This is a genomic window from Nocardia nova (genome assembly GCF_002933465.1).
GTDB lineage: Bacteria > Actinomycetota > Actinomycetes > Mycobacteriales > Mycobacteriaceae > Nocardia > Nocardia nova_B.
Genome location: NZ_PSZE01000008.1, coordinates 1 through 229,906, shown reverse-complemented (window position 1 = coordinate 229,906; position 229,906 = coordinate 1). Strand labels below are relative to the sequence as shown.

220 protein-coding genes, 2 tRNA genes and 7 pseudogenes (1 of these 229 cut by a window edge) are annotated in these 229,906 nt (G+C 67.5%); 100 read left to right on the top strand and 129 right to left on the bottom strand.

Annotated features, from left to right (window positions below; all coding sequences use genetic code 11):
- Positions 1–567, bottom strand: partial view of a succinyl-diaminopimelate desuccinylase gene (gene dapE, locus C5E41_RS12905; RefSeq protein WP_104376053.1) — the 5' portion only. Its footprint begins 534 nt before the window's first position; 567 of the gene's 1,101 nt are visible here — the first part of the coding sequence; it begins with the start codon at positions 565–567; its stop codon lies off the left edge, out of view.
- Positions 568–675: 108 nt separating this feature from the next.
- Between dapE and dapD the strand changes: the two genes are divergently transcribed.
- Positions 676–1,629 (top strand): 2,3,4,5-tetrahydropyridine-2,6-dicarboxylate N-succinyltransferase, encoded by a 954-nt coding sequence (gene dapD, locus C5E41_RS12900; RefSeq protein ID WP_104376052.1) that lies wholly within the window; start codon positions 676–678, stop codon positions 1,627–1,629.
- Positions 1,630–1,775: 146 nt separating this feature from the next.
- On the opposite strand, the gene C5E41_RS12895 is transcribed toward dapD, so the two are convergent.
- Positions 1,776–2,147: a PPOX class F420-dependent oxidoreductase gene (locus C5E41_RS12895; RefSeq protein WP_104376051.1), complete on the bottom strand. Its 372-nt coding sequence runs from the start codon at positions 2,145–2,147 to the stop codon at positions 1,776–1,778.
- Between the two features lie 68 nt (positions 2,148–2,215).
- Positions 2,216–3,640 carry an acyl-CoA synthetase gene (locus tag C5E41_RS12890; protein ID WP_104376050.1) on the bottom strand — a complete coding sequence of 475 codons (1,425 nt, stop codon included), beginning with the start codon at positions 3,638–3,640 and terminating at the stop codon, positions 2,216–2,218.
- Between the two features lie 164 nt (positions 3,641–3,804).
- Between C5E41_RS12890 and C5E41_RS12885 the strand changes: the two genes are divergently transcribed.
- Complete coding sequence (locus C5E41_RS12885) at positions 3,805–4,653, top strand: oxygenase MpaB family protein (RefSeq protein WP_104376049.1); 849 nt, start codon at positions 3,805–3,807, stop codon at positions 4,651–4,653.
- Between the two features lie 52 nt (positions 4,654–4,705).
- Here C5E41_RS12885 and C5E41_RS12880 read toward each other — a convergent pair whose 3' ends face one another.
- From C5E41_RS12880 to C5E41_RS12845, 8 genes are all read right to left on the bottom strand, one after another.
- Entirely contained in the window at positions 4,706–5,140 is a 435-nt protein-coding gene (locus C5E41_RS12880; RefSeq protein ID WP_104376048.1) for a PIN domain-containing protein, read from the bottom strand.
- Positions 5,137–5,373: a CopG family transcriptional regulator gene (locus C5E41_RS12875; protein WP_104376047.1), complete on the bottom strand. Its 237-nt coding sequence runs from the start codon at positions 5,371–5,373 to the stop codon at positions 5,137–5,139. The genes C5E41_RS12880 and C5E41_RS12875 overlap by 4 nt, the downstream gene beginning before the upstream one ends.
- A 65-nt stretch (positions 5,374–5,438) precedes the next feature.
- A complete protein-coding gene (locus C5E41_RS12870) occupies positions 5,439–6,206 on the bottom strand; it encodes an ESX secretion-associated protein EspG (protein WP_104376046.1) in 768 nt (255 codons plus the stop codon).
- Positions 6,203–7,717 carry a hypothetical protein gene (locus C5E41_RS35730; RefSeq protein WP_146097533.1) on the bottom strand — a complete coding sequence of 505 codons (1,515 nt, stop codon included), beginning with the start codon at positions 7,715–7,717 and terminating at the stop codon, positions 6,203–6,205. The genes C5E41_RS12870 and C5E41_RS35730 overlap by 4 nt, the downstream gene beginning before the upstream one ends.
- On the bottom strand, positions 7,714–8,094 hold the full coding sequence (locus tag C5E41_RS33290) for a hypothetical protein (RefSeq protein WP_146097532.1): 381 nt from the start codon (positions 8,092–8,094) through the stop codon (positions 7,714–7,716). Before C5E41_RS33290 ends, C5E41_RS35730 begins: the two co-directional genes overlap by 4 nt.
- Before the next feature lie 14 nt (positions 8,095–8,108).
- The gene (locus tag C5E41_RS12855) at positions 8,109–8,669 is read right to left on the bottom strand and encodes a DUF3558 domain-containing protein (RefSeq protein ID WP_181063219.1); all 561 of its coding nucleotides are present in this window, start codon (positions 8,667–8,669) and stop codon (positions 8,109–8,111) included.
- 359 nt (positions 8,670–9,028) lie between these two features.
- Positions 9,029–9,247: a DUF397 domain-containing protein gene (locus tag C5E41_RS12850; protein WP_104376042.1), complete on the bottom strand. Its 219-nt coding sequence runs from the start codon at positions 9,245–9,247 to the stop codon at positions 9,029–9,031.
- Positions 9,244–10,128 carry a helix-turn-helix domain-containing protein gene (locus C5E41_RS12845; protein WP_104376125.1) on the bottom strand — a complete coding sequence of 295 codons (885 nt, stop codon included), beginning with the start codon at positions 10,126–10,128 and terminating at the stop codon, positions 9,244–9,246. The genes C5E41_RS12850 and C5E41_RS12845 overlap by 4 nt, the downstream gene beginning before the upstream one ends.
- A 245-nt stretch (positions 10,129–10,373) precedes the next feature.
- Here C5E41_RS12845 and C5E41_RS33285 point away from each other — a divergent pair, with 245 nt between their 5' ends.
- On the top strand, positions 10,374–10,715 hold the full coding sequence (locus C5E41_RS33285; RefSeq protein WP_146097531.1) for a hypothetical protein: 342 nt from the start codon (positions 10,374–10,376) through the stop codon (positions 10,713–10,715).
- A gap of 23 nt (positions 10,716–10,738) precedes the next feature.
- Here the strand turns inward: C5E41_RS33285 and C5E41_RS12835 are convergent, their stop codons facing one another.
- Positions 10,739–11,383, bottom strand: a complete 645-nt coding sequence (locus C5E41_RS12835) for a TetR/AcrR family transcriptional regulator (RefSeq protein WP_104376040.1) — start codon at positions 11,381–11,383, stop codon at positions 10,739–10,741.
- A gap of 166 nt (positions 11,384–11,549) precedes the next feature.
- Here C5E41_RS12835 and C5E41_RS12830 point away from each other — a divergent pair, with 166 nt between their 5' ends.
- Positions 11,550–12,416 carry an oxygenase MpaB family protein gene (locus C5E41_RS12830; protein WP_104376039.1) on the top strand — a complete coding sequence of 289 codons (867 nt, stop codon included), beginning with the start codon at positions 11,550–11,552 and terminating at the stop codon, positions 12,414–12,416.
- A gap of 1 nt (position 12,417) precedes the next feature.
- Here the strand turns inward: C5E41_RS12830 and C5E41_RS12825 are convergent, their stop codons facing one another.
- The 5 genes from C5E41_RS12825 to C5E41_RS12805 all read right to left on the bottom strand — a co-directional run bounded on the left by C5E41_RS12825 (position 12,418) and on the right by C5E41_RS12805 (position 19,418).
- On the bottom strand, positions 12,418–13,368 hold the full coding sequence (locus C5E41_RS12825; RefSeq protein ID WP_104376124.1) for a proline dehydrogenase family protein: 951 nt from the start codon (positions 13,366–13,368) through the stop codon (positions 12,418–12,420).
- A gap of 34 nt (positions 13,369–13,402) precedes the next feature.
- Positions 13,403–15,040: an L-glutamate gamma-semialdehyde dehydrogenase gene (gene pruA / locus C5E41_RS12820; RefSeq protein WP_104376038.1), complete on the bottom strand. Its 1,638-nt coding sequence runs from the start codon at positions 15,038–15,040 to the stop codon at positions 13,403–13,405.
- A gap of 112 nt (positions 15,041–15,152) precedes the next feature.
- Positions 15,153–16,259, bottom strand: coding sequence for a succinyldiaminopimelate transaminase (gene dapC, locus C5E41_RS12815; protein ID WP_104376123.1), 1,107 nt, complete (start codon positions 16,257–16,259; stop codon positions 15,153–15,155).
- A gap of 14 nt (positions 16,260–16,273) precedes the next feature.
- Positions 16,274–16,597 carry a ferredoxin gene (fdxA, locus tag C5E41_RS12810; RefSeq protein ID WP_030514872.1) on the bottom strand — a complete coding sequence of 108 codons (324 nt, stop codon included), beginning with the start codon at positions 16,595–16,597 and terminating at the stop codon, positions 16,274–16,276.
- 208 nt (positions 16,598–16,805) lie between these two features.
- Entirely contained in the window at positions 16,806–19,418 is a 2,613-nt protein-coding gene (locus C5E41_RS12805) for a bifunctional FO biosynthesis protein CofGH (RefSeq protein ID WP_104376037.1), read from the bottom strand.
- Positions 19,419–19,794: 376 nt separating this feature from the next.
- Here C5E41_RS12805 and C5E41_RS12800 point away from each other — a divergent pair, with 376 nt between their 5' ends.
- A complete protein-coding gene (locus tag C5E41_RS12800) occupies positions 19,795–20,025 on the top strand; it encodes a hypothetical protein (protein WP_146097530.1) in 231 nt (76 codons plus the stop codon).
- A gap of 74 nt (positions 20,026–20,099) precedes the next feature.
- Here C5E41_RS12800 and C5E41_RS12795 read toward each other — a convergent pair whose 3' ends face one another.
- From C5E41_RS12795 to typA, 8 genes are all read right to left on the bottom strand, one after another.
- Complete coding sequence (locus tag C5E41_RS12795; protein ID WP_104376035.1) at positions 20,100–20,465, bottom strand: DUF742 domain-containing protein; 366 nt, start codon at positions 20,463–20,465, stop codon at positions 20,100–20,102.
- A 6-nt stretch (positions 20,466–20,471) separates the two neighbouring features.
- The gene (locus tag C5E41_RS12790) at positions 20,472–20,861 is read right to left on the bottom strand and encodes a roadblock/LC7 domain-containing protein (RefSeq protein ID WP_030514865.1); all 390 of its coding nucleotides are present in this window, start codon (positions 20,859–20,861) and stop codon (positions 20,472–20,474) included.
- Positions 20,854–23,349, bottom strand: coding sequence for a sensor histidine kinase (locus tag C5E41_RS12785; protein ID WP_258080931.1), 2,496 nt, complete (start codon positions 23,347–23,349; stop codon positions 20,854–20,856). The genes C5E41_RS12790 and C5E41_RS12785 overlap by 8 nt, the downstream gene beginning before the upstream one ends.
- 253 nt (positions 23,350–23,602) lie before the next feature.
- Complete coding sequence (locus C5E41_RS12780) at positions 23,603–24,037, bottom strand: hypothetical protein (RefSeq protein WP_258080930.1); 435 nt, start codon at positions 24,035–24,037, stop codon at positions 23,603–23,605.
- Positions 24,034–24,216, bottom strand: a complete 183-nt coding sequence (locus tag C5E41_RS33280) for a hypothetical protein (RefSeq protein WP_146097529.1) — start codon at positions 24,214–24,216, stop codon at positions 24,034–24,036. The genes C5E41_RS12780 and C5E41_RS33280 overlap by 4 nt, the downstream gene beginning before the upstream one ends.
- 37 nt (positions 24,217–24,253) lie before the next feature.
- Positions 24,254–25,153, bottom strand: a complete 900-nt coding sequence (gene mshB / locus C5E41_RS12775; RefSeq protein ID WP_258080929.1) for an N-acetyl-1-D-myo-inositol-2-amino-2-deoxy-alpha-D-glucopyranoside deacetylase — start codon at positions 25,151–25,153, stop codon at positions 24,254–24,256.
- Positions 25,150–26,931, bottom strand: coding sequence for an ABC transporter family substrate-binding protein (locus C5E41_RS12770; protein ID WP_258080928.1), 1,782 nt, complete (start codon positions 26,929–26,931; stop codon positions 25,150–25,152). Before C5E41_RS12770 ends, mshB begins: the two co-directional genes overlap by 4 nt.
- 195 nt (positions 26,932–27,126) lie before the next feature.
- Positions 27,127–29,028: a translational GTPase TypA gene (typA, locus tag C5E41_RS12765; protein ID WP_104376033.1), complete on the bottom strand. Its 1,902-nt coding sequence runs from the start codon at positions 29,026–29,028 to the stop codon at positions 27,127–27,129.
- 161 nt (positions 29,029–29,189) lie between these two features.
- Between typA and C5E41_RS33840 the strand changes: the two genes are divergently transcribed.
- Both C5E41_RS33840 and C5E41_RS12760 read left to right on the top strand, forming a co-directional pair.
- Positions 29,190–29,366 (top strand): hypothetical protein, encoded by a 177-nt coding sequence (locus tag C5E41_RS33840; protein ID WP_181063218.1) that lies wholly within the window; start codon positions 29,190–29,192, stop codon positions 29,364–29,366.
- 29 nt (positions 29,367–29,395) lie between these two features.
- The gene (locus C5E41_RS12760) at positions 29,396–29,689 is read left to right on the top strand and encodes a 4a-hydroxytetrahydrobiopterin dehydratase (RefSeq protein ID WP_030514860.1); all 294 of its coding nucleotides are present in this window, start codon (positions 29,396–29,398) and stop codon (positions 29,687–29,689) included.
- 6 nt (positions 29,690–29,695) lie between these two features.
- Here the strand turns inward: C5E41_RS12760 and C5E41_RS12755 are convergent.
- Positions 29,696–31,000, bottom strand: a pseudogene (locus C5E41_RS12755) (mannosyltransferase); the annotation flags it as partial.
- A 373-nt stretch (positions 31,001–31,373) separates the two neighbouring features.
- Here C5E41_RS12755 and C5E41_RS12750 point away from each other — a divergent pair.
- Complete coding sequence (locus C5E41_RS12750) at positions 31,374–32,252, top strand: Rv1157c family protein (RefSeq protein WP_258080927.1); 879 nt, start codon at positions 31,374–31,376, stop codon at positions 32,250–32,252.
- A 102-nt stretch (positions 32,253–32,354) separates the two neighbouring features.
- On the top strand, positions 32,355–32,765 hold the full coding sequence (locus C5E41_RS12745; RefSeq protein WP_439956417.1) for a hypothetical protein: 411 nt from the start codon (positions 32,355–32,357) through the stop codon (positions 32,763–32,765).
- 29 nt (positions 32,766–32,794) lie between these two features.
- On the opposite strand, the gene C5E41_RS12740 is transcribed toward C5E41_RS12745, so the two are convergent.
- The 3 genes from C5E41_RS12740 to C5E41_RS12730 all read right to left on the bottom strand — a co-directional run bounded on the left by C5E41_RS12740 (position 32,795) and on the right by C5E41_RS12730 (position 35,659).
- Positions 32,795–33,526, bottom strand: a complete 732-nt coding sequence (locus C5E41_RS12740) for a DUF1906 domain-containing protein (protein ID WP_104376031.1) — start codon at positions 33,524–33,526, stop codon at positions 32,795–32,797.
- Between the two features lie 218 nt (positions 33,527–33,744).
- Positions 33,745–34,875, bottom strand: coding sequence for a hypothetical protein (locus C5E41_RS12735; RefSeq protein WP_104376030.1), 1,131 nt, complete (start codon positions 34,873–34,875; stop codon positions 33,745–33,747).
- Positions 34,876–35,050: 175 nt separating this feature from the next.
- Positions 35,051–35,659, bottom strand: coding sequence for a CHAP domain-containing protein (locus tag C5E41_RS12730; protein WP_104376029.1), 609 nt, complete (start codon positions 35,657–35,659; stop codon positions 35,051–35,053).
- A gap of 179 nt (positions 35,660–35,838) precedes the next feature.
- On the opposite strand from C5E41_RS12730, the gene C5E41_RS12725 reads away from it, so the two are divergent.
- The 4 genes from C5E41_RS12725 to C5E41_RS12710 are packed head-to-tail and all read left to right on the top strand — an operon-like array spanning position 35,839 to position 39,413.
- A complete protein-coding gene (locus C5E41_RS12725; RefSeq protein WP_104376028.1) occupies positions 35,839–36,489 on the top strand; it encodes an ABC transporter permease in 651 nt (216 codons plus the stop codon).
- Positions 36,482–37,672 carry an ABC transporter ATP-binding protein gene (locus tag C5E41_RS12720; protein ID WP_308706063.1) on the top strand — a complete coding sequence of 397 codons (1,191 nt, stop codon included), beginning with the start codon at positions 36,482–36,484 and terminating at the stop codon, positions 37,670–37,672. Before C5E41_RS12725 ends, C5E41_RS12720 begins: the two co-directional genes overlap by 8 nt.
- Positions 37,669–38,424: an ABC transporter permease gene (locus C5E41_RS12715; protein WP_104376026.1), complete on the top strand. Its 756-nt coding sequence runs from the start codon at positions 37,669–37,671 to the stop codon at positions 38,422–38,424. Before C5E41_RS12720 ends, C5E41_RS12715 begins: the two co-directional genes overlap by 4 nt.
- Positions 38,421–39,413 (top strand): glycine betaine ABC transporter substrate-binding protein, encoded by a 993-nt coding sequence (locus tag C5E41_RS12710; RefSeq protein WP_104376025.1) that lies wholly within the window; start codon positions 38,421–38,423, stop codon positions 39,411–39,413. The genes C5E41_RS12715 and C5E41_RS12710 overlap by 4 nt, the downstream gene beginning before the upstream one ends.
- Positions 39,414–39,415: 2 nt before the next feature.
- Here C5E41_RS12710 and C5E41_RS12705 read toward each other — a convergent pair whose 3' ends face one another.
- Both C5E41_RS12705 and C5E41_RS12700 read right to left on the bottom strand, forming a co-directional pair.
- Positions 39,416–39,979: a hypothetical protein gene (locus C5E41_RS12705; protein WP_258080926.1), complete on the bottom strand. Its 564-nt coding sequence runs from the start codon at positions 39,977–39,979 to the stop codon at positions 39,416–39,418.
- A gap of 193 nt (positions 39,980–40,172) precedes the next feature.
- Positions 40,173–40,838, bottom strand: coding sequence for a GNAT family N-acetyltransferase (locus C5E41_RS12700; RefSeq protein ID WP_258080925.1), 666 nt, complete (start codon positions 40,836–40,838; stop codon positions 40,173–40,175).
- Between the two features lie 341 nt (positions 40,839–41,179).
- On the opposite strand from C5E41_RS12700, the gene C5E41_RS12695 reads away from it, so the two are divergent.
- A complete protein-coding gene (locus tag C5E41_RS12695) occupies positions 41,180–41,734 on the top strand; it encodes an HAD domain-containing protein (protein ID WP_104376023.1) in 555 nt (184 codons plus the stop codon).
- A 49-nt stretch (positions 41,735–41,783) separates the two neighbouring features.
- Here the strand turns inward: C5E41_RS12695 and C5E41_RS34450 are convergent.
- Together C5E41_RS34450 and C5E41_RS12680 are read right to left on the bottom strand one after the other, a co-directional pair.
- Positions 41,784–42,137, bottom strand: a pseudogene (locus tag C5E41_RS34450) (FAD-dependent oxidoreductase); the annotation flags it as partial.
- 108 nt (positions 42,138–42,245) lie between these two features.
- Positions 42,246–42,944, bottom strand: coding sequence for an NAD(P)-dependent oxidoreductase (locus C5E41_RS12680; protein ID WP_104376020.1), 699 nt, complete (start codon positions 42,942–42,944; stop codon positions 42,246–42,248).
- A 314-nt stretch (positions 42,945–43,258) separates the two neighbouring features.
- Between C5E41_RS12680 and C5E41_RS12675 the strand changes: the two genes are divergently transcribed.
- A complete protein-coding gene (locus tag C5E41_RS12675; RefSeq protein WP_104376019.1) occupies positions 43,259–44,482 on the top strand; it encodes an oxygenase MpaB family protein in 1,224 nt (407 codons plus the stop codon).
- A 111-nt stretch (positions 44,483–44,593) separates the two neighbouring features.
- Here the strand turns inward: C5E41_RS12675 and C5E41_RS12670 are convergent, their stop codons facing one another.
- Positions 44,594–45,331 carry a hypothetical protein gene (locus C5E41_RS12670; protein WP_258080924.1) on the bottom strand — a complete coding sequence of 246 codons (738 nt, stop codon included), beginning with the start codon at positions 45,329–45,331 and terminating at the stop codon, positions 44,594–44,596.
- A gap of 182 nt (positions 45,332–45,513) precedes the next feature.
- On the opposite strand from C5E41_RS12670, the gene C5E41_RS35050 reads away from it, so the two are divergent.
- Positions 45,514–48,777: a BTAD domain-containing putative transcriptional regulator gene (locus C5E41_RS35050; RefSeq protein ID WP_258080946.1), complete on the top strand. Its 3,264-nt coding sequence runs from the start codon at positions 45,514–45,516 to the stop codon at positions 48,775–48,777.
- Here C5E41_RS35050 and C5E41_RS12660 read toward each other — a convergent pair.
- The 4 genes from C5E41_RS12660 to C5E41_RS12640 form a co-directional block, all read right to left on the bottom strand.
- Entirely contained in the window at positions 48,761–49,528 is a 768-nt protein-coding gene (locus C5E41_RS12660; protein WP_104376017.1) for an ABC transporter permease, read from the bottom strand. The two genes, C5E41_RS35050 and C5E41_RS12660, sit on opposite strands and share 17 nt — an antisense overlap.
- Positions 49,525–50,469, bottom strand: coding sequence for an ATP-binding cassette domain-containing protein (locus C5E41_RS12655; protein WP_104376016.1), 945 nt, complete (start codon positions 50,467–50,469; stop codon positions 49,525–49,527). Before C5E41_RS12655 ends, C5E41_RS12660 begins: the two co-directional genes overlap by 4 nt.
- Before the next feature lie 107 nt (positions 50,470–50,576).
- A complete protein-coding gene (locus C5E41_RS12650) occupies positions 50,577–51,590 on the bottom strand; it encodes an alcohol dehydrogenase catalytic domain-containing protein (protein WP_104376015.1) in 1,014 nt (337 codons plus the stop codon).
- A 397-nt stretch (positions 51,591–51,987) separates the two neighbouring features.
- Entirely contained in the window at positions 51,988–52,590 is a 603-nt protein-coding gene (locus C5E41_RS12640) for a helix-turn-helix transcriptional regulator (RefSeq protein ID WP_258080923.1), read from the bottom strand.
- Between C5E41_RS12640 and C5E41_RS12635 the strand changes: the two genes are divergently transcribed.
- The 3 genes from C5E41_RS12635 (at position 52,583) to C5E41_RS35960 (ending at position 54,366) form a co-directional block, all read left to right on the top strand.
- Positions 52,583–52,759 carry a hypothetical protein gene (locus tag C5E41_RS12635; RefSeq protein ID WP_219823148.1) on the top strand — a complete coding sequence of 59 codons (177 nt, stop codon included), beginning with the start codon at positions 52,583–52,585 and terminating at the stop codon, positions 52,757–52,759. The two genes, C5E41_RS12640 and C5E41_RS12635, sit on opposite strands and share 8 nt — an antisense overlap.
- Positions 52,760–53,004: 245 nt before the next feature.
- A complete protein-coding gene (locus C5E41_RS12630; protein ID WP_104376014.1) occupies positions 53,005–53,922 on the top strand; it encodes an SAM-dependent methyltransferase in 918 nt (305 codons plus the stop codon).
- A gap of 150 nt (positions 53,923–54,072) precedes the next feature.
- Positions 54,073–54,366, top strand: coding sequence for a nuclear transport factor 2 family protein (locus C5E41_RS35960; protein ID WP_104376013.1), 294 nt, complete (start codon positions 54,073–54,075; stop codon positions 54,364–54,366).
- Here C5E41_RS35960 and C5E41_RS12620 read toward each other — a convergent pair.
- The 3 genes from C5E41_RS12620 to C5E41_RS33275 form a co-directional block, all read right to left on the bottom strand.
- Positions 54,311–55,252, bottom strand: coding sequence for a sigma-70 family RNA polymerase sigma factor (locus C5E41_RS12620; RefSeq protein WP_104376012.1), 942 nt, complete (start codon positions 55,250–55,252; stop codon positions 54,311–54,313). The genes C5E41_RS35960 and C5E41_RS12620 overlap by 56 nt on opposite strands.
- 10 nt (positions 55,253–55,262) lie before the next feature.
- A complete protein-coding gene (locus tag C5E41_RS12615; protein WP_104376011.1) occupies positions 55,263–56,453 on the bottom strand; it encodes an NAD(P)/FAD-dependent oxidoreductase in 1,191 nt (396 codons plus the stop codon).
- A 102-nt stretch (positions 56,454–56,555) separates the two neighbouring features.
- Positions 56,556–56,885, bottom strand: a complete 330-nt coding sequence (locus tag C5E41_RS33275) for a hypothetical protein (protein WP_146097528.1) — start codon at positions 56,883–56,885, stop codon at positions 56,556–56,558.
- Positions 56,886–57,104: 219 nt separating this feature from the next.
- Between C5E41_RS33275 and C5E41_RS33270 the strand changes: the two genes are divergently transcribed.
- The gene (locus C5E41_RS33270; protein ID WP_146097527.1) at positions 57,105–57,305 is read left to right on the top strand and encodes a hypothetical protein; all 201 of its coding nucleotides are present in this window, start codon (positions 57,105–57,107) and stop codon (positions 57,303–57,305) included.
- 127 nt (positions 57,306–57,432) lie between these two features.
- Here C5E41_RS33270 and C5E41_RS35045 read toward each other — a convergent pair.
- Positions 57,433–57,782, bottom strand: a pseudogene (locus tag C5E41_RS35045) (dihydrofolate reductase family protein); the annotation flags it as partial.
- A gap of 48 nt (positions 57,783–57,830) precedes the next feature.
- Here C5E41_RS35045 and C5E41_RS12605 point away from each other — a divergent pair.
- Positions 57,831–58,853, top strand: a complete 1,023-nt coding sequence (locus C5E41_RS12605) for a type IV toxin-antitoxin system AbiEi family antitoxin (RefSeq protein WP_104376010.1) — start codon at positions 57,831–57,833, stop codon at positions 58,851–58,853.
- 25 nt (positions 58,854–58,878) lie between these two features.
- Entirely contained in the window at positions 58,879–59,565 is a 687-nt protein-coding gene (locus C5E41_RS12600) for a hypothetical protein (RefSeq protein ID WP_104376009.1), read from the top strand.
- Between the two features lie 280 nt (positions 59,566–59,845).
- On the opposite strand, the gene ychF is transcribed toward C5E41_RS12600, so the two are convergent.
- The gene (gene ychF / locus C5E41_RS12595; protein ID WP_104376008.1) at positions 59,846–60,925 is read right to left on the bottom strand and encodes a redox-regulated ATPase YchF; all 1,080 of its coding nucleotides are present in this window, start codon (positions 60,923–60,925) and stop codon (positions 59,846–59,848) included.
- Positions 60,926–61,363: 438 nt separating this feature from the next.
- Here ychF and C5E41_RS12590 point away from each other — a divergent pair, with 438 nt between their 5' ends.
- Positions 61,364–61,801, top strand: a complete 438-nt coding sequence (locus C5E41_RS12590) for a GlcG/HbpS family heme-binding protein (RefSeq protein WP_181063216.1) — start codon at positions 61,364–61,366, stop codon at positions 61,799–61,801.
- 103 nt (positions 61,802–61,904) lie between these two features.
- Here C5E41_RS12590 and C5E41_RS35955 read toward each other — a convergent pair whose 3' ends face one another.
- Together C5E41_RS35955 and C5E41_RS12580 are read right to left on the bottom strand one after the other, a co-directional pair.
- Complete coding sequence (locus tag C5E41_RS35955) at positions 61,905–62,102, bottom strand: GlcG/HbpS family heme-binding protein (protein ID WP_104376006.1); 198 nt, start codon at positions 62,100–62,102, stop codon at positions 61,905–61,907.
- Between the two features lie 43 nt (positions 62,103–62,145).
- Positions 62,146–62,352 (bottom strand): annotated as a pseudogene (locus C5E41_RS12580) (carbohydrate ABC transporter permease); the annotation flags it as partial.
- Positions 62,353–62,675: 323 nt separating this feature from the next.
- On the opposite strand from C5E41_RS12580, the gene C5E41_RS12575 reads away from it, so the two are divergent.
- The 5 genes from C5E41_RS12575 to C5E41_RS12555 all read left to right on the top strand — a co-directional run bounded on the left by C5E41_RS12575 (position 62,676) and on the right by C5E41_RS12555 (position 69,387).
- Positions 62,676–64,970, top strand: a complete 2,295-nt coding sequence (locus C5E41_RS12575) for a carbon starvation CstA family protein (protein WP_104376005.1) — start codon at positions 62,676–62,678, stop codon at positions 64,968–64,970.
- Positions 64,971–65,080: 110 nt separating this feature from the next.
- Complete coding sequence (locus C5E41_RS35040; RefSeq protein ID WP_258080945.1) at positions 65,081–65,260, top strand: YbdD/YjiX family protein; 180 nt, start codon at positions 65,081–65,083, stop codon at positions 65,258–65,260.
- 375 nt (positions 65,261–65,635) lie between these two features.
- Positions 65,636–67,273: a DNA-3-methyladenine glycosylase 2 family protein gene (locus tag C5E41_RS12565; protein ID WP_104376003.1), complete on the top strand. Its 1,638-nt coding sequence runs from the start codon at positions 65,636–65,638 to the stop codon at positions 67,271–67,273.
- Positions 67,270–67,797 (top strand): methylated-DNA--[protein]-cysteine S-methyltransferase, encoded by a 528-nt coding sequence (locus C5E41_RS12560; RefSeq protein WP_104376002.1) that lies wholly within the window; start codon positions 67,270–67,272, stop codon positions 67,795–67,797. Before C5E41_RS12565 ends, C5E41_RS12560 begins: the two co-directional genes overlap by 4 nt.
- An 87-nt stretch (positions 67,798–67,884) precedes the next feature.
- Positions 67,885–69,387 (top strand): carboxylesterase/lipase family protein, encoded by a 1,503-nt coding sequence (locus tag C5E41_RS12555; RefSeq protein WP_104376001.1) that lies wholly within the window; start codon positions 67,885–67,887, stop codon positions 69,385–69,387.
- On the opposite strand, the gene C5E41_RS12550 is transcribed toward C5E41_RS12555, so the two are convergent.
- Positions 69,388–72,879 carry an AAA family ATPase gene (locus tag C5E41_RS12550; RefSeq protein WP_104376000.1) on the bottom strand — a complete coding sequence of 1,164 codons (3,492 nt, stop codon included), beginning with the start codon at positions 72,877–72,879 and terminating at the stop codon, positions 69,388–69,390.
- 22 nt (positions 72,880–72,901) lie between these two features.
- On the bottom strand, positions 72,902–74,074 hold the full coding sequence (locus C5E41_RS12545) for an exonuclease SbcCD subunit D (protein WP_104375999.1): 1,173 nt from the start codon (positions 74,072–74,074) through the stop codon (positions 72,902–72,904).
- A 120-nt stretch (positions 74,075–74,194) separates the two neighbouring features.
- Between C5E41_RS12545 and C5E41_RS12540 the strand changes: the two genes are divergently transcribed.
- Both C5E41_RS12540 and C5E41_RS12535 read left to right on the top strand, forming a co-directional pair.
- A complete protein-coding gene (locus C5E41_RS12540; RefSeq protein ID WP_104375998.1) occupies positions 74,195–75,331 on the top strand; it encodes a DNA recombination protein RmuC in 1,137 nt (378 codons plus the stop codon).
- A 58-nt stretch (positions 75,332–75,389) separates the two neighbouring features.
- Positions 75,390–76,274 carry a DUF6542 domain-containing protein gene (locus C5E41_RS12535; protein WP_104375997.1) on the top strand — a complete coding sequence of 295 codons (885 nt, stop codon included), beginning with the start codon at positions 75,390–75,392 and terminating at the stop codon, positions 76,272–76,274.
- Positions 76,275–76,485: 211 nt separating this feature from the next.
- On the opposite strand, the gene C5E41_RS12530 is transcribed toward C5E41_RS12535, so the two are convergent.
- Positions 76,486–77,493 (bottom strand): 4-hydroxy-3-methylbut-2-enyl diphosphate reductase, encoded by a 1,008-nt coding sequence (locus C5E41_RS12530; RefSeq protein WP_104375996.1) that lies wholly within the window; start codon positions 77,491–77,493, stop codon positions 76,486–76,488.
- A gap of 138 nt (positions 77,494–77,631) precedes the next feature.
- On the opposite strand from C5E41_RS12530, the gene C5E41_RS12525 reads away from it, so the two are divergent.
- The 4 genes from C5E41_RS12525 to C5E41_RS12510 all read left to right on the top strand — a co-directional run bounded on the left by C5E41_RS12525 (position 77,632) and on the right by C5E41_RS12510 (position 80,340).
- Positions 77,632–78,405 (top strand): lipid droplet-associated protein, encoded by a 774-nt coding sequence (locus C5E41_RS12525; RefSeq protein ID WP_104375995.1) that lies wholly within the window; start codon positions 77,632–77,634, stop codon positions 78,403–78,405.
- A 116-nt stretch (positions 78,406–78,521) separates the two neighbouring features.
- Positions 78,522–79,769 carry an exodeoxyribonuclease VII large subunit gene (xseA, locus tag C5E41_RS12520; RefSeq protein ID WP_439956419.1) on the top strand — a complete coding sequence of 416 codons (1,248 nt, stop codon included), beginning with the start codon at positions 78,522–78,524 and terminating at the stop codon, positions 79,767–79,769.
- A complete protein-coding gene (locus tag C5E41_RS12515; RefSeq protein ID WP_104375993.1) occupies positions 79,766–79,993 on the top strand; it encodes an exodeoxyribonuclease VII small subunit in 228 nt (75 codons plus the stop codon). The genes xseA and C5E41_RS12515 overlap by 4 nt, the downstream gene beginning before the upstream one ends.
- A gap of 2 nt (positions 79,994–79,995) precedes the next feature.
- Positions 79,996–80,340, top strand: coding sequence for a VOC family protein (locus C5E41_RS12510; RefSeq protein WP_104375992.1), 345 nt, complete (start codon positions 79,996–79,998; stop codon positions 80,338–80,340).
- 23 nt (positions 80,341–80,363) lie between these two features.
- On the opposite strand, the gene C5E41_RS12505 is transcribed toward C5E41_RS12510, so the two are convergent.
- Positions 80,364–80,927, bottom strand: coding sequence for a DUF4245 domain-containing protein (locus C5E41_RS12505; RefSeq protein WP_258080922.1), 564 nt, complete (start codon positions 80,925–80,927; stop codon positions 80,364–80,366).
- 184 nt (positions 80,928–81,111) lie between these two features.
- Between C5E41_RS12505 and glpX the strand changes: the two genes are divergently transcribed.
- A complete protein-coding gene (gene glpX, locus C5E41_RS12500; RefSeq protein ID WP_104375990.1) occupies positions 81,112–82,158 on the top strand; it encodes a class II fructose-bisphosphatase in 1,047 nt (348 codons plus the stop codon).
- A 217-nt stretch (positions 82,159–82,375) separates the two neighbouring features.
- On the top strand, positions 82,376–83,782 hold the full coding sequence (locus C5E41_RS12495) for a class II fumarate hydratase (protein ID WP_104375989.1): 1,407 nt from the start codon (positions 82,376–82,378) through the stop codon (positions 83,780–83,782).
- A gap of 52 nt (positions 83,783–83,834) precedes the next feature.
- Here C5E41_RS12495 and C5E41_RS12490 read toward each other — a convergent pair whose 3' ends face one another.
- Positions 83,835–85,019, bottom strand: a complete 1,185-nt coding sequence (locus C5E41_RS12490) for an FAD-dependent monooxygenase (protein ID WP_104375988.1) — start codon at positions 85,017–85,019, stop codon at positions 83,835–83,837.
- Between the two features lie 96 nt (positions 85,020–85,115).
- On the opposite strand from C5E41_RS12490, the gene C5E41_RS12485 reads away from it, so the two are divergent.
- Together C5E41_RS12485 and C5E41_RS12480 are read left to right on the top strand one after the other, a co-directional pair.
- The gene (locus tag C5E41_RS12485; RefSeq protein ID WP_104375987.1) at positions 85,116–85,829 is read left to right on the top strand and encodes a TetR/AcrR family transcriptional regulator; all 714 of its coding nucleotides are present in this window, start codon (positions 85,116–85,118) and stop codon (positions 85,827–85,829) included.
- An 80-nt stretch (positions 85,830–85,909) separates the two neighbouring features.
- Positions 85,910–86,353, top strand: coding sequence for a limonene-1,2-epoxide hydrolase family protein (locus tag C5E41_RS12480; RefSeq protein ID WP_104375986.1), 444 nt, complete (start codon positions 85,910–85,912; stop codon positions 86,351–86,353).
- Between the two features lie 103 nt (positions 86,354–86,456).
- Here C5E41_RS12480 and C5E41_RS12475 read toward each other — a convergent pair whose 3' ends face one another.
- The 3 genes from C5E41_RS12475 to C5E41_RS12465 form a co-directional block, all read right to left on the bottom strand.
- Entirely contained in the window at positions 86,457–87,314 is an 858-nt protein-coding gene (locus tag C5E41_RS12475) for an acyl-ACP desaturase (protein ID WP_104375985.1), read from the bottom strand.
- 119 nt (positions 87,315–87,433) lie between these two features.
- The gene (locus tag C5E41_RS12470; protein WP_258080921.1) at positions 87,434–87,607 is read right to left on the bottom strand and encodes an LGFP repeat-containing protein; all 174 of its coding nucleotides are present in this window, start codon (positions 87,605–87,607) and stop codon (positions 87,434–87,436) included.
- Positions 87,608–87,752: 145 nt separating this feature from the next.
- On the bottom strand, positions 87,753–89,132 hold the full coding sequence (locus C5E41_RS12465) for a PhoH family protein (RefSeq protein WP_104375983.1): 1,380 nt from the start codon (positions 89,130–89,132) through the stop codon (positions 87,753–87,755).
- A 302-nt stretch (positions 89,133–89,434) separates the two neighbouring features.
- Between C5E41_RS12465 and C5E41_RS12460 the strand changes: the two genes are divergently transcribed.
- Positions 89,435–89,707 (top strand): hypothetical protein, encoded by a 273-nt coding sequence (locus C5E41_RS12460; RefSeq protein WP_104375982.1) that lies wholly within the window; start codon positions 89,435–89,437, stop codon positions 89,705–89,707.
- Positions 89,708–89,849: 142 nt separating this feature from the next.
- On the opposite strand, the gene glyA is transcribed toward C5E41_RS12460, so the two are convergent.
- Positions 89,850–91,148, bottom strand: coding sequence for a serine hydroxymethyltransferase (gene glyA, locus C5E41_RS12455; RefSeq protein ID WP_104375981.1), 1,299 nt, complete (start codon positions 91,146–91,148; stop codon positions 89,850–89,852).
- 558 nt (positions 91,149–91,706) lie between these two features.
- A complete protein-coding gene (locus C5E41_RS12450; protein WP_104375980.1) occupies positions 91,707–92,903 on the bottom strand; it encodes a DUF885 domain-containing protein in 1,197 nt (398 codons plus the stop codon).
- A gap of 264 nt (positions 92,904–93,167) precedes the next feature.
- On the opposite strand from C5E41_RS12450, the gene coaA reads away from it, so the two are divergent.
- Entirely contained in the window at positions 93,168–94,100 is a 933-nt protein-coding gene (gene coaA, locus C5E41_RS12445; RefSeq protein ID WP_104375979.1) for a type I pantothenate kinase, read from the top strand.
- 166 nt (positions 94,101–94,266) lie between these two features.
- Here coaA and C5E41_RS12440 read toward each other — a convergent pair whose 3' ends face one another.
- On the bottom strand, positions 94,267–95,061 hold the full coding sequence (locus C5E41_RS12440) for an isoprenyl transferase (protein WP_063016981.1): 795 nt from the start codon (positions 95,059–95,061) through the stop codon (positions 94,267–94,269).
- Between the two features lie 262 nt (positions 95,062–95,323).
- On the opposite strand from C5E41_RS12440, the gene trhA reads away from it, so the two are divergent.
- Positions 95,324–95,989 carry a PAQR family membrane homeostasis protein TrhA gene (gene trhA, locus C5E41_RS12435; protein ID WP_104376116.1) on the top strand — a complete coding sequence of 222 codons (666 nt, stop codon included), beginning with the start codon at positions 95,324–95,326 and terminating at the stop codon, positions 95,987–95,989.
- A gap of 104 nt (positions 95,990–96,093) precedes the next feature.
- Complete coding sequence (locus tag C5E41_RS12430) at positions 96,094–97,605, top strand: adenylate/guanylate cyclase domain-containing protein (RefSeq protein ID WP_104375978.1); 1,512 nt, start codon at positions 96,094–96,096, stop codon at positions 97,603–97,605.
- A gap of 92 nt (positions 97,606–97,697) precedes the next feature.
- Here the strand turns inward: C5E41_RS12430 and C5E41_RS12425 are convergent, their stop codons facing one another.
- On the bottom strand, positions 97,698–99,776 hold the full coding sequence (locus tag C5E41_RS12425) for a thioredoxin domain-containing protein (protein ID WP_104375977.1): 2,079 nt from the start codon (positions 99,774–99,776) through the stop codon (positions 97,698–97,700).
- A 206-nt stretch (positions 99,777–99,982) separates the two neighbouring features.
- On the opposite strand from C5E41_RS12425, the gene C5E41_RS12420 reads away from it, so the two are divergent.
- Positions 99,983–100,294, top strand: coding sequence for a putative quinol monooxygenase (locus C5E41_RS12420; protein ID WP_104375976.1), 312 nt, complete (start codon positions 99,983–99,985; stop codon positions 100,292–100,294).
- Here C5E41_RS12420 and C5E41_RS12415 read toward each other — a convergent pair whose 3' ends face one another.
- Together C5E41_RS12415 and C5E41_RS35950 are read right to left on the bottom strand one after the other, a co-directional pair.
- Positions 100,295–101,263 carry a hypothetical protein gene (locus tag C5E41_RS12415; RefSeq protein WP_258080920.1) on the bottom strand — a complete coding sequence of 323 codons (969 nt, stop codon included), beginning with the start codon at positions 101,261–101,263 and terminating at the stop codon, positions 100,295–100,297.
- Between the two features lie 54 nt (positions 101,264–101,317).
- Positions 101,318–101,512 (bottom strand): annotated as a pseudogene (locus tag C5E41_RS35950) (helix-turn-helix domain-containing protein); the annotation flags it as partial.
- A gap of 382 nt (positions 101,513–101,894) precedes the next feature.
- Here C5E41_RS35950 and C5E41_RS12410 point away from each other — a divergent pair.
- The 4 genes from C5E41_RS12410 to C5E41_RS12400 all read left to right on the top strand — a co-directional run bounded on the left by C5E41_RS12410 (position 101,895) and on the right by C5E41_RS12400 (position 104,193).
- Entirely contained in the window at positions 101,895–102,248 is a 354-nt protein-coding gene (locus C5E41_RS12410; protein ID WP_146097526.1) for a hypothetical protein, read from the top strand.
- Positions 102,245–102,472: a hypothetical protein gene (locus tag C5E41_RS33265; protein ID WP_104380008.1), complete on the top strand. Its 228-nt coding sequence runs from the start codon at positions 102,245–102,247 to the stop codon at positions 102,470–102,472. The genes C5E41_RS12410 and C5E41_RS33265 overlap by 4 nt, the downstream gene beginning before the upstream one ends.
- 74 nt (positions 102,473–102,546) lie before the next feature.
- Positions 102,547–103,641, top strand: a complete 1,095-nt coding sequence (locus tag C5E41_RS12405; RefSeq protein ID WP_104375973.1) for a radical SAM protein — start codon at positions 102,547–102,549, stop codon at positions 103,639–103,641.
- Between the two features lie 21 nt (positions 103,642–103,662).
- Positions 103,663–104,193, top strand: a complete 531-nt coding sequence (locus C5E41_RS12400) for an adenylate cyclase (RefSeq protein ID WP_104375972.1) — start codon at positions 103,663–103,665, stop codon at positions 104,191–104,193.
- A gap of 176 nt (positions 104,194–104,369) precedes the next feature.
- Here the strand turns inward: C5E41_RS12400 and C5E41_RS12395 are convergent, their stop codons facing one another.
- From C5E41_RS12395 to mca, 15 genes are all read right to left on the bottom strand, one after another.
- Positions 104,370–104,666, bottom strand: a complete 297-nt coding sequence (locus C5E41_RS12395) for a gas vesicle protein K (RefSeq protein ID WP_104375971.1) — start codon at positions 104,664–104,666, stop codon at positions 104,370–104,372.
- Positions 104,659–104,886, bottom strand: coding sequence for a gas vesicle protein (locus tag C5E41_RS12390; protein ID WP_104376115.1), 228 nt, complete (start codon positions 104,884–104,886; stop codon positions 104,659–104,661). Before C5E41_RS12390 ends, C5E41_RS12395 begins: the two co-directional genes overlap by 8 nt.
- A gap of 11 nt (positions 104,887–104,897) precedes the next feature.
- Entirely contained in the window at positions 104,898–105,686 is a 789-nt protein-coding gene (locus tag C5E41_RS12385) for a GvpL/GvpF family gas vesicle protein (protein ID WP_104375970.1), read from the bottom strand.
- Positions 105,676–106,143 (bottom strand): gas vesicle protein, encoded by a 468-nt coding sequence (locus C5E41_RS12380; RefSeq protein WP_104375969.1) that lies wholly within the window; start codon positions 106,141–106,143, stop codon positions 105,676–105,678. Before C5E41_RS12380 ends, C5E41_RS12385 begins: the two co-directional genes overlap by 11 nt.
- A complete protein-coding gene (locus C5E41_RS12375) occupies positions 106,143–106,472 on the bottom strand; it encodes a gas vesicle protein (RefSeq protein ID WP_219823147.1) in 330 nt (109 codons plus the stop codon). The genes C5E41_RS12380 and C5E41_RS12375 overlap by 1 nt, the downstream gene beginning before the upstream one ends.
- A 24-nt stretch (positions 106,473–106,496) precedes the next feature.
- On the bottom strand, positions 106,497–106,724 hold the full coding sequence (locus C5E41_RS12370; RefSeq protein WP_104375968.1) for a gas vesicle protein GvpG: 228 nt from the start codon (positions 106,722–106,724) through the stop codon (positions 106,497–106,499).
- A 3-nt stretch (positions 106,725–106,727) separates the two neighbouring features.
- On the bottom strand, positions 106,728–107,489 hold the full coding sequence (locus C5E41_RS12365; protein WP_104375967.1) for a GvpL/GvpF family gas vesicle protein: 762 nt from the start codon (positions 107,487–107,489) through the stop codon (positions 106,728–106,730).
- Between the two features lie 2 nt (positions 107,490–107,491).
- The gene (gvpJ, locus tag C5E41_RS12360; protein WP_181063214.1) at positions 107,492–107,902 is read right to left on the bottom strand and encodes a gas vesicle protein GvpJ; all 411 of its coding nucleotides are present in this window, start codon (positions 107,900–107,902) and stop codon (positions 107,492–107,494) included.
- Complete coding sequence (locus tag C5E41_RS12355; RefSeq protein WP_439956418.1) at positions 107,899–108,834, bottom strand: SRPBCC family protein; 936 nt, start codon at positions 108,832–108,834, stop codon at positions 107,899–107,901. Before C5E41_RS12355 ends, gvpJ begins: the two co-directional genes overlap by 4 nt.
- A gap of 125 nt (positions 108,835–108,959) precedes the next feature.
- A complete protein-coding gene (locus C5E41_RS12350) occupies positions 108,960–109,595 on the bottom strand; it encodes a hypothetical protein (RefSeq protein WP_146097525.1) in 636 nt (211 codons plus the stop codon).
- A 171-nt stretch (positions 109,596–109,766) separates the two neighbouring features.
- The gene (locus C5E41_RS34440) at positions 109,767–110,291 is read right to left on the bottom strand and encodes a hypothetical protein (protein WP_219823146.1); all 525 of its coding nucleotides are present in this window, start codon (positions 110,289–110,291) and stop codon (positions 109,767–109,769) included.
- A 93-nt stretch (positions 110,292–110,384) separates the two neighbouring features.
- Entirely contained in the window at positions 110,385–111,296 is a 912-nt protein-coding gene (locus tag C5E41_RS12340) for an alpha/beta hydrolase (RefSeq protein WP_104375964.1), read from the bottom strand.
- A 109-nt stretch (positions 111,297–111,405) separates the two neighbouring features.
- Complete coding sequence (locus tag C5E41_RS12335; protein WP_104375963.1) at positions 111,406–116,862, bottom strand: ATP-binding protein; 5,457 nt, start codon at positions 116,860–116,862, stop codon at positions 111,406–111,408.
- Between the two features lie 325 nt (positions 116,863–117,187).
- A complete protein-coding gene (locus C5E41_RS12330; RefSeq protein WP_104375962.1) occupies positions 117,188–117,553 on the bottom strand; it encodes a hypothetical protein in 366 nt (121 codons plus the stop codon).
- Entirely contained in the window at positions 117,550–118,467 is a 918-nt protein-coding gene (mca, locus tag C5E41_RS12325; protein WP_104375961.1) for a mycothiol conjugate amidase Mca, read from the bottom strand. The genes C5E41_RS12330 and mca overlap by 4 nt, the downstream gene beginning before the upstream one ends.
- A gap of 184 nt (positions 118,468–118,651) precedes the next feature.
- Here mca and C5E41_RS12320 point away from each other — a divergent pair, with 184 nt between their 5' ends.
- Positions 118,652–119,149, top strand: coding sequence for a DUF4307 domain-containing protein (locus C5E41_RS12320; protein ID WP_104375960.1), 498 nt, complete (start codon positions 118,652–118,654; stop codon positions 119,147–119,149).
- A gap of 275 nt (positions 119,150–119,424) precedes the next feature.
- A complete protein-coding gene (gene greA / locus C5E41_RS12315; RefSeq protein WP_030518168.1) occupies positions 119,425–119,919 on the top strand; it encodes a transcription elongation factor GreA in 495 nt (164 codons plus the stop codon).
- Between the two features lie 191 nt (positions 119,920–120,110).
- Here the strand turns inward: greA and C5E41_RS12310 are convergent, their stop codons facing one another.
- From C5E41_RS12310 to C5E41_RS12300, 3 genes are all read right to left on the bottom strand, one after another.
- Positions 120,111–121,259, bottom strand: coding sequence for a cystathionine gamma-synthase (locus tag C5E41_RS12310; protein WP_104375959.1), 1,149 nt, complete (start codon positions 121,257–121,259; stop codon positions 120,111–120,113).
- A 104-nt stretch (positions 121,260–121,363) separates the two neighbouring features.
- Positions 121,364–121,996, bottom strand: a complete 633-nt coding sequence (locus C5E41_RS12305) for a transglycosylase SLT domain-containing protein (RefSeq protein ID WP_104375958.1) — start codon at positions 121,994–121,996, stop codon at positions 121,364–121,366.
- A gap of 621 nt (positions 121,997–122,617) precedes the next feature.
- The gene (locus tag C5E41_RS12300; protein WP_104375957.1) at positions 122,618–124,012 is read right to left on the bottom strand and encodes a cystathionine beta-synthase; all 1,395 of its coding nucleotides are present in this window, start codon (positions 124,010–124,012) and stop codon (positions 122,618–122,620) included.
- Positions 124,013–124,118: 106 nt separating this feature from the next.
- Here C5E41_RS12300 and C5E41_RS12295 point away from each other — a divergent pair, with 106 nt between their 5' ends.
- The 3 genes from C5E41_RS12295 (at position 124,119) to C5E41_RS12285 (ending at position 127,000) form a co-directional block, all read left to right on the top strand.
- A complete protein-coding gene (locus tag C5E41_RS12295) occupies positions 124,119–124,571 on the top strand; it encodes a hypothetical protein (protein ID WP_258080940.1) in 453 nt (150 codons plus the stop codon).
- Positions 124,572–124,737: 166 nt separating this feature from the next.
- The gene (locus tag C5E41_RS12290) at positions 124,738–125,628 is read left to right on the top strand and encodes an SGNH/GDSL hydrolase family protein (RefSeq protein ID WP_104375956.1); all 891 of its coding nucleotides are present in this window, start codon (positions 124,738–124,740) and stop codon (positions 125,626–125,628) included.
- Between the two features lie 151 nt (positions 125,629–125,779).
- The gene (locus tag C5E41_RS12285) at positions 125,780–127,000 is read left to right on the top strand and encodes an acetyl-CoA C-acetyltransferase (RefSeq protein WP_104375955.1); all 1,221 of its coding nucleotides are present in this window, start codon (positions 125,780–125,782) and stop codon (positions 126,998–127,000) included.
- Positions 127,001–127,166: 166 nt separating this feature from the next.
- Here C5E41_RS12285 and C5E41_RS12280 read toward each other — a convergent pair whose 3' ends face one another.
- On the bottom strand, positions 127,167–128,018 hold the full coding sequence (locus tag C5E41_RS12280; protein WP_104375954.1) for a Bax inhibitor-1/YccA family protein: 852 nt from the start codon (positions 128,016–128,018) through the stop codon (positions 127,167–127,169).
- A gap of 129 nt (positions 128,019–128,147) precedes the next feature.
- Positions 128,148–129,299, bottom strand: a complete 1,152-nt coding sequence (locus tag C5E41_RS12275) for a class I SAM-dependent methyltransferase (RefSeq protein ID WP_104375953.1) — start codon at positions 129,297–129,299, stop codon at positions 128,148–128,150.
- Positions 129,300–129,371: 72 nt separating this feature from the next.
- Between C5E41_RS12275 and C5E41_RS12270 the strand changes: the two genes are divergently transcribed.
- The 3 genes from C5E41_RS12270 to C5E41_RS12260 all read left to right on the top strand — a co-directional run bounded on the left by C5E41_RS12270 (position 129,372) and on the right by C5E41_RS12260 (position 131,338).
- Positions 129,372–129,962: an AMIN-like domain-containing (lipo)protein gene (locus C5E41_RS12270; protein ID WP_104375952.1), complete on the top strand. Its 591-nt coding sequence runs from the start codon at positions 129,372–129,374 to the stop codon at positions 129,960–129,962.
- 62 nt (positions 129,963–130,024) lie between these two features.
- Entirely contained in the window at positions 130,025–130,612 is a 588-nt protein-coding gene (locus C5E41_RS12265) for a hypothetical protein (protein WP_104375951.1), read from the top strand.
- 84 nt (positions 130,613–130,696) lie between these two features.
- Complete coding sequence (locus C5E41_RS12260) at positions 130,697–131,338, top strand: DUF305 domain-containing protein (protein WP_104375950.1); 642 nt, start codon at positions 130,697–130,699, stop codon at positions 131,336–131,338.
- Positions 131,339–131,468: 130 nt separating this feature from the next.
- Here the strand turns inward: C5E41_RS12260 and C5E41_RS12255 are convergent, their stop codons facing one another.
- Positions 131,469–131,756 (bottom strand): hypothetical protein, encoded by a 288-nt coding sequence (locus C5E41_RS12255; RefSeq protein WP_104376110.1) that lies wholly within the window; start codon positions 131,754–131,756, stop codon positions 131,469–131,471.
- Between the two features lie 480 nt (positions 131,757–132,236).
- Here C5E41_RS12255 and C5E41_RS12250 point away from each other — a divergent pair, with 480 nt between their 5' ends.
- The gene (locus C5E41_RS12250) at positions 132,237–132,920 is read left to right on the top strand and encodes a hypothetical protein (RefSeq protein WP_104375949.1); all 684 of its coding nucleotides are present in this window, start codon (positions 132,237–132,239) and stop codon (positions 132,918–132,920) included.
- Here C5E41_RS12250 and C5E41_RS12245 read toward each other — a convergent pair.
- The 3 genes from C5E41_RS12245 to C5E41_RS12235 form a co-directional block, all read right to left on the bottom strand.
- Positions 132,833–134,344, bottom strand: coding sequence for an amino acid permease (locus C5E41_RS12245; RefSeq protein WP_104375948.1), 1,512 nt, complete (start codon positions 134,342–134,344; stop codon positions 132,833–132,835). The two genes, C5E41_RS12250 and C5E41_RS12245, sit on opposite strands and share 88 nt — an antisense overlap.
- Before the next feature lie 88 nt (positions 134,345–134,432).
- Positions 134,433–135,548, bottom strand: a complete 1,116-nt coding sequence (locus C5E41_RS12240; protein ID WP_104375947.1) for a phosphotransferase enzyme family protein — start codon at positions 135,546–135,548, stop codon at positions 134,433–134,435.
- A 47-nt stretch (positions 135,549–135,595) separates the two neighbouring features.
- Positions 135,596–136,960: a purine-cytosine permease family protein gene (locus C5E41_RS12235; protein ID WP_104375946.1), complete on the bottom strand. Its 1,365-nt coding sequence runs from the start codon at positions 136,958–136,960 to the stop codon at positions 135,596–135,598.
- 84 nt (positions 136,961–137,044) lie between these two features.
- Here C5E41_RS12235 and C5E41_RS12230 point away from each other — a divergent pair, with 84 nt between their 5' ends.
- On the top strand, positions 137,045–138,349 hold the full coding sequence (locus tag C5E41_RS12230) for a glycosyltransferase 87 family protein (RefSeq protein WP_104375945.1): 1,305 nt from the start codon (positions 137,045–137,047) through the stop codon (positions 138,347–138,349).
- A 136-nt stretch (positions 138,350–138,485) separates the two neighbouring features.
- Complete coding sequence (locus C5E41_RS12225; RefSeq protein WP_104375944.1) at positions 138,486–139,349, top strand: hypothetical protein; 864 nt, start codon at positions 138,486–138,488, stop codon at positions 139,347–139,349.
- A gap of 39 nt (positions 139,350–139,388) precedes the next feature.
- On the opposite strand, the gene C5E41_RS12220 is transcribed toward C5E41_RS12225, so the two are convergent.
- Positions 139,389–140,210, bottom strand: a complete 822-nt coding sequence (locus tag C5E41_RS12220) for an alpha/beta fold hydrolase (RefSeq protein ID WP_104375943.1) — start codon at positions 140,208–140,210, stop codon at positions 139,389–139,391.
- Positions 140,211–140,333: 123 nt separating this feature from the next.
- Between C5E41_RS12220 and C5E41_RS12215 the strand changes: the two genes are divergently transcribed.
- Positions 140,334–141,188: a DUF1266 domain-containing protein gene (locus C5E41_RS12215; RefSeq protein WP_258080939.1), complete on the top strand. Its 855-nt coding sequence runs from the start codon at positions 140,334–140,336 to the stop codon at positions 141,186–141,188.
- A 19-nt stretch (positions 141,189–141,207) separates the two neighbouring features.
- On the opposite strand, the gene C5E41_RS12210 is transcribed toward C5E41_RS12215, so the two are convergent.
- Positions 141,208–142,089 carry a hypothetical protein gene (locus tag C5E41_RS12210; protein WP_104375941.1) on the bottom strand — a complete coding sequence of 294 codons (882 nt, stop codon included), beginning with the start codon at positions 142,087–142,089 and terminating at the stop codon, positions 141,208–141,210.
- Positions 142,090–142,498: 409 nt separating this feature from the next.
- Here C5E41_RS12210 and C5E41_RS12205 point away from each other — a divergent pair, with 409 nt between their 5' ends.
- The 3 genes and pseudogenes from C5E41_RS12205 to C5E41_RS12195 form a co-directional block, all read left to right on the top strand.
- Entirely contained in the window at positions 142,499–143,578 is a 1,080-nt protein-coding gene (locus tag C5E41_RS12205; protein WP_181063213.1) for a phosphatase PAP2 family protein, read from the top strand.
- Positions 143,579–143,933: 355 nt separating this feature from the next.
- A complete protein-coding gene (locus C5E41_RS12200) occupies positions 143,934–145,403 on the top strand; it encodes an MDR family MFS transporter (RefSeq protein ID WP_104375940.1) in 1,470 nt (489 codons plus the stop codon).
- A gap of 117 nt (positions 145,404–145,520) precedes the next feature.
- Positions 145,521–146,297: pseudogene (locus C5E41_RS12195) on the top strand (acyl-CoA dehydrogenase family protein); the annotation flags it as partial.
- Between the two features lie 181 nt (positions 146,298–146,478).
- Here C5E41_RS12195 and C5E41_RS12190 read toward each other — a convergent pair.
- From C5E41_RS12190 to C5E41_RS12180, 3 genes are all read right to left on the bottom strand, one after another.
- The gene (locus C5E41_RS12190) at positions 146,479–146,859 is read right to left on the bottom strand and encodes a DoxX family protein (RefSeq protein WP_104375939.1); all 381 of its coding nucleotides are present in this window, start codon (positions 146,857–146,859) and stop codon (positions 146,479–146,481) included.
- A 133-nt stretch (positions 146,860–146,992) separates the two neighbouring features.
- Positions 146,993–147,760, bottom strand: a complete 768-nt coding sequence (locus C5E41_RS12185; protein WP_104375938.1) for an ESX secretion-associated protein EspG — start codon at positions 147,758–147,760, stop codon at positions 146,993–146,995.
- A complete protein-coding gene (locus C5E41_RS12180; RefSeq protein WP_219823145.1) occupies positions 147,757–149,670 on the bottom strand; it encodes a hypothetical protein in 1,914 nt (637 codons plus the stop codon). The genes C5E41_RS12185 and C5E41_RS12180 overlap by 4 nt, the downstream gene beginning before the upstream one ends.
- A gap of 95 nt (positions 149,671–149,765) precedes the next feature.
- Here C5E41_RS12180 and C5E41_RS12175 point away from each other — a divergent pair, with 95 nt between their 5' ends.
- Genes C5E41_RS12175 through C5E41_RS33260 form a run of 3 tightly spaced genes read left to right on the top strand, consistent with a single transcriptional unit; the run spans position 149,766 to position 153,342 of the window.
- Positions 149,766–150,074: a hypothetical protein gene (locus C5E41_RS12175; protein ID WP_104375936.1), complete on the top strand. Its 309-nt coding sequence runs from the start codon at positions 149,766–149,768 to the stop codon at positions 150,072–150,074.
- Positions 150,074–152,599, top strand: coding sequence for a TPR repeat region-containing protein (locus tag C5E41_RS12170; RefSeq protein WP_104375935.1), 2,526 nt, complete (start codon positions 150,074–150,076; stop codon positions 152,597–152,599). Before C5E41_RS12175 ends, C5E41_RS12170 begins: the two co-directional genes overlap by 1 nt.
- Positions 152,599–153,342, top strand: coding sequence for a hypothetical protein (locus C5E41_RS33260; RefSeq protein WP_146097523.1), 744 nt, complete (start codon positions 152,599–152,601; stop codon positions 153,340–153,342). The genes C5E41_RS12170 and C5E41_RS33260 overlap by 1 nt, the downstream gene beginning before the upstream one ends.
- Before the next feature lie 42 nt (positions 153,343–153,384).
- Here C5E41_RS33260 and C5E41_RS12165 read toward each other — a convergent pair whose 3' ends face one another.
- From C5E41_RS12165 to C5E41_RS12155, 3 genes are all read right to left on the bottom strand, one after another.
- Positions 153,385–153,990 (bottom strand): DUF3558 domain-containing protein, encoded by a 606-nt coding sequence (locus C5E41_RS12165; RefSeq protein WP_104375934.1) that lies wholly within the window; start codon positions 153,988–153,990, stop codon positions 153,385–153,387.
- A gap of 1 nt (position 153,991) precedes the next feature.
- Complete coding sequence (locus C5E41_RS12160; protein ID WP_104375933.1) at positions 153,992–154,381, bottom strand: hypothetical protein; 390 nt, start codon at positions 154,379–154,381, stop codon at positions 153,992–153,994.
- A gap of 186 nt (positions 154,382–154,567) precedes the next feature.
- Entirely contained in the window at positions 154,568–155,221 is a 654-nt protein-coding gene (locus tag C5E41_RS12155; protein ID WP_104380012.1) for a DUF4254 domain-containing protein, read from the bottom strand.
- 150 nt (positions 155,222–155,371) lie between these two features.
- Here C5E41_RS12155 and C5E41_RS35945 point away from each other — a divergent pair.
- The 4 genes and pseudogenes from C5E41_RS35945 to C5E41_RS35935 form a co-directional block, all read left to right on the top strand.
- A pseudogene (locus C5E41_RS35945) lies at positions 155,372–155,512 on the top strand (transposase); the annotation flags it as partial.
- Between the two features lie 31 nt (positions 155,513–155,543).
- On the top strand, positions 155,544–155,777 hold the full coding sequence (locus tag C5E41_RS33825; RefSeq protein ID WP_104375931.1) for a hypothetical protein: 234 nt from the start codon (positions 155,544–155,546) through the stop codon (positions 155,775–155,777).
- A complete protein-coding gene (locus C5E41_RS35940; RefSeq protein ID WP_104375930.1) occupies positions 155,770–155,994 on the top strand; it encodes a DDE-type integrase/transposase/recombinase in 225 nt (74 codons plus the stop codon). The genes C5E41_RS33825 and C5E41_RS35940 overlap by 8 nt, the downstream gene beginning before the upstream one ends.
- The gene (locus tag C5E41_RS35935) at positions 155,895–156,164 is read left to right on the top strand and encodes an integrase core domain-containing protein (RefSeq protein ID WP_104375929.1); all 270 of its coding nucleotides are present in this window, start codon (positions 155,895–155,897) and stop codon (positions 156,162–156,164) included. The genes C5E41_RS35940 and C5E41_RS35935 overlap by 100 nt, the downstream gene beginning before the upstream one ends.
- A gap of 236 nt (positions 156,165–156,400) precedes the next feature.
- Here C5E41_RS35935 and C5E41_RS12130 read toward each other — a convergent pair whose 3' ends face one another.
- Positions 156,401–157,582 carry a helix-turn-helix domain-containing protein gene (locus tag C5E41_RS12130; RefSeq protein WP_104375928.1) on the bottom strand — a complete coding sequence of 394 codons (1,182 nt, stop codon included), beginning with the start codon at positions 157,580–157,582 and terminating at the stop codon, positions 156,401–156,403.
- A 148-nt stretch (positions 157,583–157,730) separates the two neighbouring features.
- On the opposite strand from C5E41_RS12130, the gene C5E41_RS12125 reads away from it, so the two are divergent.
- Entirely contained in the window at positions 157,731–157,955 is a 225-nt protein-coding gene (locus tag C5E41_RS12125) for a hypothetical protein (RefSeq protein ID WP_104375927.1), read from the top strand.
- 208 nt (positions 157,956–158,163) lie between these two features.
- On the opposite strand, the gene C5E41_RS12120 is transcribed toward C5E41_RS12125, so the two are convergent.
- The 7 genes from C5E41_RS12120 to C5E41_RS12090 form a co-directional block, all read right to left on the bottom strand.
- Positions 158,164–158,237 (bottom strand) — tRNA-Leu (locus C5E41_RS12120).
- A gap of 56 nt (positions 158,238–158,293) precedes the next feature.
- Positions 158,294–159,769: a peptide MFS transporter gene (locus C5E41_RS12115; protein ID WP_104375926.1), complete on the bottom strand. Its 1,476-nt coding sequence runs from the start codon at positions 159,767–159,769 to the stop codon at positions 158,294–158,296.
- Between the two features lie 142 nt (positions 159,770–159,911).
- On the bottom strand, positions 159,912–160,859 hold the full coding sequence (locus tag C5E41_RS12110; RefSeq protein ID WP_104375925.1) for a Ppx/GppA phosphatase family protein: 948 nt from the start codon (positions 160,857–160,859) through the stop codon (positions 159,912–159,914).
- Positions 160,852–161,445: a DUF501 domain-containing protein gene (locus tag C5E41_RS12105; RefSeq protein ID WP_104375924.1), complete on the bottom strand. Its 594-nt coding sequence runs from the start codon at positions 161,443–161,445 to the stop codon at positions 160,852–160,854. Before C5E41_RS12105 ends, C5E41_RS12110 begins: the two co-directional genes overlap by 8 nt.
- Positions 161,442–162,089, bottom strand: a complete 648-nt coding sequence (locus tag C5E41_RS12100) for an FtsB family cell division protein (RefSeq protein WP_104375923.1) — start codon at positions 162,087–162,089, stop codon at positions 161,442–161,444. Before C5E41_RS12100 ends, C5E41_RS12105 begins: the two co-directional genes overlap by 4 nt.
- A gap of 126 nt (positions 162,090–162,215) precedes the next feature.
- Positions 162,216–163,505, bottom strand: a complete 1,290-nt coding sequence (gene eno / locus C5E41_RS12095; protein WP_104375922.1) for a phosphopyruvate hydratase — start codon at positions 163,503–163,505, stop codon at positions 162,216–162,218.
- Between the two features lie 263 nt (positions 163,506–163,768).
- On the bottom strand, positions 163,769–164,506 hold the full coding sequence (locus C5E41_RS12090) for a lytic transglycosylase domain-containing protein (RefSeq protein ID WP_439956500.1): 738 nt from the start codon (positions 164,504–164,506) through the stop codon (positions 163,769–163,771).
- 226 nt (positions 164,507–164,732) lie between these two features.
- On the opposite strand from C5E41_RS12090, the gene C5E41_RS12085 reads away from it, so the two are divergent.
- From C5E41_RS12085 to C5E41_RS12055, 7 genes are all read left to right on the top strand, one after another.
- Positions 164,733–165,830: a TauD/TfdA family dioxygenase gene (locus tag C5E41_RS12085; protein ID WP_104375921.1), complete on the top strand. Its 1,098-nt coding sequence runs from the start codon at positions 164,733–164,735 to the stop codon at positions 165,828–165,830.
- Between the two features lie 25 nt (positions 165,831–165,855).
- Positions 165,856–166,845 (top strand): ornithine cyclodeaminase family protein, encoded by a 990-nt coding sequence (locus C5E41_RS12080; RefSeq protein ID WP_181063211.1) that lies wholly within the window; start codon positions 165,856–165,858, stop codon positions 166,843–166,845.
- A gap of 31 nt (positions 166,846–166,876) precedes the next feature.
- The gene (locus tag C5E41_RS12075; protein WP_308706125.1) at positions 166,877–168,328 is read left to right on the top strand and encodes a Y4yA family PLP-dependent enzyme; all 1,452 of its coding nucleotides are present in this window, start codon (positions 166,877–166,879) and stop codon (positions 168,326–168,328) included.
- 33 nt (positions 168,329–168,361) lie between these two features.
- On the top strand, positions 168,362–169,408 hold the full coding sequence (locus C5E41_RS12070) for a PLP-dependent cysteine synthase family protein (RefSeq protein ID WP_104375920.1): 1,047 nt from the start codon (positions 168,362–168,364) through the stop codon (positions 169,406–169,408).
- 22 nt (positions 169,409–169,430) lie between these two features.
- Positions 169,431–170,825, top strand: a complete 1,395-nt coding sequence (locus tag C5E41_RS12065; protein WP_104375919.1) for an MATE family efflux transporter — start codon at positions 169,431–169,433, stop codon at positions 170,823–170,825.
- 133 nt (positions 170,826–170,958) lie between these two features.
- The gene (locus tag C5E41_RS12060; protein WP_104375918.1) at positions 170,959–171,435 is read left to right on the top strand and encodes a pyridoxamine 5'-phosphate oxidase family protein; all 477 of its coding nucleotides are present in this window, start codon (positions 170,959–170,961) and stop codon (positions 171,433–171,435) included.
- A 4-nt stretch (positions 171,436–171,439) separates the two neighbouring features.
- The gene (locus C5E41_RS12055) at positions 171,440–171,739 is read left to right on the top strand and encodes an MTH1187 family thiamine-binding protein (protein WP_104375917.1); all 300 of its coding nucleotides are present in this window, start codon (positions 171,440–171,442) and stop codon (positions 171,737–171,739) included.
- 33 nt (positions 171,740–171,772) lie between these two features.
- On the opposite strand, the gene C5E41_RS12050 is transcribed toward C5E41_RS12055, so the two are convergent.
- The 4 genes from C5E41_RS12050 to C5E41_RS12035 form a co-directional block, all read right to left on the bottom strand.
- A complete protein-coding gene (locus C5E41_RS12050; protein WP_104376105.1) occupies positions 171,773–172,441 on the bottom strand; it encodes a MazG family protein in 669 nt (222 codons plus the stop codon).
- Positions 172,442–172,536: 95 nt separating this feature from the next.
- The gene (gene mfd / locus C5E41_RS12045; RefSeq protein WP_104375916.1) at positions 172,537–176,151 is read right to left on the bottom strand and encodes a transcription-repair coupling factor; all 3,615 of its coding nucleotides are present in this window, start codon (positions 176,149–176,151) and stop codon (positions 172,537–172,539) included.
- Between the two features lie 172 nt (positions 176,152–176,323).
- A complete protein-coding gene (locus C5E41_RS12040) occupies positions 176,324–176,971 on the bottom strand; it encodes a TetR/AcrR family transcriptional regulator (protein WP_104375915.1) in 648 nt (215 codons plus the stop codon).
- A 215-nt stretch (positions 176,972–177,186) separates the two neighbouring features.
- Entirely contained in the window at positions 177,187–177,801 is a 615-nt protein-coding gene (locus C5E41_RS12035) for a TetR/AcrR family transcriptional regulator (RefSeq protein WP_181063224.1), read from the bottom strand.
- A 355-nt stretch (positions 177,802–178,156) separates the two neighbouring features.
- On the opposite strand from C5E41_RS12035, the gene C5E41_RS12030 reads away from it, so the two are divergent.
- The 5 genes from C5E41_RS12030 (at position 178,157) to C5E41_RS12010 (ending at position 182,122) form a co-directional block, all read left to right on the top strand.
- A tRNA-Gln gene (locus C5E41_RS12030) sits at positions 178,157–178,227 on the top strand.
- Between the two features lie 185 nt (positions 178,228–178,412).
- Positions 178,413–179,903, top strand: coding sequence for a bifunctional UDP-N-acetylglucosamine diphosphorylase/glucosamine-1-phosphate N-acetyltransferase GlmU (gene glmU, locus C5E41_RS12025; protein ID WP_104375913.1), 1,491 nt, complete (start codon positions 178,413–178,415; stop codon positions 179,901–179,903).
- The gene (locus C5E41_RS12020; protein ID WP_030515237.1) at positions 179,900–180,880 is read left to right on the top strand and encodes a ribose-phosphate diphosphokinase; all 981 of its coding nucleotides are present in this window, start codon (positions 179,900–179,902) and stop codon (positions 180,878–180,880) included. Before glmU ends, C5E41_RS12020 begins: the two co-directional genes overlap by 4 nt.
- 227 nt (positions 180,881–181,107) lie before the next feature.
- Entirely contained in the window at positions 181,108–181,425 is a 318-nt protein-coding gene (locus tag C5E41_RS12015) for a hypothetical protein (RefSeq protein ID WP_258080918.1), read from the top strand.
- 61 nt (positions 181,426–181,486) lie between these two features.
- Positions 181,487–182,122, top strand: a complete 636-nt coding sequence (locus C5E41_RS12010; RefSeq protein WP_104375912.1) for a DUF2461 domain-containing protein — start codon at positions 181,487–181,489, stop codon at positions 182,120–182,122.
- A 27-nt stretch (positions 182,123–182,149) separates the two neighbouring features.
- On the opposite strand, the gene egtD is transcribed toward C5E41_RS12010, so the two are convergent.
- The 5 genes from egtD to C5E41_RS35035 form a co-directional block, all read right to left on the bottom strand.
- The gene (gene egtD / locus C5E41_RS12005) at positions 182,150–183,121 is read right to left on the bottom strand and encodes an L-histidine N(alpha)-methyltransferase (RefSeq protein WP_104375911.1); all 972 of its coding nucleotides are present in this window, start codon (positions 183,119–183,121) and stop codon (positions 182,150–182,152) included.
- Positions 183,118–183,960, bottom strand: a complete 843-nt coding sequence (gene egtC, locus C5E41_RS12000; RefSeq protein ID WP_104375910.1) for an ergothioneine biosynthesis protein EgtC — start codon at positions 183,958–183,960, stop codon at positions 183,118–183,120. The genes egtD and egtC overlap by 4 nt, the downstream gene beginning before the upstream one ends.
- Positions 183,960–185,297 carry an ergothioneine biosynthesis protein EgtB gene (gene egtB / locus C5E41_RS11995; RefSeq protein ID WP_104375909.1) on the bottom strand — a complete coding sequence of 446 codons (1,338 nt, stop codon included), beginning with the start codon at positions 185,295–185,297 and terminating at the stop codon, positions 183,960–183,962. Before egtB ends, egtC begins: the two co-directional genes overlap by 1 nt.
- 70 nt (positions 185,298–185,367) lie before the next feature.
- A complete protein-coding gene (gene egtA, locus C5E41_RS11990; protein ID WP_104375908.1) occupies positions 185,368–186,654 on the bottom strand; it encodes an ergothioneine biosynthesis glutamate--cysteine ligase EgtA in 1,287 nt (428 codons plus the stop codon).
- A 202-nt stretch (positions 186,655–186,856) separates the two neighbouring features.
- The gene (locus tag C5E41_RS35035) at positions 186,857–186,979 is read right to left on the bottom strand and encodes a zinc-binding dehydrogenase (RefSeq protein ID WP_258080917.1); all 123 of its coding nucleotides are present in this window, start codon (positions 186,977–186,979) and stop codon (positions 186,857–186,859) included.
- A 138-nt stretch (positions 186,980–187,117) separates the two neighbouring features.
- Here C5E41_RS35035 and C5E41_RS11985 point away from each other — a divergent pair, with 138 nt between their 5' ends.
- Positions 187,118–188,305, top strand: a complete 1,188-nt coding sequence (locus C5E41_RS11985) for an aminotransferase class V-fold PLP-dependent enzyme (RefSeq protein WP_104375907.1) — start codon at positions 187,118–187,120, stop codon at positions 188,303–188,305.
- Between the two features lie 148 nt (positions 188,306–188,453).
- A complete protein-coding gene (locus C5E41_RS11980) occupies positions 188,454–190,100 on the top strand; it encodes a fatty acyl-AMP ligase (RefSeq protein ID WP_104375906.1) in 1,647 nt (548 codons plus the stop codon).
- 14 nt (positions 190,101–190,114) lie between these two features.
- On the opposite strand, the gene C5E41_RS11975 is transcribed toward C5E41_RS11980, so the two are convergent.
- The 4 genes from C5E41_RS11975 to C5E41_RS11960 all read right to left on the bottom strand — a co-directional run bounded on the left by C5E41_RS11975 (position 190,115) and on the right by C5E41_RS11960 (position 193,410).
- Positions 190,115–191,212, bottom strand: a complete 1,098-nt coding sequence (locus tag C5E41_RS11975; protein ID WP_104375905.1) for an ADP-ribosylglycohydrolase family protein — start codon at positions 191,210–191,212, stop codon at positions 190,115–190,117.
- Between the two features lie 25 nt (positions 191,213–191,237).
- Positions 191,238–191,816, bottom strand: coding sequence for an aminoacyl-tRNA hydrolase (pth, locus tag C5E41_RS11970; protein WP_104375904.1), 579 nt, complete (start codon positions 191,814–191,816; stop codon positions 191,238–191,240).
- 35 nt (positions 191,817–191,851) lie between these two features.
- The gene (locus C5E41_RS11965) at positions 191,852–192,460 is read right to left on the bottom strand and encodes a 50S ribosomal protein L25/general stress protein Ctc (protein WP_104375903.1); all 609 of its coding nucleotides are present in this window, start codon (positions 192,458–192,460) and stop codon (positions 191,852–191,854) included.
- Positions 192,461–192,747: 287 nt separating this feature from the next.
- A complete protein-coding gene (locus C5E41_RS11960; protein WP_104375902.1) occupies positions 192,748–193,410 on the bottom strand; it encodes a lysophospholipid acyltransferase family protein in 663 nt (220 codons plus the stop codon).
- Between the two features lie 233 nt (positions 193,411–193,643).
- Here C5E41_RS11960 and C5E41_RS11955 point away from each other — a divergent pair, with 233 nt between their 5' ends.
- Both C5E41_RS11955 and C5E41_RS11950 read left to right on the top strand, forming a co-directional pair.
- Positions 193,644–194,198, top strand: a complete 555-nt coding sequence (locus C5E41_RS11955) for a TetR/AcrR family transcriptional regulator (RefSeq protein ID WP_104376103.1) — start codon at positions 193,644–193,646, stop codon at positions 194,196–194,198.
- Between the two features lie 232 nt (positions 194,199–194,430).
- The gene (locus C5E41_RS11950; RefSeq protein WP_104375901.1) at positions 194,431–196,050 is read left to right on the top strand and encodes a peptide chain release factor 3; all 1,620 of its coding nucleotides are present in this window, start codon (positions 194,431–194,433) and stop codon (positions 196,048–196,050) included.
- 166 nt (positions 196,051–196,216) lie between these two features.
- On the opposite strand, the gene C5E41_RS11945 is transcribed toward C5E41_RS11950, so the two are convergent.
- Entirely contained in the window at positions 196,217–196,777 is a 561-nt protein-coding gene (locus tag C5E41_RS11945; protein WP_104375900.1) for a nuclear transport factor 2 family protein, read from the bottom strand.
- Positions 196,778–196,866: 89 nt separating this feature from the next.
- The gene (locus tag C5E41_RS35030; RefSeq protein ID WP_104375899.1) at positions 196,867–197,739 is read right to left on the bottom strand and encodes a DUF4393 domain-containing protein; all 873 of its coding nucleotides are present in this window, start codon (positions 197,737–197,739) and stop codon (positions 196,867–196,869) included.
- A 494-nt stretch (positions 197,740–198,233) separates the two neighbouring features.
- Here C5E41_RS35030 and C5E41_RS11935 point away from each other — a divergent pair, with 494 nt between their 5' ends.
- Both C5E41_RS11935 and C5E41_RS11930 read left to right on the top strand, forming a co-directional pair.
- Positions 198,234–199,556 carry a hypothetical protein gene (locus C5E41_RS11935; protein ID WP_104375898.1) on the top strand — a complete coding sequence of 441 codons (1,323 nt, stop codon included), beginning with the start codon at positions 198,234–198,236 and terminating at the stop codon, positions 199,554–199,556.
- Positions 199,553–200,485 (top strand): DUF4393 domain-containing protein, encoded by a 933-nt coding sequence (locus C5E41_RS11930; protein ID WP_258080916.1) that lies wholly within the window; start codon positions 199,553–199,555, stop codon positions 200,483–200,485. The genes C5E41_RS11935 and C5E41_RS11930 overlap by 4 nt, the downstream gene beginning before the upstream one ends.
- Positions 200,486–200,543: 58 nt before the next feature.
- Here the strand turns inward: C5E41_RS11930 and C5E41_RS11925 are convergent, their stop codons facing one another.
- Positions 200,544–202,346 carry an ABC-F family ATP-binding cassette domain-containing protein gene (locus C5E41_RS11925; RefSeq protein WP_104375897.1) on the bottom strand — a complete coding sequence of 601 codons (1,803 nt, stop codon included), beginning with the start codon at positions 202,344–202,346 and terminating at the stop codon, positions 200,544–200,546.
- 600 nt (positions 202,347–202,946) lie between these two features.
- Here C5E41_RS11925 and C5E41_RS11920 point away from each other — a divergent pair.
- Positions 202,947–203,795 carry an LLM class flavin-dependent oxidoreductase gene (locus tag C5E41_RS11920; protein WP_104375896.1) on the top strand — a complete coding sequence of 283 codons (849 nt, stop codon included), beginning with the start codon at positions 202,947–202,949 and terminating at the stop codon, positions 203,793–203,795.
- 111 nt (positions 203,796–203,906) lie between these two features.
- Here C5E41_RS11920 and C5E41_RS11915 read toward each other — a convergent pair whose 3' ends face one another.
- Positions 203,907–204,833 (bottom strand): 4-(cytidine 5'-diphospho)-2-C-methyl-D-erythritol kinase, encoded by a 927-nt coding sequence (locus C5E41_RS11915; protein WP_062964763.1) that lies wholly within the window; start codon positions 204,831–204,833, stop codon positions 203,907–203,909.
- Between the two features lie 279 nt (positions 204,834–205,112).
- Here C5E41_RS11915 and C5E41_RS11910 point away from each other — a divergent pair, with 279 nt between their 5' ends.
- The 5 genes from C5E41_RS11910 (at position 205,113) to C5E41_RS11890 (ending at position 209,771) form a co-directional block, all read left to right on the top strand.
- Positions 205,113–205,319 (top strand): heavy-metal-associated domain-containing protein, encoded by a 207-nt coding sequence (locus tag C5E41_RS11910; RefSeq protein ID WP_030515214.1) that lies wholly within the window; start codon positions 205,113–205,115, stop codon positions 205,317–205,319.
- Positions 205,320–206,204: a hypothetical protein gene (locus C5E41_RS11905; protein WP_104375895.1), complete on the top strand. Its 885-nt coding sequence runs from the start codon at positions 205,320–205,322 to the stop codon at positions 206,202–206,204.
- Positions 206,201–208,438 (top strand): heavy metal translocating P-type ATPase, encoded by a 2,238-nt coding sequence (locus C5E41_RS11900; protein WP_104375894.1) that lies wholly within the window; start codon positions 206,201–206,203, stop codon positions 208,436–208,438. The genes C5E41_RS11905 and C5E41_RS11900 overlap by 4 nt, the downstream gene beginning before the upstream one ends.
- A 148-nt stretch (positions 208,439–208,586) precedes the next feature.
- Positions 208,587–208,994: a hypothetical protein gene (locus C5E41_RS11895; RefSeq protein WP_104375893.1), complete on the top strand. Its 408-nt coding sequence runs from the start codon at positions 208,587–208,589 to the stop codon at positions 208,992–208,994.
- A gap of 90 nt (positions 208,995–209,084) precedes the next feature.
- Positions 209,085–209,771 (top strand): VOC family protein, encoded by a 687-nt coding sequence (locus C5E41_RS11890; RefSeq protein ID WP_104375892.1) that lies wholly within the window; start codon positions 209,085–209,087, stop codon positions 209,769–209,771.
- A gap of 74 nt (positions 209,772–209,845) precedes the next feature.
- On the opposite strand, the gene rsmA is transcribed toward C5E41_RS11890, so the two are convergent.
- Together rsmA and C5E41_RS11880 are read right to left on the bottom strand one after the other, a co-directional pair.
- On the bottom strand, positions 209,846–210,727 hold the full coding sequence (gene rsmA, locus C5E41_RS11885; RefSeq protein ID WP_104375891.1) for a 16S rRNA (adenine(1518)-N(6)/adenine(1519)-N(6))-dimethyltransferase RsmA: 882 nt from the start codon (positions 210,725–210,727) through the stop codon (positions 209,846–209,848).
- A gap of 22 nt (positions 210,728–210,749) precedes the next feature.
- The gene (locus C5E41_RS11880; RefSeq protein ID WP_104375890.1) at positions 210,750–211,907 is read right to left on the bottom strand and encodes an alpha/beta fold hydrolase; all 1,158 of its coding nucleotides are present in this window, start codon (positions 211,905–211,907) and stop codon (positions 210,750–210,752) included.
- Positions 211,908–212,127: 220 nt separating this feature from the next.
- Between C5E41_RS11880 and C5E41_RS11875 the strand changes: the two genes are divergently transcribed.
- Positions 212,128–212,889: an SDR family NAD(P)-dependent oxidoreductase gene (locus C5E41_RS11875; protein ID WP_104376101.1), complete on the top strand. Its 762-nt coding sequence runs from the start codon at positions 212,128–212,130 to the stop codon at positions 212,887–212,889.
- Here the strand turns inward: C5E41_RS11875 and C5E41_RS11870 are convergent, their stop codons facing one another.
- Positions 212,890–214,017 carry a resuscitation-promoting factor gene (locus C5E41_RS11870; protein ID WP_104376100.1) on the bottom strand — a complete coding sequence of 376 codons (1,128 nt, stop codon included), beginning with the start codon at positions 214,015–214,017 and terminating at the stop codon, positions 212,890–212,892.
- A gap of 196 nt (positions 214,018–214,213) precedes the next feature.
- Positions 214,214–215,050, bottom strand: coding sequence for a TatD family hydrolase (locus tag C5E41_RS11865; RefSeq protein ID WP_104375889.1), 837 nt, complete (start codon positions 215,048–215,050; stop codon positions 214,214–214,216).
- 113 nt (positions 215,051–215,163) lie between these two features.
- Here C5E41_RS11865 and metG point away from each other — a divergent pair, with 113 nt between their 5' ends.
- Both metG and C5E41_RS11855 read left to right on the top strand, forming a co-directional pair.
- A complete protein-coding gene (metG, locus tag C5E41_RS11860) occupies positions 215,164–216,726 on the top strand; it encodes a methionine--tRNA ligase (RefSeq protein ID WP_104375888.1) in 1,563 nt (520 codons plus the stop codon).
- Positions 216,727–216,743: 17 nt separating this feature from the next.
- A complete protein-coding gene (locus C5E41_RS11855) occupies positions 216,744–217,391 on the top strand; it encodes a TetR/AcrR family transcriptional regulator (RefSeq protein ID WP_104375887.1) in 648 nt (215 codons plus the stop codon).
- A gap of 73 nt (positions 217,392–217,464) precedes the next feature.
- On the opposite strand, the gene rsmI is transcribed toward C5E41_RS11855, so the two are convergent.
- Positions 217,465–218,310, bottom strand: coding sequence for a 16S rRNA (cytidine(1402)-2'-O)-methyltransferase (gene rsmI / locus C5E41_RS11850; RefSeq protein WP_104375886.1), 846 nt, complete (start codon positions 218,308–218,310; stop codon positions 217,465–217,467).
- A gap of 233 nt (positions 218,311–218,543) precedes the next feature.
- Between rsmI and C5E41_RS11845 the strand changes: the two genes are divergently transcribed.
- Entirely contained in the window at positions 218,544–220,130 is a 1,587-nt protein-coding gene (locus tag C5E41_RS11845) for a dolichyl-phosphate-mannose--protein mannosyltransferase (RefSeq protein ID WP_104375885.1), read from the top strand.
- Between the two features lie 12 nt (positions 220,131–220,142).
- Here the strand turns inward: C5E41_RS11845 and C5E41_RS11840 are convergent, their stop codons facing one another.
- On the bottom strand, positions 220,143–220,508 hold the full coding sequence (locus C5E41_RS11840) for a GntR family transcriptional regulator (protein WP_104375884.1): 366 nt from the start codon (positions 220,506–220,508) through the stop codon (positions 220,143–220,145).
- Positions 220,509–220,514: 6 nt separating this feature from the next.
- Positions 220,515–221,741 (bottom strand): arginine deiminase, encoded by a 1,227-nt coding sequence (gene arcA / locus C5E41_RS11835; protein WP_104375883.1) that lies wholly within the window; start codon positions 221,739–221,741, stop codon positions 220,515–220,517.
- A 148-nt stretch (positions 221,742–221,889) separates the two neighbouring features.
- Between arcA and soxR the strand changes: the two genes are divergently transcribed.
- Entirely contained in the window at positions 221,890–222,450 is a 561-nt protein-coding gene (gene soxR / locus C5E41_RS11830; RefSeq protein ID WP_104375882.1) for a redox-sensitive transcriptional activator SoxR, read from the top strand.
- Between the two features lie 7 nt (positions 222,451–222,457).
- Here soxR and C5E41_RS11825 read toward each other — a convergent pair whose 3' ends face one another.
- The 6 genes from C5E41_RS11825 to C5E41_RS11800 form a co-directional block, all read right to left on the bottom strand.
- The gene (locus C5E41_RS11825; protein WP_104375881.1) at positions 222,458–223,354 is read right to left on the bottom strand and encodes an SDR family oxidoreductase; all 897 of its coding nucleotides are present in this window, start codon (positions 223,352–223,354) and stop codon (positions 222,458–222,460) included.
- A gap of 84 nt (positions 223,355–223,438) precedes the next feature.
- A complete protein-coding gene (locus tag C5E41_RS11820; protein WP_104375880.1) occupies positions 223,439–224,566 on the bottom strand; it encodes a glycosyltransferase in 1,128 nt (375 codons plus the stop codon).
- Positions 224,567–224,761: 195 nt separating this feature from the next.
- The gene (locus tag C5E41_RS11815; RefSeq protein WP_104375879.1) at positions 224,762–225,817 is read right to left on the bottom strand and encodes a GAF domain-containing protein; all 1,056 of its coding nucleotides are present in this window, start codon (positions 225,815–225,817) and stop codon (positions 224,762–224,764) included.
- Between the two features lie 9 nt (positions 225,818–225,826).
- On the bottom strand, positions 225,827–227,641 hold the full coding sequence (locus tag C5E41_RS11810; protein WP_104376099.1) for a putative bifunctional diguanylate cyclase/phosphodiesterase: 1,815 nt from the start codon (positions 227,639–227,641) through the stop codon (positions 225,827–225,829).
- A gap of 554 nt (positions 227,642–228,195) precedes the next feature.
- Entirely contained in the window at positions 228,196–228,627 is a 432-nt protein-coding gene (locus C5E41_RS11805) for an effector binding domain-containing protein (protein WP_104375878.1), read from the bottom strand.
- Complete coding sequence (locus C5E41_RS11800) at positions 228,624–229,067, bottom strand: GyrI-like domain-containing protein (RefSeq protein WP_062964780.1); 444 nt, start codon at positions 229,065–229,067, stop codon at positions 228,624–228,626. The genes C5E41_RS11805 and C5E41_RS11800 overlap by 4 nt, the downstream gene beginning before the upstream one ends.
- Before the next feature lie 461 nt (positions 229,068–229,528).
- Here C5E41_RS11800 and C5E41_RS11795 point away from each other — a divergent pair.
- A partial coding sequence (locus C5E41_RS11795; protein ID WP_308706126.1) for a uracil-DNA glycosylase family protein occupies positions 229,529–229,906 on the top strand: 378 nt, incomplete at its 3' end.

The following is a 229,906-nucleotide window of genomic DNA, read 5'->3' as shown; positions in this document are numbered from 1 at the left end:
CGCTCGCGCGGTGTGGGCGCGGGTGCCGCCGAGGCCGAGGCGGACCCGCAGCGTGCCCTGGCAGCCCGCCTCGATCCACCCGCCCGACGGTTCGCCGAGGATGGCCAGATCGCCGTCCAGCCATTCCGGCAGCTCGCGTTCGATGCGGCCGAGACCGTTGTATTCGGCGGCGATCTCCTCGCAGTCGTAGAAGATCAGGGTCAGATCGCAGACCGGGTCGGCGACGGTCGCGGCCAGGTGCAGGAAGACCGCGTCGCCGGACTTCATGTCGACGCTGCCGCAGCCGAACAGCACGTCCTCACCGTCGATCGTCTCGAACCTGCCTGGCACGTTGTCGGCGATCGGCACGGTATCCAGGTGACCGGCCATGATCACCCGGTGCGGCAGCCCGCGATTCGTGCGAGCCAGCACGGTGTTGCCGTGCCGCAGCACCTCGAAGCCCTCGGTCTGCTCACGCAGTGCCCAGGCGACGGTGTCGGTGATCGCCGCCTCGTCGCGGGAGACGCTCGGGATGTCGACGAGGGTCGCGGTGATCGAAATCGGGTCGGCGCGCAGATCGATGGTCACCGGGCCAGCCTAATTGTTCGCTCGTCTCACGACCGGGCCGAGCGGGCCGGGCCGGGCGGCACAGGGAGCCCGCCACCTCGCGATCCGCACCCAGTAGGCTGAGGGGCCGTGAGCACACAGGGAGCATCCGCAGTCGGCCTAGCGACGGTGACCGTGAACGGGACGGTCCTCGACACCTGGTACCCGTATCCGGAATTGGGCACGTTCGAGACGTCCGAGACCACGCGGCTGAGCCCGAGCGACCCGGAGTACGCGCGCTTCGCCGACCTGGTCGGCCCCGACGAGGCCCGCCGGGTCGAGATCGTCGCGGTGCGCACCACGATCGCGGACCTGTCCGCGCCGCCGATCGACACCCACGACGAATATCTGCGCCTGCACCTGCTCTCGCACCGGCTGGTCCGCCCGCACGGGCTCAGCCTGGAGGGGCAGTTCGGCCTGCTGGCCAATGTCGTGTGGACCAATTACGGCCCGTGCGCGGTCGAGGACTTCGAGCTGGTGCGCGGAAAGTTGCGCGCCCGCGGCCCGGTCACCGTCTACGGCGTCGACAAATTCCCCCGCATGGTCGACTACGTGCTGCCCGCCGGCGTCCGCATCGCGGATGCGGACCGGGTGCGGCTGGGCGCGCATCTGGCCGAGGGCACCACGGTCATGCACGAGGGTTTCGTGAACTTCAACGCCGGCACGCTCGGCGCCTCCATGGTCGAGGGCCGCATCTCCGCCGGTGTGGTGGTCGGCGACGGTTCCGATGTGGGCGGCGGCGCCTCCATCATGGGCACCCTGTCCGGGGGCGGTAAGCAGGTCATCTCCATCGGCGAGCGCTGCCTGCTCGGCGCGAACGCGGGCCTGGGCATTTCACTGGGCGACGATTGCGTCGTCGAGGCCGGCCTCTACGTCACCGCGGGCACCAAGGTCGCGCTGCCGGACGGCCGCACGATCAAGGCCGCGGAGCTGTCCGGCCAGTCGAATCTGCTGTTCCGGCGTAACTCGCTGACCGGCAGCGTCGAGGTGGTCGCGCGCAAGGGCACCGGCATCGAACTCAACGCCGCCCTGCACGCCAACTGATCTCACGCGAAACGCCCCTTCCGCTGGGACTCCAACCCGAGCGTGGGAGGGGCGTTTCGTGTCGTGCGGGCCGCCGCGCTTCCGGCCTGATCGCTTCCGGCCTGATCGATGCCGGCCTGATCGATGCCGGTCTATTCGATGCCGGTCTATTCGATGCCGAAGGCGAGCACGCGCTGCGGGGTGATGCGGATCAGTTCCCGCGAGCCGCCGTCGAGATAGGTGTCGACATCCCGCAAAGCCTGTGCCACGCCACGGATTTCGAGGCAGCGCACCTGCCAGGGATTCACCGAGGCGATATCGTCGACGACGAACGCGACCCGCTCCTCCTTGGCGAGATTGCGGAACTTCTGCGAGGCGCCCATGTTGTGGCCCGCGATATCGATGGTGCCGAGGGCTTCGTTGTAGCGGAAACCCACCGGGTTGTTCTGCGGCGATCCGTCCGGGCGGATGGTGGCCAGCCGACCCAGGCGTTGGCCCGCCAGATACTCGATCTGGGCTGCAGACAGCGTTGCGATCATGCGCCGACCTTAGAACCTCGAGCGCGGTACAGGTCAACCCGCCACGTTCCCGGCACCAGATCGCTGGTTCAGCGCAACTTCTTCTTCTGCACCTTGCCCATGGCGTTGCGGGGCAACTCGGTCACCATCAGCACCTCGCGCGGCCGTTTGTGCGCCGACAGCTGCTGGGCGACGAAGTCGATCAGTTCCCGCTCCGAAATCGGGGTGTCGGCGCGCGGCACGACGTAGGCCCGGATGCGCTGCCCCAGATCCGCGTCCTCGATCCCGACCACCGCGACCTCGGCCACACTCGGGTGGCCGAGCAGGCAGGTTTCGACCTCCCCGGCCCCGACGCGGTAGCCACCGGATTTGATCAGATCCACCGATTCGCGCCCGACGATGCGATGGAATCCCTCGGCGTCGATGGCCGCCACATCGCCGGTGATGAACCAGCCGTCCTCGGTCCAGCTGTCGGCGGTGGCCTCCGGCCGGCCGAGATAGCCGTCGAACAGCATGGGCCCGCGCACCTGCAGTCCGCCGATGCTCTCGCCGTCGTGCGGCACCGGCGCGCCCGTCTCGTCGCGCAACCGGGTCTGCACGCCCGCCACCGGCAGGCCGACCCAGCCCGCCCGGCGCTCGCCGTCGGCCCGGGTGGAGAGCGTGATCATGGTTTCGCTCATGCCGTAGCGCTCCACCGGCGCCTGCCCGGTGAGCTCACGCAGCCGTTCGAAGACCGGAATCGGCAGCGGCGCGCTGCCGGAGATCAACAACCGGGCATTCGCCAATTCCTTTGCGGCATCCGGGTCTTCGGCGATACGCGACCACACCGTCGGCACGCCGAAGTACAGGGTGCCGGCCGCGGCCGCATAGGCGGCGGGCGTGGGCTTTCCGGTGTGCACGAGCGGGCTGCCGACTCGCAGCGGCCCGAGCACGCCGAGGATCAGTCCGTGCACGTGGAACAGCGGAAGACCGTGCACGAGCGTGTCTTTCGAGGTCCACGACCACGCCTCGAACAGGGCGTCGAGACCGGCGGCGATCGCGCCGCGACTGAGCACGACCCCCTTGGGCGCACCCGTGGTCCCCGAGGTGTAGAGGATGAAAGCCGTTGTGTTCGCGGCCGGTTCGGGATGGCTGTGCCAGGAGCGGGCGTGTTTGCGCACCGGAATCACCGGCAGCGTGGGGTTGTCCGGCGCCGCACCGAGCCAGGCCCGCGCCCCGGAATCGGCGAGGATATGGTCCAGTTCGGCCGATCCGGCATCCGGCGGCACCGGCACGGCGGCGACCCCGGCGATCAGGCAGCCGAGGATGCCCAGCACAGTGGTGGCGGTCGGGCGGGCGAGAATCGCGACGCGACCGGCGCCGGCGATGCGTTCGGCCACCGAGGTCGCGGCACCGACCAGATCGCTGCGGGACAGCGTCTCACCGTCGATGGTGACCGCATCGGGAATGTCGTATCCGGCGGCCACGGCGGCCGGATTCAGCGAGGGCAACAGCGGCAGCGAACCGTAGGACATCGCGCCAACCTATCAATCCGGCTCGACGATCCGGCACTGCCGGCACTCTCCCCGACCGAGCGGCCGATTGCGAATTCGTCTCGTCGTCCCGCGGCCGTTGACAGCGCATTGAGGTGGTGAGACTGTCGAAGTACAGCCTTCTCACGCGGAGATGGGGGTCGACGATGACCACGTCCATTCGCACGTCGTCCGGGCAACCGGTCGCCGAATACGATGTCGCGGCACACCTGGGCGGTTCGGCCGCCTTCTTCGGTGCCGCGGCCAACGTCATCATGCAGTTGTCGCTTCCGCCCGTCGGCTACGGCGTGGTGGAGAGCACCGTCGACAGCGGCAAGGTGATGGTGCATCCGGTCAAACGCACCCGCACGACGCTGACCTACCTCGCCGTGGCCATGCTGGGCAGCGACGACGAACGCGCCGCCTACCGCGCGGCGGTGAACTGGCAGCATCGTCAGGTCCGCTCCACCGCGCAGAGCCCGGTCAAGTACAACGCCTTCGATCCGACGTTGCAGCTGTGGGTGGCGGCCTGCCTGTACTGGGGTTCGCGCGACCTCTACGAGCGCATGCACGGCCCGATGCCCGAGCAGGAGGCCGAGGCCTTCTACCGCCACGCCGCCCGGTTCGGGACCACCCTGCAAATGCCGCAGGCACTGTGGCCGGCCGACCGCACCGCCTTCGACGCCTACTGGAACCGGCAGATCGCCGAGGTCCGGATCGATCCGACGATCCGCGCGTACTTCGACGATCTGGTGGACCTGAAGATGTTCCCGCCGCCGATCCGCCTGGCGTTCGGGCGATTTCACCGCTGGGTGGTCGCCGGACTGCTGCCGCCGAATCTCCGCACGCAGATGGAGATGCCGTGGACCGAATCCGACGACCGCCGCCTGGGCCGGCTGTTACACGCGGTCGGCGCGGTGGAAAGCCGAGTTCCCAAGCAGCTCAAGATGTTTCCGATCAACGCCTACATGCTCGATATGCGCCTGCGGCAGCGTTTGGGGCTGCCGCTGGTATGAGGCAAACACGAAACCCCCTCCCCCACACCGACACCGGCAGCAGGGCTGCTTCTCACACCATGTCGTCGGGGAGCAATCGGAAGTGCGTATGTTCCTGGGTCAGCGGGCGCAGGGCACGGAAGTCACGACGATCCAGAGTCAAGATCGCCTCGGTTTGATATTCGGCGGCCAAACAGACGGTGAACGCATCGGCCATGTCGAGGTCCAGACCGCGGTAGGCATCGTTGACACGGCGGGCCGACTTGATGTGGTTCGTGACATCGGCGAGTGTGAATCGCATCCGGTCGACCTGATCGAAAATGAACGCCAGCACCTTGTCACGAGCCTTCGATCCGAACCGCGCCTTGGCGAGGTGATCAACCTCGGCGAGCACCAACGGTGACACCACCACAAGGCTGGCGTCGTTCAGCACGACGCGGCACGATTCCGACTCGGCCCCTTTGGCGAATGCCTCGATAATTCCCGAGGTGTCGCCGACGACTATCACCGGTACCGAGTTCCCTCGACGACGGCACGAGTCACCTCGTCGTCGATGGGACCATCGATCTCATCGAAGGTCGGAAACTCCAAATCATCGGCCCACACGCGAGTGCTCATCGCCGCGAGATGAATACCGCGCCGAATGATCTCCGCTTCGGCGATGCCCAGTTTGGCCGCTGCTTCCTTGATCAAAGCCAGGTCGCCAGGGTCTGCGTAAACGTTGGTCCGTTTGAGCGACATGTACCGATGCTAGCACATGTAACATCACGTATACGATGCGTCCGAGGTGTGCGGCGCGGCGTTGTCTACACGCGCGCCGACCGCGACCCGAGTTCCCGGACCCTTCGGGCCAATGCCCGTGCGTGACCGACCAACCCATCGTGTGTCATCGGCTGGACGGTATAGGAAACCGAGTCCTCGCGGACGTAGTAGCGGCCGTCGCCTGCGAAGTCCATCCAGAAGAAGCCCTCCACACCGTCGGTGCGGTTGTCCAGGAATGGTCCCGGGTAGCACAGCACCTCGCCCCATCCGGTGCGCGGGCGGGAGAAGAATCGGTCGAGGCGTTCGCGCGGTGTGGGCGGGCGGTTCCAGCCGCCATTCGAATCGGGTTCGATGTCGAGTTCGGATTTCAGTGCGTGGAGTTCGTGGCGGCCGGGTGGTTGGTCGGGAAGCATGCGGGCCAGCAGTGTCAACGCCTGCACATGCGTGCACAGACTGACCGAAACATCGCCGCTCACACCGGGTTCCGGATCGGCGTCTTGGATGGCCACCCCCGCGATATCCGGCCCGAACCCCGCATAACCCCGCAGCTGGGTATCGGGATTGTCGGCGTCGGTTCCGAGGCGGCCGTGCACGTGCAACCGCACCTGCGGTTCGGCCAGCGTATGCACCAGGCGGGCGAAGTCGTCGTCCACGCGAGGCAACAGGGTATCGATCGCCTCCCGGCGCTGCCGGCCGAGTTCGATGTCGTCGCCGGCGCGCAACCCATTCCACGTCGGATAGGGCAGGCGGTCGCGCTGCGCGGCGAAGAACGCCGCCTCGTACTGGGCACTCGTCAGCTGCCAGTGGATCACCGATATTCTCCCGGAGCTCGCCCCTGGTCCGGCGCGTTCGGCGCGGGTGTACGCGGCGGCCGGGAATCGGGATGTCGTTCCTGCGGCGGGCTCTCCCCGATGGCACCGTAGGCGGGCATCACTGCGCGACCGTCGTCGATCCATTCCTCGAGGTGCTGTCCGCGCAACAGCTCGGACGAGGCACGCTCCTTGTCCTCCTCGGACTTCCCGCCGCCGCGACCACCCATGCCCGGGGCCATACCGGGCGCGCCGGGTGCGCCGGCTTGCCCCGGGCTGCGTAAACCCAAGGGCGCCAACGGTTCCACGAAAGGCTTGCCGGGCACACTCACCGCAGGACCACCCGCTCGCGGCATGCCGCCGCCCGAACTCGACGAGCCGCCGCCGAATCCGTGTCCGGCGGCACCGCCGCCGATTCCGGATCCCGAGGGCCCGCCGCCCAGGCCACCGGTGGGATCGAAACCTGCCACCGTGGTGGAAGCCGCAGTGGGCAGGGCCGGCCCGCCGGTGCCCTGCTGGCTCAGCCCGGTGCCGTCGACCGCACTCGGCCGTGTGCCGGGTGACGTGGTCGATCCGGGATTCGAGGTCGCGCCACCGTCGTTTCCGGTATTCGGATCGCCGTTCGGAGTGCCACTGTTCGACTCGTTGCCGCCGGGCGACGGTTGATTACCGCCCCCGAGATTCGGGATGCCCGGCCCCGAGGGCCCGGGCCCCACATTCGGCGGCCCCACCGGATTCGCGACCGGCTGCACCGGCGGAATCACCGGCACGCCTTGGTCTCCGCCTCGAATGCCCGGTGCGTACACGTTCCGCAATACCTGCAAGCAGGCCTGCTTCGCCTCGTCCCGCTTCGAGTCCTGCCCCTGCTGCTCCGCGAGAATAGGAAGCTGCGGACCCGAGGGCGCAGCCGCGGGAGCCAAGTTCGGCAATCCCGGATTCTGCACCAATGCGCCGCTCACCGGGGCCACCGCCGACAACACCGGGCCCAGCATCCGAAACGTTTCGTCGCTACCGCGCTGCGCGAAGGCGACTTTCATCCCCACCAGGCTCGCCGATTTGCCGATCGATTCGGACGTCTGCAGAAAGCCGCCGAGCGCCTCGGCGGCCTTCCCGGCGGCCATACCCTGCCACCCCTCGGCGATCTCCTTCTTCAAGCCGTCACTCAAGGTGCGGGTGGCGTCCCCCAAGCCGGACCCGATCTTTCCCCATGCCTCTGAAACCGCATGCACCACATCGGGTTTGATCTCGTAGGTCAGATCGCGAATCTGTTCCAGCGACAAACTCTCGAAATTGTCACCGCCGGTGACGTTCGCCGGATCGACATCCGCGCCCAACTGCCCCGCCAGATCATTGATCTGACGCTGGAGCCCCAACTGATCGGCATCCCACGCCTGCGTATGCTCCGCCGACACCAACGTCGCGTACGTGCCGTTCTTCATCGCATCCAGCTGAGCCCGAAGATTGGCACCACTGCTCTGATCCAGATAACTCGAAGGGTTTGGGGGCTGCGTCACGGCTTGATTCCCTGTTCGAGATCTTTGAACTCTTTGCCGTACTCGGCATCCGTCTCGGCGTAGGCGATTGCCGCTTTACGCAGCGTGTCTTGGATAGCTTTGGCTTCTTGGGTGAGTTCTTTGAGGCGCTGGCTGATCGACTCGTCACCATCACCTTTCCGGCTGAATTTTTGCGCGAGGTCAACTCCCATTTGAAATCCGCCGAAGCCGGTAACACGCTTAACGGTAGCGACATCCAGATTCATGCCATCAATGTGATCGATGTAGTCCTGAAGGAGCTTTACCGCCCTATCCAGAGCATCTCTGTGGACCTTTAGTCTAAGATTTCCCTGCGCCGCTTCGTTCGCAAGATCGCGCCACACATCCAATTCCGACACAGTTCACCCCCCTGCTATTTTCCTGCCGGAAGATTCTTTTCCAATACTCTTGCGATGCGCGTCACCTCACTGCACGAGTCTCCGACCGTATCGGCACTCGCTTTCGCGTCGACATCCATCTGCACCGGATCGTTGGGGATGTCGAGCGCAATCGTGCAGGCCTGCGGATTATCGACATGATGTAGCAGGACACCGCGACGTTCACCTACCGACACTGGCTGCGGATCACGGAACAGCGTGGTGTTGTTTATGACTTCATCGAACGTGTGGGAATTGGTCGAATAAATATTTAGACTGTACCAGCTATCACTCAACCAGCCACAAATATCCCAGCCGGGAAATTTCTCAGAGTATTTACCGGTGTCCGGGTGCTTTTTTGCCGGATTCAACCCAGCCGCAGCAATATCGGCGTCAGGAATCGAACACGGGTTCCATGCGGTGTTCGACACCGGCTCCGGAGAAACCGACGCGGCCGCTACCGTTGTTGCTGAAGATTTCCCCTCGGAGGCCGAGTCGGATTTCGCCGAACAACCAATGGCCCCCAAGAGCATTCCGATCAAAAGACCAGCACCCACAGCGGAGATCGCCCACCGCCCCCCAGCGGACCGTATGTGCCGCTGCCGCATCAATTCTGCCCCTCCTGCGCTCTACCGGGCCAGGACGCGGTTGACGCCCCCGACCGGGACTTTATCAGAGCCCTCCATCACCAGCCATTCCCTGAGACAAGGTAAACTGGACCAGCACACCGGATCAGGCAATCTTTGCCTTCGACGGGGCCGGCGCATTCCGGTCAGTATGGCCCGTATGCCGCAGCCAGCGCCAAGCCCGGAATGCCCAGCGCAGTCAGCCGATCCGATGCCGAAAACGACCTCGAACAGGACGCGACCGCCCCAATCCTTGCATCGCAAGTGTTGCGGCGGCCCGCATCGGATCGCTACGCCTGGTCGAACTCCCCGTCCTTCGCGCCGCCGATGAATGCCCGCCACTCGCCGGGTGTGAACACGAGCGGCGGCCGGGTGCGGTCCTTACTGTCCCGCACTCCGACGAGACCGCCGTCCAGGAACGCGACCTCAACGCATTCCCGCCCGCCATTGGTGCGGCTGCTGGTGAACCACTGCGCATTCGATAGATCCACGTCGTACTTGCTGGTCATGCTGCAAACTCCCTCGCTACCCGACGACACAGGTCCCGGCTTGCCCTCTCGTCCAGAGCCGCCTGCTCCATGACCTGGTACGCCTCAGTGTAGTGACGGACATCATTCGGCTTCTCCAAATACATTCCGCCCGTCGAGTGTTCGAGGTAGACGATCGGAGGTTCCATCGGGTGGCCCTTGGCGTCGTTGCCAAATCGCAGAAGAATGAATCGATTGAAGGCCACACCGAGCGGCATGCCCGCAGAGAAGGGCAAGATTCGCAACGACACGTTCGGCATCGTGCTCATATCGGCAAGGCGCCTCAACTGAGCAGCCATCACGCGTGGCCCGCCGACCACCCGCCGAATCGCCGCCTCACCCAATACCACGCCCAGTTCCGCTGCACCGCGCCGACGAGTGATAAGAGACTGCCTGCGCATGCGCATGTGCACGCGCTGCGCGATCTCTTCCGGAGTAGCGTCGGGATATACCCCGAGCGTCAATACTCGTGCGTAGTCCGGAGTTTGGAGCAATCCGATCACCGCGTCCGGCGAGTAGACCACCAACCGCTCCGCCGCCGCCTCCAACCCCATGTAGACGTCGAAGTCCTGGGGGATCACATCGTCGTATTCATGCCACCAATTCTGCGCGTTCGCCTGCTGCGCAAGCCCTTCCAACGCTGCGGTCAGGGTTTCGTCCGCGCCGAGGACCGCGCAGAGTTCGCGGATGTCCGCCGATCGGAGTTTGGCCGGGAAGCGGCCGTGCTCGTAGCGCTGCACCGTACTCGCGCTGATCTCGGCCTTCTGCGCAACCTCGTGAAGCGTCATCCCGGTCTGTGATCGCAGGTCGCGAAGGTATCGGCCGAGTTGCCGCCTGGGTACCGTACTGCCGGGTTCTGACATGTCGACTATCTCCTTCTCGGGTTCGAGGAGCTTCGATCCGGACCGGACTCGTCCCGGATTCTTGGGGATCGTGCAGGCGATACGCCCAAGTGCCCCCGGGAAATCCATCTCCGCCGGTCCCCACAGCTCGATCGTGATGTTCTGTGCGCGCTCACCCGGCAACCCCCGAGGCACGGGTCCGGCCCTATGAACCGGTTCGCGGCGTGGCACCGCCGCGAAGATCTGGAGAGGTCACGAAGACAGCAATGGAACAGCAGACCAATGCGTCAAGCGAATGCCATAGCGCCGAGGTACTCGGCACCCGATACCTCAGTCTAACACTCGCACAACAGATTTCATCCGTGAGTTACCACGAATCCCTTGCGGCAGAACCGATATCACCACGACCCGACGAGCCGGACCTCATGCTGTCGATCCACCTCACCGCCGGCAGTCCGCATCCGCTCACGTTCGTGGCCTGCGAATCGGCTGCCCGCCGCTTCGCCGATCACTGGCGCAGATACGGGCGCTGCGGCGCCGTCGTATTCGCACCACCCGACGGGCGCTGCGGCCGGCTTCCATGCGAACGGCTGTGGCTGATGCCGTGACGATCTTGCACCAGGATCAGCGACTAGGAAATCCGGAAACCGGGGACCACGTGGTCGCGGGCGAACTGGCGGCAGGCGGCCTCGTCGTCCACCGGGATCAGCGTCTGCGGAGTCAGTGCGAGCGAGAGCGCGTTGCGCGCGACCAGCTCGGCCAGCGGCAGCGGATCATACTGCGGCAGTTTGCCTTCCGACTGGAGGCGGGTGATGAATTCGGCGACGTAGTCGCGCCCCAGCTCGATCACCGGCGCGCCCTGCACGGTGAGATAGGGCAGCACGACCTCCGGTTCGGTGGTCAGCAGCCGGTCCAGCAGTTTGTTGCCGCGCAACCCGTCCAGGAAGGCGACGAACAGTTCGACGATCTGATCCTCGGCGCTGGCGTCGCGATCGATCTGGCGCTGCACCGCGGCGTCGACCTGTTCCACGAACTGGCGTGCCTGCCATAGCCCGACGGCCTGAATCAGATCGGATTTGCCGGCGAAGCGCCGATACAGCGTCGCCAGCGACAGCCGGCCGCGCCGCGCGACCTCGACCATGCTGGTGCGTTTGATGCCGAAATCGAGGAAAGCCAGCAGTGCCGCGTCGAGTACCGTGGTCTGATTGCGGTCTTCCGGACCCGCGCCGCGAACCAGCGGCAGGAGCCGAGTCGACAGTCTGGTCGAGCCGGTCATGGTGGTTCCTCTCGTTCGCCCGGGTCGCGGACACGGTGACGCTCTCATCATCCCATATGGTCAGCGGCCTCGATTGACACGATGCCATGCCGATGAGAAGGTTTATACGAAAGCTTCTCATATTCTCTCGCCGATCCGGCGGGGAGGAACAGGAGACGAGTCGACGATGACCGCCCCCCTGCGCGCGACCGAGCCGCTGCCCGAGATTCCGGGCGACGAGCTGACCCCGGAGACGGTGCGCGAACACATCGACGGCGTGGCCGCCTTCCTGGGCGGTGCCGCGAACGTGATCATGCAGCTCAGCCATCCGCCGGTCGGCTACGGCGTACTGGAGAGCACGGTCGACAGCGGCAAGGTGACGTTGCACCCGCTCAAGCGGCTGCGCACCACGCTGACCTATCTGGCCGTGGCCTGGCTGGGCAACGACGAGGACGTGCGGAGCTATCGGGAGGCGGTCAACGCCTCACACCGCCCGGTGCGTTCGGGACCGAACAGCCCGGTCAAGTACAACGCCTTCGATCCGAAGTTGCAGTTGTGGGTGGCGGCCTGCCTGTACTGGGGCGTCGACGATCTGTACCGGCGCATGCGGGGACCGATGGATCCCGAACTCGCCGAGCGTTTCTACCGCTACAGCGTCCGGCTCGGCACCGGGCTGCAGATGCGCCCGGAGATGTGGCCGGCCGACCGGGACGCGTTCTCCGCGTTCTGGGATGAGAACCTCGCGACGAAGGCCATCGACGAGCCGGTGCGCCGCTACTTCAACGATCTGATCGACCTGAGAATGCAGCCGCGCGTGATTCAGGTGCTGGCCGGGCGTTTCCATCGCTTCACCGTCACCGCCCTGCTGCCGCAGCATCTGCGCGACGAGATGGGGATGCGCTGGACCGCGCGCGACGAACGCCGGTTCCGGTTCGTCCTGCGCGCGATCTCGGCGGTGTGGACGCGGATGCCCACGGTGATCCGGGTCTTCCCGTTCAACTTCTATCTCGCGGATATGCGGTTGCGCCGGCGCTTCGGGCGACCGCTGGTCTGATTCAGCGCTCGGCGAGGGCACGGAGGAAGAAGCCGAGGTTGGCCGGACGTTCGGCCAACCTCCGCATCAGGTAGCCGTACCACTGGTTGCCGTAGGGGATGTAGACGCGCACCGCGTGCCCGTCCTCGGCGAGGCGTCGCTGTTCGGGCGGGCGGATGCCGTAGAGCATCTGAAATTCGAAATCGCCCGGTGCGCGCCCGTTCCGGCCGGCCATGTCGTGAGCGGCGGTGATCATGACCGGGTCGTGGGTGGCGACCATCGGATACCCCGAACCGGCCATGAGCAGTTCCAGGCACCGCAGATACGACTCGTCCACATCGGCGGTGCGCTGGTAGGCGACATACTCCGGTTCGCGATACGCGCCCTTGCACAACCGGATTCGCGCGCCCTCGGCCGCGGCGAGGCGGCAGCGATCCTGCGCGCGGCGCAGATAGGTCTGGGTGGCGACCGCCAGCCAGGGATAGTCGGCACGCACCCCGTGCACGGTCGACTCGGTGGTTTCGGTAGTGGTGTGGTCCTCCGCGTCGACGGTGATCCACACCCCCGCCTGCTGCGCCCGCTCGCACAGGGTCCGCAGATTCGCGGTGGCGATCTCTGGGCCCGCCGGTCCCAGCGACTGCCCCAGCGCGGAGAGCTTCACCGAAACCTCCACCGGCGCAACGGGTTGCGCCGTTTGCCAGCGGTTCCATCGGGCCAGATCATCGATCAACGCGAGGTATTCGGCGACGGCGTCGTCGGCCATCGAGCGCTCGGTCGTGTACTCACCGAGAAAGTCCACGCTCACCATCCGGCCGCTGCTCAGCAGCTCGCCGACGACCGGGGCCAGGTCGGTGCGGGTCTCCCCGGCCACGAACCGATGCACGACCTCGGCGGTGACCGGAAACCCGGTGATCGCCCGCTTCATCCGCACCGATCCGGCGGCGGCGAGGATCGCGGGGCGCAGCGGGTTCATCGCCACCCGCCGGGGGTGACCGCCGGTTCGCCGTTCATTCCGACTCCATGTGCGGATACCGGTAATCGGTCGGTGGAACGAAGGTCTCCTTCAGCGTGCGGGGCGCGACCCAGCGCAGCAGATTCAGATACGACCCGGCCTTGTCGTCGGTGCCGGACGCGCGGGCACCACCGAAGGGCTGCTGACCGACCACCGCGCCGGTCGGCTTGTCGTTGATATAGAAATTGCCGGCGGTGAAGCGCAGCGTGGTGGCGGCTCGGTCGATCGCGGTCCGATCGCGGGCGAAGACCGCGCCGGTCAGCGCATAGGGCGCGGCCGAATCCACCTCCGCCAGTAGCGAATCGAAGGCTTCGGGGTGATCGTCGTCGTACACGTACACCGCCAGGATCGGGCCGAAGTATTCGGTGGTGAACGCCTCGTCGCGCGGGGTATCGGCGAGAAGCACGGTGGGCTCGACGAAGAAGCCCTCACTGTCGTCGTAGGTGCCACCCGCCGGTAGGCCCAGACCGGCCGCGCGGGCCCGCTCGATCGCGGCGACACTCTTGTCGTAGGCGCGCCGATCGATCACGGCCCCACCGAAATTCGTCAGATCGGCCACATCGCCATAGCTCAGTTCGTCGACCTGGGTGAGGAAATCGTCGCCCATCTCCCGCCACAGCGAGCGCGGAATGTAGGCGCGGGAGGCGGCCGAACATTTCTGTCCCTGATATTCGTAGGCGCCGCGAATCAGCGCGGTGCGCAACGCGTCCGGATCGGCCGAGCGGTGCGCCAGAACGAAATCCTTCCCGCCGGTCTCCCCCACCAACCGCGGATATCCGTGGTAGAGACCGATATTCGTGCTCACCCGCTGCCACAGGTGCTGGAAGGTGCGGGTCGAGCCGGTGAAGTGGATACCGGCCAGGCGCGGATCGGTCAGCGCGACCTCGGACAGTTCGATGCCGTCACCGGTGACCAGATTGATCACACCCGGCGGCAGCCCGGCCTCCTCGAGCACCCGCATCGTGTAATACGCCGCCAGCGTCTGGGTGGGCGAGGGCTTCCACACCACGGTATTGCCCATCAGCGCGGGCGCGGTCGGCAGATTCCCAGCGATCGCGCTGAAGTTGAACGGGGTGATCGCGTAGACGAATCCCTCGAGCGGGCGATAATCCATCCGATTCCACACCCCCGCAGACGATTCCGGCTGCTGTGCCAGGATGTGGCTCGCGAAGGCGACGTTGAACCGCCAGAAGTCCACCAGCTCACAGGGTGCGTCGATCTCGGCCTGATACACCGATTTCGACTGCCCCAGCATGGTCGCGGCGGCCACCGTCTCCCGCCACGGCCCGGCCAGCAGATCGGCGGCCCGCAGCAGCACCGCGGCGCGCTCGGTGAACGGCAGTGCCCGCCACTGCGGCGCCGCGGCCGTCGCGGCCTCGATCGCGGCGCGGCCTTCCTCCTGCGTCACATCGGCGTAGGTGCCCAGCGCGTGCGCGTGCCGATGCGGCATCACGATCTCGGAGCGGGGCCCGGTCCCCGGCCGATGCTTGCCGCCGATCACGAGCGGCACATCGACCGTTCGCCCGGAAATCTCGGCGAGTTTGCCGATCAGTAGTTCTCGTTCCCGGCTCCCCGGCGCATACGAGTGAACCGGCTCGTTCGCCGGAGTCGGGACAACCGTGACAGCGTCCATAACGCCAGGCTAGTCCCGCAACAGGGTGATGCCGCGGTAAACCGACGAGTACGACGCGCGTCGCGTCGCCGGTCGATTGCTGACCGAGCCTGGGCGCGACCCGGCCGCCGTCTCAGGCGGACAGCCGGACCGCCGCGGCCGCGATGCGCTCGTCGGTCGCGGTCAGGGCGATGCGCACGTGCTCGGTGCCGGTGGGGCCGTAGAAGTCACCGGGTGCGGCGAGGATACCGCGCTCGGCGAGCCAGTCCAGCGTGGTGCGGCAGTTCTCGCCGCGCGTGGACCACAGGTACAGGCCGGCCTCGGAGTGGTCGATGCGGAAACCCGCCTCCTCCAACGCCTTTCGCAGCACCTCGCGGCGGGCGCGGTAGCGTTCGCGCTGCTGCGCCTCGTGCCGGTCGTCGGCCAGCGCCGCGGTCATCGCAGCCTGGATCGGGTACGGGACCATCATGCCGGAATGTTTGCGTACCTCCAGCAGCTCCCGGATCAACTCGACGTCGCCGGTGACGAAACCGGCCCGGTAGCTGGCCAGATTCGACGTCTTCGACAGCGAGTGGATGGCCAGCAGACCGGTGTGGTCGCCGTCGCTGACGCGCGGGTCGAGGATGGATACCGCCTCGGCATCCCAGGTCAGGCCCAGGTAGCACTCGTCGGAGGCGACGATCGCGCCGCGTTCGCGGGCGAAGGACACCACCTTACGCAGATGGTCGATGCCGAGCACCCGGCCGGTGGGGTTGGACGGCGAGTTCAGGTAGATCAGCGCCGGCGATTCGGGGCCGAGCCGAGTCATGCCGTCCGCCCGCAGGATTCGCGAACCCGACAGCAGCGCACCCACCTCGTAGGTCGGATACGCCACCTCGGGAATCACGACCAGATCGGCGGGGCCGAGGCCCAGCAGTCGCGGCAATCCGGCGATCAGTTCCTTGGTGCCGATCACCGGCAGCACCGCATCGGAGCCGATGCCGGACATGCCGAAGCGGCGCGCGACCGCCGCTACCGCGGCCTCCCGCAATTCGGGAGTGCCGTAGGTGGCGGGATAACCGGGTACGTCGGCGGCCGCATCGAGCGCGGCGCGGATCAGCGGGTCGACCGGATCGACCGGCGTGCCCACCGACAGGTCGACGATGCCGTCGGGATGCGCCGCGGCGCGAGCCTTGGCCCCGGCGATGGTGTCCCAGGGAAAATCGGGCAGCAAACTGCTGACCCGCACACGATCGCGGATCACCGAGGCGCTACCTACTCGTTCGCCATCGGCGGCAGCGCGGCGATGAACGGCACGTCGTAGTCGGTCTTGCCGACCTTGGTTGCGCCGCCGGGCGAGCCGAGGTCGTCGAAGAAGTCGACGTTCGCGTTGATGTACCCGCTCCACTGGTCCGGAGTGTCGTCCTCGTAGAAGATCGCTTCCACCGGGCACACCGGCTCACATGCACCACAGTCCACGCACTCGTCGGGTTGGATGTACAGCATGCGATTGCCCTCGTAGATGCAGTCCACGGGGCATTCCTCGATGCACGCCTTGTCCTTCACGTCAACGCACGGTTCAGCGATGATGTACGGCACTGCCGTTCTCCTAGTCTGTCCTTGCCTACGGGACACTTCCGCCCGCGCAACAGTATCCCGGGGACTCACATTACAACTGGTCAGCCTTGCCTAACTTGTCGATCCCGACGGGATGCGACACACCCGCCTCCGGCGATGTGCCCCAACCCGGTCCGGCGGTACCTCATTCGCCGGACCGGCAGGTGTCCAATTCGCCGGGGCCGCCGGATCAGCCAACCGTCAGCGGCAGGGCCGACACCTGGTGTTTCGGTATCCCGTAGGTGGTGGTGCGCTCCCGCACCGGGCGACCGATCCCGGCGCCGATCTCGACCAGTTCGGCCACCGACTTCGCCGAGCCGTGCTCCGATCCGGCCATCCGGGAAATGGTCTCCTCCATCAACGTACCGCCCAGATCGTTGGCGCCGCCGTTGAGCATCACCTGGGTGCCGGTGATGCCCAGCTTCACCCAGCTGGTCTGGATATTGGCGATGCGTCCGTGCAGCATGATGCGGGCCAGCGCGTGCGCGGCGCGATTGTCCCGGATCGTCGGCCCCGGCCGCGAGGCGCCCGCCAGATACAGCGGCGCGCTCTGGTGCACGAACGGCAGCAGCACGAATTCGGTGAACCCACCGGTCTCGTCCTGGATACCGCGCAGCACCCGCAGGTGGCCGACCCAGTGCTTCGGATTGTCGACGTGGCCGTACATCATCGTCGAGCTCGACGGAATACCGAGTTTGTGTGCGGTGGTGATGACGTCGATCCACGCCGAGGTGGGCAGCTTGCCCTTGGTGAGCACCCAGCGCACCTCGTCGTCGAGAATCTCCGCCGCCGTGCCCGGAATCGTGTCCAGTCCGGCCTCTTTCAGCGCCGAGAGCCAATCGTGCACACTCTGCCCGCCGCGTGAGGCGCCGTTGACGATCTCCATCGGGCTGAACGCGTGCACATGCATCGACGGCACCCGCTTCTTGACCGCCCGCACCAGATCGGCGTACCCGGTGACCGGCAGGTCGGGATCGATGCCGCCCTGCATGCACACCTCGGTCGCGCCTTCCACATACGCTTCCCAGGCGCGTTCGGCGACCTCGTCGGCGGAGAGGGTGAAGGCGTCGGCATCGCCCTTGCGCTGCGCGAACGCGCAGAACCGGCAGCCGGTGTAGCAGATGTTGGTGAAGTTGATATTGCGGTTCACCACGTAGGTCACGTCGTCGCCGACGGTGTCGCGACGCAGCTGATCGGCCAGCGTGGCGATGGCGTCGAGTTCCGGGCCGTCGGCGGTGGCCAGCGCCAGGTACTGGTCGTCGGTGAGCCCGGCCGGATCCTTCTCCGCGGCACGCAGAGCGCCCAACACGTCGGTATCGAGTTTCACCGGGGCACTGAGCGAAAGTACTTGTTCCCGAACGGTTTCCCAGTCGCCGAAGGCGCCGAGGCCGTCGCTGTCGAGCCCGGAATCGCTGCGGGCCTCGGTATTGCGGCCCTCGGTGTCGATGGCGGTGTTGAGATCCACCCGCCCCAGCGACTCCCAGGACTGGTCGGGTTCCTGCCACGGGCGACCGGACGGATTCACGTCTCGGGCCAGACCGGTGCGCGAATCGGCCAGTGCGCCAACATGTCCCAGCACGCGGGGGTCGATCCAGGGATTGCCGGCGAGCACATATCTCGGATGCGCCGTGAGCCGCTCGGTCAGCACATAGCCGGCCTGCGCGGTCACCTCGGCGAGCACCTCCAGGTTCGGCCACGGCCGCTCGGGATTCACATGGTCCGGGGTCAGTGGCGACACCCCGCCCCAATCGTCGATACCGGCATCGATGAGGGCCCGGCACTCGTCGAGCGACACCAGATTGGGCGGAGCCTGAATCCGCATCTTGGGCCCCAGCAGCAACCGGGCCACCGCGATCGTGGCGCGGAACTCCGCCAGATCCGCATCGGGGGTGTCGCGCATGGCGGTATCGGACTTCGCCAGGAAGTTCTGCACGATCACCTCCTGCACATGCCCGAAAGCCTTGTGCGACTGACGAATCGCCAGAATCGAGTCGACCCGCTCAGCGTAGGTCTCACCGATACCGACGAGGATGCCGGTGGTGAACGGGATGCTCAGCCGTCCGGCATCGGTGAGGGCACGCAGCCGGACCTGCGGATCCTTGTCCGGGCTGCCGTAATGCGCCTGACCGCGCTCGGTGAACAGGCGCTCGGAGGTGGTCTCCAGCATCATGCCCATCGACGGGGCGACCGGCTTGAGCCGCGACATCTCCGCCCAGCTCATCACCCCGGGATTCAGATGCGGCAGCAGGCCGGTTTCCTCGAGCACCCGGATCGACATGGCGCGCACGTAGTCGAGCGTGGAATCGTAGCCGCGCTCGTCCAGCCACTGCCGCGCCTCCGGCCAGCGATCCTCCGGGCGATCACCCAGCGTGAAAAGCGCTTCCTTACAACCCAATTCGGCACCCTTACGGGCGATTTCGAGCACCTCGTCGGGTTCCAGATACATGCCGTGGCCCTCGGCGCGCAGCTTGCCGGGCACCGTCACGAACGTGCAGTAATGACATTTGTCGCGACACAGGCGGGTGAGCGGAATGAACACCTTGCGGGAATAGGTAATGGGCAGGGTGTCCCCGGAATACGTCTCCCGCAGCCCCGCATCCCGCACCCGCACCGCCGACGCGGCCAGATCCTCGAGATCCGCACCGCGCGCATGCAGGAGCACCACGGCCTCGTCGAGATTGAGCGTCGCCCCGTCGCGCGCACGCCGCAAGGCTCTGCGCATGGCCGAAGAACTCGGCGGAACGGGCGGTACACCAGGAGTCGGTAGCCCAGTGTGCGGTTGTTCGTTCACGCCGTCGATCATGCGCCAACCATCCGAGTGTTCTCCCTTCGGTGCCCTGTGACGTGAGACAACCCAGGGGCCTTCACGGGTTATTCCTGCTTCGGGCGACCAGTTTGCGCCCCGACCGACACCGCGGACGAGTGCGCTGGTGAGAGCCTTCCAGCCGTCCAGGCATCGCGGGACGCGAGGCCTCCGGGATCGGCTGGTACGGCGGCAACCCCGACGGCGCGTCCGCGGCGCGAGACCGGCTACACCGCTTGCCCGGTTCTGCGCGGCGTTGCGTGACCGCAAACACACGGACCCTCCTGCCCGATTCCGTGTCTCCGGCGTGGCGGGCCAGTCGGCGGGCACCGCAGTTGCGGGCGGCCGGGCCGGCGATCTTCTGGACGTTCGTGCTGTGGGTGGGCTGGTATGGGTGGTGCTGGACGGCTCGCATCGGGGGTGGGCGCTCGGTCGGGTGGCGGCGCCGGTGGTCGCCGCGGTGTCCAGCGTCGGGGTCGTGCCGGTGTGGCGGTATGCGGCGCATCGGTGGGAGGTGACCGACACGGCGGTCTACACGCGGACGGGGTGGTTCAACCAGGAGAGCCGAGTTGCGTCGATTACGCGGGTGCGGACGCGTCCGGGGTGAATCCGATGGTCTCGATCGAGGCGATCGCCCGGATGAGCGCGAAACGCCTCGCGGCAGGGTTGCGCTGAGCCGTGTCAGAGCCCGCGAATGCCGTCCAGCAGCGCCTGTAGCAGGCCGACGTCGAATGCCTCATCCTGACGGGGCTGGCGGTATTCGAGGCGCCCGTCGTCGATGAGGTCGCCGACGAGCACCTTCGTCATCGTCAACGGAAGTTCCAGCCGCGCAGCGACTTCCGCGACCGACTGCGGTGTGCGGCACAACTCCACGATGGCGGCGTACTCGGGTTCGTGGCGGCGCAGCGCCGCGCCCCGGCCGATATCGACCACCAGGGTCAGCATATCCAGCTCCGGCCGGTTGCTGCGGCCACGCCCCTGTGTGACCGCGTACAACCGGACCAGCGGTCCGGCCTCGTCGTCGAACCAGGCGTCACCGTCGTTCACGGTGACTCATCGTCGGTCGACGGCGAGATGTGAACCGACCCGCTGCACGGTCTGGTTCATCGCATACGCGACCATGCCCAGATCGGCGTTGTCGGCGGCCAGCAGGCCCAGGCAGGCGTTGTCGCCCGCGGCGGTGATGAACAGCACCGCCCGGTCGAGTTCCACCATGGTCTGGCAGACACCGCCGGCGTCGAAATGGTGTCCGGCGCTGCGGGCCAGGCTGTGCAGCGCGGAAGCCATCGCACAGAATCGCTCGGCATCGGAGTTCTCGAGCTCCGAGGAGTTACCCAGCAGCAGTCCGTCGGTGGACAGCAAGACCGCGTAGCGGACCCCGGTGAGACCCTTCACCAGATCATCGAGCAGCCAGCCGACGTCACTTCGGTTGGGATTAGCCATCTTCACCCTCGTCTGTATCGAAATGTGATGCCGTGGAGCCGGTTTCGGCAGCGGGTCGGCGGCCCTGCCGAGTGCCCTGCTCGACGGCGCTGATCAGGTTGCGAGCTTGATCGGCGGTGCGTTGCCGAACGGTATTCGTGCCGGGCGCGGGAGTATCGGCGCGTTCGGCCGAACGCACCCGGCGCGGCAGCGGCGGGCGTCCCTCGTCGGCGCGAACCACGCCCGGAGTGGTCACGGGCGCACCGAACACTCCGGTCGCGGGCGCGGAATCGATGCGCTCCGAGACCGGGGTGAACCAGGCCGAGCGTCGTGGGCCCGGGTCCGGATCGGCGGCCGGTGGCGTCGTCGCCTCGGTCACCACCGGAACATCCTCGGCGACAACCACTTCGGCGCGGGCGGCGGAAGCGCTGGTGACCGGTCCGAGCACGGCGAACTCCCCGGTGGCGGGTCCCGGATCCTCGAACTCCGTACCGTTCGCATCGCCGGCTTCCAGCACCGGCGTGCCGATCAGCACCACCGCGCACACGCCGCCGTACACCGACTCGCGCAGCTTCACCGAAATGCCGTGGCGATTGGTCAGTTTCGCGACCACGAACAGTCCGAGCCGGGTGTCGCTGGAGAGTGCGGCCACGCTGAACTCCGGCGGATGCGACAGCATCTCGTTGCGCCGGTCGAGTTCGTCGGCGGTCATGCCCAGCCCCTGGTCGACGATCTCCACCGCGACCCCGCGCCCCACCACCGCGGCATGCACCTCCACCCGCGCCTGCGGCGGCGAATACGAAGTGGCGTTGTCCATCAGTTCGGCCAGCAGGTGGATCAGGTCAGCGACCGCGGTGCCCATCACCCGGGTGCGTGGAATGCGGCCGATGCGAATTCTGGTGTAGTCCAGGCTTTCCGCGACCGCGCCGCGAATCACCTCGATCAGCGGCACCGGATTGCGCCAGCGCCGGCCGGGCTGCTTACCACCGAGGATGATCAGATTCTCGGCATTGCGGCGGGCACGAGTCGCCAAATGGTCGAGCTGGAAGAGCAATTCGAGCTGGTCGGCATTCTCCTCGCGCCGCTCGGCCTGGTCCAGCAGCGCCAACTGACGATGCACCAGCGCCTGGCTGCGATGGGCGATATCCAGGAAGATCGTGTTGATACCAGCGCGGGTATTCGATTCCGCGACCGCGGCCGATACCGCCGCCACCTGCGCCCGGTTGAACGCCTGCGCGACCTGGCCGAGTTCGTCGGAACCGAAGTCCAGCCGCGACACCTCCAGCGGGGCGTCCACCGTCTCGCCCGCCGACACCCGGCGCATGATGTCGGGCAGCCGCTCATCGGCCAATTCCAGTGTGTCGCGCCGCAATCGGCGCATCCGGCCGATGAACCGGTTCGCCAGCACCAGCGAGGCGAGGAAAGCCAGAATCGACACCAGCAACACCGCACCGCCGCCGGCCAGCGACCCGGTGGCGGTGCGGTCACCCTGATCCCGCGCCTCGGCATGTGCGTCCCGGCTCTTGTCCTGCCACAGCGTCAGCAGTCCGGAAGCGATCTGCGCCGAGCCGTCCTGCCAGGCCTGCAGGGTCATCGGCAGCGGCTTCGCGGTCTGCCGGGTCGTGCGCGCATGTGCGGTATCGCCGGCCCGCGTACTCGCGTCGGCATCGTCGGTGGCCGGCATCGGACCGCGGGCGGCGATCGCATCGGCCATCTCGTTGATCTGGGCCCACGCCGGACTGTTCACGATCGTGTCGAGCTGATCCGCGCGTCGGCCCTTCAGCACCGACAGCGAATAGGCGATCTGGCCGCGGAATTCACCCAGGTAATTGGTGTACCGAGTCCACTGCGCGGGCGTCGAAGTGCCTGTCACCAGGAAATATTCACCCCACGTCGTGGCTTCGGACAGCGCCTCCGCGGCGCGCATCACCTGGACGGCATATCCGAGTTGGACAGCGATGCCGGCATCCGGCGCGACCCGGGCCGCCAGCATCAAGGCATCGATGATCGCCGCGGTGAAACGGCTGAACAACCCGAAGACCTGATCGGCGGGCGCCTGACCGGAATCGATGCCGCGCCGCACCAGCGGCAACTGCGCGAGCAGCTGTCCGTAGGCGGCGATATCGGCTCCGGAGTTGTCCGGATTCATCTTCTGCGCTTCATCGCCCTTGGCGGTGAGGGCGGCCAGCGCCGCATCCGAACGCTGCCGCGCCGCCGGCAATTGCGCTGTGGCGCTGGGATCACCCGCCAACTGCAGCATCGAGAGCCGGCGTTCCTCACCGAAGGTCTCCATGATGGCGACCGCGGGAGCCGCGGTGCTGCTGGCCAGTTCGGCCCACTGCCGGGCATCGCGGCCCGACCGCACCAGATACGCCGCCGCGCCCACGCCGATGGCGAGCAACGTGACGCTGGAGATCAGCACGATCGCGAGCAGGCGCACGCGCACACTGACCCGCCCACGCACACCCCGGCTCATCAGTCCGAGCCGGCGCGAATGCTTTGTGTTCACAGGCAATCCAGGAAACTTCGACCACTCAACCACGGGTGATCTTCCTGTTGTCGGGCGATATCCGCGTGCATTCGGATCTGGGCGCACCCGCGCCAAACGGCCAGCTGAGCAACCGTCCCCCACTTCCTAACCGCACCGCCCGGCGGGCGGCAGAACACATATAACGCCTGAGAGATTAACCGACCCTCCGGCCCGCTACGGCGGTTCGCCGATATCTCTTTCCGGCAGTGCCCTTCCGGCGACCGGCACCGGTTCAGAGCGTGGCGGGCGTGGCTTTCGGGCGCAGGAACGCGCGGCGGAACAGATACAGACCCACCGGCACGATGCCGCACGCCAGCAGCAGCGGAGAGGTCCACGAGTCGGTCAGCAGCACATCGCCGCCGGGCCCGGTGGTGGAGCAGATCAGGAACCCGAACAGCCACGCGATCACCGGCAGCCCCATCGCGGCCGGGCGCGTCACGACCACACCCATTCCTCGCACCAGCAGCACGTTCACCACCGCGGCGACCAAGGCCGCGATCGGGAATGGCGTGGCGCCGACGTAGAGCGGCAGATAGAGCACTTCGAGCACGACCGAAAGCAGCCCGTCGAACACCAGCACCACCGCCAGCACGCCGCCGAGCAGCGGCCAGGCATACTTCGACCCGCCGGGCACATAGGCGGTCCGGCTGGTTGTCGCGGCCGTCACGGTGCCGGCGGGAAGCCGAGCAGGGTCAACAGATGACTCTGCAGATCGACGAATCCGTAGAGCACGGACAGGTACAGATCGTGCTGCGCCTGCCAGTTCGGCTTCTGGCTCTCGACGAACGCGACGATGGCGTCCTGCAGGCTCCAGTTGTACATGCCCAGCAGTCTAAGCCGAAGCACCCACGATCCGGCCGGCCCCCGGCACCGGCTCCCGTGGTCAATCCAGTCCGGCGAACAGATCGTCCTCGTGTCCGTCCGGGCCCACCGGCCCCAGACGCCCACGCACCAGCACGTAGTGCTCCTCCGGCAGCACCGGCTGGGCAATATTGTTCGACAGCGCGAATTCGCGGCCCGATGGCGCGACCGTCACCTGAGTGGCGTGCGCGCGCAAGGCGGCGCGCTTGGCCGCCAGCGCATCCGAGACATCGATCGTGGTGGTCACGGTCTCACTCGCCACACATGCCAGCTCGCCGAGCGCCGGCAACCGCCATCCGCTCGGCAAGGCCCCGGGCAGACGGTCGACCGTGCGGCGGGCCAAGGCCTCGGTATGCCGGCGCAGCACGTCGGCGTCGGTCACCGTCCAGTACACCTTCGGTGTGTCCCAACCCTTTTCGGCCGCCGCGGCCACCGCGTCCATGGTCACCCGGTGGGCACGCATATGGTCCGGATGGCCGTAACCGCCACGCGGGTCGTAGCCCACCACCACGCGCGGGCGCAGCCGCACCAGCACCTCGCTCAACTCCGCGACGGCGGCCGGCCCGGAATCGACGAAGGCACGCGGGTGCGTCGGCACCAGGGGCTCGGGGTCGGCGGTCGTACCGGTCATCCCCGAATCCCGCCAGCGCCCCGCCCCGCCGAGAAAATGCGGCGCCTCGACACCGAGGGCGGCCAGTGCGGCGGTCAGCTCGTGAATGCGGAAGCCGCCCAGCTGATCGGCGTGCGCGCTGGTGAGCTGTTGCCAACGCTCGCCGATGACCTCGCCCTCCTCGCCCAGCGTGCAGGTCACCACGGTCACCGGAACGCCGCGGGCGCGGTAGTGCGCGATGGTGCCGCCGGTGGTGATCGACTCGTCGTCGGGATGGGCGTGTACCAGAACCAGTCCGCCGGTTGCGGTCACGACAGCCGCCGCCAGGTACTCGCGCCGCCGAAGATCCCGACCTGTATCGAACCGCTCAGCGAGACCCCGTCCATCCGCGAACTCGCCGCGGCGACGCCGGTGTCCTGCACGATCGGCAGCACGGTCGCCAGATCCCACAGCTTCGGCTCCGCATCACCGATCGCCTTGGGCACATCCACCCCGCGCAGCGCCGCATCGATCTGCGGTTGCAGCGACGGATCACAGATCCCGGACACATTGCTCGGCGCCTTGCGGATGGCATCGGTCTGCGAGGTGTCCTGCTGACCGGGCGCGGCCACCGGCGGGCAGCCGTACCGCGAGGCCAGGATCGTCGCCGGATCCTCGCCGGCCCGCTCCCAGCCGACCACCGCGTCGACGGTTCCCTCCGCGAGATCCTTGCCGTAGAGCTCATCGGCCGGCAGGCTGCGCACCGACGCGTCGATTCCGGCGCTGCGCAGCTGGTCGGCAGCGGTATTCGCGACGGCCAGCGTGGTCGGATCCTTGTCGACCGCGCCGATCCGGATGGTCAGGGTGCGGCCGTTCTTGGCGACCGGACGCGGCTGCGGCGCCGGCGAAGTCGTCGGATTACCCGACGCGGGAGACTCAGGCGCACGGCCGAATCCGGCCTCGGCCAGCAGCCCGAACGCTTGATCGGGAGACGGCCGCGGCGGGGCCGTCGGCGCGTATCCCGGATCCGAGGGCGCCAGAATCTGCGCCCGCACCGGATCCACCCACGCACCGGTCTCGGCGCCCACCGAGGCCAGCAACGCCGGATCGAGCAGACCCAGCATCGCGTGGCGCACCCGCGGATCGGCCAGATCCCCGGTGCGCCCGTTCAACACCATCTGCATTTCCCGCGCCTGCGGCATGATCGCGGTGCGCACCTGCGGAATCGCCGCCAGCTGCGCCTGCGTCGCGACACCGCCGTGCACCAGCGCCATCTGGGCGTCACCCGCGCGCAGCGATTCGGCCAGCTGCGCCGGAGTTCCGCCGCGCCGCAACAGAATCTGATCCGGCACCGCCGGAGTACCCCAGTAGCGATCGTTGCGTTCGAGCAGGATCTCCTCGCGGCCCGCGTCGGCCTGCTTCACCCGGAACTGCCCGCCGGAGATCGGATTCTGATCGATCAGCCCACGCTCCACGGCCAGCGCCCGCTGGAATCCACCGGGTGCGTCCTTGAGCAGATGCGAGGGCAGCAGATCCGAAAACAGTTGCCGCCACGCCGGATACGGCTGACTCATCGCCACCGTGACCGTCTTGCCGCCCTCCGAGGACTTCACATCGTTGATCAACCGGTAGCCCGCCGGATCCACCACCCCGGGCTGGCTGATCATCTGCTGCCACAGATACCGGAAATCCTCGGCCGCGATCGGCGCCCCGTCCGACCACGACGCCTGGTTCTGAATCTTGTAGGTCAGCGTGAACAGGTCCGGCTGCGACGGATCCGATGGCGTGACATCCGCCGACACCATCAACGCCGCATCCGGCACCCAATCCGTTCCCCCGGGCACGGTCGGCGACGGCACCGGACGAAACGGGCTCGGAAACACCATCGACGCAACGGCATTCGTCGCCGGCGACTGGTTCGACCGCAGATGTGGATTGAATCCGATCCCGATATCGTCCACCGCCACCACTACCGTGGACTTCGTCGGCGTCGCCGGAGTCGTCTTCGGGCTGTCGGTGCTCTCGATCGGCGGCGGCGGATTGGCGGTGCACGCGGTGAGCACTCCGAGCGCCAGCATCAGCACCAGTGCCACGCGCCGCCCTGCACGCATTCGAACTCCCGACATCACGAGACGTACTCTAATGTTTTCGGCCTTCGCTTCGTTCCGGCGGGGTTTCGGCCCCTCGGTCCGAAACCCACCATGGTGTACGGCTCGTAGATGTATGCCTGGGACGCGCTGTCACCTGGAATCCAGAGAGGCGCACGTCTTCTGGACGTGCGCCTCTCGGACTCAGCGGAAGTGTGCCTACGCGTTCTGGGCGGCGCGGTCGCGGGCCTTGCGGCGCGACGTCTCGCGGCCGCGCTCGGTGGCGCCCAGGATCACCTTGCGCACGCGCACGATCTCGGGGGTCACCTCGACGCACTCGTCGGCGGCGCAGAACTCCATCGCGCCCTCGAGGTCCAGCTGCAGCGGCTTGGCCAGTGTCTCGAGCACGTCACCGGTGGCCGAGCGCATATTGGTCAGCTTCTTCTCGCGGGTGACGTTGATGTCGAGATCCTCGGCGCGGGGGTTGATACCCACCACGTGGCCCTCGTAGGTGTCGGCGCCCGGCTCCACGAAGAACTGGCCGCGGTCGGCGAGCTGAATCATCGCGAACGGGGTCACCGTGCCGGCACGGTCGGAGACCAGCGAGCCGGTGTGGCGGGCGCGGATCTCACCGGCCCACGGCGCGTAACCGTCGAAGACCGCGTTGGCGATGCCGGTGCCGCGCGTCTCGGTGAGGAAGTCGGTGCGGAAACCGATCAGACCGCGCGAGGGGACGATGAACTCCATGCGCACCCACCCGGCGGAGTGGTTGCTCATCTGGACCATCTTGCCCTTGCGAGCGGCCAGCAGCTGCGTAACCGCACCCAGGTACTCGTCCGGGCAATCGATGGTCAGCTCTTCGAACGGCTCGTGCACCTTGCCGTCGACCTGTTTGGTGACCACCTGCGGCTTGCCGACGGTCAGCTCGAAACCTTCGCGGCGCATCTGCTCGACCAGGATCGCCAGCGCCAGCTCACCACGGCCCTGTACCTCCCAGGCATCCGGGCGCCCGATGTCGAGCACCCGCAGCGACACGTTGCCGACCAGCTCCTGATCCAGCCGCGACTTCACCATCCGCGCGGTCAGCTTGTGGCCCTGCACCCGGCCGACCAGTGGCGAGGTGTTGGTGCCGATGGTCACCGAGATGGCCGGCTCGTCGACGGTGATACGCGGCAGCGCCACCGGGTTCTCCACATCGGCGAGAGTGTCACCGATCATGATCTCCGGAATGCCGGCGACGGCGACGATATCGCCGGCCACGGCCTGCTCACCCGGCTTGCGCTCGACGCCGATGGTCTGCAGCAGCTCGGTGATCTTCACGGTCTTGACGCCGTCGCCGTGCATCCACGCGACGTTCTGGCCCTTGCGCAGGGTGCCGTTGTGGATGCGGACCAGGCCGATCCGGCCGAGGAACGGCGAAGCGTCCAGGTTGGTGACGTGCGCCTGCAGCGGGGCCGACGGGTCGCCCTTGGGCGCGGGCACGTACTTCAGCAGCACCTCGAACAGCTCGTCGAGGTTCTCCGCGGCGGGCGCGCTGCCGTTCTCGGGACGCTGGGTGGAGGCCTTGCCCTCGCGGCCGGAGGCGTAGAGCACCGGCAGGTCCAGCGCCAGCTCGGCTGCCTCGGACGCTTCGTCGTCGAGGTCGGAGGCCAGATCCAGCAGCAGGTCGTGGCTCTCTTCGACGACCTCCTCGATCCGGGCGTCGGGGCGGTCGGTCTTGTTCACGACCAGGATCACCGGCAGCGAGGCGGCCAGCGCCTTGCGCAGCACGAACCGGGTCTGCGGCAACGGCCCCTCGGAGGCGTCGACCAGCAGCACGACACCGTCGACCATGGACAGACCGCGCTCGACCTCGCCGCCGAAATCGGCGTGACCGGGGGTGTCGATGACGTTGATCACAGTGACGCTCCCGTCGCTGTGATGACGATGTACCGCGGTGTTCTTGGCGAGAATGGTGATGCCCTTCTCTCGCTCCAGATCACCGGAGTCCATCACCCGGTCGACCGGCTCGGCGCGCTCGGCGAAGGCACCGGACTGCCGCAACATGGCGTCGACCAGCGTCGTCTTGCCGTGGTCGACATGAGCCACAATGGCGACATTGCGGAACTCGACAGACGACACGTTGAATCCTCCTGCTGAATGAATGGGTTGCGGCCGACCCGCGCCGTAGCGGGTCCGAACAAGGCAGGTGGATTGATCTCACCGGACATGCGGCCAGCTACACAGTACCGAAACCCGGTCGGCCGCCGTTTCCGGCGTCATGGTTGGTTACCCTGGGCCGCATGGGCAAGGTGAAGGCCAAGGAGGTCGCACACCTCACACCGAAGAAGAAGTGCTGCCGTAAGAAGAAGCGCTGCCTGAAATGCCCTGTCGTGGTCTCGAAAATGAAGAAGTGCCAGGCCGCCGGGGTCAAGGGCAAAGATCTCGAAAAGGCTCTCAAACTCGCGCGTGCGGCCTGAGCCGCGACCGCTGGGGTAGAACCGAGAGTATGAGTACCCCATTGCTCTCCGACAGTGAGATCGCCACTGGGTTGCGTGAACTACCCGCCTGGACCCACACCGGCAGCAGCATCTCCCGAACCGTGGAAGCCCCGTCCTTCATGGCCGGCATCGAACTGGTGCGACGAGTGGCCGAATCCGCCGAGAAGGTCAACCACCACCCCGATATCGATATTCGGTGGCGGCGGGTCACCTTCACCCTCTCCACCCACTCCGAGGGCGGCATCACCCGCAAGGACCTCGCGCTGGCGGGCCAGATCGACCGCCTGGCCGACCAGAGCTGAACCGGCCTAACCCGCCCGGACCGAACCCGCCGCGACCGCGGGCGCTGGCGCCGGTGCGCCCGGCCGCTTGCGCTGCGCGCCCGCCCAGATGATCCACAGGTAGGTCGCGACCACGCCGAAAACGTAGATCGCGCCCAGCCAGGCCAGGACGGCCGGGCGAGAGATCTCCCAGATCGTCGGCTGGAAGAAGGTCAGGATCCACGGAATGCCGACCGCGGTGGTGACCAGCCAGAATCCGGCCACCACCCGCGCCCCCGTGATCGAACGCAGCGGACCGTGCACCAGCCACATCATCAGCGGCAGCAACCACACCCAGTGGTGCGACCAGGAAATCGGCGACACCATCAACCCGAACAGCTGCACCACCAGCAGCACTCCGAGACGATCGCCGAAATCGACCGCGCGCCAAGCGAACCAGGCCAGTACCACGGTCAGCAGCACCGCACCCAGCCACCACGGCCCGAACGGAATGCGATGCCCCGCCACGTGCCAGGGTGCTCCCGCGTCGTGGCCGAGAATGCGGCTCAGTGCCCCGCGCAGCGACTGGTTGACCACCGAGCCGACCGGGCCGATGCGGTTGGCATCGCCGATCAGCGGCCCGAAATAGGTCCGGGTCTCCGACGGCGAGATCAGATAGCTCACTCCGATCGTCGCCGCGAACACCACCGCCGACCACACCGCGGCCGCCCACCGTCGCTGCGCCAGGAAATACAAGCCGGTGATCCCCGGCGTCAGCTTGACTCCCGCGGCCACACCCACCAGCAGCCCCGACAGCCACCAGCGCGCGGCATACGCCGCCGCCAGCCCGGCCAGCAGCAGGAACACATTCACCTGTCCGTAGTCCAGTGTCGTCCGCGTCGGCTCCAACCACAGCCCCAGCGCAGTCCACAGCATCGCCGCCGCCCGCCGATCCGGTCCGGCCGCCGCCGGACCCCGCAACAGCGCGAACGTGATCCGCACGGATGCGTACAGCGCCGCCACGATCAACCCGAACCACAGCAGGGTCACCAGCCCGAACGGCAGGAAATGCAGCGGATAGAACACCACCGCGGCGAAGGGCGGATAGGTGAAGGGAAGGGGGAAATCCGGAGTCTTGTCGGCATACACGAAGTCGTAGAGATGCCCACTGCCCAAATTAGCCGCGCCCTCGACGTAGACGCGCAGGTCGACCACGTCGAGCCCGTGCGGAAGCACGAACATCAGCACCAGACGGGCCACGACCGATACGGCCAGAACAGCCCCGGCCACGCGGATGTCGGCCAAACGGAGGTGTCGGGTCACGGGCTGTAATTCTGCCTTCGCTTCCCGGCGTGCGAACCCCCGGGCATACGTCGACGATTACGTACAGCCTCGGTGGGTCTCGGCCCGCCTCGATCGAGGAGCGGCAGCGGAGTGAAAAAAAAAACGAGACCCACGGGGCCGAGCCCCCGCCGAAGCGAAGCGGAGGCCAAAAACTCAGTAACAAAGGCATCACTGTTCACTTGCGTAACCCTGCGGTCGCGCTATGTTCTGATAACTCGCCGGAGCGGGTAATCGGAATTACCGAGCAGTGCAGGCAAGATCACACTCACGGCTGTACAATACGGCGGCACTGTCTTTAGAGTGTCGCGAAGCGATGCCCGCATCGCCCGATGTTCTCGCATCGCATGACGAGGTAACCCCGAGGTTAAGGACGGCAACACCAGTGCTTCGCACCAGAGGAACGCGGTTCGCATTGTCCGTGCTGGCCCTGACAGCCGGCGCGACAATCGCCGCGTCGACGATCGCGGTTGCCGAACCGGCACCGAAGGCCCAGGCCGTTGATGTTCCGCTGGTCCCGGAGGGCGTTCCGGTCGATGCGATCGCGTCGCTGGCTCCGGCCATCGTCGGCGCTGCCGCCCAGGCCGGCAATATCGCCTCGCCGGGCGCTCAGACCATCCTCGATCAAGCGATCCAGCTGCTCGAGCAGTCCAATCTGCCGCCGCAGGTCAAGCAGACTTTGCAGGCCATCGTCGCCTTCCTCAACGGCAGCGGTGGCGGCGGGCCCGAAATCCCGAAGAACGGTCCGGCCATCGCGCAGTTCCTGTACCCGACCATCGGCAAGAACTGCATCGGCCCCGGCTCCGACTCGGTCGGCACCGCACTCGCCGTTCCGGGCCCGGCCGAACTGCCCCCGCCCGGACCGGCCGCCGGTCAGGCCGGCTTCGTCTTCACCGCGCTGGGCACCAAAGGTCTCACACCGCAGCAGAATCCGCCGATGACCGTCCAGTGGTACAACCTGGACAACCACCGCGGCGGCACCGTGGCGCTGACCGACGAGGCGCACATCAACCCCGACGGTCCGGCCACTCTGTCGGCCATCGTCGACACCGGCCCGGGTCGCGTCGTCTCCGTGATCGCGGGTTCCCTGACCACCCAGCCGGCCGCCGATCAGGCGCCGATTACCTGCTCCTTCCTGCCCACGCTGGGTCTGTTCACGGTGGCGCCGGGTGCCGCCCAGGCCGCGGCGCCGGTGAACCCGGCCGGCACGGTGCCCGCCGCGCACGTGGTGCGGCAGCCCGCAGCGGTCCGCCCGCAGAACTGATCTCGAGCTCCCGACGGCCCGGAGATGTCGCGAAGGCGACACTCCGGGCCGCTTGCTGTCAATGCGCCATGGGATGTCCCGGACTGTGGTAGACCGCTAGGTATGTCGACTGTCGATCAGCTCGAACGGTCTGCACCCACCACGTCGGACACCGGCGCCGCCTCCCGCGGGCGGCGTGGGAAAGCCGGGCATTCGGTGCTGTCGCGACGCTCCTATCGATCGGTGTTGTCCACCCGCTCGCATCGCTCGATCCTGTCGCTCCGATCCGAACGATCGATCCTCTCGATCGGCTCGGCCTACTCCGTCCTGTCGATCGGCAGCGTCGGATCGGTGCTGTCGGTCGGTTCGGTGGGCTCGTTCTTCAGCCTCGGCTCGGCCTTCGCGGGCCTGTCGCGATGGTCGCTGCTGTCGTGGATGGGCGTGCGCGACGCACCCGAGGCGCGGCCGGCGCTGACGGTCGTCCCGGACGAACCCGATCTTCTCGCCGACCCCACCTGCCACTGCCAAACGTAGGTAGCTGCCGATTCACCACGCGCTCGTGATCACCATTGCCCGTACTGCGCGGTGAGGATGTTGTTCACATCCACTCCCACGCCGTCGACCGTGCGATCGTCGATTTCGACCTGGTGCAGATTCGCCGCAGGGTGTACGAACCCCTTCGGGGTGCCCCAATTGTGTTGCCAGTACCAGGAACCCAGGCCGGCGACCTTGGCCAGTTCGATGGTCGGCGCATTGGCGTAGACACCGACATTCTCGTTGCCGAGCACCGATTTCCAGCCCTCGAGGTACGGCGCGATGAGGGTGGCGAAATCGACCGGCGTCGGGTTGTCGTCGATGGAGGCGTAGATCGGCACCCCGTCGGGCCCGCCCGCCTCGCGGTGCAGCCGCAGACCGCGGTCAGCGTGGCGCTTGCCGGCCTCGAGCCCGCCCTTCCAGTCCGCGGTGGCACCCTTGCCGAACTGGTAGCACGACACCACGGTGAGCCCGGCCGCGTGCAGCGCGTCGACCTCGCTCGCGCGCAACGGCTTTCCCGCCATCCACTCCGCGCCCGGGCGCCGGTCGGAGACATATCGAATCGCGCCGGCATGTCCCGCGGCGCGGATAGCCGCCGCGTCGGGCACGCCGCCGGCATAGTCGAGCAGGGTGCCGAGGACATTGTCGGCCGTGGCGATCGGCGCGAGGACGGCGGGAGCGAGCGCGGCCACCCCGGCGGCGGTCGCGGCGGCACCGGCATACCCGAACAGGGTGCGGCGGGTCATCGGAACGGAACGCATCGAAAACTCCTTCGCGCTGCAGCGATATAGAGATCTCACCTGATGCCGGCCACCACCTCGCGGACCGGTGGAAACGCAAGCGTGTCCGGCGCGCCTTCCCCGACGACAACACTGCTGCCATCCACGCGCCGGAAGCCTCGAACGTAAACTCATTTCACCACATGCACATATGAACCGCTAGGCCAATCCGGTCACATGAACACCACAAGTAACAGGTGTCAGGAGATCGCCGCGTCGATCCGGCCGGCGACGTCGATCGTGCGCCCCCGAGGATCGGCCAGTTCCGCGCGGATGACTTGCGCGACCTGCGCGGCGACCTGGCGGCGGATCTTGCCGACCGACCCCAGCACCTTCGCGCGCCATCCCTCGGCCCGCAGTTCGACGGCGACATCGGCGCTGCGCGGCGGCGTCACATCGATGACGATGAGCAGGGGTTCTCCCGCCCGCGCCACCAGGAGCAATCCGACCTCCACCTCGGCGCGATAGCGATTCGCCGTGAGCACGTCGACGGTGATGTCGAGCCCGACCGGAATGGTCAGATCGAACGACACCGGATGGTCGCCGTCCCGCCGGGCCAGCCGCGGCATCCGCACGGACCCCTGCGCCTCGACCGTCGCCGCCTCGCCGGGCCCGGTACGCAGCGGCCCCACCTCGACCGCGCGGCCGGCCAGACCTTCCACGACGTCGCGTACCCGATCCGGGGTGACGATGAGCGGGAAGAAACGCCGCCCGAACTCGGCGTACTCGATCCATTCGAACTCCGTGCGCAGCAGGTGCTCCGAACACGTGCCGTTCATGATCGCCTCGATGTCGAACACTCGCCCGCGACGGGCCGCTGGATCGGCGAGCATGGCGTTGAGCCGGCTCGCGACCTCACGCGGAACCAGAGTCGCGATCGGGTCGAGCAGTACGTCCACGGCGGCGCCGATCGCCTCCGCCCGGACGGCGAAACTCACGTCGCGCGAGCGCACCCGGGGAATGTCGATGACGATCAGCAACGGATCGGCGGTTCGCGCGTGCAGGGTGAGGTCGATCTCGACGGTGGCCTCGATCCGGAACTGCTGCCCGCCGAGGGTGACTGTGAGGTGCATCGACACCGGCACCCGGACCTCGAAGGTGACGTGCGGTTCGCTGCGGGCGATCACCGGCTTGCCGACCTTGCCCTCGGCCACCAGCCCGGCCAGCCCCGCCGGACCGATCGAGAACGGCCCGATACTCATCCCCCGTCCGGCCATCCCGGACACCGCGGCCTCGATCCGATCCCGGTTGACCGCGTGCACCACGAAACGTTCACCGAATTCCGAGTAGTCCATCCATTCGGGCTCGTCGTGCGCGCCGGGCTCTGCCATCTGCTCCCACTCCTCCACCGATCACCTACACGCAGATCCCCGTCCTGCCGATGAGGGGCCGACAGGGCGGAGACAGCCACGACCGCGCAGCCGGCGCCGCCGGGTTGATCGTAGGGTTCGGTGTCGCGAAACCCTCCCCACCGATCGAGATCGCCCAACGGTGGACGAAAACGTTTCACATCCGTCCGAACCCGACGATACCGCCAACGGCCGCCGGGTCGTAACGGTGAATGCGCACCGAACCGCGCTCGTTACCGCCGATCGTGGTCAGGGTGTGGTCACCCGCGGCCAGCACGATATTCGTGTGCTGCCCGAACGGACTGCCGGGCGCGTAGATCACCACATCCCCCGGGCGTGGCGAATATCCGGAATCCAGCGCCGAAAATCGGCCGTTCGCTTCGAAATACTCCTGCAGCGTCGCCACACCGGGAATCCGCCAAGACCCGGAATTCGGATTGGACAGCGGCTGTCCGGCCTGACGCATGGTCCAGCTGACGAAATCGGCACACCATGGCTCATCCGCGCCCTGTGCGTATTTGGGTCCGTCACCGGGGTGTGCGTATTCCGTGCGCAGGACCGCGACGATGCGACTGCGATTCGAATCCAGTGCGCTCGCATCGACATCCGGGAAATCGTCCAGTCGCTGCCCGGCGATGGCGGCGGTGCGATCGTGCCACCAGGGCAGAGCCACCACGGCTCCCACTGCCAGCACGCCGATCACCACCAGCGCCGCCGGCAACACCCAGCGTCTACGCCCGAGCCCCCGAGCCCCCGTGGCACTCATGGAATCCCTCCGTCCCCGGCCGGAAGTCGGCCTCCTGAGGTCTAGGACGTACGAGGGACCGTCATGGTTCCGCCGCATCCGGCGCCGGGACGCACGCGCCGGTCCCGCTCGTTTCCTGCGCCCACGCCGCGGGATCGATACACTGCTCGGACGCCGCCGAGCTCTGGGAGGTCATCGCCCTGGATACTCTGTGGACCTTTCTGGTGGACCATCGCGGCCAACTGCTCACCGATTCCTATCTGCATGTTTCGGCCGTCGTGCAGTCCGTGCTGATCGCGACCGCGGTGGCGGTGTGCCTGGGCGTGGTCGTCTATCGCAGCCCGTGGGGTTCGGCGGCGGCCACCGCGGCGGCGAGCATCGTCCTCACCGTGCCGTCGTTCGCGCTGCTGGGACTGCTCATTCCCGTGTTGGGCCTCGGCGTGCGGCCGACGGTCACCGCGCTGGTGCTGTACGCACTGCTACCGATTCTGCGCAACACGATCATCGGGCTGGCATCGGTGAATCAGGCGGTCTCGGACGCCGCGCGCGGGGTGGGCATGAACCGCGCCCGGATTCTCGCCCGGATCGAAATGCCGCTGGCGTGGCCGTCGATTCTGGCCGGCGTGCGGATCAGCACCCAGATGAGCATGGGCATTCTGGCGATGGCCGCCTACGCGAAGGGGCCGGGTCTGGGCAATCTGATCTTCACCGGCCTGGCCCGGCTGGGCAGTCCCACCGCCGTCCCGCAGGCACTGTCCGGCACGGTGCTGATCATCGTGCTGGCCCTGTTGCTCGATGCCGTCCTCGTGGGCATCGGCCGGCTCACCACCTCGAGGGGAATCCGTGACTGATACCGCGACCGCCGACCGCACCGACCACGAACCCGCGGAGATCGTGCTCGACGCGGTGACCAAACACTATCCGGGCCAACGCGACCCGGCCGTGGACCGGATTTCACTGACGATTCCGGCGGGGGAGATCGTGGTGTTCGTCGGCCCCTCGGGCTGCGGTAAGACCACCACGATGCGGATGATCAACCGCCTGATCGAACCGACCTCCGGCACCATCACCATCGCCGGGCGGGACGTGACCGCGGTGGACCCGGACCGGCTGCGGCGCCGGATCGGCTATTCGATTCAGCAGGCCGGCCTCTTTCCGCATATGACGGTGGCCCGCAACATCGCCACGGTCCCGGGACTGCTCGGCTGGGATCGTGGCCGGGTCCGGGCGCGCGTCGACGAGATGCTGAATCTCGTGGGACTCGACCCCGAGACCTTCCGCGGCCGCTATCCGCGCCAACTGTCCGGCGGCCAGCAGCAGCGAGTCGGTGTCGCCCGCGCGCTCGCGGCCGATCCGCCGGTATTGCTGATGGACGAGCCGTTCGGCGCGGTCGACCCCATCACCCGCGGACTGCTGCAGGACGAACTGCTACGGCTGCAGACCGAACTGCACAAGACGATCGTCTTCGTCACCCACGATTTCAACGAGGCCGTCAAGCTCGGGGACCGAATAGCGGTGCTCGGCAACACTTCACGGGTCCTCCAGTACGACACCCCGGCCGCGATCCTCGCCGGGCCCGCCGACGAAACGGTGGCCGGTTTCGTCGGCGCCGACGCCGCGCTCAAACAGCTGACGCTGGTCCGGGTCGCCGATGTGGAACTGGGCGGCTGCGCCACAGCCGCGCGCGACGATCCGGTCGACACGCTGCGCGCGGGGCTGGCCGCGCAGGAGTGGAAGTGGGGTCTGATCCTCGACTCCGACCACCGGCCGCTGCGCTGGGTATCCGAACCGCTACTGGCGCAGGCACGCTCGCTACACGACGCCGGCGTCCCGGTGACCGGCACGGTCACGGCGGATTCGACGTTGCAGGCGGCGCTCGAGACGCTGCTCGCCGAACGTACCGCCAAGGCCGTCGTGACCGGGCCGCGCGGTGAATACGCCGGGCTGATCGCGATCGACACCCTGGTCGCACACCTGTCGCGCACCCGCGCCGAACATCAAGGGGCCACGGCGAATTCGGGCGACCGGCCATGAGCCCCGTCCAGCGACACGAGCGCCGCGCCGACCGGATCCGGTTGTTCGCCCAGCCGGTGCTGGCCGTGGCCCTGGCGGCGGGTGTGCTGGTGTGGGCCTTCGACCGCAGCCTCACCGCGACGCAGCAGGCCAGTATCAACCCCACCACCATCGGCACCGTGGTCCGCCAGCATGTGGCGATCACCGCGACCGTGGTGCTGATCGTCGTCGCGGTGTCGGTGCCGTTGGGCACCTTGCTGACTCGGCCGCGCTATCGGCGTTTCACTCCCCTGTTCGTCGGCATCGCCAATATCGGTGCGGCGGCGCCGGCGATCGGCCTGATCGTGCTCACCTATCTGTGGACCGAGAAGACGGGCTTCTGGGTGGGTGTCGCGCCGATCGCGTTCTACGCGCTACTTCCGGTGCTGCGCAATACGATTCTGGGTTATCAGCAGGTCGATCCCGCTCTCGTCGATGCCGGACGAGGACAGGGCATGTCGGCGATGGCGGTGCTGGCCCGGATCGAATTCCCGCTCGCGGTGCCCTACATCCTGGCCGGGCTGCGCACCTCGCTGGTGCTGGCGGTCGGCACGGCCACGCTGTCCTTCCTGGTCAGCGCCGGCGGTCTGGGCATTCTGATCGACACCGGCTACAAGCTGCGCGACGACGTGACGCTGTGGGTGGGAGCGATTCTCGCGGTGGCGCTCGCACTGCTCGTCGACTGGCTGGGTGCGCTGGCCGAACAATTCCTCGGACCCCGGGGGCTGCGATGAAGCGTCGAGCACGTCACCTCGGACGCAGCGCGGCCACTGCGGCGGCGACGCTGCTGGTCGCCGTGGTCGCCGCCTGCGGTCTCGAGGCCGGTGGCGCCGTCCCGTTGCCGGTCGGGCCGGGCAGTATCGAGCCGATTTCCGCTCTCGACGGTGTGCGGATCACCGTGGGCTCCAAGGATTTCACCGAACAGAACATCCTCGGCTACCTCATCGAATTCGCGCTGACCGCCGCCGGGGCTCAGGTCCGTGATCTCACCAACATCACCGGATCGAACAGCCTGCGCGATGCGCAGTTGCACGGACAGGTCGATGTCGCCTACGACTACACCGGGACCGGATGGATCAATTATCTGGGTAACGAGACACCGATTCCGGACTCCACCCGGCAATTCGAGGCGGTACGCGATACGGACTTCGCACAACACGGCATGGTGTGGGCCGATCCGGCCCCGATGAACAACACCTACACCATGGTCACCAATGCGGGCAGCGCCGCCCGCACCGGCGCGAAGACGATTTCCGATTACGCCCGTCTGGTGAACACCGATACGAGTACCGGGCCGACCTGCCTCGGTACCGAATTCAGCGTCCGGCAGGACGGATTTCCGGGTCTGGCCCGTAAATACGGCATCGACCTCGGCAAGGTGCACAAGCAGATCATGCAGGATTCGCTGGTGTACTCGGCCACGGCGAACGGCACCTGTCAATTCGGCGACGTCACCGCGACCGACGGCCGCACCAAAGCACTGAATCTGGTACAGCTCGCCGACGATCTGAACTTCTTCCCCAAATACAATGCGGCACTGGTGATGCGGAAATCGTTCGCCGAGGCGCATCCGCAGGTGGCGCAGGTCATGGCGCCGATCTCCGCGCTGCTCACCAACGAGACGATCACCGAGTTGAACCGCAAGGTCGACGTCGACGGCGCCGAACCGGCCACCATCGCGCGCGATTGGCTGATCCGTCAGGGATTCGTCACCGCGGGCTGAGATCAGGCGAGCGCCGTGCGCACCGCCAGCCAGCGGCCGCCCGGGTCGGCGTAGCCGTGGTACATCAGCGGAATCCGTTGATCCACACCGAAATAGCGGAAGACGGCCAGCATCGCCTGTCGCACGGAGTAGTCGGCGAAATCGTCGATGCGGCGCGGGCCGATCGCACGTTCGGGCAGTGCGGCCAGCCGCGCCATCTCCTCCCGATCGCAGACGTCGAGGCCCATCGGCCCGTCGGCGATGTAATGATCATGGAAGATGTGGCGCGTCTCCGAGGTATCCGAGCGTCGAGACGCGCAGGGCAGCAATCGAATTGCCGCACCGGGCAGCCTGGGCGCTTCCAGCGCGGCGGTCAGCTCGGGATCCGGCCCCGGCACATCGCGCACCGGCACCTGCTCGAGCAGATGCAGCATGGCGGCCCCCCGCACCCGCGGCTCGGGCACCAGGAACAGACTCACCATCGGGCCGGTGTGGGCGGCATCGGTCAGGCATATCCGGGTATGGGATCGATCGTGCGCACGCGACGCGGCGGGCGTGGACTGGGGCGTGGAAATCGGGTCGGACATGCGGTCTCCTGGAGGGGAGGGCGATCGACCCTCCCGCGAACGCGCTGGTACGAGGTCCGAAGCATGCGCCGGCCGCCGAGTTACCCGACTCGGACCGATCTCCTCGACGTCCGACCGTTGTGCCATGAATTATAGGAGCCCGGGACACGACGCGATATCCGGAATTCGCTATCCGGTTGCTTGCGGGGAGCGATCAGGCGTTCAGCAACCGTGGCAGGCGGGCCAGCTCCGAGTCGATGCGCCGGCGCACCGCCGGCCATTCCTCGTCCAGGATGGAATAGAACGCGGTACTGCGCACGGTACCGTCCAAACCGCGCGAATGCGCCCGGCGGACGCCGTCGCTGGTCGCGCCCAGCCGCTCGATCGCCATGCGCGAGCGGACGTTTCGCACATCGGCGCGCAGCGCGATCCGGCGGACCCGCCATACGTCGAAGGCGTGCTCGAGCAGCAACAGTTTCGATTCCATATTGATACCGGCGCCGCGCGCCTGCGAGCAGAGCCAGGTATTGCCGATCTCGGCGGCGTCGGGCACCGCGAGCAGCGGATCTCCCGTCGGCATACCGTGCACGATCGGCCACACCAGCGGCCCCTGCCAGTAGTCGAAGCGGTTGAAGCGCGTCGAGCCCAGTACACGGTTGTCGGCCGTCGCGACGACCGCGAAGGCCAGCGCCGAACCGACGGCGTGCGCCGCCGCGGCCTGCGCGACATAGTCCGCGGCCTCGGCCCGACCGTGCGGTACGGGGGTGAACGCGAACGCATCGCGATCCGCGGCGCCCGCCTCGGCGAGCCCCGGAACATGGTGCGGTGCCAAAGGTTCCAGCCGCACGAGGCGGCCGGTCAGGATGACGGGTGCAGGCACGTTCCCTCGATCTTTCGGGACGGACTCCGGTAACGCCCAACGATCGTCACACCGGCCCACAACGCTCCGGATCGACGACCAGTCCTGGCGCGCCGGCAGCAGCATCGGACAGTGAGATGAACGATAACCGAACATGTGCCGTCGACAATGCAGGTGTGGCGTAAATTTAACGGGATTGCTCGCGTGTCGCTCGGCGCGTCGCAGACGGCCCGCCGGGGCGGTTCCCGAGGCGATTTTCGGTGCGTTCGCCCCGGTTATCGGGTCGACACGAAACCGTTGCCGCGAGTGGCGGACTCATCCGCAGATGCCGTCGTAGCCTGGGATGAGCGAACGGGGGCGTCATGACCGAAACATCACGGGCGGCGATCTTGCTCGATGTCGACGGCCCCCTCAATCCCTACCCCCGGCCCACGCACCCACCCCCGCACGGCTACCGGCCTTATGTGTTGCAGCACAGCATCATTCCCGCGATTCCGCCCATCGACCAGCAAGTGCTGCTCGACGCCGCCGTCGGCTCGCGGCTGCTGGAACTGGCCGACATCACCGACGCCGAACTGGTGTGGGCGACCGCGTGGGAGTATGCGGCGAATACGGTCCTCGGCCCCGTCCTCGGCCTGCCGCCGCTGGAGGTGATCATCTTCGAGGACACCGGAATTCGGCATCGCGAGGGCCACCACGGCAAGCTGCCGACCATCGACCGCTGGGCCGGACGCCGGCCGCTGTGCTGGTTCGACGACGAATTCCAGCCCGCCGACCAGGGCTGGGCCGAACGCCGCACCGCCACCGGCGCCCCGACCCTGCTCGTCCCGGTCGACCGCCACACCGGTTTGACTCCCGACCACCTCGAGGTCGCCCGGGCCTTCCTGGAGCCGCTTCGCAGGCCGCGAACTCGCTAGAGCGGCGGCAGTCGCAGCATCGCCGCCACCGCCTTGGAGGCGCTCTGCACAGTGCCAGCCAATCCCACAGTGCCTCACGCGCTTTCGCGGGCATACCGATGCGCTCGAACCACTGCTCGGTGGTGATGTCGGCCAGATCCGCCCCCGGTGGGAAATTCCAGACATTTCTCGGTGCCGACGCTCGCCAGATACCGGAAGAGGTGGTGGTAGCCGCTGGCGATCCCGTGCTGACCGTTGTCGGGCGTATCGCCGACCTCGGCGACCGTCATCGCCTGGTGCGACCACCGAGCCGGGCCCGGCGCTCCAGCACCGTCACCCGCTTCCCGGCCTCGGCCAGCCAGACGGCCGACGCCAGCCCGGCCAGACCACCACCGATCACCACGTACCGACGAGCGTCGCTCATGCGAACCTCCGTGCGCGACAGCGGGTTTCGACCCGTTCGGCGGGGCCTGACCGAATTCAGGGCTACTCGAGCAGGCTGCCCGCGTCGACCGTCACCGGCAGGTGTGATTCAGTGGCCGCCGCTGACCTGCTGCCGGATCCATCGCAGCAGGGTGGGATTACCGGAATCGGTGGTGATCACACCGGCCGCGGCGCGGACGAAACGGCGCTCGGTCACGGCGGCGAGCATGCTCGCGGCCAGATCGCTCCGGGCGGTGAAGATCCCGTCGGCGTACCCCTCGACCATCGTGTAATCGGTGACATCGGGGCGGTCGTAGAGTCCACTCGGGCGCACCACGGTCCACTCCCGATCACTGTCGCGCAGCAGTGCTTCCATCCGCCGCATATCGTCGTAGAGCGTCTTGCCCGCCACCCGCGTCACATACGGCACCAGCAGCCGATTGAAGAGGAAGCCGCCCTCGCTATAGGGGCGCGGATCGACGCCGGCCGAACTCACCACCACGATCCGGCTCACCCCGTGCCGCCGCATCGCCGTCACGATGTTCGACACGCCCTCCGAATAGGTGGTGATCGGTTCCTTGCCCGGCGGCACCCCGAGCGCGGACAGCACCGCGTCGCACCCCTTCACGGCGGCGTCGACCGCGGCCGGGTCGAAGACATCGGCGCCGATCACCTCGAGCCGATCATGGCGCAGCGGGAATTCGCCCGGCTGCCGTGTCACCGCCGCGACCTGATGTCCGGCCGCCAGAGACTGCGCGGCGACCTGGCGACCGGTGGGACCGTTGGCCCCGAAGATGGTGATACGCATGGCTTTTCCTTCGGACAGAGGAGGCGGACCAGCGGTGGGCGAGACGATATCCGCCGCCTTCGCCGAGCCCCCTTCGTTGCGTGGACGCACACCAGACGCTCGCCGAGCCCGTCGCATGACAACCCGCCACAGTGATCTACATCACCGTGGTGTCACCGATCACCCGCCACGGCTACCCGGCGGTCAGGGCTTCGGCCATCGACGCCACGAGTGCGACTCGCGGCGAAACTGAAGTCCTCGCTTTTGGTAGGAGTTCTTGCCAAAAGTCGATTTCTGGTAGAGGATCTTGCCAGATCTTCGTCGAGGAGGACATCGTGACGCCGACCGTTCCGCTGCGGCACCCGAGCTCGCCCCGGCCCGTCCCCGGGCCCGCTCTCGGCACGCTCGCCCGGATGCTCGGGCTCGGCACACCGAGCCCGGCCGAATTTCGCGAGCTGGGCGAGGCGCTGACCGTCGGCGACCGGCCGATGGACGAGCTCGTGGACTGGATGTATCGCGAGGGTATGGCCACAACCCGGCCACTGTTCGAGCGCGCCCTGCGGGAGGGCATCGCCGCGGTACCGGACGCCCCCGCGCCGCTGCGCGAATTCTTCGAATACGTCGAGGCGGTACCCGAGTGGGTGAATCGGCGAACGATCCGCCACGCCGAACGCGTCTCCTGCCTGGGCGGCCGCGACGGGATCTACGTCGCCCGCGACATGTCGTTCCTCGGCGGATACCTGGCCTCCGGTTTCAACAAGACCCTGCTGCGCACCGGCGCCCTGGAGAAGGGCCCGGCCAAACGATTCGCCGAGACCACGCAATGGGCGATGGATGTCACCGCGGCCGGCGGAATGGCGCCGGGCGGCATGGGTTTTCGCTCGACGGTGCGCGTCCGGCTGATCCACTCGCTGGTGCGCCGTCACGTGGCCGCGATGCCCGACTGGCGGGCCGAGGAGTGGGGGCTGCCGATCAATCAGACCGATATGGCCGCCACACTGGTCGGCGCGCTGATCGCCCCGATGATCGGCGCCATCGGCATGGGAGTCGTCATCACGCCCCGCGACGCGGAGGCCATGGCCCACCTGGCCCGCTACGTCGGCTGGGTGATGGGTGTCGAGGAACGCTTCCTGCCCAACGACTTTCGCGACAGCGTCCGCATTCTCTACCACACGATGACCGCCATCACGAACCCGGACGACACCTCCCGCCAACTCGCGATCCCGATGCGTGACGAACCGCTCGGCTGGCACTACGACCGACTGCCGGGACTGCGGCGGCGGATCGCCCGGTCCCAGCACCTGTCGATCGCGATGATGTATCTGGGCCCGTCGGCCATGAAACGACTCGGCCTGCCCGGTCGCACCCTTCCCTGGTATCCCGTGCTGCGCATACCCGTCAACCTCGCGCGGTCGGCACGGGCCCGGCTGATCCCGGGACAGTTCGAGCGCGTCGTAGCCGAAGGCCGGGCCGCGCAGCTGGCCTTCATCCGTACCCTCGCCGGTCCCGATGCGGCTGTGATCGGCGGATCGGCCGAACACATCACCTCCGCCGCCTGAACCGCTGCACCCGACCACTCCGGCTACTCCGCGACATCGGTCCACGTCACCGGAAGTTCGTGCCATGGCGTTTTCCGCTCGGAGAGATCGATCGGCGGAGATCGAGGCGAACTAGACGGCGGACGCGTGCTGGATGACGACGTTGCCGAGAGCGCTGCGCGCGTACACCCGAACGGTGTGCTCGTCGTCCTGCGCACCGTCGACCGGCCCCAGCTGGTTGTGCACGGCGCCGCTCGCGACGGTGGTTTCCAGCCGCGCCGCGCTACCCGGACGGATGCCGACCTCCAGATCGCCCACCGAGGTTTCCAACCGCAGCACACCGCGGGTGGCCTCGCCGATCCGGATATTGCCCTGGGCGGTCTTCGCGGTCACCGAACCGAGCGGACGCTCGACGACGATGTCGCCGGCCGATATCTCCAGCACGCAGTCGCCGAGCCCGCCGGCGCCGAGGATTCGGCCCACACCAGCGGTGCCCTGGAAACTGGAACCGGTGGGCACCTCGACGGTCACCTCGATCGACGGGTTGCCGCCGAAGGGGGTGTAGGTCCGCCAGTCCTTCGGCGTCGTCACAGTCAGGGCGCCGGCGGCGAAATCGACCCGCGTCTGCTCGGCGGCGCGCACGTCGGCATTCTTGGCCGCGTCAGCGGGACGGACCGCGACGACGGTGTCGGTGCGGTCGGAGGCGATGACGGTGACAGTGCCGGACAGCACCTCGACGGCGACGGCGATCGATTCCGGGGTCTGGAAAGTAGGCATGGTGTTCTCCTGGGTTCTGCTGGGAATCGGGCGGCGGGATTGGGGGATCCGGCCGGTGAACCGGTCCGCGGTGCGGATCGCTGTGCTGTTCACGAGAACTACAGTCGCCGACCCGGCTGATATCGCCCTGATGCCGGGCTGACATGCCCGCTGACACGATATTTCCGCTGGTCACAGGGGTCGAGTCCGGTTTCTCCGGTGTTCTTGTCAGCCGTGGACCGGGCGGTCTCACGCGGGTGGACCGATCACGGCAGAATGATCCGGTGCGAATCGGGATGCTTGGAACGCTCGACATCCGGGCAGATGACGGTGAAGTGATCGAGGTACCGGGCGCCCGGTTGCGGGCGCTGTTGATCGCCCTCGCACTCGAACCCGGCCGCGCGGTCGCCAAAGCGACGCTGATCGACTGGATCTGGGGTGAGCGACCGCCCGCCGACGCGGCGAATGCGTTGCAGGCGTTGGTTTCCCGGCTGCGGCGGGCGCTGCCGGACGGTTCGCTCGACGGGCAGGCGGGCGGCTACCGGCTGGCGGTGGATCCGAGCGCGGTCGACGCGTTGCGGTTCGAACGGCTCCTCGAGCAGGCGCGTGGCGGCGACGCCGTCCGGCAGACGCACCTGCTGCGCGAGGCCCTGGCGTTGTGGCGCGGGGCGCCGATGCAGGACATCGATGTGCGCGACCGCGAGGCGGTCGCGGCGGTGGTCACCCGCTTCGAGGGGTTGCAGCTGGCCGCGCTGGAAGATCTGTACGAAGCGGAGATTCGCCTCGGGCGCGGACCGGAACTGGTCGCCGAACTCACGGAGTTGGTGGCCCGGCATCCGGTCCGGGAACGACTGGTCGCCGCACTGATGCGAGCCCTGGCCGCCGCGGGCCGCGGCGCCGAGGCCCTCCTGGTCTACCAACGGGCCCGCGAGGCGCTCGCCGACACCCTGGGCGTGGATCCCGCACCGGAACTGTCCGATCTGCACGTGGCCCTGCTGCGCGGCGAAGCGGGACCGCGAGACAGCGAACGCAAAACCAATCTGCGCGCCGAATTGACCACGTACGTCGGCAAATACACCGATGTCGCCGCCGTGCGCGAACTCATCGCGAACCATCGGCTCACCACCGTGACCGGTCCGGGCGGCTCGGGGAAGACCAGGCTGGCGCTCGAAACCGCCCGCACCCTGCTCGACGATCTGCCGGACGGTGCCTGGCTGGTGGAACTGGCATCCATCGGCGCCGGCGGTGACGTGGCGCAATCGGCGCTGGCCGCATTCGGGCTGCGCGACGCGCTACTCGGCGGCACACCGGATGCGGAACCGGTCGACCGGCTCGTCGCGGCGATCCGCGACCGCGAGACGCTGCTGATCCTCGACAACTGCGAGCACGTGATCGACGCCGCGGCGGCCTTCGCCCACCGGGTGCTCGGAGAATGCCGGGGCCTGCGGATTCTCGCCACGAGCCGGGAACCGCTCGGCATCACGGGCGAGGCGCTGTGGCAGGTGGCGCCGCTGGCGTTGCCCGCCGAGGACGCCGGACCGGCCGAGATCGAATCCTCCCCCGCCGTGCAGTTGTTGCGCGACCGGGCCGGCGCGGTCCGTACCGATCTGAATATGACGAATCCCGCCACCCTGTCGACCATCGCGCGCGTCTGCCGTGCCCTCGACGGCATACCGCTGGCCATCGAATTGGCCGCGGCCCGGTTGCGCACCATGTCCTTGGAGCAGCTCGCCGACCGCCTCGATGATCGGTTCCGCCTGCTCACGGGCGGCAGCCGCACCGCCATCCCGCAGCACCGGACGTTGCGCGCGGTGGTCGATTGGAGCTGGGAACTGCTCACCGATGCGGAGCGGACGGTGCTGCGCAGGCTGGCGGTCTTCGCCGGCGGTGCGAGTCTCGAAGCGGCCGAGCAGATCTGCGCCGCCATATCCGACGAGCCGGGGGAAGTCGAGCGGTGGGAAGTGCTCGACTTGCTGACGACACTGACCGAGAAGTCGCTGCTGCTCAACACGGCGGACAGCGAACCACGCTACCGAATGCTCGAGACGATCCGACAGTACGCATACGACCGCCTGGTCGCGGCGGGTGAATCGGAACGCATACGACGGCAACATCTTTCGTACTTCACCACCCTCGCCGACACCGCGGAGCCGCATCTGCGCCGCGCCGAGCAGTTGGAGTGGCTCGCCAGGCTCGAGGCCGAACACGACAACATCGCGGTCGCCCTGCGCGGCGCGCTCGCCGACGACGACGCGGCGGGCGCGCTACGGCTCGCGGCGGCCGCCGGCTGGTACTGGTGGCTCGGCGGGCACAAAGCCGAAGGCATGGAACTGATTACCGCCGCGGCGCGAATCGGCGGGCGCGAAGGCGGCAGCGAAGCGTCACCACGCAGTGCCCTCGCGAGCGCCGCCGACGACACAGCGCGAATCGGCGGGCACGAAGGCGGCAGCGAAGCGTCACCACGCAGTGCCCTCGCGAGCGCCGCCGACGACGAGTTCCGGGCCAGGGTCTACGGCCTGATCGTGCATTTCATGAGCTCCGGGCCGAACGACGAACACCAGGTCGCGGAATGGGTCCACAAGGCCTATCGCCTCGGCCGAAACAGCGAATCCGACTATCCGCTCCTGGCATTCATCGGCGCCCTGCAACGCATGTTGCGCGGCGGAGACGCGTTCCTGACCGCCTTCGAGCCATTGCTCACCCACGACGATCCCTGGGTGCGGGCGCTGTCCCGCTTGCAGGTGGGCAAGGCACGCATCGCCCTCGGCTTCCCCGGCCGGGAGGCGGACGACCATCTCGAGACGGCACTGGCCGAATTCCGGGCGCTCGGCGAGCGCTGGGGAATGTCGTTCGCCCTGACCGAGCTGGCGAACAGGATCGCGATGCGCGGCGAATTCGCCACGGCGTGTGCACATCTGGACGAGGCGATCGCGGTGGTCACCGAGGTCGGCGCCATCGAGGACGTCTTCCTGATCCGGGCGCGCCAGGCTCAATTGTATTGGCTGCTGAGCGATGCGGAGGCGAGCGCCGACGCCATGGCCGAGGCGCAGCGGTACGCGGACCGGTCCGCGTGGCCGAACGCTCTGGCCGAATTCGCCTTCACCAAGGCAGAACTGGCCCGTTGGCAAGGCGATGCCGAACAGGCTCGCCGGCAGATCGAGATCGCGACATCTATGCAGGGTGGCGACACCGATCGGAGCTACGTCGACGCGTTGATGAACCATCAGCTGGGTTGTCTCACAACGGATCTGGATGGCGCACGCATGCTGCACGCCGCCGCGTTGCGAGCCGCGACCGGCGCCGGCTACGCACCGCTCACCGCCTTGATACTGGTCGGGATCGCGGATCTGGCGTCACGAGCCGGACAGGACGAACAGGCGGTCCGGTTGCTGGCGGCCAGTGCCGCGGTTCGCGGACTGGTCGACCGATCCCAGCCGGATGTGGAGCGGATCGAGCAGACAGCACGACGTCGCCTCGGTGACCAGCGGTTCACCGAGGCGACGACGGAAGGGACACAAGTGAATTGGGAGGAACTGGCGGCGGCTACGCTCGCTTGTTGAACGTGGCACGCGACCAGAAGAATCCGACCACGGCGAATCCGGCGCACCAGGCGAGCGCGGCGGCGGTGTAGCCGCCGGACGGGTGTCCTTCGAGAAATCCGCGCAGCGATTCGATGATCGGCGTGAACGGCTGGTACTGCGCGAACTGCCGGATGCCCTGGCCCATCTTGTCGGCCGGCACGATCGCGCTGCTCACGAAGGGCAGCATGATCAGCGGCACCACGCTCATCCCGGCGGATTCCGGCGTCTTCGCGGCCATCCCCAGCGCGACGGTGAGCCACGATGCCGCGAACGAGGTCGCGACCATGATGCCGAGGGCGGCGAGCCAGTCCGTCGCACTCGCCGGCGGGCGGAACCCCAGCGCGAAGGCCACACCGATGACGGCCGCGATGGCCACCAGGTTGGTCAGCATGGTCGCCACCACGTGACCGATCAGGATGGCGCTGCGGGAGACGTCCATGACCTTGAACCGGTTGATGATGCCCTTCGCCATATCGGAGCTCACCGACACCGCGGTGCCGGAGAGCCCGTAGCTGATGGCCAGCAGGATCAAACCCGGTGTGGCGTAATCGATGTAGTGGCCGCCGACATCGAAGGCGTTGCCGAAGACGTAGACGAAGATCAGCATCATCACGACCGGCATCAGTGCCGCGTTGAAGATGGTGACGGGAGTGCGGGCGATGTGGGCGAAGTTGCGGCCCAACATCATCGACGCATCGGACAGGGGGGCGGGCAGGGTAATCGTACTCATCGCGGGGACACCTCCGTGGTCGCGTGACCGGTCAGGGAAAGGAAAACGTCGTCGAGATCGGGGGTGTGGACGGTGACCTCCTCGGCCTCGACCGAGGATTCGGCGAGCCGATCCAGCAGGTGGCGCAGCGATTTCGTGCCGCCGTTGCCGGGGACGCGCAAGGTCAGTGCGCTGTCGTCGCGGGTGGCGCCGGGCAGGCTGTGCGCGGCCGCGTCCAGTTCCTCGGGTTGTGCGAAACGAAGCTGGATGTGACTGCCGGGCACCAGGCGCTTGAGGTCGTCGGGGGTGCCCTCGGCGACGAGGCGTCCCTGATCGAGTACCGCGATCCGGTCGGCCAGCTGGTCGGCCTCCTCGAGGTACTGGGTGGTGAGGAAGATCGTCACGCCCTCGGATGTCAACTCCCGCACAATGTCCCACATGGTGCGCCGGCTGCGCGGATCCAGGCCGGTCGTCGGCTCGTCGAGGAAGACGATCTGTGGTTTGGTGACCAGCGTCATCGCCAGATCCAGCTTCCGGCGCATACCGCCGGAGTAGGTCGCCGCCCGCTTACCCGCGGACTCCACCAGATCGAACCGCTCCAGCAGTTCGGCCACCACCCGCTTGCCCGCATCACCGCGCAGGCGATGCAGCCCGGCCATCAGCCGCAGGTTCTCCTCCCCTGTCAGCAGATCGTCCACGGCCGCGAACTGCCCGGTCACCCCGATCGCCGCCCGGACGGCCTTCCGCTCGGTGGCGAGGTCGTGTCCCGCGATCCGGGCCGTTCCCCCGTCGGCCTTCGCCAACGTGGTCAACACGTTCACGGTCGTCGTCTTCCCGGCCCCGTTCGGGCCGAGCAGCGAGAAGATCGTCCCGGCCTCGATGGTCAGATCGATCCCGTCGAGGATCGTCTTGTCCCCGTATGCCTTCCGCAACCCGGAGGCGGCGATTGCTGTGCTGTTCATGGGGACAACTGTGCGGTGGCCGGCTGATACGCCCCTGACGTCGGCCTGACACGGTCGCTGATACGAGGTTTGACCAGTTCAGAGGCATGAATCGGGCCCCGTGGCGATCACATTGTGAGGACCATGCGGTAGCGGGCGCGGCCCTGCTCCATATCGGCGTAGGCCTGCGCTGCCCGTTCGAGCGGTAGTTCCTGAATGCGCGCGCGGACGCCCGATTGCACCGCGAACCGCATCGTTTCCTCCACGTCACGTGCGGTGCCGGACGGATGGCCGATGATGCGCAGGCCGGGGACGATCAGCTGCATCGGGCTGATGGGCAGCGGATCGGCCGTGACGCCGATGGTGATCAGTTCACCGCGCGGCTGCAGCCCGCCGACCGTGTCGGCCATGGCGGCGGAATTGCCCGCCGTCGCCAGGACGGCCGCCGCGCCCCCGAGTCGCTGCAATGCTTCGCCGACCTCGACCGCGGTCGAGTCGATGTAGTGGTGGGCGCCCAGCGCGCGGGCGTCGTCGGCCTTGCCCGCACCGCGCGCTATCGCGATCGTTTCGAAGCCCATCGCACGCGCGAATTGAACGCCCAGGTGCCCGAGTCCGCCGATGCCGAGGATCGCAACACGGTCGCCGGGCCGTGCCCTGCTCTCGCGCAGGGCGTGGAAGGTGGTGACGCCGGCACATCCCATCGGCGCGGCCTCGCTGAACGACAGCTCGTCGGGGATGCGGGCCAGCGCGTTGGCCGGGACCGTCACCGACTCGGCGTATCCGCCGGGGTAGTGCCAACTGGGAACCCGCAGATTCACGCAATGAATGAAATCTCCCTGCCGGCAGGGGATGCACTCGGCGCAGTGCCCGCCGAACCAGCCCACCGCGACGCGGTCGCCGAGCGCGTAGTTGTCCACACCGTCGCCGAGTTCGGCGATAGTGCCTGCGATCTCGTGTCCCAGGGTGAGCGGCCAGGACATGCCCGGAAACCCGCCACCGGCGAACGCCCGATCCGTGCCGCAGACACCACACGCCGAGACCCGGATTCGCACATGGTCGCGGGGCGGAGCAGTGGTGTCGACATCCACCACTTCCAACGCTTCACCGGCGGATCGGATGTGCACAGCCTGATGAGTGGACATCGGGAGTCATCCTCACTTTCCTCGAAACGGTGATCAACGACAACGGCGCTCATGGGCCAGTATCGCCATACACAACCGGTGGTTGCTCCACCGTTCGGGGTGAATCCGACGCCTCCCGGGTGTGCGCGCCGCCAGCGGATCTCCTCGGCCAGGCCGACGATGGTGCCCTCCGGACCGCAGAGCCGGACGATGCGTTCCACCCACCGCCCCTCGACCGGCCCCTTGTTCTCCGGCTCCATACCGAGTTCGACGAAGAACGCGATCACCGCGTCGATGTCCTCGACCACGATGAGCACGTTGTCCACCCGCTCGATCGCCACAGTCCGATCGCCGGCCGCCGCGGCCGACGGCTACGCGCATGACGACGCGGCGACACCCGGAAACTCATCGCCGCGAATCATCGCTTCCAGCCCGCCGCGCGGGTGAATCGCTCGGCCAGGGCCCGTAGGTGTTCTAACAGTTCGGGCGGAGATTCGACCTCGAATTCCACATCCAGCATGCCGACCACCAGGGCCACCAAAGCGTAGGAGTCCGAACCCATTTCGAGTCGGCAGGTGTGTTCGTCGATGGGGGTGACGAGACCTTCGATGCGGCTGGCGAGCTGCTCGGCCGGGACACGGACGCGCATGACCGACCGGTACGGCCACATCGCGAAGCCCATGGTGCGGCGCAGGTAGGCGACCACATCGCCGTCGGGCGACGGGCGGTGCGTGAAGCGCGGGCCGTTGGGCGTCCGCAGCGACATCCGGTCGACGCGGAAGGTACGCCAATCAGCCCGGTCGCAGTCCCAGCCGACGAGGTACCACCGATGGCCCCAATGCGCGATGCGGTGCGGCTCGACGCTGCGCCGGGAGTTGTCGCCGGTGTGGCCGCGATAGTCGAAGCGCAGCGTCTCGGCGGCGCGGATGGCGGCGGATATGGCGGTGAGCTGATCGGCATCCACGGCGGGGCCGGGATGGGCGTCGTGGGGCAGTAAACCCGAGCCCTCGGGCGTGCCCACCGGGGTCGCGAACTTCCGGGGCGATCGGGCCGTGCGCGGCCTGGCGGAGGCCGCCAACACGGTCGTGCGCTGGAAGGAATACCCCGTGGGCGGCCACTTCGCTTCCCTCCAGGCGCCGGCGGAACTTGTCACCGATATTCGCGAGTTCTTCCGATCGGTCGCCGGCTGACCCACCGGGGAACGATTCCGCGGCGGTACGTAATCGCTTATCCCGCAAGACTATCTCCGCAGCCTCGGCGCCGCGCCACCACCTACGGCGAGGGCCGGGTCATCGCCGTAGGAGCGTTCGGGTGCCGCAGCGGCTCGGACGATCGGCGGGCGTATCGTGGCGTGTCCACGGGAATCGTTCCCCGACAACGCAACAGCTCACATCCGTACCGGTGACAGCGAGCTACGGTGCAGACAAGGGAGACCATGACTTCCAGGTACGACGGAGACACCTGGGATCCGGCGACCGGCGTCGGTTCGACCGCCACCATGGCGGCCGCGGCCCGGGCGATTGCGACTCGCGCGGATCCGGAGCTCATCGATGATCCGTTCGCCGCACCGCTCGTCCGGGCGGTCGGCATCGACCTGCTCACCCGGCTCGCGACCGGCGAGACGCCGCCCGGCGACTTGGTCGAACAGGTATGGATCGACATCGCCACGATACGCACCCGGTTCTACGACGAGTTCTTCCTCGACGCGACGAGGGCGGGCATCACGCAGCCCGTGATTCTGGCTTCGGGGTTGGATTCGCGTGGGTATCGCCTGCCGTGGCCGAGCGGGACCGTCGTATACGAGGTCGACCAGCCGCAGGTCATCGAATTCAAGACCCGCACCCTCGCGGAGCTGGGCGCCACACCCACCGCCGACCGGCGCGCGGTCGGCGTCGATCTGCGCGACGATTGGCCCACCGTCCTGCGCACCGCCGGATTCGATCCGGCCCGGCCGACCGCGTGGAGCGCCGAAGGACTGCTGGCTTACCTGCCACCCGAGGCACAGGATCGGCTGCTCGACACCATCACCGAACTCAGCGCCCCGGGCAGCCGGATGGCCACCGAAAGCAGGCCCAATCCGAAGCCGGGCGACGACGCCACGACAAGGCAAGGCCTGCAAAGCATCTCGGATCGCTGGCGCGCACACGATTTCGATTCCGACATGACGAAGCTGCGCTATTTCGGCGAACGCAACGAACCCGCCCCCTATCTGACCGACCGCGGCTGGACCCTCACGGGAGCCACCATCCGAGATCTCCTGGCCGCCAACAACCTTCAGCCTCTGCAGGATGACGACATGCGCATGGGCGACACACTCTACGTCAGCGGCATCCTCGACCACATCATCAACTAGCACCGCCGGAGACCCTCTCGGTGGCGATCGTTGCGGTACCCCCCGCATCTTCTTGTACGATATCTTGTACAAGCTCGAACGAAGAGGTCACCATGACCTCCCTCGGGATCGAACGGGGCCTACCTCACGGAAGGTGCCGCGTTCGGGGAGATGGCTCGGCATCTGGCATCCGATGTCATCATGTACCAGGCGTCGAGCCTGCCCTACGGGGGCGAATGGCATGGACACGACGGCTTCCGGCAGTTCATCACCGCAATGGGCGACAGCTGGGACGGACTATGGTTCGACGACCAGCAGTTCCTCAGCGACGGCGACCGGGTCGTCGTCTTCAGCCGGGGGCGATTGCGGTTCTGGCGGTGCTGGACGAGCAGGTATAGGCCGCTCGTAGTTACCACGATTCGATCAGCGGGACATCGTGTTCCTGCCGCTGCCATTCCTCGGTGAGGCGGCCGAGTCGCTGCCGGGCGGCGATACCGCGCACGCCCGCGATCTTGCCCTCGCGGACCTCCAGGATCAGCACACCCACGACGCGATCGTCGAGCGTGGCGAGCATGGCCGGACAGCCGTTGACCACGTCGGCATGGATGGCGGGCGAGCCGCCGGCGAGTTTGCGCTTCGCCGGAGTCGGTCTGAATCCGGCCCGCACCGCACTGGCGATCCGCTCCGGGGTCGCGTACCGGATGAGTTTGGCGGCCCAACCCAGACCGGCGCCGTCGGAAATGCCGGTCGCGTCGTCGGTCAGCAGTGCCACCAGCTGTTCGGTCCGCCCTGAGGAGGCGGCGGCGACGAACGCCTCGACGATTCGGCGCGCGGTCGCACGGTCGGTTTCGGTGGTCGTGCCGGCGGCGGCGATTCGACGTCGCGCCCGGTGCAGATATTGCTGACTCGCGGATTCGGTGATGCCGAGGATTTCGGCCGTTTCGGCGTGGCTGTACGAAAAGGCTTCGCGCAGTACGTAAACGGCGCGTTCGATCGGCGACAGTCGCTCCATGAGCATGAGCACCGCCAGGGTCACCGATTCGCGCTGCTCGACGGTATCGGCCGGGCCGAGCATCGGGTCGCCGTCGAGCAGCGGTTCGGGCATCCAGGCGCCGACCGCGCGTTCGCGCCGCGTCGTCGCCGAACGGAGGCGGTCGAGCGCCAGATTGGTGACGACCTTGGTCAGCCACGCCTCGGCCACCTCGACATACCCTCGGTCGGCGGCCTGCCACCGTAGGAACGCGTCCTGCACCGTGTCCTCGGCGTCGGCGGCCGAGCCGAGCAGACGGTAGGCCAGCGAGGCCAGCCGATTCCGACTGGCCTCGAAACTCGCCACGGTGGCGGTATCCATGAGCACGACTCTAAGCGGCGACCACGGGTGCCGACTTCTCTCGGGTACCGGCCCAGCGGTACTTGTGACTGGGCTTCCCGAACGTCGGGTGGCTCAGGCTCCAGGCGGCGGTGTCAAGAATTTTCGACTTGACGACCGCGGCCGACCGGCCACACAGGGCCCACGACTTCGCGTGCGCGTCGCCGTCGACCAGTTGGAAGATCCCGTCCTTGCGACCGAGGCTGATGTGGTTGCCGACATACGACAGCGAGGTTGTCGGTATCTTGCGCCCCGTCCGGTCGCCGATGATCGCCGCGGTCGCCTGCATGCCGGTGAATCCGGCCGAAGCACAGGACATCGGCAACGGGCGGCCGTTCTCGCCGATGACGAAGACGCTGTCACCTGCGACGTAGACGTCCGGATGCGAGACCGACCGCATCTGACGGTCGACGGTGATCTGACCGCCTGCGACCACCTCGAGACCGCTGGCGGCGGCGATCGGGGGGACGGCGAAGCCTGCTGCCCACACTGTCGCGTCGGACGCGAAAACGGTGCCGCCGGTCGCGACCGCGGCGTCCTTCTCGACGCTTCCGATCGTGGTGTGCTCGTGAACCGTGATGCCGAATCGGTCGAAGGCACCCAGCAGATGACGGCGGCCCTTCGCGCCCAGCCACCCGCCCAACTCGCCACTGGTGACGAGGCCGACTCGAAGTCCCGGCCGGGATTCGGCGAGTTCGGTGGCGGCCTCGATCGCGGTCAGATTACCGCCGACGACCAGCACTTTTCCGTCTTCGCCCAGCTCGTCGAGGCGGGCGCGCAGACGCAGCGCCGCCGGCCGCGCGGCCACGTGGAAGGCATGTTCGTGGACGCCCGGAACCCCTTGATCGGCGGCGGTGCTGCCGAGCGCGTAGAGCAGCGTGTCGTATTCGAGCCGGTCGATGCCGGCATCGTCGGCGACGGTGACGGTCCGGGCCTCGACGTCGAGGGCGGTCACCCGTGCCACGCGCAACCGGATGCCCGTACCCGCGAACACCTCGGCCAGCGGCCGATGGCGCAGTTCCTGCCCGGCGGCGAGCTGATGCAGCCGCAACCGCTCGACGAAATCGGGTTCGGCATTGACGACGGTGATGTCGAAGTCGTCGGCGTGCAGTTGGCGGGCCAGGTATCCGGCGCAGAAGGTTCCGGCATATCCGGCCCCGAGAACGACGATGCGGTGCTTCATGATTCGCTCCTGTCTGGTTCGCGTGCTGCCTGAACGAGACAGAACGCGAATTCCTGACAGGAACGAGTAGTGATGTGTATCACATCCCCGCTAGGGGTTCGATCAGTCCTTGCTCACCGGCTCCGTGAGCTCGGCAGTTTGCCCGGTGCGCTGCGACTTGATGCTCGCCTGCCACTTCTCGAAGTCGGCCCGCATCGCACCGATCTGACGTTCGATGGCTTCCTGGGTGTCCGACCACCAACTCTGCGCGGCCTCCCGGAGTTCCGCCGCGGTCTTCTCGAACTCGTGCCCCTCATGTCCGAGAGTCGCGGTCAGCTTTTCCCGTTGAGCCTGCAGCGCGGCACGGCTCTTGTCCCGCGCCCCGGCGGAGGAGTCTTCGAACTGCTTCACCCGGACCGCGAGATCCATCAGTGATTCCGACAACGGTTTCATATTCTTGCCCTCTCGAAGCGGTGCGATCCCGGCAGGATCCCGTATCCGTCGCTGTCCAGCGTCGCTGCTTCGATCGGCCGGACCAAGGGCAGAACGTCCTCTGATGTCCCGCGCTCGATATGGCTTTCGGCCCCGGTTTCACGAGCGCGGATGGGCATGCTCCAGGCAGCAGCGGGTATGCGCGAGGCAAGAACAGCCCATCCGACGAGGAGTAATCCGATGTCAGGAATTGCGGACCACCTGGGACAGCGAATATCGGCAGCGGCACATTCGGCCTGGGCCATGGTCCACCATCCCCGCCGCGAACCGAACACCGATCTCGCCGCCGAACACCACTCGACCACGAGCGACCCCACCGGCGGTAAGCAGCCCGGCGAACCCGAATCCTCACCCCGAGGACTCGGCGGCATGGACTTCTAGCGGCTCTGTCCGGGTGGCGCCCAAGCGCACCGATCGAGGCCCGAACACATCGCGCAAACCGCGTCGGGTTATGCGGTTGTGCAGGATCGCGGAGTTCGCACGGAAAGTTCGCGCGGGTACCATCGAAAGCCTTTTCCAGGGCCTCTTTCGGCGAGGCATCGAGAAAATGAAATGCGGTGTCCCCCAGCGCGATAGAGGGCCGTGGATAGTGGACGAGGACGAATACCGGTGTGCGGAACGGCGGTTCGTCGCCCCACCAGCCCTGCCGGTCGAGATTCTCCCACGGCCCGCGCTGCGGGCCGAACTTGTTGCGCCCCAAGATCCCGCGCCGACATTGTTGCGATAGTCGCGAGTGAAGTAGTCGTCGAGGCCATAGGTCCCACCCGGTTCGGTGCGAGTAGGCCAGTGCACGGTCGGGCCGCACCAGGCGAACAGCGCGCTCGGATCGGCGTGCCCGAACGGCCGCTCCAGGCTTTGCCCCGATCAACTCAGTCCGCCGCCTCTCAGCGTCCCACGCCGCAGCGGATGTTCAATATTCTCCCCTGTTCAATTAAACTGAACAGAATGACAGACCGAACACAGCAGACCGCGATCGAGCACTTGGTGGCTCGATCGTTGTCGGAATACTCGGTCGAGCTCTCGGTGCACCGCTGGACGTCGGAGCAGACCGCGATCGCAACTGTCAGCCGCCAGGGATTCCGGGCGGAATATCAGTTGGCGTGGTTGCCACACGCGACCCTCTCGGAACTATCGCGCCTCGCACGACCAGACGAGAAGCTCCCCCTGTTGGTAGCCAGCTCCCAGATCTCTGATCGCACCGCCGATGCTCTTGCGGCCACCGACGTGGACTATATCGACAGCATGGGAAATGCCCATCTGGCATTCGGTCCAGTCTTCGTACACACCCGAGGGCAACGACGCCTCGCCGCAGCGCCGATCAGACTACCGACCAGAGCCAACCTGTTCAGCGCCAAACGAATGCAGGTGCTCTTCGTACTGCTCGCATGGCCTGATCTTGCAGACAAACCAGTTCGCCGGATCGCCACCTCGGCCGGAACCTCGGTGGGAATCACACAGTCGACACTGGAGATCATGCAAGACGCTGGCTTCTTGCTCAGCGGCTCGCTACACCGTCGCGATGAGCTACTCGACCTATGGGCCGCCGCCTACCAAGGCTCGCTACTTCCCAAGCTGGAGCAGAGCTCGTTCAGCGGAAGTATTGAAGGCTGGTCTCCACCTTCGGGATACCTCATCAGCGGAGAGTCGGCCGTCGAGCTGATCCGCAGCCCTCAGACACTAACGCTCTACATCGAGCGCTTCGAACTCGCCGAAGCTATCCGAAGCGGTTGGCAGAAATCCGACGCCCCGAACATTTATGTCCGCCGGAAATTTTGGAAGGAGCCCGACTGGGCTGCGCCGACAGACCACCACAGCGTCTTCGGTGCATCCACCGCTCCCCCAGTCATGATCTATGCAGATCTACTGGCATCCAAAGAACCGCGACAGGCTGAAGTAGCGCGAATGCTGAGAAAGGACCGCCTTGTTTGACCTCCACCGCATCGATCCACGGTCCATGGATCTGATCGACAGCGTGGTGGTCGAATTAGTGTCACGCGCCGAGGCCGACACTGAATCGATAATGCTGATCGGCGCGCACTGTCGCGACCTACTGCATAAAGGATTCGGACATACCGAGCCGCTGCGTTCGACCAATGACGTGGACGTAGCTATAGCCGTCGATGGCGAGGTCGAATACCGGCAGATCGTCGAAGCGCTTTCCAAATCTGGCAGCACCGACATCCGCTACTTGATCGCTGGAATCGCAGTCGATGTCGTGCCGTTCGGAGAGATCGAAAACCCCGCCGGTACTACTTCCCTGCCGGACAGAAGGGAGTCGTTCGATGTTTTCGGGTTCCAAGAGGTCTTCGCCAAGTCGATCCGTTTGCCACTGCCGAGCGGTTCTCGGATCGCGCTTCCTGCGCCTGCCGGCTACGCCGCGTTGAAGATGAAGGCTTGGTGCGACCGGTCACCAAACGGCGAATACAAGGATGCCAGCGACATCGCCACTATATGCACGTGGTATCAGGAGGACGCCGACATCCGATCATCACTTTACGGCAGACGTACTGATCTGCTGATCGAGGCCGACCTGGACGTCAGCATTGCGTCGCTACACCTCCTCGGCGAAGACATCTCCGCGATTCTCGGGGATACACGAGTAGCAGAGTTGGCTACGGTGTGGGACCGCCACAGACCGTGATCTACTCGCTCATTACTTCGCTCTGAGTCGATCGAGTACCACGCCCAACGATACGGCCGCGCATGTAGCACTACGGGCTGTGACCCGCTTCCTCCTCGCCTGAAGATGCGGCGCCCGTCATTCGACGGGTTTGTCAGCTCCAACTCGGGGGATCAACAGGCGCCACGGCCGAGGGCGTCACGATCTTTGCCCAGCGTTATGCAATCCGGGGCTGGACGGTGCACGTCAGCTGAGGGCGAGGCTCACCAATGCGAGGGCCACACGTTGAACCCGAACTCGACTACACGTTGAAGCGGAACTCGACCACGTCACCGTCGTGCATGACGTAGTCCTTACCTTCCATCCGTACCTTGCCCGCGGCCTTGGCGGCGGCCATCGAACCGGCCTCGACCAGGTCGTCGAAGGCCACGATTTCGGCCTTGATGAAGCCTCGTTCGAAGTCGGTGTGGATGACGCCTGCCGCCTTCGGGGCGGTGTCACCCTGGTGGATCGTCCACGCGCGAGCTTCTTTCGGGCCGGCGGTGAGGTAGGTCTGGAGGCCGAGGGTGTGGAAGCCGGCTCGGGCCAGGGCGTGCAGGCCGGGTTCGGTTTGGCCGATGGATTCCAGCAGCTCCAGGGCGGAGTCCGCGTCCAGCTCCAGGAGTTCGGCTTCGACCTTGGCGTCCAGGAAGACCGAATCCGCCGGAGCCACAGCGGCTTTCAGTTCGGCGATCCGGGCCTCATCGGTCAGGACCGACTCGTCGGCGTTGAAGACGTAGAGGAACGGCTTGGTGGTCAGCAGCGACAGTTCGCGCAGGAGGTCGGCGTCGAGCTTGTCGCGGACGGCGTACAGCGTCTTGCCCTCGTTGAGGAATTCCTGCGCCTGCTTGGCGGCGTCGGCTACCGGCTTGCGGTCCTTTTTGACCTTGGCTTCCTTGTCGAGGCGGACGACCGCCTTCTCCAGGGTTTGGAGGTCCGCGAGGATGAGCTCGGTTTCGATGACCTCGATGTCGCTGAGCGGGTCGACCTTGCCGTCGACGTGGACCACGTCGTCGTCGGCGAAGACGCGGACCACCTGACAGATGGCGTCGGCTTCGCGGATGTTGGCGAGGAACTTGTTGCCCAGCCCGGCGCCCTCGGAGGCGCCCTTGACGATGCCGGCGATGTCGACGAACGAGACCGTCGCGGGGACGACGCGCTCGGAGCCGAAGATCTCGGCGAGCTTGTCCAGCCTCGGGTCGGGCAGCGGCACCACACCGACGTTCGGCTCGATGGTGGCGAAGGGGTAGTTCGCCGCCAGCACGTCGTTGCGGGTCAGCGCGTTGAACAGCGTCGACTTTCCGACGTTGGGCAGGCCGACGATACCGAGGGTGAGACTCACGAGTGCAAGAGTCTACGCGGCGCACGTTCGGCGACCGAATCTGCCCAGGTCGCGACCACTGGATGGAGTGCCTCGGCGCGGCGACCGCACCGACCTGATCGAGTGTCTCGCGGACGGGGAAGCCGCGACCACCACGCCAGCGCGCGCCCTGGCCGTCACGTATCCGGACATTGTGTCACCTGTGCGCGGCCGGGCGCTCCGGCAGTGGGCGGGCAGCGCGAGCGCGCTGTCGATCGCCGCATCCAGAACGCGAGAGTGTCACGGCGGCGTGCGAGCGGATTGGGGTAGGACCGGCACCCCCTCGGCACCCCCTCGGCGCCCCTCTCCGCCGTGCGTGCGGAGGTGGAGGCTCTCGACGATGATCGGCTGCCACGCAACGGATTCGGCCATCCACACCGTCCCCCGCACACTGTGACGGCACCCGGCTAAAGTCGTCCCATGGCGCAGATCCCTCGACTTCCCGGATTGGGCTTGGCCGATGCCGATTGGCTGGTAAGCACCGCACTGACGGTGGCCTCCGAACGCCGATTTCCGCCACTGGCGGTGGCGGTTACCGATGTGAGCGGTGCGGTGATCGCGCTGCGCCGGGCGGACGGCGGGATGCCGATGACGAGTCGCCTCGCGGTGGCCAAGGCACGCACGGCACTACTGACACTGCATCCGTCGGGACAACTCCCCCTGCCGGGTGAGATAGTCGACAGCATTCAGCATCTCTACGACGGTGATTACATTCCGTTCGCGGGTGGCGTGCTCGTCACCGAGAACGGGGTGATTCTCGGGGCCGCCGGCGCTTCGGGTGCTCATGCGACGCAGGACGAAGAGGCCGTGCAGGTAGCCGTGCAGCGTTGGCACGAATATCGTTCGCACACGGCCTGATTCGCAGCGCGCCCACTACACCGGGTCCGGTGTCGGCGACAGCTGATCGATCCGACCGAACAGGGCGGGCCAGGCCTACCGGAGTTCGTGCAGTTCACCGCCGTCACGATGGAACAGCGACCCCGGTCGCCTTCGCGGGAGCGATCCGGACCGATAGCGGTGGCGCACCGTCCATCCGATCCAGCACGCGCACGTGTCCACCCTCGTCCACGACGGCCACGGTCACCCGCGCACCCAATTCGGCAGCGCGAGAGCGTATCCGAGTGCTGATAACGTGCGCTTCATCCGGTGTGAGCAACATCTTCTCCACCTCCGATAATCGTTGGACACGCCAACGGTTTACCGACGGTGGGCGGCACCATCAGGGGGGCGAGGTAGGCGACGAACAGCACGGCGCGGCCGGGAACCCGCAAGCGTGCGAAGGCATAACCGGCGAGGGAGCAGAACAGCACCTGCCCGGCGGTGACGCAACCGGCGGTGTTGACCAGCATGCGACCCAGCGGCAGCAGATCGAACACCCGGCCGTAGTTGGACCACTGAGGACGCATCGGCAGTGTCGCCGACCCGCGACCGAAGCGAATCGGCCCCGACGGGTTCGCGTGCTGCCGGAGGTGCGGCAACCAACCGCAGACCAGGTCCGAAGCTTACGGATCCGCACCCGCGCGCAGCCCGTCCGACATGCGGCGACCTGCGGTTCCGTGGCGGGCACCGGGATCCGGCCCGGTGAACAGTTCCTGAACGGGGTGCGGATACCACGGTGGGCTCGCCCGATTCGGCGGGGTTCCGCTACCTTGAGTCAGTTCCACCAGATGTCCGGCCGGGCGGGCAAGCTCGTCGCCGATCGGACCTACACCAGCACGGGAGAGTAGCTCGCATGGCGACCATCGAATACCTCCGAACCGAGCCGGACCTGCCTCCCGTCGGGATTGTCGACCGCCGGCCGATCACGCCCGCCAAGAAGGCGATCTTCGCGGCCGTCGCCGTCTTCGGTGCGATCGCCTGGGCGATTCTCGCCATCGCCCGTGGCGAGAACGTCAACGCGGTATGGATCGTCATCGCGGCGGTGTGCACCTACATCATCGCCTACCAGTTCTACGCCCGGCTGATCGAATGGAAGATCACCACACCGCGCGACGACACCGCCACTCCGGCAGAGGAACTGGAGAACGGCACCGACTACATGCCGATGGACCGGCGGGTCCTGTTCGGCCACCATTTCGCCGCCATCGCCGGCGCCGGGCCGCTGGTCGGGCCGGTCCTCGCGGCGCAGATGGGTTATCTGCCGGGCACGCTGTGGATCGTCATCGGCGTCGTGCTCGCCGGGGCCGTTCAGGACTATCTGGTGCTGTGGGCATCGGTGAAGCGCCGCGGCCGCAGCCTCGGGCAGATGGCCCGCGACGAACTCGGTGTGGTGGGCGGTATCGCGGCGCTGATCGCGGTGCTCGTGATCATGGTGATTCTGCTGGCCGTGCTGGGCATCGTGGTGGTCAACGCGCTCGCCGCGACCAAGGGGGCCGACGGGCAACTGCACGGCGGCAGCCCGTGGGGTGTGTTCTCGATATCGATGACGATTCCGATCGCGCTGCTGATGGGCCTGTACCTGCGCTATGTGCGGCCGGGCAAGGTCGGCGAGATCTCCGTCGTCGGCTTCGTGCTGTTGCTGCTGGCCATCGTCTCCGGGCGCTGGGTGTCGGAATCCGGCTGGGGCCGTGACCTGTTCACCCTCTCGGGCACCACCATCGCGTGGATGCTGATCATCTACGGCTTCATCGCCTCGGTGCTGCCGGTGTGGCTGTTGCTGGCTCCGCGCGACTACCTGTCGACGTTCATGAAGGTCGGCACCATCGTGCTGCTGGCGGTGGGCGTGGTGATCACCATGCCGGTGCTGCACGCGCCCGCGGTCTCCCAGTTCGCCGGGAACTCCAAGGGTCCGGCGTTCGCCGGCAGCCTGTTCCCCTTCCTGTTCATCACCATCGCCTGCGGTGCGCTCTCCGGATTCCACGCACTGGTCTCCTCGGGCACCACGCCGAAACTTCTCGAAAAGCAGTCGCAGGCACGGATGATCGGCTACGGCGGCATGCTGATGGAGTCGTTCGTCGCGGTGATGGCGATCATCGCCGCCAGCATTCTCGACCAGCATCTGTACTTCGCGATGAACACCGGCGGCATCACCAGCGCGCAGGCCGCCGCCGACAAGGTGAACGCCCTCGGACTGGGCGGCACACCGATCACCGCGAACGAGTTGAACCAAGCCGCGCACGACGTGGGTGAGCAGGCGATCTACTCGCGCACCGGCGGCGCGCCCACCCTGGCCGTCGGTATGGCCGAGGTGATGCACAATTTCATCGGCGGCACCGCGATGAAGTCGTTCTGGTACCACTTCGCGATCATGTTCGAGGCGCTGTTCATCCTGACCACCATCGATGCGGGCACTCGCGTCGCGCGCTTCATGCTGTCGGACACGCTCGGCAACCTCGGCGGCCCGGCGCGCAAATTCAAGGATCCGTCCTGGCGGCCCGGAGCCTGGCTGTGCACGTTCGTCGTGGTCGCGGCCTGGGGTTCGGTGCTGCTGATGGGTGTGACCGATCCGCTCGGCGGTATCTACACGCTCTATCCGCTGTTCGGCATCGCCAATCAGCTGCTGGCCGCGGTCGCGCTGACGGTGGTGCTGGTGATCGTGATGAAGAAGGGGCTGTGGAAGTGGGCCTGGATTCCGGCGCTGCCGCTGATCTGGGATCTCATTGTCACCATGACGGCCTCATGGCAGAAGATCTTCTCCGGCGACAAGAACATCGGCTACTGGACCCAGCACCGCATCTACAGCGACGCTCGTGACGCCGGGAAGGTGCTGGCGCCGGCCAAGAGCATGGCCGACATGGACAAAGTCGTGCGCAACACATTCATCCAGGGCTCACTGTCGATCATTTTCGCGGTGCTGGTGTTGATCGTGGCGGTGGTCGGTGTGATCGTCTGTGTGCAGGCGGTGCGCCGCGGCGGTGGGGCCACCACCGAGACTCCGGAGGTGCCGTCGAAGATCTTCGGACCGTCGGGTTTCGTGACGACGAAGGCCGAGAAGGAGGTGCAACGCGAATGGGCGGAACACGAGCGCGCGGGCGCGGTGAAGGCCCCTGGCACGGCGGCCACGGCGACACCGGAACCGGCTTCTTAGCAAGCGAATTCGAGGATTTCGGCACGGCAGCAGGAGCCGCGCCGAGTCCATCCGCCGGCACAGATGCGGCGAAGACGCACCGGCGGACCGGCACTGTGCTACGGGCGCCGCTGCGTGCGGTCCGGGCGGGAGCCCGCTATATGAACGCGGTGCTCGGCGGGCAGGACTACCCGCGATATGTGGAACACCTGCGACGCCGGCATCCCGGCCGGCCGATTCCGACCGAGAGCGAATACTGGCGCGAGCGGCACGCGGCGGCCGATCGCAACCCCGGGACCCGGTGCTGCTGAGCTCGCTCAGGCAGCTGATCGGCGGCGGCCGAGCCGATCGACGTGGCAGCCGGAAGCGGTTCCCGGCATCCGGCTCGTCGCGGTGGCCGCACCCGATGGCGAGGCGGCCGGTTCCGGTGCGGTCCGGCCGCCGGCACGCGGCCCCGGTGGCCGGGACGTTCGCGTGTGATCTGCAACCAACCGATCACCCCGCACCCGCCCGCTCCAGCCGACCCGAAACCCTTGCGACGCTGCGGAATAGGCCCTTTGCGGCGGTTATACCCAGCTGCTCTCACCAAACGGACTATCAATAGCCGACAGCTATGTTCTTGAAACGTTGACCATCCGGGGTAGTTGTCTGATTCCCGCTAGCGCAGGCGGCCTCGGGCTGACAAGGTGGACTGCGTGAGTGTGAACGGTCTGGACTTCGAGCGCTGTTATCGAGCGGTGGCCACCCGCGATGCCCGTTTCGACGGGCAATTCGTCACGGCGGTGCGCACCACCGGAATCTACTGTCGGCCATCGTGTCCTGCTATCACTCCGAAGCGTACGAATGTCACGTTCCTCCCCACCGCGGCCGCCGCGCAGCAGAACGGGTTTCGCGCCTGCCGCCGGTGCCTGCCCGATGCCGCGCCCGGCTCGCCACTGTGGAACACCCGCGCCGATCTGGCCGCGCGGGCGATGCGACTGATCGCCGACGGAGTGATCGAACGCAGCGGCGTCCCCGGCCTGGCCGACCAGCTCGGCTATTCGCAGCGGCAACTGACCCGGGTACTCACCGCCGAACTCGGCGCCGGTCCGCTCGCCCTGGCTCGCGCCCATCGCGCTCACACCGCCCGGCTGCTCATCCAGACCACGCGAATGCCCATGTCCGACATCGCCTTCGCGGCCGGCTTCGCCAGCATCCGGCAGTTCAACGACACCGTGCGCGAGGTGTTCGTGGTGAGTCCGACGGTGTTGCGCGAGGAGGCGCGGCGGCTGCGCGGCGACGCACTGCCCGCCACCAACGGTGTCCTCACCCTGCGCCTGCCCTATCGCGAACCGCTCGACGCGAGCTGGCTCGAATGGTTCCTCTCCGCGCATGCGGTCCCCGGGCTGGAGAGCTGGGAGGACGGCGTCTACACACGCAGTCTGCGCACTCCGCACGGGCATGCCACCGTGCGCGCGAGTATCCACCCCGGCCATGTGCGGGCGAGCCTGGCGCTGCACGATATGCGCGATCTGGCGCCGACCGTCGCGCGGATCCGCCACCTGCTCGACCTGGACGCCGATCCGGTCGGGATCGATGCCGCACTCACCGAGGGCTTCGCGGCCGGGACGCCGACTATCGGCGCGGGCATCCGCGTGCCGGGCTGCCTGGACGGCTCGGAGTTGTTGCTGCGCACCATGATCGGACAGCAGATCTCGGTGTCGGCGGCGACCACGCACACTGCCCGCCTGGTCGACGCACTGGGTGAGAACGTCAACGGCCCGATGCCGCGCCTGTTCCCCACCGCCGAAGCCATCGCTGAACGGGGCGCCGACGTACTGACCGGACCGGCCCGGCGGACCGCCTCGATCGTGGGCGCCGCGCGTGCCCTCGCCTCGGGCGACCTGCGTCTGCATGCCGGCCGGACCGCCGCCGACGTCCGCCGCGATCTGCTCGCCCTCGACGGGGTCGGCCCGTGGACGGCCGACTACGTGACGATGCGCCTGCTCGCCGACCCCGACATCCTGCTGCACACCGATCTCGTGGTCCGGCAGGGCGCGGCCCACTACGGCATCGACCTCACCGATACGTCGCGATGGGCGCCGTGGCGGTCGTATCTGTCGATGCATCTGTGGAAGCGCGCGCTCTCCGAACGCACCGCGGTGGCCGGCGCCGCGACCGCGCGAGCCGCCCTCGCACGCAACGGTGGATACCCCGCCGGCCGCGACGACGCCACCCGGCCCGCACCCGCGCGCACCACGCTCGACCGTCGTGGCGACGCGCGCACCGGAGTCGCGGCCGCCGAGGCCGGCCGTCGCGCGGCCTATCTGGGCGCACGGCGATGAGCACCGCCGATTACGCGACCGTCCCGACCCCGATCGGGCCGTTCACGGTCATCGCCGATGCCGACGGCGCGGTCCTGGCCTCCGGCTGGACCGCCGACGCGGAAGGTCTGCGCGGTCTCGTCCATCCGCGGCTGCGGCCGGACGCGCTGCGCCGCTACGACGCGCTCGACGAGCTCACCGACACCGTCGAGCGGTATCACCAGGGCGAACTGGACGCCATCGACGGAGTGGCGGTCCGGCAGGTGTCCGGTCCGTTCCTCGAGCACGCCTGGTCGGTCCTGCGAGCGGTGCCGGCCGGCACGCCGATCACCTACACCGCCTTCGCCCTCCGGTCCGGCCGTCCGGAGGCCATTCGCGCCGCCGCCAACGCCTGCGCGCGCAATGCCGCCGCCCTCTTCGTTCCGTGCCACCGGATTCTGCGGACCGACGGCTCGCTCGGCGGCTTCCGCTGGGGGTTGGGCTGTAAACGCTGGCTGCTCGCCCACGAGCGGGCGGCGAAGGACAGCGCCCACCCCAGCCGCTGAGCGCCCGGTCTCCCGGATCCGGCGCGCCGAACTCGTGTCGAACCGTCGCTTCGCCGGGCAGAATGCGGAACGACGAAGGAGTTCTGTGTGGAAACGATCGTGTCGGTCACAGGTGGCAAGGTCCGGGGCAACACCGAGAACGCGGTGAGCACATTCCTCGGCATCCCCTATGCGGCCGCCCCCGTCGGTCCCGCCCGGTTCGATCTGCCGCGGCCGGTTCCGGAGTGGGATGGCGTGCGCGATGCGCTGACCTACGGGGCGACCTGTGTCCAGTCGCGGTATCCCGCGCCGATCCACGCCCTGATCGGCAGCGACGGGTTGCCGGGGGACGAGTATCTGAACCTGAACGTGTGGACACCCGAGGTCGGCGGCTCCGGCCTGCCGGTCATGGTCTGGATTCACGGCGGGGCCTTCACCCGCGGCTCGAACGCCCGGACCATGTACGACGGAAGTACCTTCGCCCGCGACGGGGTCGTCGTGGTGTCGATCAACTACCGGCTCGGGATCTCCGGCTTCGCCGCCGTGCCCGGCGCACCGCTCAACCGCGGGCTGCACGACCAGATCTTCGCGCTGCGCTGGGTGCGCGACAATATCGCGGCGTTCGGCGGGGATCCCGATAATGTGACCGTCTTCGGTGAATCGGCGGGCGGGATGAGCGTGGTCGATCTGCTGACCGCCACGCCGGCCCGGGGCCTGTTTCGTCGCGCGATCGTGCAGAGCGGCAACGGCTCCGCGGTCGCCGCGGCCGACGACGCGGTCAAGGTCGCCGAAAATCTCGCTCGCACACTGGGAATCGAGCCGACGGCGGCGGCCTTCGGCGAGCTCGGACCGGACCGGCTGCGGACCGCACAGGACGCGGTGGCGCTGGAGTTGATCACGAATCCCGACCCGAATCGGTGGGGCCGCACGATCATCGACAACGGTCTCGGGATCCTGAGTTTCTTCCCGGTGATCGACGATGAACTCATCGAGGACCGGCCGATCGATGTGCTGGACCGCTCCACCGCCCACGCGGTGCCGTTGCTCATCGGCTGGACGGCCGAGGAATTCCGGTTCTTCACCTTTCCGACCGGCATCGCGGCCACGCTCACCGACGACACGCTGGGGCCGGTGCTGTCCCGCTACGGCGTCGACCCCGCCGTGGTGGAGGTGTATGCCGAGCATCGGCCGCAGGCCACCCCCGCCGATCTGTTCGCGGCCGTGATCACCGACGTGGTCTTCCGCGACGATTCGATGCGCATCGCGGCGGCCAACGCGGCCGCCGGCGCGCCGACGCACGTGTACGAATTCGGCTGGCGCAGTGGGGTTCCCGATCTGGGCGCCTGTCACGTGCTGGAGATCCCGTTCGTCTTCGACAAACTCTCCGAGGCGCATCCGCTGACCGGACCGAACCCGCCACAACCACTGGCCGACGACATCCACCGGGCCTGGGTGGATTTCGCGACGCACGGCGACCCGGGTTGGGCGCCGTTCGGAACGGACCGGCAGGTGCGGCGGTTCGACTTCCCGAGCTCGGCCACCGTGCCCGACCCACACGGCGCGGAACTCCTGGCGCTGCGCGAATCAGGGAGCCGATTGCGCCGCCGGTGATCAGGCGACGATCGTACGCAGGCGAGAGCCGGTCGGTTCCCGGATGACGTGGAGCCGGCTGGGGATGCGCTGTCGCATCTCGTCGACATGGCTGACCACGCCGACAACCCGCCCCCCGGAACGCAATTCGTCCAGTACACCCATCACGGCGTCGAGGGTGTCGGCGTCGAGGCTGCCGAATCCCTCATCGATGAACAGGGTGTCCAGTACCAGGCCGCCGGATTCCGCCGCGACCACATCCGCGAGGCCGAGCGCCAGGGACAGCGAGGCCATGAACGTTTCACCACCGGACAGGGTTTTCGCGGGACGGACCGCGCCGGTGTAGTCGTCGCGGATGTCCAGGCCGAGGCCGCCGCGGCGGCCGCGCGGGCCGGCCGCATCGGAATGGACGAATTCGTACCGACCACCGGACATCCGTCGCAGGCGTGCCGAGCCGGCGATGGCGACCTCCTCCAGTCGCGCGGCGAGCACATAGGAGCGCAGGGACATACGGCGGTTGTTGGCACCGCGGCCCGCGACCACGTCGGCCAGCCCCTCGAGTTCGGTATGCGCCTGCTGCAGGGGCGCGATACGGTCGGCCGCGGCCCACAGCTGACTGCCGAGTTCCTCGAGTTGGGCCACGCGGCGGGTGCTTTCGGCGTGCGCGGCGACCGCGGCGTCCAGCGCGCGGCGGGCCTCGGCCACGGCCGCCTCGACCTCGGTGAGGTCCACCGCTTCGGCGTCAGCCGCTGCTCGGACCTCGGGTTCGGCCAGAACCGCTTCGGCGTGGGCACGACGACGGTCGGCGGCGACGAGCTCGGCCTCCATCTCCTTCTGCTGCTGCGGTGTACGGGTCGCGGCCGCAACGACTTTCGCGTAGGCCGCGAGCACTGCCTGGTCGGGCGCGCCGGACGCGGGACGCTCGGGCTCCGGAGCTGCCGGCAGGTCGGCGGCGCGGGCGGTCTGTTCGACGCGGCGGGCGAGGTCGGCGAACTGGTCGTCGGCGACGGCGGCGTCGGTGCGGGCGGTGAGCAAATCCGTGGCGTCGGCGATGAGCGCTTCCAGCCGGGCACGGCGGCGCTCGACCGTGCCGTCAGCTCCAGCCACCACCCGGACTCGATCCGTCAGTTCGGCCAGCCGACGGTCGGCGGCCAGAATGCGTTCCTGCGCTGCGCTGGATCGGCTTTCGAGTTCTCGGAGGCGGCGGTGCAGTTCGGTTTCGGCGGTGCGCAGCCGCTCCACCTCGGCGCTGCGATCGGCGGCAACGCTCGCCTGCTGCCGAGCGGAGCGGAACTGCTCGGTCGCTACGTTCACGGCGGCGGCCAATTCCGCGTGGTCGCCGTTGCCGCCGCGCTCCATGAGCAGTTCGATCCGGCGTTCCAGTTCCGTGCGGCGGGTGAGAGCGCGGTCGCGTCGTTGTTCGGCGTCGCGTTCGGCCTGTACCGCCGCGTCCTCGTCGGATTTCGCGACGGTGACGGCGGTGGGCCGAGCGGGGGCCGGATGGTCGGCGGAACCGCATACGTTGCACGGTTGTCCCTCGACGAGTGCACCCGCCAGCTCCGCCGCCATCCCGGCGAGGCGGCGTTCGCGAAGATCGAGGGTGCGCTCGCGCGCATCGGTATGGGCCACCCGGGCCCGCTCGAATTCCTCGGTCGCTGTGGCCAATTCCTTCCGCGTGCCGACGAGCTCGACCGCCGCCTCCGCGGCGGCGCGCGTTCGCTCGCATTCGCGTTCCAGACCCGGCAGCGCGGCCTTCGCGTCCGCTGCCTCCCGTAGCGCCACCTCGGCCGATCGAATGGCCTGCGGCAACTGCTCCCTGCGCTGCGACAGCTGTTCCAGCTCGCGCGATACGGTGGCGTATTCCGTTCGCAGCCCGGTCAATTCGGCGGTCACGCGGACTGCCGACTCGGCGTGCGCGCGAACCTCCTCCAGGGAGCCGATGTGCGCGGACCACCGTTGTACCGCGGCGTCGAGACCGCGCGGGGTCGCGGGGTGCCTGTCGTCCGCCGGGCGCGGGCTGTCTTCCGCCGGGCGCGGGTTCGCGCACCCACCCATTGCGCCGGTCGAGGTATCAGGCGTCCCGGCCTCGGCTGCGACGGCAGCTCCCGCCGCATCGGCGCCCGAGTCGTCGAGCGCGCCGGCAACCTTCTGCCCGCCCGAACGGTCCGGCTGGTTCTGCGCGCCCGCATCGGAGCGGGTCCGGTTACCGCGCGACTCCGACGCCGTCGCGGGCCGGACGAGGTCGATGGAGAACAACTCCAATTCGATCGGTTCATCCACCGCACCGGGGTCCTCCGGCGGGGGCTCGGAAATTGCGAACAACATTGCGTCGTCGGTCGATTCGGCGGCGGCGGCGCGACCGACATCCGGAATCGCCGAAAGTTCCTCGGCCATATCGGTATCCGCCAATTCGGCGGCGGCGAGATCGGCTGCGGCCCACGTTGTTCCGGGAAGCTCTGCGGATTCGGGTTCGAGCAAGCGGACGGCCAGGCGTTTGGCCAAGTCGCGGGCTTCGTCGGTGCGGCGGCGCAGGGTGACAGCGGCCGTGCGGGCGTCGGCGAGTGCGGCCGCCACCGGTTCGACGCGGCGGGCGCGGTCCAGATCGGCCTGCATGCGATCGCGGTGGGGCGCGCCGGCGGTGTAATCGTCGAGTTGGCGGCGGGCGATCGCGGCGCGCTCGCGACGCTCCTGAACCCGGCGGTGTTCCTCGGCCGCGGTATGCCGCCGCGCCGAATCCTCTTGGCAGCGAGCCAAATCCGCCGCAAAGCGCGCGGCCTGGGTGCGAGCCTGCGAAAGGAGCTGCTGTGACCATTCCACGGCCTCGAGCGGCCCGACGGCTTCGCTCGCGCCCAGGCCGGCGGTGATGGCGACCTGAGCGATCAAGCGGTCGACACTCTGGCGGTGATTGTCCAGTTGTGCGGCGCTTTCGCGTCGCCGCTGGGCCAGCCACTGTTCGGCGGTGCCGAAGCGTTCGGTGTCGAACAGCCGCTCGAGCAGCTTCTCCCGATCTTCGTTGTCCGAGCGCAGGAACCGCGCGAAATCGCCCTGCGGAAGCAGCACCACCTGGAAGAACTGATCGGCGCTCATCCCCAGCAGCCGGCTCACCTCGTCGCCGATATCGGGGATGCGGGACAGATGTTGTCCGCGCCCGTCGAGCCATTCCAGTGTCGCCGCGGCCTGTTCGGTCCGCATACCGGTGCCGCGCTTCTTCGGCCGCTCGAACTCCGGCGACCTGGTCAGGCGCAACCGGCGGCCGCCGAGCGTCGCCTCCAGCACCACCCGGGGCGCGGTCTGCGGATCGGCGTGGTCGGAATGCAGGCGTTTGCTCTCGCCGCGGGCTCCCGGCACTCGGCCGTAGAGCGCGAAGGCGATCGCATCGAGCACCGTCGTCTTCCCGGCGCCGGTATGACCGTGCAGCAGGAACAGCCCGTCGGCGCCGAGCTCGTCGAAGTCGACCCGCGCCGTCTCGGCGAACGGCCCGAATGCTGTGAGCTCCAGCCGATGCAGCCTCATGCGCCACCCGCCCGGGCGCCGGTCATGCCGACAGCTCCGCCGAGGCCGCCATCACTTCGGAGACGGGTTCACGCCGAGCCGCGGACAGTGCCTGCTCGATCAGCGCCATCTCCCCCGCCGTCGGTTCACCGCGCACATCGCTGAGGAAGCTGTGCGCGATCTCGCTGTCACGGCGGCCGTGCACCCGCTCGCGGTAACGCAACTGCGAATTCGCCTCCGGGCGAGTCCATTCCACGTGCACCGCGTGCGGGAAGCGTTCGCGTAGCCGGCGCAGCGCATCGACCGGGCGCGCCTGATCGGTGAGCACCGCCGAGACGTAATCGTCCTCGGCATCGGCATATTCGGCCGCGGACAGCAGCTCGTCCAGCACGCCGGTCAGCTGCCGCAGGCCCCGTACCACCGGAAGATCGTGCCGCTGCACCGATGCCAGCCCGTCGGCGTCCAGATCGACGATCCACACCGCCTTGCGATGCGAACGCTCGGCGAACGAATACGGTAACGGTGAGCCGGAATATCGGACCGACTCCGACAACGTCTGCGGCGAATGCAGGTGACCCAGCGCCACGTAGTCGATGCCCTCGAACGCGCTCAGCGGCACAGTCTCCACCCCGCCCACCGCGATCGAACGTTCCGACCCGGTCGCCTCGGCGCCGACCACGAAGGCGTGTGCCAGCACCACGGTTCGCGGATCACCGCGGCGCTGCCGGTCCGCGCGGATACGGGCCAGCGCGGCATCGAGAACCTCGGCGTGCGAACGCGCCTGCGGCACATCCAGTTCCGCGCGGGTGATTTCGGGTTCCAGATACGGAATGCCGTAGCAGGCGATCGTTCCGTGCTCGTCGGCGAGCAGCACCGGCCGGTCGACCTCCGCCACCGACGTCCGCAGATGCAGTCCGCCCGCCGCGGCGAAGCTGCCCAGGGCGCCCAGCCGCGTGGGCGAATCGTGATTACCCGAGGTCGCGACGATCGTCGCCCCCGCGGCGCGAATGGCCTCGAAGCCCTTGTTGCACACCGCTATCGCGTCCGCACTCGGAATCGACCGGTCGTAGACGTCACCCGGTACCACGACCACGTCGACCTGCTGCGCGGCCACCAGCTCCGCCACCGCCTCCAGCGCACGCGCCTGATCGGCCAGCAGGTCGACACCGTGAAAGGTGCGCCCGATGTGCCAGTCCGAGGTATGCAGCATCCGCATGTGGCAAGAGGCTAAGCCATCTCACCGACAAGGTTGAATCGCTCCGGCGTGTCGACGAGTGGTGCTGGAGAATTGCCGGGATCCGCGAACTTGTCGGTGGGATAGGGCACTATCGGGCTCATGACCGCATCGATGCTGTTCGCGTTGTTGTTGGTGTTCTGCGCGGGGGCCGGCCTGGGGTGGCTGGGGCATGCCGCCCGGGCGGGGCAGCGGGCGGTCGCGGCCGAAGCTCAACTCGCGGCGCTGCGGGAGAACGAACAGCTGCTGCGACACTCGCTCGGCGCCGCGAGCGCCGATGCGGCACGGCAGAATTCGCAGGCCATCGGCACGCTGGTCGAACCGCTACGCGAGGCGCTGGGCAGTTTGAACCAGCACATCCAGCAGGTCGAGCACAATCGCATCAACGCCTACTCCGGGCTGCGTGAACAGGTCGCGGGGATGCAGCGGATCTCCCAGCAGTTGTCCACACAGACCGGTGAGCTGGTGTCGGCACTGCGGGCGCCGCAGGTGCGCGGGCGCTGGGGTGAAATTCAACTCGAGCGGGTCGTCGAACTGGCGGGGATGGCCAAACACTGCGACTTCGACACGCAGGTCACCGCGAACGGCCGCGACGGCCTGATCCGCCCCGACCTGGTGGTACGGCTGGCCGGTGACCGCCAACTGGTGGTCGACGCCAAGGTGCCGCTGACGGCCTATCTGGACGCCACCGGGGAGACGGATCCGCGCCGGCGCACCGAGCATCTGGCCCGGCACGCCAAACACCTGCGGGCGCATGTCGACCAACTGGCCGGCAAGGCCTATTGGGAGGCCTTCGATCCCAGCCCGGAATTCGTGGTCCTGTTCATCCCCGGCGATCCGTTCCTCGACGCCGCGCTGACCGCCGATGCCGGACTTCTCGAGTACGCCTTCGGTCGCAACGTGATTCTCGCTACACCGACGACCTTGATCGCATTACTGCGCACCGTCGCGTTCGGCTGGCGGCAGGAAGCACTTTCCCGAGATATGGCAACCGTTCAGCAATTGGGCCGGGAGCTGTACAACCGGCTGTCCACCACGGGCAACCATCTCGACAAGCTCGGCACCCAACTCGGTAAGGCCGTCGACGCTTTCAACCACACAGTGGCCTCGATCGAATCCCGCGTGATGGTCACCGCACGCCGGCTGCACGAACTCGATATCGGCGATCGCGCCGTACCGGCAATTGCTCCCGTCCAGTCGTGGCCGCGCGCGGTAGGCTTTTCGGACACCAACGAGTAACTCCGGCAGCAGCCCGGCCTCGACACACGTTCCGGCCGCGGCAGATAGTGTGCTTTACGTGGCAGCTACCCAACGCGAGCGATCCGATGTACCCGCCTCGCACCTCTCGATCGTCCCGTCGGTGCCCGGCATCCCCGCCGGCGCCGCGGTACTGATCGCGGTGGCGTGCACTTTCATCGGATTCTTCATCGACTCCGGAAACAGCGGCAAGGAGCTGACCCATGTGTTCGCCGCGTTCTACATCATCGGATGTGTGATCGCGGCATGCGTGGTGCGCTATCGCGGCCTGTTCACCACCATGGTGACTCCGCCGCTACTGCTGTTCATCGCCGTCCCGCTGGCCTATCAGCAGCTGACCGGGCACAGCTCCACCTCGGTGAAGGACATTCTGCTGAATCTGGCGATTCCGCTGGTGAACAGATTCCCGACCATGGCACTGGCGACGGTCCTGGTGCTGGGGGTGGGCGCCCTGCGGGTCTGGCTGTACCGCAATGCCGACACCACCGCGCGCCCCGGCCGGGAACGCGCGCGTGGCAGCGACAGCTGGAATCCACGCTCGGCCGCCGGTCGTGCGCGTCGCACGCGGAGCGAAGTCGGCGCCGGGGACAACCTGCGGCGTAGCTCCCGGGGTCAGAAGCGCGCTGCGGAGGCCACCAAGGCTGCCAAGACTCCCCAGCGCGGCGATTCGGCCGCTCGCGGGTCCGGGACGGCCAAGCGCAGCGCGGAGCCGGAACCCGCCCGCGCGGCGCGCCGCACCGGCGGCAAGGTGGCCGAACGCCCGCCGCGCGTCTCCGCCGCCGCGGCCTACCCTCGCACGGGTGAGCGCACCCGAACCGCGGAACGCACGCGAGTCGCCGAACCGCAGCCCCGCCGCGGCCGGCCGCAGCCGCAGGGCGATGTGCCCCCGCATCCGCGGCCGAACGTGCGCTACCGCGATCGCTGAGCCGAACGTCGCGGGCGCCGAACCGGTTACGGCTGCGCCCGCAGCGGTCATCCCCGAAATCCCCACGCCCACTCATCGTCTCGATGGCGCGCGCCGTTACCGGTGTCGCAAAACAGCACGCCCCCACCGTCGTTCGAGCTCGGGAAGCAGTGGCCTCACGAAAAGCAGTGGCCTCGAGGGTGCGGCCGAGGGCGTCGCAGCCCCCGCTCACTCAGCGGCGGCCGGTGGTGCGCAGTTCGCGCGGGAGGGCGAAGACCAGGGTTTCGTTCGCGGTGGTGACGGGCTGGACCTCGCCGTAGCCATGTTCGGCGAGCAGGTCGAGGACACCACGCACCAGGATCTCGGGGACCGAGGCACCGGAGGTGACGCCGACGGTCCGCACGCCCTCGAACCAGGCCGGGTCGACCTCGCGGGCGAAGTCGACCAGGTAGGACGCGCGAGCGCCGGCGTTCAGGGCGACCTCCACCAGCCGCTTGGAGTTGGAGGAGTTGCGGGAGCCGACGACGATCACCAGATCGCATTCGGGGGCCATCGCCTTCACCGCGACCTGGCGGTTCTGGGTGGCGTAGCAGATGTCGTCGCTGGGCGGATCCTGCAGATTCGGGAAGCGCTTGCGTAGCCGCTGCACCGTCTCCATGGTCTCGTCCACCGAGAGGGTGGTCTGCGACAGCCAGATCACCTTGTTCTCGTCGCGCACCTCGACGCCGTCGACCGCGTCGGGGCCGTCGACCAGCTGCACGTGGTCGGGCGCCTCACCGGCGGTGCCCTCGACCTCCTCGTGCCCCTCGTGGCCGATGAGCAGAATGTCGAAGTCGTCGCGGGCGAAGCGCTTGGCCTCCTGGTGCACCTTCGTCACCAGCGGGCAGGTCGCGTCGATGGTGTGCAGATTGCGGGCGGCCGCGGACTCGTGCACCGCCGGCGACACGCCGTGTGCGGAGAAGACCACCACCGCACCCTCGGGCACCTCGTCGGTCTCGTCGACGAAGACCACGCCGCGCTCGCGCAGGGTCTCCACCACGTGGCGATTGTGCACGATCTCCTTGCGCACGTAGATCGGCGCACCGTGCTTCTCGAGGGTGCGCTCCACGGTTTCCACCGCCCGGTCCACACCCGCGCAGTAGCCGCGTGGTTCGGCGAGCAGCACCCGCTTGCCCGCGCCGGCACCGGCCGCATCGGCCGACCGGGCGATTCCGACATTCAGGGGGATAGCCGAGGACATGTCCACAGCTTACGTGCGCCGGCCGACGGGGAACGTCCCAACCGCGGACGGCGGGTGCGTCGGCGTGACGGGACACGGACAATGGAACATGTGAACTCTGTTCTTTGCATCACCGGCCGTTTCGGGCAGGCTAGGGACATGTTCCGACCTCCCTACCTGGCCCGGGTCGCCGCTGGAGCCGCCGTGTACGCCTTCGAGGAAACGCGCCGGTTACCCAGTGCGGCAATCCATCTGCCGATCACCGCGATCAGCCAGTTGCTGCAGACCTCGATGCATGTGCAGCAGTTCGTTACCAGCCTCGCCCTCAAGGGCGACGAGGTCTTCGACCGGTTGGCCAATCGCCCGGTGGAGCAGCCCGAATGGGCCACATTCGACGAGGACCTCGACGACGAGCAACCGTTCGGCGGCGGCGATTTCGGCGCGCGCGGCGACAGCGATTTCGCCGCCCGGCTCAGCCGCTTCGATCTGTTCACCGAATCCGACCCGGCCGCGGGCGTCCCGGAACCGACGGTATCGGTCACCTCCTCGGCGACCAACGGCTATGCCGCATCTCACACTGCGGAATCGGACACTACCGAAGCGGGCACTCCGGAAACGGAGAGCACCGCCGCTGAGGCGCCCGAATTGGGAACGGGCTCCACCGAGGCGACCGGCGAGGACACGGACACCACCGAAACAGGGAACGCCGGCACCGCGGCGTCCGCACCGGCGCAACCGCGCGGCGTGATCGAACCCGAGGTCGCCGGCCGGTACGACTACGCGAACATGACGCTGGCTCAGCTGCGGGCCCGGCTGCGCATGCTCAGCGTCGAGGAACTGGCCGACCTGCTGGCCTACGAGCAGCAGACCCTCGACCGGGCGCCGTTCGTGACCATGCTGACGAACCGGATCGCCACCGTGCAGGCCAAGTGACCGACTCACACGCCGACGCGCCGGCCGCCGGGGCCCGAGCCTCCGGGGAGCCGGCGCGTTCTGCTGCCCGCCCCGCCAACTCGGCCGAACAACCGTGGCCGGTGCGCACCATCGCGATGAAGGTCGCGCAGTGGATCGACCGGCTCGGCAGCGTCTGGGTGGAGGGACAGATCACCCAGATCAATCTGCGCCCCGGCACCCGCACCGCATTCCTGGTGCTGCGCGATACCGCCGCCGACATGTCGCTGTCGATCACCTGCGATCCGCAACTGCTGCGCGCCTCGGCCGTCCCGCTGCAGGAGGGCAGCCGGGTGGTGGTCTACGGCAAGCTGTCGTATTTCACCGGCCGGGGCACGATCTCGTTGCGCGTCACCGAGATTCGCCCCGTCGGCATCGGCGAGCTGCTGGCCCGCATCGAACGACTGAAGGCGCTGCTGGCGGCCGAGGGTTTGTTCGATCCGCGGCTGAAGCGGCCGATACCGTTCCTGCCCAAGGTGATCGGCCTGATCACCGGTCGCGCCAGTGCCGCCGAACACGATGTGGTGACCGTGGCCCAGCAGCGGTGGCCCGCAGTGCGTTTCGAGATTCGCAATACCGCCGTGCAGGGCCCCACCGCGGTGCCGCAGATACTCGACGCGCTCGCCGAGCTGAACGATCACCCGGAGGTCGAAGTGATCGTTTTGGCGCGCGGTGGTGGCAGCGTCGAGGATCTGCTGCCGTTCTCCGATGAAACACTGTGCCGCGCCATCGTTTCGGCGACCACCCCGATCGTCAGTGCGATCGGGCACGAGCCGGACAATCCGCTCTCGGACTACGTCGCCGATCTGCGCGCGGCCACCCCGACCGACGCGGCCAAAACCCTGGTCCCCGACGCCGCGGCCGAACTTGCGGGCGTCCGGGACCTGCGCGCCCGCTCGGCCGCGGCCTTGCGCGGCTGGGTCGATCGCGAGGCGCGCGCGCTGCAGCAGTTGCGGTCGCGCCCGGTTCTGGCCGATCCGCTGCGGATTCTGGACCAGCGCCACGACGAGGTCGAGCGGCTGCGCACCGCGGCCCACCGCGCGGTCGAACACTGCCTCACCACCCAGGCCACCACCGCGCGACATCTGCGCGACAAGCTCACCGCGGTGGGCCCGGCCGCCACCATGGCGCGCGGATACGCTGTCGTACAACGGGTTACCGGTACCGAACGCCATGTCGTGCGGACCGTCGCCGACTCCCCGCCGGGCACCCAATTGCGCATCCGGGTCGCCGACGGCGCGATCAGCGCCGCGGCGCTGGGTAGTCAGGCCCTCGCGAATCCCTTACCGGCCCAGCGGATTACGGATCGGCTGGCACCGACATCCGAACAGGAGGAGTCGTCATGACCGAGAGCGAAGCCGCCGAAATCGCGACCTTCGGCTACGAACGCGCCCGCGACGAGCTGGTCAACGTCGTGAAGATGCTCGAACAGGGCGGAATGGACCTCGACGATTCGCTGGCCCTGTGGGAACGCGGCGAGGCGCTGGCCAACCGCTGCGAGGAACATCTCGCCGGAGCCCGCCGCCGGGTCGAGGACGCCCTGTCGCGGCGCGGCGCAGAGCAGGACTGAACATGGACATCCGTCGTGTCGTCCCGGATCTGCGGGTCACCGATATGGAGCGGGCCCGCGCTTTCTACCGGGCGCTGGGCCTGGACGAGGTGATGGATCTCGGCTGGGCTGTCGGGCTGGCCGCACCGAGCAATCCGACCGCGCAGATCCTGCTGATCGGCGCGAATGCCGATGAGCCGCAGCCGGATATCAGCGTCGAGGTCGCCGATGTGGACGCCGCGCACGAAACGATGGCCGCCGCCGGAGCCGAGGTGGTCTACGCGCTGCGGGACGAGCCGTGGGGTGTGCGGCGATTCTTCGTCCGCGATCCGGACGGCACGGTGGTCAACGTCGTGAGCCACCGCTGAGCCACGGGGAACTGCGGCGGTTCTCAGGGCTGCAGCGGGGCCGCCGCGCCGACGGCCTGCGCGAGCGTCAGATAGGCCGCCTCGTTCGCGGCGCCCTTGAGCAACACGCGGCTCTGCCCGAAGTCGGAGATCCAGGCCGATTCACTGCCCTGCACGTGGTAGACGGTCCATTTCTGGTTGCCCACCATCCGGGCCCCCGAGGCGCTGCGGGTGTCGACGATGTGGTTGGCCAGCGCGCTCTCGCTGGCATTGCTCTGGCTCAGCTGCAGGTAGGTGCCGTCGGAGGTGATGAAACCGACCGTGCTGACGGTGCCGCCACCGGCCCCGGTCACAGTGTCGCGACTGCCGGAATTGGCCTTCCAGTCCGCCGGGACCGCGGGGTCGCGAATCGGGAAGGGCAGCGCCCTGGCGTCGTCGTGCAATGCCGACTGGACATCGAAATTCGGCACCTGACCGGGCGTGGGCCCGTGCGCGGAGAAGCTGCACTGACTGGCCACCGCGGCCAGCACCACACAGATCAGTACCAGCGGGATCAGCGACCAGATCAGATCCCGGTAGTCGTTGAGGATGCGTGGTTTCTGCGACACGTCCCAAGTATCCACGCGCGGCCGAAGCCGCCGAGCCTCACCCTCCGGCCACGAGGCCGACATCACAGCCGCCTTCACCGGCGCGGACGCTCCCCCCGCGAAGTGGAACAGCAGTACCTGAATGGCGGATCCGACCGTTCTGCGACAATTTACGCAGCAATACACAACTCGAGGAGGCACCGTCATGACGGCACCCACACCCGCAACCAGTCGCCGCCGCGAGGCCCCGGACCGCAACCTCGCACTGGAGTTGGTCCGGGTGACCGAGGCCGGTGCGATGGCCGCGGGCCGCTGGGTCGGCCGCGGTGACAAGGAGGGCGGCGATGGTGCGGCCGTCGACGCGATGCGGCAACTGGTGGCCACCGTCTCCATGCGCGGCACCGTCGTGATCGGCGAGGGCGAGAAGGACGAAGCCCCGATGCTCTACAACGGCGAGGCCGTGGGCGACGGGACCGGTCCGGAGGTCGACTTCGCGGTCGACCCGATCGACGGCACCACGCTGATGTCCAAGGGTTCGCCGGGCGCCATCTCGGTGCTGGCTGTTGCCGAACGCGGCGCCATGTTCGATCCCTCGGCGGTGTTCTACATGGAGAAGATCGCGGTCGGGCCGGAGGCGGCCGACGTCATCGATCTCTCCGTTCCCATTGCGGAGAATCTGCGCCGGGTGGCGAAGGCCAAGAATTCGCTGGTTTCCGACCTCACCGTATGTGTGCTGGACCGGCCTCGCCACGCTCGCCACATCCAGGAGGTCCGGGACGCGGGCGCTCGCATCCGCCTGATCTCCGACGGCGACGTGGCCGGCGCCATCGCCTGCGCCCGTCCCGAGTCGGGCACCGACATGCTGGTCGGCATCGGCGGCACCCCCGAGGGCATCATCGCCGCGGCCGCGCTGCGCTGTATGGGCGGTGCGCTGCAGGGCAAGCTGGCTCCCACCGACGACGCCGAGAAGCAGAAGGCGCTCGATGCCGGTCATGACCTCGACCGCATCCTGAACACCGAGGACCTGGTCTCGGGTGAGAACGTCTTCTTCTCCGCCACCGGCGTCACCGACGGCGACCTGCTGCGCGGCGTGCGGTACTTCAGCGGCGGCGCCTCGACCCAGTCGATCGTGATGCGCTCCAAGTCCGGGACCGTGCGCATCATCGACGCCTACCACCGCCTCACCAAGTTGCACGAATACGCCTCGGTCGACTTCGTCGGCGACGAGGACGCCATCCCCCCGCTGCCCTGATACTCCGCTCGGCGAGTGAGTTCGGCCCCCGGATCGCGCGATGCGGGGGCCGAACTGTGCCGCTAGGTCTAATCGATCAGCAGATGCCGCCGGCACATGTGACAAAGCACGCGCCGCGCCGCGATCCGACCGAACCGCCGGTATTCCACCGATCCCTGTGCGAAACGCCTCAGGCGTGGCAGCCCGCTCCCTCCGCCAACCGGCTTAGTGTCGAGTTATGACCGACGACCAGACGCAGTACCGCATCGAACACGACACCATGGGCGAGGTCCGCGTTCCGGTGAACGCGCTGTGGCGGGCGCAGACGCAGCGGGCGGTGGAGAACTTCCCGATCAGCGGCCGCGCCCTCGAACGCGCTCAGATCCGCGCCCTCGGCCTGCTGAAGGCCGCGTGCGCGGCGGTGAACCGGGATCTGGGGCTGCTCGACGGTGTGAAGGCCGAGGCGATCATCGCCGCCGCGAACGAGATCGCCGAGGGTCGCCACGACGACCAGTTCCCCATCGACGTCTTCCAGACCGGCTCCGGCACCAGCTCGAATATGAACGCCAACGAGGTGATCGCGAGCCTGGCCGCCGCCCGCGGCGTCACCGTGCACCCGAACGACGACGTGAACATGTCCCAGTCGTCCAACGACACCTTCCCCACCGCGACGCATCTGGCCGCCACCGAGGCCGTGGTGAAGGAACTGCTTCCGGCGCTGGATCATCTGCGGCTGCGGCTGCTGGACAAGGCCACCGAATGGCGGACGGTGGTGAAGTCCGGCCGCACCCACCTGATGGACGCCGTCCCGGTGACGCTCGGCCAGGAGTTCAGCGGCTACACCCGCCAGGTCGAGGCCGGTACCGAACGCCTGGTCGCCGCGCTGCCGCGCCTCGGTGAGCTGCCCATCGGCGGCACCGCCGTCGGCACCGGACTCAACGCCCCCGCCGAGTTCGGCGCGAAAGTCGTTGCGGAACTGCGCACGACGACCGGGCTCGACGAACTGTCCGAGGCCCGCAACCACTTCGAGGCCCAGGCCGCCCGGGACGGTCTGGTCGAGATCTCCGGTTCGCTGCGGACCATCGCCATCAGCCTCACCAAGATCGCCAACGATATTCGCTGGATGGGATCCGGACCGCTCACCGGGCTCGCGGAAATCCAGCTGCCGGATCTGCAGCCGGGCTCCTCGATCATGCCCGGCAAGGTGAATCCCGTTCTGCCGGAAGCCGTGACTCAGGTCGCCGCCCAGGTGATCGGCAACGATGCCGCGGTGGCGTGGGGCGGCGGCAACGGCGCCTTCGAACTGAACGTCTACATTCCGATGATGGCCCGCAACGTGCTGGAGTCGATTCGGTTGCTGGCCAACGTGTCTCGCCTCTTCGCCGACAAGTGCGTGGCCGGCCTGACCGCCGATACCGAACGGCTGCGCCGGCTCGCGGAGTCCTCGCCGTCCATCGTCACACCGCTGAACTCGGCCATCGGCTACGAGGAAGCGGCCGCCGTGGCCAAACAGGCACTGCGCGAGAACAAGACGATCCGGGAAACGGTCATCGATCGCGGACTGATCGGCGAGAAACTGTCGGAGGAGGAGCTCGACCGCCGGCTGGACGTGCTGTCGATGGCGAAGGTCGAGGAACACGACTGAGCACACGGTCTCCGGATCCGGCCGCCGGGAGGTCGGATCCGCGAATTGCGGCTCAGGCCACCACCAGCGCCGGATAGTCGCGCAATTCGATGTCGTTGGCGGCATTGTCGCTGTACTCGAGCATCAAGTCGAACATGCGCGAGCCGAGGAACCAGTTGCGCATCCGGATTCCCCTGGCGGTGCGCGGGGCGAGGAAGCGGCCGGCGTTGCTGTTGCCCGCGATCTTGGCGTAGCGCTTCATCAGTTCGTCGTAGCGGGCGAAGGCGGCGGTGTGGTCGCCGTCGGCCAGCGCCAGCTCACCGGCGAGCACATAGGCGCCGACCACCGCGAGCCCGGTTCCGAAGCCGCCGAGCGTATTTCCGTACGCGGAGTCGCCGACCAGGGCGATCCGCCCCGTGGTGTAGCGGCCCTTCATCCGCACCTGCCCGATCGAGTCCAGATAGAACGAGTCGAGTCCCGACAGTTCGGCCAGCATCGCCGGGACCGGTCCCCCGGCTCCGGCGAAGGCCTCGGCCAGCATCCGCCGCTGGGCCGCTTCGTCGCGGCGGTCGTAGCTGAGCCGATCGGCGGCGAACATGTACATGTGCGCGGCTTTGTTGCCGCCGCGGACCGCGAGCCGTCCGGGTTCGTTGTAGGCGAGCGAGCGGTTGCGCTGCCGCGGCCCGTCCGGATCGTGGCCCCAACCGGCCGCACCGGCGGTGCAGTAGTAGTAGCCCAGATGCTTGACGTAGTCGGCCTCGGGACCGAAGGCCAGGGCGCGCACCCGGGAGTGGATACCGTCGCATCCGACCACCAGGTCGAAGGTGCGGGCGGGGGCGTTCTCGAACTCCACCTCGACGCCGGTGGCCGCCTCCCGCAGCGCGGTGACGGAATCGCCGAACAGGTATTCGCAGCTGTCCGCAGCGCGCTCGTAGAAGATCTCGGCCAGGTCCCCGCGCAGGATCTCGACATCGCCCCCGGTGAAATCGCCTGACATGACGGCCAATTCGCGACCCTCCGCGTCGGTGAGCACCATATCGGTCTTCCCGGTCCGCCGGCGGTGGATCTCCTCCCACACGCCCATCCGCTCGAGCACCGCGCGGTGGGTGGCGCCCTTGAAGTCGACGGCCTGACCACCGGCCCGCAATTCGGGCGCCCGCTCGACGACGGTGACGGCGAAGCCGTAGCGCTGCAACCAGTAGGCCAGCGCCGGTCCGGCGATGCTCGCACCGGAGATGAGAACTGTCGTATTCCGCATGATGACCCCTCGATCAGTAACTGTGTCTGCCGGACGCTAATTAGCGTATGTAGGACGCAGTTACCCGTCAAGCCCGAATTCGGAGAGGATGGCGTCATGACCGGACCGACTGCCCATGAACTGCTGTGGGGTACTTCCCAGCGCCCTCGGCGTGGCCCCAAGCCGTCGCTGTCGTTGGAACGCATCGTGACCGAGGCCATCGCGCTGGCCGACGCCGACGGGATGGCCGCGGTATCGATGCAGCGACTGGCCGAGCGACTGGGCTGCGCCAAGATGGCGCTGTACCGGTACGTGCCAGGAAAAGCCGAGCTCACCGCGCTGATGCTGGACTACGGGATGGGACAGCCGCCGCAGGTCGCGGTCGCCGACTCGGATCCCGAACCCTGGCGCGAGGCGCTGCGGCAGTGGGCCGCCACGATGTACGAGCGGTACCGCGCGCATCCGTGGACCATCGAACTCACCGCCGGTGCGCGACCGCTCGGCCCGAACGAACTGGGCTGGATGGAGGCCGCACTCGCCCCGCTGGCCGGCACCGGATTACACGGCTCCGAACGCCTCGACACCGTGGTGCTGCTGAACGGCCACGTGCGCAGCCTGGTGCAGCAGACCGCGTCGACCGGCCCCGAACAGGCCGAAAGCGAAATGGCCCGGCAGGTCGGCGAGGTACTGGCCGCCCACGCCGACCGTTACCCTGAGGTCATGGCCGCCTTCGCCGACACCCCCGCGGACGGTCGCAACGCGGCCCTGAGCTACGGCATCGAGCGCATCCTCGACGGTGTGGCCGCGCTGATCGCCCGGCGGCGCGGCTGAACCTCGCCGAACACCGGACGACGAGCCGAAACGACCGCGATCATCCCCCGTCCGCGCTCCCGCACGCCTACAGTCGGACTATGGCCGAATTACCGGAGCTACAACAGAACGCCGTGACCACGGTGCGCGAGTTCTTCGCCGCGATGGAAATGAGCGCGGTGAACGAGGCGCTGGATCTGCTGGATCCCGACATCGTCTGGAAGAACACGTCGCTGCCCGACATCCGGGGCATCCATCGGGTCGGTGCGGTGCTGCGCGGGCTCAGTCGTGATGCGTTCGGTTTCCGCGCCGATATACACCACATCGCCGCCGAGACCGACGGCGCGCCCGCGGTCGAGGGCGAGACGGTTCTGACCGAGCGCACCGACTACCTGCGCATGGGCCCGCTGGAAATCGGGTTGTGGGTGTGCGGCACGTTCGAACTCGTCGACGGCCGCATCACCCTGTGGCACGACCATTTCAGCTGGGAGAACTTCCTGCGCGGCACCGCGGCGGGGATCTGGAATCTGGTGCGCAGGCGCTGAGCGCGCGCGGCCGAGCAGTACCCGGCGTGGATCACCGTGGACCCGCACGGGCCGGGGCTGCCGGTCGTGGTACGCGCATCGGCACACCACGACCGTCGCGACCTCAGCCGCGCAGGTGGTCGATCTCCGCTCGTGCCGACTCGCCGGCGGTACCGAAGTCTGTGCGCGAGAAGATGTTCCAGCGTTCCAGCAGGGGTGCGAATACCAGCTCGCCGGCACGCTTCGGTTCGTAGATGCCGGCCTCGGCCAAGACGTCGGTACTGTTGCGGCCGTCGGGCAGGGTGAGTTCGGGAATCCGGAACTCGGCGATCCGATCGGCGATCGCCCGCATGGTCTGATCCGGCACCAGCTCCAGTGCCGCGGCGACCAGATTGCCGAAGAACTCCGACTGCAACTCGTCGTCGAGTGCGATCCGATCCGCGATCGCGGACACCATCGAATTCTCCTGCAGCGCGGCGATATTGCGATGCCGCACGGCCGAGGCGGACTCCTCGAAGGCGCACAGCGCAAGCACATCGAGCAGATGTAGCGGCGGCCGGCGAAAGCCCGTGGTCATATGCTCCATCCGCGCGCGCTCGAGTTCGACCGGATCCACCGCCCGCGTCACCATCAGATAGTTGCGGATGAGGATCTCGTGCCGGTTCTCCTCGGCCGTCCACCGGCCGACCCAGCGCCACCACGGCCCGGTGCGCAGGTACTTGCCGAGCTCCCGATGATACGACGGCAAATTGTCGGCGATCAGCACGCTCACAGTGAGCGCCACCGCGGCAACCTCACCCAGGGTGGCCTGTTCCGGATCCCAGTCGACACCACCGAGGAAGCCGAAATTGCGTCCGTCACCGAAGGGCACATACTCGTGCGGCTGCCAGACCTCCGCCAGCTCGGTGTGGCGCCGGAGATTGTCTTCCACCGCATGCGCGAGCGATTCCAGCAGCTCACGATCGGTCAACTGAGTTTGCACCCCGACAAGGTACCGATTGTTCCGGCCGAGCGGGGAATTATGCACGGACGCCGTGCGATACACAGCGGCGCGGCCCCCGACACCGTGACGATGCCTCGCTGCCGCGCCGTGCGGGTCGCCTATTTGGTGGTTGCCGTGGTCTGGCGATCGGCGGAGTTCCAGGTGATCGTGCCGCCGGTGAAGTCGCTCTCCTTACCGGCCGGGTTGCCCTTCTCGTCGCTGGTCGGATAGCCGAGTTCCCGGCAATGGTCCGGCAATGGTCCGGCGAACCTATCCGAAACATCGACTACCACGTCGAGCAGGGTTCTTACGGAAATATACCCATCACTATGTGAGATGAACCATATTCCAAATGTTTGCTGTGGCACACCTTTTACCGCCGAGGCGGTAGCGGAACTTGTCCGCTACCGCCTCGCGGTTTCGCTCGGCCGACCGCCCTCAGGCGTTGGGCCCGTATTCCTCCAGCATCTCGGTGACCAGCGCGGCGATCGGCGAGCGCTCGCTGCGAGTCAGTGTGACGTGGGCGAAAAGCGGGTGGCCCTTGAGCTTTTCGATCACCGCCGCGACACCGTCGTGGCGGCCCACCCGCAGGTTGTCGCGCTGGGCGACGTCGTGGGTGAGCACCACCCGCGAGCCGCTGCCCAACCGGCTCAGCACCGTGAGCAGCACATTACGTTCCAGCGACTGCGCCTCGTCCACGATCACGAACGAATCGTGCAGCGACCGGCCGCGAATGTGGGTGAGCGGCAAGACCTCCAGCATGCCGCGGGAGAGCACCTCCTCCATCACCTCCGGGCTCGCCAGGCCGTCGAGGGTGTCGAAGACCGCCTGGGCCCACGGGCCCATCTTCTCGCTCTCACTGCCCGGCAGATAGCCCAACTCCTGGCCGCCCACCGCATACAGCGGCCGGAAGACCACCACCTTGCGCTGAGAACGCCGTTCCAGCACCGCTTCCAGGCCCGCGGTGAGTGCCAGGGCCGATTTGCCGGTGCCGGCCTTGCCGCCCAGCGAGACGATGCCCACACTCTCGTCCAGCAGCAGATCGAGGGCGATGCGCTGTTCGGCCGAGCGGCCGTGCAGACCGAAGGCCTCCCGATCGCCGCGCACCAGCTGCACCCGCTTGTCCGCGGTCACCCGCGCCAGCGCGCTGCCTTTGGTCCCGAGCAACCGAATCCCGGTGTGGCAGGGCAGGTCCCGGGCCTCGTCCAGATCGATGACCGAATCGGCGTAGAGCCGGTCGACGCACTCGGCGCCGACCTCCAGCTCGGTCATTCCGGTCCAGCCGGAGATCACCACGTCCTGGGCGTGATATTCCTCGGCGGGCAGGCCCACCGCGCCCGCCTTCACCCGCAGCGGAATGTCCTTGGACACCAGCACTACTCGCTGCCCCTCGGCGGCGAGGTTGAGCGCACAGGCGAGGATCCGGGAATCGTTGGTGTCGGTGCGGAACCCGACCGGAAGCACCTCCGGGTCGGTGTGATTCAACTCCACCTGCAGCGTGCCGCCCTCGGTGCCGATCGGGACCTGCAGGTCCAACCGGCCGAATTCCAAACGCAGATCGTCGAGATTGCGCAGGGCTTCGCGGGCGAACCAGCCGAGTTCGTGATGGTGCCGTTTGGCCTCCAGTTCGCTGATGACCACCAGCGGTAACACCACGTGATGTTCACCGAAACGCGTCATGGCCCAGGGGTCGGACAACAACACGGAGGTGTCGATCACGAAGGATTTGCGGGGCGAGGTGCCGGCTCCCTTTCCGGAGCCTCCGCTCTTGTCGGAGCGGGCTTTCGAGGGAGCGATGACGGAGCGTGCATCAGTCACGGTGGGCTCCTTTGTTGTCCGTGCCATACCCGCACGGACGTTCTCGCTGGGCCGGTCCGCCCTGGGGTCAAACGACCCGAGGGCCGGGTACCGGCCCCCTCGTACTGAGTTGCTCAGCCACGATCAGAACCTCCCGGACGAGCCACACCGACGCGGCTCGCACTTCGACGGTACTGCGATTTCGCGATTCCGGCTCCCGAGATGACAGGCATGTCGATGAATAGGTAGTGAACGCCGACCGGTAGCTATCGGTCAGCTACAGAGTTGCCCGGCCACCCGGCCGAACCCGCTAGAGTCGCTACATGAGCGATGTGGCAGAGCTGGAGAAGCTGTCGTCGAAGGAATTGCACGACCGCGCGGTCAAGCACGCCGTCCGGCACGGCGATGTCAAGTTCCTGTGGCGGCTGCTGGAGGTGATTCCGGCAGCTGAGGCAGCCACAGGGAACATTGGCGAGAGCGAGGCGGACATCAAATATGTGCTGCCGATGCTCGACGACTACGTGCACGCGGGTGAGGGCGAGATCGCCGAGGCGTTGCGGCCGTTGTACATCGAATATCTGAGCACCCGCGACTGAGCCCTCCCCGGCCGCACGGTCCGCACCGTGAAGGCTCGTCCCGAGCGGTCGGGAACCGAAAAGATCGGTCGGACAAGGTGACTGACAGATCGACCCCGGCGGCCGGGTCCGGCTGCCGGGGTCGATCGCACCGCGGTACGGCTCAGCCCAGCAGCTTCCAGTCCTCCAGGCCGTCGTAGAGCGGGAAGTCCCGGGCCAGCTTGGACACTCGCGCGCGCAGGGCGGCGAGATCGGCATGGCCCGCCAGCGCGGTGGCGATGATGTCGGACACCTCGGCGAATTCGGTGTCGCCGAAGCCGCGGGTGGCCAGCGCGGCGGTGCCGATGCGCAGACCGGAGGTGACCATCGGCGGACGGGGATCGAACGGAACGGCGTTGCGGTTCACCGTGATTCCGACCTCGTGCAGCAGATCCTCGCCCTGCTGGCCGTCCATCTGCGAGTTGCGCAGATCCACCAGCACCAGGTGCACATCGGTGCCGCCGGTCAGCACGGTGACGCCGTTACCGGCGACATCGGCGGCGGTCAGGCGCTCGGCCAGGATCTTGGCGCCCGACAGGGTGCGTTCCTGACGCTGCTTGAACTCCTCGGTGCCGGCGATCTTGAAGGCGGCGGCCTTCGCCGCGATCACGTGCATGAGCGGACCGCCCTGCTGGCCCGGGAACACGGCGCTGTTGAGCTTCTTCGCATACTCCTGCTTGGCCAGGATCAGACCCGAACGCGGACCCCCCAGGGTCTTGTGCACGGTCGAGGACACCACATCCGCGTGCCGCACCGGCGAGGGGTGCAGACCGGCGGCGACGAGACCGGCGAAGTGCGCCATGTCCACCCAGAGGTAAGCGCCCACCTCGTCGGCGATCTCGCGGAACGCCGCGAAGTCCAGGTGACGCGGGTAGGCCGACCAGCCGGCCACGATCACCTTCGGCCGGACCTCGCGCGCCTGCTTGCGCAGCTCGTCCATGTCGACGCGGTGGTCTTCCTTGCTCACGCCGTAGGCGTGCACCTCGTAGAGCTTGCCGGAGAAGTTGAGCCGCATGCCGTGGGTGAGGTGACCACCGTGCGCCAGATCCAGGCCGAGCAATTTCTCGCCCGGATTCATCAGCGACATCAGCACCGCGGCGTTGGCCTGTGCGCCCGAATGCGGCTGCACGTTGGCGAATTCGGCGCCGAACAACTCCTTGACCCGCTCGCGCGCGAGGTTCTCCACCACGTCGACGTGCTCGCAACCGCCGTAATAGCGGCGACCGGGATAGCCCTCGGCATATTTGTTGGTCAGCACGCTGCCCTGCGCCTGCAGCACCGCGCGCGGCACGAAGTTCTCGGAGGCGATCATCTCGAGGGTGTCGCGCTCACGGGCGAGTTCGCCCGCCATCGCGGCGGCGAGCTCGGGATCGAGATCGGCGAGCGACTGGGTGTTGACAGAGGGGGCGGTCGTCTGGGTCACGCGCACAGTCTATGTGGTGGCCCCCGGCCGCCCCGTCGTGGCCCGCACCGGCACCGGGCGCGCCCACCTCGATACCGCCGAGACGTAATAGCGACTGCACACCGGCCGTTGCGCCCCCATAATCCGGGGCTGCCCACTTCGTAAAAAAGGCGTAACATTCGCCGCGCTGCCGACGACTGTGACAGCGTCATCGACTCATTCGATCACATCAGGGGTTCACATGCTGTTTTTCACCGCGGGTACCGGTAACTCGATTCAGGACATGCTTTTCGCCATCCTGAAGTCGGCCTGCACGATCTCCTCCGGCGGCAACGCCGGGTGCGCGGGCTGGGGCGCGTAGATAGCGCCGATACCCTTCGGCCGGGTTCGCGAGTCGGGGCGCGGATCCGGTCGGTGCTCGAAACCGAAATTCCGGCGAATTGGCCGATAGCCCCGAACCGGAAATTGCGATGGCGATCACTGTCGCCATTGTTTGCGGAGCTGACTATTTCCGCGTACGAACATCGCCGCCGAATGTTCGCGGCCGAATATTCCCCGATTCCCGGTCCGGCGCGTTCCTCATGTCCTGCGCAGCGCCGCCGGCGTCAGCGGCTCGTCGAGCAGCCGGCCGAAGCGCGCCACTCGCTCGTCGGCGTCGACCGCGCGATCCAGCCATCCGCCCAGCAGGCGATACCCCTCCACATAGGTGCTGATGTATGCCCGCCACAGCGGCGAGGACAGAAAGCGCAGGGACTGCCGCGCACGCTCGGGCGTCGTCAGACTCCAGCGCTGCAAGAATTCGGCGACTTCGTCGGCACTGCGGCCGCGATCGTGCAGCAACAGCGCCGCATCCTGGCGGACCGCCAGCAGTTTCGCCGCGGCGCTCGACAGTCGTTGTGCGCGTTCGCCGTCGAATCGCAGGCCGAGGTCGGCGTAGATCTCCTGCGCCCAGATTCCCCAATCCGGGCCGATGATCGATGTCAGCGCCAGATCCGCCAGCCCCTCCGCCATCAGGCATTGCGGCGTGTTCACCACGAACAGCGTCTGTTCGTCCTGTCCGCCGGCGACCAGCCCGGCCTCCTTGCGGCAGTGTTCGGCGTGGTGACCGGGATAGGCCTCGTGCGCGATCAGCGCCGGCAGCTGCGCCATATGTTGTTTGAGATCGGAATTGATCGCGACCCGGGACCGGAAATTGCCCAGGTAGTAATTGAATCCCGACCACGGTTTGTCGCCGACGATCTCGTATTCCACCTGCTCGTGATCCGGCAGCGGATAGCGTTCGCGCACCAACTCGCGCAGGGCGCCCGAGAATGCCTGCACACATTCGGTGAGGCGGTGCGGCGGAATCTCGTCGGCGCGCCGATGCGCGGTCATCCGATCCAGCAGCGAGCCGTCACCGGCCAGCACCTCGTCGAGTTGCCGGTGCGCGTCCCGATAGTCCTCGACGTCACCGAGGGCGATATCGACGTCGAAATAGGACCGCACCTCCTCGATGAAGGAGATGTCGTCGCCGGCGAACTTGCGTCCCGAGCATTCCAGCGCGCGCAGATGCGCCTCCAGGAATTCGGTGCGCTGCTCGCTCAGCCCGGCCTCGGGCAGTTCCTTGCGCAGGGCCGCCGCCTGGTCGGCCAGTTCGCGCGCCTGTGGCGCGGGCGCCGACTCCACGGCCCGGCGCAGCGCGGGATCGCCGGTGTAGGCGTCGACGAAGCCGGGTTCCAATCGGTCGAATGCCAGTCCCAGGCGCAGATATTCGGTGACGAGCGGATGCGCAGCCATGACATCCGACGATAGCCGCTTCCCCGTCCCCGGCCCCGTCTGCGACCGAAACCCGTCGGTCGAGAGAGAAATGTCACCCCTGGTTACCAGCGAGTAATAACACCCCGCGTTCGGCGCGGTGCCCATCGCGAGGAGAATTCGCCTATGCGAGGACTGTCGAGCGCATTTCACCGCGCCGGGCACGGCACAGGTTCATCGGTGACGTCGTTACGGGTGGTGGCGCGCCCGCCCGCCCGGCGGACTCCGGACCGGGAGTGTGCGTAGGTGGCCCGGATGAGCGAGCCGAGTCCGTATGTCGAATTCGATCGCGAACAATGGCGCACCCTGCGTAAATCGACTCCGCTGATCCTCACCGAGGAAGAACTGACCGGCCTGCGCGGTCTCGGCGAGCAGATCGATCTCGAAGAAGTCGCCGAGGTCTATCTGCCGCTGGCCCGATTGATCCATCTCCAGGTCGCCGCCCGGCAGCGGCTGTTCGCCGCCACCGCGACCTTCCTCGGGGAAACGCATCCGGACCATCAGGTGCCGTTCGTCATCGGCATCGCCGGCAGCGTGGCGGTCGGGAAATCGACCACTGCCCGCGTATTGCAGGCGCTGCTGGCGCGCTGGGATCATCATCCGCGCGTCGATCTGGTGACCACCGACGGATTCCTCTACCCCACCACGGAGCTCACCCGGCGCGGCATCATGCATCGCAAGGGTTTTCCGGAAAGCTACAACCGGCGCAAGCTGCTGCGCTTCGTCACCGAGGTCAAATCCGGTGCGCCCGAGGTGTGCGCGCCGATGTATTCGCATATCGCCTACGACATTCTGCCGGACCAGTTCCACTGTGTGCGCCAGCCCGACATCCTCATCATGGAAGGGCTCAACGTCCTGCAGACCGGGCCGCGGCTGATGGTTTCGGACCTGTTCGACTTCTCGATCTACGTCGACGCGCGGATCGAGAATATCGAGCGGTGGTACGTGGATCGTTTTCTCTCCCTGCGGAAAACGGCGTTCGCGGACCCGCAGTCGCATTTCCACCACTACGCGAAGTTCAGTGATTCCGAGGCGACCGTCGCTGCCCAGGAGATCTGGAATGGCACCAACCGGCCGAACCTGGTGGAGAACATCCTGCCGACGCGGCCGCGCGCAACCCTGGTGCTGCGCAAGGATTCCGACCACAGCATCAACCGGATCCGGCTGCGCAAACTCTGATTCGGTTCGCTCCCGTCGCGGGGGCCACAGCAGATCGATATCGAGCGGGATGGCGAGCTCGAAGCCGACGACCTCGTCGACCGAGCGCTCCCACACCGGATCACCGAGCTGCACCTGCGCCGAGGCCTTCGCCAGATGCGCCGGGCCGTTATCTGCGGTCCCCCGCTCACACTCCGTAACGGCGATGCCGCGCGGCGTAGTCGCGCAGCGCGCGCAGGAAGTCGACGCGGCGGAACTCCGGCCAGTAGGCCTCGGTGAACCAGATCTCGGAGTAGGCGCTCTGCCACAGCAGGAAGCCCGAGAGCCGCTGCTCCCCTGAGGTGCGGATGACCAGGTCCGGATCGGGCTGACCGGAGGTGTAGAGATGCTGGCCGATCGCGTTGACGGTGATCGACTGCACCAGGTCCTCACCGGTCTCCCCGGCCGCGATCTCCTGCCGCACCAGCGAGCGCACCGCGTCGGCGATCTCCTGCCGGCCGCCGTAGCCGATGGCCACGTTCACATGCACGCCACCGCGACCGTGCGTTTCGTCGGCCGCCTTCTGCATGCGGCGGGCGACATCCTCGGGCAGGCCCTTCAGCGACCCGACGATGCGCACACCCCAGTTGTTCTCCGGCGCGGACAGTTCCTCGACCACGTCGGTGATCACCTCGAACAGGGTTTCCAGTTCGTCGGCGGAGCGGCTGAGATTCTCGGTCGAGAGCAGATACACCGTCACCATCTCGATGCCCTCGGCCTCGCACCAGCCGACCAGTTCGGCGATCTTCAGCGCACCGACCCGGTGGCCGTGGGTGACGTCGGTGAAGCCGTTCTCCCGCGCCCAGCGGCGATTTCCGTCACAGACGACCGCGACGTGACGCGGATGCTGTTTGCCTGCCAGCTGTTTCGACAGCTGCGCCTCGTAGATGCGATAGGGCAGGTTGCGCACCTTACCGCTGAGCACCCGACTAGCAAGCTTCACGGCTGCCAACCTTATCCACCTCTCGCGTGCCGCCCGAGTTCTCCGCCAATTTCTGCTGCGCAGGGATGGCGGCGGACACCACGAATCAGTTCCCCGGTTCCGATCGACCCTATCGCGGCGGCGTCCGGCACGCGGAGCCTACTGCCGGTACAGTGACTGGAGAACTAACCTACGCAACCGTAGGTTACTCAGGAGGGAACCAGTGACCGAATCGGTGAGCTCGGCAAATCCGGTCTCCGGGGAGGTGTCCTCGCTCGAGCATCTGGCCACAGAGGGGCTGCGCACCCTGGCCGTCAAGCCGCGGATGCGCGGTTGGATCCACACCTACGCGGTCGCCGTCGCGGCGGTCGCCGGGGCCGTGCTGGTCGCGGCCGCGGCGACCGTCTCCGCTACCGCCGGCTGGTCGACGCTGGTCTACGGCGTGACCGTCTGCGGCATCTTCGGCATCAGTGCGATCTACCACCGGGTGACGTGGCGGTCCGTGCGCACCCGGACGCGGATGAAGCGCGCCGACCATTCGATGATCTTCCTGTTCATCGCCGGCAGCTACACACCGTTCGCCCTGCTGGGGCTGCCGGGACGCACCGGAGTCACCCTGCTGAGCGTGGTCTGGGCCGGTGCCGTGGCCGGGGTGGCGCTGAAAGTGCTGTGGCCGGCCGCGCCGCGCTGGGTCGGGGTACCGCTGTATCTGCTGCTGGGCTGGGCCATTGTGCCGGTCGCGGCGACGCTCACCCACAATGTGGGCGTCACGCCGATGGTGCTGCTGCTGATCGGCGGCATCGCCTACAGCGTCGGGGCGATCCTGTACGCCGCGAAATGGCCGAATCCGTGGCCGGAGGTCTTCGGTCACCACGAATTCTTCCATGCGGCAACGGTTTTCGCGGCGCTGTGCCATTACGTCGCGATCTGGTTGGTCGTCTTCTCGTAGGCAAGATCACCGGTAACCTGCCGCGGCCGTACGGGCGGGTTCTATGCTCGTTCGTGCTATACGTCCGAAACCGGTAATGCCGAACCAGACCACTGCCAGGGGCTATGACCAGTCGACTCGTGCTCTGGGCCCTGCGTGCGCGCTGGGGCCTTTCGACTGTGGTGATGGTCTGCAACCTGGGCGGCCTCGGGGTCATCGTCGTCGAACTGTGGCTGAGCGGATTTCTCGGCAACCTCGGTGAGGACTGGCTCGGCGCCCTCGCCCAGGCCGCGATCTACCCGGTCCTCGGCGCGCTGGCCGGCATCGTGCTGGCGGTACGCGACCGGGTGTACTACTTCAGCTGGATCGATCAGGCCCGCCGGCCCACCCGGCTCGAGGCCGAACGCCTGCTGAAACTGCCGATCGTCATCACTACCCGAGCGCTGGCCATCTGGATACCGGGCGTCGCCATCGCCACGGCACTGTGTGCTCAGGTGGTGCCCGCCCGGGCCCTGTGGGCGATCGGGGCGATGTTCTTCCTGGGCGGGCTGGAGTCCGCGGGCTTCACCTTCCTGGTGGTGGACCGGCTCATCCGGCCGACGATCCCGGTGATCGCGCGGGCGCTCGGCGGTACCTCGCACTGGAGTGCCACGGTGCTCAACCGACTGGTTATCTCGTGGGCGGTGGCCGGGGCGATGCCGCTGCTGATGTTGATCACCGTCCTCGGCGATCCGGTGGCCGACGCCACCGATCGGGTGCAGACCGCGCTGTATATGTCGCTGGTCGGGCTGCTGGTCGGAGCGCTGACCACTGCCGCCCTGGCCCGTTCGGTGGCGGCGCCGCTGGGGACGCTGCGGCGCGCGCTGGACCGGATCGCGCGCGGTGAACTGTCGGCGCGGGTGCCGATCACCAGCGCCAGTGAGATCGGGCGCCTGGAACTGTCGGTGAACGAGCTGGCCGAGAATCTGTCCGAACGCGAACGCATGCGCGACGTCTTCGGCCGCCACGTGGGCAACGAGGTGGCCGAACGCGCGCTGGCCGGCGGTGTCGACCTGACCGGCGATGTGCGGGTGGTGACCGCGCTGTTCGTGGACGTGACCGGATCGGTCGAGATGTCGACCGAACTCGCGCCGCGCGAATTCGTCGATCAGCTCAATCGGCTACTCGCCGTGGTCGTCTCGGCGACCGAGGACAACGGCGGGCTGGTCAACAAATTCGAGGGCGATGCGGCGCTGTGCATCTTCGGCGCTCCGATCGCCCTGGGCGACAACGCGACTCCGGCCCTGCGCGCGGCGCGGCGCATCCGCGACGAGGTGGCGCTCGGCGGCGAGTTCGATATCGGCATCGGCCTGGCGCGCGGCAGCGTCTTCGCCGGTGACGTGGGCACCGACACCCGGCTGGAATTCACCGTGATCGGCGACGCCGTCAACGAGGCCTCGCGGCTCACCACCGAGGCCAAGGAGGTCCCCCGCCGGATCCTCGCCAGCCAGGCCGTGATCGACGCCGCGTCCGAATCCGAACGTTCCCGGTGGGTGCTCTACGACAAGATCCAGTTGCGCGGCCGACGGGAGCCGACGGGGTGCTGGACCGATCGCAAACCGGTGGGACTGGGCGCAAACGCCCCGGTCGAGGAGTGAGGGGCTGCGCCGGGCCGGAAGCCGCGCGCCGATCGCCACCACGCGTGTCTCTGTCGACCTTCGATTCGGGCCGCTCTGTCGGCCGGCTGCGGTCAGGAGCCTACGAGCGCAGTGCGCACCTCATGCGGTTCGGATACCGGTAGATCGCACACGGAGCCGCGGCAGACGTAGGCCGCGGGGGCGCCGCCCCGGGCGGGACGGTCCGCGAGCAGCGGGACCGAATCGGATTGCCCCGCAACGACCACCGCGCCGCCGGGAGCGAAAAGGCGTGCGGTGCGCAGCAATTCGGCCGTCGCCGCGGTGTCGGGCGATTGCGAGATCGCGATCTGGATCGGCCCGGCCAGTGCCGCCTCGGCGACGCTGAGCCACTGGCCGCCGGAGCGCGGCGCACGGGCCAGGACGATGGCGCCGGCGTTGAGGGTGGCATCGGCCAGCGTGCGATAGCGGGCCGCGCGGTCCGGGGCGCTCAGGGCAGCGGCGGTGAGCAGGGCCTCGGCGAAGGCCGAGGCCCCGGCCGGGGTCGCCCCGTCGAGCGGATCGCGCGGGCGGGCGACGAGTTCCTCGGCATCGGCGGCCGTGTCGAACCAACTGCCGGGTTGCGCCGGATCCTCGAAAAGGGTTGCGGCGGTGTCGATCAGCTGCTGTGCCCGGTCGAGCCAGGACAGTTCGCCGGTGGCCTGGTGCAGAGTCAGCAGTCCGGTTGCCAGCCATGCGTAATCCTCGAGCACACCGGGTGCGCTACCGGTCGCGCCGCCCAGTGAGGCGCGCATCAAACGGCCGTCGACGAGATGGGTGTCCAGCAGGTACCGCGCGCACCGCGCCGCGGCGTCGACCCATTCCGGTCGGTCGTGGGCGACACCGGCCTCGGCGAGGGCGGTGATCGCGATGCCGTTCCAGGCGGTGACCACCTTGTCGTCGCGCTCGGGTTGCGGCCGCCGGTCCCGCACCGCGCGCAGCCGCTGCCGGATGTCGTCGAAGCGGCGGGTATCGGCGGGATCCTCGCCCGGCCCGGCGCCGGGATCGGTGTATCGGGTGAGCACGGAGGTGCCGTGTTCGAACGTGCCCTCGGGCGTCACGCCGAAAATCGTTGCGGCCCATGGACCGTCCTCGGGGCCGAGGGCTTCCGTGAGCTGCTGGGGCGTCCACACATAGGTGGCACCCTCGATTCCGGGCGCGCCGGGTTCCAGGTGGGTGTCGGCATCGAAGGCCGAGGCGAACCCGCCCTCGGCGGTCAGCAGATCGGTGAGCAGGAAGGCCGCGGTCTCCTCGGTGATCCGCTGCGGCAGTGGGTCGCCCGTACCCGGTTCACCGCTCGCCTCCAGCCGCGCCAGATGCGCGTAGGCACGCAGCAGTTGCGCATTGTCGTAGAGCATCTTCTCGAAATGCGGTACCACCCAGGCGGCATCGACCGAGTAGCGCGCGAAGCCACCGCGCAGCTGATCGTAGATTCCCCCGCGCGCCATGGCCGCGCAGGTCGCCGAAACCGCTTGGCGCGCAGCATCTTCCCCGGTGCGCTCGTAATGGCGGAGCAGACCCTCCAGCAACGCCGAGGGCGGGAATTTCGGCGCCCCGCCGAATCCGGCGTAGCGCTCGTCGGCATCGCGCAGCACCGTGGCGACCGCGTGCGCGAGCAACTCGGGCGTGACGGTCAACTCGCTCGCGGGCAGCCCGGCGCCCTGGTCTCGCAACGCCTGCGCCACCTGACCGGCGGCCTGGTCGACCTCGTCGCGGCGATTGGTCCAGGTATCGGCGACCGCGGTCAGCAACTGGGTGAACGACGGCATGCCGCCGCGCGGCGATTTCGGATAGTAGGTACCGCAGTAGAACGGCTCCCCCGCCGGCGTGAGGAAACACGTCATCGGCCAGCCGCCCTGCCCGGTCATCGCCACGGTCGCGGACATGTACACCGCGTCGATATCGGGCCGTTCCTCGCGATCGACCTTCACGCAGACGAAATTCGCGTTCATCAGTTCGGCGGTGGCGGGATCGGAGAACGACTCGTGCGCCATCACATGACACCAGTGACAGGAGGCGTAACCGACCGACAGCAGGATCGGCACATCGCGCGACCGCGCCTCCGCCAGCGCCTCGGCGCTCCATTCCCGCCAGTCGACGGGGTTGTCGGCGTGCTGGCGCAGGTAGGGCGATGTTGCGTCGGCCAAGCGGTTCATGGGTCCACCCTCCCACAGGACCGACACACAGCGACACCCGCTGACCGGGCAGCCGAGCCGCACGGCGCGGTGACCGGCCGGTCCAGGCCGAGCACTCGAGCCATCGTCCACGAGACGGGAAGCGGCCCCATACTCATGACATGAGGGCCGCACGGTCGTGCGGGTTATCCTCCGGACTGTCCGCACACGCTGTTCGAGGGAGCCTCATGTCGTTCGCGCTGGTCGTGAAATTCAATCTGGAGAACGAAACGAAAGCAGCAGCTTTCGATGCGCTGGTCGCCGACACCGTCCAGGCGATCATCGACCATGAGCCCGGCACTCTCGTTTATGCCACCCATAGGGTTAGCGACGAACCGTTGGCGCGTGTCTTCTACGAGGTCTATCGCGACCGTGCAGCATTCGATGAACATGAGCAGCAGCCGCACACCCGCCACTTTCTCGAACAGCGAAGCCAATATATCGAGTCGTTCCGCGTCGAGTTCCTGGCTCCCGGCGCGACGAAAGGGCTACCGGACTGATCAGAGCCGATCAGCAATTCCGCACCACACAGCGAACCCGTGCACGGTGTCCACACTGCGAGCCTCCGCGCGTGCCAGTGCCCGCACCGTCTCGTGAACCATCGGATTGTAGCGAGTTTGGGCCGGCGTAATTGCCCTCGCCTTCTGTAGAGCGCCGAAGGCTTGGCGACGGTCGCCGTGCAGCAGGTAGGCCCGTGAAAGGTCGATGAAGTGATGGCCCGCGCGCTCTTTCGAGGCCCCGGCCGGAATGACCAACGACTGCGCACGCCTCAGCGCCTCGGTTCCGTCCATCGCCTCCACCGCGAGAGCGACCGACCAGATATCGACGTTCGTTGGACCGAACGACAGGATCGGGTCACGGTCATCACCGACACGCGTGGCTGTCTCTCGCGCTTCGGCGAGGTGCGCGTCGGCAACGTCGCGGTTCCCGGCCCGCGACGCTGCCAGCCCGGACTGCAAATGCAGCCCGCCCCAGGCGATCAGATCGGAGCGTCGGCCGACGTCGAGCCGCGGTTCGATATCGGACCTGCAGCGCTCGAGGAAATTCAAGGCTGCCGTCCAGTCTCCGCCGGAGGTGAGTAGCGCAGCCCGCTGGAACTGGCTGGTTGCCGTCCACAGTTGGTTGCCGGACTCGCGTGCCGCCCAGGCGATCCGGTCTACAGCGAGTGCCGCCAGGTCGGCGTATCCCAGCTTGTGGGCGAGACTGTGCGCCGAGTAGTACAGCTCGCACATCATGACCAGCGCACGGTCTCGGACTTCACCGGTAGTGCGGTGGACGATGGCACGAACTTCGCCGAGCAGCGGTGGCAGTTCCTCGCCGAGGTGATGGAACGACGCGTTACGTCGGTACCGGCAGATCTGATTCACTTCCCCGCTGATCTGCGGCATTGGGCGAGTGTCACGAATATCGGCGTTGTCCAGGTCGTAGGCAGCCAGCTCGGTGCGCAGAACCGCGATCGCGGCGTGCACTTCGGTGTCCGGACCGGTCGCAGGAATGTAGGGCTGTCCTGTGAGGTCGGCGACACTCGTTCGTAGGGCTTTGGAAACCGCCCCCAGAAACGCCGGGGTGGCTGGGACTCGCTCTTGTTCGACGGACCGAATCAGGCCCACCGAGATGTGGGCGCGGTCAGCGAGCCTCTGTTGAGTGAGGCCGCCCAGCTTCCGTAGCTGTGCAACGCGCGCACCGACCCCTACCTGGGTATCACCGTGTCCGCTCACATCGTCTATTCAACCGCGGCCCACGCGCCCAAAGTGCGAAAAGCTTTGGTACTTCGCGCGCTCGGTCTGCAGCACAGTCGAACCGAGCCCCGCCGCCGGGTGTCGCAGACCTCGGCGGCGGGTGCGAACCAATTCGCATATCGGAAGTGAGGTGACCGTGAGCACCGCTGTACTCCGCGATCCATCGTCCAACTGCCACTACACGCACAACCTCGGAGGGCGATCGTGATCACGTTAGCGATCTGCAGCGTGGTGGGGGCGACCGGGATCTATTTCGTCATTGTGCATTGGCCGCAACGCATACCGAAAGATCGCAGCGTGACGGCGATCCGACGCCGGGTCGAATCTGAGCGCCGGGCCCACCACCCGGGAGGAACCGCACATGGACGCTGACGACCCGCCCCGCGCGATGGGTTACGTCTGTATCGACCTGGTGAAAACTATTACTGGGATGGACTTTCAGGCCCGGAAGGTCGCCGTGCGGCTCGGCTACGAGTACGCCGGATTGTGCCGCAGCACCAGTCTGATCGCGCCCGAGGCACTGCTGGACCACGTCACCACGCACAGGATCGAACTGCTGATCGTCCCCGACATGATGCATCTGCGCGGTCGGATACCTGCCGACCTCGCCGATCTCACCGATATCCACGACCTCGGCGCCAACCGAATCTACGAACGCGAGGGTGCGTACACGCCCGTCGAGGGCCACCGCTCGAACCCGCTGGCGACATCATGACGGGCACCAGATTGCCACTGCCGCAGCAATATCCGTGCGACATCAACGCGTCCGACTGGTCGGCGGTCATCGCGTCATTGGACCGCCTGCTCGCGGCGCTGCGGGCATGGCAGCCAACCGGGCTGCCACCAGCGCCTCCTACGGAGGAGGACATCCTCGCGCTGACAACCCTCGGTGTAGCGAGACCAGATTTCGAGCCCGATGCGCTTGGAAGCGCCGACTGAAAAGACCGAAGCCAGCGGTCGGGCTCGGCTCGATACCACACACGCAATTGAAACGAAGGGGGGGTACGGCCACCATGTTCCGTGTCGGAATCCCTGTCCACGTCCACAAAGACACCACTCTGCGCGTCAAAATCCATGACACCTGCGGTTTGACCTGCACGTTCTGCCATAACGAAGGAACGCCGGTCACCGTCGACAATCGACACCGCCTACCAGGCGAATTCGTGACAACCGGTAGGAGTGGCCGCGCCTCGATATATGCCACAACCAATGGCGCAGCCTTCCTGCCGGCCTCGATGCCTGACAATGACGACTTCCGCAACGCGATCATTGCGCTGCGCGACGCCCTCGAGCTCGACGAGTTGCACCTCACCGGCGGTGAACCCACCTTGCACCCAGGCGTAGCGCGATTGACCGCGATAGCAACCGAGGCCGGTTTTCGGGTGGGCATGACCTCGAACGGAGAACGCGGTGAACGAGTAATCCCGGATTGCGCTGAGGCTGGACTCGGTCGGGTGAACTTCTCAATCTTCGGCACAACCGCGGCTGAACTAGCCGAGGTTCAACACAGCCGTTACCGCAACCCTGTTCTGGCACAACGGAAGCTCGAAGCGCTCGCGCTCTCCATCGCCGCGTGCGACGTGAACGGAGTCGACGCCAACGCCAATCTCGTGGTTCCTGACTACACGCACGCGCCGCGGGTACATCGCCTCCTCGACGAGCACTCCCCGCGGCTGACCGTACGGCTACTCAACTCGCTCGATGGCGGACAAACCTCGATCGAAGCCATCTCGCGGATCCTCGCTGATCGGGGTGCCGTCGCCGAGTCTCTGCATATCACGGCAGGCGCATCCGGTGCACGGACCGCCTACCGTCTGCCGGATGGACGACACATCTACTTCAAGCAGATTCGGCCGGTCCGCTTGCCAGGCACATGTTCCGGATGCCGGTTCAACAATGGGAGCGATTGCGAAGAGGGCTTCTACGGTGTACGGCTGTACTACGACCGGACCGGCACATTCCAGGTCGGCGTGTGCATCCAGCGCATGGACCTGTGCCTACCGCTGTCCGACTTCCTGAGCAGCCCGCTACGCCGCGAGATCCTCACCTTGCGCGACACCGAGTATGTCCGACTCGCCGCCCGGCGTGCCGGACAAACCTCACTGTGACACAGCACGTTTGGAGACACATTGCCTATCGAGCACGAAGCCAGGATTCTCGGCATCGATCCTCGGACCGCCGAACGTAGCATCCTCGACAAAGGGGGAAGCAAGCTCGGCGACCGGTTCATGCGGCGCTACGTCTACGACGTCACCCCCGGCGATGAATCCAAGTGGATCAGACTGCGCGACAACGGAAACGACATCACGCTCGCCGTCAAGCAGATCACCAACGACTCCATTGACGGCACTCACGAGGTAGAGGTCACCGTCAGTGACTTCACCGCCACCAACGAACTGCTGAAGCTGATGGGCTTCATGCCCAAGTCGTACCAAGAGACCAAGCGCGTGGGCTTCACTCTCGAAGGTGCCCAGCTCGAAATAGATACGTGGCCCCTGATTCCTCCATATCTGGAGATCGAAGCAGCGACGACGGAGGACGTGATCCGTGTCGCCGAACTGCTCGGCTATACGGAGTCTGACCTCACCGGCGAGAACACGATCAAGATCTACGCTCGCCACGGATTCGACCTGAATACCATTCCCGAACTTCGCTTCTGAGCGATCCTCCGAACCGCACCACAACACTCGGACGCCCCGAGTCCCCGTATCCGCTGCTGTGGATACGGGGCTTCGTCGGTGCGCCGCGAGACACGAACGCCGCAGATAACGGAACAAGACAGGGAACCCGTCCACCGTTTTTCGGGCTCCGCGGCGGCGAGCGCACCGGAGCTTTCTCACTCCGGCGGGGGCAGTAGTGGCCCGAGCGGGCCGAGATCGATGTTGAGATCTTCCGGCGTGAGCCCGAAATGCTCGCGCAGTTCGTCCATGCGTTGTTCGAGCAACATCAGCGTGGTTCCGATGCGTTCGACCTGGGCGTCGGTGAGGTCGCCCGCGTCCACGCGACGCAGCGCCTGCCGCTCCATCAGCTGGCGCAGCAACTCGACCAGGGTGAGGACGAGGGTCACCAGTCCGCGCTCGACGGATTCGGGATCGGTGTCGATTCGCGGTGGGATACCGCCGAATTCAGTCATCGCCGGGTTCCGGTCCCTCGCGCGCCGCGGATACGGCCGGCGGGAACAGGGTGCTGATCGAGGAGATGAGGGCTCGTAGCGAGATCTGCACCAGATCCACATCGGCGATGGCGAGCCGGATATCGCCGGTGATGATGACACCACCGGCCAGCACCCGGTCCAAGAGGTCGACCAGCGCGATACGCCGCTCGGTGTCGACGGCGCGGTCGGCCGGCGTCATATCGGCCCGAGTCATGTCGTCTCGCGTTGTACGCCCGCGAACGAATACGGCGGCCACGGGCCGGTGAGTTCGAGCCGGATGCCGGGGAATTCGGCGTCGAGCGCGGAGACGGTCGCCGCGAAGTCCTCGGTCCGGTCGTCGTCGACGAGGTAGGTCCCGTTGAGCACCATCCAGTCCCGGCGGCCACTCACCGCCGGATCGGTCAGCGTCTGAGATCGTCCGGCCGCCGCCCCGCGCAGCAGCCGCGCGTGAATCTGCCCGGCGCGCTCGGCCGCGTCCCGTTCGACGGTCTCCTGCGCGGACAATTGCGCGCGACGCCGGGCCAGATACGCCGCTCCGGGCGACGTCGTGCTGCCTTCGGCCCTCGCCTCGGCCACAGCGGCGGTGAGGGCGGCGCGGTCGCCGTAGGCCCGTACACCCCATTCGGTCCGTCCGCTCACCAATTCGAGCGCCGCGGTGAAATTCGCTCGCCGTTCGTCGAGCAGCTCGCGCACCCGCTCGTCGTCGTGGAAGACGGTGGCCAGCCGCATCGGGACGGCCGGACCCCGCCGGACGGCGGCCGACACCACGGCGTCGTGCGCCCGTGCTGTCGTCTCCAGCCAGTCGAGGTCCTCGAAGTTCCTGCGCAGCGGTTCTTCGCCGAACAGGTCGAGCGGCACCGAGCCGACGACTGCGGAGAGGTCGCCCGCGACGACCGTCCGCACCGGCTCCCCCGCAACTCCGGTCAGCCCGGTGGGATCCACCGCGTCGTCGCGAGACGCCACCACGGCGTACAACCAGACCGCGCGATTACCGGTCACGGTCGGTCCTTCTGCGTTCACGACCGCGTTCGATGGGCTTCCTGCGTTCACGACCGCGTTCGATGGGCTTCCTGCGTTCACGACCGCGTTCGATGGGCTCCCTGCGTTCGTTCGCCGCCTCCAGTTGGGCGATCCGGTCCCGCAGTTCCCGGTTCTCGAGTTCGAGGTCGCGGTCCCGGTCCCGCTTCTCCAGCGTGTGGGCCTTGCTGTTGAGCCAGGGATCGGTCTCCCACCAGTCGATGCCCACCGCCTTGGCCGTCTCCAAGGATGCGACCACCAACCGCAGTTTGATGGTGAGCAGTTCGATGTCGAGGAGGTTCACCTGGATATCGCCCGCGATCACCAAACCTTTGTCGAGGACTCGTTCCAGGATGTCGGCGAGGTTGGTGGAGTGCCCGCCCCCACCCCCGGCCCCGTAGGGCTGCGGCGCGTACGACTCGCCTCCGACTACCGTCATCACTGCTCCCTCGGGCCGATGTCGGTGCTGCCGCGGCTGTAGCGCTTGATTCTGCGGTAGGCCAGGAGATTCTCGTCGAAATCGATCTCCACTTGATAGAGCGCCATGATGTCCGCCGACGAGGGGATTCGGCGATCCTCTAGCACCTCGATCTCCACCAGCCAGCCGTCTTCGGTCGGTTCCACACTCGTGACGCCCTGCAGGGCATGGGAAGTCAGCTCGGCGAGGCGTTCGAGCGCGACCCCGGCGGCTTGCGCCGCGGTCAGGGTCGGTTCTTCCTCCGATGCCTGAGCATCGTCGGAATTGTCGGAGATGGTGTCGCGGGCCACGTGAGTCACTTCCTCCGGTCGGGCCTACGTCGGGCCGGTCATCCGATTCAGAATCTCCTGTTGCGCTTGCGCGGCCTCCTCCGCGGACAGGTCACCGGCGGCTGCGGCGCGGTCGATCTCCTCTAGCTCGCGCCGCAACCTCACGGGATCCTGCAGCTGCTGTTCGACTTGCTCCTGGATCAATCCGCTTAGCCAGATCACGCCGCGAACCGGCGCGGCGGGGAGCAGAAGTATCGAAGAGAACAGACCCATGCCTCACCCCTCCGGAGCTCGCTTTGTCACGAAGTCGTAGGCGGCCATCGGCCCCAGCAAATCCAACTCCACCCGGCCGTCCCACTCCGCCATGAGCCGGCGCAGCAATTCCTCCAGCTCGTCTTGCCGGGCCGTTTCGACCAGCACCGCGAGGTGGACGGCGTCCTCCTCGTGGGTGGGGTCGCGCAGATTGACCATCGCCTCGAGTTTCTCGAGCTCGGAGGTCACCTTGCGGGTGTCCTCGGCTCGCTTCGCCTCGATGGCTTGATTGATCATCTCGCCCAACATGATTCGCTCATTGCGGGTCGCGTCCTCCGGTTTCCCACGGATCTCGTCTCGGAGGCGGGCGGCGTCGGCATTCTCGTCGAGCAGTTCCCGCAGAATCGCGTCCTCGACGTAACGTCCTCTGACGACGAACTGCACCCGGCCCTCGAGTTCCGCCAGGGCCGCGCGAAATTCGTCTTCGTTCGCCTCGAGCAGTTCGCTCTCCACCGCGTCGGTGTCGGTCATGACCGCACCGAACCGCAATGGCAACACCGGACTCACTGCCGCGGACCCGTCGAGCAGTTTCTCGTGGGCGGTGAGGTCCTCGGGTGTGCCCAGCGGCCGATCGGAGGAGAGCGTACTGACCAGCGCGGCGATCTCGCCGTGCCGCACGACCTCGACCTCACCCGGCGGATCGCCGACTCCGGTGGCGTGTGGCTGCGGCTCGACGTCGGCGGGCACGATGCCGTAGACATATACGGCGGTGGAATCGGCAGCCATCACTACTCCTCCCGCCTGGACGGCCTGTGCACCGTCTGCCGCTTGTCCTGCACATCGCCGAGGAAGTCCGCGACCTTCTTGCCGGCTGCGTCGAGAGCACCCTTCGTCTTGTGCTCGGCCGCGCCTTCGGTGACGTCGCCGACGATGTCGGTCAGCCCCTTCGGCTCGCTGCTCGATATCTCCAGCCGGTTCACCGCTTCGGCGAAACGCAGGTAGGTGTCGACGCTGGCCACGACGACGCGCGCGTCGATGGTCACCAATTCGATGCCGACCAGCGACACTCTCGCGAACGCGTCGATGACCAGACCTTTGTCGAGAATGGTGTCGATTACGTCGGCCAGGCTGGACGAATTCGGCCGCGCCATCGTGCCCGCTCCGCCGCCGCCTCCGCCTCCTGCTGGTTCGATTGTCATCTGCTTGCTCCTCCGCTCACTCGGGACGGACGGTTCCCCGGACGCGTGCGGCGGCGCGGTGGCTCCGGTTCTTCCTCCTCGTCCTCCTCCTGCTCGTCTTCGTCCGTTTCCTCATCGGCGTCTTCGTCGCCCTCTTCACCGGCTTCTTCATCGGCTTCTTCGTCGCCCTCTTCACCGGCTTCTTCATCGGCTTCTTCATCGGCGCGCGCCTCGTCGGCTTCTTCGCGCTGCCGCGCCGTCTCGTCGTCCTCGACGACCTCGCCGTCGCGGATCTCGCCGTGCCACCCGACGATGTCGTCGCTGTGCAGGACGGCATCGGTCATGACATGGCGCTGAAAGTGCTTGAGCTCCAACCGGCATCGACGGCCCGCCGCGCGCCAAATATTGGCCGTCTTCTCGAACACTCCCTGTGGGTGGTACTCGAGCACCACCAGGATGCGAGTGAGGTTCGGGGTGATGTCGTGAAAGGCGACGGCACCGTCGATATAGCCCTTGGCGCCTTTCGACCGCCACACGATCCGCTCGAACGGAATCTGCTCGATGATCGTGGACTCCCAGGTCCGTCTCGACCAGAACACCTTGCCGGTCCAGCTGAGTTTCTCATCGGAGACCTGCTCGACCTGCTCGAGCTTCTTCGTGAATTTCGGAAAGTCCGCGAACTGGGTCCACTGGTCGTAGGCCAGATCGATCGGCACGCCGACGTCGATCTCCTCGACGATATTGGTCAGCTTGAGCTTCTTGCCGCCGCCCCCTTTGCCGCCGCCCCCGGTCAGCGAATCCTTGACCGACTCGAACTTCTCCCGGGCCGTGTGCTTGAGTTTGCTCATACCTCCGCTCATCACGGCCTGCAGCGGGGAGGCGCCGCCGGCCAGCTTGTCGACGCCGGTCACCGCCGCGATCAGATTCCCTTCGCCGCCCGCGTAGTCGTTCAACCGGCCGGCGGTCTTCGAGACCCGGTCCGTAAGTCCGACCACCGCGCGTTCGGCAAGCGTCCCCGCGAGATTCTGCACCGATTGCTGGAGCGGGCCGACCAGCTCAGTCGTTTTCGCCATCGCTCTCACCTCCTCGTGCGTCGCACGGGCGGTTCGTCGGAATCGGAGCTGCTACGGCGTCGGCTGACCGCTACGGGTTTGCGTTCCGCGGATTTGCGAGTCGAAGTCCCAGAGGTCGTCTTCCGCGCGCGGGGGGCTGCGCGCTTCCGTGCCCGCGGGGCGGGCGGCTCCCGGTCTTCTTCCTCCTCCTGGCCTTCCTCCTCCTGGCCGGAATCGACTTCCTCGAGATCCTCGTCGGAGGACGCCGCGGCCGCCTCCCGGACGGGCTCCTTCTCGCCCTCGTCGCCCGACTCCGCTTCCGGTGCTTCGCGGTCCTTGCCCGACAACAGGGACTCGCCCGACAACAGAGACGAGCCCTGCTGCAGCCGGGTGTTGAGTGCGTCGAGCTGGTTGCTCGCGGCGGTCACCGCGGCGGATCGGGCCGCGCCCACCAATTCGTCGCGAACGGTATCGGTGAGCTGCGTCAGGTCCGCCGACGATTTGAGCAGCGAGGTCCCCCGCTCCAGCAACTCCCCGGGAATGTCCGACGAACGTTTCGCCATCATGGCCCCCGCCACGCCCAGCGCGAAGCGCATCTTGCGGGTGCGACCCAGTACGTAGCCGATGCCCACCCCTATCGCGATACTTGTGCCACCCTTCATGGCCCTCTCCTTGTTTGCTCGCGTGCCGGCACGGCTGCATTGCCGCGGGATCGGCCGAGCGATGACACCCCGATGTTTGGAGTGAGCCACATCACAGAATGGCCTTACATCAGCGTATACCCAGCTATCGCCGCTGTCGGCCATCAGGCGGAGGGAGTTCCGGCATATCGATCAGTGCAGGCGCCGGGTACGCCGGCGCGGACGCAGCACGCGGACCGCCCGCCGCCAGCCACGCGGTGTGGCGACGAACCGCACCGGCCCGTCGAATCGGTCCGTCGGGTCGACGTCGGAGGCGGCGGTGCCGGCCCGGCGGGCGGCCTCGTAGCGAGCCAGACCTTCCCGGAATGCGGCCGGGTCGCCGCCGACGTCGGGGTGCTGGGTGCGCACGAATCGGCGGTAGGCCGCGCGGTCGGCGGCCGACCATCCGGCGCGCGCCGTCGGCGTCCGCGCTTCCCGGATCGGTTCGGGATCTGTGCTCGCCATCCCCTCCAGTATCACCACACCCATCGCGCCGAAACCGTGACCGTACGCACTGTCCGAAATGGGTACTCCGTCGCCATGGACGACAGCGCGCAGATTCGACCGGTACCGATGCGGCGGCGGCCCTGGTTCGCGGATCTGGAAGAAGCCGAACGACGTGGCGCCCACGGCAATGCCGGGCTCGGCTATTTCGATTGTGATTGCGAGATCTGCCACCGGCGGTTCCGGCCCGTGGCGGTCTGAAAATTCTTCGCGCCGTTCGGTTTTAGGGGAGCAGTCGGCCGCGGCCGGGTTTCGGCGCCGCCTCGCTCAGGCGCCGATACCACCGGCCAGTACGGGCCAGGAATCGTGGAGATCCGCCTCGAACAGTCCCCAGGTGTGGGAGCCCTCGGGCCGGTCCACGTACACCGCCGGGATGCCGAGCTGTCCGAGCCGACCGGCGAAAGCACCGGTACACGCCCTCGCGACAGCCTCCACCGGTGGGAATGGCAGTCCCCGGTCGATGCCGCCCGGGATGCCGGACGCCGCCGACAGGTAGATGGCCTTGCCCGCCAGGGCGCCGGCCCGCGCGAACGCATCGTGCACTGGCCACGCTCCGGTTCCCGGGAGGCCCCACATATTGCCCGGATTACCGCCGCCCCGCACGACCTGGGCACTCACCATCGCGATCCCGGCCGGATCGTTCGACCACGGGCACCCGCTATAGGAGGCCACCGCGCCGAAGCGCTCCGGCACCTGGATCGCGAGGTCCACCGCTGACGCGCCGCTCATCGACACCCCGGCGATCGCATTGCGGCCGGTGGTCTCCAGCCGGCTGTCGATGACATCGGGCAATTCCTGGGTGAGGTAGCTCTGCCAGCGATTGCGGCCCGCGACCGGGTCGTCGGCGATCCAATCGGTGTACATGCTGTTGGGCCCGCCGATCGGCATCACCACATTGACATGCTTGTCGGCGAAGAACGCCCGCACATCGGTGTCGTCCCACCAGGAGATGTTGTCCACACCGCCGCCGATGCCGGTGAGCAGATAGAGCGTGGGCGCCGGTCCACCACCGGCCGCGCGGATCACCCGGTTCGTGATCACCCGGTCCATCGCTGGCGAATAGACGTCCATCTCGACCGCCGCCGGGCTTAGCGGATGTTCGCCCACCACATGCGCCGCCGGGGCTGCCGCGGCAGAACCCGCCGGGAACGCACCCCCGGCAACGACCGCACACATCATTACGAGAAGTCGCGTGATTACCGTCACGACAAGGGACTACCCCGTCATGATCATCGCCACGCGGCCGACCCGTGACCGGCCGGAGCGCGGCCGGTCACGGGCGTCGACATCAGCCGAGCCGCGCCTCGATCGCCTCGATGATGCGCGGGCGCAGCTCGCGGGCGCTGATTACCGCGTCGACCGAGCCGACCTCGACGGCACGGTGGATGTTGTGCACCCGGTCGAACTCGGCGGCGACCTCGCCCAGCTTCTCCGCGCGCACCTGCGAGCGGACTTCGTCGAGCTCGGCGGACAGCTCCGCGCGCTCGGTACCCGACGCGTTCGCGACCCGCGACTCCAGTTCGCGCACCCGCGAATCGGAGGCGGTGCGGGTGTTGACGTCACCGACGAACACCACGGCCGCGGCCGGGGCGCCACCGAGCACCGAGGCGAACGAACCCTCCAGCGCGAGCACGGTCATATTCGGGTTCAGCGCCTTCGAGAACACCACGAACGCACCGCCGTGGTAGCGCGAGATCACGCAGAACACGATGGGCCCGCGGAAGTTCACGATCGCGCGGCCGATTTCGGCACCGTATTCGAGCTGCAGCTTGCGCATCGACTCCGGCGATCCGTCGAAGCCGGACAGATTCGCCAGCACCACCAGCGGGCGGTTGCCGCTGGCCGCGTTGATCGCGCGAGCCGCCTTCTTCGACGACCGCGGGAACAGCGTGCCCGCGGTGTAAGTGTCGGGACCGTCGGTGGACGGGAAGCCGCGCCGCGGCACACCCCGCGATTCGATGCCCAGCAGGCAGACCGGGATACCACCCAGATGCGCGTCCTGGACGACGGCGGTCTCCGCATCGGCCATACCCGCCCAGCGCTCCAGCACGGCGTGGTCCTGATCGGCCAGCGCCCGCATCACGGTGCGAATATCGAAGGGCTTCTTGCGATCCGGGTTCGTGGTCGCGGAGAAGATCTCGCCGACGGTCGTGAAATCGCTGTCCGGGACGGTGTGCGGGAACGTGCACACATCGCGGTCGATCGGGTCGGTGGTCTGCGCGCGGCGCGGACCCTGCTCCCCGGGAGCGATGTAGGTGTGGTCGTAGTGCGACATCAGCACATCGCGGGCCCCGGCCAGATTCGGCGCCCAGTACTGCGCCTGACCGTTGGGGCCCATCACGCGGTCGTAGCCGCCGATGCCGAAGTTGTCCTCGGCCGACACACCGCCGGAGAAGTCCAGCGCCTGCTTACCGGTCAGCACCATCGCCGAATCCGGGGTCATCACGAGGATGCCCTTGGTGTGCATGAGCATCGTCGCCTCGGCGTTCCAGTACGGCTGCGCACCGACGTTGATGCCCGCGACCACGATGTTGATCTCGCCGCCGTCCTGGGTGAATTCGACGATGCGCTTGAGCGCCGCCGCCACCCAGTCCATGTTCTCCGTACCGGAGTCCATCGAGATCCGGGCGCCGGAGGACAGCGCGTACCACTCGAGCGGCACCTGCATCCGCTCGGCCAGATCCAGCGCCGCGATCACCCGGCGGCATTCGGGCTCCGACAGTGCGCCCAGCGACTTGGTCGGATCGCCGAGCAGCGTCACGCGGGTGACGCCCTGCGGATGCCGCTCGGTCGGCGTGGTCACCACACCGACGACCATGGCCGCGGTGTTGTGGCCCTTGGGCCGGTCGACGGGGACCAGCGCGTGCTCGGCGTCGAGGTCGTATTCGGTGAAAGTGCCGAGCAGACCGGTCAATTCGTACGGATAGACGGTGCCGCGACTGGCGGCCCGCAGCACCTTCTGGCGGTACTCGTCGAGCGGTTCGACCGGGTCGTCGGTGCGCTCCCCGACGGTCACCTCGGTGCCGCCGGTGGCATCGAACCGGATGCGCACCACGATCTTGACCAGCTCGCCGGTCTTCTCGTCGGGCTGGCGGGCGATGATCAGGATCTCCTCCAGCCCGGCGCCCGCGGTGGCCGGTTCGACGCGACCGACGATGGTGTCCAGTTCGGCGCGGGTCACATCCAGCGGCGGCCAGATGTAGAGCACGATCCGGTTGGTGTGGAGGCGCTTGGCCGACGGCCGCCGCGACTGTGCCCGGCGGATGGAGTCGACACAGGTCGCGACCGTGCTCTCGGCGGTCGGCAGCGACAGCAGCCGGCCCTCGTGATCGCGCAGCGCGGTCAGGTCGCGCACCTGCGCGAACGCGATCAGCCGCTCGTCGGCGGGGTTCTCCTTCGCGACCCCCCGGAAGAGGTAGACCTCCTCGTCGGAGGACGGCAGCCGGGTGAGATCGAATTTACGCAGGCGGCGCATCTGCATCCGCTCGGCGATATAGGGGTGCAGGCCGCGGATCAACCGCTCCTCGGCCAGACCCGTCGCCGACGGGCGGAAGGTGAAGTGGTGGTGCATCACCGCGCCGTTGCTGCCCGCGACGGTGGCCGTGATCCGATTCACCTGATTGGGCAGCGACCGGGCGCCGAGCACTTCCTGCAGGGCGGCGGCCATCGCGTCGAAGTCCTCCGGCTGGTTCTCCCAGCCGAGGTAGATGTCGGCCTCGATGGAGGCGGCGCCGCCGGCCAGTTCGGTGAGCCCGCTCAGCACCGTGTCGAGCGAGTCGAAACTGACCGCCGCGGAGACCAGATTCACACCGCGGCGTTCGGCGACCACGAAGGTGCAGCCGTCCACTTCCTGGGTGCGGACGTCGGTCAGGCCCTTGTTGCCGTAGTACCGCCGGGTCAGCACCTCGAGCATGACGGTGTTGTCGGGGTTGCCCCGCACCAGCCGCTGGGCCAGCAGCCGAACCAGCGGCTCGGTGCTGCGCACCATCTCGGCGATGCGATCGGCGCGGTCGGCGGCATCCGGATGCGCGTCCAGATGGCTCAGATGCTTGCGGACCGTGGTGTACACGCGGGCGCGGTTGCGGCGCAGCAGCGGCTGGCCGTACCAGGCGTAGACCACACCCCGGGTGATATCGGCGATCACCGGGAAGCGCACCTGGGTCGCGGCCACCAGCCGCTCCAGCGCCAGGCCCACCGGTTCCTGCAGCACCCGATCCGGCACCGGCTCGCCCAGCCATTCGCGCAGCAGCGTGGTGACGACGGTGACCGTGTCGGACGGGCGCTGCTGCGCGAGGAAGATCCGGAAGACCGCGGCCTCGAGTTCCGGGGTGCGTTCCAGATCGGTGACGCCGTAGTGCGCGAGCGCCTTCGACAACTTGGCCCGGTAGGACTCCGGCAATCCGGCCCGCTCGACGTCGAGGCTCTGCAGATAGGTGTGGAAATATTCGCGGGCGCTGTGGACGTGGCCGTGGCCGGCGTCCTCACCCCAGAACTGGCTCAGCTCGGCGAGATCGGTGAAGACCTCGATCAGTTCCAGTTCCTCGCCGAGCGGGCGGCGGTTGTCCGCGATCGCCGCGCGGCGCGCGGCCAGGTAGTCCGCCAGGACACGGCCGCCGTCGTGCGGGTCGACGTCGAAACCGAGCAGCAGCCCGCGCAGATCCTCCTGGCCGCGCGCGGTGCGCTCGTGGGCCAGCACCTCGGTGGGCGCGGCGGGCAGGTCCAGTTCGACCGACTCGACCGCGGCGGCGGCCTCGTCGGCCTGATCGTCGTCGGCGATCGGTTCCAGGCGCAGCAGCGGCGCACCGGCCTCGACCTGCGAGCCGACCGAGACGCTGCATTCCTTGACGCGCGCCTTGAACGGCGACCGCAGCACGGTCTCCATCTTCATCGACTCGAGAACCAGGACGGGCGCACCCGCCTCGACCTCGTCGCCGACCTCGAGCGGCTTGGCGACGACCAGCGCGGGCGCGGGCGAGCGCACGACACCGCCTTCGTCACGGCTCACCCGATGCGTCACGCCGTCGACATCCACCACGTGGGTAGGGCCGTGCGTGCCGGTGACCAGCCGATACCGAGTGCCGTTGACCACGATCTGACCGGTGTGGCGGTCGAAGCGCTCCAGATCGACGTCGGCGGTGGCGATCTCGCCGGCAGCCTCGATGCCGATCCGGAATCGGTGCGCGCCGACCCGCGCGACCCGCAGGCGGTAGCTCGCGCCACGCAGCTTCAGATCCAGCGGACGGCCGCTCTCGTGCTGCACCTGCGGACGGCCACCAGCGGCGGTGGACAGCAGCCGATGCCGCTCGGCCCGCTCTTCTTCCTCGTAGGCGTCGATGGCGGCAGCGGCCAGGGCGACCGCGGTGTGCCGCTGGGCCACCAGCCGGCCCTCGCCACGCACCCGATCGATCCAGCCGGTGTCGGCGCTGGCGTCGATGACCTCGGGCTGGTCGAGCAGGTCCAGGACGAAACTCTTGTTGGTCGCGCCGCCCTCGATGATCACGCGGGTCTCGCCGACCGCGCGGCGCAGCCGGCCCAGGGCCTCTTCCCGATCGCGGCCGTAGGCGATGATCTTGGCGATCATCGAGTCGAAGTCGGCGGGGATGGTGTCGCCCGCGCTGACACCGGTGTCGACGCGGATGCCCGGACCGGCCGGCAGATCCAGCAGGGCGATGCGGCCCGGCGCCGGAGCGAAGTCGCGATCGGGGTCCTCGGCGTTGAGGCGGGCCTCGATGGCGTGCCCGCGTTCGGCCGGCGGCTCACCCTCGAGCCGTCCGCCGGAGGCCACGTGCAACTGCGCGCGGACCAGGTCGAACCCGGTGGTGTACTCGGTGATCGGGTGCTCGACCTGCAGGCGGGTGTTGACCTCCAGGAAGGCGAACAACTCGTCGCCGGGGTGGTAAAGGAATTCGACGGTCGCCGCGCCGCGGTAACCGACCGCCACCGCGAGCCGCTCGGCCGAGGCCTTCAGATCGGCGACCTGCTCGGGCCGCAGCACCGGCGAGGCGGACTCCTCGATGACCTTCTGATTGCGCCGCTGCACCGAGCAGTCGCGCACGCCCAGCGCCCACGCGGTGCCCTGACCGTCGGCGATCACCTGGACCTCGACGTGGCGAGCGCCGGTGACCAGCCGCTCCAAGAAGACGACACCGCTACCGAACGCGCGAGCCGCTTCCTGGCTGGTGCGCTCGTAGGCGTCGACCAGTTCGGCTTCGTTGGTGATGACGCGGATACCGCGACCACCACCACCGGCAGTGGCCTTCAGCATCAGCGGATAGCCGATGTCCTTGGCGGCCGCGATGGCGGCGTCCAGCGTCTCGACCGCACCGCGGCTCCAGGGCGCCACCGGAACCCCGACCTCTTCGGCGATCAGCTTCGCGCCGATCTTGTCGCCGAGTTTGCGCATGGCGTCCGGGCTCGGACCGATGAACGTGATACCGATGTGTTCGCACAGTTCCGCGAAAGCGGGATCCTCGGCGACGAAACCCCAGCCGACCCAGGCGGCGTCGGCCTTGGTCGCCACCAGCGCCTTCTCCAGCGCCTTCAGGTCCAGGTAGGGGCGGGCGGAGGCCGGACCGAGGTCGTAGGCGATATCGGCCTCGCGCACGAACGTCGCGTTCCGGTCGACATCGGTGTACAGAGCGACGGTTTCGATCTGTCGCGCGGTCGCCGCGGCCAAATCTCGGACGGCGTGGATGAGGCGCATTGCGGCCTCACCCCGGTTCACGATGGCGATGCGGCTGAACACTCGCCGACTCCTTTCCACAGCGTAGGCCCGGTGCATGGGCAGAATTCGAGGTATCGCGGCTCCGCGAAGTGTGCACCTTTATTCCACGAATGTTTACGCCATGCAGGGGTTACCCGCACGTATCGTGTGGGATCCCATAGGAGTCGTCCGGCCGATTCCCGCCGAAGCGCGGTATCGCGACATGCGCGAGCGACCGCCGGGTCTTACGACCCGGGCAACATCGAAGCAGATCAGAGCATCAATCGACGTCGCCGCCCGAGGCCGTCGCCGGCCTCGGATTGCGATTGGGCGGCGAATCGGCGACGGCGCGGCGAATCAGCGGATCTCAGGAGCCCTTACCGGAGGCCGGCGGAGGGGCGGACGGACCCGAATCGCCGCCGGATCCGTTGGCGGCGCCGTCGCGCTGTTGCTCCGCCCGATCGCCGCCCGCCGCATCGCCACCATCGCCGGCGACACCGTGTTCGGTGCCCTCGTCGGCTTCCTGGTCCGGTTCGGGATGTTCGCGGGAGAAATCGGCGGGCAGCTTCTTGATGTGCTTGTTCATCGAGCGGATCAACAGCACCGTGCCGACCAGCAGCACGAGAATGATCACCAGACCCAGCGGCGACGCCTTGCCGAACTCCGGGCCGGTCGGGTTCGTGGTGGTGTTCTGAGCCAGCAGCGCGGTGTGCGCGAACAACGTCGACATCATCGAACCGTGCCCTCGACAGCCCGGTCGGCGACCATTTCGTCGGCGTCCGTATCGTCGGCGTCCCGGATGCCGGCGAACAGGTCGGTCTCCGGAATCGCGGTGCGCACCCGGGTCTTGGCCAGTTCGAATTCCTCCGTGGGCCACAGCCGCTGCTGCATCTCCAGCGGGATCGCGAAGAACATGCCGTTGGGGTCGATCTGCGTGGCGTGCGCGCGCAGCGCCTCGTCACGCTGCGGGAAGTACTTGCCGCAGTCGATCTGCGTGGTCACCCGCGACATCACATCGCCGTGTTCCTGGGCGGCCTTGCGGATGCGTTCCATCCAGTCGCGCATCGGGAACGGCTCACCGATCCGGTCGTACTCGTCGGCGAAGGTCTCCAGCCGCTGCAGGCTGAAACCGTGGTTGTAGTAGAGCTTGAGCGGGGTCCACGGTTCGCCCGCGTCGGGGAAGCGCTCGGGGTCGCCGGCCGCCTCGAAGGCCGCCATCGACACCTTGTGGCACATGATGTGGTCCGGATGCGGATAGCCACCGTTCTCGTCGTAGGTGGTCATCACGTGCGGCCTGAATTCGCGCACCACCCGCACCAGGGCCTCGGTGGCCTCCTCGAGCGGCACCAGCGCGAAACTGCCCTCGGGCAGCGGGGGCAGCGGATCTCCTTCAGGCAGGCCGGAATCCACGAATCCGAGCCAACGGTGCTGGACGCCCAGGGCCTTCGCCGCGGCCGCCATCTCCTCGCGGCGGACATCGTCGATGCGGTCGAGAATTCCCGGCACATCCATCGCCGGATTGAGGATCGAGCCGCGCTCACCTCCGGTCAGGCTCACGACCAGCACATCGTCACCCTCCGCGGCGTATTTTGCGGTGGTGGCGGCGCCCTTGCTCGACTCGTCGTCGGGGTGGGCGTGCACCGCCATGAGGCGCAGCGGCCGATCGAAGCTGCCGCTCACTTCTCGTTCACCTCGTTGCTCACCGTTTCACCTCATAGCCGTCCGCCGTGCCCGAGCGGCACGCGGGTGTCCGAACTGCATTCCCTATAGTTCCATCCGACGGTCTTTTGTTCCGACCTACCCCCTGATCGACCACGGGAGCAACCACACCATGAGCGAGGCGGCATCGCAGTCCGACCGGACCGATCCGGACGGGCGCACCGCCGACGCCGCCACCGGGGCGACGGGAGTGAGCAACGATCGAGTGTCGAATCGTTACGGAACCGGTCCCGCACGCAACCGCCGCTGGGTTCCGATCGCGCTCGGCATCGTGGTGGTGATACTCGGGCTGGTCGTCGCCTACGTGGGTTATCGGCAGTACGGTCCCCAGGATATCGAGCCCGACCAACTCGGCTACGACGTCGTCGACGATTCCACGCTGACCGTGCATTTCAAGGTGACCCGCAAGCATCCGGAGCAGCCGGTGGTGTGCCTGGTCCGGGGCATGGACACCGAGGCCAGCGAGATCGGCCGCCGCGAGGTGCTGATCCCCGGCTCCGACAGCGGAACCGTCGAACTCACCACCACGGTGCGGACCACCGCCCGGCCCGCCAACGGCAATATCTACGGGTGCAGCGATCAGGTACCGGCCTACCTGAAGGCCGGCTGACACCCCCGCATTCAAGCCTTCTACCTGCACATATCCAATTCGTGCTAGAATGGCGCGAACACGGTTCCGAACGCTCGGAGCCGTGTTTGCTGCATTGACGGCCAGCGCTGCCGGTTCCCGGGCACACAATGCCCGCGACACCGTCGGGGTTCGAGGAACATCCCCCGGATCGCTCTAGCCGTCGACTGTTGCTGTGCGCGGACACGTGCTTGCGCACGCGCGACGGGTATTACGGACCCCGGCACGCCGGGAACAACTACTAGGGAGTGATCGAGATGACTGAGACGCAAGTGACCTGGCTCACACCGGAGTCGCATGAGAGGCTCAAGAGCGAACTCGACGCGCTCATTGCCAACCGTCCGGTCATCGCGGCTGAGATCAACGAACGCCGCGAAGAAGGCGACCTGAAGGAGAACGGCGGCTACCACGCCGCGCGCGAGGAGCAGGGTCAGCAGGAGGCCCGCATCCGTCAGCTGCAGGAGCTGCTGAACAACGCCAAGGTCGGCGTCGCGCCGACCAAATCCGGTGTGGCGCTGCCGGGCTCGGTGGTCAAGGTCTACTACGACGGCGACGAAACCGATACCGAGACCTTCCTGATCGCGACCCGCGAAGAGGGCCTGGGCCGATCGGACCTGGAGACCTACTCGCCGAGCTCCCCGCTCGGCGGCGCCCTGATCGACGCGAAGGTCGGCGAGACGCGCGAATACCGCCTGCCCAACGGCAACATGATGAAGGTGACCCTGGTCAGCGCGGAGCCGTACCACAGCTGACGGGAAGGTGTCGTCGATGCACGCGAGCAGCGGCGGGGATACCACCGCGGCTGCGCTGCGCGCGCTCCTCGGCAGATTCGGCCGGGTCGGCAGCAGCCCGGCCGACCATCTGACATACGACCATCTGACATAGCTCTACCGACACGAACGGCCGCACCGATTCCGGTGCGGCCGTTCGTTGTTTTTGCTGCTCAGCCCAGCGCCCGCTCCACATCGGCGAGCAGATCGCCGATGTCCTCGATGCCGACCGACAGTCGCACCAGATCCGCGGGCACCTCCAGTTCGGAGCCCTCGGTCGAAGCGTGGGTCATCGCACCGGGGTGTTCGATCAGCGATTCCACTCCACCGAGCGATTCGGCGAGGGTGAAGATCTTCGTCCGCGCGCAGAAGTCGTGCGCGGCCTGCTTGCCGCCGCGCAGCCGTACCGAGATCATGCCGCCGAAACGGCGCATCTGCTTCTGCGCCACCGGATTTCCGGGATGTTCCGGCAGGCCGGGGTAGATCACCTCCGAAATGGACGAGTGCTCGGCGAGGAATCCGGCGAGGGTCTCCGCGTTGTCGCAATGCCGATCCATCCGCAGCGCAAGGGTTTTGATGCCGCGCATGGTGAGGAAGGCGTCGGTGGGCCCCGGGACCGCGCCGGCGCCGTTCTGCAGGAAGGCGAAGGCGGCGTCGAGTTCGGCGTCGTTCGTGATCAGTGCACCGCCGACCACATCGGAATGACCGCCCAGATATTTGGTGGTCGAATGCAGCACGATATCCGCGCCGAGCAGCAGCGGCTGCTGCAGGTACGGCGAGGCGAAGGTGTTGTCCACCACCAGTTTCGCCCCGCCGCCGTGGGCGACGTCGGCCAGTGCCGAGATGTCGCCGACATTGAGCAGCGGATTGGTCGGCGTCTCCAGCCACACCAGTTTGGTGTTGGGACGCAACGCGTGTGCGACGGCGTCCGGATCCGACACCGGGGCCACGGAGTATTCGATACCCCACTGCGTGAACACCTTGTCGATGAGCCGGAACGTCCCGCCGTAGGCGTCGTTCGGAATCACCAGGTGATCCCCCGGGCGCAGCGACGCCCGCAGCACACAGTCGGTGGCCGCCATCCCCGAGGAGAATGCCCGCCCGTAACTCCCGGATTCCAGCGCGGCCAGATTCGCTTCCAGCGCGGCGCGGGTCGGGTTACCGGTGCGGGCGTACTCGTAGCCGCCACGCAGCCCGCCCACGCCGTCCTGGGCGAAGGTCGAGCTCGCATAGATCGGCACATTCACCGCACCGGTCTGCGGGTCGGGATCGAACCCGGCATGCACGGCTCGTGTGGAGAACCCCAGCTGATCGTCGGTCATGCCGACCAGCCTAGATCCGCGCCGTCGCGACGCTCGAGCCGGGAACCCCCGGCCCTGGATCGATGTGAGCGGGGTCATGCCCGCCCGGGACCGATCGCCCCGGCTCAGTACGCCGAGTTGACGTTGTCCATCGAGCCGTAGCGGTGCGCTGCGTAGTTGCAGGCGGCCACGATGTTGGCGACCGGATCCCAGATGTCCCAGGAGGTGCCGTCGACGTGGTAGGCCGCGAAGGTCGGGTCGATGACCTGCAGCAGACCCTTGGACGGGATGCCCATGGCGGCGTTGGAGTCGTACAGGTTGATGGCCTGGGTGTTACCCGAGGACTCCCGCATGATGTTGCGATAGATGCCGTTGTAGCTGCCCGGGATACCGTGCGCGGCCATGATGTCGAGGGCGTTGTGGATCCACCCGTCCAGGTTGTCCGGGTAGACCGGCGCCGGCGGGGGCGGCGGCGGAACCGGCGCGGGGGCGGGCGCGGGAGCCGGCATCGGGGCCGGGATGGCGGCGGCGGGGGCGGCCGGCGCCGGGGCGGCCGCGGCGATGGGCTCGGCGGCAGCGGTGGGCTGGGTCTTCTCGGCGGCGGCGACCAGCGTGGATGCCAACGCGGCCGGCTTCACATCGTCGGTCTTGTGGCCACCGGCGGAGGTGATGGCGGCGAAAGCGGCGAGGGCCAGGGTGGCTGATCCGGCGGTACGCGCGACCGCCTTGGCTCTACTGCTTGTGGTGGTCTTCGACATTCGATGTTCTTCCCTACTGTGTGTCGGCCTCGGTGGCCTGCGGCAGGCAGCACTGGACCAGGGCGGGCCCCTGTGGGACTCACCTCGCGTGCTGCATGCTTTTTTCGGATGACGATCCGGCTACTGACTCAGACTCGCGTCTGACAACCAACGAGGTCACAGGATGATTGCGGTAGGTGAACGTAAACTTAACTTGAAATGAACAGAAGGTGCCGCCACTCGCGTTTTGCATCGATGACGACCCGCTATATAGCGCTGACCTGGGGATCCATACTTCACGGGAACGTGCTGCGCATCACAGAAAAATAACGCGTGTCGTTGCGTTTCGAGGGTGTTTTGTCCGATTTTTTCCGCGTTCGGCCACCGTTCGGTAACGATCGATAACGCTCGGTAACCCCTGTCGGGCCGCACTCGATATTCAGGGTTTGGGCAATTCGGGGTTTGGGCATCGATCGGTTGCCCGCCGACAGGGTTGGGGCTCGGCACGCGGTAATCGGCCGGCAGATCCGCCCCCGGCGGCGCGGGCAGGCGGAAACGCGATCACCCGGCTCGCGTGAGCGGCCGGGTGATTGGAGCGAACTGTGCTGTTGTGCGAACTCTGCTGTGGTGGGCCGTACAGGATCAGTGCGTGGGCAGACCCGACCCGCTGAGGAAGCCGAGCAGATCATGGCGGGTGATGACACCGATCGGCTTGCCATCCTCGACGACCATGAGCGCGTCGGTGGACTCCAGCGCCTTGGTCGCGGCCGACACCGGCTCGCCGGACCCGATCAGCGGGAACGACGGGCTCATATGCTTCGACACCGGATCGGTCAGATGCGCCCGGCCCTCGAACACCGCCGACAGCAGATCGCGCTCGGTGACGCTGCCGGCCACCTCGCCGGCCATCACCGGCGGTTCGGCGCCGACCACCGGCATTTGGGAGACCCCGTATTCGCGCAGGATCTCGATCGCGTCGCGCAGCGTCTCCTGCGGATGGGTGTGCACCAGATCCGGCAGCGCACCGGACTTGCCGCGCAGTACATCGCCGACCGTCGGCTCGGCGGTGCTGCCGTCGAGCCGGGTCTGCAGGAAGCCGTAGGAGCTCATCCAGTTGTCGTTGAAGATCTTCGACAGGTAACCGCGGCCACCGTCGGGCAGCAGCACCACCACGACCGCCTCCGGGTCACGCTCGGCCACCCGCAGCGCCGCGACCACCGCCATACCGCAGGAACCGCCCACCAGCAGCCCCTCCTCGCGCGCGAGGCGGCGGGTCATCTCGAAGCTGTCGGCGTCGGAGACGGCGATGATCTCGTCCGGCACCGACGGGTCGTAGGCCGAGGGCCAGAAGTCTTCGCCGACGCCCTCGACCAGATACGGCCGGCCGGTGCCGCCGGAATAGACCGACCCCTCCGGATCGGCGCCGACGACCTTGACCTTGCCGCCGGATACCTCTTTCAGATACCGGCCCGCACCCGTGATGGTGCCGCCGGTGCCCACGCCGGCCACGAAATGGGTGACCGTGCCCTCGGTGTCGCGCCAGATCTCGGGACCGGTGGTCTCGTAGTGGCTGGCCGGGCCGCCCGGGTTGGAGTACTGGTCGGGCTTCCACGCACCCGGGATCTCCCGGGTGAGGCGGTCCGAGACGCTGTAGTAGCTGTCCGGATGCTCCGGCGGCACCGCGGTCGGGCAGACGACCACCTCGGCACCGTAAGCGCGCAACACGTTGCGCTTGTCCTCGCTGACCTTGTCCGGGCAGACGAAGACGCATTTGTAACCGCGCTGCTGGGCGACCAGGGCCAGCCCCACCCCGGTGTTGCCGGAGGTCGGTTCCACGATGGTCCCGCCCGGCTTCAGCAATCCCTGCTCCTCGGCGGCATCGATCATCTTCACCGCGATGCGGTCCTTGGAGCTGCCGCCCGGGTTGAGATATTCGATCTTCGCGGCCACCACCCCGGAGTTCGGGCCCACCACCGAGTTCAACCGAACGAGCGGGGTATTTCCGATCAGGTCGACGACGTGGTTCGCGATACGCATAGCTACATCGTCGCAGAGCCGGGCGGGCGACTTGCGTTTGGTACGGCGTGCGCTGCGTTCGATCCAGCGAGGCACCAGCGCTGCGGTTAGTATGCGGGGCGTGAGGATGCCGAAGACAGCTCGCGCCACCGCAGTCGTGGCCGCGACCGTCGGGGCCGTGACCACCATCGCGTCCGCCTCGGCCAGCGCACAGACCGTCGAGTTCCCGCAAACGCCGAGTGTGTTCTACGGCGGATTGTGCGGGGGCAATATCCGGACCTGGGTCGATACCAGTCCCGACTGGCCGGGGCGGGCGGTGTTCAACGTCCAGGCCCTGGCGATCCAGGGTGTGGGGCCGGGACAGTATCCGCTGGCCCCCCTGTGCAACGTCGACACCACCGTCGCGTGGCGCAACACCAACACCGGCGCGGCCGGCGAGTACCGGCTGAACGTCGTCTCCGGTATCTACGGCAGCATCCTGTACGCGGAGTTCCAGAACACCGGACCGGGTCATATCGAGGTCACGGTCACCACCAACAACCTCAACATTCCCGCGCACGGCGCATTCGACGTTTTCTGACCGCACCGGCCTTGTCCCTGGTCGGCGCGTCGCACGCGCCGCATAATCGGTAGGACCGGACCGGGAGCCCCTGCGGCCGCACCGGATTCGCACCGCCGCGGGCGCCGAGCCCGCCGCGGAGGGTCCGGTCGGTAGCAGCGTCGGATGTGAGACGGGAGGTTGGGGCGTGGCTTCCAGGACGTGGCGAACGGTCGCGGCGAGCGCGGGCGCCGCCGTGGCGGTCGGCTCGGGGGCGGGCACCGCGGGCTGGGCGACCTACCGCCTGCTGATGTCGCAAGCCCGCGCGGCGCGCACCGTGATCGGCCGCGACACCTCGAAGCCCCCGGAGGCCGACGGTGTGTACACCCGCGAGTGCGCGGCCCCGCAACCGTGGCGCGCGGGTGTGCCGTTCGATCTGCATCTGATGATCTTCGGCGACTCGACCGCCGCCGGAGTGGGCTGCGCCGACGCCGAACGGGTACCCGGCGTCCTGGTGGCCCGCGGTCTGGCCGATGCCACCGGATGGCGAATTCGCTTGAGTACCAAGGCGATATCCGGCGCCACCTCGAAGGGGCTGGCCGGACAGGTCGACGCCATGTTCATCGCGGGCCCGCCACCGGACGCCGCGGTGATCCTGGTCGGCGCCAACGACGTCACCAAGAAACATTCGATCCGGCGTTCGGCGCAGCGGCTGCGGCAGGCGGTCGGACGCCTGCACGAGGCGGGCGCCGTCGTGGTAGTCGGCACCTGCCCGGATCTCGGCACCGTGGCCGCGATCCCGCAGCCGTTGAGCACGGTCGTGCACCGCTGGAGCGCGCGGCTGGCCCGAGCCCAGGTCGGTGCGGTCCGTTCGGCCGGCGGCATCCCCGTGGCGATGGGCGATCTGCTCGGCCACGACTTCCGCAGCACACCGGAGGTGCTCTTCTCCGCCGACGGGTTCCATCCCTCGCCGGCCGGATACGCGTTGGCGGCCCGGCACCTGCTCCCGGTACTGCTCAGCGCAATCGGCGCCGATCCGAGTGCGCAGCGTCGATTGGCTGCCTCCCACGGTTCTCGGCCCGCCTCGATTGTGGACTGACGCAGCGACCGAGCGAGGAGGGAAGAATCGAGGACCAGCGCCCGAGCGAAGCGGAGACAGAACGCGCAGTAGATTCGGGGTTGCATTTGTCGTACCCCTGTACCGAAACGGTCGGCTGACCGATTCGGCGACCCCGATGTAAGGAGTCCTCATGCCAGAGGCCGTCATCGTTTCGTTCGCCCGCTCTCCCATCGGCCGCGCAGGCAAGGGTTCGCTGGTGACCATGCGTCCCGACGACCTCGCCACCCAGATGGTCCGCGCCGCTCTGGATAAGGTCCCGGCGCTGAATCCCGCCGACATCGACGATCTGATGCTCGGCTGCGGACAGCCCAGCGGCGAGGCCGGATTCAACATCGCCAAGGTGGTCGCCACCCAGCTCGGCTACGACTTCCTGCCCGGCGTGACCGTGAACCGGTACTGCTCGTCCTCGCTGCAGACCACTCGCATGGCGCTGCACGCCATCAAGGCCGGCGAGGGCGACGTCTTCATCTCCGCCGGCGTCGAGACCGTCTCGCGGTTCCCGAAGGGCACCTCCGACGGCTGGCCGGACACCCACAACGAGAAGTTCGCCGCGGCCGAGGCCCGCACCACCACGCGCACCGAGGGCGGCTCCGGCGGCTGGACCGACCCCCGCGAGGGTGGCGATCTGCCCGACATCTACATCGCGATGGGCCAGACCGCCGAGAACGTCGCCCAGTTCACCGGCATCTCGCGTGAGGACCAGGACCACTGGGGTGTGCGGTCGCAGAACCGCGCCGAAGAGGCCATCAAGGCCGGCTTCTTCGAACGCGAGATCACCCCGGTGACGCTGCCCGACGGCACCGTCGTCTCCACCGACGACGGCCCGCGCCCCGGCACCACCTACGAGAAGATCTCGCAGCTCAAGCCGGTCTTCCGCCCCGACGGCACGGTCACCGCCGGTAACGCCTGCCCGCTGAACGACGGCGCCGCCGCGCTGGTCATCATGAGCGACACCAAGGCCAAGGAGCTGGGGCTGACCCCGCTGGCGCGCATCGTGTCCACCGGTGTGTCCGGTCTGTCGCCGGAGATCATGGGCCTGGGCCCGATCGAGGCCGTGCGCAAGGCGCTGAAGATCGCCGGCCAGACCATCGACGACATCGACCTCTACGAGATCAATGAGGCCTTCGCCGTGCAGGTGCTGGGCTCGGCTCGTGAGCTGAACATGGATCTGGACAAGCTGAACGTCTCCGGCGGCGCCATCGCCCTCGGCCACCCGTTCGGCATGACCGGCGCCCGCATCACCGCCACCCTGATCAACAACCTGCAGACCCACGACAAGCAGTTCGGTCTGGAGACCATGTGTGTCGGCGGTGGCCAGGGCATGGCCATGGTCATCGAGCGCCTGAGTTAGTAGTACTGCGGTCGGCCGGTTCGTCATCGACGTCCTGCCGGCAGCACTGCTCGCTTGAAAGCAGCCGCCGCGCACGGGCCGCGACGGCAGAGTCTCGAAACGCGAAGAGGTGGCTGCCGTGTCGCAGCCACCTCTCCGGTGTTCGAACCCGCTGTCGGGCGCGGGATCAGTCGTTCTGCAGATAACTCAGCAGGCGCAGGATCTCCAGGTACAGCCAGACCAGGGTGACGGTCAGGCCCAGGGCGACGCCCCACGCGGCCTTCTCCGGCGCACCGGCGCGGATCAACTGGTCGGCGGCGTCGAAGTCGAGCAGGAAGCTGAAGGCCGCGATCGCGATGCAGACCAGGCTGAAGATGATCGCCACGGTGCCGCCGTCCCGCAGGCCGAAGCCGCCGGGGGTGAAGAAAGCGGCGACCAGGTTGCCCAGCATGAGGACGACCACACCGATCATGGCGCCGACGAGCATGCGGGTGAAGCGCGGGGTGACCCGGATGGCTCCGGTCTTGTAGACCACGAGCATGCCGAAGAACACACCGAAGGTGCCCAGTACCGCCTGGGCGATCAGACCGCCGCCACCGACGCCGCCGAATTCCACATTGGTGAACATGAACGACAGCGCGCCCAGGAAGAAGCCTTCGGCCGCCGCGTAGCTCAGCACGATGGCCTTGTTGTCCTGCTTGCGGCCGAAGGTGGCGACCATGACCAGCGCGAAGCCGACCAGACCACCGACGATCACGAACAGCGGGGCCAGCGCGTGGTTGGCCGCCGTCGCACCGTAGGCGATGATCGCGGCGAGCGTGACCACGCCGAGGGTGATGCCGGTCTTGGTGACGACATCGTCGATCGTCATCGGCCGGGTGGCCGGCGCCTGCTGATACGGCTGCTGGACACCGTACGGGCTCTGCTGTCCGTACTGCGCGAACTGCCCGGCGCCCGCTGCCGCCGAACCGAATCCCGCGTATCCACCGCCCTGTTGTTGCGGCAAATTTTTGAAGATCGGGTTACTTGTGGTGCGCAAGGTCCCGTGCCTTTCCGAAGTAGCGGTCCACGTCCGTCGTGTCCGTCTGAGTATCCAACGATCCGCTCCGGGAGCAAGTTCCCCGAACCGGACATCAAATCGGACATACCAGACTGTACTGCCCGTAATCTACTCCCGCCGGGCGGTGCGCAGGCCACACACGGACCGAGTCACGGTGAATTTGCGATTACGCCCGACCACGTCGGTCTTGCCGACCAAGCGGTCCATGACGCCGCGATAGTTGAGGTGGCTGTTGTATACGGTCCACAGCTCCCCGCCCGGGCGCAGTACCCGCCCGGTTTCGGAGAACATCTTGATCGCCGAGCCGGTGTGCACCGCGGCGCCGACGTGGAAAGGGGGGTTGCACAGCACCAGATCGGTGCTGTGGTCGCCCACCGCCGCCATCGCGTCGTCGCGGACCACGGTCACCCGGTCGCCGACTCCGTTCGCGGCGGCAGTGGCCCGGGCCGAGGCGACCGCGGCCGCGGACTGATCGGTTCCGACTACGGTGATGTGCGGGCGCGCCTTGGCCAGGGCGGTGGCGAGTATGCCGGTGCCGCAACCGAGATCGATCGCCTCGTGGGCGTCGGGCTTCATCCGATCGAGGTGTTCGAGCAGGAAGCGGGTGCCTATATCGAGGCGCGGCCCGGAGAAGGCCGCTCCGTGCGCCACCACCTGCAGGGCGAGTTCGTCGAGTTGCTCACGCAGCGGAAACTGCTGCGCTCCCGGCGTTTTCGGCCCGGTCGCCGTGATCGTCCGCGACTTCTGCCGGCCCCGGCTGGCCTGCACACCCGAAAAGTATTCCGCCAGTACGTCGTTCATCGCCGGCGTCAGATACTTGTCACGGCCACCGGCGATCACGATGACCTCCGGATCGGCGTATCGCGCGACCGCCTCGGCGATCTCGGCGAGACCGGACAGCATGCGGGGTAATCGCAACAGCACGACGCCGGCCCCCGCGAGCAGTTCCGGGCCGAGATCGTGCGAGGTGTAGCGGTCGGCCAGATCCATGGCACGGGCATTGTTGGCCAGCGCCTGTTCACCGGTCAGCAGATCCTGGTGGACACGGATGTCGCGCACATCGTGGGCGGCGGCCACGCCGAGAGTCAGTGCGCCGTAACAGTCGTCGATCACCGCGACCCGTCCCGGTCCGGCCGCCGCGAGCACATCCGCGGCCGTGTCGAGGATCAGTCGGTCCGCCGCGTCGACGGCGTAGAGGTTCACCGCTTCCACATCCGGATAGCGCCGTAATCGGCTCAGTATGTCGTCGACCTCCAGCATTCCTACAGTGTGCTAGACCGTTGCCGTGTCGTCACCATGACCCCTGGCGCCCGACGGCATACCATCGGCCCCATGCGTAACAGGCTGGTATTGCCGATGGTCGCCGGGCTCGTACTGCTGGCGGGTTGCTCGGACGGCGACTCCAATCCGGCCGGTCGAACGCCGATGCCGCCCGCGACCGGGGCCGCCACGGCGACCACGGAACCGAATCAGGCGCCGCCCTGGGGAACCTCACCGCAGCAGGCCACCCCGGCCACCGACACCCGGCTCACCGTGACCGATGTGCGCATCGGCCACCACGACGGTTACGACCGGGTGGTGTACCAGTTCGGTGGCACCGGCGGGGCGCCCGGGTGGAATGTGCGGTACACCGATCGCGCGGTGCAGAACGGCAGCGGCCGGGAACTGCACATCGCCGGCACCTCCATCCTCGAGGTGCAGATCCTGGGCACCGCCTATCCCTGGGACAGCGGGGTGACGCCCTACAGCGGCCCGAACCCGGCCACCGATCCGAGCGCACCGGGCGTTGCCGGGGTCTACGGTGCCCAGGATTACGAAGGCACTACGCAATCGTTCATCGGCGTGAACGCGAACCGGCCGCCGTTCTCGGTGACCGCGCTGGACCGGCCCGTGCGACTGGTCGTGGACATCGCAACCGGATGATCGTCACCACCCATACCGCCCGGGGGTAACCGAGGGATGCGTAGACTGGGACAGTGCTCGCCATGGGTAGCCTCCGTCGCGCGCCCGGATTCGTCCGGGTGCTCGGTGTGCTGTCCCTGCTGATCGGCGTCGCCGTCATGCACGCGGTGGTCTTCTCCACCGGGCACGCGATGGGCGCCGCCACCGAGCCGGCCGTATCTTCGCCTGCCGTCACTGCGCCGGAGGGGGCGGGCGGCTCGGTATCGCCACCGAACGACGCGAGCCGAGCGCCGATTGCGCTTGCCGCACAAGGCATTGCGCAGAGCCGTCACGGCGACCACTCCGCACCGGCCACCGTACCCGCCGCGGCGGCGGTCCGGAACGAGCAAACACCGGTCGCGGACCGATCGCCGGCCGCGCCCATGCGGAGCACCCCAGTGATTGCCGAGGGTTCCGGCCGTGACGGCTGCATCGTCCACGCCGGTATGCACGCCTGCGTTTTCGTGCTGGTGACCCTCGCGCTGGCCCTCGGTCTGGCGGTGATCGCCTGGCTGGGCGCCGATCGGATTCTCGGCGCCGGGCACCTCGCGCGCTTCGGGCTGCGCCGCCGCGCGCGACCACCGCCGTGGACCGTGCTCTCCCTGGCCGAATTGGCGATTCTGCGGATCTGACCGACCCGCCGGATCGGCGTGCGAACGCGCGCAGATACCGGCCCGACAGGTCCTCAGCCATCGCAATTCCCCAGGAGCACAATTATGTTCACTACTCGTATCCGCATGCTGTCCGCCGCCACCCTCGCCGCTGCCGCCCTGATCGTCGCCGGTTGCGGCAGCGACGACTCCGGCAGCTCGAACACCTCGGCCTCGGCCACGTCGTCGCATTCGTCGATGGCCGACATGCCCGGGATGAATCACACCGGTGCACCGTCCTCCGCGGCCCGCACCGACTACAACGACGCCGACGTCAGCTTCCTGACGATGATGTATCCGCATCACGCGCAGGCGGTGGAGATGGCGAAGCTGGTGCCCGGCCGGTCGCAGAATCAGGAATTGATCACCCTGTCCGCGAATGTGGAGAAGGCGCAGGCCCCGGAGATGGAGCAGTTCGCCGCGCTCCTGCACAGTTTCGGCAAGCCCGCTCCGCAGGCGACCATGAACCATCCGATGAACGGCGTGATGACGTCCGAGCAGATGACACAGTTGCGCGACGCCTCCGGCGCCGATTTCGACCGGATGTGGCTGCAGATGATGATCGCGCACCATCAGGGTGCGGTGGATATGGCAAATACCGAGATCGCCGACGGCACGAATGCCGACGCGAAGACGCTGGCGCACAACATCCTCACCGCGCAGCAGGCCGAGATTCAGCAGATGCGCGGGATGCTCGGGCAGAACTGATCGCCCGCGGTCGCGCCGTTCGGCTCACCGGCCGTTCGGCTCGCGGGTCGACGGTGGCTCGCGGACGAGCCAGGAAACCACACGCAGGCGGGTGTGCCGGCTATCCGGCACGCCCGCGCGGGTGGGGCGGTCAGCTCCCGATGACGGCGTTCATGATGGTGCCCGCGCTGGTCGCGACGCCACCGCCGATCATCGCGCCGGCCACCATCTTCGGCGACTCCAGACCGCCGCCGCTCCACTTTTCCCAGGCGAAGCGGCCGCCGCCGTAGGTGATGGCGCTGACGCCGGACAGCAGGACGAACCAGGTGAAGTAGCGAACCAGCTTCAGCAGTTTGTCCGCGGCCGGCGGGGTTTCCGGCGTGGGGTTGCCGACCTGAGCCAGCACGGTGGTGTACATATCGTGTACGGCGAGAACCATGCTCACGTTCGTTGTCCTCTCGGATGCTGAGGTGATGCCGGTACTGAGGTGATGCCGGTTGGAGCGCAGAGCATGCAGTGACAACTCGTCAAACAGATCCAATTGAACCGCACCGGCCGCCTCGCCCGCAGCCGGACACACCGCATTCGCGAAAGCGGCCACTACCTGCGATTCCAGGTCAACTGACCGGTCTGCCGACGATCACGCTCACGACCGGCCGCTCCGAGCGACCGAGGCGAGTCGGGAGCGGGCCGGACCAGCGATTCGTGCCCGGCGGGGCGGCATCCGGATGAGTGCGCCCGTATCCGAAAGCGGCCGGGTAGGAGGTCATTTCGGGGCCATCGCGTCGCTTGCGTGGCCGGCGACCCTGCCGCCGGTGTCCAGGATCGGCTGCGGCACATCACCGCCCGTGGCGGACCTCGCGCATCAGTCGCCGGACGGTATGGGCAAAACGTTTGCTAGGAGGTAGCCTGTGACGCGATGGCTACCACTGCGCAATTGCGGGCCGCGCTGGCGGTGCTCCGCGCCGATACCGACGAAGCCGCCGAGCAAGCCCGTCTTTCGGACATGTCCGGAACCGATTCGGCAGCGGTCGAGCACGCCCTGCTCGCCGGTTTGCTGTACCGAATGATGGGCGATGATCTGCGCCACTCGCTGACCGGCGCTCCCGATCTCACCGCACTCGAGGAACGGGCCCGCGCCGCCGGGCCGGGAACCGCGACCTATGCCACCGACGATCGGGAACAACGCGAAGAGCATTGCGCCCAGGCACATTTCGAGGCGTACTGGCTCGCCCATCGGATCGCCGGACTGCACTTCACCACCGTGCCGTCGGCCCCCGCGCTGCAGGCGGCCGCGCATACCGCCGAGGCCACCCGCACGCTGCTGCGTATCCATCGCGATCTGCTGGACGCGCCGGATGCCGGGCACCCGGCCTGGGAGGTGGTGATCGACCAGCTCGATCGAGCCCGCGCCCTGGCCCGGACGGCGTACGCGGGTGCCGAGCCCCTCGGTGCCCCGCCTTCGGAAACTCAGCCTCCGGAAACTCAGCCTCCGGAAACTCAGCCTCCGGAAACTCAGCCTTCGGAAACTCGGCCCCCGGAGGCCGGCGTGGGAGTGTCGGAGATCGGCGTCGAGCGCAGCACCGAATGCCGCACACCATAGGTGAAATAGACGACCAACCCGATCACCATCCAGATCAGGAATCGCAGCCAGGTCTCCACCGACAGATTGAGCATCAGCCACAGGCACGCCAGCACGCCGAGAATCGGAATCAGCGGCACCAGCGGAACCCGGAATCCGCGCGGCAGATCGGGGCGGGTGCGCCGCAGGATCAGCACGCCGACCGACACCAGCACGAACGCGAACAGCGTCCCGATGTTGACCATTTCCTCCAGCGTGCCGAACTGTACGAAGCCGGCCAGCACCGCACACACCACACCCACACCGACAGTGAGCGTCACCGGTGTGCCGAAACGGCCGGTGCGGGCCAACCGGCGCGGAAGCAGGCCGTCGCGCGCCATCGCGAACAGCACGCGGGTCTGGCCCAGGTACAACACCATGACCACCGTCGTCAGACCGGCCAGGGCCCCGATAGAGATGACGTTCTTCGCCCAGGTCACCCCGTGCAGGCCGAAGGCGGTGGCGAGGGTGGCGTCGTTCCCGGACAGCGCGGTGTAGGGGACCATGCCGGTCAGCACGATGGTGACCGCGACGTAGAGGATCGTCACGATCAGCAGCGAACCCAGAATGCCGCGCGGCACGTTGCGCTGTGGATTCTTGGTCTCCTCCGCGGTGGTTGCCACCACGTCGAAGCCGATGAACGCGAAAAACACCAGACTCGCCGCGGCCAGCAACCCATACCAGCCGAAGGTGCTGTTACCGGCCCCGGTCAGCCACGAGAACAGCGACTGGTGCAGGCCCTCACCGGCATCGCTCGGCTGCGACGGCGGAATGTAGGGCTTCAGGTTGGAGGGCTTGAAATAGGTCAGCCCGACCACGATGACGACCGCGATCACCGACAGTTTGATCGCGACCGCGATCCCCGACACCCGCGAGGACACCTTGGTGCCGATCGCGAGCAGCACCATCAGGACGACGATCAACAGGGCGGCACCCCAATCGAATTCGACGGAGCCTATATGCACGATCGGTGACCGCGAGCCCATCACCTCACCCAGGTACTGCGACCATCCCTTCGCGACAACCGATGCGGCGAGAGCGAATTCGAGGATCAGGTCCCAGCCGATGATCCACGCCGCCAGCTCGCCGAAGGTCGCGTACGAAAAGGTGTAGGCACTACCCGCGACGGGGACGGTGGAGGCGAATTCGGCGTAGCACAGGGCGGTGAGACCGCATGCGATGGCGGCGAAGACGAAGGCCAGCGAGACCGACGGGCCCGCCACATTGCCGGCCGTGCGCGCGGTCAGCGTGAAGATACCGGCGCCGACCACCACGGCGACACCGAAGACGGTCAGATCCCAGGCGGTCAGATCCTTGCGGAGTTTGGAATCGGGTTCATCGGTATCCCGGATCGATTGTTCGACCGATTTGGTTCGCAGCAGACCACCCCACCTGGGGTTCGGCACCGATCGGGCCGTGTTCTGCGTTGGCGTCGGCTCAGCCACACCCGTCTCCTCCGTTGTCACCGATCCCCCGTGACCCGCAGACAGCAACCTAACCGCACTCGGCACTCAGTCGTCGCAACATGGTCGTGAAGGCCTTGCCCTCGGTCGATGCGGCCCACACCGAGCGACCGAGAAAGTAGTTACGGTAAGCGATCCGGGCATTGCGCACCTGCCGACGAGGCGGAATCGTAAGAAAGTAATCGATTTCGGACAATTCGTAGACGACGTGTACGAGCGGGAAGAGATCGGGCAGGACCTCGCGCTCGACCCGATGCAGCGGCCTGATCCGGCAGTAACCCCGCAGGAATGCGGCCAGTTGCCCGGCCTGCACGCGGGCCGGGCCGCCCGCCGCGATCGACAGCCAGTCGACAGCGAAGCGTTCGATCGCGGTGGCGAGATCGAAGACGGCCACGGTACGGTTCGCCAGGCCGAAATCCAGGACGGCGGTGATCCCGCCGTCCGACCAGAGCAGATTCGTGCCGTGCCAATCGTTGTGCGTCCACAGCGCGGGCAAGGTCGCGACCGCGGCGGCTAGTTCGGATCCGGGAGCGGGGGCATCCGTCGCGCGCGGTCGATCCACCGGCGGTCCGGCCTGCCACCGCACCGCGCCCGGGTGTCGCTCGGCGGCCAGGAACCGGCCGACCACCGGGCGGGCGGCGACGTAGCGGTCGACGGCCGCGGCCGCATCCGTGCACAGCCCGGCCAGCAACGGATGCGGCGGACGCTCCGGCGCCTCGAACCCCACGGCGGCGAGATGCAGGCGCGCGAGCATCGCTCCGGCCGCGGTCGCATCGTCGGCCGAGTGATAGGTACTCCACGAGAAATCGTCGCGGTAGCGGTCCTCGCCCGCCCCGAGTTCCTGGATTTCGTAGGTGAACTCGCCGCGCTCCGTCGCCCGCACCCAGGGGATCGGAATACCTTGTGCGCGAAGGTGATTCATGAAGGCATGTTCGGGGGCGAGGGTGCCGGGATCGCGCAGCGCCGAAGGCATCCGCTTCACCACGACTCGCGTTCCGTCGCCCAGGCGCACCCGGGCCGTGGACGACAACGGCCGTCGGCTGCGCCATTCGATCACGGGTGTCGCGCCCGGCTCCGCGAACAGATCTCCCAGCTCGCTGGGAGTCAGTGGGGAGAACGCCGGTGCGGACAGCCCACTTTCACCCATCGCGAAGACCAGATCCCCCGCCCCTGGAGACTCGCCTCCCGCCCGGCTCAGGACGTTCGCTCCCGCTCGGCCCGGGCGGGCAGCCGTTCGAGACGGACCAGCACACCGGTGCAGGCGGTCGCGGCCAGAAACGAATACAGCGAGGCGGAGGACCACCAGCCGGGATGTACCCCGACGATGTCCTGTACCCGCAGCCAGATCCGCGCCCACCAATCCACCGATCCCGGATTGAGTACCTGGTATACGACGAAGCCGAGCAACCACGGCACCAGCAGGAGCGGACGGGCGGGAGCGTTCTCGGACAGATCCCACCCACGGCGGCCGCGGCCGAGGAAGAAGTCGACCACCAGCACCGCGCACAGCGGGACGAACACCGATCCGATCAGCAGCAGGAAATTCGAGAATCCGGTGAAGTCGTGCACCCCCAGCGCCAGCACGGTCGCGAGCGCACCCACCGCCGCGGCCAGGAAGCGCCGGTCCACGCGCGGCAGCAGATTCTGCAGTGACATCGCGGTGGAATACACGTTGGCGAACGACTGATCCGATTCCCGCAGCACCAGCACCGCGAAGAACAGCCATCCGGCCGCGACGCCGAGGAAGGTGTCGAAGATCCGGTCCGGATCACCGCCGGCCTGCAGCAGCGCGACGATGCCGAGTAGATAACACCAGGTCTGCGCGATCGAATAGCCGACCATCGCAGCCCCGGTGGCGGAGCGAGCGCCGTGGGCGTGGCGGGTGTAGTCGGCGGCCAGCGGGACGAACGACACCGCCACCGCCAGCGCGGTATCGACGCCGGGGAAGAATCCGCTCCACGAGGTGCCCGTCACCGTCGGCAGCGGTTGGCGCAGGAACTGAATCGTGAACCAGCCCATGGCCACAGCCACCGCGACCGTCACGTACTTGCGCAAAATACGCAGCACGTTCAACGGCCAGATGGCCATCGCGGTACACAACACACCGGCCCCGACGATCACCGCGCCGTGCGGCAGATTCCCGTGGGTAAGGGCCGCGACCCCGCCCGCGATCACGGTCAGCTCGAACACACCCCACCCGACGCACTGCACGATGTTGGCGACGGTCGGGACATACGACAGCCGGGTGCCGAACAGTCCGCGGAAGTTGGCCATCGCCGGCGCGCCGGTGCGCGCGCCCACCGCGCCGGCGGCCGCCACCATCGCGGTGCCCAGCACGGTTCCCACCGCGGTGGCGAGCACGGCCGCCGCGACCGGCAACTGGGGATGGCCGGCCGGTTGCAGCACGTAGAAGGCCCCGGTGAAGCCGATCAGGCTCACGCCCAGGTTGGCCCAGAACGCGGCCTGATCACCGAACGACAGGGTGCGCGGCGGCGCGTTCGTCAGCAGCAGCGGGGCCTCGGCCGAGCGGTCTCCCGGCTGCTCGGGCAGAGTCGTCATAGCGCATTCATGCTATCGGGTGCCTCCGGTGGAAATTCGCCCCCAGCTTCGCTCCGGCGCCCACAGTCGGTAATCTCGTCCCGGATGGTTAGCGTCTCCACATCCGCCCGGCCGCTGTCGGGACCTCGCGTGCCGGGAGCCCACCGCATCGGTCGGCTCGTCTGGCTGGTTCCGGTACTGCTGGTCGCCCTGAGCGTGTTCTGGCTGTTGCGGCCCAGCTGGCCACTGCAGCCGATCAAGCGCGAATTCATCGACCTTCAGGTGTATCGCCTAGGCGTGCAGGCGATGTGGGACGGCGCCGATATGTACGGCAGTCTGCCGAAAACCACGCTCGGGATCAGCCTGCCGTTCATCTATCCACCCTTCGCCGCGGTGGCGCTGGGCCCGTTCGCACTGCTGGCGTGGAATGCCGCGGCGATCAGCTTCTTCGTGGTTTCCACGCTGGCGCTGGCGATCACGCTCTATCTGGTGGCCCGCCGAGTCTGGGGTAGCGGTGGCACCGAGGTGGTGCTGTGGGCGAGCGCCTGCGCGATTCCGCTGGGCATGCTGCTGGAACCGGTGCATTCGACACTGGATTTCGGACAGGTCAATCTGCTGCTGATGGTGCTGGTCGCCGCGGACTGCCTGCCCAAACGCACCCGCTGGCCGCGCGGCGTCCTGGTCGGCATCGCCGCGGCGATCAAACTGACCCCGGCCGCCTTCGTCCTCTATTTCCTGGTTCGCCGCGACTACCGCTCGGCGCTCACCGCGGCGATTACCGGCGCCGTCGCCACCGGCATCGCGTTCGCCCTGATGCCGCACGAATCGGTGAAGTACTGGTTCGGCGGGATGGGCAATGTCTCCGGGCTCAGCGGGTCGGCCTTCCGGACCAATCAGTCGATTCAAGGCGTGCTGTCACGCTTCCAGGTACCCGAACCGGCCTTCACCGCCCTGTGGGCGCTGCTGAGTCTGGCACTGCTGGTCCTGGTGGTGGCGGCGATGCGGCGCGCGGTCACCGATCCGGCGCTGGCCCTGGCGTTCAACGCCGTCTTCACCCTGCTGGTTTCGCCGATTTCATGGTCGCACCACTGGGTCTGGATCGCGCCGGGCCTGCTGGCCGCCGTCGGCGTCGCGACTCGGCTGCCACGCCGGCAGGCGATGATCTGGTACCCGATAATCCTCGCGACCGCGGTCGTGTTCACCATCGGCCCGCAGAACTGGGAACCCGGCGACAACAACCGCGAACTGGCCTGGACGCCGTGGCAGCATCTGGTCGGCGACACCTATGTGTGGCTGAGCGTGCTGCTGGTCGCCCTGTATGTCGTCACCGGACCGCGGCCCCCGACGCCGGAACCGCTGCTGCCCGCCTCGTTGCGTTCGCCGCGAACCAAGGTGCCCACCGAGTCCTGAGCCGACACGCCAGGCGCAATCGATCGGTAAATCTCCGAGGCACCCCCCGCCAGCTGCCACCCGGCGCCGGCGACACACCACCGACGATTTCCCAACACCCCGGTCATCCTGCGCTTCCGTCGTACCGTAGATAAATATGGACGACAACACGCCGACCGCGGAAGGTGATCCCACCCGTCCGGATCGGCAGCTGATCCAGCGGCGAGAGCAAGCCTGGAGCAACTACCAGCAGGCTTGCGCCGATCTCGCCGGTACCCGGATCCGCGCCAATCTCGACGGATGGAAACGCTGGCTGCGCATTCTGCCCCGCGCGGCGGTCGATCAGGCCGAACGCCGCCGCGACGAGATCCGCGCCGAACTGGCGCGACATTGCGTCGGGGCCGACGACCATCGGTGGGGCGTGCTGTCGGGCGGCGACACCGGAACCTTCGGCGGCTGTTTCGGCCTCGAGCACACCATCGGTCAGCTCGCCGAGCGCTACGGCAAGGTCGATCCGCATTGGGTGCGCACGCTGCGCGACACAGCGCGCAGGACCACCGATATCCGTCCGCTCGCCGCCGACGGTGACCGCACGGCCGTCAGCGATCTCACCGATCGCGTGGTGCAGGCCGTCCGCATGGCGCCCGACGACGAGGCGCGGCGCCGGCTCATCGTGCACCTGCCCGGCGAGGTGCGCCCGGTGCCGGCGGATCCGGCGACGCTGGCCGGAGATCGGGGTCCGGTCGCGGTTCAGTTCGAAATCTATGCCAGCACCATCAAACTCGATCACATCGATGTGATTCCGCCGCTGCGGCGGATGGGCCTGGGCACCGCGACGCTGCGCCACCTGTGCCGCACCGCCGACGCCCACGGCATGCATATCGTCGCGCAACTGGTCCCCACGTTCCGCGACGACGATTCGGCGGTCCCGATCCTGGCGCGCTGGTTCCGCGAACAGGGTTTCGAGGTGACCGAACGACTGGGCGGGCGGGTCGTGCGGGCCCCCGCCAGCATCCCCTAGCCGCATCCCTAGCCGATCGTCATGGGACCACGCTGATCATCATGTGCGCGTGAGGAATTCACCGATCGCCGGGGCCAGTTCGGCCGCGACCGGATCGTTGCTCACGCCGGGCAGCTCCCGCAACTCGGCATTCGGAAGCACCTCGGCCATCTTCTTGGCCCCCTTGGTGAGCGCGGGCGCCGAGCGTTCGCCGATCAGCAGCAGCGTCGGCGCCGTGAGCGCGGCCCAGTCCTCCGGCTGGATGGTCTCACCGCGCGAAAACGGTTTCAGCACAGCGAAATCGTGGGCCGTCGAATCGGCGGTGGTGACCAGCTTCTTCCACACCGACGACATCCGCATCACCGCGACGACCAGTCCCGGCACGCCCATCACCTTGGTCATGTAGTACCGGATCGCACCGCTGCGCTTGCCCGCCGCGATGCGCTCGCGCAATTTCTCCTCCGCGTCCTTGGGCGGCACGTGATCCTTCGGGTCGACCACGAACGGCGGTTCGAACGCAACCACGTCGGTGATCCCCGTGATCGCGCCCGAGCGCGCGGCCAGCAGCGCCAGGATCGCGCCCGAGCCCCAGCCGATCAGGGCGGCCGATCCGCCCTCGGCTTGCACCAGCGCGCGGATGTCGGCGATCTCGTTGGCACTGTCGTAGACCCCGGGCGAGTCCGCGCTGTCCCCGCGGCCGCGGCGGTCGTAGTTGAGCACGCGCAGGCCGTAGTTCTCGGCCAGCGCCTCAGCCAGCTCGACGGTGTTGGGGACCTGCCGATAACCGAATGCGCCGCTGATCAGCACGACGGTTCCCGCACTGCCGGAACCGATCCGGTCGAAGGCGATGGTGGTGCCGTCCTGCGACGTCACGGTCTGCATGTCCTACTCCTTCGCGGGCCGGGGTTCGGTTCGAAAGTACGCGATGGGTTCGCGAGCTCCGGCGGAGCCGGTCGGTAGGCTCGCACGGACAGTATTCACGGGCGAGGGGGTGCAGTGGTGACGATGGTCGCCGGACCGCACGGACTGCCGCGCGTCAGCGGATTTCCGAGTTCGGATTTCGATCCCGCCTCGGACAAATGGTCGGGTGTCGCCATCGGCGAGGATCGCATCCGGGCGCTGGCGATCGGGGCGTACTACGGCCGCAGCTGGAGCTCCTACAACGACACCGTCGCCTTCGCGCCCGAACACCCCGGAAGTTCGGAGACCCGGCGCGAATCCACCATCGAGGGCCTGCACGAATCGTGGGGTGTAGACAACGCCGAGGATGCGCGCGACACCATCGGCCGGCTGCTGAGCGGGATGCACGCGCCATTGTTCGCGATGGTGCATCCGCTGGCGACGGCGGCGGCCCAGGACACCACCCGTGTCGACCGCACCGGCCTCGCCGACAGCCACCGAGAATTCCTGCACACCGTGTCCGAGGTGCGCGGCTACCGCGGCGTCAACGGCATCGACCGCGATTACGACGCCTGGTTGCAGGCCATCAAATTCGGCATCGTCGACCGGCTACCGCAACCGCTGAACACCGACGCCACCGCCTGGGACCTCTCGCGCATCGTCTTCATCGCCCGCGCCGCGCACACCGCCGGATATCTGGCCGAGGACGAGGCGTGGACGCTGCTGGGCCGTGCGCTCGCCAAAGCCCAGCAGCACTACCGCAATTGGCGGCAGTTCGCGTCCGGCTTCCTCACCGGCGCCATCTTCTGGGCGGCCACCCAGGACCTCGCCGCGGCGAAGGAGCAGGTCGACGAGCGCCGCTGGATGATCCGCGGCCTGCTGATGCGCCCGTCAAGTCCGTGGCGGCGGGTGGCGCTGCATCCGGGGGCGCCGGTGTTCGGCCTCTCCCCGTTCCACTGACGGCGATTACCGACGGCGATTACTGCGGCATCGCGCGCAGAATGCCGACGCCCTCCCATGTGAACTGCTCGGCGTCGACCATGCCGAGTTTGCGCCGCTCCACCAGCAACTGCCATTCGCCGAACAGGTCCAGCGACGACGGGCGCGCCATCACGATGGAACCATCGACATGTTCGATCTCACAGGCCAGCCGCACGGCGCCGTCGACGCGCAGCAGATCCTCGGCCTCGCTGGAGACGAATTCCAGATCCGTGTTGCCGTCCGAAATGCGCAGCGTCGCCACCGATCCGGGCGGCGCCACCACCTCGGTGCGATCCAGCGCGGCCACCGGAAACTCGTAGGTGGCCCCGGCCGATACGAACAGCAGCCGCAGGGTGGTGATCACCACCAGCCCCGGCGCGCCGCGGTGGCCGCACGATGCGCATTCGAGGATGTATTCGTCCGGGCGTGCGTAGGCGTGCAGGGCCGCCAGTTCCCGCGCGCACATTTCCGGGGTGCGCATCCGCTCGGCCGCGCGCGCCACGTCGGGGCGGATCGGGCCGTAGCGCCCCGGAACCGGCCGGGGCGGGGTCAGATTCGGCCGCTGCCGCACGATGCGCCGCATCTCGAGCAGATCGTCGCCGATCGCGCGGACGAGTGTGGCGGCCTGCGTGAACACCTCGGGTTCGAGGAAGATCGTCGCCGGATTGCGCCGGGTGGCAACGCCTTTGATCACATAGTCCGGCGCCCGGAAATACAGCAGGATCAGCAGGTCACCGCTGTCGGCTTCGACGAGGCAGGCGTCACGCAGATCGCAGACCCGAACATCCAGGGCGACATCGTCGTCGACGCCCAGCGGCGTGGTGGTGATCCGCCCGTCGGCATATCTGACCGCGGTCCGACGCCCCCACACCTCCAGCACTGCCGCATCCTCCCCATCCGACCCGGTGAGACATCATCGGGGACGGATTCTACCGAGAGACCCCCGCCGTTCCGGGTATCCGGCGAACGCCGATCAGAGGTTTCCGGCGAACATGCTCGCGAGTCCGGTGGCGGTCGCCACAGCGGCGCTGCCGGTGCTGAGCGCGGCAATGAGAAGTGCGATGATCACGGTCCCAACCTTTCGACATCAGGCATACGCTCGAAACATACTGCGGCCCAACGGACTTCACCAGCAAGCCGGAGATACTCTCGGCAACCTCTGCGCCGATCGACAGCACATTGCCAGCAAGGCCGGGCTGCCGATGTGCTATTCCGATACACCACGTCGGCCCGACACGCGAACCGGATGGGTGTGTCCGGCCCGTGAATGTGGATGGCACACTGGCCGAATGCTCGGTGTACATCCGGAGACCACCGAAATCGCGGAGCCGACAAGCCAACGGCGGCTGATCCGCTACGCTGTGCGGTTCGCCTACCTGGCCGCACTGGTCGCGGCCTTGATCACCGGACTACTACCCGGCGGCCGCGTGCAGGAGGCCGCGTGGATGATCGGCGGCGTTCTGGCCTTCACCATCGATCGGCCTTGGCGCCAGCACATCCGGGTGTTGACCGACTGGCTGCCGCTCATCGCGGCGCTCATGGTCTACGACTACACCCGCGACCTCGCCGACAAGCTCGGCATGCCGCTGCGCATGCACGAACTCGTCACCGCCGATCGCTGGATGTTCGGCGGCACCCTGCCGACGATCTGGTTGCAGGACCATCTGGCCGGCGACGGTCAGCCATGGTGGACACCCATCATCGGTGTGGTCTACACCACCCACTTCATCCTCCCCTGGGCGGTCGCGGCGATCTTCTACGTCTACTCGCGACCGCTGTGGGTCCGGTACATGCGCCGGATTCTGCTGCTGTCGTATCTGGCGCTGGTCACCTATGTGCTGGTGCCCGCGGCGCCGCCCTGGTACGCGGGCCGCGAAGGAGCCATTCCGGAACACGTGCGGCGCATATCGGGTTTCGGACTCGGCGTGGTCGATCCCAACGTGAGCGCGCAATGGCTCGAGAACCACGGCAATTACGTCGCCGCCGTCCCCTCGCTCCACACGGCGTTCTCGGTGCTGGTGGCCGCGACGCTGTGGCCGCTGACGCGACACCGGTGGCTGCGCGCGATCCTGGTGATCTATCCGTGCGCGATGGGCTTCACCCTCGTCTACGGCGGCGAGCACTGGGTCGTCGATGTGCTGCTCGGCGGCGTGTACACGGCGTTCACGATCCTGATCACGCGCATGTGGGAGAACTGGCGGGCGGGCCGGGCACTGCTCGGTCCGCTGCCCGCGGTCGGCCGGGGTGACGGGTCCGAGGCGACGGCGGCCGGGGTATCGCAGCCGGACGGAACCGGACCGGCCGACGCGTCGCCGATCGGCCCTCGGGGCCCGGCTGCGGCCCGCGGGTCGAGCTCCGGCCGCATCTGAGGAGCGGTCCAGGTCGCGGCGCGCGCAGTTCGGGCTACCCGCGGGCACATAAGGCAGCCCGCGTGACCGAGGCGCGCCGGGCAGACCGAGCGCGACGCGGGCCACCACGGTGTGACGAGCATCTCTCCGTTCTGCGCCCCACGGAACCGTCGCAGGTGAACAGTCATTTCTCCCGGCTATCAGTGCATTTCGGCGCGAAAAATCGCGTGCTCGCGTGCCCGATTCACCGGAATACTTGCGCGGCACCGATGAGTCGAGTGGGCCACGGTCGTCAGGTCTGGTGTGACGTTCGAAGCACAGAGGGGTGGCTCGGCGTCGGTCAGACATTCCGCGTTCGCACCAGCCGGAGGTATACATGCCCGCCGAACCAGTCCATCGCCCGGCCGGACGGCGAACCCCCGCGGTGATCGGGTTGCTCGTCCTCGCCACTTTCGTGGTGATCCTCAACGAGACCATCATGATCAACGCGATCCCCCGCCTGATGACCGATCTGCACGTCACCGAACGGTCCGCGCAGTGGGTGTCGACCGCGTTCATGCTCACGATGGCGGCCGTCATCCCCGTCACCGGATGGTTCCTGCAACGCGTCACCACCCGCCGCGCCTACGCGCTCGCGATGGGCGTCTTCCTCGCCGGCACCCTCTTGTCGGCCGCGGCGCCGTCGTTCGCTGTGCTGCTCGTCGGGCGCGTCGTGCAGGCCGGCGGCACCGCCGTGATGATGCCGCTGCTCATGACGACCCTGATGACCGTAGTGCCCGAACACGACCGCGGCCGTGTCATGGGTAACGTCACCCTCGCCATCTCGGTCGCTCCTGCCATGGGCCCGGTCATCTCCGGCCTGGTACTCCAGATCGGTTCCTGGCGCTGGCTCTTCCTACTGGTGCTGCCCATCGCCGGGGCGGTGACCTTCTTCGGCCTGCGGAAGCTGGAGAATGTCGGCGAACCGCAGAGCGGCGCGATCGACTGGGCCAGTGTGGTTTTCGCGGCCCTGGGCTTCGGCAGCCTGGTCTACGGCCTCAGCCGGTTCGAGGTGGGCAACATCGTGATCCCGGCGCTGATCGTCGCGGCCGGCGCGGCCTTCATCGCGGTGTTCGCGGCTCGGCAGATTCGTTTGCAGCGCACCGGTTCTCCCCTGCTGGATCTACGAATCCTGTTGTCCGGCACCTACACCAAGGCAGTGGTGCTGATGGCGGTCGCCTTCCTGGCGATGATGGGCTCGATGATCCTGCTGCCGCTGTACCTGCAGAATCTACGGTCGCTCTCGCCACTGGAAACCGGTCTGCTGGTGATGCCGGGTGGTCTGGCGATGGGTCTGCTGGGCCCGACGATCGGGCGGCTGTTCGACCGCTTCGGCGGGCGCATGCTGGTGATTCCCGGCGCGATCGGGATCACCGCGGCGCTGGCCGGATTCACCCGCATCTCGCTGACCATGCCGTACCAGCAGCTGCTGGCCCTGCACATTCTGCTGATGGTGTCGCTGGCCGCGGCCTTCACGCCAGTCTTCACCCTCGGCCTGAGCGCGCTGCCGCAGCATCTGTACTCACACGGCAGCTCGATGCTCGGCACCCTGCAGCAGGTGGCCGCGGCCTTCGGCACCGCCCTGGTGGTCACGGTGATGACCGCCCGCGCCACCACCCTCACCGATCGCGGGGTCGCACCGCTGGTCGCCCACCTGTCGGGTATGCGGCTGGCCTTCGTGGTATCCGCCGGCCTGGCGCTGATCGTCATCGTGATGGCGGTACTGCTGCCCAACCGCTCGGACTCCTCGGAGGCGGTCGTCCTCGACTCCGAGGACGTCGAGGACACCGAGATGGTCCGCGGCTGACCACGGACCGAAACACCCGCGCGACCACCGGTTTCGCGGGCGTCGTGTCGGCTCAGCCGCGATCGGCGCCGGGACCCACCGGTATCGACAGCGATCATCACCGTGACTGCGCACGCGGGGATGAGACCTGTTGCCCGCGAGATCATCTCAGAATCGCGGCGCGGTCGGAGTCGGCCGAGCACCACTGGTGAGGAGAGTCGATTCCGCAGTATGGGCGTCATCCTCAACAGCGAGCTGGCCGGAGTGAGCCTGGGCCTCGTCGCATCGATGGGCGTCAGCCTCGGCCTGGCGCCGTCGGCACCATTCGCAGCCGCGGCACCCTCGCGCAGAAGAAGCGCTGGCTGCCGGGGCTGGTGACGTTCGAGAAGGTCGGGGCCTGGGCGATCACCGAACCGGATTCCGGCTCCGACGCGTTCGGCGGCATGAAGTCCTATGTCCGACGCGACGGCGAGGACTACATCCTCAACGGCCGCAAAACCTTCATCACCAACGGCCCGTACGCCGAGGTGACCGTCGTCTACGCCAAACTCGACGAGGAGGACGGCACCGATCGCCGCGACCATAAAGTGCTGACCTTCGTCCTCGACAAGGGGATGCCCGGTTTCGTGCAGAGCGCGCCGTTCAAAAAATGGGGATGAATTCGTCCCTCACCGGCGAATTGGTCTTCGACAATGTCCGCCTGACGCCCGACCGCCTGCTCGGCGAGACCGAGAATCCCGCCACCCGCGCCGCACCGAGGTCGCCATGAAGGCCGTCCAGCGGTTCGGCGGCAACGGCTATATGGCCGAGTACAAGGTGGAACAGCTTGCCCGCGACGCGAAGTCGCTGATGATCTACGCGGGCAGCAACGAAATCCAGGTCACCCACATCGCGAAGGGCCTATTGAACGCGTGACGCGCGGGCCCCTGCCGCACGACACCGGCAGGGGCTTCGAGAACGCTGCGCCCGGCTTCGGCACCGAACTTTCCGTGCAAACCTCCGCGAGAATGCGAGAACACCGCCTGATCAGGCGCGGTTTGCACGATCAGTTCACCGGCGGGCCACGGTTGCGGTCCACTGGGCCGTCCCGTCGGTGTCAGATGCGCTGGTCCGCGAGCTGCAATACCAGGCAGGCGACGGCCAGGGGCAGGAACAGCCCCACGGCCAGATAGAAGGTCTGCGCATAGTCGGCGACGCGGATGTGGGTATAGGCCGCGCAGACGAAGTAGAGCACCAGGCCGATCGCCGCGGCCGTACCGACGTACGGCACCCCGACCACACCCAGCAGCAACCCGGCCGCACCGGCGAGCTTCAAGGTTCCGATCGGAAAGGTGAGCCACGACTGCGGAATTCCGGCGGTCTCCATCGCGGGTGCCAGCGTGGCCATGACCGGGGCGAATCTGGTGACGGCGGCGACCCCGGAGAAGGTGTTGGCGGCGATGGTGACGAGCATGACGGTCAGATAGGCGACGAACATCAAGGCCTCGCTCGATCGATAATTAATACGGTTTACCAACTATATCGTTTCCATACGATATGAGATAGGGTGGATTCATGGAACTTGTCCTGCTGGATGTAGAGGTCTGTGCCGGTGCTGCTTCCGAGCAGTGTCACCACCGATCCAGCTCAGCGCGCCTATACAGTTCGTCCGCAATGGTCTCTGCCGATGCGGGAGTGACAATTGTGTCGTTGTCATTCACGTCGATCAGGTAACGGCCGGCAGCCCGGGTGCTGTCGCTGATGTCGAGCCAGGTGACGAAAGCGGGCGGATAGGGCCGCCGGTCGTGTAGGTAGCGGTCGATCCGCAGGTAGCCTTGAGCGGTGCGTTCGAGCCGGAGGAACGTCCGGATCCGTTCTTCGACAGGACGTTTGCCAGCATCATCCTGCAGCCACGAACTGGGCGGCTGCTCTCCGCGCACACGCGGGGTGTATCCGACGAGCCGTCCAATGGCTCCAGCCGCGACAGTCGGCATCGTCGCTGCGATGTGACGGCCGAGCTGGCGGCGAGTCGTTACTACGAGCTTGATCTCGCCGCCGAAGTCTGCTGTTGCACCGGACTTTTGGAACAGAACGACACCTAGATCGCCAATCGCCGCGGCGAGGGATCGAACTCTGCGATGAGATCCGTGGAACCATCCGTTGCAGATGATGCGCAGGTCCGGGTTGGCCAGTACTCGTAGCGGGCCGGTGAGATCGGGGTCTGCGCCACGCGGGTAGCGAGCGCTGATCTCCAGTCGGGTCAGGTCGTATTCGTCTGCGGTAGTCGGTGTTTCGATCACCTTTATCGGATGTGGGTAATCGCCGGCAAGACCGGTTTCCGACGCCCACACATAAGCAAACTCATCGGGGGTGAATACCCAGGACGTTTGGGTTTTCACCGCGGCGGAGCCTCACCGGGTTCGTTGTCCATTATTGGTCCGGTCCCGGACAGGTCGATGTATACGGGCTCAGCGTCGTCGGCGACCTGCTCAGGTTCTTCACCTCCGGGCGTGGGGCTCACCGCGGGGGAACTATCGTGTTGCGCGGCCGGTCCCGGCTGGAACGCGGAGGTAGCCCGCACGGTCTCCGCAACGGCGTCACCGTGACCCGCAGTTGCTTCCGAAGCATCGTTGGACGCAGTCTGATCAGATTGTGCATCAGGCTGATTAGACGAAGAGGACGATCCGGAATCAGGTTGCCAGGCAGTGACCGGCGGGGTCGCGTGACGTGGTGTGGCGGGAGGGTTGGGCTCGGCGAAACCGTCATCGTCATACATCGACGACCTGCTGGTGCGGTCAGTCGGAATGTACGGGGGCGATGGCGAGTACGCGCTCGCCGAGGTAGCAGAGCCCGGATAATTATCCCCGTCGAAATCGGCGATCGAGTCCGCCCCGATGACACCGACCGGAGTTTCGAGCCCCTCGGTCCACTCCGGCTGGACACCCTTCAAGAAGTCGGGCATCAGGTGCTCTCGATCTTCTTCCTTGTCCTTGCGCTGCGCGTGCGGTGCATGCGGCATCGAACCTGTCCGCGAACGCCCTTGTGCCGCAGTATCTCCACGCGTACCGAGCTGAGATTGCGCTTCCGCGGCCAGACCACCGCTCACGCTGAATCCAGGCTGGGGTGCACGTGCCGATCCAGCACCGCCGTGCTGGGGTCCGAGCGAACCCGGACCCGAACCACTCAGGCCGCTACTCGCACCGCCGCCGGGCACTGCCAAGTCGCCGCCGGGCCCCACACCTGCCGCTGTCGTTGCGGCGGAGTCAGCACCACCGCCGGGCAGCAACCCTTGCGGCACATTCAATCCCGCCGGACTTGCCGCCGCTGATGGATTGCCGGACTGCTCGGCGGGTTGATCGACCGTTTGCTGCGGTCCGGTGCCGGCATCCGGGGCGGCGATCGAACTATCTTGCACACCACCAGGATTCGTTCCGTTGTTCGTAACGCCTGCGGAAGCGGAGGTGCCGTCACCGGCAGTAGCTTTCGAAACATCCAAATACGAAGGCACGTTCGCGCCCGCTGGAGGTATCACCGGCGTATATATGCTGTTCAGTGCACGAATTGCATCCTGGCGAGCCCTTTCCCGCGCCTGATCCGCCTGATCGGTGTCCTTCGGATCAGGCAGCCGCGGCAGTAGTGCCTGCCCAGGGTTCTCACCACTCGGCGTGAGGTTCACCGAACCCGGTGGCGGCTGCACCGCCTTACGCACCGCCTCGGCCGCCCACGCCGCGCCATCCATCCGCCCGGCAACCGACTCGAATACCTGCCCGATCTGATTCGCCACACGCGCATAGCGCTCCGACGCAGCCTGCGCCGCATCAGCGGCGGCGCCCTTCCACAATCCGTGTCCGAAGATGTTGTTCATCCCCAGCATCAACGTGAAAGAGGACAGGTTCTCCAGCTCACTGGCACATTCGAACCAAGTCTGCCGCATGGTCTGCAGGCCCTTGGGGTCCAGCCCGCCGATACCGTGCACCGCCTCGTACAGCTGCTGGTGAGACATTCCCTCGAAATGATCGTCAGTGCTGGTGTAGGCCGGATCGACACCCGCGCCGAGTTCGCTGAGCCGACTGTCGCCCTGCTGAATGCGCCTCTGGGCGTCGGTGATCTTCTGAGTGAACGGCTGGATGCTGGCCTGGATCGCAGCGTCCTGAATCTGACCGAAGATGCTCTTCGGCGGATCGGCCGCCGGACCCGGTTGCGGATCGTGGTCTCCGCTCATGTGCCACCCCTGCCGGTCAACGTCCTGTACATACAGCTCCCCCGACCTGGAGGCTAACACAGAGGTTCGCCTGGTCGGAGTCCACATCTGAACGGCGTAAATGGCACAATACCCGCGGAAGTGACTGTGATCGCACCGTCGGAGTCGGTGTCCCGGCGCCGGATCGAAGGGGGAGGCTCAGCGTGCTGCAAGCCGATATCGATGAGTTGAATAAGCTGGTCAGAACGCTGAAAGATGTTGCCACCCAAGTCGACGGCATCGCTATCCGCAAGACCGGTGACGAGATCACCGCAGCCCTCCCCGGCTGCACCATCGGTCCGGCGTGTGCGCAGCTCGGGGAATTCACCGAAGGCGCGTGGCTCCGAGTCGCCGAACGCATTCGCGCACTGTCGGACCTCGTCACCAAGTCGGCGAACATGTACGCAGCCACCGACGAGCAGTTCAAGCAGCTGCTCGACACGATGGACTTCCACACCCGGGGGAACCAGTAATGCCAACACGTCCAGACGTCGAGAAGTGGAACACCGGCAAGCTGTCGGAGTGGGCCACCCAAATCGACACGGCCATAGGAACTTACGAAACCCAACTCGGCCGCATGCTCACCCAGTTCACCGGCACGAACTGGGTCGGCGGCGCCCGCGACGCCGCCTACGACCGCTTCAGCGAAGAGAACACCGAGGGCCGCAAGCTATCCCAGGAAATTCGCGACGCCACGGCCGCCCTACGCGGCGCTGACGGCCGCCTCGCCGACGAGCGCCGAATCCTGCTGGGCAAGGTCGCCGACGCGGAAGCCGACACCGAATCGCCCCTCGCGCTGATCGTCAACGACCGGTGGGCAGTCCAAACCAAACAGGCCATCCTCAGCGGCTCCCAAATCCAAGACGACCTGCGCAAAACCAAAGAACGCATCGACCACCACCAAGGGTTGATCAATACCGCGTACTACAGCCTGGCCGGCGCCATCAGCGAGGTCGCCACCGCAATCACGAACGCAGCAGAGAAGATTCGCGGGCGCGGCGATCTACTCGGCCAAGGCATCGATGCATCGGTAACCCCCTCTGACACAGCGAAATTCGGCCATGACGACGGCAAAGCGGTCCACGACGCCGTCCGCCCAGACGGCACCGTCGATAAGGCCAAGCTGGAAGAGATCGCCGGACATCTGCCCGAGGGCGTCCTCACCGAGCAGGATCTAGAGGACCTCGCCAATGGCAAGGACGTCGCGACGCTTCCCGCCTCAACCCAGGCGTACTACCGCGAGTTCTATCAAGGCGCTGGCAAGGACGGCATCCTCGCGATGAACGACTATCTGAAGGGCCAAGAGGACAGCGGCAATCCGGTGGCCGCGGCCCGGCGAGACGCACTTGCCAACGGGCTCATGGTCGTATCGAACGAACGCATCGGCACCGGGCGCAACCCGGACGGGTCGCTGCAATCACCTGGCAGCTACAAGCAGCTTCCGGACGACCTCCGCAAGCTGGTGTCGACGCGAGTCGGCGGCCCGGACGCCAATGCCACGACCTACCCGACCTGCCCGCCGGACTCGGAGCTCGCCGGTCAGCACCGATTCCTCGATGAAACCAAGCGCTTCGGGGATCTGATCAAGCAGACCAACCCTGGGTTCGAACCCGGCACCGAGTTCTCACGTGAACTCACGCGCCAGGCGGCAGCCCTCGGAACGCCAGGCATGACCAACGACACCGTGAACATGCCGGGGAAACCGATCGAGCGCTCCTCGATGGAGGGCGTCATGCGCGACTACCTGGAAGTCTCGAGCCGCAACCACGAAGCCACCACGCAACTACTCACAGGCCAGACCGAGCCAGGTTCCGTGCCGCTGGACCAAGGCTACGACCCCAAGAAGGTCATCCAACCGCTGCTGCAATACGACTGGGACGACTCCAACGGCAAGCAGCCGCCCCAGCTGTTCAATTGGATTGGCGAGCAGGCGACTCCGCATCCCGCAACCGATGGGCATCCCGAAGTAACAGCCGACCAGTCGCATATGGCCGGCCGCGCAGCTTCCGGGTTGGCAGCACTGCTGACTGCAGACACCGATGGGAAGGACGGCAAGATCGGGCCGTTCGAGGCGTTGATGAACATGCCCGGCCACGACCGCCAATCCATCGGGCAGATCAATCCTGGACTGACTCGCCAGCTGACCGGTGCAATGATTCCCTACCTGGACAATATCGCAGGTGCGCCGGGCGACCCAACATCAGGGTTCGCGCTTCGTGATAGCACGAGCGAAAACAGAGATCTTCAGGCGGTGCGGTTGTCCGCCTTGTTCAACACTGATCCGGTGTCATCAGGCGCATGGAATGCCGCGATCACACAGCGAACGAACGATTACGCAGCGCAGTACGCGGCTGCGTCCGGGCTGCATTCCAATGACCGCGGTCTTTATACCGAAGCCGCCGGACGACTCTTGGCGTACCAGGAGCAAGGATTGCGAGCGGAGGCATACGATCGTCATCTGAACGATACCGACGCAGCCGCGGAAAGCGCTGGAAGAAAGAAGCTCGGCGTAGATATCGCTGCCAGCATTCTCTCCGACGGAGTTGGCGAGAAAGCGCCGTTCGCAGGAACGGCGATCGATGTGGCGGGCAAAGTTATCGCCGACGGAATAAAACCGGAAGACACGTATATTCCGAAAGAACAGCAGGAGATCGTTCGGAACGACCTGAGGAGTCAGATGTTCTATTCGATGCTCCAAGCCAAAGCTCAACAGGACCCGAATCTATTTCAGCATGTCCCGAATCAAGCAGACCAATTTCCATCCGAATGGCTCGAAAATGGTCGTCTCAAAAGTTACGAGGAGATCGTGGGACAGCCGGGGACCGAGCGGAACTTTCAAGCGCAAAACCACTTCTCTTCAGCGGCCGACGCATGGCTCGATGGACTGGGCGTCGACACCGACAAATTCCGCATTGCAACCGTTGACCAACGCTTTGACAATGACGCGTTCACCAAATCCGAGGAGATGTACAAGAGTCGCGTACTGAAGGGGCAATAATGTTTCAATGGAAGCTATTCCGCCGATATACTGCACCCCTGGTCATCTTGTTGGCCTTCGCGACTTCATGTAGTAGCACAGGGGATGGGAAAGAAGAGAAGGCAAGCATACCTCCCTGGTCTATCTCCTTCCGCTGGTCGGCGGACAGCGGCATCGATTTGCAGTCGCCCGATATGCAGATTGTCCGCGCAACTATCGAGAGCAATACCATTGCGGAATTTTTGGACCGAGACTACGGGTATCCTGGTTGGCGATACGTCGATGACGGCGGAAACTATGATGCCGTTCGAGACCATCCAATGCGCGCGGGCGTCGGAACAGCGTATCTCCATTTGAAGCTTGACCACGATTCACGATGGATCGTATGTAAAGATATGTCTGAAACGGCCACCAAGGTCGATGGGAAGTACCCTTACCCCGACCCCGCGAACCGCAAGCAGAATCTGGAAGCCATCGCAATAGGACTCGCAGGCGAAGTAGACAGCACAGCGAAGAATAGCCAGCCAGCGAAGGTTCCTTCAGGACCGATAATTCCCGGTCCACCCGACCGTTCGGCTCGACCTAACCACGATGTCTTTTCAAGATTCGCCTTGGTCCACTACCAGTACGAATACGACAACTATCGAAAGCCCTGTGTCGACTGGGCTGAATCGCGCTGGGGCGGCCCGCAACCGCCGAAGCCGACCCGGACCGAAAACGAGCCACCCAAGATTGAGCCGTTCAGCCCGGGATGGGCCGAATGAGAACTTTCATATTCGGGGAGTACGCCTTATCGCCAAGAGACACTACTTCGGCAATGCGGCTTCGATGGTCGAGGCGATTTCCTGGGCATGATCACATGACCGCCACCCAGTCAATGCACTCATGCTGTCCAATTGCAGACTTATGGTTGCATCGGGACCGGTCATCGTAACGAAACAGGTCTCCGGACCCATTCCCTTGTAGGTAATCGCAGGTCGACCATTAACGTTCACTTCGGTAGCCTTACCGTTTTCGCGTTGACGAAATTGGTCGAGAGTAATGTCCGTGGAGGAAATGGTAAGTGACCCCACTCGATGTGGCGAACCGTAGACATCTTCTCTACGCTCGAAAGAGCATCCAATAAATGCGTATCCGGTATGCACCTGGTCGGCACGTTCTCTCGTCTGCGGATCAAAACCGGCACTCTTGATCGTAGAGTCACCAACCTTGAGGCAAGGATCGAATTTTACCGGTTGTCTGCCATCAGGATCCTGTTCGGGGGCGGGTTTGACAGACACCGCTACGCTCGGGCCCGAACTGGTCGATGGTTGTTCAGTATTGGCAGGATCAGAATCACCGCCCCCGGCTGCGCATGAACTCAGAACGACCGCACTTGCAGCCAGCACAATCGCCAGACCGCTTACTTTCATTTTACATTCCTCCCGGAGCGGGTGGCGCCGACGTCATCGCAATTCGTTTTTGGTTTAGCGAGTCAGCCTCGCTGATGAGATTGCCGGCCCGCAGATATGCTTCTTGAAGTTGCATGGCACCGTCGATCAATTGCTGCACCACAAAAATTCCGTCGCTGGCCTTGCGCGAGAATCCCTGCTGCAACTCTCTACCGGTTTGGAATCCACCGAAGCCACCGGCGTTCTGCACTGTTCCCAGTTTTCTCTGGATAGCAGTAAGCCTGTCTATGGCATTCTGATAGAGCTGAACTGCCTTTTTGGCTGCAGCCTCGTCGTAGCGCACTCCCCCAGCCGCCGCCAAGTTGTTGAACGCCTGAATCTCAGCCTGGCCGTAGTCGATCTCGTCCGCCATCTCCGGGGCCCCTCACAGATTCTTGTCGCGAAGAAGGCTATCAGGAGGAAGGCACTGGTTCCCGCCGACAGAGGGCCCGACGTGCCGACCCCTGGCACCCACATCGGGTCGCGTCAACGCAACTTCGTTACGGGCAAGCGCGTTTGAGCTTGTACTCAGATCAGAACAATCTGAAGCCGACCACGATCAGGACGATGCCACCGAAGAGAGGGCCCAAAGCCTTCTGGAGGTAGGCGGCTTCGCTGGGCTCGTTCGCGTCGGGATTCTTCTACTCCCAGCCTTGCGTTTTTCCGCCAAACTTGTTCGGGGCAGGTCATACTCGCGAGGCCGAACAGGCGAACACGACCCCGACGATGACCATGAATCCATCTCACGCGCTCGGCTATTGACGGCGTCGAGCGTTGTCCACGGATACGTGAGGGTCGGCAGTCTGCGGAGGCCTGCGCTGATCTCGAAGGCCAAGTCGGTGTAGGCGACGGCGAGTTCGGCGAGTCGCTGCCAGAGGAAGTGGCGGTTCGGCTCGGCCACAGGGCTATTCAGCGCGGTCTGCGCGTCCACGCAGTATTGGGCGATGCGGTCGATGACCATTCCGACCGACTCGGTGTGAAGGTATGAGGCGCCCCCCGCCTGCGGCAGATTCGCCACCACCCAGCAGTCGATTGCACGCACCAGATCGGCACGGGACCGATCTGATTCGTGGATATTGTGATGGGTGGCGATCCTGCGGGCGGTATGGAGCGCGGCCAGTTTGCGGGCAGTGTGGAGGACCGGATGGTTCATCCGCACGGTGCCGTTGCACGCTTCCAGCAGTTCGTCTTTGGACGGTAGTTTGACTATCACTGGGGCGACCTCCGTCAGGGGGTGAAGTGGCAGGGTTTGAGGCTCAGCAGTCTTCGATCAGCAGCAGATACGCCGCCTCCAAGTTGAGGTGCCGGAACTTTCTCGAACAGTGACCCAAAGTAGAATTTGGGTAACTGAACGGAGTTGTTTGTGGCACAGAAGAAGTCGCGTCAGTTCAGCCCGGAGTTCCGGGAAACAGCGGCACGTGAGGTGGTCGAGAAGTCTCGACCGGTCGCCGATGTCGCACGCGATTGCGGGGTAACTGATCAGACGATCCGGAACTGGGTGAAACAAGGTCGATCCGGACACTGTCCGGAAAATCATGCGCCAGCCGGGGCTGGTGCCGTGCCAGCCCCGGCCGTTCCGGCCGGTCACCACCGTCGCCGGCGACGCCGCCGACCTGCCGGACCGGGTGGCGCGCGACTTCACCGCCGACGCGCCCGGACGCAAACTCGTCGGCGACATCACCTACATCCGAACCTGGGAAGGATGGCTGTATCTCGCCACAGTGCTCGACTGTTATTTCGAAGAAGGTCGTCGGCTATGCGATGGCTGATCACATGCGCACCGAATTGGTCACCGAGGCACTGCGCATGGCCGCCCGGAACCTGCCCCTCGCCGCCGGAAAGACAATTTTTCACAGCGACCGCGGCAGCCAGTATCTTTCCGCTGAATTCGCGGCAGTGGCGAAAGAGCTCGGCATCCTACGGTCGGTAGGCCGCACAGGAACTGCTATGACAACGCGTGGGCAGAATCGTTCAACGGCACCCTGAAGAACGAGCGCGTGAACCGAACCCAATACCCGACCCGGGAACACGCCCGCAAGGATGTCACCCGCTATATCGAGCTGCGGTACAACCAGATTCGGATTCACTCCGCAATTGACTACCGAACACCGAACGAAGTAGAGTCAGAATGGTTCGATCGGAATCAGGCAGCTTGAGCTGATCAAAAATCTCGCTGTCCGAGAAATTCCCGGCCCCTCACCGGTCGTCGGCAGCAGCTATCGCTGCTCGGTTGGTCCGATTGCTGATTAGAACGCCCGTAAAGGCAGCTGCCGCGACGATCACCGAACTCAATAGCGGCAGCCAAGCCTGCCACCATGCGGGCGAATGTTGCACAATCTCGATTACTTGAGGCGACACGCCGCGATTCTGTCACCAAGCACCGACACTGCGGTCAGAGTTGGACGCCCAGCCAGCTAGCGAACCCGGTAAGGCTGTTGGACTGTCGGCGTTGTGCCGCAGCGATTCCATAGACCGTTTCTCGGACCGACGGGTGCAGGCGGGTCTGCTGCGGGGCAATCCGCCGCGCCCGATTCAGCGCGTCCAGCGCTTGATCCGGTTTGCCTATCATGAGCCATGCGCGGCTCACGTCTTGCCAGTGGTGCCCCGCACGTGGCGGTGCGATTTCCTTGGGGAGCACGAGAGACGATCCTTCCCGCGCCGCCCTGGCGGGATCTCCAGCCTCCAATGCCACTGCTACAGAATGAATTCCAACGTTCGTCGGCCCGAACAACGTGCCGTACAGCTCGGATTCACCCGGCATCGTCGGGGCGAGGCGTCGCGCGTGTTCGATGTGTTCGGCGGCGGTATCGGAGCGCATACCCCGGGCGGCCACAATCGCCCCGCACAGGTGCGCGTAGCCGCGCACTGCATTCGCAGCTTCGCCGTCTCCTTCAATCTCGTCGAGGGCGTCTTCGACGAGTCGGAGCCCAGTGTCGTTCGCGTCGTGGTACATCAGGACCCGCGCCCGCTTCACCTTGGCTTGCGCCTCGTACAACGGGTCGTCCGCCGACTCAGCAGCCCATTCGAGCCGGTCGAGCACAGTCGGAGCGAGCTGGATAAAGCCGAACCGCCTGCACAGCCGTTCCGTGGTCACGTATGCGGCGCACAACAACGAGAACACCTGCCCTCGCTCGTCTTCGCGGGCCTCGTGCAGAGCACCGTACAAATGGCGAAGGAGGCCCGGCATTCGCGCGAGAGCTATGCGGCCCTTGTCATTCCGGTAGGCAAGGTCGACAGCGCCCATCTCGGCGGCAAGCTCGCTCAGCGACGGCGGCTCAACGGCCCGCACGTACCGGCCCTCCGCCAGCACGGCTCGAAGCTCGGCCAGTCCCTCCAGCGGCCCGTCCTTCTCGATAAGGTCGCGGTACGGCGTGCCAGTGAGCCGCTCGGGTTCCACGCGCAGCACCCGCGCAGCGGCAGCCAGGAACGCCGGGCTGGCAGGCTCCCGGCCTTGCTCCACCGCCTTGACCATCGCCAGGCTGTAGTTCGCGCGGTCGGCTAATTGCCGCTGGTTGAGACCCGCGAGTTTCCGCTCAGCCGCAATGGTCTGTCCGGCGTGGGGCGCAGCGCTCATGTCCTCAAGGGTAATTCCCTATTCCCTCCCTAGCCTTTCGATAGGCGAACATCAATAAGGCTTTTCGTCAAGCACCCGGTATCGGGGAGATGGCGATGACCCCTCGATACCGGGTGTGCTCACAACCCAATCGAGGAGGGGCGGCGCGATGGACGAGGGCAGCAAGCAGCTTCCACAGCGGCTGGTGAAAGTCGAATTCGGCAAGGGACGTCCGCCGACGCTCATGTACACCGCCAGCCCCGATGTAATCGCGAGAGTTCCCGCCGCGCTGAAGAACTGGAACCCCGACTACACGGTCGACGTCGAACCGCTGGAAGGCGAGGACCACGTTCCCCCGCAGCCGCTGTGGTGCCTGCGCGCCTGGGCCAACTGATGAGCGCTGACACTCTCGGGCTCGTGATCGCGGTAGGGCTGCCGTTGCTGGTGATCGTTGGCGCGATCTTCTGGCCCGAGCGCACCCAGCACGAATACGACCAGCCGCCCGCACCGTAACCCGCATGCAGGGTGGGACGGGAGTGGCATTTCAAGGCTCCGCAAGGCGACTGAAGACCCAGAAAACGCCTCTACCAGGCCGAATGAGGTGCCCCCGGTCGGACTCGAACCGACACTGTGCGGATTTTAAGTCCGCTGCCTCTGCCAATTGGGCTACGGGGGCGGCTGGGATAGCGTACCTAAGTCGTACGCCCGTCTCGGAATTGTCCGGGGATTTGCTCAGTGCACGCCTTCCATCAAGCGGCTGACCTGCGGGGCTAGGAAGTAAACGACGATTCCCACTGCGATCGCGACCAGGCCGGTGATGCCGAAGTAGGCGACTTCGTGGCTGGTGTCGTAGAACTCGGACAGGACGCCGGACATCGAGGTGCCGATGCCGACGGAGAAGAAGTACAGGGCCATCATCTGGGCTCGGAAGGCCTCGGGGGCGAGCTGAGTGGTAACCGCGAGGCCGATCGGGGACAGCAGCAGTTCGGAGATGGCGAAGCCGGCCAGGATGACGAGGACGAGCAGGGCGGGAACGGTTGTGTCCTCGAAGCCGGCTAGGGGGACGAACAGGAGGAACGATGCGCCCATCCCCATCACGCCGTAGGCGAACTTTCGGGGCGTGGTGGGGGCTCGGGTGCCCAGGCGGGTCCACATGAGCGCGAACAAGGGCGACAGGACGATGACCCAGATCGGTTCCTCCGAGCCGATCCAGCTCGCCGGTGCGGTCCAGCCGAACAGCGTCCAGTTCATTCGCTCGTCGGAGTAGACGGCCAGCACCGTGAAGATCTGCTGGAACAGCGACCAGAACACGGCGTTGGCGATGAACAGCGGTATGAAGGCCCGCACTCGGACTCGTTCCACCGCAACCACTTTCGGACTGGCCAACATCAATCCGAAATAGAGTATCGATACCGCCGCGATCACGCCGGTGGTTACCCACGACAGATTCGACAACCGGACCAGCCCGGTCCACATCGCGACGGCGACCACCACCGCGACGACCAGCACGACGGCGATCACCTTCCCGATCTGGCTGCGCGGCAACGGGTTCGGCACTTCCCGCCCGTGGGTACCCAGATTGCCCCGGAAGATCACGTACTGGGTGAGTCCGAGCGCCATGCCGACCGCCGCCGCCCCGAATCCGTAGTGGAATCCGAGGTGGGTCTGCAGCAGACCGGTGATCAGCGGGCCGACGAACGCGCCCAGATTCACGCCGAGATAGAACAGCGTGAAACCGCCGTCGGCGCGCGGGTCACCCTTCTCGTAGAGCGTGCCCAGAAGTGAGGACGCATTGGCCTTCAACGCGCCGGAGCCGAGCGCGACGAGCACCAACCCCACGCCGACACCGGTCAATCCCGGCAGCACCGCCAGCGCGATATGCCCGGCCATCACCACGACGCCGCCGTAGAAGACGGTCCGCTCCATCCCGAGCACCCGGTCGGCCAGCCAGCCACCGAGCACGGTCGACAGATACACCAGTCCGCCGTAGGCGCCGACGATGCCCGTCGCGGTGGATTTCTCCAGCCCGAGCCCGCCGTCGGTCAGCGAGTAGTACAGGTAGTACCCGAGGATGGTGAGCATGCCGTAGAACGAAAACCGTTCCCACAGCTCCACTCCGAACAAATTGACCAGCCCGATGGGATGGCCGAATATCGTGCGTGTCTCCGGCGACGCCTGCTCTCCCGGGACGGGTTCCACCCTGCTCATGAGACGCAATTGTCCAGCAACGGGGTACGGCGATCGCGCGAAACGCCGATCATCCGGGATGTCGCGGCCCCTCAGACGGTGCTGATCTCGCCCGGGGGACCGGACCTGCGTGGTGACGCGGCGCTGCCGCCTCCGGCCCGCCTCAGGCGATCGACAGCGCGATCCCGTCGAGAATGTCGTGCTCGCTCACGATCAACTCGGAGATCCCCGCGCGGCGCGCCAACTCGTCGGCCAGTACCTCGGCGATCACCGCACCGCCGCCGATCACGTCGACCCGGCCCGGGTGCATGGGTCCGAGAGCGGCGCGTTCGTCGTGGTTCATCCCGATCAGACGGTGACAGACCTCGCGGAGCCGATCGAACGTGAGACGGGTCAAATGCACCCGATCCGAATCGTATTCGGGCAGGTCCAGTGCGACTGCGGCGATCGTGGTCATGGTGCCGGCCACACCGACCCAGGTGCGGGCGCGTTCGACCGGAACCACGCCGAAGGCCTGGGCCAGCTGCTGCGAGGCGAAGAACCGCGCCGACGCGACCTCCTCGCCGGTCGGCGGATTACCGTGCAGGCAGCGTTCGGTGATCCGCACGCAGCCGATGTCGGTCGAGTAGGCCTCCTGCACGCCGGAGCTGTCGCCGAGCACCACCTCGGTGGACCCGCCGCCGAGATCGACGACCACGAACGGACCTTCGGCACTGGACAATTCGCCGACCGCGCCCGCGAACGAGAGCCGCGCCTCCTCGTCACCGGTGATCACCTCGGCCTGAGCGCCCGGCACGACGCGCCCCAGTTCCACCCCGGTCATGGTGAAGAAGTCGTCGCGGTTGCGCGCGTCGCGGGTGGCGCTGGTGGCGACCATCCGCACCCGGCTCACTCCGGTCTCGATCATGCGGTCGACGTAGTCGTGCAGGGCGACGCGGGTGCGTTCGATCGCCTCCGGATTCAATTCCCCCGTGGCGTCCACGCCCTTGCCGAGTCGCACGATCCGCATTTCGCGGTGCACGTCGGTGAGATGGCCGTCCGCGCCGACATCGGCGATCAGGAGCCGGATGGAATTGGTGCCGCAGTCGACGGCGGCAACCCGGTCACTCATCACTGTCTCCCGCATCGGTATTCGATTGATACTGCTCGTATTTCGGCCAGTCTCGCGGAATCGCGGTGCCGCGCAGTCCGGTATCGGCCGCCAGGGCGACCGCCTCGTCACCGAGCGGGTTCAGCCCAGGGCCCTTGGCCAGTGAATGCGCGATCAGCACGTGCAGGCACTTGACCCGCTCCGGCATCCCGCCACCGCTGAAATCTGTTCCCAGCGACTCGATTTCGTTGCGCTCGGACAGGTAGCTCTCGTGCGCGGCGCGGTAGGCGGCGGCCAGTTCCGGGTCGGCGGCCAGGCGTTCGGTCATCCCGCGCATCAGCCCGGCGGCCTCTTGCCGGCTGGCCTCGGCGGTCAGGCGCGGATCGGTGAGGTAGTAGAGCGTGGGGAACGGGGTGCCGTCGGGCAGACGCGGCGCGGTCTTCACGACCGCCGGTTGGCCGTCGGGTGTGCGATAGGCGATCGCGAGGACCCCGCGTGGCTCTCGGCCGAGCTGGCGGGCCACGATCTCGAGATCCGCCTCGGCGGGCGCACCCCGCTCGGCACGCGCCCCGCCGGACGAGGGCTCGGGCGTAGCGGGGTCGGTCACCGGGGTTCTCCTTCAGGATGGGGAGGGGGCGGCGGGGGCGCCGGCGTGGAGGTGGAGGTGGAGGTGGGCTGGGGGTCCGACATACTGCGCCACAGCTGGGTGTACCAGGGATCGGGGCGGCGGGCCTGACTCGTCGGCACCGGCACCGCGGGCTGCTCGATACCGGGCACCTGCACGATGTAGGCAGTGTCACCGGGCATCACCAGCCGCAGCCGGTCGCGGGCCTCGGAGCGGATGTAGGCGGGATCTTCCTGTTGTGCGCGGCGGTCGCGCAGCCGCGTCAGATCGTTTTCCAGATCGCGGCGCTGTTCGGCCAATTGCGCGGTTTCCGAACGCTGACTGAAATACGTGCGCATCGGTACGGCGAGGGTCAGCGCGAGCGCGCACAGCACCGCGGCCAGGATGACCGCCCGCCCGGTGGACAGCCCCAGAATCCGGCGATCGTGGCGATCCTCGGACTTCTTCGACTTCGCGCGCGTGGTGCGCGGTTCGGATTTCGTGCCGGCCGGGCGTCGTTGCGCGGCCCGTTTGCCGGCGGACGTGCGCGCGGAGCCGTTCGCGGCCCGTTCGGGCCGAGGCGACCGCGTCGAGCGGCGGTCACCGCGTCCTGCCGGACTGGTACCGCGCGCCCGTCGCTCCGTCATCCCCACACCTCGAAATCGCCTGCCTCCATAGCGGCGCTGCGATTCGACCGCACAGCGCAACGGTTCCGCCCGGTGACCGGCCGCTGTATCGACCGGCCCCGCACGCCACAACCGTTGACGAGGCTACTACCCCTCGAAGACGAACCGGGGAAATGCGACGTCACCGGCGTAGCGAGCCGAATCACCGAGCGCGTCCTCGATGCGCAGCAGCTGGTTGTACTTGGCGACGCGCTCGCTGCGGGCGGGGGCGCCGGTCTTGATCTGACCGCTGCCGACCGCGACCGCCAGATCGGCGATGGTGGTGTCCTCGGTCTCGCCCGAGCGGTGGCTCATCATGGTCTTGTAGCCGTTGCGGTGGGCCAGCTCGACCGCGTCCAGCGTCTCGGTGAGGGTGCCGATCTGGTTGACCTTCACCAGCAGCGCGTTGGCGGCGCCCTTGGCGATGCCGTCCTCGAGCCGCTCCGGGTTGGTGACGAACAGGTCATCGCCGACCAGCTGGATCTTGTCGCCGATCAGATCGGTCAGCGCGACCCAGCCGTCCCAGTCGTCCTCCGACAGCGGGTCCTCGATCGAGACCAGCGGGTACGCGCCCAGCAGGTCGTTGTAGAACTCGGCCATCTGCTCGGCGGTGCGCTCGGTGCCCTCGAACTTGTAGCCCGTTCCGGCGGTGTAGAACTCGGTCGCGGCCACATCGAGAGCCAGCGCGACATCGCTGCCGAGGTTGTAGCCGGCCTTGCCGATCGCCGAGGCGATCAGGTCCAGCGCCTCGCGGGTGCCGCCGGCCAGATCCGGGGCGAAACCGCCCTCGTCACCGAGACCGGTCGACAGGCCCTTGGACTTCAGCTCGGCCTTGAGGGCGTGGTAGACCTCGGCACCCCAGCGCAGCGCCTCGCGGAAGGTGGGCGCACCGATCGGGGCGATCATGAATTCCTGCACGTCGACACTGGTGTCGGCGTGGGCGCCACCGTTGAGGATGTTCATCATGGGCACCGGCAGCACGTGCGCGTTCGGCCCGCCCAGGTAGCGGAACAGTTCCAGGCCCGAGGACTCGGCGGCCGCGCGGGCCACCGCCAGCGAGACGCCCAGCAGCGCGTTGGCGCCCAGGCGGGACTTGTCCGGGGTGCCGTCCAGATCCAGCAGCACCTGGTCGACGGTGCGCTGCTCGACCGCGTCCAGGCCGATCACGGCCGGTGCGATCTCGTCCAGCACGCCCTCGACGGCCTTGCGGACACCCTTGCCGCCGTAGCGGTCGCCGCCGTCGCGCAGCTCCACGGCCTCATGCTCGCCGGTGGAGGCACCGGACGGCACTGCCGCGCGGGTCAGCGTGCCGTCGTCGAGAGCGATCTCGACCTCGACGGTGGGGTTACCGCGTGAATCCAGGATCTCGCGAGCTCCGACCTGTTCGATGATGGCCACGAAACGACACTCCTTCGGCTGCTGACAATCAATTCAGGGGCCCTGCCCACCGCCGTCCATGAGCAGGTCGCACGGCGGGCCCGTGCGCCTGCGAGCCTAATGGGTACGGTCCGGCACGCACGACACCGGTCCGCGCGCACTCCCGGTCGTTCGCGGAGACAACGACTCCGGTCGGATTCGGGCTCTCCGGCCGGCCGGCCGCCAGCGCGGCGCCGTCGTCCGCGCGCCGCACGCGGCGATCGTGGCGCGCCGTCCCGGCATCCTCAGGCCCGGCGGCCGACGCTGTATGCCGCTGCCTTCGTCCGCACGGTTGCCATATAGGTAGTGGACTGGTTGTAGGTCAGCACCGCCTTCTGCCAGCCCTGCGCGGTGCGCAGATCGCCGCCGCTGGCACACAGGTAACGCGCGGCGGTCAGCGAGGCGTCGTCGATGCTGTCCGGGTCGGCGCGACCGTCCCCGTTGGCGTCCACACCCCAGTGCTGCCAGGTTTCGGGCAGGAATTGGAACGGCCCCTCGGCACGCACGTAGACCGGGGTTCCGGTGCGTGCGGTGGCCTCGTCGTCGAGAATCCTTGCGACACCGGGTGATCCGTCCAAGGGGATGCCGCGGATCGGCGGCCGGACTTCACCGTCGGCATCCAGCTCGGAACCGCCGTGGCGACCGTGTTTGCTCTCCACCCGCGCGATGCCCGCGATGGTGGTCCAGCCGATGCCGCAGTCGGGACGCGAACGAGCCATCACCTCGGCCGCGTATCCGTAGGCCTCGAGCGCGACGGTGGGGATGCCGAGCGCGTCGGATTGCCCCTCGGCCCAGCCACGCAACTGTTCGGCACTGCGACCGGGCGCATCAAGGTCGATCGGCGGGACCGGTGCGCCCGCACCGGGCGGAATTCCGTCCGGAATCGGGGGCAGGTTATCGGTTCCCGCACATCCGGACAGCAGCGCGACAGCCGCGACGGCGGCGAACGCGAGGGGCCGGAATCCGGGGATGGTCGAACGCACGTTTCCATCATCCAGATTCGCGCGCGGATGGCACACACCGTGACGGCGCACCCCACCCGACCCGGCATACGATCAGCTACCTTTCCCTCTCCTCTGTTCCATACCGAAACGCTATGTTCAGCGGCCAACTTTAGGTAAGCCTTGCTTAAGATCAGTGGAGCGACTAACTTCGCAGTCCGAGTCTTCACCACCTGCTTCATCCCCATTGCGAGGAAGGGAACTCCTGGTGAAAAACGTTCTCCCCGAACGTAAGACACCCCAGCACGAAGAAACCGAACCGATCGACCGCCGTACGCTCGCACCCGAAGCCGCGGCGGCCGTGTTCTGTTCGGCCGAAGAGATTGCGATCACACTCGACCGCACCCTCGGTGGTTCCGCGCCGATCCGCCGCACCCTCTCGGATCCGGCGTTGATCCGGCTCGTGGACGCCTACGCCGCCGAACTTCCGGCGGCGGTGCGCACCGCGTTGCGACCGCCCGACACCCCCGCCGGCGCGACGATCATCGGACGCCTGCCAGTGCGCGACGAGGAGCTCGGCCCGACGCCGCCCGACTGGTTCCATGCCGCCGAACCGGCCTGCTCGGAGTCGTTTCGCCTGGATATCGCCCTGCTGCTGCTCGCCAGCTGCGCCGGCGAGCCGTTCGGCTGGCAGGGCCAGCAGGGTGGGCGGCTGGTCAACAACATCCTCCCCACCCCCGGCCACGAACACGAACAGTCCGGCGCCAGCAGCACCACCCTGCTGAGCCCGCACACCGAGGATGCCTTCCATCCCGAGCGCGCCCATCTGCTGCTGCTCGGCTGTCTGCGCAATCCCGATCGGGTGGGCACCACCGTGTCCTCGGTCCGCCAGGTGAACCTGAATGCGGACGGGCGCCGGCTGCTCGCCGAACCGACACTGCCCATCCTGCCCGACGTCTCCTACGGCGAGGATTTCAGCGAGCACCGCCCTGCCCCGGTGGCCACCGTCGCCGCCGATGACGGTGGGGCGACCCTGCGCTACGACCCCGCCTACACCCCACTCGACGACGCGAGCCCCGAATACCGTTGCGCCTACGCTCATCTCGGCGCGGAATTGGAACGAGTATGTCACCGCACGGTGTTGGAGCCGGGTGAGTTGCTGCTGATGGACAATGATGTCGTCGTGCACGGCCGGGTTCCGTTCACCCCCCGATACGACGGGACCGACCGCTGGCTCAAACGGGTCAACATCCGGCTGGCACGCCGCCGCGCACCGGCCGAGGCCGGTGAAAGCGGATACGGACAGCGGACGGTGCGGCCGTTCGCTCCGAATCCCGACGCGGCACCGAATATCTCGTCCCGATGAACCGACCAGTGAACCGAGGAACGCAGTGAGCAGCCGCCCCACCCCGTTGCGCGTACTCAGCCGCAGCGATCTCGCCGATGTCCCGATCGCCCCCAACGAGGTGGTGCGCGCCGTCGAGGACGCCTATCTGGCCCTGGCACAGGGTGATTCGGACAACCCCCGCAAGCTCAGTGTGGCGCATCCGGACGGCTGGTCGGTGGCGTACGCGATGCTCGGGCGCGACGGCCGCCGCCGGGTGGTCGCGATGAAGACCTCGTACAAATTCGATCCGAGTCACGACCGCAGCACCAAGCGCTACTACACCACCATCACCCTCTACGACGACGCGACCGGCACCCCGATCGCGATGATGGACTGCGCGCGGGTGGGCGCGCTGCGCACGCCGGCGGTCTCGGCGCTGCTGGTTCGCGAGACGGTGCGGCCGGGCGCGCGCAGCGTGCTGCTGATCGGCACCGGCACCCAGGGCCGAAACGCGCTGCCGCACTTGCTCGCCGCGAATCCGCAGTTGAACCGGTTGATGGTGTACGGCACCCATCCCGAGGGGCTGGAAGCGGTGGGCACCCACCTGCGCGCGCACGCACCGCACCTGGATCTCGATGTGGTCGACGATCCGCGCGCCGCGGCGGGGACGGCCGATGTGGTGCTGGCGACCGCCGGGCCCGGCACGCAGGTCGCCCTCGAATCCGATGATCTGGCACCGGGTTCGGTGGCCGTGCTGGTCGGTTACGGACTGGCGCCCTCGACGCTCACCGACGCCGATCGCGTGATCGCCACCAGCGCCGAGCAGATGGCGCTGACCGGCACCGATATGGCGGGCCCGGACGGGCGGCTGCGCTCGGTCGACGCCGAACTGCCGGCGATTCTGGGCCGCCGCGCGACCGCGCGCACCGGTGCCGACGAACGGCTGTTCGTCTACAACAGCGGCCTGGTCCTCACCGATATCGCCGTCGCGCACGCCCTGGCCGAACGGGCCATCGCCGAGGGCCGGGGCACGGAGGTGCCACTGTGGGATTGACCGGGGCGCGCCTTTGGGTCGCCGTGCGATCGTGGTCGAGCGGAATACCGACTGCGCGAACAACTTTCCGTGCCACGATGCGGTCGTCACCGCGGGAGGCGACGCGGTGACCGCGAGCCGGAGCATGCGGGCGCCCGACGATACGCGCAACTCCGCCTCGATCACGGCGCCTCCCCTCCCCGCACACCGCGCCGAATGGGAGCGCCGACTGCTGGCCGACACCCATCTGCTCGACGACATCGCCCACGCGGTCGGCGGCCCCTTCCATGTGCTGTACCCGGAGCGGGTGGGAGCCACTATCGACGGCTTCCGCGAGCAGTTCCGGCGCCACGGGGTGGACGGCGCGATCTACTACGGCAAGAAGGCCAACAAGTCCGCTGCCGTGGTGCGGGTGTGCGCCGAACACGGCGTCGGCGTCGATGTCGCCAGCGTCGGCGAGCTGAGTTCGGCTCTGGCGAACGGCATCCGGGGTCACGATCTGGTGGTGACCGGACCGGCCAAATCCGATGAGCTGCTGTGGCTGGCCACCCGGCACGGCGCCCTGATCGCGGTCGACGATCCCGGCGAACTCGCCCGGCTCACCGGCCTCGGCGCCACCGCCCGCGTGCTGCTGCGGGTACTCCCGCCGGATTCGACCAGCCGATTCGGCCTGACCGACATCGAGCTCGACACCGTGCTGCACCGCACCGATCCGGCCCCGATCCGGGTGGAGGGGTTCAGCTTTCACCTTTCCGGCTACGACCCGATCGCCCGCTCGGAACTGGCGGCCGCGCTGGTCGACCGCTGCCGGCACGCCCGCGCCCTCGGACACCCGGTCACCACCATTTCCATCGGCGGCGGATTCGGCGTCGAGTACCTGCCGGACACAGCCTGGCGCGCCTTCACCGAGGCACACGGTCCACACTGGTTCCACGCGGACAAGACGTTCGATTCGTATTACCCCTACCATCAGCGTCCCGCCGGATCGGCCGCGCTGGCCGCCGTCCTCGACCACGGCGATCTGGCTAAAGTTCTGCGCGCCCATGCCATTCGGCTCGCCGTCGAGCCGGGGCGCGCACTGCTGGACCGCGCGGGAAGCACCGTGTTCCGCGTCCAAGGCGTGAAAACCCGGACCGCACAGTCACTTCCCTACCAGCTGCTCACCGTCGACGGCACCAGCCTGAGCCTGTCCGAGCAGTGGTTCGACAGCGAATATCTGCCCGACCCGGTGCTGTGGCCGATGCGTCCGGGTGCGGTGACTCCGGCCTGCGTCGGCGCCGCGACCTGTCTGGAATCGGACATGCTGAGCTGGCGGCGCATTCCCCTGCCACGTCCCGCCGTGGTCGGCGATCTGCTCGTCTACCCGAATACCGCCGGGTATCAGATGGATTCGAACGAATCGTCGTTCCATGACCTCCCCATCCCGCCGAAGGTGCTGCTGTCGAGCGGCCCGGACGCGGATCCGGCGCAGCCGCCGCGGCTGCGCTGGGCGCTCGAACGGTAGCCCCCTTCCCACCACACTCCCGAGGAGACTCGCATGCCGATCGTCACGCGCGTGACGGACCTGATCGGAAACACTCCCCTGTTCGAGCTGGCCGTCACCGACGGTGGCACCCGACTGCTACTCAAACTCGAACAGTTCAATCCGACCGGCGCGGCGAAGATCCGGATGGCCCGCGAAATGGTGCTGGACGCCGAACGCCGAGGTTTGCTGAGAGATAGCGGACATATTATCGAGTCCACGTCCGGGAATACCGGACTGGGACTGGCGGTGGTCGCGGCCGAACGCGGCTATCGATTCACCGCGGTCGTGGATCACCACGCCTGTAAGGACAAACTGCGCGCGATGCGAGCCATGGGTGCCGACCTCGTCTATGTCGCCGCGGACGGCGATGACAGCCTGGCCACCTCCGCCCGGGAGGACCTGGCCGAGGCGATGGCCGCCGCGCGACCGGACGCCTACTTCACCGAACAGCACAACAACGAGGCCAATCCGGTCGGCTACTACGCTGTCGCCGAGGAGTTGCTGGCCGATCTCGGACATGTCGACATCCTGCTGTCCGCGGTCGGCACCGGCGGGTCGCTGTTCGGCACCGCGCGGCGGCTGCGCGACCTGGGCCATCCCGCACGGGTGATCGGGGTGGAGCCGGTCGGATCGATCGCGTTCGGCGGGCCCGGTGGACCGTACTGGCAGTCTGGCACCGGCACCCCACCCGGCGCGACCGTCGGCACGGCCGTGGACTATTCGCTGCTGGACGAGGGAGTCACCGTCTCGGACGTGGACGCCTTCGCCACCGCCCGCGCGGTCGCGCAGCGTTCCGGTCTGCTCATCGGCGGATCGGCCGGCGGCTCGGTGTATGTGGCACTGCAGCGACTCGAGGAATTCGAACCGGGCTCGACGATCGTCACCATCGTCTGCGACGGCGGCGAGAAGTACCTCGACACGGTCTTCGACGACGAATGGATGAGCGATCGCGATCTGCTGGATCGCGCCGCCGAGCACGCGGTCACCGACCTGCTGGACCGCTACGCGCCGGGTACACCAGCGGTATCCGAGCCGCGAAACCTGGTGGGAGTCCGATGAATCAGCTGAGCGAGGTTCGCCGATGACCGCCGCCACACCCCACGGTGACGGGCGCCGGCTGACGGCGCTGGCGACGCCCATCGCGTTGACCCAACTGGCCCAGGTCGCGATCTCGACCACCAATATCGCCTTGATGGGCAGCCTCGGCGTCGACCAGGTAGCGGCCGGTGGGCTGGCACTGGTGTTGTTCAACCAGATCCGCACCATGTGCGTCGGATTGATCACCGCCAGTGGCAATCGGGTGGCAACCGTGGTGAGCCGGGCCGAGAAGCAGCACCGCGGCCCCGAGCCGGAGATCCGCGATGTGGTCCGATCGAGCTTTCTCATCGCGACGGCGGCGGGGTTGCTCGGTGGTCTGATCCTGGTCGGCCTGGGCTGGTCGCTGCAGTGGCTCGGCCAGGACGCCGCGGTGCTGGCCGCGGCCCGGCCGATGATGGTGGCGCTCGCCCCCGGTCTGCTGCCGTGCCTGTGGTTCCAGGTGCTGCGCCAGTACACCGTCGGCATGCAACGGCCACAGGCGCTGCTGGTGGTGACGCTCGGCTCGGTGGCCGTGAACGCGGTGGTCGCGCTGGCGCTGATCCACGGCTGGGCCGGACTGCCCGCCCTGGGCCTGACCGGCGTCGGCGTGGCGTCCTCGGTCGTCTTCCTCGTCACCTTCGCGGTGTTCTGGGTGATGGTGCGCCGCGACGCTGCGCTGGGGCCGACGCTGCCGGTGCGGATGTGGCCGGTACGCCGGCGAACGGTCACCGCGGAGCTGCGGCTCGGCGCGCCGATCGCACTCACCTACGGGTCCGAGGCCGGCATGTTCTCGGTACTGGCCCTGGCGATGGGCACGCTCGGCCCGGCGGCGCTGGCCGCGCACAACGTGGTGTACCAGCTCGTCTACATCGTGTTCCAGGTCGCGGTGGGGCTCTCGCACGGGGTTTCGATCCTGGTCAGCCGGGCCGTGGCACGCGAGGAGTTCCGCCGCGCCCAGGACCTGGCCTGGCTGGTGTTGCGGCAGGCGGCCGTGGTGGCCGCCGTGGTCGGCGTCCTGTACGTCGCGGCGCCCGATCTGGTGCTGCGCCCGTTCCTCACCGGCCGCGACGGGGCCACCGTCGAGCTCGCGCACAGTCTGCTGCTGATCGCCGTCGTCCTGCAGTTCTTCGACGCCGCGCAGAACATCGGCAACGGCCTGCTGCGGGGAATCAAGGACACCCGGGCCGGATTCCGGTTGTCGCTGGTGGGTTATTGGATCGTCGGCCTGCCGACCGCGTTGTTGCTCGCCTTCCCGTTGGGCCTGGGCGCGAGCGGCGTGTGGTGGGGTCTGACCGCGGGCCTGGCCGCGACGGCCGGGCTGATGCTGCGACGCTATTTCTCGCTGCTGCGTCACCGCGAGGTCGCCGAGCCCCGCCAACTGGCCGACAGCCTCAACTGAGCCGTTCCCGTCCCTACGACCAGCGCGGTTCACCTCGACGGCTCGCACCCCAGCAAGTAAGCGGCACAACGGTTTACACTGGGGTGCCAGTCGCGGCCGATGCCGCCGCATGAGCCGACCGTGAGGTGACGAGATGGTAGCCAGCGCCGGAGAACGTCAGCAGCCTGCGACCGAGCATCCCGAACTGGACGTCCTGCCCACCTGGCCGCTGGACACCATCGCCGTGCTGGTGACCACCGATCCGTCGCCGCACGCGATTCCCGTGAGCTGGCCGGTGCGCGCCGACGATCGGCGAATCCTGTTGAGCCTGAAGTTCGATCGCGGGTCACTGGCCCGGCTGCGCAAACGTCCCGATGTCGCGCTCCTGATCCTCGGCGGCGGCAATGTGGCGCTGTGCGCCCGCGGTCGCGCGCGGGTGATCGCCGATCCGATGCCCGGCGCCGAGGACTATGTGGCCGTGGCCATCGATGTCGAGGTGATCGACGACCACCGCCAGGGCGCGTTCGAGGTCGAGGCGGGCATCCAGCGCACGGTCCTCGACGAACCGGAACTCGACTACCTCCGCTCGCGTGTCGCCACCCTGCAAGAGATGGTCGACGCGAAGAATTGACGGCATGATCGCCGCCTTCTCGGTCACCCCGCTCGGCACCGGCGCCGATGTGGGCCGCGCCGTCGCCGAAGCCGTCCGCATCGTCCGCGCCAGCGGGCTGCCGAACGAAACCAACGCCATGTTCACCACGCTCGAAGGGGAATGGGACGAGGTGATGGGGGTCATCAAGCGCGCTTCCGACGCCATCCTCGCGGTCGCGCCGCGCTGCAGCCTGGTGATCAAGGCCGATATCCGCCCGGGTGTCACCGGCGCCCTGACGTCGAAGGTCGAGTCCGTCGAACGGTATCTCGCGGAAGGCTCCTGACCATACGGCTGGGCGAGCTGACCGGGCGCGATCTCACCCCTGACCCTGTCGGTCCCCCAGCGAGTCTGCGAGGGTTTCCCAGTGGGCGCGCCACTCATCGGGACGCAGCGGCCCGCGACCGCCACGGGTCCGCTCGGCCGCGTCCTCGGCGGCCCGGATTCTCGCGGCGAAGTCGAGCGTGGCCTTGCGGAGACGCTCCTCGGCACTTTCTCCTCCGCCCAGGTGAACGACCCGCAGCTCGTCCGGAACCAGATCTTCGGGCAACCCCGCCTTCGCGCTGCGGGAGCGAATCTTCTCCGCCAGCGCCAGCGCGGGTTGCGCCATCGCGATCCCGTCCAGGCAGGAACGACGCGCCTTCTCGGTGAGTTTGCGTTCCTCCCAGGCTCTTTCCTGAGCGGCGACCTTCGCGGCCACATCCGCACCGGCGTCCACGACCGGATCCGACAGATGCGGGCTGCGATGCACCAGTTTCGCGACCAACGCGGCGGCCACATCGTCGACGGTGAATTCGCCTGCGGCCTGCGCGATCCGGGAATGGAACAGCACCTGCAGCAGCAGATCGCCGAGTTCCTCCTTGATCGTCTCCGCATCGCCGTGCTGGATGGCGTCGAGGAGTTCGTAGGTCTCCTCCAGCAGGTACGGCCGGAGCGAATCGTGGGTCTGGGTGACCTCCCAGCCGCCGAACTTCCACAGCCGGTCCATGACCTCGACCGCCTCGGTCAGGCCGTGCGCGACTCGTGCGGAATCAGCCGCGGCGTCGTCGGTCGTGCCCGACGCGCGCTCGCCCCGGTCCTCGCTCACCCGACCGCGACCTCCGCGCCCATCGCGAGGTCGACCATGCCCTTCGGCTTGCCGTCGAGCGCCAGCAGCAGATCGGCGACGAACTGCAACAACTGCACATCGCGCACCCGCGCCGCGCCGACGCTGTCCTCCACCCGCGGCAGCGGCAGCTGCACGATGCCCGTGGTGGGCCGGTAGCTCGCACTCGGATACAGCCGCTTGAGCCGCATCTGCTTCGAATCGGGCAGCTGCAGCGGCGACACCTTCAGCGTGGTGCCCGTGACGCCGACCTCCTGAATGCCGTACTCGCGGCACAGCAGTCGCAACTTGGCGACCGACACCAACCGGCCGACCTCCACCGGCAGCGGGCCGTACCGGTCGACGAGCTCCTCCACCACCGCGGCGAGAGCCGAATCATCCTGCGCCGCAGCCAGTTTGCGGTAGGCCTCCAACCGCAGCCGGTCGCTGGCGATGTAGTCGGGCGGAATGTGCGCATCCACCGGCAGGTCGATCCGCACCTCCTTGACCTCTTCCTCGGTCGTGATCGGCCGGCCGTCGGCGGCGGCACGGTAAGCCTCCACCGCCTCACCGACCAGGCGCACGTACAGATCGAAGCCGACACCGGCGACATGTCCGGACTGTTCGGCGCCGAGCACGTTTCCGGCGCCGCGGATTTCGAGGTCCTTCATCGCCACCGCCATACCCGCGCCGAGATCGGAATTCTGCGAGATGGTGGCCAGGCGGTCGTAGGCCGTTTCGGTGAGCGGCTTCTCGGCCGGGTACAGGAAGTAGGCGTATCCGCGTTCCCGGCTGCGCCCGACCCGGCCCCGCAGCTGGTGCAGCTGCGAAAGGCCCAGTGTATCGGCACGTTCCACGATCAGCGTATTAGCGTTGGAGATGTCCAGACCGGTTTCGATGATCGTGGTGCACACCAGCACGTCGAATTCGCGCTCCCAGAAGCCCTGCACGGTCTTCTCCAGCGTGTCCTCGTTCATCTGGCCGTGCGCCACCGCCACCCGCGCCTCGGGCACCAGATCGCGAATACGCTTGGCGGCCTTGTCGATCGAGGACACGCGGTTGTGCACGTAGAAGACCTGGCCGTCGCGCAGCAGTTCGCGGCGCACGGCCGCGGCCACTTGTTTGTCGTTGTAGCCGCCGACGTAGGTGAGGACGGGATGGCGCTCCTCGGGCGGGGTGAGAATGGTCGACATCTCGCGGATCCCGGCCAGGCTCATCTCCAGAGTGCGCGGGATCGGCGTGGCCGACATGGTCAGCACGTCGACGTGGGTGCGCAGCGCCTTGATGTGTTCCTTGTGCTCGACGCCGAACCGCTGTTCCTCGTCGATGATCACGAGGCCGAGTTCCTTCCACCGCAGACCGGTCTGCAGCAGCCGGTGCGTGCCGACCACGATGTCGACCTCACCGGTGGCCATACCGTCGATCACCTCGCGCGATTCCGCCGGATCGGTGAAGCGCGACAGCCCCTTCACCGTGACGGGGAATCCGGCGACGCGTTCGGTGAAGGTCTGCAGATGTTGCTGTGCCAGCAGCGTTGTCGGCACCAGCACGGCGACCTGCTTACCGTCCTGAACAGCCTTGAACGCCGCGCGCACCGCGATCTCGGTTTTGCCGTAGCCGACGTCACCGCAGATCACCCGGTCCATCGGGACCGGGCGCTCCATATCGGCCTTCACCTCGGCGATCGCGGTGAGCTGATCGTGGGTTTCGGTGAACGCGAACGCGTCCTCCATCTCCTGCTGCCACGGCGTATCGGGGGCGAACGCGTGGCCGGGCGCGGCCTGCCGGGCGGCGTACAACTGCACGAGTTCGGTGGCGATCTCGCGAACGGCCTTGCGCGCCTTGCGTTTCGTATTCGCCCAGTCGGATCCGCCGAGTTTGGACAGACTCGGCATCTCCCCGCCCACATAGCGGGAGAGCTGATCCAGCGAGTCCATCGGGACGTACAACCGGTCGCCGGGCTGGCCGCGCTTGCTGGGCGCGTATTCGATCACCAGGTATTCGCGCCGCGCGCCGCCGACGGTGCGTTCGATCATCTCCACGAACCGGCCGATGCCGTGCTGATCGTGCACGACCATATCGCCGGAGCTCAACGCCAGCGGATCGACCTGATTGCGCCGGCGGGCGGGGAGCTTCTTCCCCTCACCGGGCGCGGTGACGCGGTTGCCGGTCAAATCGGATTCGGCGATGACGACCAGTTTCGCGTCGTCGAACACGATGCCGTCGTGCAGCGAACCGCACAGCACACCGACCAGCCCACGCACCGGTTCGGCGCCCGGCTCGAGCGCCGCGGCCGGAACCTCGGCATCGGCGAGACGCTCCTGAACGCGTTGTGCCGTACCGTGTCCCGCCACCACGATCACCGCGCGCCCACCGGTGGTGACGTGCGCGCGCAGCGAGGCGAAGACGGTCGCGACCAGTTCCTCCGAGCCGCGAGCCGCCGGAGCCGACAGCACCGGCAGCACGATCTCCGCGGGATCGTCGGCGGCCAGCGGGCTCAGCGTCCACCAGGGCAACCCGCGCGACTCGGCACCGGCCCGCACGACGTCCAGGCCGCGATACGCCGAGGACGCCAGATCCAGACCGTGCGCGCCCAACGGAGCCGCACCGCCGAAGGACGCCGCCGTCCACGAGGCCTCGAGGAATTCCTGTCCGGTGCGGACCAGATCGGCGGCGCGGGTGCGGATCTTCTCCGGATCGCACAGCAACACATGCGACTGCGTCGGCACCACATCGGTGAGCAACTGGAGCTCGCCCGGCCGCAGCACCGGCAGCAGCGCCTCCATGCCCTCCACCGGAATGCCCTGCGCCAGCTTCTCCAGCATTTCGACCAGCGCCGCGTCGGCCGGGTTGTCCGCGGCCACCTTCGCCGCGGATTCACGCAGGTTCTCGGTCAGCAACAGTTCCCGGCAGGGCTGGGCCACAACGAGATCCACCTCGACCTCGGTGAGCGAACGCTGATCGGCGACGGAGAACGCGCGCAGTTCACTGATCTCGTCGCCCCAGAATTCCACGCGCACCGGGTGATCGGCGGTCGGCGGGAAGATGTCGAGAATGCCGCCGCGGACCGCGAATTCGCCGCGCTTGCCGACCATATCGGCGCGCTCGTAGGCGAATTCGACCAGCCGCGTAATCAATTCGTCGAAATCGAATTCGGCGCCGACCCGCAGCACGATGGGCTCGATCTCGCCCAGCCCGGGGGCCATCGGCTGCATGAGCGACCGGACCGTGGTCACCACGACCTGCAACGGTTCCGGATGGCCCGGATCCTCCGGATGCGCCAGCCGGCGCAGCACCTGCAACCGCCGGCCCACGGTATCGGCGCTGGGCGACAATCGTTCGTGGGGCAGCGTCTCCCAGGACGGGAACAGCGCAACCCGATCGCCGATGATCTCGCTCAGCTCGACGGTCAGGTCGTCGGCCTCCCGCCCGGTAGCGGTCACCACCACCAGCGGCCGGGCGGCCGCGACGGTCGCCGCCACGAACGGCCGAATCGCCGAGGGCGCGACCAGTTGCACCGAGGAGCGTCCGATCAACTCCCGAACCTGACTCAGCGCGGCATCGGCACCGGCCACCTCGGCCAGTCCCGCAAGAGGTGGGCGATGGCTCGGCATGAAAGAAACTCCCGCTGCACAGATCGGCGAATCAGAGCGACCAACCGAGTGTATGTTTTTGGCCTCCGCTTCGCTCCGGCGGGGTCTACGGCTCGTGGCTGGTCCGGGCGGGACTGTTGGACAGTGCTTTATCCGATAGCGCGCCCTGACAGGACAGCAACGCTGCTCACATCTACGGCACGTACCTGCGCAACCGCCGCGCCGCGAATTCCCGGAAGTACGCCACCTTCTCGTCCGGCACGATCGAGGGCAGCAGGAAATACCACATACGTTCCATGCGGACCGCCATCTGGTCGATGGATTCGGTGCCGACGGCGGTGATGTGGACTCCGGAGGTCATCTCCTGCAGGAGAAGGCCGATGGTTTCGGGGTCGAGGTCGGGTTTGAGGTCGCCCTGGGCGATGGCCCGCTCGGCGAGCAGCATCTGGGTTTCGCCCCAGGTCTTGGTGATGTTCTCGCCCGAGGCGCCGCGGTAGTCGCCGATCTGGTGAGTGAGTTTGAGCATCGCGCCCACCATGGGATCGTTCATGGTGAGGTCGGCCACGACGTAGGTGATGCCGATGGCGGCTTCGAGAGCGGGTACGCGCGGGTCGAAGAAACCCTGGCAGGCGCCGCGCAATCGTTCGTTGCCCTGGTCGACCACGGCGCGCGCCAGTTCTTCCTTGGATCCGAAGTGGAAGTACAGTGCGCCCTTGGTGACGTTGGATTGCGAGATGATCTCGCTGAGGCTCGCATTCGCGTAACCGAGTCGCAGAAAGACATCGGCCGCCCCCGCCAGCACCGAATCGCGGGTGATTTCCGCACGCGCTTGCCTAGCCATCAGATCCGCCTGTCCTCAAACCAGCCATCCTGAAGTAGACCGATATCCCGAAGTTGACCGACATCACAGCTCGAACAGCACTTGAAGGATGGGTGAACCGTACCATCCGACCGGCCGTCGCCAGCGGAATCGAGCATTAAGACCAGTCTCCTTCGCAAACAATGGGCTAACCGTCCAGTTCGGTCCCCTAACACCCCTGGCATCGACACCGCCGGTCAGCCTGGCGTCGCGCTCGGCCATTCGGAGCCCAGCTGCGGATCGGCCTCGAGGTGGGTGAGCCCGTTCCAGCACAGGTTGACCAGATGCGCGGCGACCACCTCTTTGGACGGCTGCCGTTCGTCGAGCCACCAGGTGGCGGCGGTGGCGACCATGCCGACCAGGGCTTGCGCGTAGAGGGTGGCGAGACTGGTGTCGAAGCCGCGGCGTTCGAAATCGCCGGCGAGGATGTGCGCCACCTGGTTGACCGCCTCGTTCAGCAGGCTGGAATAGGTGCCGGCGGCGGCCGAGGCGGGCTGATCGCGCATCAGGATCCGAAAACCGTCGGTGCGTTCCTCGATATAGGTCAGCAGCGCCAGGGCGACCTGTTCCAGCCGGACGCGGGAGCGGTTCTGGGTCAGCGACGAGGTGATCATGTCCAGCAGGGTCGACATCTCGCGGTCGACGACTACGGCGTAGAGACCTTCCTTACCGCCGAAATGTTCGTACACAACGGGTTTGGATACCTGGGCGCGCTGCGCGATCTCCTCGATGGAGGTGGCGTCGTAGCCACGTTCGGCGAACAGCGCCCGTCCGATCTCGATCAACTGCTGCCGCCGCTGCGTGCCGGTCATCCGCGGGCGCGGCGCCCGACTCACATCACCACCCGAAGTCATCGCTGCTCCCCCGCCTCTCTCCCCCGCCTCTCCGGGAATCTTGCCGGTCGTAGGTGTCTGGAGATTTCTCGGCCGGGCGGGCGGTCGGCAGCGTACCTGCGGTCAGGGCGTGCCCGACGAGTTACCCATGTGCTTTCGAAATCAGGTATTGCGTTGGGCAAATTTACCCGACCGCGACCGGCCCATCTCGCCGACCCGCGACCCGCGCGGGGAAAATCTGCCCGCAATTCGCGGAGATGCGGGCAAACGTGCGAGGATATTGCGCGCATGCCGTGGCGTAGCGGTGATCCCGTAGGGTTCACCGGTGCGACGATCCGCCGTAGTGTAATGGCAGCACCACTGATTTTGGTTCAGTTAGTTCAGGTTCGAGTCCTGGCGGCGGAGCTGGCGATGGGGCTGTGACCTGCGTGAATGTCGATCGAAGCCCCGAGTCGGGGCCCAGGCCCGGGTGGACTAGGGTGTGGGCGGACGGCCAGCCGCCGAGCCCCGCCGCAGACCGGATCTGCGAAGGTCCGGCGCAGGCAAAGACAGCGCGTACCAGCACGATGACAGGCAGCCGAGGGAGATCCATGCCACAGCAGACCGCCGTCGTCGTTCTCGCCGCCGGTGCCGGAACTCGAATGCGGTCCAAGACCCCGAAAGTGCTGCATTCGCTCGCCGGGCGCAGCATGCTCGAGCACGCCCTGCACGCGGCGAACGAGATCGACCCCACCGCCCTGATCACGGTGATCGGCCACGACCGCGAACAGGTCGGCGCCGCGGTGAATTCCGTTGCGGCAGAACTGGGTCGCGAGATCACCCCCGCGGTGCAGGAACAGCAGCTGGGTACCGGGCACGCGGTGCAGTGCGCCCTGACGGCACTGCCCGCCGACTTCACCGGCGACCTGCTGGTGACCTCCGCCGATGTGCCGCTGCTGGACGGGCACACCCTCTCGGCCCTGCTGGACGAACATCGCAGTTATCAACCGCGTTCCGCGGTCACGGTTTTGACCTTCGTTCCGGAGGATCCGAACGGATACGGGCGGATCGTGCGCGACGCCGACGGCGGCGTCCTCGAGATCGTCGAACATGCCGATGCCACGCCGGAGCAGGCGGCGCTCGGCGAAGTCAATTCCGGCGTCTACGTTTTCGACGTCGCCGTGCTGCGGACGATGATCAGCCGCCTGACGACCGCCAACGCCCAGCACGAGCTGTACCTGACCGATGTCCTGAAGCTGGCGCGCGAGGCCGGTCATCCGGTGCACGGCGCGCGTCTGGTCGACGCCGCCAAGGTCACCGGCGTCAACGACCGGGTGCAGATGGCTCAGGCCGCCCGCACGTTGAACCGCTACATCCTCGAGCGCCATATGCGCGCCGGAGTCACCGTCATCGATCCGGCCACCACCTGGGTGGATGCGAGTGTGCGCATCGGCCGCGACGCGGTGCTGCGCCCCGGGGTACAGCTGCTCGGCAATACCGTCATCGGCGAGGATGCCGAGGTCGGCCCCGATTCCACTCTGACCGATGTGCTCGTCGGCGAGGGCGCGAAGGTGGTCCGGACCCACGGCGAAGGCGCGACCATCGCCGCCGCCGCCACAATCGGGCCGTTCGCCTATTTGCGACCGGGGACGATCGTCGGCGAATCCGGCAAGATCGGCGCATTCGTGGAGACCAAGAACGCCTCGATCGGCGCGCATTCGAAGGTCCCGCATCTGACCTATGTCGGCGACGCCACGATCGGCGAGTACAGCAACATCGGCGCATCGAGTGTGTTCGTCAACTACGACGGCGTGAAGAAACACCACACCGTCGTCGGTTCGCATGTGCGCACGGGCAGCGACACGATGTTCGTGGCACCGGTGACCGTGGGCGATGGCGCATATTCGGCGGCGGGTACTGTGCTGCGTAGAAACGTTCCGCCGGGAGCGCTGGCGGTATCCGGCGGAGCGCAGAAGAACATTGAGGGCTGGGTGCAGCGGTATCGTCCCGGGACGGCCGCGGCGCAGGCGGCGGCGGAGGCGATCGCGGCCGATGACAGAGCGAGTCAGGCAACCGAGCAAAAGGATGGCAACACAGAGTGACCGCGTTCTCCACCGATAACCAGAAGAACCTGATGCTGTTCTCGGGGCGCGCTCACCCCGAGCTGGCCGAGCAGGTCGCGAAGGAACTCGACGTCGCGATCACGCCGCAAACCGCCCGCGAGTTCGCCAACGGCGAGATCTTCGTTCGCTTCGAAGAATCGGTACGTGGCTCGGATGCCTTTGTGCTGCAGAGCTTTCCGGCTCCGCTGAACCAGTGGCTGATGGAACAGCTCATCATGATCGACGCGCTCAAGCGCGGTTCGGCCAAGCGGATCACCGCCGTCCTGCCGTTCTACCCCTACGCCCGCCAGGACAAGAAGCACCGCGGCCGCGAGCCCATCTCGGCCCGCCTGGTCGCAGATCTGCTCAAGACCGCCGGCGCGGACCGCATCATCACCGTCGACCTGCACACCGACCAGATCCAGGGCTTCTTCGACGGCCCGGTGGACCACATGCACGCGCTGGTCCAACTGTCGGAGTACGTGCGCAACCACTACAGCACCGAGAACGTCACCATCGTCTCCCCCGACGCCGGTCGCGTGAAGGTGGCCGAGAAGTGGGCCGACGCGCTCGGTGGCGCGCCGGTGGCGTTCATCCACAAGACCCGCGACCCGCTGGTACCGAACCAGGTCAAGTCGCACCGCCCCGTCGGTGATGTCGCGGGCCGCACCTGCATCCTGATCGACGACATGATCGACACCGGTGGCACCATCGCCGAGGCCGTGCGGGTGCTGCGCGAGGCCGGGGCCGGCGACGTGGTCATCGCCGCCACCCACGGCGTGTTGTCCTCCCCCGCGGCGGAGCGCCTGGCCTCCTGCGGCGCCAAGGAGGTCATCGTCACCAATACCCTGCCGATTACCGAGGATAAGAAGTTCCCCTCGCTGACCGTGCTGTCGATCGCCCCGCTGCTGGCGCGGACGATCCGGGAGGTCTTCGAGAACGGGTCGGTCACCGGCCTGTTCAACGGCTCCGCATAGCTCCCCGCCTCTCCGCGTATTCAGCGTGTCGTTGGGTGGGCGGTGGGTTGGCAGTCGGTCTCGCCTTGGGGGCGTGCCGGCTATTGGGCGTGCCCGGGGAGTTACCCATGTGCGACTGATTTGTATTGGTCTTTGTTCTCTCCTCTTCGGGGATGATCAGCGGTAGCGTTGTCGTAGGTGCATCGATGTGCTGTCGGTGCGCCGGCCTGCGAGAGAGGTGGGCACGGATGGCCGACGAACGTGACACGTACCCGTTGATGGACGAGGTGTTCGAGATGGGCGATGACGAGCACGAAGACCTGGATTACGACCTGGGTGACGATGAACAGGCCGACGAGATCCGCGAATATCAGCGCTACATCGACGATCCGCCCGCCGATCTGGAAATCAGGTATCACGAGAACGACGACGACGGCCGCCTGGGGATTCGCAGCGAACTCGACCAGGAATGGACCCGCCGCCGGCATCGCCAGGAATTGCGCGACGAGGACGAGCGCCCCGCCGAAGTCGCGGCCATCGAGGTGGTCGACGAGCCGGGCGACTGAGCGGCGACCGGTCGGAGCGGGCGCCACGGAACATGTCCGCGGCGGTCGCTAAGTTGGCGGTATGAGCGGATTCGCGGGGTTCCCGTTCGCCGGGCTCGACTTCTACGAGGATTTGGAAGCCGACAACTCGAAGGCTTTCTGGACCGCCAACAAACACGTCTACGAACAGTCCGTGCGGGCGCCGATGGTCGCGCTGACCACGGAACTGGAGAACGATTTCGGACCGGCGAAGATCTTCCGGCCGTATCGCGACGTGCGGTTTTCCAAGAACAAGGCGCCCTACAAGGATCATCAGGGCGCGGTGGTCCGTACCGCCCCGGGCGCGGGGTGGTACGTCCAGATCGGCGCGCCCGGGCTGTATGTGGCCGGCGGCGTGTACGCGCCGACGCCCGAGCAACTCGCGCGGCTGCGCACCACCATCGACGACGAGGTGCGTGGCTACGAATTGCAGGCGCTGCTGGACGGTTTGGCGGCAGTCGGGTACGTGATCGGCGGGGAGCAACTGAAGACCCGCCCCAAGGGGTTCCCCGCCGACCATCCACGCATCGACCTGCTGCGCCACAAATCCCTCGTGATCCACAAGGACTTCGGCGCACCGCCCTGGCTGGAAACACCGCGCGCCGCGACCGAAGTCCGGGCCGCCTGGGAGGATCTGCGGCCGGTCGTCGAGTGGCTGGCCGCGGTCATCGGCAACTGACCTCGGCGGAGAATCCGCGCCGGGCGATCAGCGTCGTTCGGCGAGGACCAAGGCGAAGCGGTCGTCCGAATCGGTCCACACCTGTTCGGTGGCGAATCCGGCGCTGTCCAGTTCCCGGCCGAGTCCGTCGACGCGGAACTTGGCCGAGATCTCGGTGCGCATCTGCTCGCCCTGGGCGAAGTCCGCGACCAGATCGAGGTCGGCGACCGTGACCGTCATATCCCGGGTTGCCGCCAACCGCATCTCGATCCATTCGTTCTCCGCGTCCCAGTGGGCGATATGGGCGAAGGCGTCCGGGTCGAAGTCGGCACGCAATCGAGAGTTCAACACGTGCAGGACGTTTCGATTGAATTCGGCCGTCACTCCCGCGGCGTCGTCGTAGGCGGGCACCAGCACCGCCGGATCGGTGACCAGACCGGCCCCCAGCAGCAGTTGCTCACCCGGCTCGAGCACCTGCTGAATGCCGGCCAGGAATTCCGCCCGCTCCTGCGGGACCAGATTGCCGATGGTGCCGCCCAGGAAGGCGATCATGCGGCGACCGCCGCGCGGAAGATTGTGCAGGGTTTCGGTGAAATCGCTGACCACCCCGTGCACCGCGAGATTCGGGAATTCGGTACTGATCTGCTCGGCGGCACCGCGCAGCGCGGACACCGACACATCCTGCGGCACATAGGTCTTCAGCGGACCCTCGGACAACAGCGCCGAGAGCAGCAGACGCGTCTTGGCGGCCGATCCGGCGCCCAGCTCCACCAGCACCTCGGCCTGAGCGGTGCGCGCGATCTCGCCGACCACCCGCTCCAGCACCGCGCGCTCTGTGCGAGTCGGGTAGTACTCCGGCAGTTCGGTGATCGCTTCGAACAGTTCGCTGCCGCGCGCGTCGTAGAACCATTTCGGCGGCAGCGTTTTCGGATTCGCGGTGAGTCCGGTCCGAGCGTCCGATCGCAGGGCTGCGTCGAGATCGTCGTCGGTGAGGTGGATGTCCAGCGTCGGTTCGATCATGTACGGGCCCTTTCGGATTCATCAGGTCCTGCGGAGAGAAGGGGGTGTGCGTCCAGGGGCTCGACCACGAGAAGGCCGGGCCGCACCGTCAGCAGCTGCCGGTCGGTAATCGCCTGCCAGCGCGGATCGTCGTCGTACGGTTCGGAGGACACCACCGCGAAGTCGTCGGCGACGAGCACCGACAGCGAGTGGTGAATGGTTGTCGCCCACAGTGTTTCGCCGTCCCCGAGCAACAGGTTCAGCCGGGCGCTCGGCGCCTGCGCCAGTACGGCGCGAACCGTCGCCGACACCGCGGCCGCGACCGCCCGGAGCCGGGCGTCGGACTCGCTGCGGCCCGCGAAGGACGAGTACATCGCGCCGATTCCGTCCAACGCGGCGCGCAGCACCACCCAGAGGGCGGCCGAATCGGTCGCGGATTCGGCATCCAGCAGATCCGGCGAGCCGAATCCCGTTGCCACCGCGGGCAATACCGTGCGCCAGTTCTGGATCACGCCATTGTGGCTGAAGGCCCATCCGCCGGCGGTGAACGGAGCACAGGCGCTTCGCTCCACCGGCATACCGATCGTGGCCGAACGCACCGCGGCCAGCACCGCCGGCGAGGACAGCTGGGGAAGCACCTCCTCGACCGCGGGGTCGGTCCAGATCGGCGCGGGGTTGCGATAGCGGCTCGCGGCTCCGGCCCCGGTCCACCACGCGACTCCGAAACCGTCGGCGTTGACGGTTCCCCCGTGGCGCATATCGTCGGGTGCCCACGATTGGGTGCGCAGCGAATGCGTGCCACGAGTGAGCAGTTCACCGACCGGAGCCGGCGGTCCCAGGTAGCCGAGATGTCGGCACATCAGCGCTCGTCCGGTCGCAGGTCGCGGGCGAGGCGGAAGCCGGAGAAGATCTGACGGCGGATCGGGTGGTCCCAGTTACGGAAGGTGCTGCGGCAGGCGACCGGGTCGGTGCCGAAGGATCCGCCGCGCAGGACTCGATAGTCACCGCCGAAGAACACCTCGGAATATTCGCGGTAGGGGAACGCGGCGAATCCGGGATACGGCTCGAAACCCGACGCGGTCCACTCCCAGACGTCGCCGATCAACTGATGCACCCCGGACGGTGACGCACCGGCCGGATAGGCGCCGACATCGGCGGGTTCCAGATGGCGCTGCCCCAGATTCGCGGTGGTGTCGTCCGGTTCGGCATCGCCCCACGGATAGCGGCGCGACCGCCCGGTGGCCGGATCGAACCGCGCGGCCTTCTCCCATTCGGCCTCGGTGGGCAAACGCTTGCCGGCCCAGGTGGCGTAGGCCTCGGCCTCGAACCAGCACACATGCACTACCGGCTGCTGCGGGCGCAGCGGTGCCGGCGACCCGAAAACCCTTCGCCACCAGCGGTTGTCGCTGTCTCGCTCCCAGAACTGGGGCGCGGTCAGATCGGCCTCCACGCGGTGGGCCCAGCCGCGCTCCGACCACAGTTCGGGCCGGTGATAGCCACCGTCCTCGATGAACGCGAGATATTGCGCATTCGTCACCGGCGCCGCGTCGATCGCGAAACCGGGCAGCTGCACACGATGTTCGGGACGCTCGTTGTCGAGCGCCCACGGGTCCGACGAGGTGCCCATGGTGAATTCGCCTGCGGGAACGACGACTTCGTCGCCGACCGCGACCCGCGCGACGGGTGCGGGCGCGGCCGTCAGCACCGCGGCGCCCGCACGCAGCTGATGGGTGGCCAGCATGGTCTCGTCGTGCTGCTGTTCGTGCTGGGCGATCATGCCGAAGGCGAAACCACTGTCCACCAGCCGGTTTCCCCGCAGCGGGCTGGAATGCAGGACATCCAGCACCTTGTCCCGCACGGTGCCCACGTACCCGCGTGCCTGCACCGGATCCAGCAGCGGCAGCGCCGGACGGTCGGCGCGGGCATGCCGGAAGGCGTCATACAGGTGGTCGATATCGGCCCGCACCGGCTCACGCCCGCCGACATCGCGGACGAGCCACAGTTCCTCCTGGTTGCCGATATGCGCCAAATCCCACACCAGCGGGCTCATCAGCGGAGAATGCTGGGCCACCAGCTCGGCCTCGTCCACCGCCTCGGTCAGCACCGTCGTACGGGCGCGGGCGCGGGTCAGGACCTCCGCGATCTGTGCGCGTAATCGCTCGGTCGCGGCGTGATCGGTTCCGGTGTGAACGGTCATCAGTGCTCTCCCAAGGGTCGTGCCCGGCGGCCTCGCCGCACCGACACGAGGTGCGCGCCGCCGGTCGTACTCATTCGGCCGTCTCGGCGGGTGCGCAGCGGGCGACCTCCCCGTCCGGAATGCGCCCGCTGCGACATCGCCGCACCGCGGACCACACCTGCTCGGCCGCCTCGTCGCTGCGAGCGTGTTCGGCGGCGAGACTCAGCAGCTCGACTGCGACGGAACGGATCTGTGGGTCGGCCAGGCCGCAGCGGGCGGCCCAGGCCCATTCGTCGGCGACCGACTCGGCCAATACGGTCGCCTCCGCGACGACCGCCGGCGCCGACATCAGGGCGTCGATGACGTGGATCGGCACCGACCACTGATCACCCGGCTGGGCGTCCAGGTAGCGGACCTCGAGGTGCCCGGACGCCCGCACGGGCGGAAACACCGTGGTCAGGTGGTAGTCGAGGTCCTCGACCTCCGGGCGGCGGCCGATCTCGTCGTCGAGGGCACCACACAGCCAATCCGCGAAGGTCGCGCCCGGTGGCGCCGTCCAATCCGCCTCGGCCGGGCCGCGCCGCACACACAGCAACGGGGTGTCCAGCGCCCAGCGGCCGTATTCGGTGAGCGGATCGGCCCAGCTCCGCACCGGCGGCCGGGTGCGGGTGTGATCGAGCCGCAGCCAGGTGCGCATCCGCTGCGACGCCCAGGCGCCGGAGGGAGCCCCGTGCAGACTCGGCGAACAGGCGAAGGCCGCCACCAGGGCCGGGCCGACCGCGTACAGCGCGTTCCAGCGGGCCGCGATCTCGGCGGGATCGGCACCCGCGTCCACGCTGACCTGCGTGGCGGCGGTATTGCACATCATCAGCTTGCCGTACGGGCCCACACCCGCGAAGGCCCGTTCCATCGCGCGATAACGCGGTAGGCGAAGCACCCGGCGGGCCTGCCGGCCGGCATCGGCGGCGGCGGAATACGTTCGGATGGATCGGCTTTCAAGCAGGCCGGAGAGAAAGCGAGAATCCTCGAGCAGCCGGGCGCAGAGTTGCGCGGCATCGGCGAACGGGGCGCTGGACAGTTCGATCTGACCACCGGGTTCGATGGTGATCCGGCTGCCACCGGGAAGTACTTTGGCGGGCGAATCGGGCGAAATAGACTGCGGGGCATAAGGACCCAGCGCATCCGCGAGCATCGACAAGCGCGGACGCGAATCCGGCGCCGACAGCTCCCCGCGGGCGGTGAGCCACTCCAGTTCGGCGCCGATCAATGCGGGTGGGCCCTGTTTGAAACAGACACCTCCCACATATGCCTCCGCCGCGGCGCGCGAAGACAAACCGGCACCCAGCCCGGCCGGCGCCTTGTCCACCGTTACCGCCATGCCAACCTCCGCTCGAGCTTGCGGGGGATCACCCACCGCGTTCCGCTCACCCTGAGCCCATGTCGGCGCCAGTGCCGCCATCGACCGGGTGCCGGTATGCGTGTAGCAATGCAACGAGAGACCGCGCCCGGTTCTTCCGTCGCTCGAACCAGGGTAGCCGCGTCCACCGACACGAAATCCGTCGAAATGGTGAACATGCCGGTCACGGCCGTACCACCAGCACCACCGCCCCCACCGAACGCCGCTGTTCCAGCTCCCGATGGGCAGCCGCGGCCACCGCGAGCGGTAGCCGGGCGCGGATCCGGGGCACGAGTTCACCGCGCACCGCCGGTGGTATGCCGTTCGTGTGGTGGCTCGACGACGGCAGGCCGTGCCCCCGGGGAACAGACGGTCGCGGAGCCCGCGCGGCAGGTTCGGGACGACGTTCGGCGGCGGCGGCTGGTGATGGCCTACCGTCGAAAGGGTGCTCGATACCGACCGCCTGCGCGCCGATATCCCCGCCTACGACACCGCCGGACCGCCACCTGTCTTCCTCGACAGCGCGGGGTCCTCACTACCCCCGCGCCTCGTCGTCGATACCGTCGTCGCGCATCTGCGGCGCGAGGCCGAGATCGGCGGATATCGCGCCGCCTCGGAACGGCTCGACGATCTGGCGGCGGTCAAGACCGCGATCGCGACGCTGATCAACACCGACGCCGCGGCGATCGCCCTGAGCGATAGCGCCTCCCGCTCCTGGTCGGATTTCTTCTACGCCGTACCGCTGCGGCCGGCCGATCGCATTCTGGTCTCGGGTTCGGACTACGCCAGCAACGTGATCGCGGCCCTGCAGCGGGCACGGGCGGCGGGAGCGACCGTCGAGACGATTCCCAGCGACGAGACCGGGCAGATCGACCTGGTGGCCCTCGACGCCATGCTCGACGACCGCGTGAAGATCGTGTCACTGCTGCACGCTCCCACCAACGGGGGGCTGGTCAACCCGGTCGCCGAGGCCACCCGTATCGCCCATCGCGTCGGTGCGCTGGTACTGCTGGATGCCTGCCAATCCGCCGGGCAGATCGACATCGATGTCGCGGAGCTGGGCGTCGACGCGATGTCGGCCACCGGCCGCAAGTGGTTGCGTGGCCCGCGCGGCACCGGCTTCCTCTACGTCCACCCGGACGTCTGCCGCGAACTCGAACCCAGCCGCCTCGATCTGCACAGCGCCGCGTGGACCGGACCCCAGGATTACCGCTTGGCTCCCGATGCGAGCCGCTTCGAATTCTGGGAATGCGACGTGGCGGCGCGACTGGGCCTCGGCGCGGCGGTGCGGTATCTGCTGGATCTGGGGCCGGAGAACGTCTTCGCCGACGTGGCCGCCAAGGCGCGGCATCTGCGCGACAATCTGCCGTCGATCCGGGGAGTCACGGTGCGGGACCTGGGAACGCAACATTCCGGCATCGTCTCGTTCACCGTCGACGGAGTCGATCCCAACGAGGTGCGCGAGAGCCTGCGTGCCGCGGACATCACCGTAACGGTCAGCTACCGTAGCTCGACGCTGCTCGACATGTCCGCGCGGCGGCTCGAGTCCGTCGTGCGTGCCTCGCCGCATTGCTTCGTCACCGTCGAGGAGCTCGATCGCTTCCTCGAGGCCGTCGACCGCCTCGCGCGCTGAGGCTGCCGAACCGAGATCCGATTTACATCGTGTTATTCGTAGTGCGACGCTGAAACGATCACGCTCCGGCGCCGGCTAACGCCGCGCCCGCGCACCGAGATAGTGCAGATGTGCCGACCGCCGGTCGGGTGGAGACGGGAGTTCGAGGGTGAGCCGGTTCACCGAGGAAATGTTCGCGACCGCACAGCGTTCCCGCCGGGGGCTGATCACCGGGGAGCCGGAGGCGCTGCTACGCCGAGGTTGGGACGAGATCCACCGCATCGCACGACGAATGGCCGGCGGACTGGCGGCGGCCGGGATCGAGCACGGTAGCGCCGTCGGCGTGCTGGCCGGTATGCCCGCCGATATCGCGCCGGCCTGTCAGGCGATCTGGATGCGCGGGGCGTCGATCACCATGCTGCATCAGCCGACGCCGCGTACGGATCTGCAGTTGTGGGCACGCGACACCGAGACGGTGCTGCGGATGATCGAGGCGCACGCCGTGGTGCTGGGCGCGCCGTTCGAGGCGGCCGCCCCGCTGCTGGCCGAGCGCGGTATCGCCGTGGTGCTGGCCGGCGACCTGGCCGACGGACCCGATACCGACCCGGTGCCGACCGAGGAATCCGATATCGCTCTGCAACAGCTGACGTCCGGTTCCACCGGATCACCGAAGGCGGTGCGGATCACGCACGAGAACTTCTACGTCAACGCCTACGCCATGTTCGACCGGGTGAAGTTCCAGCTCGATCATGACGTGATGGTCAGCTGGTTGCCGCTGTTCCACGATATGGGCATGGTCGGATTCCTCAGTGTGCCGATGCAATTCGGCGCCGAGGTGGTCTGTGTGACGCCGCTGGACTTCCTGCGGCGGCCGATCCTGTGGGCCGAACTGATCTCCAAATACCGCGGAACGGTCACCGCCGCACCCAATTTCGCCTATTCGCTGCTGACCCGCCGGTTGGCGCGCGCAGAGGACGGCAGCGTGGATCTGAGCAGTGTGCGGTACATGTGGAACGGCGCCGAACCGGTCGATCCCGACACCATGGAGGCGCTCGCCGCGGCCGGGAAACGCTTCGGGCTCAGCGCGTCCGCGCTCACTCCGGTGTACGGCATGGCCGAAACGACGCTGGCGGTATCGATTCCGGATCCGGGCGTCGGGCAGGTCGTCGACACCGTCGACGCGGATCTGCTCGAGGTGCTCGGCAAGGCGATTCCGGTGACGGATGCGCCGGCCCACCACGGCAATCTGCGCCGCCTGCCACTGCTCGGCCGCCCGGTGGACAATCTGGAGATCCGGGTGGTCGACGACGAGCACCGGCCGCTACCGACCCGAACGGTGGGTGTGCTCGAGGTGCGAGGCCCGGCGGTCACCGCGGGATATGTGACCGTCGAGGGTTTCCGGCCCGCACGCGACGCCGAGGGCTGGCTCGACACCGGCGATACCGGCTATGTGACCGAGGACGGGTCGGTGGTGGTCTGCGGCCGGATCAAGGATGTGATCATCATGGGCGGGCGCAACATCTTCCCGACCGATATCGAACGCGCCGCGCTGCGCGTCGCCGGGGTGCGGCCGGGCAACGCGGTCGCGGTGCGCCTGGACGCCGGGCAGATGCGCGAGAGTTTCGCGGTCGTGGTGGAGAGCAACGACTTTCAGGACCCCGAGGCGGTGCGGCGGATCGAGCACGAGATCGTGCACGAGGTCTTCACCGCGGTCGGCGCCCGCCCGCGCAGCGTCGCCGTCCTGGGTCCGGGCGCGCTGCCGAAGACGTCTTCGGGGAAGTTGCGCCGCTCGGCCACCGCGGCGCACCTGAACTGATCGTCTCGCCAAAGCTACTGCGGTACCGGATCGTCCGACGCGTCCAGCGGATAGCGGTCGCCGAGAGGGCTCCGGTCGCGGTACACGAAAGCGGCGACCAGATCGTCGGCGACGCGGGCCAGATCGTCGCGGCCCTCGACCGCACCGCACCAATCCAGCGGTAGCGCGTCGAGGCCGTGGCGGGCGCCGAGGATATTGCCGGCCACGGAACCGGTGGAGTCGGAATCACCGGAGTGGTTGACCGACAACAGCAGTGCGCGGCGCAGATCCCCGGTCCGCTCGGCGTCCAGTGCGCAGTAGACCCCAATGGCCAGGCATTCCTCGGCCACCCAGCCCGAGCCGACCCGTTCGACCCCCTCGAACGTTCCCGTACCGGCATCGGCGGTCGCGACGGCCCGGCGCAGCGCGGCGGCGGTTTCCGCACCACCCGCCACCGCCTCGACCTGAATCACGGTGTCCTGCACCGCGGTTCGCAGTTCGACCCCGTTCACGAGCCGGTCGATCAAGGCGGCGAACGCGCCGGCGGCCAGATAGCCGGTGGGGTGGCCGTGGGTGAGTTGCGCACACCGGGCCGATGCGTCGAAGGCGCCCTCGGGGCCGAGCGAGGCCAATCCGAAGGGTGCGGACCGCATCACCGTGCCGCACCCCTTGGAATCCTCGTTCACCGGCCCCGGGACGCCGAACGGATGTGGTTCGCGGTAGCCCTGCGCCTGACGATTCAGCCCGCCCATACACGCGTTGCCCGGTGCGCGCACCGCGTACAGATACGGCAGACTCGCCAGCCAGCCGTCGGGGCGCGGGTCTGGCGCGTGTTCGCGCTGAGTCCGCAGCCAGCGTAGATAGGCGCCGCGTAGCACCGGTGCCGGATCCGAACCGGGCGCACAGCGCAACAAGCCCTCGGCGGTGAACAACGTCATCTGGGTGTCGTCGGTGATCTGCCGGGGGGCGGATTCGTCTGCCGCCGGGGCGAATCCGGTGAGCCCCTCGGGGCCGAACCGATCGCGAATCTGTTCCAGACTCAGGAATTCGATCGGCCAGCCGAGCGCATCACCGACCGCCCCGCCCAGTAGCGTGCCCCGATACCGATCGAAAATCGTCGTGTAGTCCTGCACGGCCACCGATCTTCGCAGAGATCACTCAATGCAGGTGGTTCTGGGCGGTTTCCAGGCCCACCCGCAACAGCAACTCCACCGCGTCGGCGGTCTGTTCGACCAGCACCGGAACCTCTTTGCGTTCGGGCGCGGAGAACGGTTTGAGTACGAAATCGGCCGGATCCTGCCGGCCGGGCGGGCGGCCCACTCCGAACCGCACCCGCAGGTAGTCCTTGGTGGACAGGGCATTCGAGATCGAACGCAGTCCGTTGTGGCCGCCTTCGCCGCCGCCGCGTTTGAGCCGGATGCTGCCGAAGGGCAGATCCAGTTCGTCGTGCACGACGATGACCTCGGTGGGCGGAACCGAGAAGAACCGGGCCAGCGCCGCTACGGGACGGCCGGACTCATTCATGTAGCTTCGCGGTTTGGCCAGCAGCACCTTGCGCCCGTCGAGCCGGGACTCGAGCAGATCGGCGCCCGACTTCTTGTGCACGGTGAACCGGCCGCCGATGCGCTCGGCGAGCACATCGGCGACCAGGAAACCGGCATTGTGCCTGGTGCGCTCGTATTCGGGCCCGGGATTACCCAACCCCACCACGAGCGCGGGGGCCGTAGCTTCCGTCATCAGATTCCGTCGTCGAAATCCGTTGAGCGACCGGATTATTCGGCGCTCTCGGCCTCACCCTCGGCCTCGCCCGCACCCTCGCCCTCGACGGCCTCGGCGGCCGGGGCGACGATGATGTTGACGATCAGGGCGTCCGGGTCACCGGACAGGGCAGCGCCCTTCGGCAGCTCGATCTGACCAGCGGTGATCTGGGTGCCGGCCTCGGCGCCCTCGATCGAGACCTCGATGGACTCGGGCACGTTGAGCGCGTCGACCTCGATCGACACGGTGGTGGCCTCCTGGGTGACCAGGGTGCCCGGGCCCGCGTCGCCGGCCAGCGCGACCGGCACGTCGACGACGACCTTCTCGCCACGCTTGACGATCAGCAGGTCGGCGTGCTCGATGTAGCGGCGGATCGGGTGCACGACCACGGACTTGGTCATAGCCAGCTGCTTCTTGCCGTCGATCTCGAGGTTCAGGACGGCGTTGGTGCCGTGCTCACGCAGGATCGCGGCGAAGGCCTGGGCGTCGACCGCCAGGTGCTTCGGCGCCTCGCCGTGGCCGTACAGGACGGCGGGAACGTTGCCGTCGCGACGGGTGCGGCGCGCGGCGCCCTTGCCGAATTCGGTACGGGTCTGAGCTGCGAGGACACTGACGTCGGACATGACTGAAATACTCTCCTACGGCTTTCCGGGGCGGACGGTGTGCTGGCCAGGTACTGTCCTGATTTCGGACGGCCCTGGCGAAAGGGTCTGCTCGTCGGGCGATGACCGCACGACAACGGCCGGAAGCCGAGCCGCGTCGATCACGGTGTGCACTGGGTGCGACACCCTCGCCGAGACAACCTGACAACAATAGCATGTAGCGGAAAACGCTTCCGCGCATCGCCCCGGTGCGGTATTGCACCCCCGGCGAGCGCCCTGGACCGACAGGCCCGAGGCCACCGCCCGGTTCAGGCGGATTCGGCCCGGAAGTGCGCGGCGTAGCAATCCACATAGCGACGGCCCGACCGCATCGCCAATTCCGCCATCAGGCCATCGGTCGCGGTGCGGACCGCGGCCCGATCGACCGGCAGGAAGGTTCGGGGGGCACCGAAGACGATGCGGACCCTGCCGAAGCGCAGCAGCCGCCGCCCACGCCGGTTCACCCGATCGGTACCGCTCAACGCCACCGGCACGACCGGGGCTCCGGTCCGCATCGCCACCCGGATCACCCCGGTACGACCGCGATAGACCCGGCCGTCCGGCGAGCGGGTTCCTTCGGGATGGATGCCCCACACGCCGCCGGATTCCAGAATCTCGACCGCCGCGGCCAGCGCATCGGCCGAGGCGGAGCCGCCGGAGCGATCGACGCGGACCTGTCCGGTGGCCGTCATCACCCACCGATTGATCCGCCCGCGCAGGCCCGGCTCGTCGAAGTACTGACTCTTGGCGAGGAAGGTGATCCGCCTCGGCAGCACGAGCGCCAGATAGAGGGAGTCGATCGCGGCCAGATGATTCGCCGCGATGATCACCGGCCCGCCCTTCGGGACATGATGCAGCCCTTCGACTTTCGGTCGCCCCAGGATCCGCAGCACCGGTCCGATCAGGACGAACTTCAAAAGCCGATACCACATGCACACCCTCCGAGGCCGGTTCGTAGACGTTGTCTACGCAGAGTTTAGTAGACAATGTCTACGCCGTCACCCCTGCTGCGCGCCGCCCTCCGTGCAGAGGAAGGCGGCCCCGGTGAGCGGTGCCGTGCGGTGGACCCATCACTCGGCCGGCGCACGTGCCGGTGAATGCCGAATCGCCTGCGACCGGCACCGCTGCCGAACGGACGCGGATCCCACCCGCGACAATGGGCGGCATGGGTGTGGAAGAACCCGTGCGGGAACGGCTGGTGAGTGCGGGTGTGGGGTTGCTGGAGGACGTCGGGGCCGCGCAGCTCGGATTGCGGGCGATCGCCCGGGAGGCCGGGGTCTCGCACGGCGCGCCGCGACGGTACTTTCCGACCCACAACGCATTACTGGCCGCGGTCGCGGTGCGCGGGTTCGCTGATCTGAGTGGGCGTTTCGCGGCACACGAGAGCGAGATTCCGCGGGTGCGGATCGACCGCATGGCGGGTGAATACATCGACTTCGCGGCCCGGCGGCCCGAGATGTTCACTCTCATGTTCCGCCATGACTTGCTGCAAGGCTCGGGAGAGAACTTGCGCCGCAAGACGATTCCCATCTACCGGGCATGGGCGGAGCTGGTCGCCGGTTGCGCGCGCGATCGCGCCGCGGAACGCGCCTTCGGACTGTGGACGAACCTGCACGGCATCGCCACGCTCGTGGCGAACCGGAGCGTGGAACTGATCGCGCCGGGCATCGACCTGGACCGGCTCGTACTGCGCACCGTCGCCCAGCACCTGTCCGACTGACCACGCACCCGCCGGGCCGACATCGAGCCGACCGGCCTTCTCCGAGCGCGGACGGACACCTGCACGTCTGCGACCTGGCGCTACGGCGAATATCCGCGGCGGTCGGGCGGAGGCCCAGCACACCGGCCCTGACCGGCGGCTTTCCGCGGGGCACTGCCCGCCCGGCGCGGGCCGGACGGTCTCGCTCACGTATTCTGATACTTTGCCCTGTCCCGCGAAGAGGAGCCGATCGGTGAATTCCCCGTCAGCCAGCACGACCACATCCGGGCGGGTGGCGCAGGAGGCGGAACGGCGGCGCACGTTCGCGGTGATCTCCCATCCGGACGCGGGTAAATCGACGCTCACCGAGGCCCTGGCCCTGCACGCGAAGATGATTTCCGAAGCCGGCGCCATTCACGGGAAATCCGGCCGGAAATCCACCGTTTCCGACTGGATGGAAATGGAGAAGGCCCGCGGTATTTCCGTCAGCTCGACGGCCCTGCAGTTCGAATACGGCGAGTGCGTGATCAATCTGGTCGACACGCCCGGCCACTCCGATTTCTCCGAGGACACCTACCGCGTGCTGACGGCCGTCGACGCCGCGGTCATGCTCATCGACGCCGCCAAGGGCCTGGAGCCGCAGACGCTCAAACTGTTCCAGGTGTGTCGCCACCGCGGCATCCCCGTGATCACCGTGATCAACAAGTGGGACCGCCCGGGACGGGCGCCGCTGGAACTGCTCGACGAGATCAGCGAGCGGATCGGCCTGACCCCCACGCCGCTGTTCCTGCCGGTCGGTATCGCGGGTGATTTCCGCGGCCTGCTGCGCCGCGGTCCCGAGGGCGTCGCCACCGAATACATCCACTTCACCCGGACCGCAGGTGGCGCGACCATCGCTCCGGAGGAGTCCTACACGCCCGACCAGGCCGCGGCCCGCGAGGGCGAACCGTGGGAGACCGCGGCCGAGGAGAGCGAACTGCTCTCGGCCACCGGCCAAGACCACGATCAGGAACTGTTCCTCGCCGGGCAGACCTCACCGGTCATCTACGCCTCGGCGATGCTGAACTTCGGCGTGCGGCAACTGCTCGACACCCTGGTGGCGCTGGCCCCGCCGCCCGGCCCGCGCGCCGACGTCGACGGCGCTGCGCGGCAGCCGGCCGACCCGTTCAGCGCGGTCGTGTTCAAGGTGCAGGCCGGTATGGACGCCGCGCATCGCGACCGGCTGGCCTTCATGCGCATCGTCTCCGGAGAATTCGAACGCGGCATGGTGGTCACGCACGCCCAGACCGGACGCCCGTTCGCGACCAAATACGCGCTCACCGTCTTCGGTCGCGAACGCGCCACCGTCGACACCGCCTATCCCGGCGATGTGGTCGGTCTGGTCAACGCGACCGCACTCGCCCCCGGGCACACGCTGTTCGTGGACAAGAAGGTGGAGTTCCCGCCGATTCCGTCCTTCGCGCCGGAACATTTCGCCACCCTGCGCGCTCGCAGCGCGGGCAAATACAAGCAGTTCCGCAAGGCCATCGATCAGCTCGACTCCGAGGGCGTGGTGCAGGTGCTGCGCAATGATCTGCGCGGGGACGCCTCGCCCGTGCTGGCGGCGGTCGGCCCGATGCAGTTCGAGGTGGTCACCGCCCGCATGCAGGCCGAATTCAACGTCGAAACGCAGCTGGACTTCCTGCCCTATCAGCTGGCCCGGCGCACCGACGCCGCCTCGTCGCCGGAGCTGGACCGCCAGCGCGGCGTCGAGGTCTTCACCCGCAGCGACGGCGTGATCCTGGCCCTGTTCAGCGACAAGTGGCGACTGCAGTACATCGAGAAGGAGATGCCGGAGCTGACGCTGGAACCGCTCGTCGCGACCGCGGACTGACGGGTCGGCCGGAGGCGGCAGCGGAGCGTAACCACGGAGACCGGCACGCCAGTCCGCCGATCAACACCGACTGACGGGTCGGCCGGAGGCGGCAGCGGAGCGTAACCACGGAGACCGGCACGCCAGTCCGCCGATCAACACCGACTGACGGATCGGCCGGAGGCGGTCAGCCGATCGCCTCGTCCGGTTCTTCCTCGGCCGGCCCGCCCGGAGTGTCCTCGATATTCGACACCACGGCCGGGATATCGGGCACCGAACCCGGTTCACCGGTGATCACGCCCCAGCGGCCGGCGGTCAGGCGCAGACTCGGCAGGTCCGACAGCGAGAGCACCACCTCGTAGGTCCGCTCGTATTCGGTATGGGCGATGCGCCAATGGCCGTCGTCGCAGCGCACATACCGGTCGTTGTAGAACGCCGCCCCGTGCAGCAGCATGTTGTGACCGGGAATGAGCACGGTGTCGGCCAGATACCAGGTGCCGGTCGCCGCATCGCCGTCGATATCGATCTCGGGATGGTCGCACCGATGTTCGGTGATGACGTGGGGCCCGAGGGTATTGCGCATGAAAGCCAGGAACGCATCACGCGACTCGAATTGCAGGTACTCGCTGTAGGTCGCCGTCGCCTCCGGGATCATCGTGTCGGCGAAGTCTTCCCACGATTTAGTGTCGAGTGCTCTCAGGTACCGGAACTTCAGCCGGCTGATCGCGGAGACGGCATCGGAATCCATACCTCAACAATCCCACCGGATCCGGCGAATCTGCGCAGATCGGAAAATCTGTATCGTATCGCTACACAGCGTTGACCGGCGGTCGCGGGTCAGGACCCGTTGATGGTGAAGCAGGTCTTGCAGAAGTCCTCGCCGAATTCGGTGAGGCGCAAGCTCTTTCGCACGATCTTGGGCACGCGGCCGGCCTGCTTGAGCGCCGATTCCACGATCGGCTGGACCTCGAGCACCATATAACGGCTCAGCACCACCGGATCGTCGGAGGTGGTCAGCAGACCGAGCCGGTTCAGGTTGATCAGATACAACCGCGAACGGTCCGGATACCGCACGCCGGCCTGCTCCGGCACCGAAGTCAGATCTCCCGCGACCAGCTCGGATCCGATCCCGAGCGGCCGGTTGGTGCGCACGTCGACCGCGGGCTGCGGCCCGTTGATGGCCATGAACCGCAGAATCCGCGCCTCGTCGGAGGACAGCTGATCGAGAATGCGGTCGTAGGCCGGATGCACTTCCTCGGTGAAGTACACATCGGCCGAGCGCGCGAGCAGATTGTCGCCGCGACGACGCAGATCGGCCAGGGTCGACGAGCGGACCAGCCCGCCGGTCGACGGGCCGGTCGCCTGGCCGTTGGTGGGGACGTAGCTGACGATCTCGCGCACCGAACCCTCGGTGACGCCGAGGACGCTGCGGGCGACGGACTGCAGTGCGGCGCCGGTGCGTTCGGCGATCTCGGTGGAGGATTCGCCGTCCAGCGCGGCCTGTGCGATCTGCTTGGTGACCTCGAGACCGGTGCCGACGGCCCACTGGCCGCCGCGGACCGCGGTCCCGGCTGCCAGGCCGGCAGCCCGGAAGACGCCGCGGATCATGCGGGCTTCGTTGCTGATCTGCCGCTTCTCCACGTCCGAGCTGCGTTCCACAGCGCGGGAACCGGGTCGGACCACATCCTGTCCGGTCCTGTCGTCTGTCACGTCATTCTCCGAATATCGCCAGGTGAACGAGTCCGCTCACATATTCTTACCGCACCGCGAAGATCACCGGCCATGTTCGGCGGCTCTCGGCCATGAGCGCCGACACCCGCACAGCGATAGCGGCATGAATGTGGTTCCGGTCATTGTTGCGGCTGCCGCTGGCCGGTGCGACATTCCGATCGCACGGTGTGATCGAAGTCTCCGCCGATACGCTACCGTGTAGCGACTTCCAACCCGAATTGGATGGCGACTTCCGCGGCGGCCTCCGTGGTTACACACGCTGCCGCCTCCGGCCGCGTCGCTACAGCCGCAGAATCCAATGGCGACTTCCGCGGCGGCCTCCGTGGTTACACACGCTGCCGCCTCCGGCCGCGTCGCTACAGCCGCAATTGGACCCGTTTCCGGAATTCACAGTAAGGTTCGCCTGGCCGACGGGGTACGTTGTAGTGCCGGTGTGACGGCGGTCACCGGTAAGGGGTCGGCAGGAGGGTGTCGTGCTGGATAGTTTGCTGGGTTTTCACCCGACCATTTTGCTGGAACTGATCACGATCCCCCTCTTCACGGGTGTCATCGGCTATATCACCAACTGGACCGGCATCCTCATGCTGTTCAAGCCGCTCCGCTTTCACGGGTTTCGGGTACCGGGTCTGAAATGGTTGTTCCCCTATCTTCCCAAGCGCATTCAGGTGCTGCCGCTGCTGCAGTACGACGGCCGCATGGGCTGGCAGGGAATCGTGCCCTCGCGCGCGGACAAGATGGCCTCGATCGCGGTCGACAAAGGGCTCGCGAAACTCGGCAGCGTCGCCGACTTCTATCGCGAACTCGAGCCCGATGAACTGGCCGCGCATCTCACCGATACGGCGCAGTCGCAGATCCGCGACATCGTCGAAGACATTGCCCGCCGGGAACATCCACAGCTCTGGTACAACCTGCCCGCGCAGGTTCGGGAGTTGGTACACGAGCGGGTCCGGGAACAACTTCCGGATATCCTCAAGGAACTGACCGACGAACTCGGGTCGAACATCGAACAACTGCTCGATGTCAAACAGATGGTGATCCGGTATTTCCAATCGCGGCCGCAATTGCTCAACACCGTATTTCAGGTGTTGGGCGCCAAGGAGTTGCGGTTCATGCAGAACTTCGGCTTCTATTTCGGCGCGCCGATGGGTCTGGTGCTCGTCGCGGTGCTGCATCTGACGCATTGGTCGCCGCTGGTGGTGCTGCCGATCGGCGGTGTGATCATCGGCTGGGTGGTCAACTGGATCGGGCTCAACATGATCTTCGAACCCGCCTATCCGAAGTGGTGGTGCCCGTGGCGGCAGGGTTTGCTGATCAAGCGGCAGCCCGAGATCACCGAGGGTTATGCCGAATTGGTGGCCACCCAGATCATCACGATCGCCAATGTCGGTGACGAACTACTGAACGGCCCGCGCTCGGACCGCACCATGCAGATCCTCGAGGACACCCTGCGCCCGGCCACCGACCGAGCGCTGGGGCCGATGCGCGGGGCGCTGAAGTTCGTGATCGGCAGTCGCGACTACGCGACCCTGCAGACCCGCTTCACCGACCAGGCCAAATCGCTGGCACCGGCCGCCTTCGCCGATCCCGGGTTCAACGCCCAGCAGAGCAGGCAGGTCAGCCAGTACATCGCCAAGCAGATGGCGGCGCTGGAACCGCCGGACTTCGTCGACATGCTGCGCGCGGCGATCAAACAGGACGAGTGGCTTTTGTTCGTCCATGGCGGTGTGCTGGGGCTCATCGCCGGTTACGCTCATCTTCTGATCTTCGGAACGGAAGTAGCGAACGTATGGCTGTGAGCGGATCCGCGCCGGAAACCGGTGACGGCGCCGGGTTTTCGATCGAATACGCCGAGGTGGTGGCCGAGTCCGGCGCCGACGCGGCGGCCGGTGCGACCGAAATCGAGACGGTCTTCCCGGACCAGGACGCACACTCCACCGACCTCGTCGCACGCCGGTCGGCCGAATTGCTGCTCCCCGAGGATGCCCGCCCGGGCTGGGCGGGTCCCGTGCGCACCACGACCGGTGTGATGCGGGTGGCGCTCTCCGCGGTGACCGAGGCCGCAGCCTGGGGCCTGGGCACCGCGGTCGGCGTGACGGCCACGGTGGTGCGCGGCAGCATGTCCGGGCAGGCACCGCGGCATGTGCTCTCCGAGGCCGGTGAGCAGGTTCGCGACTCGGTGCGGCGGGCGCTCGGCATCGATGCCACACCCGACAGCGCCCCCGCCACCTCGGCGCCGAGCCTGCGCGACCGCGGCGCCGAACTGCTGCGCCGCTCGGCCGATGTGCACTGCGAGGACAGCGATCATCCGGCCTTCGCGCGCATCCTCGCCGAACTGGCTCCCGACGAGGCCCGGATCCTGCGCTTCCTCTACCTCGACGGCCCGCAGCCGGCGCTCGACATCCGCACCGGACGGCCGTTGGGTTCGGGCACCCAGCGCATCGAGGTCGGCATGTCGCTGATCGGCGAGACCGCGGCGCTGCGCTTCCCCGAACGGGCGATCACCTATCTGACCAATCTGCGCCGCCTCGGACTCATCACCGTCGAGGGCGACCAGCTGGACAACCCGGCCCGCTATCAGCTGCTCGAATCACAGCCGGAGGTGCGGCGGTTGCTCAAGCGCGGATTCGGCACCAAGGTCGCCTACCGCAGCATCGCGCTCACCTCGTTCGGCAGGGATTTCACCTGTGCGTGCCTGCCGGTGCCGCCACTGGGCCACGCCCTCTGAGACCACTCGGCCACGCCCCCTGAGAGTCGGCCCGGCCGGGCCCCCGCTACGCATGCGCTCAGCCGACCTCTTCGGCGAGCTCGAGCCAGCGCATCTCGGTCGATTCCTTCTCGGCCTGCACCTGCTTCAGTTCCGCGCCAAGGCTCACCAGCTTCTCTGGATCGGTGGCGGCGTCGGCCAGCGCGGTGTGCAGGCGTTCCTCCCGCTCGCCGAGTTTCTCCAGGGTCCGCTCCAACCGGCCGAACTCCTTGCGAGCAGCCCGATAGGCCGCGGAATCGGTTGCGGGAGCGGATGTTTCGGCCTGCGCGGACGTTCCGGACGGGCGGCGTGCGGTGTCGGCGAGTGCCGCGCGACGACGCAGGTATTCTTCGATGCCGCCGGGCAGATTGGTGAGCTTGCCGTCGCCGAACAGGGCCCAGGTGGAGTCGCTGATGCGCTCGATCAGGTACCGGTCGTGGCTGATCACGACCAGGGTGCCGGGCCAGCCGTCGAGCAGGTCCTCGAGTTGCTGCAGGGTGTCGATGTCGAGGTCGTTGGTGGGCTCGTCGAGCAACAGGACGTTCGGCTCACTCATCAGGATGCGGGTCAGCTGCAGGCGGCGGCGCTCACCGCCGGACAGGTCACCGACCGGAGTGCGTTGTTTGGCCGGTGTGAATCCGAGCCGTTCGGCGAGCTGCCCGGCGCTGATCTCCTTGTCTCCCAGCATGGTTCGCTCGGCGACATCGGACACCGCTTCCAGCACCCGCATATCGGTGGGCAGATCGTCGAGTTCCTGCCGCAGCCAGCCGATCCGGACGGTCTGGCCCTGAATCCGCTTACCGGCGGCCGGTTCCGCGTCACCTGCGAGAGCGCGCAACAGGGTGGTCTTGCCCGATCCGTTCACCCCCACCAGACCGACCCGCTCCCCCGGCGCCAATCGCCAGGTCAGATCGCGCACCAATTCGCGGCCGTCGGGAGTGGTGAGGGTGGCATCCTCGAGTTCGACCACCACGCGGCCCAGGCGTTTGCGTGCGAAGGAGGCCAGCTGCACGGTGTCGCGCGGCGGCGGCACATCGGCGATCAGGGCCTCGGCGGCCTCGACCCGGTAGCGCGGCTTCGAGGTGCGGGCCTGCGGTCCGCGACGCAACCAGGCCAATTCCTTGCGGGCCAGATTGCGGCGGCGCGCCTCGGTGGCATCGGCCTGGCGGGCCCGTTCGGCGCGGGCGAAGATCCAGTCGTTGTAGCCGCCCTCGTAGCTTTCGACCTTGCCGCCCACCACTTCCCAGGTGCGGGTGGCGACGGTGTCGAGGAACCAACGATCGTGGGTGACCACCACGAGTGCGCTACGGCGCGCCAGCAGATGTTCGGCCAGCCACTGCACACCCTCGACGTCCAGGTGGTTGGTCGGCTCGTCGAGGACGAGCAGATCCAGTTCGCGCACCAGCGCGGCGGCCAGCGCGACACGGCGGCGCTCGCCACCGGACAGATTCGCGACCGAGGTGTCCATTCCCAGATCCGCGATGCCGATACCGTCGAGCACGCCGCGGATACGCGGATCGGCTGCCCACTCGTGTTCGGCGACACCGTCCGTGCGTGCATCTTCGGCGAGCCCGGCCAACACCACCTCGCCGACGGTGGCCCCTTCCGGCAGCACACCGCGCTGGGTCACGACCGCCATGCGCAGGCCGTTGATGCGGCTCACCCGCCCGCTGTCGGGCTCTTCGAGCCCGGTCAGCACCTCGAGCAGTGTGGTCTTACCCCCGCCGTTGAGACCGACGACCCCGATCCGCTCACCCTCCTGCACGCCGAGGGACACTTCGTCCAGCAGCGCGGTGATTCCGAAGCTCTTGTGGACCTGCTCCAGATTGATCAGATTCGCCAAGGGGTCAGTCCTCTCCGAGTATGGCGGGGCCCACGGGTGTGCCACGAGCTCGGCGGATCCCGGCCGCGTCGCGCGCGCCCGCTGCGCTCCCACAGCGGCGGGACCACGCCCGTCGGCTTCACCCGTGAAGATTACGGCACGAGGATGCGCACTTCCGGCGCGGGTGAACCGGGCCCGAGCCCGCGCCGGCGATCACGGTGCAGCGGCGGTAGCCGGTCGGTGGAGTGCCCCGGATACCGCGGACGGGTCGGACCGGCCCCGGGTGCTCCGATCGCACTCGGCCCGACCAGTACGCCGGGTCCAGGAACGGCGCTCGGGACCTGGACGAGGCGGTACCGCGCGGGCCGACATGGGTCGCGATTGCGAAAAAGGTTGAGGCACAGCTACTCTACGGGCAATCCAAACGGGCTCTCCAGAAGTATGGCCGTAGTGCGGGAGCCCCGCCTCATGAAGGCGCGGAGTGGGCGGCGCTGATTTTGTCGACCCCACATTCGGAGGATTCTCCTGACCGACTCGTCATCTGCCATCGCCACCTCGCCGTCGGTTTCGACGTCCGGCGAAAGTTCCGGGCAGCCGGAAGCACTGCGCACAGCCTACGGCGTGAAGGTCGGCATCGGGTTGCCGATCGCCGAACCACAGTCACTCGTCGCATGGGCCGAGCGGGCCGAATCGGGCCCCTTCTCGACCCCCGGACTGCTCGACCGACTGGTCTACGACAATCCGGAACCCCTTGTGACACTCGCTCATCTGGCCAGTGCGACGCACCGGATCCGATTGCAGACCGAAGTGCTCCTCGCGCCGCTGCGGGAGACCGCGCTGCTCGCGAAACAGGTCGCCACCCTCGACCGGCTCTCGGGCGGCCGATTCACCCTGGGACTCGGTGTCGGCGGCCGCGCCGACGACTATGAAGCGTCCGGGACGCAATTGCGCACGCGCGGAAAGCGATTGGACGAGCAGGTCGCGACGATGCGCCGGCTCTGGTCCGGTGAACCCTACAGCGAGAGCTGCGCTGCGATCGGCCCGCTGCCGCACACCTCCGACGGGCCGGAACTGCTGTTCGGCGGATTCCAGCCCGCCGCCTTGGAACGCGTCGCACGCTGGGGCGGCGGATTCCTCGCCGCGGCCGCACCCTCGTGGGCGCCGGGCCTGTTCGACACCGTGCGGCGGTTCTGGCGTGAATACGACCGGCCGGGTTCACCGCGCATCGTCGCCCAGGTCACCGTCGCACTCGGCACCGACGAGGTGATCGACGAGGCCCGCTCGGCCATGGCCGCCTACTACGAATTCAGCGGCCGCGCCGAATTCATGGTCGAGGGCATGCTCACCACGCCGGAGCAGATCCGCACGGTCACACAGCAATTCGCCGATCTCGGTGCCGACGAAGTGATCTTCTACTGCTACGGGCGAGACCCGGAACAAGTCGACCGGCTCGGCGAAGCTCTCGGCTGAACAGCCGTACGTGGATTCGAGCGGGAGCCGACCGGGTCCGCGTGCCGATCGACGGGCACCGGATCGGCGTCGGCCCCGCCCGAACAGTGCTGAGCACCGTCGAACCGGCCGTCAGTGGCGACCGTCCGCCAGGACTCGCGCCCCCGGCACCGGCCCGGTCGCGGTGCGGACGCTGCGGCACACCCCGGCGCCGGAGAGTTCGGCCGAGACCTCCACCGCATCGTCTTCGCTACCGCACAGGAATGCGCAGGTGGGCCCCGAACCGGAGACGATTCCGGCGAGGGCGCCCGCCTCGACGCCGGCACGTAGGGTGCGGCGCAGGGCCGGATTCAGCGACAACGCGGCGGCCTGCAGATCGTTGCCGAGCAAGGGCGCGAGCTGGGTGGCGTCACCGGAGGCCAAGGCCTGCAACAACTCCTGCGGGTCGCCGAGGCGCGGCGGATCGCCGTTCTCGCGCAACCGGTCCAGTTCGCCGAACACCTTCGGCGTCGACAACCCTTCCTTCGCCAATGCCAGCACCCAATGAAAAGTGTTGCGCGACAACACCGGAAGCAGTTTCTCACCACGGCCGCGCCCCAGTGCGGTGCCGCCGTGCAGCGCGAAGGGCACATCGCTGCCGAGTTCGGCCGCGACATCGGCCAACTCGTCGCGCGACATCTCCAGCCCCCACAACTCGTTGAGCCCCACCAGCGTCGCGGCGGCATCCGCGCTGCCGCCGGCCATTCCCCCGGCCACCGGAATACCCTTCTCGATCTCGATCTCCACCAGCGGAGCGCGGCCGGCCAGATGTCCGAGGCGGACGGCGGCCTGCCACACCAGGTTCGTGCGATCGGTGGGCACCTGGGCGGCGCCCTCTCCATGCACGCTCACGGCCAGCGATCCGGCCGGAGCGATACGCACATCGTCGGCCAGCGACAGCGCCTGGAAGACCGTGGTCAATTCGTGGTATCCGTCGCTACGCAGGTCATCGACCCCTAGATGAAGGTTCACCTTGGAGGGGGCGCGGACAACCACCGAACTGGGTACTACAGACAGCACGGGGTTAGGTTATCCGTCCGCGCGGCAAACGGTCGGTTTGCCGCGCGACGCGGGGCTCCCGCAGCTGGGGACTCGCCGGGCCCCGGCCGCTACCACGGGCCGCGACGCCGGATCACGGGCCGATGGCAGGTCGACCACTCGAGCAGACAGCTGTCGCCGGAGATGCGTCACCGCGAGCGAAATTCCCCTCGACCCCTTGCATCAGGTACCCACGGGGGGTATGTTCATGGATGTTGGGGATACCCCCTCACCGTATAAGAGCGAGCGAAGGAAGCGATCATGGCTACCAGCACCTACACCGTCACCGGGATGACCTGCGGCCACTGCGTGGCGTCGGTGCAGAAGGAGATCGGCAAGATCGACGGCGTCACCAGCGTCGACGTAGACCTCGCCTCCGGCCGCGTCCAAGTCGAATCCGCCGCACCGCTGACAGACGCCGAGGTCGTCGCCGCCGTCGACGAGGCGGGATATCAGGTGGCGAGCTGAATGAACGACAGACTGAAGTTCGCGGCATTCGGCGGCGGACTGGTCGTGTTGTTCGGGGCCGCGCTCGGCATCGGCGCCCTGGTGGGCGATCCGACCGAGCCGGCCCCCGGGCACGGCACCGGACTTCTGGCCACTCAGCACGGCTACACCCTTTCCGAGGTGACCGCACCTACCGAACCCCGGACCCCCGGCACCCTTCGATTCCGGATCACCGGCCCCGACGGCGCGCCGGTCACCGAGTACACCGATCTGCACGAGCAGGACCTGCATCTGATCGCGGTCCGCTCCGACACCACCGAATACCGGCACGTGCACCCGGTCCGCGACGACACCGGCACCTGGTCGATCGATTGGACATGGGCCGAGCCGGGCACCTACCGCGTCTTCGCCGATTCCGAGCCGGCCGGGGCACCGGGTGAACTGGTGCTGAGCCGCACCGTCACCGTGGCCGGCGCGGCCACCGATCGGCCCCTGCCGCCCGTCTCGCGCACCACCACCACCGTCGACGGCTACCAGGTCCGCATGGACGGCGATCTGTCCACCGGCGGCGGCGAGGTGGGCTTCACCGTCACCCGCGATGGGCGGCCGGTCACCGATCTGCAACCCTATCTGGGGGCCTACGGACATCTGGTCGCGCTGCGCGGGAACGATCTGTCCTACCTTCATGTTCATCCCGAAGGAGAGGTCGGCTCGACTCCCGCGGGGCCGCGGGTCGCCTTCCACGCCCAGGCGCCCAGCACCGGCGCCTTCCGGCTCTACCTGGACTTCGCCCACGGCGGCGCGGTTCACACGGCGGAATTCACCGCCGAGGCGGTAGCCGGGCCGCAGAGCGGGCAACACGACAACGAGCACAACAACGGAGAGCACGGAGGAGGTCACCAATGAGCGCGCCCACGACAGAGCGCTCCGTCGAGCTGGATATCGGTGGCATGACCTGCGCCTCCTGCGCCGCACGCATCGAGAAGAAACTGAACCGGATCGAGGGCGTTACCGCCACGGTCAACTACGCCACCGAGAAGGCGAAGGTCAGCTTCCCCGAAACGGTGACGCCGGACCAACTCATCGAACGCGTCGTCGACACCGGCTACACCGCCACCGTCCACGACACGCACCCCGCGGAAACCGCTGCGGCCGAAGCGGTTTACACCGATTCGCCGCTGCGGCAACTGCGGCATCGCCTGCTGGTGAGCCTCGCGCTCGCGCTTCCGGTCATCGCGCTGGCGATGATCCCGGCACTGCAATTCCGGAACTGGCAATGGCTTTCGCTGACGCTGGCCACACCGGTCGTGTTCTGGGGCGGCGTCGCCTTCCATCGCGCCGCCTGGATCAACGCCCGGCACGCCACCGCCACCATGGACACCCTCATCTCGCTGGGCACCCTGGCGGCCTACTCGTGGTCGGTGTACGCGCTGTTCTTCGGCGACGCCGGAATGCCGGGTATGAAGCACGGCTTCAGTTTCGCGGTCGATCGCTCCGCTTCGGCGTCGAACATCTACTTCGAGGTCGCGGCCGGTGTGATCGTCTTCATCCTGGCCGGGCGGTATTTCGAGACCCGGGCCAAGGAGCGGGCCGGTTCGGCACTGCGGGCGCTGCTGGAACTCGGCGCCAAGGATGTGGCGGTACTGCGCGACGGCGCCGAGCACCGAATTCCGGTGTCGGAGTTGCGCGTCGACGATCTGTTCCTGGTGCGGCCGGGTGAGAAGGTCGCCACCGACGGAGTGGTTACCGACGGAAATTCCGCCGTCGACATGAGCATGCTGACCGGCGAATCGGTGCCGGTCGAGGTGGGCCCGGGTGATCCGGTGATCGGCGCGACCGTCAACGCCGGCGGAGCGCTGACCGTGCGGGCCACCCGCATCGGCGCCGACACCCAGCTGGCGCAGATGGCCGCACTGGTGGAGGAGGCACAGAACGGCAAGGCGCCCGTACAACGGCTGGCCGACCGGGTCGCCGGCGTGTTCGTCCCGATCGTGATCGCGATTTCGGTTGCCACACTGGGCTTCTGGCTCGGCAGCGGCGCCGCGGTGGCGGTGGCCTTCGGTGCGGCGGTCGCGGTGCTGATCATCGCCTGCCCGTGCGCGCTCGGCCTGGCCACACCCACCGCGCTGCTGGTCGGCACCGGCCGGGGCGCGCAACTCGGCATCCTGATCAAGGGGCCGCAGGTGCTGGAATCGACCCGGCGCATCGACACCGTCGTGCTGGACAAGACCGGAACCGTCACGACCGGCACCATGTCGCTGGCCGAGGTGATTCCCGCCGAGAACCAGGATCACGACGAGTTACTGGCCGTGGCCGCGGCCGTCGAACACGGATCCGAACACCCGGTGGCCCGGGCGGTGGTGCGCGGCGCCGCCGAACAGGGTCTGGCAGAGGAGCCGGTGCAACAGTTCGTGAGCCACGGCGGTAAGGGGGTGCAGGGTCTGGTCGGTGCGCGCGCGGTCGTGATCGGCCGCACCGAACTGCTCGCGGATTGGTCGATCACGCTGCCGGAGTCGTTGGCGCAGGCCAAGTCCGAGGCCGAGACCGCCGGGCGCACCGCGATCGTGGTGGCCTGGGACGGGCAGGCGCGCGGTGTGCTGGTCGTCGCCGATGCGATCAAGGCCTCGAGCGCCGAGGCCATCGCGGACATGCGGTCGCTGGGACTGACGCCGGTGCTGTTGACCGGTGACAATGCCGCGACCGCGCGCACGGTCGCCGATCGGGTCGGCATCGACGAGGTGATCGCCGAGGTGCTGCCCGCCGACAAACTCGATGTGGTGAAGCGCCTGCAGGATCAGGGCAAGGTCGTCGCGATGGTCGGTGACGGCGTCAACGACGCGGCCGCCCTCGCCCAGGCCGACCTGGGCCTGGCTATGGGCACCGGCACCGACGTGGCGATCGAGGCCGGCGACATCACGCTCGTCCGCGGCGATCTGCGGACGGTCGGCACGGCCATCCGGCTCTCCCGGGCCACCCTGCGCACCATCAAGGGCAACCTGTTCTGGGCGTTCGGTTACAACGTGGCGGCGATTCCGCTGGCGGCGGCCGGACTGCTCAACCCGATGCTCGCGGGTGCGGCCATGGCCCTGTCGAGTGTGTTCGTGGTGAGCAACAGCCTGCGCCTGCGGCGCTTTCACTGAACGAATCCGCCGAATGTCCCGTCCGATCGGATGGGACATTCGGCGTTCCCGCGCCGGTCCGCCATACTTTCCGTCCGAAGAGATGAACGCGCTGTCGCGTCAGCCGTTTCCCGCGACCGGCCGCGCACGAGGACAAGGCAGGGACCACATGAGCATCCTGTTCGGGATCGGATTGGTGATCTGGTTCGTCAGCATCGCCGCGATGTTTCTCGCACGCGCCCTCGACGACCGCAGCCAGCAGGCTTTCCGAGCGAGTGTGGGACTGTGCGCGGTGGGGTCGACACTCCTCGCGATCGGCACACCCTTCGTCAGCGGAAATACGACCGGTAAGAACATCCTGTTCACCGGCGGATTCGTCGTGATGGCAGTCCTGTGTGCCTACTCGGTTCTGATCATGCGCCACCGCCCTGCCACTCCCCCGATACCGTTGCCGATCCCGTTCACCCCGCCGAGCGACAACCTCACCGCCACCGCTGCGCCGGCACCGCGGTCACAAGACTTGCCGACCCGCGTACCGGCCCCGAAGTCTCGCCCGCACAATCCGAGTCGCAGGTGACCACCGGGGCCCGCACCGCGCGACCTTGACATTAACCATGGTTCAGGTTTTAGCGTCGGAAGCGACCGTTTCCCACCGAAGGGCACCGCGATGAAGATCCTCGAAGTCGAGCTCACCACAACACATCTCGCCGCGACCGCGCAGTTCTACCGCGACGTGCTCGAGCTTCCGGTCGTCACGCTGCCTGATGGCATTGCCGTCGAGATCGGCTCCAGCATAGTGAGGGTGACCGCGGGCGCTGGCTTCGATGGCGTGCACCATCTCGCCTTCGGCATCTCGCCGCACGACTTCGACCTGGCCCGCCGTTGGTTGCGGCAGCGGACCGAATTGCTCACGGTCGACGGCTCCGACATCATCGACGGCCCGGAAGGATGGAATTCCCGATCGCTGTACTTCCGGGGGCCGGACGGAACTCTGCTGGAACTGATTGCGCGCCAAGCCGACCGAGCGACGCCGGGCAGCCCGGACGAAATCCCGCGCCTGTTGTCGATCAGCGAGGTCGGCATCGGCGTGCCCGACGTCCGGCAGACCGTACGCCACCTCGCCGAGGCGTTCGAACTCCCGCCCTTTCCGCCGCAACTGTCGGAATTCGCCCCGGTCGGCAGCCACGACGGGCTGCTCATCGTGGCACGTTCGGGCCGAATCTGGTTCCCCACCGAGGAAGACGTGCCCGCCACCGGTCCGGTATCGATCCGCATCGAATCCGCCGGTCGCGACGGGCAGATCGCACTCACCGAGGAAGCCGTTGTCCGAGCCGGCGGACCGATATCCGAATAGCGCCTGCAGTTTTGCCTTTTCGTCGAGGTTCGCGCGAAAAGTTCGGAGTCCGTCAGCGGCGAAGTCCGCTCAGTTCACCCCTGCTCGGCGAGGCGCACGAAGGCTGCGGTGTCGAGCGTTTCGCCCCGCGCGGTCGGCGCGATTCCCGCCGCGACCAGCCGCCGCTCCGCCTCGGCGGGCGATCCCGCCCACCCCGCCAGGGCGGCGCGTAATGTCTTGCGGCGCTGCGCGAAAGCGGCATCGACCACGGCAAACACCTGCTCGCGGTGGGCGGTGTCGAGCGACCACGGTGGGTCGGTGAAGCGTTCGATGCGGACCAGTCCCGACTCCACCTGGGGAACCGGCCAGAACACCTGGCGGCCGACGGCTCCCGCGCGGCGGACAACACCGAAGAACCCGGCCTTCACACTCGGTACGCCATAGATGCGGGACCCGGGTTCGGCGGAGAGCCGGTCGGCCACCTCGGCCTGCACCATCACCACAGCTGTTCGAATGCTGGGTAATTCGGCGAGCAGGTGCAGCAGTACCGGCACCGCTACGTTGTAGGGCAGGTTGGCGACCAGTGCCGACGGCGCACCGGGGATATCGGTGGCCGACACCCGCAGCGCATCGCCGGGAACCACGGTCAGCCGGTCGGCGAGTCCGGTGGCACGATCGGACACGGTTTCCGGAAGATGCTGTGCGAGAACCGGGTCCAGCTCCACCGCGACGACCCGATCCACGACGTCGAGCAGCGCCAGCGTCAGCGAGCCCAGGCCGGGGCCGACCTCGAGCACCACGTCGTCGCGTCCGACGCCGGCCGTGGCGACGATTCGCCGCACCGTGTTGGCGTCGTGCACGAAATTCTGTCCGAGCTGTTTGGTCGGGCGCACGCCGAACCGCTCCGCCAGCACCCGCACTTCGGCGGGACCGAGCAGTTCGGCCAGGCCACGGGCTTCGCTCACAGGTTCGGACACGCCCGACAAGGTATCAGTGCGGCTAGGGCCGGTACGGCGTGGACTGCACCCGCGCGACGAACGCGTCCATCGCCGCCCACATCCGCGGGTTCAGCTCGCAGTGCTGCCCGGTGCCGACCACCGATTGCGCGTCCACGCCGTTCGCGGCCAGTTGGGCGGCCAGCGCGGCGTGCAGCGGCGAGGGCACGGTTCGGTCGGTGGCGTTGAGCAGCAACAGGATCGGTGCGTCGTAGCCGCTCGTGGGCACGGCCAGATAATCGGTGAGCGCGGCCGTGAACCGCGGGTCGCCCAGCGGCCGGGACAGCAGATCGCCCAGCGATGCGCCGTTGACCTGCCGGGCCATCCCGTCCAGGCACAGGGTGCCGATGCTGTCGAGCAGTTGGCGCCCGCGCGGGCTCAGATAGCTGTCGACGTCGATATCGGGCCGGGTCTCCCGCATCCCGACGAGCAATCCCGCGATGAAGGCGGTGCTGCCGTCGCCGATCTCCGGGATATTCGGCACCCACGGCCCGGCGAGGGGAAGCACGTGCTCCAGGTCCGACTCGGGGTCGACCGCGATGGTCCCGCGGAAGTCCAGATCGGGCGCATAGCTGTGCTGGAGATGACCCGTACCCAGCGCGGCCTGACCACCCTGCGACGCACCGACGGCGATCCAGGTGCGCGACAGCTGGGGATAGGTCGCACGCGCTGCCCGCAGCAGATCGATGGTCGCGGTCGCCTCGGACTGCCGTTCCAGATACGGATGCGGACCGGTGTCGAACGCCCCCAACCCGAGGTAGTCCGGCGCGACCACCGCGAATCCCTTGGACTGGAAGTACTGCAGGATGCGATCTTCCTTGGCCCGGCCGGACGGATAGGGCGCGGTGCCCGGATTCGAGATGCCGCTGCATCCCATGCCGAGGCCGCTCGCGCCGTGGTCGTAGGCCACCACCGGCCACCCACCCGCGGGCGGTTCGCCCGGCGGAAGGAACACCGCACCGCTGGCCGGGACGGGCTCACCGCGCGAGGTCGTCGTCCGATAGTCGAACAGTGCCGCCCCGGTCATACCGTGCCAGCCGTCCGGCTGCGCGGTGACCGACATCGGCGTTCCGGCCGGCTCGGCCGCAGCGTCCGGCACCGTGACGGCCGAGCCGGCCGCCACCGCGGTGAATACGGCCGCGGCCACGAGCGGCCGACGCATCCGAGCCGAACATTTCGACAACCGCATGGCCACCTCACACCGTCGGGGATCTACTGATTTTACGGTGCACACACCGCACGGTCCGGAAATCCCCAGGCCGGGGCGTCGCGGAGCGTTGACGTCAATTGATACGCGTTCTAGTTTCGGTGTACTCGCGGAACAGGCGGTGGCACATCAGGTCTCACCGCGCCCGAAGCAGCAGGAGAGGACGGCCGCAATGATGCGCAGGCACGAGGGACGACGGGTGGTGGTAACCGGGGCCGGCTCGGGCATCGGGCGGGGCATCGTGGTGCGCATGCTCGCCGAGGGAGCGCACGTGGTGGGCGCCGACATCTCCGAGCCCGGACTGAAGGAGACCGTGGCGGAGGTGGGCTCGGATCGCGAGCGGCTCCATACGGTCACCGTCGACGTGGCCGATCCGGAATCGGTGCGCCCTGCCGTCGCCGCGGCCGTCGATCATCTCGGCGGATTGGACGTGCTGGTCAACGCGGCCGGGATCATGCGTACCGCGCATACCCACGAGATGCCGTTCGAGAGCTGGAATCAGGTGATCGGCGTCAACCTCACCGGCACCTTCCTGATGATGCAGGCGGCCATCCCGACCCTGCTGCAGTCCGAACATCCGGTGATCGTGAACTTCTCCTCCACCGCCGCACTCGGCGCGAACCCGTATATGGCCGCCTACGCCGCGTCCAAGGGCGGAGTGAACGCGATGACCCATGCGGTCGCGCTGGAGTATTCGCAGCAGGGCCTGCGCGCGGTGAACATCGTCCCGGGCGGAATCACCAGCGGAATCACCAGCAACCTGCAAACCCCCGAAGACGCCGACTGGAACCTCTTCTCCCGCCTGACCGGCTGGCTCAACGGCGGCGCTCTGGGCGAGCCCGCCGACGTCGCGGGCGTGGTCGCCATGGTCGCCTCCGAGGACGGCCGCTACATCACGGGCTCGGAGATTCGGGTGGACGGCGGCGCACTGATGTGACTAGCTGATCCCCAAGCGACTCGTGCACGCGGGCCAGGCACCCCAGCCCTGCCGGGCCCGCGTCACCTCGGCGATCGCGATCTGCTCTTCCCGGGTGGCGAGATCCGGCCGCTCGGCGTACTTCAATCCGCCCTGCCGGGACCACGTGCTCTGGTCGAACTGGATGCCGCCGTAATACCCGTTGCCGGTATTGATGGCCCAGTTTCCACCGGATTCACATTTGGCCAGCGCGTCCCAGACCGCACCGTCGCGTACGGGCGGAACTTCGGTGCCGGGCTTGGCGCCCTTGCGGACGGTCTTGGGCTGGGCGGGGACGACGACGGTGTGCCCGACGGCCTCGCGCGAGGCTTCCTTGCCGTTGACGATCGAGACGGCGTAGGTGACGTCCTGCACCCCGGCCTTGCCGGGATTTTCGACGACGGTCCGGCTCATGTTGAGGTCGGTGTCCTCGATGACGTTCTCGGTCGGGTCGAGCGGTTCGCGTTCGGTGACCTTCTCGGTGTGCTTGCGGGTGACGGTGATCTTCATACCGTCGTGCAGCGGGGTGACGGCCACCGGCTCCACGGTGTCCTCGCCGGTCAGCGGCACACCCTGCACCTGCAGTAGCTCCCCGACGGTCGGTGCGGCCAGCCGCACGTAGCTCATCGGTTCGCCGTTGTCGGACAGCTGCACCGTGCGCGGGCTGGTGACGGCCAGCGCGGCGCCCTGCAACGGCAGCGGGGTGGGACGCGAGGGCGAGACGAAAACGTCGCCGGGCAGCTGCAGTTGAGTCAGTGCGTCGGCGACGGTGTACGCGGTGGTCCACACCTGTTTGGTCTTACCGTCGAAGGTCAGCGCGATCTGCCGGGCGCGATTGAGCGTGATGGTCGCACCGTTGGTGACGTCGGCATCCCCGGACGGCGAAACCGAGTCCTTCCCGGCCAGCTTGTAGCCGCCGGCCTTGAGCACACCCTTCACACTCGCGGCCATGGTGGTGACGGTCGTGCGCTGACCGTCGACGACCAGGGTGACGGTCTTGCGGCTGACGATCGCCAGACTTGCCCCGATGATCAGGGTGATCAGCATCGCGGCGATCGCCGCGTAGAGCAGCGGCGAGCGCGACGTGTTGATCCGCTGGAGAGCGGATATCCGAAACTCCGGCATGGTCACAATACGATAACGAGGGGGTCAGTCCCTGGCAACTACATGCCGCGGAACAGGGGATTTCCACATCACGATTCGATATCGACGATCCGGAAATATCACGACCGCGCAATCGTAAGTGAACTCGAGCACACCTCGCATTCCGGTCGCGGGTTATGTGACGCACCGCACGCGTGCGGCCTCAGCCCCGCGGCAGCCGGTAGACCCGCTCGGCGTTGGCGGTCGTGATCTCGGCCAGGGCCGCCGGATCCTGTTCGCGCAGTTCGGCCAGGGCCCGCACGGTGTAGGGCAGGCAGTACGGCTCGTTCGGCGCGCCCCGGAACGGGTGCGGCGTCAGAAAAGGCGCATCGGTCTCCACCAGGATCTGCTCGTCCGGCACCAGCTTCGCGGCCTCGCGCAATTCGTGCGCGTTCTTGAAACTCACCGTCCCGGAGAAGCTGAGCAGATACCCCTCGGCCACACAGGCCAGCGCCATATTGGCGTCGGAGGAGAAGCAGTGGAAGATCACCGACTCCGGCGCACCCTCATCCAGCAGGACCGCCAGCACATCGTGATCGGCCTCGCGGTTGTGGATCATCAACGGCTTCCCGAGCCGTTTCGCGAGGTCGATGTGCCAGCGGAAGCCCTCCACCTGATCCTCTATACCGGCACAGCCGTCGAGTTTGCCGGGCCAGTAGTAATCCAGCCCGGTCTCGCCGACGGCGACCACGCGGGGGTCGGCGGCCAGCTTCTCCAGTTCGGCGCGGGCGGCGTCGTCCAGGGCGTTCGCCCGGGTCGGATGCAGGGCGACCGCGGCGTACACACGCGGATCCCAGTGCGCGGCGTCGACGGCGAAGCGGGCGGCATCCAAGTCGTCGGCGATGGTCACCACCCGGCCGACACCGACCGCGGCGGCCCGATCCACCATGGCGGCAACCGATTCCGCGTCCTCGGCACCGCAGGCATCGAGATGGGTGTGGGCGTCGATCAACGGCGACAGCGGTTCGGGCGGCTCGGGTGCGGGTCGTTTACCGGGCATCGGACCAGATTAGACACACCGCTCCGACGGCAGGTGAACCCGGCGGGAGCGACGAGTGGACGACGGGATATCGACGCGAGGGATTATCGGCGGCGGATTAGAGTGGACACACCATGAGCGCACCCGAACGCACGTCACCGGCCTTCTACATCACCACGGCGATCGCCTACCCCAACGGCGCGCCGCATATCGGCCATGCCTACGAGTACATCTCCACCGATACGCTTGCCCGGTTCAAGCGGCTCGACGGCTACGACGTGTTCTTCATGACCGGCACCGACGAGCACGGCCAGAAGGTGCAGCAGGCCGCGCGCGCCGCCGGCGTCTCCGTGGAGGACTACGCCGCGCGCAATTCGGATGTGTTCGAACGCATGGACAAGGCGCTCGACATTTCCTACGACCGGTTCATCCGCACCACCGACGAGGATCATCTCGCCGCCAGCATCGCGATCTGGGAGCGCATGCAGGCCAACGGCGATATCTACCTCGACACCTATTCGGGCTGGTACTCGGTGCGCGACGAGGCCTTCTACACCGAGGAGGAGACCACCGTCACCGAGGACGGGACGCGGCTGGCGACCGAAACCCGGACCCCGGTGGAATGGACCGAGGAGTCGAACTACTTCTTCCGGTTGTCGAAATATCAAGACCGGCTGCTCGAACTGTACGAGACCACACCGGATTTCATTCTGCCCGCCACCCGGCGCAACGAAATCGTGAGCTACGTGAAGGCCGGTCTGAAGGATCTGTCGATTTCGCGCACCACCTTCGACTGGGGTGTGCCGGTGCCCGGTGATCCGGCGCATGTGATGTACGTGTGGGTGGACGCGCTCACCAACTATCTGACCGGCGTCGGATTCCCGAATACCGATTCGGCCGCCTTCCAACGGTTCTGGCCGGCGAACGTGCACATCATCGGCAAGGACATCACCCGGTTCCACACCGTCTACTGGCCGGCTTTCTTGATGTCGGCGGGTATCGAATTGCCGAAACGCGTGTTCGTGCACGGCTTCTTGTTCAACAAGGGCGAGAAGATGTCGAAATCGGTCGGCAATGTGGTGGACCCGCTGGCACTGGTCGATCAGTACGGTCTCGACGCGGTGCGGTTCTTCCTGCTGCGCGAAATCTCCTATGGCCAGGACGGTTCCTACAGCCACGATGCCATCGTCGGGCGGATCAACACCGATCTGGCCAACGAATACGGCAATCTGGTGCAACGCAGTCTGAAGATGGTGGCGCGCGACTTCGATTCGGCCGTACCGACTCCCGGCGAATTCACCGAGGCCGACCGGGAGCTGCTCGAGCGCGCGAACGGCTTGCTCGAGCGCTGCCGCACCGAATTCGACGGACAGCAACTACATCTGGCGCTCGAGGCGATCTGGCTGACCCTCGGTGAGACGAACAAATACTTCTCCGCGCAGCAGCCCTGGGCGCTGGCCAAATCGGGCACGCCCGAGGACGTGGCCCGCGAGGCGACGGTGCTGTATGTAACCCTCGAGGTGCTGCGGATCGTGTCGATCCTGGTGCAGCCGGTGATTCCGGGCTCGGCCGGGCGGATTCTCGACCAGCTCGGCCAGACCGCGCGCACCTTCGCCGATCTCGCCACGCCGATCGAGGCCGGATTGGCCCTCCCCGCGCCGGAGCCGGTATTCCCGAAGTACATCGAACCGAAGTAGGCGACCGGAGCCGGGTTATGGATGCGGATTTCGCCGAGCGTCACCGCAGCGTTCGCGCCCAGGCGCTCGGCACCCCTCGGGGCCGGCTCATCGGCGCGATGGTCGAATGTGTGGGCGCCCGAGGCTTTTCCACGGTCACGCTGACCGACATCGTGGGCCGCGCCCACGTCTCACGCAGCACGTTCTACGAACACTTCGGCAACAAGGAACACTGTTTCACGGAGGCGGTGCACACCGGCGTCGAGATCATCCGCACCCGGATCGCGGACGAGCTGGCGCGCCTGCCCGAGGACGCCGATCCGCGGCAGCGCATCGCCACCATGATCAGCACGTTCTGTTCGGTGGTGGCGGCCGAACCGGATTTCGCGCGGCTCATCCTGGTGGAATCGCTGCTGGTCGGCGATGCGACCGCGGAGTTCCGCGATCTGGCGGTGGACCGCGTCGCCACCCTGTACCGCGATTTCCACGATCAGGCGCGCACCGCCGATCCCGCGATCCCGGAACTGCCGGACGCGGTGATCGCCCTGATCCCCGACGCCATCGGCGAACGTACGCGGCGAGTGCTGGTCCGCGAGGGCGCCCATCGAGTTCCCGACATGGCGCCCACCTTCATCGAATTCGCGAATACCGTGCTGGGGCTGGCGCCGGTCGTCGCGCGCGTGTGACCGAACCGTCGGTGCGGCGGGTACTCGGCCCGGCCGCGTCCACTCGCCCCGAACCCGGTCGAGCGGATCGGCGCTACTCCGCGCGGGCAGCCAGGACCGCGTCGTAGAGTTCGCGGCGCGACACCCCGCCCGCACGCGCGGCGACCTGTGCGCACGCGTCCTTGAGGCGGGTGCCGTCGGCCACCAGTTCCTCCACCTCGTCCACCAGATCGACCGGGTCGGCCGAAACCGGTTGCGCCCCTTCGACCACCACCGTGATCTCCCCGCGCGCACCCTCGACGGCCCATGCCGCCAGCTCACCGAGTCCGCCGCGCACGATTTCCTCGTAGGTCTTGGTCAGCTCCCGGCACACCGCGGCCCGGCGTTCGGGGCCGAGGACCTCGGCGGCATCGGCCAGACAGTCGGCGAGCCGGTGCGGGGCCTCGAAGAACACCACCGCGCGCGGCTCGGTGACCAGGGTCGCGAGCCATTGCTTGCGCTGCCCGGACTTTCGCGGGGCGAAGCCGTCGAAACAGAACCGTTCCATCGGCAGTCCGGACAGGGCCAGGGCGGTGGTCACGGCCGAGGGACCGGGCAGACACGTCACCGGCAGATCCCGTTCGATACATGCCGCGACCATCCGGTAGCCCGGGTCGCTGACCGAGGGCATCCCCGCGTCGGTGACCAGCAGGACGGTCCGGCCGGACTCGATCTCGTCCAGCAGCCACGGGATTCGCGCGGCCTCGACGTGATCGTAGAAGCTCACCACCCGCCCGGTGATCTCCACCTCGAGCGCCTTGGCCAGTGCCCGGGTCCGGCGCGTGTCCTCGGCGGCCACGACGTCCGCGCTCGCCAGGGCCTCGCGCAGCCGCTGCGACGCGTCACCGATATCGCCCATCGGCGTCGCCGCCAGCACCAACCGCCCGCCGTGCTCGCTCATCGCCGTCCTTTCCACCGCCGGCCGCCCCATCCGGACCGGCCGCCACCGCGCACCCGCGCCCAGTCCGGGCAAACGCTACCCCGCGGGCCGGACCGCGCCGGAGTCCCGGGGCCGCACCCGCGCCGGAGGTCCCCGAGGCCCCACCGCGCCCGAGTCCCCGAGGCCGCAGGTGCGCCGTGCGGGTCGGCTCACCGCCGCGCAGCCCACCGCCGCACACCGCATACGATCGGAGCGTGACCCAGCTGACCGATACGCGACCGGCGATCGGCGCGGGCCCGGCCTTGTCCAGTCCGGCGCCGCTGCGCCCCGCACCCGATTTCGGACCGACCGACCGGGCCCGGGGCTGGCTGGTCACGATATTCCTCACGGCGGTCGCCGCGGTCACCCGGTTCACCATGCTGAACTACCCGACCGACGCCGGCACCCCGGTCTTCGACGAGAAGCATTACGCACCGCAGGCCTGGCAGATGCTCACCGGGGGCGGGGTCGAGGACAACCCGGCCTACGGGCTGGTGGTCCATCCGCCGGTCGGTAAGCAGATGATCGCCCTGGGTGAAGCGATATTCGGCTATACCAGCTGGGGCTGGCGCTTCACCGCCGCGGTCTTCGGGTCGCTGCTGGTCCTGCTGGTCATCCGCATCACCCGGCGGATGGCCCGGTCCACGCTGATCGGCGCGATCGCGGGCGTGTTGTTGATCGCCGACGGCCTGACGTTCGTGTCCTCGCGCATCGGCATGCTCGACATCTTCCAGGCGGTATTCGTCGTCGGCGCCTTCGGCTGCCTGATCGTCGACCGCGACGAGATGCGGGCGCGTCTCGCCCGGGCCGACGCCGAAGGCCGAATAGCGCTGAGTGCCTTCGGCCCGCGACTGGGGGTGCGATGGTGGCGGTTCGGAGCCGGTCTGCTGCTGGGATTGTCGTGCGGAACCAAATGGTCGGGCCTGTATTTCATCCTGTTCTTCGGGCTGATGACGGTGTGCTTCGATGTGGCCGCGCGCAAGGCCTACGGGGTGCCGCGCCCCTGGGTCGGTACAGCGGTCCGCGATATCGGACCCGCCGTATACGCGCTGGTGTTGATTCCGCTGCTGGTCTATCTGGCTTCCTACTGGGGCTGGTTCGCCAGCGAGGACGGCTACGACCGCTATTCGGTGGGCAATGCCGTGGGCGCCGGCGGCACCTGGTCGTGGGTTCCGGATGCGTTGCGTTCGCTGTGGCACAACCAGGCCGAATCGTTGAAATTCCATGCAAGCCTGACCAATTCGGCCGGTAACCATCACCCGTGGGAGTCCAAGCCGTGGTCGTGGCCGATGGGCCTGCGCCCGATGCTGTACTACTACGCCGACAACGGCGTGACCGGATGCGGGCAGTCGGTCTGTGTGAAGGCCGTCATGCTGATCGGCACACCGGCGATGTGGTGGTTGTCGCTGCCGATGCTCGCCTGGGCGCTGTGGCGCACCGCGACCCGCCGCGACTGGCGGTACGCGGCGATGCTGGTCGGCTACGGCGCCGGGCTGCTGCCGTGGTTCGCGGATCTGGACCGGCAGATGTACTACTTCTACGCGGTCCCGATGGCGCCGTTCCTGGTGATGGGTCTGGCCCTGACACTCGGCGACATCTTGGGCCCGGCACCGCTCGTGCGGGCACGATCGGGGCGATGGTTCGCACTGGCCGGCGAACGCCGGAGTCTCGGACTACTGCTGGTGTGCCTGTATCTCGGTCTGGTGATCGCCAACTTCATCTGGCTGTGGCCCATCCTCACCGCGCTGCCGATCACGCCGGGCAACTGGCACGACCACCTCTGGCTGCCCAGCTGGCGGTGAGGTTCGCTCCGGCTACGGGGTCTCGCCCAGCGCGGCCCGCACGTAGCGCAGCGCCGCCTCGTCGTCGAGACCCAATCGGCGTACCACGGCAACGTATTCGCTGGCCGCGCGACCGGCCGCGTCGCGCGTCGGATCCCCGGAGGAGGCGATGAACGACCCGAGCCGTCCCCGGGTCTCGAGCACACCGTCCTGTTCTAGTTCGCGGTAGGCGCGCGCGACGGTGTTCGGTGCCAGGCCGAGCTGTACGGCGAGCGCGCGCACGGTCGGAATCTTGGTTCCGGCGGTGAGTTCGCCGGATTGCACCCGGGCGACGATGCCCAGCCGCAGTTGTTCGTACGGCGGGACCGTCGATTGATGGTCGACCGGGATATCCAGCATCGGCTTTCACACCTCGTCACGCGACAGCGGGCACGACAGGCAGCGGGGCCCGCCTCGACCCGAACCCAGTTCGGATCCCGGAATGGTCAGCACCTCGATGCCCGCGTCGGCCAGCCGTGTATTCGTATTCTCGTTGCGTTCATAGGCCACCACGACCCCGGGCGCCAGTGCGAGGGTGTTGTTGCCGTCGTCCCACTGTTCCCGTTCGGCGGTCACCCCGTCCAGCCCGGTGTCGATGACCCGGAGTTTGTCGATGCCCATCGCCTCGGCCGCGGCGGGCAGGAACGGGTCCGGTCCGCTCATCCGCACCGAATCGCCGTCTGCCCGAATGGTGAACGCGCGCAACGAATTCTGTACACCGGGATACATCACCACCGCATCGCGGTCGACCATGGTGCACACCGTGTCGAGGTGCATGGTGGCTCGGTTCTGCGCGATCGGCACCACCAGCACGGTATGGGCCAGGGCGTCGTCGAAGAGACTGCGCGCCAAGGCTTCCGCACCCGCCGGCGAGGTGCGCTCCCCGACCCCGATCGCAACCACGCCGGGCGAAAGCAACAGGACGTCACCGCCTTCCATCGGCGCGGTGTGCGATTCGTAGGCGCGGCGCACGCCGAGGAAGCGCGGATGGAACGCGTACACCAAATCGGTGAGCGAGGTTTCGCGGGCGCGCGCCGGCAGGGCGAGTGAGGTGATGGCCACCTTGGGCCCCACCCAGAACGACGAGTCGCGGGTGAACAGCAGATTCGGCAGCGGATCGATGACGAAATCGGTGCCCTGGTGCATGCGCCGCACCAGCGAGGTGGCATCCGGTTCGAACGGCAATTCGTCGAAGGTCATGCCGGCCATGAGGATTCGCGCCAGATCCGGTGCGGGCACCGCGCGCAGATAAGTCTTCAGATCCTCGGCCAGGGCGTAACCGATCCGGCGGGCGTCGACGGCCGCGGTGATGCCCATACTGCGTCCGGCACCGCTGACCGCGAGCGTCTCGGTAAGCAGATCGGCGAGCAACAACACCTCGACGCCGCGGCCGTGCAGCACGTCGGCGAAGATCTCGTGCTCCTGCTGGGCCCGCTCCACCCAGGGGATGGCGTCGAACAACAGTTGATCGTTGTTGCGCGGCGTGAGTCGGCGCAGCTCATCGCCCGGGCGATGCAGCAATACCGCGCGCAGCGTCCCGACCTCGGTCGTCACGGAAAACGGTCGCGCCGGGGGCACAGCCTCTGGTCCCATATCCCGACCGTAACGGGCCGCCGCCGGGTTGGCACGGAATTGTTCGCCGACGGCGCTGGATCCAGCGCCCGACGATATCGGCCCGCTGCGCGGCGGCGAAGTTCCCGGTTCTCGCCCGGCCGCCAAAAACCTGAAGTATCGTTGAGGTATGCAGCATACGACGTGGCAAGCCAAGGAGCTCACCCCCGGCCAACTGTCGGAACGCAGCGGCGTCGCGGTGTCGGCACTGCACTTCTACGAACGCGAGGGCCTGATCGCCAGCCGCCGCACCAGCGGCAACCAGCGCAGATACTCCCGGGAAACGCTGCGCCGGGTGGCATTCATCCGGATCTCGCAGCGCGTCGGAATTCCACTCAGCGAAATTCGTAAGGCTCTCGACACCCTACCGGAGGGGCGCACCCCTAATCGCAAGGATTGGGAACGATTGTCGGTAACGTGGCGCGCCGACCTCGATCAGCGCATCGAACAGCTCACCCGGCTGCGCAACAGCCTCACCGACTGCATCGGCTGCGGCTGCCTGTCGCTGGGCAGCTGCCGCATCGTCAACTATCACGACCGGCTCGGCGACGAGGGGCCGGGCGCGCGCACGCTGGATGTGAGCATCGACTGCACGAAGGGCGAGGGATGCGAAAACCCCACCTCGGCGAGCCGGGAACACATCACCGCGGACGCCGACGTTGCGGGGTGCGCGGAGAAGATGTGCGGGTGAGTCCCGCTCAGCGCAGGAAGCGGTTGAACTGGTCGTTGGCGCGGCGCATCGTGAATTCGTAGGGCCAGGCGAACTTTCGCGCCCACCAATAGCCCAAACGCACGTCGAACGAGGTGTAGACGAGGAAGCGATTCTTCTCGATGCCGCGGAAGATGGCTCGTGCGGCCTGGTCGGGTGAGGCGGCGTGCGACTGGAAACGCTTCACATACCGCTGGATTCGCGGATCGTCGCGGTCCACACCGGCGATCTCGACGGTCTGCACCAGATGGGTGTTCACCGCGCCCGGCACCACCAGATGCACCGTGATCCCGTGCCGGGCCAGATCGAAGCGCAGCACCTCCGATACGCCGCGTAACCCGTACTTGCTGGCGCTGTATGCCGCATGCCAGGGAAATGCCAGCAGCCCCGCCGCCGAGGACACGTTGACCAGCGCGCCGCCGCGACCGGCCCGCACCATCTCCGGCACGAAGCTCTCGATGACATGGATCGGGCCCATCAGGTTCACGTCGACCATCGAACGCCAGTGCCGGTGCTCGAGATTCTCGACGGTGCCCCAGGCCGAGATGCCGGCCACGTTCATCACCACGTCGAGGCTGCCGTGCCGAGCGTGCACGTCCCGGGCGAAGGCGGCGACCGCCTCGTACTCGCTGATGTCGAGAGCCCGCGATTCCAGCACCTTGCCGCCAGTGCGCCCGATCTCCTCGACGGTGTCCGCGAGTCCGGCGGCATCGATATCGGTCAGGACGAGTTCGGCCCCCTGCGCGGCGGCGGCGATCGCGGTCGCCCGACCGATTCCGCTGGCCGCGCCGGTGACCAGAGTCTTCTTGCCGCTCACGGACTTCAAGCGATCACGCACGCCGTTCCTCGAATGCTCTGCGGTGTGATGTCGGTGCTGGGCCGGCATCCGGACTGACAATCTCCGTCGCCCTGGAGCATACGTGCTCCCCGACACACCGCATCCGTACCGGGCCGCACGGGCACGTCGCGGCTACGACAATTCGCGCAATACCGACAGCATCCCGGCGACGGCGACCGGCCACGGGAACTGTTCGGCCCGCGAGCGCGCCGCGCGCCGGCGCTGCGCTGCCGGACGGGCCAGCACATCGGTGACGGCCGCGGCGAAGGCCGATGGATGATCGGCGGCCACGGCCCCGCATTCGGCGGTCACGATGTCGGCCAGCGCCGAGGAACGACTGGCCACCACCGGGGTGCCGGCGGCCAGCGCCTCGAGCGCCGCCAGCCCGAAGGTTTCGTGCGGCCCGGGTGCGAGCGAGATATCCGCACTGGCCAGCAGGGTCGCCAAATGCGTTCGGTCGTCGATGAATCCGGCGAAATGCACGCCCGGACGCCCGTCGGGCAGCGCCGCCACACCGCGCGCCTGCCGGACCAGCGCGTCGCGGCGCGGCCCGTCTCCGGCGACCACCAGGCGCACGTTCACCCCGCCCCGGCGTAGCTGATCCACGGCCTCGATACTGCGATCGACCCGCTTCTCCACCGACAGCCGCCCACAGTGCACCACCAGATGCGAACCCCCGAGTCGCGCCCGCAAGGCCCGATCGTGGCGATGCGGCGCGAACAGCTCCAGATCCACCCCCAACGGGACGAGCGCGACATTCGGGGCGTCGATCCGATCGAATTCCGCGCGGGCGAACGCGGTGGTGCAGACCACCATGTCGTAATCGGCCGCGGTGCGACGATTGGCGACGTCGGCGGCCCGCCGTGCGACCGAGAGGGGCAGCACCTGGCCGAGCAACCGGTCGAGGCGCTCGTGCGAGATCATCACCGACGCGATATCCCGGCGGCGGGCCCACCGCCCGAAGCCGCGCAGCGTCAGCCGGTCCGAGACCTCGAGCGCATCCGGCGCCAGCCCGGCCAGCAGATCGGCGACTCGACGGGGATCGGCCGCGCGATATCCGCCCGTCCACGGAATCCCCAACGCCGGCACGGTCATCCGCACCACGCCGTTGGGCAGGACCTCCTCGTCCCGGCGCGCGCCCGGGACGATCAGCACCACCTCGTGCCCGGCCGCCACATATCCGGCGCCGAGATGATGCAGTGCGGTGCGAAGCCCGCCCGAACGCGGCCCGTAGAAGTTCGCCAGCTGAGCGATGCGCACGCGCCGATCGTCCCCGTCCCGCGAACCGGCGGGACGAACACGGGATGAATGCTCGCCGAAGGCTGCGCCAACCGCCCGCACCGACCCCCGCGACCGCTTCTCCTGTCCCCCGACCGGAGCCCGACCGGCCGGCGCGATGTGGGGCGACGACCTCCGCACCTCACCTCGCGACGGCGCCGCGCGTGTCACCACGCATCACCCAGCGGCAGGCCGGACCCGGATCATGCCGTGGGCGCGCTCGGGCCCCAAGCGCGACAGCTCGGCGCGCACCGGGATCCATTCGGTGTCCTCGAATCGCAGCCGAAACACGAATTTTCTTGCCGGGGCGTCGATTTCGTCGGCGAATACGGCCGCGAACGCCGCCCGGTAATCCCGCTGATCGTCCGGATGCACGACCGGCCGTTCGGTGCTCCAGCGTTCCAGCGGCGGTGGCGGCGGACTGGCCCACTCGTACACCAGCCCCATCGCCAATTCGACGAAGCCGACACCGGCATCGGCCGACCGCGACACCGCCCGGGTGATCGCCAGGTCGGTATCCGGGCGCGGCGGGCTGACGTCGGTGATCTCGTGCAGGAGCGCCCGGGTGACGTGCGCGGCGCTGGTCGAGACGGCCAGATGCGGATCTTCGCGATGTACCCGGATCACCAGCTGAAAGTTGCGCACGATCTCGTCGTCACCGCGAATCGCCAGCTCTCCCTGCCAGCGCCCGGCTGGGTCGGTGCCCGCCACCACCGCGGTGTAGGCCATTCGCTCGTCGAAGCGCACCATCCGTCCGAACACCTCCGGGGGCGTGCGCACCACCCGCACCTGATCGCGGGCGCGGGCGAAGGCGAGCTCCTCCAAGCCGGGGCCGTGATGGGCGAGTTCGGTATCGGAATCCCAGTCCCATGCCGCGACCGACCGCCGCGGCGGCGGTTGCCGTCCCTCGGCGCCGACCCACAGCTGCACCCCGTGCACCGCCCCGAACGAGCAGAAGACCGGCACCGCGATCGCGGTCCAGCCGCCCTCGGACAGCACGATCCGGCCGCCGGCGGTGACCGCCCCGGACGTCGCGGACCCAACGGCCGCTGCCGCGGTATCGATGGCGGCGGCCGCCAGCGCGGAGGCGCCCGCCCCCAGCGATCGCCCGGCGCGCGACAGACTCGTCCATTCCCGGACGCGCGGCCCGTCGGCGACGATGGTCGGACCGTTCGCGGGCGCGAGCGTTTCCACCAGGAGCCATGGCGAACCCACGGATTCGGCGCCTGCCATACCGAGGAATCAGATCCGATGCGCCCCACGGGAAACCCGCGGGAGTTCCAGGTCGAGCGGGATCCGCCCCTCCGCCAGATGCGATTCGGCCTCGTCGGCGGGCATCGGCCGGGCGATGAGGAAGCCCTGCGCCCGGTAGCAGCCCAGGCCGACCAGGGTGCGCGCGGCCACCGCCGTCTCCACCCCTTCGCCGACCACCCCGAGGCCGAAGGAACCGGCAAGTCCCACAATGGATTTCACGATAGCCAGATCGTCGGTGCTGGCGCCGAGCCGCTGCACGAAACCGCGGTCGATCTTCACCGCGTCCACCGGCAGGGCCTTGAGATGCGACAGCGAACTGTAGCCGGTGCCGAAATCGTCGATCGCGATCTGCACGCCCATGCGCTTGAGTCCGCGCAAGGTCACCTGGGTGCGGGTCAGATCCGAGACCACGACGTGCTCGGTGATCTCCAGACATACCGAACTGCCGTCGATTCCGTGCCGGCGCAGCACATCCTCGACGCATTCCACGAAGTCCAGGCTCACCAACTGCACCGGCGAGACGTTGATCCGGATCACCACGTTCGAGGCCAGCCCGGCGCGCCGCCATTTCGCGAATTGCGCCAGGGCCGTGCGCAATACCCAGCGACCGAGTTCGCCGGCCAGATTCGTCGCCTCGGCCACCCCGACGAACGCACCGGGCGGCAGCAGTCCGCGGGTGGGATGCTGCCAGCGCACCAACGCCTCCAGCGCCACGATGCGCCCGGTCCGCAGATCCACCTCGGGCTGATAGTGCAGCAGCAGCGAACCGTCCGAGACGGCGCCGCGCAAATTCAGCTCGACATCGTCCTGCAATTCGAACTGCGCGCGCATGGCATCGGTGAACACCGCGACCCCGTTGCCCCCGCCGGATTTCGCCGACAGCAGCGCATGGTCGGCGCGGCGCAACAGATCCGCGACGGTGGTCTCACCCGGCATGCCCAGCGCCACACCGACACTCGCGCCGCGACTCACCGTTTCCCCGCCGACCGACACCCGGCGGGTGATCAACTGCTGAATCCGGGTCGCCTCGAGTTCGGCCGCGACCGGGTCCACAGGTTTGGCCGGCACGATGACGAATTCGTCGCCACCCAGCCGCGCGATCATGTCGTTCGGATCGAGATGTTCCTTCAGCCGCGACGACAGCGTGCGGATGAAATTGTCACCGGCGGTATGCCCCAGAAAATCGTTGAGCGCCTTGAGCCGATCGAGGTCGAGGAAGAATGCGGCGACCGGTCCCGAACTGCCCGGGCGCAGCCGCTCCTCCATATGTTCGAGCAGGGCGCGACGGTTGGCCAGTCCGGTGAGGTCGTCGTGCAGGGCGATGTAGCGCAGCCGTTCCTCGGCCACCACCCGGGCCTGCAATTGCGCCAGCAGCGCCGCGATCGCCTTCAGGACGTTGATCTCCCGGGTGCTCCACTCCCGGTCGCCCCTTTTCATGAATCCGAGTAATCCGGTCGGCTCACCGCGCGATATCAGCGGAACGGTCGCGGTCGTCACATCGCTCAATCCGGAACGGCGAATCGTCTCCTGGTAGTCGGAGAATTCCGGGGTGGGGCGGGCAATCATCGGTTCGGTGGCGTGTTCGACGGCTCGGAACACCGAATCGGCCTGCTCGAAATACACCACACGCAGCGGGTCGGGGTCGGGGACGTCCTGCCGTTGCGGCCATTCGGCGACCAGCACCGTCGCCCGGCGTTCCCGGTCGGTATGGCGGACGAAACTGAAATCGACGTCGAAGTAGTCGACCAGTTTGGCCAGCACTCGTTCGGTCGCCGCCACCATCGTCGTGGCGTCGACACCCATCAACTCCGCGGCGACCTGGGTCACCAACGAGTCGAGCGTTCGCCGAGGCACCTTGTCTCCGATCGCGCTATCCACGGCATGTCAAGGGAAGGACGTCCACGCCCCGAGCGTCGATGAATCCGCCCTGAACCGACGCTAGTGTATCGACGTATTGCGATGAAATCGCGGCGAGTTCGCGGAGAGGTGCGGCGGGGAATTCGCCGAGGGCCGGAACGAGGCCCGCACGGCGGGGGCGCACAGGGTGGTCAGCAGCCATATCGTCGCAGCGCCTCCGGTGCGACATCCAGCCCAGTCATACGGTTCCTACTCTGTTGCTGCGGGGCGCGGCGCGGTCGTTCGGCCACCTCCGCTCGGCGTGCGATACCGCCGGTGTCAGGTATGGCCACCTAGGGAAGTATCCGTCATCCCCCCGAAATTGACCAGACGTCCGGCAAATCTTCCGAAACCAGAGCGTTCCAGGCGGTATCGATCGAGGTCATCCAGCCGGTGTCCTACATCACACATAACAAAAAGACCGCCCGGTTCCCATTTGGTTACCTGTTGGCAATCGAAAATCACACTAGAATTGAGATGAACAACTCCAGCCGGTCAGGACCACGCCACACCTCGATTTCCTCGCGATAAGCGCGGGTGATCTCGGCCGAAGCGGTGGCATCGTCGACCTGAGCCCAGACGTCCTCGACCGGATCGTGATAATCACCGTTGGGTTCGAATCGGGCATATACGCCCTTCGGGACGCGAATCATCACATCGCCCACCGGCACTTCTTTCGGCTCCTGATATTCGTAGCTGACCAGCACGTTGTAATTTCCGGCCGGGTCCGGAACGTACACGGTGTAGAGCGGACCGCCGATCTCGCGATCGCGCAGCCGGTCACGCAGGAATTCGATCAGCTCGCTGTTGCTGACCTTGAAACTCGGCCGGACCCGCGGCACCACCAGACCGCCGTAGATGGCCGTGTCGCGGACCACGATCGAATACGTCATCGGGGGTCTACCGCCAGGTACAGATCGATCTTGTACGCGTGCGGATAGCATTCGAAATCCCCGGTGAAGGTGCGTTTGATCTGATTGTGTTCCTCGGCGTAGCCGATCTGGGTCCACAGGTCGGTCATGATCTGCGGGAAGTTGCCGACAGCGGAGAAACGCGCATAGGCGCCGGCCGGCAGACGGGAGACGATATGCCCGCGGGTCACCCGGTCGAACGAGGTGCATTCATAGCCGACGATCTGGGTGTTGAACGTGCCCAGATCGGGGGCGTAATCGGTATAGGAGCAGGCCAGCGGGCCGCCCAGCTCCTGATGTAGTACGGCGGCCCAGGCAGCCTCGAGATCGCGGTCGCGCAGCTCTCCGAGCGCACGTTTCGGACTGCGCACCGGTAGCCCGGCGACCCACGTCTCGTCCCGCTCGACGATTTCGAACTGCATGCAAGAACTCTCTCGATGTGATCGCGTTGGGCCGCACAACCGGTGCTGCGGCGGACCGTCCGGCTGGAAACGCCATGCTATCAACATCGAAAGCTACGGACCTGCACGTCTGCTGCCGGGACAGCTGATCATCCGACCGGTCCGATACCGGCGACCCGTCGGCCCTTCGACCGACAACGGCGCCCATCCCGGGAACCGGCGATTCTCGTCGCCACCGCGAACACCTCGCGCCGGATCGAACGAATCGCCCACATGCCACAAATCGGCAGATACTGGACGGCGAGCCGCAGATCGCAAACGGTCAGCTATCGGAAGCCGGTAAGTGTGACACGACCACCGCCGAACGGGCAGACTCGCAGGAGCACCGAGCGAACGGAGGACCGATGGTGCGTCGCACCAGCCACAGCGAACCACCGAACACCGGCGCGGCGGCGCCCGCCGACTATCCCGACCTGGACGCCATGGATTCGGCGCTGACCGGCTGCCGCGCCTGTCCGCGACTGGTCGCCTGGCGCGAACAGGTCGCCCGCGAGAAGCGGGCCGCCTTCCGCGACGAAACCTACTGGGGCCGCCCGGTCACCGGGTTCGGCCCCGCCGACGCCGCCATGCTGCTGGTCGGCCTCGCCCCCGCCGCCCACGGCGGAAATCGCACCGGCCGCATGTTCACCGGCGACCGCAGCGGCGACGTGCTCTTCGCCTCCCTCTACGCCATCGGCGCCGCCACCCAGCCCACCGCCACCCGCCGCGACGACGGCCTCCGGCTGCTCGGCACCCGCGTCACCTCCCCCGTGCACTGCGCGCCCCCGGACAACAAACCCACCATCGACGAACGCGACCGC

Coding starts and splice junctions, on each gene's coding strand:
- C5E41_RS12895 (WP_104376051.1), bottom strand. CDS start 2,147: ATGATCGCAACGCTGTCTGCAGCCCAGATCGAGTATCTGGCGGGCCAA.
- C5E41_RS12890 (WP_104376050.1), bottom strand. CDS start 3,640: ATGTCCTACGGTTCGCTGCCGCTGTTGCCCTCGCTGAATCCGGCCGCC.
- C5E41_RS12885 (WP_104376049.1), top strand. CDS start 3,805: ATGACCACGTCCATTCGCACGTCGTCCGGGCAACCGGTCGCCGAATAC.
- C5E41_RS12875 (WP_104376047.1), bottom strand. CDS start 5,373: ATGTCGCTCAAACGGACCAACGTTTACGCAGACCCTGGCGACCTGGCT.
- C5E41_RS12850 (WP_104376042.1), bottom strand. CDS start 9,247: ATGACCAGCAAGTACGACGTGGATCTATCGAATGCGCAGTGGTTCACC.
- C5E41_RS12845 (WP_104376125.1), bottom strand. CDS start 10,128: ATGTCAGAACCCGGCAGTACGGTACCCAGGCGGCAACTCGGCCGATAC.
- C5E41_RS33285 (WP_146097531.1), top strand. CDS start 10,374: ATGGAACAGCAGACCAATGCGTCAAGCGAATGCCATAGCGCCGAGGTA.
- C5E41_RS12835 (WP_104376040.1), bottom strand. CDS start 11,383: ATGACCGGCTCGACCAGACTGTCGACTCGGCTCCTGCCGCTGGTTCGC.
- C5E41_RS12830 (WP_104376039.1), top strand. CDS start 11,550: ATGACCGCCCCCCTGCGCGCGACCGAGCCGCTGCCCGAGATTCCGGGC.
- C5E41_RS12825 (WP_104376124.1), bottom strand. CDS start 13,368: ATGAACCCGCTGCGCCCCGCGATCCTCGCCGCCGCCGGATCGGTGCGG.
- pruA (WP_104376038.1), bottom strand. CDS start 15,040: ATGGACGCTGTCACGGTTGTCCCGACTCCGGCGAACGAGCCGGTTCAC.
- C5E41_RS12805 (WP_104376037.1), bottom strand. CDS start 19,418: ATGATCGACGGCGTGAACGAACAACCGCACACTGGGCTACCGACTCCT.
- C5E41_RS12790 (WP_030514865.1), bottom strand. CDS start 20,861: ATGGCTAATCCCAACCGAAGTGACGTCGGCTGGCTGCTCGATGATCTG.
- C5E41_RS12770 (WP_258080928.1), bottom strand. CDS start 26,931: ATGCGTGCAGGGCGGCGCGTGGCACTGGTGCTGATGCTGGCGCTCGGA.
- C5E41_RS33840 (WP_181063218.1), top strand. CDS start 29,190: ATGGGCAAGGTGAAGGCCAAGGAGGTCGCACACCTCACACCGAAGAAG.
- C5E41_RS12760 (WP_030514860.1), top strand. CDS start 29,396: ATGAGTACCCCATTGCTCTCCGACAGTGAGATCGCCACTGGGTTGCGT.
- C5E41_RS12745 (WP_439956417.1), top strand. CDS start 32,355: ATGTCGACTGTCGATCAGCTCGAACGGTCTGCACCCACCACGTCGGAC.
- C5E41_RS12740 (WP_104376031.1), bottom strand. CDS start 33,526: ATGCGTTCCGTTCCGATGACCCGCCGCACCCTGTTCGGGTATGCCGGT.
- C5E41_RS12735 (WP_104376030.1), bottom strand. CDS start 34,875: ATGGCAGAGCCCGGCGCGCACGACGAGCCCGAATGGATGGACTACTCG.
- C5E41_RS12730 (WP_104376029.1), bottom strand. CDS start 35,659: ATGAGTGCCACGGGGGCTCGGGGGCTCGGGCGTAGACGCTGGGTGTTG.
- C5E41_RS12715 (WP_104376026.1), top strand. CDS start 37,669: ATGAGCCCCGTCCAGCGACACGAGCGCCGCGCCGACCGGATCCGGTTG.
- C5E41_RS12710 (WP_104376025.1), top strand. CDS start 38,421: ATGAAGCGTCGAGCACGTCACCTCGGACGCAGCGCGGCCACTGCGGCG.
- C5E41_RS12705 (WP_258080926.1), bottom strand. CDS start 39,979: ATGTCCGACCCGATTTCCACGCCCCAGTCCACGCCCGCCGCGTCGCGT.
- C5E41_RS12695 (WP_104376023.1), top strand. CDS start 41,180: ATGACCGAAACATCACGGGCGGCGATCTTGCTCGATGTCGACGGCCCC.
- C5E41_RS12680 (WP_104376020.1), bottom strand. CDS start 42,944: ATGCGTATCACCATCTTCGGGGCCAACGGTCCCACCGGTCGCCAGGTC.
- C5E41_RS35050 (WP_258080946.1), top strand. CDS start 45,514: ATGCTTGGAACGCTCGACATCCGGGCAGATGACGGTGAAGTGATCGAG.
- C5E41_RS12660 (WP_104376017.1), bottom strand. CDS start 49,528: ATGAGTACGATTACCCTGCCCGCCCCCCTGTCCGATGCGTCGATGATG.
- C5E41_RS12655 (WP_104376016.1), bottom strand. CDS start 50,469: ATGAACAGCACAGCAATCGCCGCCTCCGGGTTGCGGAAGGCATACGGG.
- C5E41_RS12650 (WP_104376015.1), bottom strand. CDS start 51,590: ATGTCCACTCATCAGGCTGTGCACATCCGATCCGCCGGTGAAGCGTTG.
- C5E41_RS12630 (WP_104376014.1), top strand. CDS start 53,005: ATGACTTCCAGGTACGACGGAGACACCTGGGATCCGGCGACCGGCGTC.
- C5E41_RS35960 (WP_104376013.1), top strand. CDS start 54,073: ATGGCTCGGCATCTGGCATCCGATGTCATCATGTACCAGGCGTCGAGC.
- C5E41_RS12620 (WP_104376012.1), bottom strand. CDS start 55,252: ATGGATACCGCCACCGTGGCGAGTTTCGAGGCCAGTCGGAATCGGCTG.
- C5E41_RS12615 (WP_104376011.1), bottom strand. CDS start 56,453: ATGAAGCACCGCATCGTCGTTCTCGGGGCCGGATATGCCGGAACCTTC.
- C5E41_RS33275 (WP_146097528.1), bottom strand. CDS start 56,885: ATGAAACCGTTGTCGGAATCACTGATGGATCTCGCGGTCCGGGTGAAG.
- C5E41_RS33270 (WP_146097527.1), top strand. CDS start 57,105: ATGTCAGGAATTGCGGACCACCTGGGACAGCGAATATCGGCAGCGGCA.
- C5E41_RS12605 (WP_104376010.1), top strand. CDS start 57,831: ATGTTCAATATTCTCCCCTGTTCAATTAAACTGAACAGAATGACAGAC.
- C5E41_RS12600 (WP_104376009.1), top strand. CDS start 58,879: ATGGATCTGATCGACAGCGTGGTGGTCGAATTAGTGTCACGCGCCGAG.
- C5E41_RS12590 (WP_181063216.1), top strand. CDS start 61,364: ATGGCGCAGATCCCTCGACTTCCCGGATTGGGCTTGGCCGATGCCGAT.
- C5E41_RS35955 (WP_104376006.1), bottom strand. CDS start 62,102: ATGTTGCTCACACCGGATGAAGCGCACGTTATCAGCACTCGGATACGC.
- C5E41_RS12575 (WP_104376005.1), top strand. CDS start 62,676: ATGGCGACCATCGAATACCTCCGAACCGAGCCGGACCTGCCTCCCGTC.
- C5E41_RS12560 (WP_104376002.1), top strand. CDS start 67,270: ATGAGCACCGCCGATTACGCGACCGTCCCGACCCCGATCGGGCCGTTC.
- C5E41_RS12550 (WP_104376000.1), bottom strand. CDS start 72,879: ATGAGGCTGCATCGGCTGGAGCTCACAGCATTCGGGCCGTTCGCCGAG.
- C5E41_RS12545 (WP_104375999.1), bottom strand. CDS start 74,074: ATGCGGATGCTGCATACCTCGGACTGGCACATCGGGCGCACCTTTCAC.
- C5E41_RS12540 (WP_104375998.1), top strand. CDS start 74,195: ATGACCGCATCGATGCTGTTCGCGTTGTTGTTGGTGTTCTGCGCGGGG.
- C5E41_RS12530 (WP_104375996.1), bottom strand. CDS start 77,493: ATGTCCTCGGCTATCCCCCTGAATGTCGGAATCGCCCGGTCGGCCGAT.
- C5E41_RS12525 (WP_104375995.1), top strand. CDS start 77,632: ATGTTCCGACCTCCCTACCTGGCCCGGGTCGCCGCTGGAGCCGCCGTG.
- xseA (WP_439956419.1), top strand. CDS start 78,522: ATGAAGGTCGCGCAGTGGATCGACCGGCTCGGCAGCGTCTGGGTGGAG.
- C5E41_RS12515 (WP_104375993.1), top strand. CDS start 79,766: ATGACCGAGAGCGAAGCCGCCGAAATCGCGACCTTCGGCTACGAACGC.
- C5E41_RS12510 (WP_104375992.1), top strand. CDS start 79,996: ATGGACATCCGTCGTGTCGTCCCGGATCTGCGGGTCACCGATATGGAG.
- glpX (WP_104375990.1), top strand. CDS start 81,112: ATGACGGCACCCACACCCGCAACCAGTCGCCGCCGCGAGGCCCCGGAC.
- C5E41_RS12495 (WP_104375989.1), top strand. CDS start 82,376: ATGACCGACGACCAGACGCAGTACCGCATCGAACACGACACCATGGGC.
- C5E41_RS12490 (WP_104375988.1), bottom strand. CDS start 85,019: ATGCGGAATACGACAGTTCTCATCTCCGGTGCGAGCATCGCCGGACCG.
- C5E41_RS12485 (WP_104375987.1), top strand. CDS start 85,116: ATGACCGGACCGACTGCCCATGAACTGCTGTGGGGTACTTCCCAGCGC.
- C5E41_RS12480 (WP_104375986.1), top strand. CDS start 85,910: ATGGCCGAATTACCGGAGCTACAACAGAACGCCGTGACCACGGTGCGC.
- C5E41_RS12460 (WP_104375982.1), top strand. CDS start 89,435: ATGAGCGATGTGGCAGAGCTGGAGAAGCTGTCGTCGAAGGAATTGCAC.
- C5E41_RS12450 (WP_104375980.1), bottom strand. CDS start 92,903: ATGGCTGCGCATCCGCTCGTCACCGAATATCTGCGCCTGGGACTGGCA.
- C5E41_RS12430 (WP_104375978.1), top strand. CDS start 96,094: ATGACCAGTCGACTCGTGCTCTGGGCCCTGCGTGCGCGCTGGGGCCTT.
- C5E41_RS12425 (WP_104375977.1), bottom strand. CDS start 99,776: ATGAACCGCTTGGCCGACGCAACATCGCCCTACCTGCGCCAGCACGCC.
- C5E41_RS12420 (WP_104375976.1), top strand. CDS start 99,983: ATGTCGTTCGCGCTGGTCGTGAAATTCAATCTGGAGAACGAAACGAAA.
- C5E41_RS12410 (WP_146097526.1), top strand. CDS start 101,895: ATGGACGCTGACGACCCGCCCCGCGCGATGGGTTACGTCTGTATCGAC.
- C5E41_RS33265 (WP_104380008.1), top strand. CDS start 102,245: ATGACGGGCACCAGATTGCCACTGCCGCAGCAATATCCGTGCGACATC.
- C5E41_RS12405 (WP_104375973.1), top strand. CDS start 102,547: ATGTTCCGTGTCGGAATCCCTGTCCACGTCCACAAAGACACCACTCTG.
- C5E41_RS12395 (WP_104375971.1), bottom strand. CDS start 104,666: ATGACTGAATTCGGCGGTATCCCACCGCGAATCGACACCGATCCCGAA.
- C5E41_RS12390 (WP_104376115.1), bottom strand. CDS start 104,886: ATGACGCCGGCCGACCGCGCCGTCGACACCGAGCGGCGTATCGCGCTG.
- C5E41_RS12380 (WP_104375969.1), bottom strand. CDS start 106,143: ATGACGGTAGTCGGAGGCGAGTCGTACGCGCCGCAGCCCTACGGGGCC.
- C5E41_RS12370 (WP_104375968.1), bottom strand. CDS start 106,724: ATGGGTCTGTTCTCTTCGATACTTCTGCTCCCCGCCGCGCCGGTTCGC.
- C5E41_RS12365 (WP_104375967.1), bottom strand. CDS start 107,489: ATGGCTGCCGATTCCACCGCCGTATATGTCTACGGCATCGTGCCCGCC.
- gvpJ (WP_181063214.1), bottom strand. CDS start 107,902: ATGACAATCGAACCAGCAGGAGGCGGAGGCGGCGGCGGAGCGGGCACG.
- C5E41_RS12350 (WP_146097525.1), bottom strand. CDS start 109,595: ATGAAGGGTGGCACAAGTATCGCGATAGGGGTGGGCATCGGCTACGTA.
- C5E41_RS12340 (WP_104375964.1), bottom strand. CDS start 111,296: ATGATGTGTGCGGTCGTTGCCGGGGGTGCGTTCCCGGCGGGTTCTGCC.
- C5E41_RS12330 (WP_104375962.1), bottom strand. CDS start 117,553: ATGATGTCGACGTTGTTCGCGCACACCGCGCTGCTGGCTCAGAACACC.
- mca (WP_104375961.1), bottom strand. CDS start 118,467: ATGGCGGTGCACGCCCACCCCGACGACGAGTCGAGCAAGGGCGCCGCC.
- C5E41_RS12320 (WP_104375960.1), top strand. CDS start 118,652: ATGAGCGAGGCGGCATCGCAGTCCGACCGGACCGATCCGGACGGGCGC.
- greA (WP_030518168.1), top strand. CDS start 119,425: ATGACTGAGACGCAAGTGACCTGGCTCACACCGGAGTCGCATGAGAGG.
- C5E41_RS12310 (WP_104375959.1), bottom strand. CDS start 121,259: ATGACCGACGATCAGCTGGGGTTCTCCACACGAGCCGTGCATGCCGGG.
- C5E41_RS12305 (WP_104375958.1), bottom strand. CDS start 121,996: ATGTCGAAGACCACCACAAGCAGTAGAGCCAAGGCGGTCGCGCGTACC.
- C5E41_RS12300 (WP_104375957.1), bottom strand. CDS start 124,012: ATGCGTATCGCGAACCACGTCGTCGACCTGATCGGAAATACCCCGCTC.
- C5E41_RS12295 (WP_258080940.1), top strand. CDS start 124,119: ATGCCGAAGACAGCTCGCGCCACCGCAGTCGTGGCCGCGACCGTCGGG.
- C5E41_RS12285 (WP_104375955.1), top strand. CDS start 125,780: ATGCCAGAGGCCGTCATCGTTTCGTTCGCCCGCTCTCCCATCGGCCGC.
- C5E41_RS12275 (WP_104375953.1), bottom strand. CDS start 129,299: ATGCTGGAGGTCGACGACATACTGAGCCGATTACGGCGCTATCCGGAT.
- C5E41_RS12270 (WP_104375952.1), top strand. CDS start 129,372: ATGCGTAACAGGCTGGTATTGCCGATGGTCGCCGGGCTCGTACTGCTG.
- C5E41_RS12265 (WP_104375951.1), top strand. CDS start 130,025: ATGGGTAGCCTCCGTCGCGCGCCCGGATTCGTCCGGGTGCTCGGTGTG.
- C5E41_RS12260 (WP_104375950.1), top strand. CDS start 130,697: ATGTTCACTACTCGTATCCGCATGCTGTCCGCCGCCACCCTCGCCGCT.
- C5E41_RS12255 (WP_104376110.1), bottom strand. CDS start 131,756: ATGGTTCTCGCCGTACACGATATGTACACCACCGTGCTGGCTCAGGTC.
- C5E41_RS12250 (WP_104375949.1), top strand. CDS start 132,237: ATGGCTACCACTGCGCAATTGCGGGCCGCGCTGGCGGTGCTCCGCGCC.
- C5E41_RS12240 (WP_104375947.1), bottom strand. CDS start 135,548: ATGGGTGAAAGTGGGCTGTCCGCACCGGCGTTCTCCCCACTGACTCCC.
- C5E41_RS12235 (WP_104375946.1), bottom strand. CDS start 136,960: ATGACGACTCTGCCCGAGCAGCCGGGAGACCGCTCGGCCGAGGCCCCG.
- C5E41_RS12230 (WP_104375945.1), top strand. CDS start 137,045: ATGGTTAGCGTCTCCACATCCGCCCGGCCGCTGTCGGGACCTCGCGTG.
- C5E41_RS12225 (WP_104375944.1), top strand. CDS start 138,486: ATGGACGACAACACGCCGACCGCGGAAGGTGATCCCACCCGTCCGGAT.
- C5E41_RS12220 (WP_104375943.1), bottom strand. CDS start 140,210: ATGCAGACCGTGACGTCGCAGGACGGCACCACCATCGCCTTCGACCGG.
- C5E41_RS12215 (WP_258080939.1), top strand. CDS start 140,334: ATGGTCGCCGGACCGCACGGACTGCCGCGCGTCAGCGGATTTCCGAGT.
- C5E41_RS12205 (WP_181063213.1), top strand. CDS start 142,499: ATGCTCGGTGTACATCCGGAGACCACCGAAATCGCGGAGCCGACAAGC.
- C5E41_RS12200 (WP_104375940.1), top strand. CDS start 143,934: ATGCCCGCCGAACCAGTCCATCGCCCGGCCGGACGGCGAACCCCCGCG.
- C5E41_RS12190 (WP_104375939.1), bottom strand. CDS start 146,859: ATGTTCGTCGCCTATCTGACCGTCATGCTCGTCACCATCGCCGCCAAC.
- C5E41_RS12180 (WP_219823145.1), bottom strand. CDS start 149,670: ATGTGGACTCCGACCAGGCGAACCTCTGTGTTAGCCTCCAGGTCGGGG.
- C5E41_RS12170 (WP_104375935.1), top strand. CDS start 150,074: ATGCCAACACGTCCAGACGTCGAGAAGTGGAACACCGGCAAGCTGTCG.
- C5E41_RS33260 (WP_146097523.1), top strand. CDS start 152,599: ATGTTTCAATGGAAGCTATTCCGCCGATATACTGCACCCCTGGTCATC.
- C5E41_RS12165 (WP_104375934.1), bottom strand. CDS start 153,990: ATGAAAGTAAGCGGTCTGGCGATTGTGCTGGCTGCAAGTGCGGTCGTT.
- C5E41_RS12160 (WP_104375933.1), bottom strand. CDS start 154,381: ATGGCGGACGAGATCGACTACGGCCAGGCTGAGATTCAGGCGTTCAAC.
- C5E41_RS33825 (WP_104375931.1), top strand. CDS start 155,544: ATGCGCCAGCCGGGGCTGGTGCCGTGCCAGCCCCGGCCGTTCCGGCCG.
- C5E41_RS35940 (WP_104375930.1), top strand. CDS start 155,770: ATGGCTGATCACATGCGCACCGAATTGGTCACCGAGGCACTGCGCATG.
- C5E41_RS12130 (WP_104375928.1), bottom strand. CDS start 157,582: ATGAGCGCTGCGCCCCACGCCGGACAGACCATTGCGGCTGAGCGGAAA.
- C5E41_RS12125 (WP_104375927.1), top strand. CDS start 157,731: ATGGACGAGGGCAGCAAGCAGCTTCCACAGCGGCTGGTGAAAGTCGAA.
- C5E41_RS12115 (WP_104375926.1), bottom strand. CDS start 159,769: ATGAGCAGGGTGGAACCCGTCCCGGGAGAGCAGGCGTCGCCGGAGACA.
- C5E41_RS12110 (WP_104375925.1), bottom strand. CDS start 160,859: ATGAGTGACCGGGTTGCCGCCGTCGACTGCGGCACCAATTCCATCCGG.
- C5E41_RS12100 (WP_104375923.1), bottom strand. CDS start 162,089: ATGACGGAGCGACGGGCGCGCGGTACCAGTCCGGCAGGACGCGGTGAC.
- C5E41_RS12070 (WP_104375920.1), top strand. CDS start 168,362: ATGCCGATCGTCACGCGCGTGACGGACCTGATCGGAAACACTCCCCTG.
- C5E41_RS12065 (WP_104375919.1), top strand. CDS start 169,431: ATGACCGCCGCCACACCCCACGGTGACGGGCGCCGGCTGACGGCGCTG.
- C5E41_RS12060 (WP_104375918.1), top strand. CDS start 170,959: ATGGTAGCCAGCGCCGGAGAACGTCAGCAGCCTGCGACCGAGCATCCC.
- C5E41_RS12055 (WP_104375917.1), top strand. CDS start 171,440: ATGATCGCCGCCTTCTCGGTCACCCCGCTCGGCACCGGCGCCGATGTG.
- C5E41_RS12050 (WP_104376105.1), bottom strand. CDS start 172,441: ATGGACCGGCTGTGGAAGTTCGGCGGCTGGGAGGTCACCCAGACCCAC.
- mfd (WP_104375916.1), bottom strand. CDS start 176,151: ATGCCGAGCCATCGCCCACCTCTTGCGGGACTGGCCGAGGTGGCCGGT.
- C5E41_RS12040 (WP_104375915.1), bottom strand. CDS start 176,971: ATGGCTAGGCAAGCGCGTGCGGAAATCACCCGCGATTCGGTGCTGGCG.
- C5E41_RS12035 (WP_181063224.1), bottom strand. CDS start 177,801: ATGACCGGCACGCAGCGGCGGCAGCAGTTGATCGAGATCGGACGGGCG.
- glmU (WP_104375913.1), top strand. CDS start 178,413: ATGCCACAGCAGACCGCCGTCGTCGTTCTCGCCGCCGGTGCCGGAACT.
- C5E41_RS12015 (WP_258080918.1), top strand. CDS start 181,108: ATGGCCGACGAACGTGACACGTACCCGTTGATGGACGAGGTGTTCGAG.
- C5E41_RS12010 (WP_104375912.1), top strand. CDS start 181,487: ATGAGCGGATTCGCGGGGTTCCCGTTCGCCGGGCTCGACTTCTACGAG.
- egtD (WP_104375911.1), bottom strand. CDS start 183,121: ATGATCGAACCGACGCTGGACATCCACCTCACCGACGACGATCTCGAC.
- egtC (WP_104375910.1), bottom strand. CDS start 183,960: ATGTGCCGACATCTCGGCTACCTGGGACCGCCGGCTCCGGTCGGTGAA.
- egtB (WP_104375909.1), bottom strand. CDS start 185,297: ATGACCGTTCACACCGGAACCGATCACGCCGCGACCGAGCGATTACGC.
- egtA (WP_104375908.1), bottom strand. CDS start 186,654: ATGGCGGTAACGGTGGACAAGGCGCCGGCCGGGCTGGGTGCCGGTTTG.
- pth (WP_104375904.1), bottom strand. CDS start 191,816: ATGACGGAAGCTACGGCCCCCGCGCTCGTGGTGGGGTTGGGTAATCCC.
- C5E41_RS11965 (WP_104375903.1), bottom strand. CDS start 192,460: ATGTCCGACGTCAGTGTCCTCGCAGCTCAGACCCGTACCGAATTCGGC.
- C5E41_RS11960 (WP_104375902.1), bottom strand. CDS start 193,410: ATGTGGTATCGGCTTTTGAAGTTCGTCCTGATCGGACCGGTGCTGCGG.
- C5E41_RS11955 (WP_104376103.1), top strand. CDS start 193,644: ATGGGTGTGGAAGAACCCGTGCGGGAACGGCTGGTGAGTGCGGGTGTG.
- C5E41_RS11945 (WP_104375900.1), bottom strand. CDS start 196,777: ATGGATTCCGATGCCGTCTCCGCGATCAGCCGGCTGAAGTTCCGGTAC.
- C5E41_RS11910 (WP_030515214.1), top strand. CDS start 205,113: ATGGCTACCAGCACCTACACCGTCACCGGGATGACCTGCGGCCACTGC.
- C5E41_RS11905 (WP_104375895.1), top strand. CDS start 205,320: ATGAACGACAGACTGAAGTTCGCGGCATTCGGCGGCGGACTGGTCGTG.
- C5E41_RS11900 (WP_104375894.1), top strand. CDS start 206,201: ATGAGCGCGCCCACGACAGAGCGCTCCGTCGAGCTGGATATCGGTGGC.
- C5E41_RS11895 (WP_104375893.1), top strand. CDS start 208,587: ATGAGCATCCTGTTCGGGATCGGATTGGTGATCTGGTTCGTCAGCATC.
- C5E41_RS11890 (WP_104375892.1), top strand. CDS start 209,085: ATGAAGATCCTCGAAGTCGAGCTCACCACAACACATCTCGCCGCGACC.
- C5E41_RS11880 (WP_104375890.1), bottom strand. CDS start 211,907: ATGCGTCGGCCGCTCGTGGCCGCGGCCGTATTCACCGCGGTGGCGGCC.
- C5E41_RS11875 (WP_104376101.1), top strand. CDS start 212,128: ATGCGCAGGCACGAGGGACGACGGGTGGTGGTAACCGGGGCCGGCTCG.
- C5E41_RS11865 (WP_104375889.1), bottom strand. CDS start 215,050: ATGCCCGGTAAACGACCCGCACCCGAGCCGCCCGAACCGCTGTCGCCG.
- metG (WP_104375888.1), top strand. CDS start 215,164: ATGAGCGCACCCGAACGCACGTCACCGGCCTTCTACATCACCACGGCG.
- C5E41_RS11855 (WP_104375887.1), top strand. CDS start 216,744: ATGGATGCGGATTTCGCCGAGCGTCACCGCAGCGTTCGCGCCCAGGCG.
- rsmI (WP_104375886.1), bottom strand. CDS start 218,310: ATGAGCGAGCACGGCGGGCGGTTGGTGCTGGCGGCGACGCCGATGGGC.
- C5E41_RS11840 (WP_104375884.1), bottom strand. CDS start 220,508: ATGCTGGATATCCCGGTCGACCATCAATCGACGGTCCCGCCGTACGAA.
- arcA (WP_104375883.1), bottom strand. CDS start 221,741: ATGGGACCAGAGGCTGTGCCCCCGGCGCGACCGTTTTCCGTGACGACC.
- soxR (WP_104375882.1), top strand. CDS start 221,890: ATGCAGCATACGACGTGGCAAGCCAAGGAGCTCACCCCCGGCCAACTG.
- C5E41_RS11825 (WP_104375881.1), bottom strand. CDS start 223,354: ATGCCGGCCCAGCACCGACATCACACCGCAGAGCATTCGAGGAACGGC.
- C5E41_RS11815 (WP_104375879.1), bottom strand. CDS start 225,817: ATGGCAGGCGCCGAATCCGTGGGTTCGCCATGGCTCCTGGTGGAAACG.
- C5E41_RS11810 (WP_104376099.1), bottom strand. CDS start 227,641: ATGGGTGTCGACGCCACGACGATGGTGGCGGCGACCGAACGAGTGCTG.
- C5E41_RS11805 (WP_104375878.1), bottom strand. CDS start 228,627: ATGACGTATTCGATCGTGGTCCGCGACACGGCCATCTACGGCGGTCTG.
- C5E41_RS11800 (WP_062964780.1), bottom strand. CDS start 229,067: ATGCAGTTCGAAATCGTCGAGCGGGACGAGACGTGGGTCGCCGGGCTA.